At 63.1% G+C, this 213,576-nt stretch carries 199 protein-coding genes, 5 tRNA genes, 1 rRNA gene, 1 other RNA gene and 1 pseudogene (1 of these 207 cut by a window edge); 95 read left to right on the top strand and 112 right to left on the bottom strand.

Going from position 1 to position 213,576, the window contains the following annotated elements; all coding sequences use genetic code 11:
- Positions 1-1,372, bottom strand: a 16S ribosomal RNA gene (locus NHAM_RS03415) (it extends 117 nt beyond the left edge of the window).
- 884 nt (positions 1,373-2,256) lie between these two features.
- On the opposite strand from NHAM_RS03415, the gene NHAM_RS03410 reads away from it, so the two are divergent.
- Together NHAM_RS03410 and NHAM_RS03405 are read left to right on the top strand one after the other, a co-directional pair.
- On the top strand, positions 2,257-4,314 hold the full coding sequence (locus tag NHAM_RS03410; RefSeq protein ID WP_041357657.1) for a M23 family metallopeptidase: 2,058 nt from the start codon (positions 2,257-2,259) through the stop codon (positions 4,312-4,314).
- A 237-nt stretch (positions 4,315-4,551) separates the two neighbouring features.
- Positions 4,552-5,838, top strand: a complete 1,287-nt coding sequence (locus NHAM_RS03405) for a glycerate kinase type-2 family protein (RefSeq protein WP_011509251.1) — start codon at positions 4,552-4,554, stop codon at positions 5,836-5,838.
- A gap of 162 nt (positions 5,839-6,000) precedes the next feature.
- On the opposite strand, the gene NHAM_RS03400 is transcribed toward NHAM_RS03405, so the two are convergent.
- Positions 6,001-6,576 carry a MarR family transcriptional regulator gene (locus NHAM_RS03400; RefSeq protein WP_011509250.1) on the bottom strand — a complete coding sequence of 192 codons (576 nt, stop codon included), beginning with the start codon at positions 6,574-6,576 and terminating at the stop codon, positions 6,001-6,003.
- 91 nt (positions 6,577-6,667) lie between these two features.
- On the opposite strand from NHAM_RS03400, the gene NHAM_RS03395 reads away from it, so the two are divergent.
- Positions 6,668-7,411 (top strand): hypothetical protein, encoded by a 744-nt coding sequence (locus tag NHAM_RS03395; protein WP_011509249.1) that lies wholly within the window; start codon positions 6,668-6,670, stop codon positions 7,409-7,411.
- Positions 7,412-7,495: 84 nt separating this feature from the next.
- Here the strand turns inward: NHAM_RS03395 and NHAM_RS03390 are convergent, their stop codons facing one another.
- From NHAM_RS03390 to NHAM_RS03365, 6 genes are all read right to left on the bottom strand, one after another.
- A complete protein-coding gene (locus NHAM_RS03390) occupies positions 7,496-8,257 on the bottom strand; it encodes an SDR family NAD(P)-dependent oxidoreductase (protein ID WP_011509248.1) in 762 nt (253 codons plus the stop codon).
- A 217-nt stretch (positions 8,258-8,474) separates the two neighbouring features.
- Entirely contained in the window at positions 8,475-8,873 is a 399-nt protein-coding gene (locus NHAM_RS03385; RefSeq protein WP_011509247.1) for a hypothetical protein, read from the bottom strand.
- A 141-nt stretch (positions 8,874-9,014) separates the two neighbouring features.
- A complete protein-coding gene (locus NHAM_RS03380; protein WP_198137026.1) occupies positions 9,015-9,371 on the bottom strand; it encodes a DUF3307 domain-containing protein in 357 nt (118 codons plus the stop codon).
- A gap of 258 nt (positions 9,372-9,629) precedes the next feature.
- Entirely contained in the window at positions 9,630-10,502 is an 873-nt protein-coding gene (locus NHAM_RS03375) for a DUF6537 domain-containing protein (RefSeq protein WP_011509245.1), read from the bottom strand.
- Entirely contained in the window at positions 10,499-11,167 is a 669-nt protein-coding gene (locus NHAM_RS03370; RefSeq protein WP_011509244.1) for a Crp/Fnr family transcriptional regulator, read from the bottom strand. The genes NHAM_RS03375 and NHAM_RS03370 overlap by 4 nt, the downstream gene beginning before the upstream one ends.
- Positions 11,168-11,490: 323 nt before the next feature.
- The gene (locus NHAM_RS03365) at positions 11,491-12,417 is read right to left on the bottom strand and encodes a cytochrome c oxidase assembly protein (protein ID WP_011509243.1); all 927 of its coding nucleotides are present in this window, start codon (positions 12,415-12,417) and stop codon (positions 11,491-11,493) included.
- A 434-nt stretch (positions 12,418-12,851) separates the two neighbouring features.
- Here NHAM_RS03365 and NHAM_RS03360 point away from each other — a divergent pair, with 434 nt between their 5' ends.
- Positions 12,852-13,106, top strand: coding sequence for a PepSY domain-containing protein (locus tag NHAM_RS03360; protein WP_011509241.1), 255 nt, complete (start codon positions 12,852-12,854; stop codon positions 13,104-13,106).
- Between the two features lie 107 nt (positions 13,107-13,213).
- Here NHAM_RS03360 and NHAM_RS03355 read toward each other — a convergent pair whose 3' ends face one another.
- Together NHAM_RS03355 and NHAM_RS03350 are read right to left on the bottom strand one after the other, a co-directional pair.
- Complete coding sequence (locus NHAM_RS03355; protein WP_011509240.1) at positions 13,214-14,395, bottom strand: NnrS family protein; 1,182 nt, start codon at positions 14,393-14,395, stop codon at positions 13,214-13,216.
- A 1,026-nt stretch (positions 14,396-15,421) separates the two neighbouring features.
- Positions 15,422-15,829 (bottom strand): response regulator, encoded by a 408-nt coding sequence (locus NHAM_RS03350; RefSeq protein ID WP_041357655.1) that lies wholly within the window; start codon positions 15,827-15,829, stop codon positions 15,422-15,424.
- A 173-nt stretch (positions 15,830-16,002) separates the two neighbouring features.
- Here NHAM_RS03350 and NHAM_RS03345 point away from each other — a divergent pair, with 173 nt between their 5' ends.
- Together NHAM_RS03345 and typA are read left to right on the top strand one after the other, a co-directional pair.
- Positions 16,003-16,782: a Crp/Fnr family transcriptional regulator gene (locus NHAM_RS03345; RefSeq protein ID WP_011509237.1), complete on the top strand. Its 780-nt coding sequence runs from the start codon at positions 16,003-16,005 to the stop codon at positions 16,780-16,782.
- 284 nt (positions 16,783-17,066) lie between these two features.
- Positions 17,067-18,887 (top strand): translational GTPase TypA, encoded by a 1,821-nt coding sequence (gene typA, locus NHAM_RS03340; protein WP_041357654.1) that lies wholly within the window; start codon positions 17,067-17,069, stop codon positions 18,885-18,887.
- Positions 18,888-19,176: 289 nt separating this feature from the next.
- Here the strand turns inward: typA and argF are convergent, their stop codons facing one another.
- Positions 19,177-20,103: an ornithine carbamoyltransferase gene (argF, locus tag NHAM_RS03335; protein ID WP_011509235.1), complete on the bottom strand. Its 927-nt coding sequence runs from the start codon at positions 20,101-20,103 to the stop codon at positions 19,177-19,179.
- Entirely contained in the window at positions 20,100-21,311 is a 1,212-nt protein-coding gene (locus NHAM_RS03330) for an aspartate aminotransferase family protein (RefSeq protein WP_011509234.1), read from the bottom strand. Before NHAM_RS03330 ends, argF begins: the two co-directional genes overlap by 4 nt.
- A gap of 447 nt (positions 21,312-21,758) precedes the next feature.
- Between NHAM_RS03330 and NHAM_RS03325 the strand changes: the two genes are divergently transcribed.
- A complete protein-coding gene (locus tag NHAM_RS03325; RefSeq protein ID WP_011509233.1) occupies positions 21,759-22,265 on the top strand; it encodes a GcrA family cell cycle regulator in 507 nt (168 codons plus the stop codon).
- 299 nt (positions 22,266-22,564) lie between these two features.
- On the opposite strand, the gene phoB is transcribed toward NHAM_RS03325, so the two are convergent.
- From phoB to NHAM_RS03275, 10 genes are all read right to left on the bottom strand, one after another.
- On the bottom strand, positions 22,565-23,266 hold the full coding sequence (gene phoB, locus NHAM_RS03320) for a phosphate regulon transcriptional regulator PhoB (RefSeq protein ID WP_011509232.1): 702 nt from the start codon (positions 23,264-23,266) through the stop codon (positions 22,565-22,567).
- 24 nt (positions 23,267-23,290) lie between these two features.
- On the bottom strand, positions 23,291-24,007 hold the full coding sequence (gene phoU, locus NHAM_RS03315; RefSeq protein ID WP_011509231.1) for a phosphate signaling complex protein PhoU: 717 nt from the start codon (positions 24,005-24,007) through the stop codon (positions 23,291-23,293).
- Between the two features lie 28 nt (positions 24,008-24,035).
- Positions 24,036-24,854 carry a phosphate ABC transporter ATP-binding protein PstB gene (gene pstB, locus NHAM_RS03310; RefSeq protein ID WP_011509230.1) on the bottom strand — a complete coding sequence of 273 codons (819 nt, stop codon included), beginning with the start codon at positions 24,852-24,854 and terminating at the stop codon, positions 24,036-24,038.
- A complete protein-coding gene (pstA, locus tag NHAM_RS03305; RefSeq protein WP_011509229.1) occupies positions 24,851-25,696 on the bottom strand; it encodes a phosphate ABC transporter permease PstA in 846 nt (281 codons plus the stop codon). Before pstA ends, pstB begins: the two co-directional genes overlap by 4 nt.
- Positions 25,697-25,778: 82 nt before the next feature.
- Positions 25,779-26,768, bottom strand: a complete 990-nt coding sequence (pstC, locus tag NHAM_RS03300) for a phosphate ABC transporter permease subunit PstC (RefSeq protein ID WP_041357651.1) — start codon at positions 26,766-26,768, stop codon at positions 25,779-25,781.
- 135 nt (positions 26,769-26,903) lie between these two features.
- The gene (gene pstS, locus NHAM_RS03295; RefSeq protein ID WP_011509227.1) at positions 26,904-27,929 is read right to left on the bottom strand and encodes a phosphate ABC transporter substrate-binding protein PstS; all 1,026 of its coding nucleotides are present in this window, start codon (positions 27,927-27,929) and stop codon (positions 26,904-26,906) included.
- Positions 27,930-28,053: 124 nt separating this feature from the next.
- Positions 28,054-29,406, bottom strand: a complete 1,353-nt coding sequence (locus NHAM_RS03290) for an ATP-binding protein (RefSeq protein WP_011509226.1) — start codon at positions 29,404-29,406, stop codon at positions 28,054-28,056.
- Positions 29,387-30,442 carry a lysylphosphatidylglycerol synthase domain-containing protein gene (locus NHAM_RS03285; protein WP_011509225.1) on the bottom strand — a complete coding sequence of 352 codons (1,056 nt, stop codon included), beginning with the start codon at positions 30,440-30,442 and terminating at the stop codon, positions 29,387-29,389. Before NHAM_RS03285 ends, NHAM_RS03290 begins: the two co-directional genes overlap by 20 nt.
- A 118-nt stretch (positions 30,443-30,560) precedes the next feature.
- Positions 30,561-30,887 carry a hypothetical protein gene (locus tag NHAM_RS03280; RefSeq protein WP_011509224.1) on the bottom strand — a complete coding sequence of 109 codons (327 nt, stop codon included), beginning with the start codon at positions 30,885-30,887 and terminating at the stop codon, positions 30,561-30,563.
- Positions 30,888-30,891: 4 nt separating this feature from the next.
- Positions 30,892-32,283 (bottom strand): OmpA family protein, encoded by a 1,392-nt coding sequence (locus NHAM_RS03275; RefSeq protein WP_011509223.1) that lies wholly within the window; start codon positions 32,281-32,283, stop codon positions 30,892-30,894.
- Positions 32,284-32,566: 283 nt separating this feature from the next.
- Here NHAM_RS03275 and NHAM_RS03270 point away from each other — a divergent pair, with 283 nt between their 5' ends.
- Positions 32,567-33,625, top strand: a complete 1,059-nt coding sequence (locus NHAM_RS03270; RefSeq protein ID WP_011509222.1) for a polysaccharide deacetylase family protein — start codon at positions 32,567-32,569, stop codon at positions 33,623-33,625.
- Between the two features lie 135 nt (positions 33,626-33,760).
- Positions 33,761-33,988: a hexameric tyrosine-coordinated heme protein gene (locus NHAM_RS03265; RefSeq protein WP_011509221.1), complete on the top strand. Its 228-nt coding sequence runs from the start codon at positions 33,761-33,763 to the stop codon at positions 33,986-33,988.
- 268 nt (positions 33,989-34,256) lie between these two features.
- Here NHAM_RS03265 and NHAM_RS03260 read toward each other — a convergent pair whose 3' ends face one another.
- A complete protein-coding gene (locus NHAM_RS03260; protein WP_011509220.1) occupies positions 34,257-36,035 on the bottom strand; it encodes a bifunctional diguanylate cyclase/phosphodiesterase in 1,779 nt (592 codons plus the stop codon).
- A 216-nt stretch (positions 36,036-36,251) separates the two neighbouring features.
- Here NHAM_RS03260 and NHAM_RS03255 point away from each other — a divergent pair, with 216 nt between their 5' ends.
- Positions 36,252-36,569, top strand: a complete 318-nt coding sequence (locus NHAM_RS03255; RefSeq protein ID WP_041357649.1) for a hypothetical protein — start codon at positions 36,252-36,254, stop codon at positions 36,567-36,569.
- Positions 36,570-36,699: 130 nt separating this feature from the next.
- On the opposite strand, the gene NHAM_RS03250 is transcribed toward NHAM_RS03255, so the two are convergent.
- The 3 genes from NHAM_RS03250 to mtgA all read right to left on the bottom strand — a co-directional run bounded on the left by NHAM_RS03250 (position 36,700) and on the right by mtgA (position 38,516).
- On the bottom strand, positions 36,700-37,350 hold the full coding sequence (locus NHAM_RS03250) for a hypothetical protein (protein WP_011509218.1): 651 nt from the start codon (positions 37,348-37,350) through the stop codon (positions 36,700-36,702).
- 127 nt (positions 37,351-37,477) lie between these two features.
- The gene (rpmF, locus tag NHAM_RS03245; protein ID WP_011509217.1) at positions 37,478-37,663 is read right to left on the bottom strand and encodes a 50S ribosomal protein L32; all 186 of its coding nucleotides are present in this window, start codon (positions 37,661-37,663) and stop codon (positions 37,478-37,480) included.
- Positions 37,664-37,835: 172 nt separating this feature from the next.
- Positions 37,836-38,516 (bottom strand): monofunctional biosynthetic peptidoglycan transglycosylase, encoded by a 681-nt coding sequence (gene mtgA / locus NHAM_RS03240; protein WP_011509216.1) that lies wholly within the window; start codon positions 38,514-38,516, stop codon positions 37,836-37,838.
- A gap of 248 nt (positions 38,517-38,764) precedes the next feature.
- Here mtgA and NHAM_RS03235 point away from each other — a divergent pair, with 248 nt between their 5' ends.
- From NHAM_RS03235 to NHAM_RS03225, 3 genes are all read left to right on the top strand, one after another.
- Complete coding sequence (locus tag NHAM_RS03235; RefSeq protein WP_011509215.1) at positions 38,765-39,691, top strand: polyprenyl synthetase family protein; 927 nt, start codon at positions 38,765-38,767, stop codon at positions 39,689-39,691.
- 8 nt (positions 39,692-39,699) lie between these two features.
- The gene (locus tag NHAM_RS03230; RefSeq protein WP_011509214.1) at positions 39,700-40,386 is read left to right on the top strand and encodes a DUF1345 domain-containing protein; all 687 of its coding nucleotides are present in this window, start codon (positions 39,700-39,702) and stop codon (positions 40,384-40,386) included.
- A gap of 208 nt (positions 40,387-40,594) precedes the next feature.
- Positions 40,595-42,202, top strand: a complete 1,608-nt coding sequence (locus NHAM_RS03225; protein WP_011509213.1) for a Na+/H+ antiporter — start codon at positions 40,595-40,597, stop codon at positions 42,200-42,202.
- Between the two features lie 77 nt (positions 42,203-42,279).
- On the opposite strand, the gene ispG is transcribed toward NHAM_RS03225, so the two are convergent.
- The 3 genes and pseudogenes from ispG to NHAM_RS03210 form a co-directional block, all read right to left on the bottom strand.
- Positions 42,280-43,575 carry a flavodoxin-dependent (E)-4-hydroxy-3-methylbut-2-enyl-diphosphate synthase gene (gene ispG, locus NHAM_RS03220; RefSeq protein ID WP_011509212.1) on the bottom strand — a complete coding sequence of 432 codons (1,296 nt, stop codon included), beginning with the start codon at positions 43,573-43,575 and terminating at the stop codon, positions 42,280-42,282.
- A gap of 13 nt (positions 43,576-43,588) precedes the next feature.
- Positions 43,589-43,909: pseudogene (locus NHAM_RS03215) on the bottom strand (EamA family transporter); the annotation flags it as partial.
- A 12-nt stretch (positions 43,910-43,921) separates the two neighbouring features.
- The gene (locus tag NHAM_RS03210) at positions 43,922-44,413 is read right to left on the bottom strand and encodes a Fur family transcriptional regulator (RefSeq protein ID WP_011509211.1); all 492 of its coding nucleotides are present in this window, start codon (positions 44,411-44,413) and stop codon (positions 43,922-43,924) included.
- Between the two features lie 236 nt (positions 44,414-44,649).
- Between NHAM_RS03210 and NHAM_RS03205 the strand changes: the two genes are divergently transcribed.
- From NHAM_RS03205 to NHAM_RS03195, 3 genes are read left to right on the top strand one after another with little or no spacing between them, the layout of a single operon-like run.
- Positions 44,650-45,138 (top strand): MarR family winged helix-turn-helix transcriptional regulator, encoded by a 489-nt coding sequence (locus tag NHAM_RS03205; RefSeq protein WP_011509210.1) that lies wholly within the window; start codon positions 44,650-44,652, stop codon positions 45,136-45,138.
- Positions 45,131-46,297 (top strand): HlyD family secretion protein, encoded by a 1,167-nt coding sequence (locus NHAM_RS03200; RefSeq protein ID WP_011509209.1) that lies wholly within the window; start codon positions 45,131-45,133, stop codon positions 46,295-46,297. Before NHAM_RS03205 ends, NHAM_RS03200 begins: the two co-directional genes overlap by 8 nt.
- Positions 46,298-46,301: 4 nt before the next feature.
- Positions 46,302-47,858, top strand: a complete 1,557-nt coding sequence (locus NHAM_RS03195; RefSeq protein WP_011509208.1) for an MDR family MFS transporter — start codon at positions 46,302-46,304, stop codon at positions 47,856-47,858.
- On the opposite strand, the gene NHAM_RS26390 is transcribed toward NHAM_RS03195, so the two are convergent.
- The gene (locus tag NHAM_RS26390; RefSeq protein ID WP_198137057.1) at positions 47,837-48,010 is read right to left on the bottom strand and encodes a hypothetical protein; all 174 of its coding nucleotides are present in this window, start codon (positions 48,008-48,010) and stop codon (positions 47,837-47,839) included. The two genes, NHAM_RS03195 and NHAM_RS26390, sit on opposite strands and share 22 nt — an antisense overlap.
- Between NHAM_RS26390 and mutS the strand changes: the two genes are divergently transcribed.
- The 5 genes from mutS (at position 47,973) to ppa (ending at position 54,657) form a co-directional block, all read left to right on the top strand.
- Positions 47,973-50,696, top strand: a complete 2,724-nt coding sequence (gene mutS / locus NHAM_RS03190; RefSeq protein ID WP_011509207.1) for a DNA mismatch repair protein MutS — start codon at positions 47,973-47,975, stop codon at positions 50,694-50,696. The two genes, NHAM_RS26390 and mutS, sit on opposite strands and share 38 nt — an antisense overlap.
- 208 nt (positions 50,697-50,904) lie before the next feature.
- Positions 50,905-52,164, top strand: a complete 1,260-nt coding sequence (locus NHAM_RS03185; RefSeq protein ID WP_011509206.1) for a flavin monoamine oxidase family protein — start codon at positions 50,905-50,907, stop codon at positions 52,162-52,164.
- A gap of 294 nt (positions 52,165-52,458) precedes the next feature.
- On the top strand, positions 52,459-53,229 hold the full coding sequence (locus NHAM_RS03180) for a cysteine hydrolase (protein WP_011509205.1): 771 nt from the start codon (positions 52,459-52,461) through the stop codon (positions 53,227-53,229).
- Positions 53,230-53,414: 185 nt separating this feature from the next.
- Entirely contained in the window at positions 53,415-53,924 is a 510-nt protein-coding gene (locus NHAM_RS03175) for a GNAT family N-acetyltransferase (RefSeq protein ID WP_041358669.1), read from the top strand.
- Positions 53,925-54,126: 202 nt separating this feature from the next.
- Entirely contained in the window at positions 54,127-54,657 is a 531-nt protein-coding gene (gene ppa, locus NHAM_RS03170; protein ID WP_011509203.1) for an inorganic diphosphatase, read from the top strand.
- A 131-nt stretch (positions 54,658-54,788) separates the two neighbouring features.
- Here the strand turns inward: ppa and NHAM_RS03165 are convergent, their stop codons facing one another.
- From NHAM_RS03165 to NHAM_RS03155, 3 genes are read right to left on the bottom strand one after another with little or no spacing between them, the layout of a single operon-like run.
- Positions 54,789-55,673, bottom strand: coding sequence for a bifunctional methylenetetrahydrofolate dehydrogenase/methenyltetrahydrofolate cyclohydrolase (locus NHAM_RS03165; RefSeq protein ID WP_011509202.1), 885 nt, complete (start codon positions 55,671-55,673; stop codon positions 54,789-54,791).
- Positions 55,674-55,690: 17 nt separating this feature from the next.
- Complete coding sequence (locus NHAM_RS03160) at positions 55,691-56,011, bottom strand: DUF167 domain-containing protein (RefSeq protein WP_011509201.1); 321 nt, start codon at positions 56,009-56,011, stop codon at positions 55,691-55,693.
- An 11-nt stretch (positions 56,012-56,022) separates the two neighbouring features.
- Positions 56,023-56,313, bottom strand: coding sequence for a YggT family protein (locus NHAM_RS03155; RefSeq protein WP_011509200.1), 291 nt, complete (start codon positions 56,311-56,313; stop codon positions 56,023-56,025).
- Positions 56,314-56,710: 397 nt separating this feature from the next.
- On the opposite strand from NHAM_RS03155, the gene NHAM_RS03150 reads away from it, so the two are divergent.
- Positions 56,711-56,786 (top strand) — tRNA-Ala (locus NHAM_RS03150).
- Positions 56,787-56,903: 117 nt separating this feature from the next.
- Here NHAM_RS03150 and NHAM_RS03145 read toward each other — a convergent pair.
- The 3 genes from NHAM_RS03145 to NHAM_RS03135 form a co-directional block, all read right to left on the bottom strand.
- Complete coding sequence (locus NHAM_RS03145; protein WP_041357646.1) at positions 56,904-57,686, bottom strand: SDR family NAD(P)-dependent oxidoreductase; 783 nt, start codon at positions 57,684-57,686, stop codon at positions 56,904-56,906.
- Positions 57,687-57,796: 110 nt separating this feature from the next.
- A complete protein-coding gene (locus NHAM_RS03140; protein WP_011509198.1) occupies positions 57,797-58,276 on the bottom strand; it encodes a TerB family tellurite resistance protein in 480 nt (159 codons plus the stop codon).
- Positions 58,277-58,409: 133 nt separating this feature from the next.
- Positions 58,410-58,640 (bottom strand): hypothetical protein, encoded by a 231-nt coding sequence (locus NHAM_RS03135; RefSeq protein ID WP_011509197.1) that lies wholly within the window; start codon positions 58,638-58,640, stop codon positions 58,410-58,412.
- A 1,324-nt stretch (positions 58,641-59,964) separates the two neighbouring features.
- On the opposite strand from NHAM_RS03135, the gene NHAM_RS03130 reads away from it, so the two are divergent.
- A complete protein-coding gene (locus tag NHAM_RS03130) occupies positions 59,965-60,195 on the top strand; it encodes a hypothetical protein (RefSeq protein WP_011509196.1) in 231 nt (76 codons plus the stop codon).
- A gap of 43 nt (positions 60,196-60,238) precedes the next feature.
- On the opposite strand, the gene NHAM_RS24435 is transcribed toward NHAM_RS03130, so the two are convergent.
- Positions 60,239-60,523 (bottom strand): DUF3551 domain-containing protein, encoded by a 285-nt coding sequence (locus NHAM_RS24435; RefSeq protein ID WP_011509195.1) that lies wholly within the window; start codon positions 60,521-60,523, stop codon positions 60,239-60,241.
- A gap of 558 nt (positions 60,524-61,081) precedes the next feature.
- Positions 61,082-62,227 carry a D-alanyl-D-alanine-carboxypeptidase/endopeptidase AmpH gene (ampH, locus tag NHAM_RS03125; protein WP_011509194.1) on the bottom strand — a complete coding sequence of 382 codons (1,146 nt, stop codon included), beginning with the start codon at positions 62,225-62,227 and terminating at the stop codon, positions 61,082-61,084.
- 559 nt (positions 62,228-62,786) lie between these two features.
- Here ampH and NHAM_RS03120 point away from each other — a divergent pair.
- The 3 genes from NHAM_RS03120 (at position 62,787) to NHAM_RS03110 (ending at position 64,906) form a co-directional block, all read left to right on the top strand.
- Positions 62,787-63,914, top strand: coding sequence for a three-Cys-motif partner protein TcmP (locus NHAM_RS03120; RefSeq protein ID WP_011509192.1), 1,128 nt, complete (start codon positions 62,787-62,789; stop codon positions 63,912-63,914).
- Complete coding sequence (locus tag NHAM_RS03115) at positions 63,904-64,656, top strand: DUF5131 family protein (RefSeq protein ID WP_011509191.1); 753 nt, start codon at positions 63,904-63,906, stop codon at positions 64,654-64,656. Before NHAM_RS03120 ends, NHAM_RS03115 begins: the two co-directional genes overlap by 11 nt.
- A 173-nt stretch (positions 64,657-64,829) precedes the next feature.
- Positions 64,830-64,906, top strand: a tRNA-Pro gene (locus NHAM_RS03110).
- A 12-nt stretch (positions 64,907-64,918) separates the two neighbouring features.
- Here the strand turns inward: NHAM_RS03110 and NHAM_RS03105 are convergent.
- The 5 genes from NHAM_RS03105 to NHAM_RS03085 form a co-directional block, all read right to left on the bottom strand.
- Positions 64,919-65,146, bottom strand: a complete 228-nt coding sequence (locus NHAM_RS03105) for a hypothetical protein (RefSeq protein WP_011509190.1) — start codon at positions 65,144-65,146, stop codon at positions 64,919-64,921.
- The gene (locus tag NHAM_RS03100) at positions 65,143-66,585 is read right to left on the bottom strand and encodes a relaxase/mobilization nuclease domain-containing protein (RefSeq protein WP_011509189.1); all 1,443 of its coding nucleotides are present in this window, start codon (positions 66,583-66,585) and stop codon (positions 65,143-65,145) included. The genes NHAM_RS03105 and NHAM_RS03100 overlap by 4 nt, the downstream gene beginning before the upstream one ends.
- Positions 66,582-66,935: a hypothetical protein gene (locus NHAM_RS03095; RefSeq protein ID WP_041358667.1), complete on the bottom strand. Its 354-nt coding sequence runs from the start codon at positions 66,933-66,935 to the stop codon at positions 66,582-66,584. Before NHAM_RS03095 ends, NHAM_RS03100 begins: the two co-directional genes overlap by 4 nt.
- A gap of 334 nt (positions 66,936-67,269) precedes the next feature.
- On the bottom strand, positions 67,270-67,623 hold the full coding sequence (locus tag NHAM_RS03090; protein ID WP_011509187.1) for an ankyrin repeat domain-containing protein: 354 nt from the start codon (positions 67,621-67,623) through the stop codon (positions 67,270-67,272).
- On the bottom strand, positions 67,620-68,444 hold the full coding sequence (locus NHAM_RS03085; RefSeq protein WP_041357645.1) for a hypothetical protein: 825 nt from the start codon (positions 68,442-68,444) through the stop codon (positions 67,620-67,622). Before NHAM_RS03085 ends, NHAM_RS03090 begins: the two co-directional genes overlap by 4 nt.
- On the opposite strand from NHAM_RS03085, the gene NHAM_RS03080 reads away from it, so the two are divergent.
- The 4 genes from NHAM_RS03080 to NHAM_RS03065 are packed head-to-tail and all read left to right on the top strand — an operon-like array spanning position 68,443 to position 71,848.
- Entirely contained in the window at positions 68,443-70,170 is a 1,728-nt protein-coding gene (locus NHAM_RS03080) for a type IV secretory system conjugative DNA transfer family protein (protein WP_011509186.1), read from the top strand. The two genes, NHAM_RS03085 and NHAM_RS03080, sit on opposite strands and share 2 nt — an antisense overlap.
- A 15-nt stretch (positions 70,171-70,185) precedes the next feature.
- Complete coding sequence (locus NHAM_RS03075) at positions 70,186-70,947, top strand: hypothetical protein (RefSeq protein ID WP_011509185.1); 762 nt, start codon at positions 70,186-70,188, stop codon at positions 70,945-70,947.
- On the top strand, positions 70,944-71,522 hold the full coding sequence (locus NHAM_RS03070; RefSeq protein WP_011509184.1) for a hypothetical protein: 579 nt from the start codon (positions 70,944-70,946) through the stop codon (positions 71,520-71,522). The genes NHAM_RS03075 and NHAM_RS03070 overlap by 4 nt, the downstream gene beginning before the upstream one ends.
- Positions 71,523-71,554: 32 nt before the next feature.
- Positions 71,555-71,848, top strand: coding sequence for a hypothetical protein (locus NHAM_RS03065; protein WP_011509183.1), 294 nt, complete (start codon positions 71,555-71,557; stop codon positions 71,846-71,848).
- Between the two features lie 56 nt (positions 71,849-71,904).
- Here the strand turns inward: NHAM_RS03065 and NHAM_RS03060 are convergent, their stop codons facing one another.
- The 4 genes from NHAM_RS03060 to NHAM_RS26380 all read right to left on the bottom strand — a co-directional run bounded on the left by NHAM_RS03060 (position 71,905) and on the right by NHAM_RS26380 (position 76,376).
- On the bottom strand, positions 71,905-72,150 hold the full coding sequence (locus tag NHAM_RS03060) for a hypothetical protein (RefSeq protein ID WP_011509182.1): 246 nt from the start codon (positions 72,148-72,150) through the stop codon (positions 71,905-71,907).
- Positions 72,147-72,383: a hypothetical protein gene (locus NHAM_RS03055; protein WP_011509181.1), complete on the bottom strand. Its 237-nt coding sequence runs from the start codon at positions 72,381-72,383 to the stop codon at positions 72,147-72,149. The genes NHAM_RS03060 and NHAM_RS03055 overlap by 4 nt, the downstream gene beginning before the upstream one ends.
- Before the next feature lie 455 nt (positions 72,384-72,838).
- On the bottom strand, positions 72,839-75,913 hold the full coding sequence (locus NHAM_RS03050) for a DUF1566 domain-containing protein (protein WP_198136984.1): 3,075 nt from the start codon (positions 75,911-75,913) through the stop codon (positions 72,839-72,841).
- Positions 75,914-76,097: 184 nt separating this feature from the next.
- The gene (locus tag NHAM_RS26380) at positions 76,098-76,376 is read right to left on the bottom strand and encodes a hypothetical protein (protein WP_011509179.1); all 279 of its coding nucleotides are present in this window, start codon (positions 76,374-76,376) and stop codon (positions 76,098-76,100) included.
- A gap of 213 nt (positions 76,377-76,589) precedes the next feature.
- On the opposite strand from NHAM_RS26380, the gene NHAM_RS03045 reads away from it, so the two are divergent.
- Both NHAM_RS03045 and NHAM_RS03040 read left to right on the top strand, forming a co-directional pair.
- Entirely contained in the window at positions 76,590-77,159 is a 570-nt protein-coding gene (locus NHAM_RS03045) for a recombinase family protein (protein ID WP_011509178.1), read from the top strand.
- Positions 77,160-77,285: 126 nt separating this feature from the next.
- The gene (locus NHAM_RS03040; protein ID WP_011509177.1) at positions 77,286-77,753 is read left to right on the top strand and encodes a hypothetical protein; all 468 of its coding nucleotides are present in this window, start codon (positions 77,286-77,288) and stop codon (positions 77,751-77,753) included.
- A 196-nt stretch (positions 77,754-77,949) separates the two neighbouring features.
- Here NHAM_RS03040 and NHAM_RS03035 read toward each other — a convergent pair whose 3' ends face one another.
- From NHAM_RS03035 to NHAM_RS02990, 11 genes are all read right to left on the bottom strand, one after another.
- A complete protein-coding gene (locus tag NHAM_RS03035) occupies positions 77,950-80,700 on the bottom strand; it encodes a type III restriction-modification system endonuclease (RefSeq protein WP_081434933.1) in 2,751 nt (916 codons plus the stop codon).
- 242 nt (positions 80,701-80,942) lie between these two features.
- On the bottom strand, positions 80,943-82,925 hold the full coding sequence (locus tag NHAM_RS03030) for a site-specific DNA-methyltransferase (protein ID WP_011509176.1): 1,983 nt from the start codon (positions 82,923-82,925) through the stop codon (positions 80,943-80,945).
- A gap of 17 nt (positions 82,926-82,942) precedes the next feature.
- A complete protein-coding gene (locus NHAM_RS03025; RefSeq protein WP_011509175.1) occupies positions 82,943-83,713 on the bottom strand; it encodes a DUF4391 domain-containing protein in 771 nt (256 codons plus the stop codon).
- Positions 83,710-86,925: a helicase-related protein gene (locus NHAM_RS03020; protein WP_011509174.1), complete on the bottom strand. Its 3,216-nt coding sequence runs from the start codon at positions 86,923-86,925 to the stop codon at positions 83,710-83,712. Before NHAM_RS03020 ends, NHAM_RS03025 begins: the two co-directional genes overlap by 4 nt.
- 93 nt (positions 86,926-87,018) lie before the next feature.
- Entirely contained in the window at positions 87,019-87,324 is a 306-nt protein-coding gene (locus NHAM_RS03015; RefSeq protein WP_011509173.1) for a HigA family addiction module antitoxin, read from the bottom strand.
- Positions 87,325-87,367: 43 nt separating this feature from the next.
- Complete coding sequence (locus NHAM_RS26375) at positions 87,368-87,544, bottom strand: hypothetical protein (protein WP_157043520.1); 177 nt, start codon at positions 87,542-87,544, stop codon at positions 87,368-87,370.
- A 23-nt stretch (positions 87,545-87,567) separates the two neighbouring features.
- A complete protein-coding gene (locus tag NHAM_RS03005) occupies positions 87,568-87,894 on the bottom strand; it encodes a HigA family addiction module antitoxin (RefSeq protein ID WP_011509172.1) in 327 nt (108 codons plus the stop codon).
- A gap of 9 nt (positions 87,895-87,903) precedes the next feature.
- The gene (locus NHAM_RS03000) at positions 87,904-88,194 is read right to left on the bottom strand and encodes a type II toxin-antitoxin system RelE/ParE family toxin (protein ID WP_011509171.1); all 291 of its coding nucleotides are present in this window, start codon (positions 88,192-88,194) and stop codon (positions 87,904-87,906) included.
- A 208-nt stretch (positions 88,195-88,402) separates the two neighbouring features.
- On the bottom strand, positions 88,403-88,648 hold the full coding sequence (locus NHAM_RS26370; RefSeq protein ID WP_157043519.1) for a hypothetical protein: 246 nt from the start codon (positions 88,646-88,648) through the stop codon (positions 88,403-88,405).
- Positions 88,649-88,695: 47 nt separating this feature from the next.
- Positions 88,696-89,481 carry a hypothetical protein gene (locus NHAM_RS02995; protein ID WP_011509169.1) on the bottom strand — a complete coding sequence of 262 codons (786 nt, stop codon included), beginning with the start codon at positions 89,479-89,481 and terminating at the stop codon, positions 88,696-88,698.
- A gap of 270 nt (positions 89,482-89,751) precedes the next feature.
- Positions 89,752-90,666, bottom strand: coding sequence for an ArdC family protein (locus NHAM_RS02990; RefSeq protein WP_011509168.1), 915 nt, complete (start codon positions 90,664-90,666; stop codon positions 89,752-89,754).
- Positions 90,667-91,348: 682 nt separating this feature from the next.
- Between NHAM_RS02990 and NHAM_RS02985 the strand changes: the two genes are divergently transcribed.
- The 4 genes from NHAM_RS02985 to NHAM_RS02965 all read left to right on the top strand — a co-directional run bounded on the left by NHAM_RS02985 (position 91,349) and on the right by NHAM_RS02965 (position 93,871).
- Positions 91,349-91,540, top strand: a complete 192-nt coding sequence (locus tag NHAM_RS02985) for a hypothetical protein (RefSeq protein WP_245269977.1) — start codon at positions 91,349-91,351, stop codon at positions 91,538-91,540.
- Positions 91,541-91,693: 153 nt separating this feature from the next.
- Positions 91,694-92,368: a ParA family partition ATPase gene (gene parA / locus NHAM_RS02980; protein WP_011509166.1), complete on the top strand. Its 675-nt coding sequence runs from the start codon at positions 91,694-91,696 to the stop codon at positions 92,366-92,368.
- A complete protein-coding gene (locus tag NHAM_RS26365) occupies positions 92,337-92,822 on the top strand; it encodes a hypothetical protein (protein WP_011509165.1) in 486 nt (161 codons plus the stop codon). The genes parA and NHAM_RS26365 overlap by 32 nt, the downstream gene beginning before the upstream one ends.
- A 356-nt stretch (positions 92,823-93,178) precedes the next feature.
- Positions 93,179-93,871 (top strand): helix-turn-helix domain-containing protein, encoded by a 693-nt coding sequence (locus NHAM_RS02965; RefSeq protein ID WP_011509164.1) that lies wholly within the window; start codon positions 93,179-93,181, stop codon positions 93,869-93,871.
- 136 nt (positions 93,872-94,007) lie between these two features.
- Here NHAM_RS02965 and NHAM_RS02960 read toward each other — a convergent pair whose 3' ends face one another.
- Positions 94,008-94,655 carry a DNA methyltransferase gene (locus tag NHAM_RS02960; RefSeq protein ID WP_011509163.1) on the bottom strand — a complete coding sequence of 216 codons (648 nt, stop codon included), beginning with the start codon at positions 94,653-94,655 and terminating at the stop codon, positions 94,008-94,010.
- A gap of 315 nt (positions 94,656-94,970) precedes the next feature.
- On the opposite strand from NHAM_RS02960, the gene NHAM_RS02955 reads away from it, so the two are divergent.
- Entirely contained in the window at positions 94,971-95,132 is a 162-nt protein-coding gene (locus NHAM_RS02955; RefSeq protein WP_157043516.1) for a hypothetical protein, read from the top strand.
- A complete protein-coding gene (locus NHAM_RS02950; protein WP_011509162.1) occupies positions 95,129-96,772 on the top strand; it encodes a recombinase family protein in 1,644 nt (547 codons plus the stop codon). Before NHAM_RS02955 ends, NHAM_RS02950 begins: the two co-directional genes overlap by 4 nt.
- Before the next feature lie 36 nt (positions 96,773-96,808).
- Here NHAM_RS02950 and NHAM_RS02945 read toward each other — a convergent pair whose 3' ends face one another.
- From NHAM_RS02945 to hemC, 7 genes are all read right to left on the bottom strand, one after another.
- Positions 96,809-97,201 carry a type II toxin-antitoxin system HicB family antitoxin gene (locus tag NHAM_RS02945; protein WP_011509161.1) on the bottom strand — a complete coding sequence of 131 codons (393 nt, stop codon included), beginning with the start codon at positions 97,199-97,201 and terminating at the stop codon, positions 96,809-96,811.
- Positions 97,180-97,395 (bottom strand): type II toxin-antitoxin system HicA family toxin, encoded by a 216-nt coding sequence (locus tag NHAM_RS02940; protein WP_041357637.1) that lies wholly within the window; start codon positions 97,393-97,395, stop codon positions 97,180-97,182. The genes NHAM_RS02945 and NHAM_RS02940 overlap by 22 nt, the downstream gene beginning before the upstream one ends.
- Positions 97,396-97,577: 182 nt before the next feature.
- A tRNA-Thr gene (locus tag NHAM_RS02935) sits at positions 97,578-97,653 on the bottom strand.
- Positions 97,654-97,799: 146 nt separating this feature from the next.
- Complete coding sequence (locus tag NHAM_RS02930; protein ID WP_011509159.1) at positions 97,800-99,458, bottom strand: heme biosynthesis protein HemY; 1,659 nt, start codon at positions 99,456-99,458, stop codon at positions 97,800-97,802.
- A 7-nt stretch (positions 99,459-99,465) separates the two neighbouring features.
- On the bottom strand, positions 99,466-100,806 hold the full coding sequence (locus NHAM_RS02925) for a COG4223 family protein (protein WP_011509158.1): 1,341 nt from the start codon (positions 100,804-100,806) through the stop codon (positions 99,466-99,468).
- A gap of 86 nt (positions 100,807-100,892) precedes the next feature.
- A complete protein-coding gene (locus NHAM_RS02920) occupies positions 100,893-101,639 on the bottom strand; it encodes a uroporphyrinogen-III synthase (protein ID WP_011509157.1) in 747 nt (248 codons plus the stop codon).
- Between the two features lie 3 nt (positions 101,640-101,642).
- Entirely contained in the window at positions 101,643-102,593 is a 951-nt protein-coding gene (hemC, locus tag NHAM_RS02915) for a hydroxymethylbilane synthase (protein ID WP_011509156.1), read from the bottom strand.
- A gap of 93 nt (positions 102,594-102,686) precedes the next feature.
- Here hemC and tsaD point away from each other — a divergent pair, with 93 nt between their 5' ends.
- From tsaD to acs, 4 genes are all read left to right on the top strand, one after another.
- A complete protein-coding gene (gene tsaD / locus NHAM_RS02910; RefSeq protein WP_011509155.1) occupies positions 102,687-103,760 on the top strand; it encodes a tRNA (adenosine(37)-N6)-threonylcarbamoyltransferase complex transferase subunit TsaD in 1,074 nt (357 codons plus the stop codon).
- A gap of 13 nt (positions 103,761-103,773) precedes the next feature.
- Complete coding sequence (locus tag NHAM_RS02905; RefSeq protein WP_011509154.1) at positions 103,774-104,754, top strand: NAD(P)H-dependent glycerol-3-phosphate dehydrogenase; 981 nt, start codon at positions 103,774-103,776, stop codon at positions 104,752-104,754.
- Positions 104,755-104,756: 2 nt separating this feature from the next.
- The gene (locus tag NHAM_RS02900; protein ID WP_011509153.1) at positions 104,757-105,170 is read left to right on the top strand and encodes an EVE domain-containing protein; all 414 of its coding nucleotides are present in this window, start codon (positions 104,757-104,759) and stop codon (positions 105,168-105,170) included.
- Between the two features lie 414 nt (positions 105,171-105,584).
- Entirely contained in the window at positions 105,585-107,543 is a 1,959-nt protein-coding gene (gene acs, locus NHAM_RS02895; protein ID WP_011509152.1) for an acetate--CoA ligase, read from the top strand.
- 63 nt (positions 107,544-107,606) lie between these two features.
- Here acs and NHAM_RS02890 read toward each other — a convergent pair whose 3' ends face one another.
- Entirely contained in the window at positions 107,607-108,233 is a 627-nt protein-coding gene (locus NHAM_RS02890) for a S24 family peptidase (RefSeq protein ID WP_041358655.1), read from the bottom strand.
- Positions 108,234-108,472: 239 nt separating this feature from the next.
- Here NHAM_RS02890 and NHAM_RS02885 point away from each other — a divergent pair, with 239 nt between their 5' ends.
- Both NHAM_RS02885 and NHAM_RS02880 read left to right on the top strand, forming a co-directional pair.
- Positions 108,473-108,817 carry a DUF952 domain-containing protein gene (locus NHAM_RS02885; RefSeq protein ID WP_041358653.1) on the top strand — a complete coding sequence of 115 codons (345 nt, stop codon included), beginning with the start codon at positions 108,473-108,475 and terminating at the stop codon, positions 108,815-108,817.
- Entirely contained in the window at positions 108,814-109,908 is a 1,095-nt protein-coding gene (locus NHAM_RS02880) for a quinone-dependent dihydroorotate dehydrogenase (RefSeq protein WP_011509149.1), read from the top strand. Before NHAM_RS02885 ends, NHAM_RS02880 begins: the two co-directional genes overlap by 4 nt.
- A 166-nt stretch (positions 109,909-110,074) precedes the next feature.
- Here the strand turns inward: NHAM_RS02880 and NHAM_RS02875 are convergent, their stop codons facing one another.
- From NHAM_RS02875 to NHAM_RS02850, 6 genes are all read right to left on the bottom strand, one after another.
- The gene (locus tag NHAM_RS02875) at positions 110,075-110,380 is read right to left on the bottom strand and encodes a DUF6460 domain-containing protein (protein WP_011509148.1); all 306 of its coding nucleotides are present in this window, start codon (positions 110,378-110,380) and stop codon (positions 110,075-110,077) included.
- Between the two features lie 103 nt (positions 110,381-110,483).
- Positions 110,484-112,169, bottom strand: a complete 1,686-nt coding sequence (locus NHAM_RS02870; RefSeq protein WP_011509147.1) for a cisplatin damage response ATP-dependent DNA ligase — start codon at positions 112,167-112,169, stop codon at positions 110,484-110,486.
- The gene (locus NHAM_RS02865) at positions 112,166-113,209 is read right to left on the bottom strand and encodes a ligase-associated DNA damage response exonuclease (protein WP_011509146.1); all 1,044 of its coding nucleotides are present in this window, start codon (positions 113,207-113,209) and stop codon (positions 112,166-112,168) included. The genes NHAM_RS02870 and NHAM_RS02865 overlap by 4 nt, the downstream gene beginning before the upstream one ends.
- 170 nt (positions 113,210-113,379) lie before the next feature.
- Positions 113,380-114,195: a Bax inhibitor-1/YccA family protein gene (locus tag NHAM_RS02860; RefSeq protein ID WP_011509145.1), complete on the bottom strand. Its 816-nt coding sequence runs from the start codon at positions 114,193-114,195 to the stop codon at positions 113,380-113,382.
- 321 nt (positions 114,196-114,516) lie between these two features.
- A complete protein-coding gene (locus NHAM_RS02855; RefSeq protein ID WP_245269976.1) occupies positions 114,517-117,060 on the bottom strand; it encodes an ABC transporter permease in 2,544 nt (847 codons plus the stop codon).
- 154 nt (positions 117,061-117,214) lie between these two features.
- Positions 117,215-117,937 (bottom strand): ABC transporter ATP-binding protein, encoded by a 723-nt coding sequence (locus NHAM_RS02850; RefSeq protein ID WP_041357634.1) that lies wholly within the window; start codon positions 117,935-117,937, stop codon positions 117,215-117,217.
- Here NHAM_RS02850 and NHAM_RS02845 point away from each other — a divergent pair.
- The 12 genes from NHAM_RS02845 to lpdA all read left to right on the top strand — a co-directional run bounded on the left by NHAM_RS02845 (position 117,936) and on the right by lpdA (position 131,133).
- A complete protein-coding gene (locus tag NHAM_RS02845; RefSeq protein WP_011509142.1) occupies positions 117,936-118,619 on the top strand; it encodes an arylesterase in 684 nt (227 codons plus the stop codon). The two genes, NHAM_RS02850 and NHAM_RS02845, sit on opposite strands and share 2 nt — an antisense overlap.
- A gap of 159 nt (positions 118,620-118,778) precedes the next feature.
- A complete protein-coding gene (gene thpR / locus NHAM_RS02840; protein WP_011509141.1) occupies positions 118,779-119,315 on the top strand; it encodes an RNA 2',3'-cyclic phosphodiesterase in 537 nt (178 codons plus the stop codon).
- 73 nt (positions 119,316-119,388) lie between these two features.
- Positions 119,389-120,573: a cell division protein ZapE gene (gene zapE, locus NHAM_RS02835; protein WP_011509140.1), complete on the top strand. Its 1,185-nt coding sequence runs from the start codon at positions 119,389-119,391 to the stop codon at positions 120,571-120,573.
- 149 nt (positions 120,574-120,722) lie between these two features.
- The gene (mdh, locus tag NHAM_RS02830) at positions 120,723-121,691 is read left to right on the top strand and encodes a malate dehydrogenase (RefSeq protein ID WP_011509139.1); all 969 of its coding nucleotides are present in this window, start codon (positions 120,723-120,725) and stop codon (positions 121,689-121,691) included.
- A gap of 129 nt (positions 121,692-121,820) precedes the next feature.
- Positions 121,821-123,014, top strand: coding sequence for an ADP-forming succinate--CoA ligase subunit beta (gene sucC / locus NHAM_RS02825; protein ID WP_011509138.1), 1,194 nt, complete (start codon positions 121,821-121,823; stop codon positions 123,012-123,014).
- A 147-nt stretch (positions 123,015-123,161) separates the two neighbouring features.
- Positions 123,162-124,046 carry a succinate--CoA ligase subunit alpha gene (sucD, locus tag NHAM_RS02820; RefSeq protein ID WP_011509137.1) on the top strand — a complete coding sequence of 295 codons (885 nt, stop codon included), beginning with the start codon at positions 123,162-123,164 and terminating at the stop codon, positions 124,044-124,046.
- 135 nt (positions 124,047-124,181) lie between these two features.
- A complete protein-coding gene (locus NHAM_RS02815) occupies positions 124,182-127,151 on the top strand; it encodes a 2-oxoglutarate dehydrogenase E1 component (RefSeq protein WP_011509136.1) in 2,970 nt (989 codons plus the stop codon).
- 140 nt (positions 127,152-127,291) lie between these two features.
- Positions 127,292-128,533: a 2-oxoglutarate dehydrogenase complex dihydrolipoyllysine-residue succinyltransferase gene (gene odhB, locus NHAM_RS02810; protein WP_011509135.1), complete on the top strand. Its 1,242-nt coding sequence runs from the start codon at positions 127,292-127,294 to the stop codon at positions 128,531-128,533.
- A gap of 21 nt (positions 128,534-128,554) precedes the next feature.
- Positions 128,555-129,055: a hypothetical protein gene (locus tag NHAM_RS02805; RefSeq protein ID WP_011509134.1), complete on the top strand. Its 501-nt coding sequence runs from the start codon at positions 128,555-128,557 to the stop codon at positions 129,053-129,055.
- Positions 129,052-129,213: a hypothetical protein gene (locus NHAM_RS26360; protein WP_011509133.1), complete on the top strand. Its 162-nt coding sequence runs from the start codon at positions 129,052-129,054 to the stop codon at positions 129,211-129,213. The genes NHAM_RS02805 and NHAM_RS26360 overlap by 4 nt, the downstream gene beginning before the upstream one ends.
- Positions 129,214-129,657 carry a hypothetical protein gene (locus NHAM_RS02800; protein WP_011509132.1) on the top strand — a complete coding sequence of 148 codons (444 nt, stop codon included), beginning with the start codon at positions 129,214-129,216 and terminating at the stop codon, positions 129,655-129,657.
- A 72-nt stretch (positions 129,658-129,729) separates the two neighbouring features.
- Positions 129,730-131,133 (top strand): dihydrolipoyl dehydrogenase, encoded by a 1,404-nt coding sequence (gene lpdA, locus NHAM_RS02795; protein ID WP_041357632.1) that lies wholly within the window; start codon positions 129,730-129,732, stop codon positions 131,131-131,133.
- A 16-nt stretch (positions 131,134-131,149) separates the two neighbouring features.
- Here the strand turns inward: lpdA and NHAM_RS02790 are convergent, their stop codons facing one another.
- Positions 131,150-132,118 (bottom strand): tyrosine recombinase XerC, encoded by a 969-nt coding sequence (locus NHAM_RS02790; RefSeq protein ID WP_041358649.1) that lies wholly within the window; start codon positions 132,116-132,118, stop codon positions 131,150-131,152.
- A gap of 103 nt (positions 132,119-132,221) precedes the next feature.
- On the opposite strand from NHAM_RS02790, the gene NHAM_RS02785 reads away from it, so the two are divergent.
- A complete protein-coding gene (locus NHAM_RS02785) occupies positions 132,222-134,438 on the top strand; it encodes a primosomal protein N' (protein ID WP_011509129.1) in 2,217 nt (738 codons plus the stop codon).
- Positions 134,439-134,538: 100 nt separating this feature from the next.
- Here NHAM_RS02785 and NHAM_RS02780 read toward each other — a convergent pair whose 3' ends face one another.
- The gene (locus NHAM_RS02780) at positions 134,539-135,048 is read right to left on the bottom strand and encodes a septal ring lytic transglycosylase RlpA family protein (protein ID WP_011509128.1); all 510 of its coding nucleotides are present in this window, start codon (positions 135,046-135,048) and stop codon (positions 134,539-134,541) included.
- A 644-nt stretch (positions 135,049-135,692) separates the two neighbouring features.
- On the opposite strand from NHAM_RS02780, the gene NHAM_RS02775 reads away from it, so the two are divergent.
- From NHAM_RS02775 to NHAM_RS02750, 6 genes are all read left to right on the top strand, one after another.
- Positions 135,693-136,253 (top strand): F0F1 ATP synthase subunit delta, encoded by a 561-nt coding sequence (locus NHAM_RS02775; protein WP_011509127.1) that lies wholly within the window; start codon positions 135,693-135,695, stop codon positions 136,251-136,253.
- Entirely contained in the window at positions 136,253-137,785 is a 1,533-nt protein-coding gene (gene atpA, locus NHAM_RS02770; protein ID WP_011509126.1) for a F0F1 ATP synthase subunit alpha, read from the top strand. Before NHAM_RS02775 ends, atpA begins: the two co-directional genes overlap by 1 nt.
- A 152-nt stretch (positions 137,786-137,937) precedes the next feature.
- Positions 137,938-138,816 carry a F0F1 ATP synthase subunit gamma gene (locus NHAM_RS02765; protein ID WP_011509125.1) on the top strand — a complete coding sequence of 293 codons (879 nt, stop codon included), beginning with the start codon at positions 137,938-137,940 and terminating at the stop codon, positions 138,814-138,816.
- A 14-nt stretch (positions 138,817-138,830) separates the two neighbouring features.
- Positions 138,831-139,235 (top strand): organic hydroperoxide resistance protein, encoded by a 405-nt coding sequence (locus NHAM_RS02760; RefSeq protein WP_011509124.1) that lies wholly within the window; start codon positions 138,831-138,833, stop codon positions 139,233-139,235.
- A gap of 83 nt (positions 139,236-139,318) precedes the next feature.
- Positions 139,319-140,749 (top strand): F0F1 ATP synthase subunit beta, encoded by a 1,431-nt coding sequence (gene atpD / locus NHAM_RS02755; protein WP_011509123.1) that lies wholly within the window; start codon positions 139,319-139,321, stop codon positions 140,747-140,749.
- A 219-nt stretch (positions 140,750-140,968) separates the two neighbouring features.
- The gene (locus NHAM_RS02750; RefSeq protein ID WP_011509122.1) at positions 140,969-141,376 is read left to right on the top strand and encodes a F0F1 ATP synthase subunit epsilon; all 408 of its coding nucleotides are present in this window, start codon (positions 140,969-140,971) and stop codon (positions 141,374-141,376) included.
- Positions 141,377-141,672: 296 nt separating this feature from the next.
- On the opposite strand, the gene NHAM_RS02740 is transcribed toward NHAM_RS02750, so the two are convergent.
- From NHAM_RS02740 to NHAM_RS02700, 8 genes are all read right to left on the bottom strand, one after another.
- On the bottom strand, positions 141,673-142,176 hold the full coding sequence (locus NHAM_RS02740; protein WP_041357628.1) for an RNA pyrophosphohydrolase: 504 nt from the start codon (positions 142,174-142,176) through the stop codon (positions 141,673-141,675).
- Positions 142,177-142,236: 60 nt separating this feature from the next.
- Complete coding sequence (locus tag NHAM_RS02735; protein ID WP_011509120.1) at positions 142,237-143,442, bottom strand: divergent polysaccharide deacetylase family protein; 1,206 nt, start codon at positions 143,440-143,442, stop codon at positions 142,237-142,239.
- Between the two features lie 149 nt (positions 143,443-143,591).
- A complete protein-coding gene (locus NHAM_RS02730) occupies positions 143,592-144,947 on the bottom strand; it encodes a S41 family peptidase (RefSeq protein WP_011509119.1) in 1,356 nt (451 codons plus the stop codon).
- Complete coding sequence (locus NHAM_RS02725; RefSeq protein WP_157043515.1) at positions 144,944-146,245, bottom strand: murein hydrolase activator EnvC family protein; 1,302 nt, start codon at positions 146,243-146,245, stop codon at positions 144,944-144,946. The genes NHAM_RS02730 and NHAM_RS02725 overlap by 4 nt, the downstream gene beginning before the upstream one ends.
- 144 nt (positions 146,246-146,389) lie before the next feature.
- Positions 146,390-146,872: a 23S rRNA (pseudouridine(1915)-N(3))-methyltransferase RlmH gene (gene rlmH / locus NHAM_RS02720; RefSeq protein WP_011509117.1), complete on the bottom strand. Its 483-nt coding sequence runs from the start codon at positions 146,870-146,872 to the stop codon at positions 146,390-146,392.
- 125 nt (positions 146,873-146,997) lie between these two features.
- Positions 146,998-147,294, bottom strand: a complete 297-nt coding sequence (gene rsfS / locus NHAM_RS02715; RefSeq protein ID WP_041357624.1) for a ribosome silencing factor — start codon at positions 147,292-147,294, stop codon at positions 146,998-147,000.
- Positions 147,295-147,617: 323 nt separating this feature from the next.
- A complete protein-coding gene (locus tag NHAM_RS02705) occupies positions 147,618-148,253 on the bottom strand; it encodes a nicotinate-nucleotide adenylyltransferase (protein WP_011509115.1) in 636 nt (211 codons plus the stop codon).
- A gap of 86 nt (positions 148,254-148,339) precedes the next feature.
- Positions 148,340-149,632 (bottom strand): glutamate-5-semialdehyde dehydrogenase, encoded by a 1,293-nt coding sequence (locus NHAM_RS02700; protein ID WP_011509114.1) that lies wholly within the window; start codon positions 149,630-149,632, stop codon positions 148,340-148,342.
- A 223-nt stretch (positions 149,633-149,855) separates the two neighbouring features.
- Here NHAM_RS02700 and NHAM_RS02695 point away from each other — a divergent pair, with 223 nt between their 5' ends.
- Positions 149,856-150,470, top strand: coding sequence for a hypothetical protein (locus NHAM_RS02695; RefSeq protein ID WP_157043514.1), 615 nt, complete (start codon positions 149,856-149,858; stop codon positions 150,468-150,470).
- A 272-nt stretch (positions 150,471-150,742) separates the two neighbouring features.
- Here NHAM_RS02695 and proB read toward each other — a convergent pair whose 3' ends face one another.
- The 5 genes from proB to rplU all read right to left on the bottom strand — a co-directional run bounded on the left by proB (position 150,743) and on the right by rplU (position 154,865).
- Complete coding sequence (proB, locus tag NHAM_RS02690; protein ID WP_011509112.1) at positions 150,743-151,882, bottom strand: glutamate 5-kinase; 1,140 nt, start codon at positions 151,880-151,882, stop codon at positions 150,743-150,745.
- 153 nt (positions 151,883-152,035) lie between these two features.
- Positions 152,036-153,112 carry a GTPase ObgE gene (gene obgE, locus NHAM_RS02685; RefSeq protein WP_011509111.1) on the bottom strand — a complete coding sequence of 359 codons (1,077 nt, stop codon included), beginning with the start codon at positions 153,110-153,112 and terminating at the stop codon, positions 152,036-152,038.
- 227 nt (positions 153,113-153,339) lie between these two features.
- Positions 153,340-153,942, bottom strand: coding sequence for a GNAT family N-acetyltransferase (locus NHAM_RS02680; protein ID WP_011509110.1), 603 nt, complete (start codon positions 153,940-153,942; stop codon positions 153,340-153,342).
- A 141-nt stretch (positions 153,943-154,083) separates the two neighbouring features.
- Entirely contained in the window at positions 154,084-154,356 is a 273-nt protein-coding gene (gene rpmA, locus NHAM_RS02675) for a 50S ribosomal protein L27 (protein ID WP_011509109.1), read from the bottom strand.
- Positions 154,357-154,478: 122 nt separating this feature from the next.
- Positions 154,479-154,865 carry a 50S ribosomal protein L21 gene (rplU, locus tag NHAM_RS02670; protein ID WP_011509108.1) on the bottom strand — a complete coding sequence of 129 codons (387 nt, stop codon included), beginning with the start codon at positions 154,863-154,865 and terminating at the stop codon, positions 154,479-154,481.
- A gap of 394 nt (positions 154,866-155,259) precedes the next feature.
- Between rplU and NHAM_RS02665 the strand changes: the two genes are divergently transcribed.
- From NHAM_RS02665 to NHAM_RS02655, 3 genes are all read left to right on the top strand, one after another.
- On the top strand, positions 155,260-156,396 hold the full coding sequence (locus NHAM_RS02665) for an ROK family protein (protein ID WP_011509107.1): 1,137 nt from the start codon (positions 155,260-155,262) through the stop codon (positions 156,394-156,396).
- A gap of 629 nt (positions 156,397-157,025) precedes the next feature.
- Positions 157,026-157,115, top strand: a tRNA-Ser gene (locus tag NHAM_RS02660).
- 189 nt (positions 157,116-157,304) lie between these two features.
- A complete protein-coding gene (locus NHAM_RS02655; protein ID WP_011509106.1) occupies positions 157,305-158,414 on the top strand; it encodes an IS5-like element ISNha7 family transposase in 1,110 nt (369 codons plus the stop codon).
- Positions 158,415-158,741: 327 nt separating this feature from the next.
- Here NHAM_RS02655 and NHAM_RS02650 read toward each other — a convergent pair.
- A tRNA-Arg gene (locus tag NHAM_RS02650) sits at positions 158,742-158,818 on the bottom strand.
- Positions 158,819-159,193: 375 nt separating this feature from the next.
- On the opposite strand from NHAM_RS02650, the gene NHAM_RS02645 reads away from it, so the two are divergent.
- The 4 genes from NHAM_RS02645 (at position 159,194) to NHAM_RS02630 (ending at position 162,577) form a co-directional block, all read left to right on the top strand.
- Positions 159,194-159,775 carry a YidB family protein gene (locus NHAM_RS02645; protein WP_011509105.1) on the top strand — a complete coding sequence of 194 codons (582 nt, stop codon included), beginning with the start codon at positions 159,194-159,196 and terminating at the stop codon, positions 159,773-159,775.
- 86 nt (positions 159,776-159,861) lie between these two features.
- Complete coding sequence (locus NHAM_RS02640; protein ID WP_011509104.1) at positions 159,862-160,140, top strand: GlsB/YeaQ/YmgE family stress response membrane protein; 279 nt, start codon at positions 159,862-159,864, stop codon at positions 160,138-160,140.
- Between the two features lie 20 nt (positions 160,141-160,160).
- The gene (locus tag NHAM_RS02635) at positions 160,161-160,961 is read left to right on the top strand and encodes a thermonuclease family protein (RefSeq protein WP_157043513.1); all 801 of its coding nucleotides are present in this window, start codon (positions 160,161-160,163) and stop codon (positions 160,959-160,961) included.
- 122 nt (positions 160,962-161,083) lie between these two features.
- Entirely contained in the window at positions 161,084-162,577 is a 1,494-nt protein-coding gene (locus tag NHAM_RS02630) for a M48 family metalloprotease (RefSeq protein ID WP_011509102.1), read from the top strand.
- A gap of 298 nt (positions 162,578-162,875) precedes the next feature.
- On the opposite strand, the gene NHAM_RS24420 is transcribed toward NHAM_RS02630, so the two are convergent.
- The 5 genes from NHAM_RS24420 to NHAM_RS02605 form a co-directional block, all read right to left on the bottom strand.
- Positions 162,876-163,655, bottom strand: coding sequence for a CarD family transcriptional regulator (locus NHAM_RS24420; RefSeq protein ID WP_011509101.1), 780 nt, complete (start codon positions 163,653-163,655; stop codon positions 162,876-162,878).
- A 389-nt stretch (positions 163,656-164,044) separates the two neighbouring features.
- Positions 164,045-164,383, bottom strand: coding sequence for a ferredoxin FdxA (fdxA, locus tag NHAM_RS02620; protein WP_011509100.1), 339 nt, complete (start codon positions 164,381-164,383; stop codon positions 164,045-164,047).
- Positions 164,384-164,619: 236 nt separating this feature from the next.
- Positions 164,620-164,895, bottom strand: a complete 276-nt coding sequence (locus tag NHAM_RS02615) for an RNA-binding S4 domain-containing protein (RefSeq protein WP_011509099.1) — start codon at positions 164,893-164,895, stop codon at positions 164,620-164,622.
- Positions 164,896-164,973: 78 nt separating this feature from the next.
- Positions 164,974-168,396 (bottom strand): helicase-related protein, encoded by a 3,423-nt coding sequence (locus tag NHAM_RS02610; protein ID WP_011509098.1) that lies wholly within the window; start codon positions 168,394-168,396, stop codon positions 164,974-164,976.
- Positions 168,397-168,718: 322 nt separating this feature from the next.
- Positions 168,719-169,579, bottom strand: a complete 861-nt coding sequence (locus tag NHAM_RS02605; RefSeq protein ID WP_011509097.1) for a DUF3108 domain-containing protein — start codon at positions 169,577-169,579, stop codon at positions 168,719-168,721.
- A 495-nt stretch (positions 169,580-170,074) separates the two neighbouring features.
- On the opposite strand from NHAM_RS02605, the gene rpmB reads away from it, so the two are divergent.
- Complete coding sequence (gene rpmB, locus NHAM_RS02600) at positions 170,075-170,368, top strand: 50S ribosomal protein L28 (protein ID WP_011509096.1); 294 nt, start codon at positions 170,075-170,077, stop codon at positions 170,366-170,368.
- Between the two features lie 192 nt (positions 170,369-170,560).
- Here the strand turns inward: rpmB and NHAM_RS02595 are convergent, their stop codons facing one another.
- The 4 genes from NHAM_RS02595 to cobS all read right to left on the bottom strand — a co-directional run bounded on the left by NHAM_RS02595 (position 170,561) and on the right by cobS (position 175,989).
- The gene (locus NHAM_RS02595; RefSeq protein ID WP_041357619.1) at positions 170,561-171,430 is read right to left on the bottom strand and encodes a patatin-like phospholipase family protein; all 870 of its coding nucleotides are present in this window, start codon (positions 171,428-171,430) and stop codon (positions 170,561-170,563) included.
- 147 nt (positions 171,431-171,577) lie between these two features.
- Entirely contained in the window at positions 171,578-172,645 is a 1,068-nt protein-coding gene (locus NHAM_RS02590) for an esterase-like activity of phytase family protein (protein WP_041358646.1), read from the bottom strand.
- A gap of 259 nt (positions 172,646-172,904) precedes the next feature.
- Positions 172,905-174,812, bottom strand: coding sequence for a cobaltochelatase subunit CobT (cobT, locus tag NHAM_RS02585; RefSeq protein WP_041358645.1), 1,908 nt, complete (start codon positions 174,810-174,812; stop codon positions 172,905-172,907).
- A 178-nt stretch (positions 174,813-174,990) separates the two neighbouring features.
- Entirely contained in the window at positions 174,991-175,989 is a 999-nt protein-coding gene (gene cobS / locus NHAM_RS02580; protein WP_011509092.1) for a cobaltochelatase subunit CobS, read from the bottom strand.
- Positions 175,990-176,270: 281 nt separating this feature from the next.
- Here cobS and NHAM_RS02570 point away from each other — a divergent pair, with 281 nt between their 5' ends.
- Positions 176,271-176,927: a DedA family protein gene (locus NHAM_RS02570; protein ID WP_041357616.1), complete on the top strand. Its 657-nt coding sequence runs from the start codon at positions 176,271-176,273 to the stop codon at positions 176,925-176,927.
- Positions 176,928-176,937: 10 nt separating this feature from the next.
- Here the strand turns inward: NHAM_RS02570 and NHAM_RS02565 are convergent, their stop codons facing one another.
- Complete coding sequence (locus tag NHAM_RS02565) at positions 176,938-177,588, bottom strand: J domain-containing protein (RefSeq protein ID WP_041358643.1); 651 nt, start codon at positions 177,586-177,588, stop codon at positions 176,938-176,940.
- Positions 177,589-177,699: 111 nt separating this feature from the next.
- Between NHAM_RS02565 and NHAM_RS02560 the strand changes: the two genes are divergently transcribed.
- From NHAM_RS02560 to NHAM_RS02550, 3 genes are all read left to right on the top strand, one after another.
- Positions 177,700-177,975, top strand: coding sequence for a BolA family protein (locus NHAM_RS02560; RefSeq protein WP_041358641.1), 276 nt, complete (start codon positions 177,700-177,702; stop codon positions 177,973-177,975).
- 358 nt (positions 177,976-178,333) lie between these two features.
- Positions 178,334-179,467: a DUF2336 domain-containing protein gene (locus tag NHAM_RS02555; protein WP_011509088.1), complete on the top strand. Its 1,134-nt coding sequence runs from the start codon at positions 178,334-178,336 to the stop codon at positions 179,465-179,467.
- A gap of 3 nt (positions 179,468-179,470) precedes the next feature.
- The gene (locus tag NHAM_RS02550) at positions 179,471-179,800 is read left to right on the top strand and encodes a PilZ domain-containing protein (RefSeq protein WP_011509087.1); all 330 of its coding nucleotides are present in this window, start codon (positions 179,471-179,473) and stop codon (positions 179,798-179,800) included.
- Positions 179,801-179,963: 163 nt separating this feature from the next.
- Here the strand turns inward: NHAM_RS02550 and NHAM_RS02545 are convergent, their stop codons facing one another.
- The 3 genes from NHAM_RS02545 to NHAM_RS02535 all read right to left on the bottom strand — a co-directional run bounded on the left by NHAM_RS02545 (position 179,964) and on the right by NHAM_RS02535 (position 183,327).
- Positions 179,964-181,316 (bottom strand): hemolysin family protein, encoded by a 1,353-nt coding sequence (locus tag NHAM_RS02545; RefSeq protein WP_011509086.1) that lies wholly within the window; start codon positions 181,314-181,316, stop codon positions 179,964-179,966.
- A gap of 188 nt (positions 181,317-181,504) precedes the next feature.
- Positions 181,505-182,656 carry a 3-dehydroquinate synthase gene (aroB, locus tag NHAM_RS02540; RefSeq protein WP_011509085.1) on the bottom strand — a complete coding sequence of 384 codons (1,152 nt, stop codon included), beginning with the start codon at positions 182,654-182,656 and terminating at the stop codon, positions 181,505-181,507.
- Positions 182,653-183,327 (bottom strand): shikimate kinase, encoded by a 675-nt coding sequence (locus NHAM_RS02535; RefSeq protein ID WP_011509084.1) that lies wholly within the window; start codon positions 183,325-183,327, stop codon positions 182,653-182,655. The genes aroB and NHAM_RS02535 overlap by 4 nt, the downstream gene beginning before the upstream one ends.
- Positions 183,328-183,628: 301 nt before the next feature.
- Between NHAM_RS02535 and NHAM_RS02530 the strand changes: the two genes are divergently transcribed.
- The 4 genes from NHAM_RS02530 (at position 183,629) to NHAM_RS02515 (ending at position 187,634) form a co-directional block, all read left to right on the top strand.
- Positions 183,629-183,775, top strand: coding sequence for a hypothetical protein (locus NHAM_RS02530; RefSeq protein WP_011509083.1), 147 nt, complete (start codon positions 183,629-183,631; stop codon positions 183,773-183,775).
- A 16-nt stretch (positions 183,776-183,791) separates the two neighbouring features.
- Entirely contained in the window at positions 183,792-184,751 is a 960-nt protein-coding gene (gene xerD, locus NHAM_RS02525; RefSeq protein ID WP_011509082.1) for a site-specific tyrosine recombinase XerD, read from the top strand.
- Positions 184,752-184,962: 211 nt separating this feature from the next.
- The gene (locus NHAM_RS02520; RefSeq protein WP_011509081.1) at positions 184,963-185,925 is read left to right on the top strand and encodes an acetyl-CoA carboxylase carboxyltransferase subunit alpha; all 963 of its coding nucleotides are present in this window, start codon (positions 184,963-184,965) and stop codon (positions 185,923-185,925) included.
- A 245-nt stretch (positions 185,926-186,170) separates the two neighbouring features.
- Complete coding sequence (locus tag NHAM_RS02515; RefSeq protein ID WP_041358639.1) at positions 186,171-187,634, top strand: L,D-transpeptidase family protein; 1,464 nt, start codon at positions 186,171-186,173, stop codon at positions 187,632-187,634.
- Between the two features lie 290 nt (positions 187,635-187,924).
- Here NHAM_RS02515 and secA read toward each other — a convergent pair whose 3' ends face one another.
- Positions 187,925-190,780, bottom strand: a complete 2,856-nt coding sequence (secA, locus tag NHAM_RS02510; protein ID WP_011509079.1) for a preprotein translocase subunit SecA — start codon at positions 190,778-190,780, stop codon at positions 187,925-187,927.
- Between the two features lie 575 nt (positions 190,781-191,355).
- Between secA and NHAM_RS02505 the strand changes: the two genes are divergently transcribed.
- The 3 genes from NHAM_RS02505 to NHAM_RS02495 all read left to right on the top strand — a co-directional run bounded on the left by NHAM_RS02505 (position 191,356) and on the right by NHAM_RS02495 (position 194,195).
- Positions 191,356-192,282: a peptidylprolyl isomerase gene (locus NHAM_RS02505; RefSeq protein WP_011509078.1), complete on the top strand. Its 927-nt coding sequence runs from the start codon at positions 191,356-191,358 to the stop codon at positions 192,280-192,282.
- A gap of 89 nt (positions 192,283-192,371) precedes the next feature.
- Positions 192,372-193,613, top strand: coding sequence for a bifunctional glutamate N-acetyltransferase/amino-acid acetyltransferase ArgJ (argJ, locus tag NHAM_RS02500; protein ID WP_041358637.1), 1,242 nt, complete (start codon positions 192,372-192,374; stop codon positions 193,611-193,613).
- 129 nt (positions 193,614-193,742) lie between these two features.
- Positions 193,743-194,195: a (deoxy)nucleoside triphosphate pyrophosphohydrolase gene (locus tag NHAM_RS02495; protein WP_011509076.1), complete on the top strand. Its 453-nt coding sequence runs from the start codon at positions 193,743-193,745 to the stop codon at positions 194,193-194,195.
- A gap of 132 nt (positions 194,196-194,327) precedes the next feature.
- Here the strand turns inward: NHAM_RS02495 and NHAM_RS02490 are convergent, their stop codons facing one another.
- On the bottom strand, positions 194,328-195,230 hold the full coding sequence (locus NHAM_RS02490) for a methyltransferase domain-containing protein (protein ID WP_430707694.1): 903 nt from the start codon (positions 195,228-195,230) through the stop codon (positions 194,328-194,330).
- A 199-nt stretch (positions 195,231-195,429) separates the two neighbouring features.
- On the opposite strand from NHAM_RS02490, the gene NHAM_RS02485 reads away from it, so the two are divergent.
- Genes NHAM_RS02485 through NHAM_RS02465 form a run of 5 tightly spaced genes read left to right on the top strand, consistent with a single transcriptional unit; the run spans position 195,430 to position 198,302 of the window.
- Complete coding sequence (locus NHAM_RS02485; protein ID WP_011509074.1) at positions 195,430-196,242, top strand: ComF family protein; 813 nt, start codon at positions 195,430-195,432, stop codon at positions 196,240-196,242.
- A gap of 52 nt (positions 196,243-196,294) precedes the next feature.
- Entirely contained in the window at positions 196,295-197,176 is an 882-nt protein-coding gene (locus NHAM_RS02480; RefSeq protein ID WP_011509073.1) for a carbon-nitrogen hydrolase family protein, read from the top strand.
- The gene (locus tag NHAM_RS29180; protein ID WP_011509072.1) at positions 197,173-197,415 is read left to right on the top strand and encodes a DUF1178 family protein; all 243 of its coding nucleotides are present in this window, start codon (positions 197,173-197,175) and stop codon (positions 197,413-197,415) included. The genes NHAM_RS02480 and NHAM_RS29180 overlap by 4 nt, the downstream gene beginning before the upstream one ends.
- Positions 197,412-197,855 (top strand): DUF1178 family protein, encoded by a 444-nt coding sequence (locus tag NHAM_RS02470; protein ID WP_011509071.1) that lies wholly within the window; start codon positions 197,412-197,414, stop codon positions 197,853-197,855. Before NHAM_RS29180 ends, NHAM_RS02470 begins: the two co-directional genes overlap by 4 nt.
- Positions 197,856-197,861: 6 nt before the next feature.
- Positions 197,862-198,302 (top strand): EamA family transporter, encoded by a 441-nt coding sequence (locus NHAM_RS02465; protein WP_011509070.1) that lies wholly within the window; start codon positions 197,862-197,864, stop codon positions 198,300-198,302.
- Here NHAM_RS02465 and NHAM_RS02460 read toward each other — a convergent pair whose 3' ends face one another.
- The 3 genes from NHAM_RS02460 to NHAM_RS02450 form a co-directional block, all read right to left on the bottom strand.
- Entirely contained in the window at positions 198,303-199,202 is a 900-nt protein-coding gene (locus NHAM_RS02460; RefSeq protein ID WP_041358636.1) for a DMT family transporter, read from the bottom strand. It abuts the gene before it with no gap.
- Between the two features lie 207 nt (positions 199,203-199,409).
- The gene (ubiG, locus tag NHAM_RS02455) at positions 199,410-200,183 is read right to left on the bottom strand and encodes a bifunctional 2-polyprenyl-6-hydroxyphenol methylase/3-demethylubiquinol 3-O-methyltransferase UbiG (RefSeq protein WP_011509068.1); all 774 of its coding nucleotides are present in this window, start codon (positions 200,181-200,183) and stop codon (positions 199,410-199,412) included.
- A gap of 15 nt (positions 200,184-200,198) precedes the next feature.
- Complete coding sequence (locus NHAM_RS02450) at positions 200,199-200,666, bottom strand: PH domain-containing protein (protein WP_011509067.1); 468 nt, start codon at positions 200,664-200,666, stop codon at positions 200,199-200,201.
- 205 nt (positions 200,667-200,871) lie between these two features.
- On the opposite strand from NHAM_RS02450, the gene NHAM_RS02445 reads away from it, so the two are divergent.
- The 5 genes from NHAM_RS02445 (at position 200,872) to NHAM_RS02425 (ending at position 208,081) form a co-directional block, all read left to right on the top strand.
- Positions 200,872-202,125 carry an aspartate kinase gene (locus NHAM_RS02445; RefSeq protein ID WP_011509066.1) on the top strand — a complete coding sequence of 418 codons (1,254 nt, stop codon included), beginning with the start codon at positions 200,872-200,874 and terminating at the stop codon, positions 202,123-202,125.
- Between the two features lie 299 nt (positions 202,126-202,424).
- Positions 202,425-204,692 (top strand): phosphoenolpyruvate--protein phosphotransferase, encoded by a 2,268-nt coding sequence (gene ptsP, locus NHAM_RS02440; RefSeq protein ID WP_011509065.1) that lies wholly within the window; start codon positions 202,425-202,427, stop codon positions 204,690-204,692.
- 48 nt (positions 204,693-204,740) lie between these two features.
- Complete coding sequence (prfA, locus tag NHAM_RS02435; RefSeq protein WP_011509064.1) at positions 204,741-205,826, top strand: peptide chain release factor 1; 1,086 nt, start codon at positions 204,741-204,743, stop codon at positions 205,824-205,826.
- Positions 205,827-205,910: 84 nt separating this feature from the next.
- Positions 205,911-206,864, top strand: a complete 954-nt coding sequence (gene prmC / locus NHAM_RS02430) for a peptide chain release factor N(5)-glutamine methyltransferase (protein ID WP_011509063.1) — start codon at positions 205,911-205,913, stop codon at positions 206,862-206,864.
- 494 nt (positions 206,865-207,358) lie between these two features.
- Complete coding sequence (locus NHAM_RS02425; RefSeq protein WP_011509062.1) at positions 207,359-208,081, top strand: DUF4167 domain-containing protein; 723 nt, start codon at positions 207,359-207,361, stop codon at positions 208,079-208,081.
- Between the two features lie 57 nt (positions 208,082-208,138).
- On the opposite strand, the gene NHAM_RS02420 is transcribed toward NHAM_RS02425, so the two are convergent.
- Positions 208,139-208,879: a methyltransferase domain-containing protein gene (locus NHAM_RS02420; protein WP_011509061.1), complete on the bottom strand. Its 741-nt coding sequence runs from the start codon at positions 208,877-208,879 to the stop codon at positions 208,139-208,141.
- A gap of 239 nt (positions 208,880-209,118) precedes the next feature.
- On the opposite strand from NHAM_RS02420, the gene gloB reads away from it, so the two are divergent.
- Both gloB and NHAM_RS02410 read left to right on the top strand, forming a co-directional pair.
- Complete coding sequence (gloB, locus tag NHAM_RS02415) at positions 209,119-209,886, top strand: hydroxyacylglutathione hydrolase (RefSeq protein WP_011509060.1); 768 nt, start codon at positions 209,119-209,121, stop codon at positions 209,884-209,886.
- 15 nt (positions 209,887-209,901) lie between these two features.
- Positions 209,902-210,312: a cupin domain-containing protein gene (locus NHAM_RS02410; RefSeq protein ID WP_011509059.1), complete on the top strand. Its 411-nt coding sequence runs from the start codon at positions 209,902-209,904 to the stop codon at positions 210,310-210,312.
- Between the two features lie 127 nt (positions 210,313-210,439).
- On the opposite strand, the gene recR is transcribed toward NHAM_RS02410, so the two are convergent.
- From recR to ffs, 4 genes are all read right to left on the bottom strand, one after another.
- A complete protein-coding gene (recR, locus tag NHAM_RS02405) occupies positions 210,440-211,042 on the bottom strand; it encodes a recombination mediator RecR (protein WP_011509058.1) in 603 nt (200 codons plus the stop codon).
- Positions 211,043-211,124: 82 nt separating this feature from the next.
- Positions 211,125-211,445 carry a YbaB/EbfC family nucleoid-associated protein gene (locus NHAM_RS02400; RefSeq protein WP_011509057.1) on the bottom strand — a complete coding sequence of 107 codons (321 nt, stop codon included), beginning with the start codon at positions 211,443-211,445 and terminating at the stop codon, positions 211,125-211,127.
- 15 nt (positions 211,446-211,460) lie between these two features.
- Positions 211,461-213,308: a DNA polymerase III subunit gamma/tau gene (locus NHAM_RS02395; RefSeq protein ID WP_011509056.1), complete on the bottom strand. Its 1,848-nt coding sequence runs from the start codon at positions 213,306-213,308 to the stop codon at positions 211,461-211,463.
- Positions 213,309-213,415: 107 nt separating this feature from the next.
- An RNA gene (gene ffs, locus NHAM_RS24415) (signal recognition particle sRNA small type) lies at positions 213,416-213,512 on the bottom strand.
- Positions 213,513-213,576 lie beyond the last annotated feature (64 nt).

Genomic DNA, 213,576 nt, shown 5'->3' with positions numbered 1-213,576 from the left:
AAAACCAACTCCCATGGTGTGACGGGCGGTGTGTACAAGGCCCGGGAACGTATTCACCGTGGCATGCTGATCCACGATTACTAGCGATTCCAACTTCATGGGCTCGAGTTGCAGAGCCCAATCCGAACTGAGACGGTTTTTTGAGATTTGCTAGGGGTTGCCCCTTTGCTTCCCATTGTCACCGCCATTGTAGCACGTGTGTAGCCCAGCCCGTAAGGGCCATGAGGACTTGACGTCATCCCCACCTTCCTCGCGGCTTATCACCGGCAGTCTCCTTAGAGTGCTCAACTAAATGGTAGCAACTAAGGACGGGGGTTGCGCTCGTTGCGGGACTTAACCCAACATCTCACGACACGAGCTGACGACAGCCATGCAGCACCTGTGCTCCATGCTCCGAAGAGAAGGTCACATCTCTGCGACCGGTCATGGACATGTCAAGGGCTGGTAAGGTTCTGCGCGTTGCGTCGAATTAAACCACATGCTCCACCGCTTGTGCGGGCCCCCGTCAATTCCTTTGAGTTTTAATCTTGCGACCGTACTCCCCAGGCGGAATGCTTAAAGCGTTAGCTGCGCCACTAGTGAGTAAACCCACTAACGGCTGGCATTCATCGTTTACGGCGTGGACTACCAGGGTATCTAATCCTGTTTGCTCCCCACGCTTTCGTGCCTCAGCGTCAGTATCGGGCCAGTGAGCCGCCTTCGCCACTGGTGTTCTTGCGAATATCTACGAATTTCACCTCTACACTCGCAGTTCCACTCACCTCTCCCGAACTCAAGACCTTCAGTATCAAAGGCAGTTCTGGAGTTGAGCTCCAGGATTTCACCCCTGACTTAAAGATCCGCCTACGCACCCTTTACGCCCAGTGATTCCGAGCAACGCTAGCCCCCTTCGTATTACCGCGGCTGCTGGCACGAAGTTAGCCGGGGCTTATTCTTGCGGTACCGTCATTATCTTCCCGCACAAAAGAGCTTTACAACCCTAGGGCCTTCATCACTCACGCGGCATGGCTGGATCAGGCTTTCGCCCATTGTCCAATATTCCCCACTGCTGCCTCCCGTAGGAGTTTGGGCCGTGTCTCAGTCCCAATGTGGCTGATCATCCTCTCAGACCAGCTACTGATCGTCGCCTTGGTGAGCCATTACCTCACCAACAAGCTAATCAGACGCGGGCCGATCTTTCGGCGATAAATCTTTCCCCGTAAGGGCTTATCCGGTATTAGCTGAAGTTTCCCTCAGTTGTTCCGAACCAAAAGGTACGTTCCCACGTGTTACTCACCCGTCTGCCACTGACGTATTGCTACGCCCGTTCGACTTGCATGTGTTAAGCCTGCCGCCAGCGTTCGCTCTGAGCCAGGATCAAACTCTCAAGTTGGACTTGAAACTTTGAGCCGGCTGATCACAACGTTTGACGAGGTCCCACCATATCTTTGCCGACCCAAGTTCTTTCGAACCGAAGCCGACAGCCATCCGCGATTCACATCGCTGATGACGATGGTGTAACCTTTGAAACGTGTACCGCCGAAGTCTTTCGTCCGGTCTCAATCCGCAAAAGCCGAAGCCTTCGCTTACCGAGACCCGCAAGGACTCCGCCGTCCACGTTTCTCTTTCTTCATCTTCACTTGTCAAACAGCCCGGATCCTAAAATCCACTTCCATCTCTGGAAGTTCCGCAAAGCACCTACCGGACGACAAATAACAACCGATGGCTATCGGCTGTTGATTCGCTCAACCTAAGTGAGGAGCTTTACCGGCGCAGCAAGGCGTCTTGGCAAGGGCCAAAGCAGCGCCGCGCTCAGTGGCCGGTTTATAGCCTCACCCTCGGACGCTTGTCAACGCCCATCGTCAACAAAATGTTGCACAGGGCAAAAACAATTTTGCGGCGTAAAAAGCCCCGACCCTTCGGGGATTCACGCCGTACTTGAGCCACATTCCTGCGACGTTCTCACCGAGAAAGTTAAGTGTTGAATCACCGATTGCCAGGGGGCATCGGCCATTCGGCAGCTTCAGGAGACCAGCTTCAGGAGACGGTGATCGTCCATGACCGCATCGCCTATCCGAGCGACCGCGACGCATTGAGGGGTTCAGGCGCCAATGATGGTTGTGACCTCCGGACGGGCGTAACTCCCGTGCCACGCGCGTGCTTACCGGGCGGGCATGAAACATGCGGGGCTTCCCCTCGTCTCTCTTCCGGGGGTGTTGGGGTTCACAAGGCGCAGGAATTTCGGCGGTCGCAGGTGGAATTTTGGGGGACGGCGGGTTGAACACATCACGTGGTGGACATCGCGGACGCGAGACCGGGATCATCGATCTCGGCCACGAGCCGCCGCTTTCCGCCGACGGATCCGAAGCCGCCGTGATCGACCGCCGCCGCATCTCCGTGCAGTGGTTCAGCGGCACCATTCTCACAGGTCTGTGCGGCGCGGCCCTCATCGGCGGCGCCGTTTTTGCGTCGCTCGACGGCGAGACCACCTTTGCGAGGGTGCCCGAGCGCGTGGAAGGCGCGCTGCGCGGCTCGTTCGGCGCCGGCGACCATCAGATCACCCTTCACAAGAGCGATCGCCTGCCACCGCCGAGCGAGGCGGCCGCCGCAAGGCAACTTATCCGCGTCTCGACCGTGACCCGGGCCGGCAACCGCGACGTCATGCGGGTGCGGCCCTTCGTTCGCGTGTCCGGCAACCTGTCAATGGCGACCAGCGATCTCAGCGCGAAGATCCCGCCATTCAACGCCCAACGTCTGCTGACCGACGTCGGAAGCCACGCCCCGACCGCCGCCGAAGATGCCAGCGACGCGGCCGCCGCGGCGGCGGCCGAGCCCGACGCCGAAGTTTCCTTTGTGACCCGCGATCTCGCGCCGATCCTGCCGAAGGCGAAGATCGCAGCCACCGTTCCGATCGATGAAGTCCTGATGCGAGTGCGCGATGCCTCGAACTGGCGCGGCAACGGCGGCGTGCGCTACACCATGGCTGATGCCACGGCCGACGCCGCCGGCGCGACGTCGAGCATCAAGATGGCCTATGCCGCGGAAGGCGGCATCGATCCCTATGCCGGATTTGAAGCCCGCATCGTCCCTGAAAACGTGACGTTGCTCCCGAAGACCAAGGAGCAACTCACCGGTGGCAATCCGGTCGGCGAGCGCGTGCATCTGGTCAAGAAAGGCGACACTGTCGTCTCTGTGCTGCGGGACCAGGGCGCGACACCGGAAGAAGCGAAGGCGATCGCGGCGACGCTCGGACCGCGCGGCCGCGACGGCGGCCTTAAGGAAGGCCAAAAACTGCGTATCCTGATGGCGCCCGCGGCCCCCGGCCAGCGACTTCAGCCCTATCGCGTGATCGTGGCGAACGATTCGACGATCGAGGCCGTCGCCGCGCTGTCCGATCTCGGCAAATACGTCGCAGTCGACGTCGCGAGCATGAATTCGGCCGCAGAGATCGCAGATAACAGCGACAACGACGACGATGGCAGCGGTGTCCGGCTTTATCAAAGCATCTACGAGACCGCGCTACGCGACAAGGTGCCGCCTGCGGTCATCGAAGACATGGTCCGCATCTACTCCTACGACATCGATTTCCAGCGCAAGGTACAGCCGGGAGATTCATTCGATGTCTTCTACGCCGGCGACGACGAGGGAACGCCGACGACCGAAAAGAACGAAGTGCTTTATGCCTCGCTCACCGTAGGCGGCGAGACCAAGAAATACTATCGCTTCCAGACCCCCGACGACGCCATCGTCGATTACTATGACGAGACCGGCAAGAGCGCGAAGAAGTTCCTGGTCCGCAAACCGGTCGCCAGCGCCATCATGCGATCCGGCTTCGGCATTCGGCGTCACCCCATCCTCGGCTACGTGAAAATGCATACCGGCGTCGATTGGGCTACGCCGTACGGCACGCCGATCTTCGCGACCGGCAACGGCGTTGTCGAAAAGGCCGAATGGGAAGGCGGCTACGGCAAGTACGTCCGCATCAAGCACAACAACGGCTATGAAACCGCCTACGGTCACATGTCGGCCTTTGCCAAAGGCATGGCGCCCGGCAAGCGCGTACGTCAGGGCCAGGTGATCGGCTTCGTCGGCTCGACTGGCCGCTCCACCGGCGCCCATGTGCACTACGAAATTCTGGTCAACGGCCGCTTCGTCGATCCGATGCGCGTCAGACTGCCGCGCGGGCGATCGCTGGACGGTCCGGTCCTTGCCAGCTTCGAGAAGGAACGCGACCGGCTCGATGCGATGATGAACAGCCGCAACGCCAGCGCCCGGGTGTCGGATGCCGCGGGCTCCCTTGCCCTGCCGCAGGCCCGGCAGGTCACCAACCGCTGAGTCATAGGCACATCATCGCGCTGTGAACTCCCGCAGGATGCGCCGGGATCGCCTAAGGTACGGCTATATCTGGCCGCTGACAGCCGCCATTCGGCGACCGACCGCAATTGCGGGCGCTTTTGCTCGGACTCAACCCCGCCGATGCAGTGAAATGACCTGACGACGCCGTTCGTGATATGATCTGGCGGATAACGAGCGACCTGCTCGACTTTTAATGATCTTCGCACGATCCGGGCCATGACCGACCACCGCAAGCTGCTGCGTTCGATCTTCGATGCGGCTGTGGCCGCCGCGCATCCCGACGGCATTCTCGATGCCTATTTGCCGCGCGCGCCGAAAGGCCGCGTGGTCTGCCTTGCCGCGGGAAAGAGCGCCGCCGCCATGGCCGCCGCCGCGGAACGGCACTACCTCGACGCCGCCGGCCTTGATCCCGCGCGCTTGACGGGCGTCGCCGCGACACGTCATGGCCACGGCGTGCCGACACGGCGCATCGAGGTGATCGAGGCCGGCCATCCCGTGCCCGACGAGGCGAGCTTGCGCGGCGCCGACCTCAGTTTGAGACTCGCGCGCACCGCGACCGCCGACGACCTCCTGCTGGTGCTGCTGTCGGGCGGCGGCTCGGCGAACTGGATTGCGCCAGCGGACGGGGTGTCGTTCGCGCAGAAACAGCATGTCAACCGTGCCCTGCTTCGCTCCGGCGCCCCGATCGGCGAAGTCAACACGGTGCGCAGGCATCTGTCCCGGATCAAGGGCGGGCGGCTGGCGCGGGCCGGCCGGCGCGCCGCGATCGTGACGCTGGCGATATCGGATGTGCCGCGCGACGAGCCGGCCGCCATTGCCTCCGGCCCGACCGTGCCCGATCCGACGACGCTGGCCGACGCCCGCGCGCTGGTCGCAAAATACAATCTCGCGCTCGACGATGCCGTGACCCGCGCTCTCAACGACCCGGCCAATGAAAGCTGCAAGGCGGGCGATGCCGCCTTCGCGCGCGCCCGTTTCGAGATAGTCGCACGCCCCAAAACCTCGCTCGCCGCCACTATTAGAATCGCGCGCGATGCCGGCTACGAGGTGCTCGACCTCGGCGCCGATCTTGAAGGCGAGGCCCGCGATGTCGCCGCCGATCATGCGAAACTGGCGCTCCAGGCGCGCGCCGATGGCCGAACGCTCGCCATCCTGTCGGGCGGCGAACTCACGGTCACGGTGCGCGGCAACGGGCGCGGCGGGCCCAATCAGGAATATGCGCTGTCGCTCGTGTCACAGCTCAAAAACACGCCGGGTATTTCCGCACTGGCGGCCGATACCGATGGCGCCGACGGCGGCGCGGGTAACGCCTCCGATCCGGCCGGCGCCGTGATCGACGCCGCCACCTTCGCGGCGATGCGCGCGCAAAAGCTCGATCCTGCCGCCTATCTCGCCAACAACGACGCCACCGCCTTCTTCGCCGCCACCGGCGATCTGCTGCTGACCGGCCCGACGCTCACCAACGTCAATGACATCCGGGTTATCCTGGTGGATGCCGTCTGATCCGGCGATGCTATCGCTGCGCGTTTCGCTCCACCGGGTCAGAGCGGGGTGAGGAAAAGTGTGTCGCGGTTTTCCGGCCGCATCCCGCTCCAATATATTGGAAGCGATCACGTTCATGATCTTGATCGATCCGATTCAAAATCATCGTGATCTGGCCGCCGTTCAGGCCGCCGCTTCGTCGTCGTGCTCCTGGCAGATCGCGCCGCTGTCGGCATCGGAGAGCGGCTCATCGAGCAGGCTGCAATGATGCGGCGAGGCGCTTGTCGGCTCCGCATTGCAGCGAAAATACCGGCATGTGCGGCAGATCCCGAAGGCACGCCCGTCGTTCCGCGCGATCGTCGCCGACAGGATGGCCTGCAGGGTCGCCAGCAATGCGCCGGGATCGCCGCCGGTGGCGACCGCGATGTCGCCCGCCAGCCGCTTCAGCGGGTCGTTCCTCAACACAGCCTCGCCTCGCCGGGTCAGCGCCAATTCCACCGAGCGGCCGTCCCGCCGGCTCGCCTGCCTCGACGCCAGCCCCTTCTGCTCCAGAGCAATCAGGGTTTGTGAAATGGTCCCGCGCGTCGAGCCGGCATAATCGGCCAGCGCCGCGGGAGTGCGCGAAAAGCGATTGGCGCGCGACAGGTAGCGCAACGCCTCCCACTGCGCCGGATTAAGCCCGGCGACGTTGACGCCACTGCGGGCCAACCGGTCCAACCGGCCGATCAGATAGGCCGTCTCAAGCGCCGCGGATGACATAGTAGCGACTCGCTATTTTCTGTTGACGAGGCTCTGGCAGTTGGTCAAAGTATAGTATCGACTCGATATTATACAATCACGGAGTAATCTCATGTTTGCTTCCATGCTCAAGGTCTCGTCGGGGAAGCTCGCCTTCGTCCTGCTGCAAGGCGCGCTGGCGACCTCCGCCCTCGCCCACGACATTCATGCCAAGTCCGACGCCACCGTGCCGCCTGCGTTCGACGTCACCAGCGCCTCCGCCTCGACCGATGGCCGGCTTGCCACCTTCGCCATGGAAGTGACAGGCGACGCCGGCTCGATCAAGCCGGAAAAGGTCGGCAAGCTCGCCGGCGCCAAGGTTGATGCTTATGTCTGGCCGACCAAGCTCGACCCCGCAGCGGTGGGATTTGCGAAAGGGTCGGGTATCCTGGCGCTGGCCGTTACCGCGCACCCGGATTTCGACGATACACCGCTGTTCGACGAAAACGGCGACGGCGACCCGACCAACGACGGTGCCAACTGGCATTCGCACTGGGTGGTGCTGGCCAGCGACAAGGGTTGCGCCGGCGGCCTCAGGGTACAGGACATTTCGCCGGGGCAGGATCTGTTGCCGGCCACCGCGCCCGGCCTGCCGCTGGCGCTGGACAGCCCCGGCATGAGCCCCATCATCAATGGCAAGACGGTGCGCATCACCGTGCCGGTCAAGGGCGCGGAGAACGTGAACTTCGATGCCGTCGCCGCGCATCTACAGGTCAACGAAACCGGCAAGACGCCGCTATTGTGCGTCACCGGCACCTACAAGGTTGCCTCGGGCAATCTCACACTGCCGGGGACTATCACCAGGGAGAAGAAGTAGACTTTTGCAATACAATCCAGGCCGGCCCCGTAAGGAGCCGGCCTTGTGTGGCCGCCGGTATTTCATCTCTGCCGATGATGATCGCTACTTCGGCGCCATGCGCAGCGAGGCATCCAGCCGCACGACCTCGCCGTTGAGATAGGGATTGTCGATCATGTGCATCGCCAGCGACGCGTATTCGTCGGGCGAGCCGAGCCGGTGCGGAAACGGGATCGTGCTGGCGAGACTGTCCCGCGCGGCTTGCGGCAATGCGCCGAGCAGCGGCGTCAGGAACAGGCCCGGCGCGATGGTGAGAACGCGGATGCCGAATTGCGCGAGTTCACGCGCGATCGGCAGCGTCATGCCGACGATGCCGCCCTTCGACGCCGAATAGGCCGCCTGGCCGACCTGTCCATCATAGGCCGCGATCGAGGCGGTGTTGATCACCACACCGCGCTCGCCGCCCTCCAGCGGTTCGAGTGTCGACATTTCAGCGGCCGCGAGCCGCAGCATGTTGAACGTGCCGATCAGGTTGACGCTGATGACGTGGTTGAAGTCGGCCAGCGCATGCGGCCCCTCGCGGCCGACCACGCGCCTGGCGAGGCCGATGCCGGCGCAGTTCACCAGCACTCGCGCCGGACCGTGGACCTTCGCCGCCGCGACCATGGCGGCTTCGCCCGACGCCGCATCGGATACGTCGCAGGTCACGGCGGTGCCGCCGATCTCCTTTGCCAGTTCCTCCGCGAGTTTTGTGTTGATGTCGCAGACCGCGACCCTGACGCCCTGCGCGGCGAGTTTTCGCGCGGCCGCCGCGCCCAGTCCCGACGCTCCGCCGGTGACGATGGCTGCCTGACCTTCCAACTGCATGACGTTCTCCTGATATGACAGAAGCGCTTTGAAACGTCGTTGCCGAGCATAGCTCTAAAAAACCGCGTCGATTTCGCTTGCCTGTGCCCGGCAATCCATCCCTCGTCAAAAAGATGGATGCCCGGATCAAGCCCGAGCATGACGACCATCGATCCGTCAAAAGCAGCGGCGCCTACCGCGCGCGCTTTTCCAGCCGATGCCTATGCGGCGCGGCGCATCACGCCGAGACCAGCGCGGCCTCGTCGTCGTCGACCTGATCGTCAAGCGGAGCGAAGGTGGTGAGCGGCCTGGTCGATAGCGTGATCGGCTTGCGTTGACCGTGCGAAGACGACGCCACATGGGGCAGCCGCGCTTCGCGCGACAGTGCGAACAGCGTGGAGCCGACGCGACCGCCAAGCTGGACCAGATCGCGCTCGGAGCAACTCGATGCGACCGACAGCGCCAGCGCGTGCAGATGGCTCCGGCGGTAGCAGAACATCGCCAGCATTGCTCGTACATCCGGAGCAATGCTGGCGATGAGCTGCGGCAATCCATGCTCGTTGGCACGATACATGGCCCCCAACAGATCGTCGTTGACCGGACAGAGATCGTTCTCGAAGGCGTCTCGGCTCGACATGCGGGATTCTCCTCGACCATGAGGATGCCGCGCAATTTCCTAACGAGGAGTTAACCACACACGCGAAGGGAGCGCAGACGGCCTTGCAATCCGGTTCCGAATCGGAACCACGACCATGGGTCGATTCGCGGACGCCGCCGGTCAGGCGTTGAACGCCATGACGATCGACAAGCCGAAGCCGGTGAGATGGTGCAGCGCCTGATCGACGCCGATCAGCGTCCAGAACCACGGATGCTGATGCTCCTGCGTCACGTTGAAGGTGGAAGCGCAGAACCCCTTGGCGCGATCCACGACGATATGGATCGCAAAATCGATAAAGGCGATAAACCAGAATCGCGGCGCGATCACGAGGATCAACGCCAGCGCCAGCGCCAGATGCACGAGACAGTGCGCAAGCAGCGGCAGCGCCCAGCCGGTCTTCTGATCCTTGCCGATTGCCATCCAGGAGTTCTGCAACACGAAATCGGCGATCACGTGCTTGACTGTCAGCACGGCCATCCAGCCAGCCAGCGGGCCCACCGCGATCGACGACGACAATGAGGGAAGCAGCACGCGGACGCCCTTTAATAAATAATGGACTCGCAAATAAACAATGGACTCGCACGCACCGAAGGTGCGGGCCCGGAATCCCGTATCAGCAGACTACCTCATGTTACTGGATTCCCGATAGCCGCTGACGCGGCTTCGGGAATGACGGCCGGAGTCTCTCCCCTCCAGGCCACTCCCGTCGTGCGAAAACCTGTGCTGCTCACGTATTTAAGCACCGGCCCCGGCCCGCTCCCTGATCCCGGCGATGACGCGTTTCAAGGATTCCTGCCGCGGATCGGAATTCACGGCCGCGCGGGCCTCGGTTATGGCGCCGGCCAGATCCGGACAGGACAGCGCGCCGTCGAACGTCGGTTTGACGAGATGGTCGACGATCAAATTCCAGTCCCTCAAACTCTGCGTGTAACCGTCGCCGTAGCCCTGCACCATCTCGGCCGTCGCGACCACGGCGGCGACTGCGGCAGGCTGTTTTGTCAGGCTGCGATCGATCATGTGCAGCCAGCGCTCGACCCAGACGCGTTCCCTGGCATAGCGGAGGGAGGACAACCGCCATCGCTTGAGCGAGGCTTCGATTCTGAGACGGCGACGCCCGAAGCCGTTTGCCGCGCTGAACCGCACGATGACGGGCAGATGCAGCCATCCCAGATACTCCAATGCCCGCAGCACGGGATTGGCCACTCTTTCCGGCAGCGACGATACCAGTTCGTCGAGGCGCAGCTTGCGGACATCGTCCGGCGCAACGTCCGGACCCGCCGCGGCTTCGGCAAGTTTAAGCTGCGCCATCCGGACGGCGTCGTCGTAAGCCATGCGCACGGCCATCAGCCGCGCAATGTCGGCGAATATCGCGTCATCGACATTGCGCCGGCCGATGAAGCGCCTCAGCCGGGCGACATAGAGCTGCGCGTAGCCCGGTCCCTGATAATCGATCAGGCGGTTCACGGCTTCTGCCGCGACCGGCCTCACCCTGTCGGGCAGGCCAGCGGGCAGCGCCGGCATCGGATTGTCGTCGCCACCGAGGACAGCCGCGAAGATCGAGCGGATTGCGGGAAGAGCGCCGGCCGCTTTGGGGACGCCGGGATTCATGCCAATTCGGGTGTCGCGGCCGCCGGCGCCGTACGGTCTGCGAGCCGCTCCTCGAGCTTGCCGATGTTCTGAAACAGCCGCGCGCTGGCCAGCCGCAGGAAGTAGAAGCCGAATTCGGGATTCTGGACGTAAAGCTCCTCCACCTGGCGATAGCTGACGCTAAGCACCGTGCCGCTTTCGATGCATTCGAGCGACTGGGTGCGCTCGTTGGAAGGCGATAGCATCCCGAGTTCGCCAACAATAGCGCCGACCGGAAGCTCGATGCCGGACTCCACCAGGCGATAGCGGCCGCTGACGATGTAGAGCATCGTTTCGGCCTTCTCGTCCTTGTAGAAAAGCATGTCTCCGGCCTCGCATTTGCGTTTGGTCATGAAGGGCTTCAGCCAGTCCATCGACAGGTCGCTGTTCACGGACTTCTTCACTTCGCGCACGAGCAGCAGCATCTGGTGCAGGCGATAGCCGTTTAGACAAAACAACCCCGCGTGAAGCCCGAATTGCAGGACGTTGTGAAGCGAGATCGCGGTAATCATCAGCACGAGATTGGCCAGCATGCCGAAGACACGGAGCGGAATCATGGTCCGCATGGTGTAGGTGGCGACCACGAAGAACGACGCGGCCAGACTGCCGATGGTTCCAAGATGTTCGGCTAAATGTGATGTGTCCATGGCGATCCAGCCAAACTCCTGACGATGATGAGGTTCGCGGCGATCTCTACGGGAAGACAGCGGGTATTATATCGAATTATACCCCATTTCCCGGCAAAAGCGCCGCCCTGCCGGCGCCCTGTGGGCGCCAGCCCTCACGTCGCGCGGGCGGGAGTGCTAGAGCCATTTCGCTTCTGATAGAATCAGAAGCGAGGCTCTATGATTTTGAATTGACGCGTTTTCTTCACGCGAACCGGTGCCCATCCTCGGGTCAAGCCCGAGGACATGCTTCGCTCGAAAACGCTCTCATCCCCGCGCCGCGTGCGTTTCCGTCTGAGCGCGATCTAGAATTCTCCGCCGGGCGCGGGCGGGTTCGAGCCGGCCCGCTTGTTGCGCTCCTGGCCCACCGTTTGCAGATACGCGACGATATCGTGGCGGGAGGGCGCGTCGAGCACGCGCACCGGCATGCGGGAGCCGGGCACGAGTTTCTTCGGATCGGCCAGCCAATGCTCCAGATTGTCCCGAGACCAAACCAGACCGGCGTTCTTGAGCGCCGGCGAATAGTGATAACCTGGGAGCGCGCCCGCCTTGCGGCCGACCACGCCGCCCAGCCGAGGGCCTGCCTTATCGGCGTCCAGCGCGTGACATGCGGTACATCGTTCGCTGAAAAGCTGCTTGCCATGGAGAGGATCAGGCGGCGCATTGGGCAGGAAGCGCGACAGGTTCTTGCTCTCCGACGGATTCACCGAGCGTAGAAGCGTGTAGCTCAGGGTGATCGTGTCGACCGACTTGTTGTCCGAATCCTTGGCAAAGGCCGGATCGACGAAAAAGACGACCGGCATTTCGATCTTCTCATGCGGGTCGAGGCGCTCCTCGTTGAAGCAGAAGCACTGTATTTTCTTGAAATAGGGACCGCTGGTGTCCGGCGAGACGTTGTACGTCGCATGGCTGACGATCGGCTCCTTGCCGAGATTCTCGGCCGTGAAGAAAACCATCTTCTGCTCCCCGAGATGAACCGTCACGGAACGCTGTTCCGGCTCGAACCGCCACGGCAGATCCGGTGCGACATTAGTATCGAACCTGACGGTGACGGTCTTGCTGGAGGCGGCGGTCGGACCCGAATACACCCGTTGCGTCGTTCCTCCGTATCCGGTCGCACTGCAGAACACGCGATACAGTTCCGGCGAGTAGGCCACGAGCCCGATCATGAAGCCAATCACGACGACGACAGGCGCGAGAACGTTCAGGTGCTTCCGATAGTGCGGCGCCATGTAGATTCTCCGTACCGCCCCCGGCATTCGCGGATGTAGATCGATACAGCGCGGTCGTCCACCGCGGAAATGCAGACGCGGTCATGCAAAACGAGAAAGCGCCGCGCTTTCGGCGCGGATTGACGAATTTGTGATGGCGTTCGGATTGGATGATCCGGCTCCTGAATGCCGAATGCCAGCCTCCGCGCGTTCGACGGAAAAGCGGAGATCGCGCTCCTCCACACCGGGCTGCACTGCATGATGCAAAATGCCGGATCGAGTGCCGATGCTTTTGTCTTCCGCTCGCCAACATACGGCCAAGAAAACGCCGCGGCGGCCAAACAGTCGCGCAACTCGCTGCGTGCGACGGTGGAACGCAACGAAAGCCCGCCGGTTCTATCGGTGTTGCGTTCGCGCGACGGCGCAACGGATCGAACCTCGACGAGGAGTATTCCATGCGAACTTATATTCTGTCCCTGGCTGCGGCTGTCTCGCTTGGCGCGGCCGCCCCCGCGATGGCCTATGATACCGGTAGCCTTCTTTCAATGCAGGAGGCGCTCGCCGTCGCAACCGACATCGGACTTGTAACCGTCTCAGACGCCGAGTTCGCCGGTTACGAGTGGCAGATCGAGGGGCGTGACATATCCGGCCGGTATATCGAAGTCGACGTCGACGCCACCACAGGCGAAGTGCTGAACGTCGACCGGTAACGTCACCAGGCAGGCAGGTCATGAGACCGTGAATCCTGCGCCCGCCGCGCCATGACGCCGCGGCGCGCTAAACGCCTGCCGCGCTCAGCGGTAGCCCTTGCCAGCGACTACACGCGGGGCGCCAGCAACATCGGTCCATATCGCAGGGCGAACAGGCCGAAGCTGGCGATCCATAGCGCTGCCGAAATCTCGATCAACATGGGAAGCGATCCACTGGCCGCTGCCGCAACGCGCGCCACGGCGGCCAGGATCACAAGCAGATAGATCAGCGCAGTGGTCCGATCCGCCGCCAGCGCGCGACCGGTGTGGCCGAGCGAAACGCGCGTCATCACTCCAAGGACCATGGTGCCGATGGCGCCAGCGGTCAGCGCGTGGATCGCTGCGGCCTCCGGCACATGCGCGGTCAACATCGATGCGCCCAACAAAGCCGCGCCGACGATGACCCAGAGATATCCGACATGAAGAACGGTCAACAGCGGCTCAGCCGAGGTGGCAATGCCGCGCCAGCGCACGAGCCGCCAGAGATTAAGCGCCGCGGCGAGAAGCAGCAGCCCGCCGACAGGTGAGAGCGCCGGAAACAACGCCCAGCCGATCATCCCGGCATGGAGCGCTCCGAGTGCGACGTTATCGACCCGGCCATGCGCGGCTGGAAGGTTAGCCGCGCCTTGTTTGACGAGCCAGTTGCGCGTGAACACCGGAATGATCCGTCCGCCGACAACCGAGATCAGGACGATGATCGCCGCCAACCCGAGGCGCCATCCCAGACCCGCGGGCACGGAAAAACCTGCAAGCTCCAGATACATCAGAAGGTCGGCAAGACCGAGAACGGCGATGGGAACGGGCATGGGCATGTTGCGCCAGTTGCGGCCGGCGATGATCTCGCGGGCGACGACCGCGCAAAGTACGAACGGAAAGGCGAGATCGGTTGCCGCGGCCAGCCAGAGCGGGATCGACGCTGACATGAGACACGCGAGGCGGCCCGTGAGCCATAACGCCGCCAGCGCGGCAAGCGGCCGCCCGCTGATCGGCGCCCGGCCGGTCCAGTTCGGGATTGCGGTCAGCAAAAAGCCGGCGATGGCCGCCAGGACGAACCCGAACAACATTTCATGGATATGCCATGTCAGCGGATCAAAGCGACTGGGGAGCGTGAGCCCCGTCGTGAGCATAGCGATCCATCCGGCAAGCGCCGCCGCCGACCAGATGCCGGCCATCAGGAAAAACGGTCTGAATCCGATCGTCCAGATCGCCAACGGCCTCCCTCTTGCGTTCTCCACGTCTGACATGGCCATGCGGCATCCTCTCATCGTTCCGTCTGATCATACCAGCCAACGCACTGTCAGTGCGCGGGTCGCCGGCCGCGGGAACGGTATCCTCGATGCTCGAACAGGAGGTTGCGCCGACGCAAACTGGGGGGGTCGGCTCCGGTCGGGTGGCAGAGCCGGACCTCGCATAGACCGTATCGAACAGGCTAGAGCCTTTTCGCTTCTGATGGAATCAGAAGCGGGCTCTATGATTTGACTTGACGCGTTTTCTTCCCGCGAACCGGTACCCATCCTCGGGTCAAGCCGAAGGACACGCTTCGCTCGAAAACGCTTTGGATGCTTGATGCCGGGCTTTGATGGAATCAAAGCCCGGCTCCGGTGGGTCCCTTTGAATAAGGCAGCGAACGAACGACTTGCGGGATGGACCAAAGGGCGCTATTCGCCCCCATGGCCCCGAAGAAACCCAAACCTGGCGTGCGAACCCGCGATGGCGGTGAATATACCTGTCCCGGTTGCGGGGCTATCTACAGAGTGACGGTCTTTACCAGCCCATTCAAGGACACCGGCCATGCAGATTGTGAGGTCTGCAACCTGCCCATTAAAAGCTGGAACCAAGCAACGGCATGGTGGTCCTACAAGTTGACCAAGAGGCCACGGCAGGTAATCCGTGAACCGGCCAAAACGTCCCCGTAATCGCGGCGTATGCGTCAGCGGTTAAATCTTGGCAGGACCTGCCAGACGATGAAACGGCTCAAGACGGCGGATTGACCCTATCGATGGTGTCGGCGCGAAGCTTCGCGCCTTTAGGACCCCTTGGCACTACTCGTCCCCGATTTTGGCAATGACATAATCTGCATCTGCGTCACGCAACGCGGTCAGAACCACTTTTGCCAAATGGATGTTTTCTTCGTCGCTCTTTGTGAGCTGGTCCCATTGTGTGGCCAACGTTTTGTGTAGCCATCTTCGGGTCAAGCCCGAGGACATGCTTCGCTCGAAAACACTATAGAGGCCCGCACCGTCACGGTGTGGCGAGCAACACGCCTGAAATCCGGATTATCTTGCGCCGCAGCTTCGCCAATCCGACAGAACCGCGAACAGCTCATCGCACGAAAACGGCTTTGAGAGTTTGGGCCGGTCTGAATATTCCGCCGGAAAGGCCCTCTCGCCGCTGTAGCCGGTAACAAAGGCGAACGGGGTTTTCAGCGCGGCCAGCCGCTTGGCGACAGCAAAGCTTTTTTCCTCGAAGAGCCCGATGTCGAGAAGCGCAAAATCGGGAGCACGCTCGGCGATCATCGCCAGCGCCTGCGCGACATTCGAGGCAATCCGGACCGATGTCACACCGAACTCCGTGACGGTCTGCTCGAAGTCGAGCGCGATGATGGCATCGTCCTCGACGATCAGCACGTCGCCGGGGATGGTGTCTGGCACCGCCGCCGGACTATCGGGAACAAAGGTAGCCATAACTTCCATCATGTGTCGTCCGATGACGTCTGAAATTCGCCTGGAACACCAAGACGTGAACCTGATCCGGTTCCCACATGGAACCGACCATATTGGCCGAGTTTTGTCTGTTCACTTTTGAACATAACTCAACAGTCGCTTTTGTTAGGATTCCGGGAACAGGAAGGCGCCGCATGGCCGCACAGCAGGATCAGAACCACCCGGACCGGCCCTACAACAACCTGTTGCGCAGGCTCAGCAACGCCGATTTCAAGCTGATCGAACCCTTTCTCATCACTGTCACCGGAGAAAGCGACAACCTGCTCTATAACCCGGGGGATAATGTCCAAATCGTCCACTTTCCCTGCGGACCAAGCCTCGCGTCCTATCTCGTCCCCAACGAGGACGGCCGCGATGTCGAAACCATTCTGGTCGGGCGCGAGGGCGCCGTCGGCGGCATCGTCAGCCATGGATTTCTGCCTGCCTATACGCGGATCATGATCAACGCCGGCGGGCCATTCGTGAGACTGCGGGTTTCCAAGCTGGAAGCCGCAAAGGCCAAATCGCCCACGCTGCGCAACCTGTTCGCACGCTACGCCGACTGCATGCTGGCTCAGGTTTTTCAGTCGACCGCCTGCAACGCCATCCATTCGGTCGAACAGAGGACCGCGAAATGGATCATTTCGGCGATAGAGCGGACTGGCACCGACCTCGTGCCGCTCACCCACGAGCAATTGTCGGCCATGCTGGGCGTCGGCCGCAGCTACACCAGCCGGGTGATCCAGACCTTCAAGGCCGAGGGCGTTCTGGAGACCCGGCGCGGCGCCATCCTGGTGCATGACCGGGATGCCTTGGCGAGCCGCTCCTGCCTTTGCCATGACGCGGTCAAGCGCCATTTCGAGGAGGTTTTGCGGGGGGTTTACCCGACCGAGGAAGCGCGGCCCGCGAAGCAGTCCCTATCATCTGCAAAATGAGTACGCCAAACGGCAACCGACGCATTGTTTTTTGACGATTTTCGACTATATAACCTCCGCAGCGAAAGCGCCGGAGCCGCAATGCGGCTGTTCGCATCCTATAACCGGCATTCAGACGAGAAGTGGCGCCAATGACCTGGCCGGAAGCGACGAACCCCTGACCGCTTTTGCCGCGTGAATCGATCACGCCGCGCCCGTTCCCGTGACCTTTCCCCCGCAGGATGAGACCGCCGCCCAAAGCCCGGGCGACGCGCGGTTTTCCCGATGAAGAAGAAACCAGTCCCATGAACCTCCGCAACATCGCCATCATCGCCCACGTCGACCATGGCAAGACCACCCTCGTGGATCGCCTGCTCCAGCAGTCCGGCACCTACCGCGACAATCAACGCGTGGTCGAGCGCGCCATGGACTCGAACGACATCGAGCGTGAGCGCGGCATCACCATTCTCGCCAAGTGCACGTCGGTCGAGTGGGCAGACACGCGCATCAACATCGTCGATACGCCGGGCCACGCCGATTTCGGCGGCGAGGTCGAGCGTATCCTGTCGATGGTGGACGGCGTGATCGTGCTCGTCGACGCCGCCGAAGGCCCGATGCCGCAGACCAAATTCGTCGTCGGCAAGGCGCTGAAGCTTGGTCTCAAGCCGATCGTCGCCATCAACAAGGTCGACCGCCCCGACGCGCGCGTCATCGAAGTCGTCAATGAAGTCTTCGACCTGTTCGCAGCGCTCGATGCCACCGACGACCAGCTCGATTTCCCGATTCTTTATGGCTCCGGCAAGAACGGCTGGATGGGCGCCACCGTCGAGGACAACGACAAGGGAATGAGGCCGCTGTTCGATCTCGTTATCAAGCATGTTGCGCCGCCGGTCGTTGAAGAAGGTCCGTTCCGTCTGCTCGGCACCATTCTCGAAGCCAACCCCTATCTCGGCCGCATCATCACCGGCCGCATCGCGTCCGGTTCGGTGAAGCCGAACCAGGCCGTGAAGGTGCTGTCGCGCGACGGCAAGACGGTTGAATCCGGACGCATCACCAAGATCCTCGCCTTCCGCGGCCTTGAGCGCCAGCCGGTCGACCTCGCCGAAGCCGGCGATATCGTCGCCATCGCCGGCCTCACCAAGGGCACTGTCGCCGACACGTTCTGCGATCCCGCCGTCGAGAACCCGATCCAGGCCCAGCCGATCGATCCGCCGACCGTGTCGATGTCGTTCATCGTCAACAACTCGCCGCTCGCCGGCACCGAAGGCGACAAGGTCACCAGCCGCCTGATCCGGGACCGGCTGCTGCGCGAAGCCGAAGGCAACGTCGCGCTGCGCGTGGCGGAAGCCACGGACAAGGATTCGATGGAAGTGTCGGGCCGCGGCGAATTGCAACTCGCTATCCTGATCGAGAACATGCGCCGCGAAGGCTTCGAGCTGTCGGTGTCGCGTCCCCGCGTCGTTCTGACCAAGGACGACAACGGTCAGTTGCTTGAGCCGATCGAGGAAGTCGTGATCGACGTCGACGAGGAGCATTCGGGCGTCGTCGTGCAGAAGATGAGCGAGCGCAAGGCCGAGATGATGGAGATGAGGCCGTCCGGCGGCAACCGGCTGCGGCTGGTGTTCCATGCGCCCACCCGCGGCCTGATCGGCTATCAGGGCGAACTGCTCACCGACACCCGCGGAACCGCCATCATGAACCGGCTGTTCCACGGCTATTATCCGTACAAGGGCGATATCCAGGGACGCCGCAACGGCGTGCTGATTTCCAACGACCAGGGCGAGGCGGTGGCTTACGCGATGTTCAAGCTGGAAGATCGCGGCCCGATGATGATCGAGCCGGGCTGGAAGGTCTATCGCGGCATGATCGTCGGCGAACACACCCGCGACAACGACCTCGAGATCAACGTGCTCAAGGGCAAGCAACTCACCAATATCCGCACCACGTCGAAGGACGAGGCGGTGCGGCTGACGCCGCCGATCAGGATGACGTTGGAAAAAGCGCTGGCCTATATCGAGGGCGACGAGCTGGTCGAGGTGACGCCGAAGTCGATCCGCCTGCGCAAGAAGCACCTCGATCCCAACGAGCGCAAGCGCGCCGAGAAGACCAAGGAGATGGTGGCGTAGTCTCATCCTGCGATGATCGTCGTCACCGCGAGCGGGGAACTCCGTGTCTATTCGCGGAACGCGCGGCAGTCTCGATGCTCAAGAGAGTCCGCACCGAACGCATCCCGCATTCCTGGGAGCGATGCGGCCTCGAATAGTCTTTCGAAAGCGCGCCTAGATCACGATGATTTTGGATCGAATAGATCCAAAATCATGAACGTGATCGATTCCAATATTTTGAGAAGCGGGATGCGGGCGGAAAACCGTTACGCACTTTTCCTCATCCCGCTCCAGAGATGCGGCGCCGCGCTTATCCCGCCGCGCCGAGGCACCAGGCCAGAATACCCTTCTGGGCGTGCATGCGGTTTTCGGCCTCGTCGAACACCACCGACTGCGGCCCGTCGATCACCTCATCGGTGACCTCGTCGCCGCGATGCGCCGGCAGGCAGTGCATGAACAACGCATCCGGCTTCGCCAGCGACATCAGCTTGGCGTTGACCTGATAGGGCTTGAGCAGGTTGTGACGGTGCTCGCCGTCCTTATCGCCCATCGACACCCAGGTGTCGGTGACGATGCAGTCGGCGCCGCGCGCCGCCGCTTCCGGATTGGTGCCGAGCTTGATCGACGCCCCGCTCGACCTGATCCAGTCCTTCAGGAGCTTGTTCGGCGCAAGTTCCGGCGGTGTCGCGACGTTGAGATTGAAGCTGAAGCGGTCCGCCGCATGCGCCCACGACGCCAGCACGTTGTTGTCGTCGCCGGTCCACGCCACGGTGCGGCCCTTGATCGGCCCGCGATGCTCCTCGAAAGTCATCACATCGGCCATCACCTGGCAGGGGTGCGAGCGCCGCGTCAGTCCGTTGATGACGGGCACGGTTGCATGCGCCGCCAGCTCCGTCAGCGCGTCGTGGCTGAGGATGCGGATCATGATGATATCGACGAAGCGCGACAGCACCCTCGCGGTATCCGCGATGGTCTCGCCGCGTCCGAGCTGCATTTCGGCCCCGGTCAGCATGATCGCCTCGCCGCCGAGCTGGCGCATGCCGACGTCGAACGACACGCGGGTGCGCGTCGAAGGCTTGTCGAAGATCATCGCCAGCGTCTTGCCGTCGAGCGGCTTGTCGGCGATCCGGCCCTCCTTGCGCCGCTTCTTCATCGCCACGCTGGCATCGAGGATCGCGCGCAGTTCCGTGGTCGGCACGTCGAACAGGTCGAGAAAATGCCGTGGCGCAGTGCTCATTGCGCCGCTTCCTTCTTCGCAGATGCGCCAGAAAGTTTGGCGCAGGCCCGCTCCAGCCGCCGCACCGACTCCTCGATCTCAACCTCGCTGACGATCAGCGGCGGCAGCAAACGCACGACGTTGTCGCCGGCGCCGACCGTCAAAAGCTTCTCCTCGCGCAGCGCGCCGACCAGATCGCCCGACGGCACCACGGCCTTGAGGCCGATCAAAAGTCCCTCGCCGCGCACCTCGCTCAGCACATCCCGATGGCGATCGACGACCGAGGCCAGCTTCTGCTTCAGCAGCAGCGACATCTTCCGCGTCCGCTCGAAGAAGCCGGGCTCCAGCATCACGTCGAGCACGGCATTGGCCGCGGCGACCGCCAGCGGATTGCCGCCGAAGGTCGAGCCGTGCGAGCCGGGCGTCATGCCGGACGCGGCTTCCGCGGTCGCAAGACAGGCGCCGATCGGAAAACCGCCGCCGAGCGCCTTCGCCAGCGACATCACGTCCGGCGCGACGCCGATGCGCCTGTAAGCAAAGAGATCGCCGGTGCGACCCATGCCGGTCTGCACCTCGTCGAACGCCAGCAGCAGACCGCGTTCATCGCAGAACTGGCGCAGCGCCCGGAAGAACGCATGGGACGGCTCGCGCACGCCGCCTTCGCCCTGCAGCGGCTCGATCAGAATGCCGGCGGTCGCGGGGCCGACCGCCTTCTTCACCGCCTCGATATCGTCGATCGGCACCTGGTCGAAGCCGTCCGTCGGCGGCCCGTACCCGTCGAGATATTTTTTCGAGCCGGTCGCCGCCAGCGCCGCCAGCGTGCGGCCATGGAAGGCGCCCTCGAAGGTGACGAGGCGATAGCGTTCCGGATGACCTTTGGAGGCATGATAGCGGCGCACAACCTTGATGGCGCACTCCACCGCCTCGGCGCCGGAATTGGCGAAGAAGGCGAAGTCGGCAAAGCTCTGCTCGCACAGCCGCGCCGCCAGCCGCTCGCCGTCCGGCGACTTGAACAGATTCGAGACGTGCCAGAGCTTTGCCGCCTGCGCCTGAAGCGCGGCGACGAGGTGCGGGTGGCAGTGGCCAAGCGCGTTCACAGCAACGCCGCTGGTGAAGTCGAGATAGCGTCCGCCGTCGGAGCCGACCAGCCACGCGCCCTCGCCGCTCTCGAATGAGAGATCGGCTCTTGCGAAAACGGGCAACAGATGGGACGGCGCGGCTCTGGTCATGACGGTTTGCCGGTTGATGGTGGGGGCGGATCGATCCGACTGCGCTGTGGCGCGATCAACTGTCAGCCCCGGAAACGAAACGTGCCGCCTTTCCGGCGGCACGTGAGTGTTATTCTAGGTGCGCGGCGATCCCTGTCAATATTCCCTTGCACGCCGGTGATGCGCGAAAGTCGCAGAGAGAGCCGATCTTTCCGATTTCATTGCAGAACATGTGGACGCCGCCAGGCCTGACTCTTGCGCGCGAGTCACGGCATATTGTAGCGTTAAGGCCGTCGGATACGACATCTCGTGCGGCAGTTTTGATCCTCGATGGTCCTGTTCTCGGCGTAAACGCCCGGGCGGTTTTCCCGCCCGGCGAGGGTTAAGGGATTCTGCCCACACGGGTTTTCAGGGGGACGCTTCAGGGCGGCCTTGCGGAGGCACGCGTGACATAAGGGAAAACGTGCGATGACGGTGATAACCTGGACCGACGACCGCGTCGAGCAACTGAAGAAGCTTTGGGAAGCGGGTCTCTCCGCAAGTCAGATCGCCGCTGAACTCGGCAACGTGACGCGCAATGCGGTGATCGGCAAGGTACACCGGCTCGGCCTGTCGGGCCGCGCCAAGAGCCCTTCGTCAACGGTGCCACGGCCGCGCAAGGCCCGTCCGGCCCAGCACGTCATGCGGGTGTCGCGCCCGGTCTCCCGCGGCAACACCGCACTCGCCCACGACTTCGAGGTCGAACTCGAGCCGGATCCGATCGCCTTCGACAACGTGGTGCCGATGAGCCAGCGGCTGTCGCTGCTCGAACTCAACGAAGCCACCTGTCACTGGCCGGTCGGCGATCCCTCGAGTCCGGAATTCTTCTTCTGCGGCGGCAAGGCACTCAACGGCCTGCCCTATTGCGCACACCACTCGCGCATTGCTTATCAGCCCGCCGCCGACCGCCGCCGCCAGCCGCCGAAGGTACGGTAATCAGACTGAAGAACGGGTCGCTCCTGCCAACGCAAGGAGGCCTCTATTCACCAGCGCCCGTGACGATGTCGGGCGCCGCTTCGGTCCTTCACACCAATTGATACGCCCGGGACTATAGAGCGTTTTCGAGCGAAGCATGTCCTCGGGCTTGACCCGAGGAGGGCACCGGTTCGCGTGAAGAAAACGCGTCAAATCAAAATCATAGAGCCAGCTTCTGATTCCATCAGAAACGAAAAGGCTCAAGGTCCCGCCTTCGCGGGAACGACGCTGGCTTTATGCAGCGCCTGTATAATGCCTTGCTATTCCGCCTTCGCGAAGCGCTCATCCAGCGCGTAGCCCGCGCCGCGCACCGTGCGGATCGGATCCGGCTCGCCGCCGGGATTGATCAGCTTGCGCAGCCGCCCGATATGAACGTCCACGGTGCGCTCGTCGATGTAGATGTCGCGGCCCCAGACGCTGTCGAGCAATTGCTCGCGGCTGAACACCCGGCCCGGATGCTCCAGAAAGAATTCCAGCAGGCGATACTCGGTCGGACCGAGATCGATCGGGCGGCCGGAACGCGCGACGCGATGCTTGTCGCGATCGAGCTCGATATCGCCAAAGCTCAGGATCGTGGCGAGCCGCTCCGGGCTCGCGCGCCGCAGCAGCCCCTTCACCCGCGCCAGAAGCTCCGGCACCGAGAACGGCTTGACGACGTAGTCGTCGGCGCCGGTCGCAAGTCCCCGCACCCGCTCGCTCTCCTCGCCGCGGGCGGTAAGCATGATGATCGGAAGCTGCCTGGTCTCGGGGCGCGCCCGCAGACGGCGGCACAGTTCGATGCCGGACAGGCCCGGCAGCATCCAGTCCAGCACCACAAGGTCGGGGGTGCGCTCCTTCAGCCACGTATCGGCCTCGTCGCCGCGCGCCACCGTTTCAACCTCGTAACCTTCGGCGTCGAGATTATAGCGCAGCAGCGTCGTCAGCGCCTCTTCGTCCTCGACCACCAGAATGCGTGCACTCATCGTGTGTTCTCGCCTGCTCTCGTTTCAGTTTCCCGGAGCCGCCGATGCGAAACCCGTCGTGTCCCCCTTGGGGCGCTTGTCGAGCATCTGCTGGCCCTCGATCATGTAGAACACCGTCTCCGCGATATTGGTTGCGTGGTCGCCGATCCGCTCGATGTTCTTGGCGCAGAACATCAGGTGGATACAGAACCCGATGTTGCGTGGGTCTTCCATCATGTAGGTCAGAAGTTCGCGGAACAAGGAGGTGCAGATGGCGTCCACCTCCTCGTCCCCCTTCCAGACCGCCATCGCCGCCGGCAGGTCGCGCGCCGCATAGGCATCGAGCACCGCCTTGACCTGGGACTGCACGAGGTCGGTCATGTGTTCGAGGCCGCGGATCAGTTTCATCGGATGGAAATCGCTATCGAGCGCAACCACACGCTTGCCCATGTTCTTGGCGAGATCGCCGATCCGTTCCAGATCGGCGGCGACCCGCATGGCGCCGACGATCGCGCGCAGGTCGACCGCCATCGGTTGCCGCCGCGCGATGGTGAGCACGGCGCGTTCCTCGATCATGCGCTGCAGCCGGTCGATTTCGGCATCGGCGGCGACGACGCGGGCGCCCAATGCGGTGTCGCGGCGGATCAGCGCATCGAGGGATTCGACGATCTGCCGTTCGGCGAGACCGCCCATCTCGGCAACCAGCCGCGTCAGTTCCTGGAGATCGTCGTCGAAAGCCTTGGTGGTGTGTTCGAAAGCCATTTCAAATCTCCCCGCCCATCCGCGCGTTTCAGCCGAAGCGGCCCGTGATGTAATCCTGGGTGCGGCGGTCGGCCGGCGAGGTGAAGACCTTGTTGGTCGGCCCGAACTCGACCATCTCACCGAGATACATGAACGCGGTGGTGTCCGAGACACGCGCCGCCTGCTGCATGTTATGGGTGACGATCGCGATGGTATAGTGTTCCTTGAGTTCGTCGATCAGTCCCTCGATTTTGGCCGTGGAGATCGGATCGAGCGCCGAGCACGGCTCATCGAACAGGATCACTTCCGGCCGCAGCGCGACCGTCCGCGCGATGCACAGGCGCTGCTGCTGACCGCCGGAGAGACTAAGCCCGCTGGCATTGAGCTTGTCCTTGACTTCGTTCCACAAGGCGCCGCCCTGCAGCGCCTTCTCCACCCGATCGTCCATCTCCGACTTCGACAGCTTTTCATAAAGGCGGATGCCGAACGCGATGTTCTCGTAGATCGTCATCGGGAACGGCGTCGGCTTCTGGAACACCATGCCGACCCGCGCGCGCAGAAGATTGAGATCGAGCCTGGGGTCGAGAATGTCGGTATTGTCCAGCAACACCTGCCCTTCGACGCGCTGGCCGGGATAGAGGTCGTACATGCGGTTGAAGACGCGGAGCAGGGTCGATTTTCCGCAACCCGAGGGACCGATGAAGGCCGTCACGCGGTTGGCGGCGATCGACAGGTTGATATTCTTCAGCGCCTGGTGCTGGCCGTAATAGAAATTGAGGTTACGGGCGGCAACCTTGGCGGGAGCGTCGGGATCGATCACCGACGGCGGAACGGCCGGGCGCGAGGCGGCGGCGGAAACATCGGTCATTTTGCGGTCCTCTCAGAGCCGATCAACCGCGCACCGATGTTCAGCGCCAGCACGGTCAACGTGATCAGCAGCGCGCCGCTCCACGCCAAATCCTTCCAATAGGCGTAGGGGCTCTGCACGAAGTTGTTGATGGTGACCGGAAGGTTGGCGATCGTGTGGGTCACATCCATGCTGAAGAACTGGTTGCTCAGCGCCGTGAACAGCAGCGGCGCGGTCTCACCGGCAACGCGCGCGGTGGCAAGCAGCACGCCGGTGATCAGTCCCGCCCGCGCGGCGCGATAGGCGATGCGCTTGATGACCAGCGAGCGCGGCAGACCAAGCGCGGAGGCCGCCTCGCACAACGAGTTCGGCACCAGGTTCAGCATGTCCTCCGTCGTGCGCACCACGACCGGAATGACGATCACCGCAAGCGCGAGCGAACCCGCCAGCGCCGAGAAGCCTCCCATCGGCACCACGACCGCGCCATAGATGAACAGGCCGATGATGATCGAGGGCGCGCTGAGAAGGATGTCGTTGATGAAACGGATAACCGGTGAGAGGCGGTCGTGCTTGCCGTATTCGGCAAGATAAGTGCCTGCAAACAAGCCGATCGGCGCGCCGACGCCCACCCCGATCACGGTCATCATGATGGAACCGACGATGGCGTTCAGGAGGCCACCTTCGGAAGCGCCGGGCGGCGGCGTGTTCTGGGTGAAAATCTGCCAGCTCATCCCGGCGAGACCGTTATAGAAGAGCGTGAACAGGATCAGCCCGAGCCAGGAGACGCCGAAAGCGGCGGCGGCAAAGCACAGGACGCGGACGATGAGGTCTCGACGGCGGCGGGACGCATAGATCGGATTCATGGCCTCACCTGAACGGGCATGATCTCCGGACCAACGAATTCGTTTGTCCGGAAAAACCGGTTCTCACTTTTTCTAATCATGCCTACTTCCCCGCCTTCTTCTCCAGCCGCAACAGCATCAGCCGCGCCGCGGCGAGTACGACGAATGTCAGCACGAACAGCAGCAGGCCGAGCAGCATCAGGCTCGACTGATGCAGGCCGTCGCTCTCCGCGAACTCGCTGGCGATCGCCGCCGAAATCGTGGTGCCGGGCGCAAAGATCGACGGCGAGATACGGAACGAGTTACCGATAATGAAAGTCACCGCCATGGTCTCGCCGAGCGCACGGCCGAGCGCCAGCATGACACCGCCGATGACGCCGACGCGCGTATAGGGCAGCACGACATGACGGACGACCTCCCAGGTGGTGCAGCCGACGCCATAGGCCGCCTCCTTCAGGACCGGCGGTACGGTTGCGAACACATCGCGCGAAATCGCGGTGATGAACGGCAACACCATGATCGCGAGGATCAGCGAAGCGTTGAACAGGCTCAAATAAGAGGGCGGGCCGCCGAAGATCGAGCCGAGGATCGGCACACCTGCAAACAGGTCGATGAAGAAGGGCTGCACCGTATTCGCGAGGAACGGGCCGAGGACAAAGAAGCCCCACATGCCGTAGATGATCGAAGGAATGCCCGCGAGCAGCTCGACCGCCATGCCGATCGGCCGGCGCGCCCACAGCGGGCACAATTCGGTGAGGAAAATCGCGATGCCGATGCCGACCGGGATCGCGATCGTCATGGCGATGACCGATGTCAGGATCGTGCCATACAGCGGGCTCAGCGCGCCCAGCACCGGCGGATCGGCGGACGGCGCCCAGCGCTGCGTCGTCAGGAACGCGCTTCCGAACTCCATAATCGCGGGCCAGGCCCCCACGATCAGCGAGACGATGATTCCTCCGAGCAGCACCAGAACCAGGATCGCGCTGACGCGCGTGGTCCAGTAAAACGCCGTGTCGCTGAACTTGAAGGCGTTCAGCGCACGGGTGCGGTCATAGCGGCCTGCTGCCTCCATCGCGCTACCATGAACGGCCATTTCCGCCACGCCAATCCCCTATTTCCTGCAACGCATGATGTCCGGGAAACCTGCGGCAACGCCTTCTCGCAAGCGTACTGGAGAATGCAAATCGGAGAATGGAGGAGCGCCATCGCGCTCCTCCATGGCCCGAGATCAGCTCTTGATCTCGGAGGTCCAGGTTTTCTCGATCTGCTTTAAGACCTGGTCCGGCATCGGAATGTAGTCGAGATCCTCGGCCATCTTGCCGCCCTTCTCGAACGACCACTTGAAGAACTTGATGGCTTCGGCGGAGGCCGTTTTGTCGATCGGCTCCTTGTGCATCAGGATGAACGTCGCCGCGGTGATCGGCCAGGAAGCCTCGCCCGGCTGATCGGTCAGGATCACGTAGTAGCCCGGCGCGTGCGCCCAGTCGGCGTTGCCGGCCGCGGCCTGGAAGGAGGCGACGGTCGGCTGCACGATCTTGCCGGCCTTGTTGATGAGCGCGGCGTAGGTCAGCTTGTTCTGCTTGGCATAGGCATACTCGACATAGCCGATCGAGTTCTTGGTCTGGCCGACATTGCCGGAGACGCCTTCGTTGCCCTTGGCGCCGACGCCCGCCGGCCACTCGACCGCAGTGCCCTCGCCGACCTTGGATTTCCACTCGGCGTTCACCTTGGACAGATAATTGGTGAAGTTGAACGAGGTGCCCGACCCGTCCGAACGATGCACAACCGCGATCGGGGCCGAAGGCAGCTTGAGCTTCGGGTTGAGCTTTGCGATCGCAGGGTCGTCCCACCTGGTGACCTTGCCGAGATAGATGTCGCCGAGCAGTTCACCCGAAAGGACCAACTCGCCAGGCGTCACGCCTTCGACGTTCACGACGGGGACGATCGCGCCCATCACCATCGGCCACTGCAGCAGGCCGTCCTTGTCGAGCTTGTCGGCCTTCAGCGGCGCGTCGGTCGCGCCGAAGGTCACGGTCTTGGCGAGGATCTGCTTGATGCCGGCGCCCGACCCGATCGACTGATAATTCACGCTATTGCCGGTCTCTTTCTTGTAGGCATCGGCCCATTTGGAATAGACCGGGAACGGGAAGGTCGCGCCCGCACCGGTGATGTCGGCCGCCCTCGCCGGAAGCGAAAAGGCGGACGCCGAGGCGGCAACGAGGCCGGCGGCGACGATGGCCTTAATAAAACTCATATGTGGTCTCCCTCGAGATTGAGCAGAGCGCAAATGCGCCCATGGCGCCCGTCTAAGTGCGGTCGATGCTGCTTTTACGAAGGTTTAACGACAGTCCGATGACAGAGATAAACCATTGAAATCATTAAACTTCAGGCCGAGACACAGCCTGTGCCGGAGGGAAGCCCGCCGTAAAGGTCGCGCCATGGCCGGGCACGCTTTCGATCAGCAGGCGGCCGCGATGGCGGTTCAGGATATGTTTCACCAGCGACAGGCCGAGGCCGGTGCCGCCCTGAGCCCGGCTGTCGCCGGCGTCGATGCGATAGAAGCGTTCGGTGAGGCGCGGCAAATGCTCCGGCGCGATTCCGCGACCGAAATCCCGTACTGCCACGCGGAATTCCGGCGCGCCGTCCAGCGAGACGTCCATCATCGACGACACCACGACCCTGCTGCCGGACGCGCCGTATTTCAGCGCGTTCTCGATCAGGTTCTCGAACAGCCGCAGCAGCTCCTCGCGATCGCCGCAGATCATCACCGGCGTTTGCGGCAGTTCGACTTCGATCCTGACCTGGCGCTCCGCCGCCAGCGGCTCGAGCCCGTCGACGACCTGACGCACGATCGGGATGAGGTCGACCAGCGCATCCGGCCGCACATGCGCCGACAGTTCGACCCGCGACAGCGACAGCAGATCGTCGATCAGCCGCGCCATGCGCGTGGCCTGCGCATGCATGATGCCGAGAAAGCGGTCGCGCGCGCCGGCGTCGTCGCGCGCCGGCCCTTGCAGCGTATCGATAAAGCCTGACAGCGCCGCCAACGGCGTGCGCAACTCGTGGCTCGCATTGGCGACGAAGTCGGCGCGCATTTCCTCGACCCGGCGCAGGGGCGTCTGATCGTGAAACGTCAACAGCATGCAATGGTCGACGCCGCCGAACGCGGTTGGCACCGGAACCGGCGTGACGATCAATTCCATCCAGCGATCGACCGGGGCATGATTGAGATAGGTCGTCCGTCGCGTTTCCCTCGTCGCGACCGCCTCGCGCAACGCCGTGACGATCTCGGGCGATCGCAGCGCGAATTGCGCGAGTTCGTTCTGGCGCAGCGCCGGCACGAGTTGCGCCGCAGCGGCATTGAGATGGATGACGCGGCCGGCTCGATCGAGCAGCACGTTGGGGTCCGGCATACCGGCAACGATGGCATGAACCGCCGCAGTATCCACCGGATTGGCGCCGAGGTCGGCTTCGCGCGACGCGGCCGGATCGTGAACCTGCCAGGGCACCAGCGCCGCGCCGACGATGCAGACAAAGGCGACGATGGCGCGGGGCGGCTGCAAGCCGCCGAACACGACGAGCGCAGCCAGCACGAGCCCGGCAACCAGCAGAATAAGCGCCGCGCGGCGCAACCGGTCCGTCCAGGATGCAAACCTCGAAGCGGACACACGAGTCCGCGGGGCGGCTCCTTCCGCGGTCGGTCGAATTCTGTCAGGCGCCGGAGTCGCCATGCTCCCTCAGACAGGACAATTTGCCCGTTGGTCCGGCGCTCGATCCGGACCGCACGTCACCCACGCGTTTCATTCGCGCGCTGATGATAATTTCCCGAAGCGTCAGCAAGATGATAGAAATCACGAAGGGCACGACATAGTAAAGCAACCGGAACAGCAGCATCCCAGCCAGAAGGTCTTTCTTGTCCATCTGCCAGAGGCCGACCAGCATGGCGGCGTCGAACACGCCGAGCCCGCCCGGCGAATGGCTCGCAAAGCCGAGCAGCGTCGCCGACACGAAAATCACTGCGACAACGACAAAGCCGACATTGGGCTGGTCGGGAACCAGCACATACATCGCGAGCGCACAAAACCCCAGATCGACGATTCCGATAAGGATTTGCAGCAGCGTCAGCGGGCCGCCCGGCAGAACCACGGTCCACGGCCCGCTGCCGACGCGACGCGGCCGGATTCCGACCCAGATCACGTACCCGATCAGACCGAGAATGATCGCGATCGCTATCAGCCGATTGCACCAGGCGGGAAGCTGATCGATGCTGGTCGCGGCCTCCGGGTGATAGGCGATGCCGAGCCCGAGCACGGCCGCGTTGCCAAGCCAGAAGGTGAGACCGGCCAGAAAGCAGACCTTTGCGACGTCGATCGCACTCAGTCCGCAGGAGGAATAGACGCGATAGCGCACCGCTCCGCCGGTAAAGACGCTGGCGCCGACATTGTGGCCGACCGAATAGCTGGTAAAGGCCGCGAACGCCGCGACGCGGTAGGGAATATGCGTGACGCCGATCGCCCGCACCGCGAACAGGTCGTAGAAGGTCAGGGTGAAATAGCCGGCGGCAACGAACAGGCCCGACAGCGCGATCAAGCGCGGCTCGGTCTGGCGGACAGCCTCTATCACCTCGTCGACATCGGTATCCCTGAGGATATGGAAGAGCACGTAGAAGGCGACCGCGATGACCGTGACGCTGATCGCAACACCCAGTTTGTGCAGGATTTGCTTCCGGCGCAGAACCGAGATTGCTCTGCGTATTGATCCTAGCATCGAGAACCCCGAATTGCGGTCCACGGCTAAGCCGTCGCCGTTCCGCATTCATTCACGTGGACAATGTCGTAGCGTGTTTCGGTTCCTAGTGGAATTCCGTCGGCGTTAACAAAGCCCTTCATTCCAACACATTAGAGTGTCCCGCCGATCCGCCGGACGCCGCCTGGCGCGAGACCACCCGGTCGCGCAGCCACGAGCCGACCGCGCAACCAACAAGATAAACCCCGAGCATCACCAATCCAAGGTCGAGCCAGTAACCGAACCGGCCGGGAACCAGATGCGTGAACGCCGCGACAATCAGTGCTGCGGCCAATACCGACAGCGACTGGGCAGCCCGTTTCGTGATCCCCCGGCCGCGATGGACCACCGCGATCCAGCCCATGGCGAAACCCAGCAGCAGCGATCCAGCGAGCCAGCCCCAGTGAAACACCGCCAGATAAACCATATCTTTACTGCCTCACAGTGAAGTCAATGCGCCGATTCTTCGCCTTGCCCTCGTCGGTGTCGTTGGCGGCGATCGGCTGAACACTGCCGTAGCCCATCGGCTTGAATCGATCCGCAGGCATCCCGGCTTTCACCAGATAATCCACGACCGCCTGCGCGCGCCGTTCGGACAGCGTCTGGTTAAAGGAAGCGTCGCCGTCGCTATCGGTATGGCCCGCGATCTCGATCGTGGCCGTCGGGCAGCGCAGCGCGGTTTCCGTCAGCCGGTCCAACAGGCCGATGGAATCCGGATCCAGCGTGGCCCGGCCGGTTTCGAACTGGATCGTGCGCTTGCCCAGCAGATCGGCGAACAATTGCTGACAGACGGCCGCATCGACCGGTGCCGCGGCCGGCTTGACCGACACTTCCATTTTCGCTTGCCAGCCCCGCGGCAGGTCCTTGGGCAGATCGGCGCGGATCTGCCTTCCCGCTGCATCATACAGCGCGTCGCCGGAGAGATCGACATCCCGATCGGAGACGACAAGTCTTCCCGTCGACAGCCGCGACAACGATCCGAGCGCCCGCGTGACGACGGCATCGAACCCTGCCGGCGCACCGAGACTCGCCTTGAGCTTGTCGACGACCTTCTCGCCGAACTTGCGGCCAGCGGATGCGGCGATCGCCGCATGAACGGCATTGTCGGGCACATATCCGGTCAACGTCAGCGTCGCGGCAACCGGATCCTTGTTGGCCTCGAAGATATAGGGCGGGGCATGAATGTCGTTGGCGACCGAATACCCCTCGGGCAGGTTTTTCAGCGCCGCCGCAATCGCCTCGCGGCCGCCCAGTTCGCGCGCCATGCCCGACAGGTTCACCGTTCCATCGGAAATCGTGGCCTTGCCGGTCTTGAGCTTGCCGATCTCACCGATCAGCAATGCCGCCGCGGTCTCGAACCGCGGTGGCGCGCCGCGCGATAAATTCATGCGATCGGCGATGTCGATGCCGGCAAACGTCGTACGCGCGGCGTCCAGCAGCTTGTTCCTGACCACCGGCAATGGCGCGCTGCCACTGAGCGTCACTTTCCCAACCTCGCGTTCGACGGTCCAGACAAACGGTTTGGCCTCGGCGACGAGCGCGGTACGATCGTCGACCAGCCGCACACCCGGCACTGCCTCGACCGAGGCCACCGCGTTGCTGCGTTCCTGCTCCGAAAACGCCTCGGCGGAGAACGTGATGTCGCGGCCGGCGGCGCTGATCGCGGTCTTGTCGAGAACGCTGTCCTTGAGCGCGGCGGCGGCGTGCGCACTCAGATCGGCTTCCAGCGGACCCGTGGTCGTCCAGGCGGCCACCGCCCAAAGGATGGCAAGCGGGATCAGGCCCGGCCACCACTTGCTGCTCCATCTGAAAAAACCGCGCATTCGTTATCCTGTCGCGAAAGATCTGCCGGCTCGCCGGCGGACCGGCGACAAGATCGTGCAACCCGATTCAACATCCGAAGCGCGCTCCGGGCAAAGCCCGATGCCGGTTCGGCCGGCTGCGCGCTATGTCTGGAAATGACGAGAAAACAAACCCTTGCGGGGCTGTCAAACCGGAAAATAGAGCGGAAGCTCCATCGCCGCTTCATGGGCGCCAAATAACCGTTTCTTCAGTCGTTCCTACTATAGACGTCATTCAACAGAAAGGGGTCGGCCGATCAATTCGATGAAGCAGCTCCGCAACACCGTCATCCGCGCCGGACTGGAGGCCCTGTATTTCAGCGGCGCTCATCATCTGCTGCGACCGATCTTCGCAGGCATCGGCACGGTCTTCATGCTGCACCATGTGCGGCCGCGCCGAAACAGCCCGTTCCAGCCCAATCATCACCTGGAAGTGACTCCGGAATTTCTGCGCATGACCCTGGCCCATGTCCGTTCGCGCGGAATCGACATCGTGACCGCCGACGAGATGCACCGCCGGCTGATCGAACGCGACGTCTCGCGACGGTTTGCGTGCTTCACCTTCGACGACGGCTACCGCGACAATCGCGACTTCGCGCTACCGGCGATGCGCGAATATGACGCGCCGCTCACGGTCTATGTCGCGAACGACTTCGCGGACGGGACCGGCCGCCTCTGGTGGGTCGCGCTCGAACGCATCATCGCCGCCGTCGACCGGATCGATAGCACGATCGGCGGCGCTGCCGTCCGACTCGACACCCGTACGGTCGAGGACAAGCAGGCTGCGTTCGCTCAAATCCACGATCTGCTGCGCGCCCTGCCGGACGATCGCGACGTCGCACGCGAGATGAGCGGATTGTGCGCGCGCTACGGCGTCGATGAGGCCGGCATCAGCCGGGAGTTGTGTCTGTCCTGGGACGAACTGAAACCGTTCGCCACCGATCCGCTGGTCACCATCGGCGCCCATACCGTCAGCCACTGCAACCTCGCAAAGCGAAGCGAGCAGCAGGCGTTGGAGGAGATCACCGTCAGCCGGACGCGGATCGAGGCTGTCTTGCAGCGTCCGGTCGTCCACCTGGCCTACCCTTACGGCGACCGCAGCGCTGCGGGGCCGCGTGAGTTCGCTTTTGCCAAGGCGGCGGGTTTTGATACCGCCGTCACCACGCGACCTGGCATGATCTTTCCCGAAAATGCGGAGCATCCGACGGCACTGCCGCGAATTTCCCTCAACGGAAACTATCAGACCGCGCGCGTCCTGCCGGTGCTGACATCGGGCGCCGCCACCGCCATGTGGAACGGATTCCGCCGCGTCGACGCCACGTAACGACGCGGCCGGTTATGGGCTGTCTCTCGAACTTTGCCGGCAGCCTGACCGTGCCGGCTTGCCAGTACACGATGTCGATGCCACGATCTTCGCGTTTCAACACCCAACCGGATACGACATCATGAGCGATACCTTATGAGTGATACTTGGCTTCCGTCCTTGAAAACCGACACGCCACAGGCGGGCTTCGAGCTTGCCGTCAAGCTGTCGCGCGTCGGCGTGAAATATACCCAGCCTTCCGACGAAGTCCGCTCCAGTCTGCGCAGTGACTACGACCACGACACGACGCAACTGATCGCCTCGTCGCATGTCATCGCGGTGCATTTTCAGACCGTGGCGGCCGCCAACAACTGGTGGCGTTAGAGCATGATCCCGAAAAGTGGAAACCGGTTTTCGGATCAGATCATGCTCAATCACAGAGGATAAGAGCTAGAGCGTTTTCGAGCGAAGTGGATACCGGTTCGCGTGAAGAAAACGCGTCAACTCAAAATTATAGAGCCTCGCTTCTGATTCCATCAGAAGCGAAAAGGCTCTAGAGTCTGAATTCAACGCAGTTGGATCAGCCTCTGGCGTTTCAAGGGCGAGAGGGGTGAAGAGCCATTGGCTGCACTTCATGCCAAACCGAAGCGCTTCATCTCGCGGCGGGAATGGCCTCCGGGCCGCTCCACGGCCGTTCCGGCGAGGCAAGACCGATCAGCCGCCCCTGGATGTAGTCGCAGCCCCAGTCACGCAGCATGACGGCGGATTGCTCGTCCTGAACCCACTCGGCCACCGTCCTGATATCGAGCCGACGCGCCAGATCGATCAGCGTCTGCACGAAAGCCCGGTCGTCGGAGGAGCGCGCGAGGTTCTGCACGAACGCGCCGTCGATCTTGACGATGTCTACGCCAAGCTTGCGCAGATTCCGGAACGAGGTGTAGCCGGCGCCGAAATCGTCGATCGCGATCCGGCTGCCGAAGGTCTTCAGCCGCGTGACGAATTCCCTGACGTCGTCGATATCCTGAATCGCCACCGTTTCGGTGATCTCGACGATCAGGCGTTCGGCAACGCCGGGATGCGCGCCCATCAATGATTCGATCGCCGCCCACCAGTCGGCATCCATGGTGGTCTCCGGCGAGATATTGAGGCTGAGCCGAACGCCGGGCGCTTCCGCCAACTCGGCGATGACAAGCTCAAGCACGCGATGATCGACCAGGCGGATCAGGCCGAGCTTCTCCGCCACCGGCACGACATCGGGCGCGAGCAGGACCTGGCCGTCCTGCTGATGCATCCGCACCAGGCACTCGTAGAACGCCGGTTCGCGCGTGCGTGCATCGACCACCGGCTCGAAGGCGGTGACGATGCGGCGCTCGTTCAGCGCGGTGACGATTTCGTCGGTGACCCGGATGTTGATCCGGCGCTGCGCGTCGCGCTCGACGCTCGGCCGCCACACCGCGAACGAGCCGCTGCGGCGACTTTTCGCGGCCTCGAGAATTTCCTGGGCACGGTTGATCGCTTCATCGGCGTTGCGCGCGTAACGCGGGGCAAGGACCGCGCCGATCGAGGCGGTGACCGAGACCGGACCGGATCTGGTCGGCACGATCTCGTCGCGAATGCCTGCCAGAAGCCGCTCGGCGGCGACGCTCATGTCATCGACCGTGCAATTCTTCAGGATCACCCCGAACTTGTTGCCGGAGAAACGACCGAGCACGTCGCCGCTGCGCAAGCGCGCGCGGATACGCCTGGCGACATCGCCGATCACCTCGTCGGCGACATCGAAGCCGAACGCGTCGTTGATGCGCGCGAGGTGATCGATCCCGACCATCATGAAAGCAAAAGACGACCGGTAGCGCGCGGCTTCCTCGATCGCCTCGGCAAGCGCCGCCGTCAGATGCGTGCGATTAAGCTCGCCGGTCAAGGCATCGTCCCGCGACAACCTGATGAGCTGCTCGTCGCGCGCGCGCCGCTCGTTCTCGAGCCGCACGATACCCTCGGCGCGCACCGCCTTGCCGTCGGCGTCGGCGAACCAGCAGCCGGACTCCTCGATCCAGAGCATCGGCGCCGAGGCGCTGGCGCGCACGCCGTATTCGATGCGATAGGGCACGCCCTCGCCGTGCCGCCGGGCGGGCGGCGTGGCCAGCAAGATGTCGGCGCGGATCGATCCCGACGGCTCGATCAGGGAGGCGAACCCGGCGCCGGTTGCAAGCAAGGCCGGATCGATATCCTGAAAGATCGACCTAGCCTCGTCGGTCCAGGTGATGGCATCACTTGCGATATCCCAGACGAACGCGGCCCGACCGAGCGCGGCAAGAATCTCCGATACTTGGGGCGCTTGTACCTGGGGCGCTTGGGGCCGATCCGCCGGCGCGTTGACGGCTTGTGACGCATCTGCGCCGGACGAGGGATTGGCTGCCGGTGAAATGGATGTCACGGTCGCCTCGTTCTGGGACGCGGTCAGGTGATTCCCTGTCGAAGAATAGGACCTCCCCGCCGCCAGGCATAGCTCATAAATGCTTTGGAAAACGGCTGTCCGCCGCAGAAGCCGGGTCGCGCCGGCCTTAATGTGGACCGGCACGACCCTTGCGAGGCCAATCGCAAACGCGGACGCGGTGTCCCGAAACGACACATCCCGACAGGGGCTGGATTAATGATGACGATCGCGGGAACGGGCCGGATAGCTGCAATCGCCGCGAATACCGCGCGGGACGATGGCGTTGCGGAAAAATCTGGCGACGCCGCACCGGTATCCGTCATCGCACCTGTCGAGCGTCCGCCTGTTTGGCGTTCAGCGCCGCGCCATGACGCGCTCTTTGTCACGCAACTGATCGCCATGGCGCAGCACAGTCCGCAGACCCGGGTGTTACGCCGCGCCGCGCCGCAGGTTGCGCACGCCGCCTATCATTCAACGAGCGACCGGAATCTGGACAGCGCACAAACAGGCTCGCGGCTGCGGCGCGTGGTCTGAATTTAGAGCGTTTTCGAGCGAAGCATGTCCTCGGGCTTGACCCGAGGATGGGCACCGGTTCGTGTGAAGAAAACGCGTCAATTCAAAATCATAGAGCCTCGCTTCTGATTCCATCAGAAGCGAAAAGGCTCTAGCGCCGGGGCTGATCGGAAGACGTCACGCCCCCGGGCTGGATGCCGGGCGCCGGAATGTCCGGTTGCTGCTCGTCCGCGGTGGTCTCCGGATGAACGATCACCGGCTCCGGTGCGCTCTTCGGAATCGATTCGGCCATGGGCACCGCCGTTGGAACGGCGGGAGCAGGCGCCGGCGACGAAACCGCTGCCGGCGCAGGCACCGGCGCCGGATCGAAACGCAGTTCAGGTGCGGCGGCTTCAGGCGCCTCTTGCGACGGTACGGCGACCGCGCGGGCCGGCCGCCGCGCGCGCAAGGCAAAACCGGACAGGAAGTCGACCAGCGCCAGCAGCGTCAGCATGAAATAGGTCGATGACCCGAATTGCGGCAGCATCACGAATTCCGCCGCAGCGCCCGCGAACACCGCCAGCGACAGCAGATGATCGGTGAGGTATTTGCCACCGGGACGGGAGCCCTTGATGACCTCGAACAGCAAGAGGACGATGCCGAGCGCAAGCAGCACGTCGCCGAGCGTCACCGGCCATGCCACGCCCGACACCAACGTCAACGTGACAACGGGCTCCGTCAACAGGACGCCCGGCATCAGGAAGACGATAATGTTGCAGATCGCGAGAGGAATCAGGAGCAGCGGAAAACCGATCACGGACATCGGCAAGGCCTCCTTCATTCAAGCGGGAGGGGTGGAACTTGTGTGCCGACTCCCTCCGTCCCTCGCGCTCCTTCACCTTCCGAACCCGCGTTGCTCCGGGCCGGAAGTCTGATAACGAGGCCTGCGGTCAGGACTCGCTCTTGGCCTTCAAAACCTGGCGGCCCTTATACATGCCGGTCTTCAGGTCGAGATGATGAGGGCGGCGCAGTTCGCCGGAATCCTTGTCCTCGGCATAGGTCGGCTTGCTGATTGCATCCGCCGAACGGCGCATGCCACGCCGCGACGGCGATGTTTTTCTTCTTGGAACGGCCATATCTGGTGTCCTTGCAGGATGTTGTAGTCGGAGTTCCGGGCTTCGGAACACCCCATGGGCAGGCGCGCCCGGCTTCGAACGCGCGAGCAGAAATGCTGATAAGACCGGGCTTATAATCGAAGGAACGCCCCAAAGCTAGGGCTCGCGTCGGGCAAAATCGCCGCAAACGCCCTTAAGAGCCACGATCGTCGCGCCAGCAACTGCGTAGTTCGGCGGCCCGCGCCCGGACCATATAGGTCCCCGCCAGCCGGCGAACCCCGGGACCGGGCTTTCGGGCGCTGCGCCTGACCGGGTTGGGCAGGATCGCGGCCATGAGCGCGGCTTCCCGCGCCGTCAGGCCGGTCGCGGAGCGCCCGAAGGCATAGCGGGAACCGGCCTCAACTCCGAACTGGCCGTCCGGACCCCATTCCGCGATATTCAGATAGATTTCAAGAATCCGCTGCTTGGGCAGGACGGCGTCGATCCACATCGCCAGCGGAAATTCCAGCGCCTTGCGGATCACGCTGCGCCCCGGCCAGAGGAACAGATTTTTCGCCACCTGCTGCGTGATGGTCGAGCCGCCGCGCTTCACCTCGCCGTCCTCGGCATCGTCGAGCACATCCCGCAGCGAGTCCCAGTCGATGCCGTGATGGCTGCAGAACTTGGCATCCTCCGACGCAACCACGGAGCGCGGCAGCGCCGGCGACATCGCCGCGAAATCGATCCACTGCCGCGACATCGACGCGCCGGAGAGCTTGCGCCATATCATCAGCGTCGAGACCGGATGGCCGGTCCGGTATAGCGGCGTCAGCAAATAGGGCAAAAGCAGCAGGCCGACGACGGCCAGCACCGTGACACCGATCGCCCGTCGCATCAGGTCTCGGCGCCTTCGACAACGGACCGGCAGACAGGTTCACCCGGTCCGCGACCATGCGTCAAATCGCGATTAACGGCACCGAAGCGGGTGAAAGCGGGCATCGAAATCTCCCTTGTTGGCGGATCGACCGGAATTGACGAAGCCGGCACCATGAACGATTGTCCGGCCGAAATCGACATGGTCGACTGTTGATGGACCCTCGGCGCTATTTCCGGGCCGTCTCTGTGTTTTTGGAGCCTTTATTGATGACGTCAGGACTTTCATCCGCCGATTTCGTAAAACGCCTCGACACGACGGCGGACGAGACCGAGACCCTGCTGGGAACGTTGCTGTCCGATGCGGTCTTGCCAGACGAGATCGCACGCCCGAAGCGGCTGATGGACGCCATGCGCTATTCGTCGCTCGGCGGCGGCAAGCGGCTGCGGCCGTTTCTGGTGGTCGAAAGCTCGGCCGTGTTCGGAGTTCCACGCGACTCCGCGCTGCTGGCCGGTGCGGCGCTCGAATGCATCCATTGCTATTCGCTGATCCATGACGACCTGCCGGCGATGGACAACAGCGACCTGCGTCGCGGCCGGCCGACCCTGCACAAGACCGCCGACGACGCCACCGCGATCCTCGCCGGCGACGGCTTGCTGACGCTCGCCTTCGACATCATCACCCGCGACGAGGTCCACCAGGATCCGGCCGTGCGCCTGTTGCTGACGCGCGCGCTGGCGCGCGCCGCCGGCATCGGCGGCATGGTCGGCGGACAGATGCTCGACCTCGCCGGCGAAGGACGCTTCGGCGACCGCGAGCCGGTGGATGTGGCGCGTTTGCAGCAGATGAAGACCGGCGCGCTGCTCCGCTTCGGCTGCATCAGTGGCGCGCTGCTCGGCCAGGCCTCGCAGAAAGACTATCAGGCGCTCGACGCTTACGGCCGCGCGCTCGGCGAAGCCTTCCAGATCGCCGACGACCTGCTCGATGTCGAAGGCGATGCGGCTGCGCTCGGCAAACCCGCTGGAGCCGACGCGGCGCTGGGCAAGACCACTTTCGTTACCCAGCTCGGCATCGACGGCGCAAAAAAGCGCGTCCGCGATCTTCTGGCGAAGGCGGACGAGGCGCTGTCGGCCTTCGGCGCGCGCGGCGACGTGCTGCGCGCCGCCGCGCATTTCGTCGCCGACCGCAAGAACTGAAGGTAGCGATGGCGGGCAAGGACGCCGAGGATCCATCCCTGCTTCGTTTCAGGAAGTTGCCCCGACCGGTGCGCATAATCTATGCCCGGCCGCGCACCTTCATCGCCTTCGCCGTCGGCGTCGTCGCGTGCCTGCTGCTGCCGCATTCGCTGCGGCTGGTGACGCGACTGCTGATCGGCTGGGACGTTTTCGCCGCACTCTATCTCATCCTGGTCTTCACCGTGGTGTTCGGCAGCGGCCTCACCCACATCCGCCGCAACGCCCGGCTTCAGGACGACGGCCGCTTCGTGATCCTGCTGGTGACCGCGATCGGCGCGTTCGCCAGCATCGCCGCGATCGTGTTCGAGCTTGGCGATCATAACCATAGCGCACCGGAACTGGCGCTGGCGACGCTGACCATCGCGCTGTCCTGGGCCGCCGTGCACACCACCTTCGCGTTGCATTACGCGCACGAATATTATCGCGGGGCCACACCCGGCGGCCTGCAATTTCCGAGCGGCGATCGGCACGAGGACGCCGACTACTGGGATTTCGTCTATTTCTCGTTCGTGATCGGGATGACCGCGCAGGTATCCGATGTCGGCATCACCGACAGGATCATCCGCCGCACCGTGACGGCGCATGGCGTGATCTCGTTCGTCTACAACACCGCGCTGCTGGCGTTGATGGTCAATATCGCGGCGAGCGCGATCTGACCCTTCCTACCTCTTCGGGCTCGTCCCGAGGATGAGTGCCGCACGCGAGCAGGACGGCGGCGGCCCGCGAAATGTTCAACCATGGTGTCCGGATCTGTCGCTACGACCTGCGAAGTTGCGCCGCCTACTCGCGCGGCCCGTCGGAATCAGGCATTATTGACCCCGCCGCTGTTCCACGCCATCTGAGGAACAGGGGCCTCCGCTCGCCATGACCGAAACCTTTCTGACCTCCCTGCTCGTTCTCACCGTGCTGGCCGCGTCGGCCGCGCTGGCCCGGCGGCTGGTAACGGCGCCCGCCATCGTGTTTCTGGTGGTCGGCATCGCGCTGGCCTTCGTGCCGGGTTTACCGCCCATCGAAATGCAGCCGGAGAGCGTGCTGCTGATGGTGCTGCCGCCGCTGATCTATTCGGCCGGCGTCTCCATGAGCTGGCGCGAATTCAGATCCAACCTGCGGCCGATCGCCCTGCTCGCCATCGGCTGCGTGATCTTCACGACCTGCGCGGTTGCCGCCGCGACGCACTGGCTGCTCGGCCTGCCCTGGGGCGTCGGCTTCGTGCTCGGCGCCATCGTCTCGCCGCCCGACGTCGTGGCGCCATTGGCCATCGCCAAACGCCTGCATCTGCCGCACCGCATCCTCGTCATCCTCGAGGGCGAAGGCCTCGCCAACGACGCCACCGCACTGATCCTCTACCGCTTCGCCGTGCTGGCGGTCTCGACCGGCACGTTTTCGCTGCCGTCCGCCGCCGGATCGTTCGGCCTGATCCTGCTTGGCGAAATCGCGTTCGGCGCCCTGGTCGGCTGGCTCAGCCTGCGGCTGCGGCAATGGGCCCATGACGAGCGGGTGGAAATCCTGCTGTCGCTGTTGACCCCGTATCTCGCCTACTGGGTTCCCGAGCATTTCGGCGGCTCCGGCGTGATCGCCACCGTCGTCGCCGGCCTCTATGTGAGCTGGAACGGGCCGCTGCTGATCTCGGCGGCGACGCGGCTGCAGGGCATCTTCTTCTGGGATCTGGCGATCTGGCTGATCGAGGGCGTGCTGTTCCTGCTGATGGGCTTCGAGGTCCGGGTGCTGATGGAGAAGGCCAAGGCGGTCCCGCTCAATGAGGTGCTGGTGGCGATCGCGCTGACCTCGGCGATCGTGATCGCGGCGCGATTCATCTGGGTGTTCCCCGGCACCTACCTGACGCGCGTTCTCAGCACGCGAATCCGGCGGCGCGATCCGACGCCGCCATGGCGCTATGTCGTGGTGATCGGCTTCACCGGCATTCGCGGCGTGGTATCGCTCGCGGTCGCCCTCGCTTTGCCGCTGACGCTGCCGAGCGGTGAGGCGTTTCCCTACCGCGACCTCATTCAGTTGACGAGTTTCGGCGTGATCTTCGTGACGCTGTTCGGCATCGGCCTGACGCTGCCGTTCGTCGTCAACCTGCTCGGCATCTCGCAGCACGGCCGCCGCGAGGCACTGAACGAGCGCGACGCCGAGATCGCGGCGCGGCGCACCATCATCGAGGCCGCGCGCGACGCCCTCAACACGATCATCGTCGAGCGCAAGCTTCCAGAAGGCCTCGCCAAGTTTCTCCAGGCGCGTCACGAAACCCGGATGCGGGCGTTGCCCGAGCCGCCGGGCGAGGGCGACGAACATTCGCCGGCGACGAAGGGATCATCCATGGTGCGGGAGATCATCGGCATCGAACGCACGCATCTGCACAGGTTGCTGCGCGAGGGCAAGATCACCGACGAGACCCGCCGCCGGATCGAGCGCGACCTCGATCTGGAAGAAGCGGTCGTCGACAACCGGGAAAAGCACTCGCCGCTATGAACCGCTGTCGCTTCGGTATCTCACAATAAGATGCCGGCCCGGCGGCCGGCGTTTTCGATCTCTCCGCCGCGAAAGCATCATTCCGCCGCGGCTGTCGTGGCATCCGTCGGCGTCTTGCCGCCGCTGCCATAGCGCTGATCGATATAGTCGATCACCAGCGCCTTGAAGTCCTGCGCGATTGCCGGTCCGCGCAAGGTGCGGAATTTCTTGCCGTCGACGAAGACGGGCGCCGCCGGCGCCTCGCCGGTGCCCGGCAGCGAGATGCCGATATCGGCGTGCTTGGATTCGCCGGGGCCGTTGACGATGCAACCCATCACCGCGACGTTGAGCTGCTCGACGCCGGGATACTGCGTCTTCCAGCCCGGCATCTCGTCGCGGATGAAGTCCTGAATCGATCGCGCCAGTTCCTGGAACGTGGTCGAGGTGGTGCGCCCGCAGCCGGGGCAGGCCGCGACCAGCGGCACGAAGGTGCGAAAGCCCATGGTCTGCAGCAGTTCCTGCGCGACCTGAACTTCCCGCGTGCGGTCGCCGCCGGGCTCGGGCGTCAGCGAGATGCGAATGGTGTCGCCGATGCCCTGCTGCAGCAGGATGCCGAGCGCGGCGGATGAGGCGACGATGCCCTTCGAGCCCATGCCGGCCTCGGTGAGCCCGAGGTGGATCGCGTAATCCGAGCGCGACGCCAGCGTCTGGTAGACCGCGATCAGATCCTGCACCGCCGAAACCTTGGCCGACAGGATCATCCTGTTCTTGGGCAGGCCGATCTCCTCGGCGCGCTTCGCCGACAACAGCGCCGACTGCACCATCGCCTCGCGAGTCACCGCGCGCGCTTCGAGCGGCGCCGCCGAATTGGCGTTCTCTTCCATCAGATGCGTCAGCAGTTCCTGATCGAGCGAGCCCCAGTTGGCGCCGATCCGCACCGCCTTGCCGTACTTGATCGCCATCTCGACGATGTCGGTGAACTGCTTGTCGCGCTTGTCCTTGAAACCGACGTTGCCCGGATTGATGCGATACTTGTCGAGCGCCTCGGCGCAGGCCGGATGATCGGCCAGCAGCTTGTGGCCGATGTAGTGGAAATCGCCGATCAGCGGCGTGGCGATGCCGCGCTTGCGCAAGCCGTCGCGGATATGCGGCACGGCGGCGGCGGCCTCGTCGCGATCCACGGTAATGCGGACCATTTCCGAACCGGCACGCGACAATGCGGCGACCTGGGCGATCGTGCCCTCGACATCGGCGGTGTCGGTGTTGGTCATCGATTGCACCACGATCGGCGCGCCGCCGCCGACAGCGATGCTGCCGACCATCACTTGCGTGGTTTTATGCCGCGGGCTTGGGCCTGCCACGTCGCGTTGCGACGGATTTTCGAGCTTGTTCATAGGGTTTCAAATATCAGGTTTTTGTGAGTCTCAGCAACGGATCAATGGCCGGCGGGGAAGGCCGGTTAACGAGATAAAGGCCGGCAATCACCAAAAGCGCCGCGTCGCCGAAGGCCGGCGTCAACTGGTCATGCATGATGACATAGCCCGCCGCGACGCCAAACAAAGGGGTGATGAAGGTAAAAGCCGACAATTTGCTGGCAGAGTAGGCCTTAACCATTGAAAACCATATCAAAAATGTCAACCCGACCACCCACAGCGTCGGACTGGCCATCAGCGGCCCGGGAATCCGGGTCAGGGTCGCGCCGGCCGCCCAGGCCGCGACGCGCCGGATGTTTGAGGTGGTTTAAGCCGCAGTCTGGCAATGTGCGCAGGTGCCGGTGATTTCGACCACGGACAGCTTCGGCGTGAAGCCCGTGGTGCGTACGGCGTCGCTGAGACTCTGCGCCACGCGGCTTGCCGGAATTTCGCCGACCGATCCGCAACGCTCGCAAATCAGAAACACCACCATCGCGCTCGCATCATGGTCGTGCCCGCAGGCCAAAAACGCATTGCGGCTTTCGATGCGGTGAACGAGGCCGTTCTCCATCAGGAAGTCGAGCGCGCGATAGACCGTGATCGGCGCCGGGCGCGGCATCGATTTGGCCAGTTCCTCGATCACTTCATAGGCGCCAAGCGGCCGATGGCTCGACAGCAGCGCCTGCAGCACCTGGCGGCGGATCGGCGTGAATTTCTGCGCACGCCGCGCACAAATCCGCTCCGCATGGCTGATCGCCTCCGCGGCGCAGCGGTCGTGATCGTGCCCCGGCACGGGGAATGTCGGTTTGGTCGCGGTCATCTGACACCCATCTAACCCGTTTAAGCCGACTTCGCCCCCTCTTTCAGCAGCGTCGCCCATGACAATTTCGCGGGGCGCCTCGCCTATTGCAATGCAACATAACGCCCCAGTCGAGGTATCACCGGGAACGGCCATTGCGGCCGGAGCCATGAGGTCTCTGCAGATCAGCTTCCCATAGCTGGACATGACGCTTATTCATAAGCTTGCTTATTATAACGAACGTTAGGAGTGGCGATATGCCGGACCGTTCGATCGAGAGTGACTTTCTGTTTACCGTGTTCGAGGTGCAACGCCTGCTTCGGCTCTTTGCCGACAAGCAGGCCTCGCGCTACGGCCTGAACCGGGCGCAGTGGGCAGTGCTCGCCAAACTGGAGCGCACCGAAGGGCTGAAGCAGGCGGACGTCGCCGAACTGATGGAAATGCGGCCGATCACGCTGACGCGATTGATCGACAAGCTCTGCAAGGCCGGCCTGATCGAGCGCTGCGGCGACGAAACCGATCGCCGCGTCAATCGTCTTTACCTGACCAAAGCCGCGCGGCCTTTGCTGGCGAAGCTCGCCGCGCTGCGCAGCGAAATCACCCGCGCCGCGCTCGCCGATATCAGCGTTTCAGACGCGCACCGTTTGATCGAGCAACTCGAAGCCGTCAAGGACAACGTCCGTAACGCGCTGCAAGGCGGCGGGCACGTCAACGACGATAAAGCGAAAGAGCAGCGCTATGGCTGAGCCGGCCCTGAAATTTCCGTCCGACCGGAAGGATGCCCCCACGGAGGCGGAGGCGCCGCCGACGCCGACCACGGTTGCCAGGCCGCGCCGGCGGCTGCTGGCTTCGATACGCCGCTACCGCCGGCCGCTGCTTCTGGTCGTGCTGCCGCTGATCGCGCTGATCGCCGGGCTGACGTTCTATCTGTCGGGCGGCCGCTACGTGACCACCGACGACGCCTATGTCGGCGCGCAGAAGGTTCTGATCACGCCTGAGGTCTCCGGCAAGATCGACAGCGTGACGGTGAAGGAGGGTCAGCATGTCAAGACCGGCGATCCGCTGTTCGAAATCGATCCCGCGCCGTTCCGCTTCGCCGTCCAGCAGGCGCAAGCGAAACTGAACGACGCGACGATCGAATACAACACGCTGAAATCAAACCTCGCCAATTACGCCCAGTCCTCGGCGCTTGCCCAGGAGAGCATCAACGTCAAGCAACGCGACGTCGATCGCAAGACCGCGCTCGCGAAAAACAATGTCGGATCGCAGCTCGATCTCGACAACTCCCTCAGCGCGCTGGTGCAGGCGGAAGGTATAAACCAGATTCTGCTGCAGCAGATTTCCAGTACGCGCAACAAACTGCTCGGCGATCCGGATTTGCCGCTGGCGAAGTTCCCGGACTACGTCCAGGCCAGAGCGGCGCTCGCCGACGCGCAGCGCAACCTTGCCAATACGGAGTTGCGCGCGCCGATCGACGGCATCGCGACGCAGGTCGACAACATCCAGCTCGGCCGCTTCGTTGCCGCCGGAACGCCGGTGTTCAGCGTCGTCGATCTCGGCCACCCATGGGTCGATGCGAACCCGAAGGAATCCGACTTCACCTACGTGGCCGTCGGGCAACCCGTCGATCTCTCCATCGATTCCTTCCCCGATCATGTCTTCAAGGGCACGGTGGGATCGCTCAGTCCCGGCACCGGCGCGACATTCGCGATCCTGCCGCCGCAGAACGCCACCGGGAACTTCGTGAAGGTCGTGCAGCGCATTCCTGTCCGGATCTACTTCGACAAGGACGATCCGATGGTCGCCAGACTGAAATCCGGCATGAGCGTCTACGTGTCGATCGACACCCACCATCGCCGCACGCTCGCGGGCCTGCTCGGCCTGTCGCGCGCGAAGCAGGACTAGAACGATGCCGGCGGCCGCCGCACATCCGGCCGCGGTCCCCGGCCTGCGCCGGAACATGGTGACGATCTGCGCGATGACCGCGACCATCATGCAGGCGCTCGACACCACGATCGCCAACGTCGCGCTGCCCTACATGCAGGGATCGCTGTCGGCGTCGCAGGACCAGATCAACTGGGTGCTGACGTCCTATATCGTAGCGGCGGCGATCATGACCGCGCCGGTCGGCTGGATCGCCAACCGCTTCGGCCGCAAGCGCATCTTCATCCTCTGCTCCGCCGGGTTCACCCTCGCATCGGTGATGTGCGGGCTTTCGCAGGACATCACCCAGATGGTGCTGTTCCGCCTGCTGCAAGGCGTGTTCGGCGCCGCGCTGGTGCCGCTGTCGCAGGCGGTGCTACTCGACAGCTACGCGCTGCACGAGCGCGCCAAGGCGATGGCGATCTGGGGCATGGGCGTGATGATGGGGCCGATCATGGGCCCCTCGCTCGGCGCCTGGCTGACCGAGACCTATAGCTGGCACTGGGTCTTCTTCGTCAATCTGCCGTTCGGCCTGATCACGGTCATGGGCCTGATCATCTTCATGGACGAGACCAGGCTCGATACCAAGCTGCAATTCGACTGGTTCGGCTTCACCGCGCTCGCCATCGGCATCGGCGCGCTGCAACTGGCGCTCGATCGCGGCGAACAGCTCGATTGGCTGGAGTCATGGGAAATCGTGATCGAGTTCATCGTCTCGGCCGTCGGCTTCTACTATTTCTTCGCGCATTCGCTTACCACGAAGCGCCCGTTCGTCCAGTTCGTGATCTTCAAGGATCGCAATTTCGCGACCGCCCTCATTTTCATGGCGGTGATCGGTGTGGTGCTGTTCTCGACCATGGCGCTGGCCTCGCCGCTATTCCAGAACGCCTATGGCTACCCGATCCTGACCGCCGGTTTTCTGCTCGCAACGCGCGGCATCGGAACGTTTGTGGCCATGATGATGGTCAGCCGACTCATGACCACCTTCGAGGCGCGGACCCTGATTGCCGTCGGCCTCTCGCTGATCGCGATCACGCTCTACGACATGACCGGCTGGACCGCCGATATTTCCGTGCGGGCCATCGCCATCAACAGCATCGTCCAGGGTTACGGCATCGGCCTCGTCTTCGTGCCGATGACCACCGCCGCCTTCATGACGCTGCCCGACCATCTGCGCACCGACGGCACCGCGATGCTGACGCTGGTGCGCAACGTCGCGAGTTCGATCGGCATTTCCATCGTCATCGCGCGACTGACGAGCGGAACCATTCGCGTCCATGCCGTGCTGGCCGAGCACATCAACCCGTTCAACGACGCATTGCAGATGCCGAACGTCGCCGGCGCCATCAACCTGAACACCGACATGGGCCGTGCGATGATGGATCTGATCGTCAGTACGCAGGCGCAGATCATCGCCTTCTCGCAGGACTTCGAACTGGTCGCGCTGGTGACGATCTGCGCGATTCCGCTGGTGCTGATGCTGAAATCGACCAAGGCGGCGATGCGCGCGCCGTCCACGGATCATGCCACGGTGATGGAATAGAACGAAAAAGGAATGCCCTCGCCATCGGCGCAATCGCGATCCGATGCGTGGAAAACGCGCACCATCGCCGCAATGCCATAGGAACCGGCACCGAAACTTTGTAGCTTCGCCGCCATGACGATCCAGCCCGCCGTCCCGACATCGCCGACCAACGCTGCCCCCGAGGCGGCGCGGGTCACGCCGATGATGGAACAATATCTTGAAATCAAGGCGGCCAATCCCGGTTTGCTGCTGTTCTACCGGATGGGCGATTTCTACGAGTTGTTCTTCGAGGATGCCGAAATCGCCTCCTGCACGCTCGGCATTACGCTGACCAAACGCGGCAAGCATCAGGGCGCGGACATCCCGATGTGCGGCGTTCCGGTGGAACGCTCGGACGATTACCTGCATCGGCTGATCGCAGCCGGGCACCGCGTCGCCGTGTGCGAGCAGATGGAGGACCCGGCGGCGGCGCGCAGGCGCGGCAACAAGAGCGTGGTTCGCCGCGATGTGGTTCGCCTCATCACACCGGGAACGCTGACCGAAGACACGCTGCTCGATGCCAGGGCCAACAATTACCTGCTGGCGCTGGCGCGTGCGCGGGCGTCCTCCGGCGGAAACCGCATCGCGCTGGCGTGGATCGACATCTCGACGGCGGAATTTATTGTCACCGAATGCAGTACGGGCGAACTCGCGGCGACGCTCGCGCGCATCAATCCCAATGAAGTGATCGTTTCCGACGCGCTCTATGGCGATCCGGACATGGCCGCGCTGCTGCGCGAACTGCCGTCGGTCACGCCGCTGACCCGCGACGTGTTCGACGGCGCGACCGCCGAACGCCGGCTGTGCGACTATTTCGCCGTCGCCACCATGGACGGCCTCAGCGCCATGTCGTGGCTGGAAGCGACCGCGGCCGCCGCCGCCGTCACCTACGTCGACCGCACCCAGATCGGCAAACGGCCGCCGCTGTCGCCGCCATCGCGCGAGGCCGCCGGCAGCACCATGGCGATCGATCCCGCCACCCGCGCCAACCTCGAACTGACACGCACGCTCGCCGGCGAACGGCGCGGCTCGCTGCTCGACGCCATCGACCGCACAATGACGGCGGCGGGGTCGCGGCTCTTGGCGCAACGCCTGGCGGCGCCGCTGACCGATATCGCCGCCATCGCGCGGCGGCTCGATGCCGTCGCCGCGTTCACATCCGACAGCGCGGCGCGCGACGACATCCGCACCATCCTGCGGACTGCTCCCGACATGTCGCGGGCACTGGCGCGGCTCTCGGTCGGACGCGGCGGCCCGCGCGACCTCGCGGGCCTGCGCGACGGCATCATGGCTGCGGACCGAACACTGGCGCGGCTTTCGGCGCTCCCCGATCCGCCGCAGGACATCGTCGCGGCGATGCAGGCGCTGCGGCGGCCGTCCCGCGAGTTGGCGCGCGAACTCGGCGAGGCGCTGGCCGAAAACCTGCCGCTGATGAAACGCGACGGCGGCTTTGCCCGCGAGGGCTATGAGCCGACGCTCGACGAGGCACGCAAGCTGCGCGACGACTCGCGGCTCGTCGTCGCCGCGATGCAGGCGCGCTACACTGAGGAGACCGGCGTCAAGACGCTGAAGATCCGACACAACAACGTGCTCGGCTATTTCGTCGAGGTGACGGCGCAGCACGGCGACAAGCTGACGAGCGCGCCGCTGAATGCCACATTCATCCATCGCCAGACGCTGGCCGGTCAGGTCCGCTTCACCACATCCGAGCTTGGCGAGATCGAGGCCAGGATCGCCAATGCCGGCGACCGCGCGCTCGGCCTCGAGCTTGAGATTTTCGACCGGCTTGCCGCGGTGGTGGTGGAGGCCGGCGACGACCTGCGCGCCGCCGCGCACGCTTTCGCGCAACTGGACGTCGCCGCGTCGCTCGCAAAACTCGCCACCGACGAGAATTTCACCCGCCCGGAGGTCGATGCTTCTCTCGGCTTCGCCATCGAGGGCGGCCGGCATCCGGTGGTGGAGCAGGCGCTGAAGCGCGCCGGCCAGCCGTTCATCGCCAATGCCTGCGACCTGTCGCCGGGCCCAGGCCAGACCTCGGGGCAGATCTGGCTGCTCACCGGCCCCAACATGGCCGGCAAATCGACGTTTCTGCGCCAGAACGCGCTGATCGCGCTGATGGCCCAGATCGGCAGCTTCGTGCCGGCGACGCGCGCGCGGATCGGCATGATCGACCGGCTGTTCTCGCGGGTCGGCGCCGCCGACGATCTGGCGCGCGGCCGGTCGACCTTCATGGTCGAGATGGTGGAAACCGCCGTGATCCTCAATCAGGCATCGGAACGCGCGCTGGTTATCCTCGACGAAATCGGACGCGGTACCGCGACCTTCGATGGCCTGTCGATCGCGTGGGCGGCGATCGAGCACCTGCATGAGGCCAACAAGTGTCGCGCACTATTCGCGACGCACTATCATGAACTCACCGCGCTGTCGGCAAAACTGCCGCGTCTGTTCAACGCCACCGTGCGGGTCAAGGAATGGCACGGCGAGGTGGTATTCCTGCACGAGGTGCTGCCCGGCGCCGCCGACCGTTCCTACGGCATCCAGGTGGCGAAGCTCGCCGGACTGCCGCCGTCGGTCGTCGCGCGCGCAAAATCGGTGCTGGCCAAACTGGAGGCGCAGGATCGCGGATCGACCGTGCGCGCGCTGGTGGACGATCTGCCGCTGTTCGCGGTGCCGTCGCGCGCCGCCGACGAATCCGCGCCGCCGGGCGAGGCCGCACCACTGATCGAGGCGCTGAAAGCCTTGCATCCCGACGAGATGTCGCCGCGCGAGGCGCTGGAGGCGCTTTACGCGCTGAAGGCGAAGCTGCCGAAGCCATAGCTCCTGCATTCATTGAAAAATATCGGCGTGCGCCTTAACTTCGAGCAGGAGGGCGCGACCTATCGCTCCCGGCTAGAGCGTTTTCGAGCGAAGTGGATACCGGTTCGCGTGAAGAAAACGCGTCAATCAAAATCATAGAGCCTGTCACCGGACGGTGCTTTGCGCTGAACCGGTGGTGGGGACGACATCGTCCTTTGTTGTTTACGCCATGCCCCACAATCTCCCCTCCACCGTCGATGTCGCCATTGTCGGCGCCGGCGCCGCCGGGCTCGGCGCGGCCAATGCGCTGAAAGACTCCGACCTCTCGATCATCGTGCTGGAAGCCCGCGACCGCGTCGGCGGACGCGCCCACACCATTGTCCCCACCCCCGGCATCGTCTTCGATCTCGGCTGCGGCTGGCTGCATTCGGCCGACAGGAATTCATTCGTCGGGATCGCCGGGCGGCTCGGCTTCGAGATCGACAAGACGCGCCCGCCGTGGCACGAGCAGAGTTTTGACGCCGGATTCCCGATAACGGAGCGCGAGGACTTCATGGCCGCGCTCGATGCGTTCGACGGGCGTATGGAAGAAGCCGCGGAGAGCGACACCGACAAAGCCGCCAGCCTGTATCTTGCGCCTGGCAACCGCTGGAATCCGATGATCGATGCCATCTCGACCTACGTGAACGGCTGCGAACTCGATTCCGTTTCGGTCCATGACGTGGACGCCTACGAGGATACCGGGATCAACTGGCGCGTCCGCCGCGGCTACGGCGCGCTGATCGCAGCCTACGGCCGGCCCTGCCCGCTCGCGCTGAACACGCGGGTGTGGCGCATCGATCATTCCGGCCGGCGCATTCGCATCGAAACATCGAAGGGCACGCTGACGGCGGCACAGGCGATCGTCACGGTGCCGACCAATCTGATCGCCAACCAAACGATCCGTTTTCACCCCGAGCTGCCCGCGAAGGTGGACGCCGCGGCCGGCCTGCCGCTCGGCATCGACGACAAGGTGATGCTGGCGCTCGACGATCCCGAGAGCACGTTTCCGAAAGACGGCAACCTGCGAGGCGCAACCATGCAAACCAAAATGGGCACCTACCACCTGCGCCCGTTCGGCCAACCCTGCATCGAGGGGTTTTTCGGCGGCAGCTTCGCGCGCGAACTCGAAGATGCCGGCGACGGCGCGCTCGCGGCGCAGGCGATCGACGAGATCGTGGCGCTGCTCGGCTCGACTTATCGCAGCAAACTCAAACCGCTGGCAGAATCGCGCTGGGCCCGTGATCCCTTCGCGCAAGGCGCCTATTCCCACGCGCTGCCGGGCCATGCGGGAGAGCGCGCCGCGCTCGCGGCGCCAGTCGATGGCCGGCTGTTTTTCGCGGGAGAGGCCACCTCACCGCATTTCTTCTCGACCGCGCACGGGGCACGCGACAGCGGCGAGCGGGTGGCGCGGGAGGTGATGGACGCGGTGCGATTGCCGAAACGATGACACAAGAGCGTTTTCGAGCGAAGTGGATACCGGTTCGCGTGAAGAAAACGCGTCAAATCAAAATCATAGAGCCTCGCTTCTGATTCCATCAGAAGCGAAAAGGCTCTAGTTGTCGTGGTGTGACATACCGCATCGTTCGCGCCGATTTCGATCGTCGGTGTGGCATGGGAAAAGAAAGTTTGCGGCCAACACCCAACGCAGAATGAACTGCTGTTCATCCAGCCATCTTTGACAGCACTTTGCAGCGATCCCTTTCTACGATGTGCGCAATGGCAATTCCTGGGAGACAACCAAATGCAAGCAGTTCGACGTGACATTGTCGCCGGCGCAGTCGGCGTCGCCGCCGCTTCGGCGCTTGACGCAAGTGCCGCGCAGGCGGCGGCGGACGACGAACTGAAGGCGATCCCCGAACTCGCCCCGCACTGGAAGAAGCTGGACCTCGCGGCGATCCTGCGCAAGCCGGCGGCGTTCGCGTCCGTGAGCCAGAACAATTCGCTGTATCAGCCATGGGGCGCGCAGGCCGCCGAAAAGCAGTGGGAGCGCGGCAATCTCGCGGCCACGGTCAAGGTGGTGAACGCCGCGCGCAAGGCATCCAACTTCAAGTCGTTCAACTGGATCGGCTACGAAGTCTTCCGCGCAAACTATCCGCAGTCCGAGTTCGACAGGGTGCAGTATGAAAGCTGGACCGGCGCGCTGGATTTCCCGCCGGAGAAACAGAAAGCCGACAACGAACTCGTTCCCGAACTGCGCGCGCTGGTGCAGCCCGGGGATCTCGAATTCAACGAACTGGCGTTCCAGACGGCATTCGTCGGCACGCAGCTGCCGCTCGAATTGTCACGCAAGCGGATTGACGTGCTGGTTCTGACCGGCATCCACACCGACTGGTGCATCGAGGGCAATGCCCGCGCCGCGCGCGACAACGGCTATTTGCCCATCGTTATCGGCGATGCCACCGGCACGAAGAAACCGGAACAGCTTGCGGGTGCGCTGGAGCGCATCAACAACTTCTTCGCGCCGGTGATTTCCTCCGATACCTTCGTGCGGTTGCTGGGCCAGTCGAACTGAGCCGGTCTGCCTCTGCGATGCTTACGATGCTTCGGACCGGTTCTGACACCGGTCCGTCGCGCTGCCCCCCGCCGACTGTCCCTTTTCGATACAAAACGTCGCACTGGCGATGTCGGCAACAACATTTTAACCGATAATTAACGATGGACCTTGAAGACCGCGCGCCGACTTGCTTTGATCAGGATATGAGCACGACCCTGATCGAACTCCGGCCGGCCAAGGTCGCGGATGCATCCGCGGTCGCAGCGACCCATGACGAGGCCTGGCGTTCGGCCTATCGGGGCATCATTCCCGGCGCCGAACTGGAAAAGCTGATCAACCGCCGCGGCCCGCACTGGTGGGACAGCGCGATCCGCAAGGGCAGCCGCGTCAGCGTGCTGGTGTTCGGCGACAACGTCGCCGGCTATGCCAATTACGGCCGCAACCGCGCCCGCAGCCTCCAGTACGACGGCGAGATCTACGAGCTTTACCTGCGCCCCGAATTCCAGGGCCTGGGCTTCGGCCGGCGGCTGTTCACCGCCGCCCGGCGCGACCTGATGCAGAGCGGGCTGAAAAGCATGGTGACCTGGGCGCTGTCCGACAACGAGCCGGCGACGGAATTCTACCGCGCGCTCGGCGGCCGCATGGTCGCCCGCTCCTCCGAGAGGTTCGGGCCGAAGTCGCTCGACAAGGTGGCGTTCGCCTGGACGGGCTAGTGGTCCGGTCCCTAATCGTTAATGTTTGGCTCCTCGGTCAGTGCCGGGCATAGCCGTTCGAAAAACGGCGTCGCTTGCGCTCGCCTGTGCCCGGCAATCCATCTTTTTCGGAAGACTCTTCCCGAAGATGGATAGATACGCGGGTCAAGCCCGCGTATGACGACTGTGTATTGACTGACGCTCTTCAATCACGGGGCTATCCATGCGTATCGACGCGATCTCGATCGGACCCAATCCGCCGTTTGAGGTGAATGTCATCATCGAGGTGCCCGTCGGCGGCGAGCCGATCAAGTACGAGATGGACAAGGACGCCGGCACGCTGGTGGTCGACCGCTTTCTCTACACGGCGATGCGCTATCCCGGTAACTACGGCTTCATTCCGCACACGCTGTCGCAAGACGGCGACCCCTGCGACGTTCTCGTCGCCAGCACGCGCGCCATCGTGCCCGGCGCCGTGATGAGCGTGCGGCCGGTCGGCGTGCTCTTGATGGAGGACGAGGCCGGCGGCGATGAGAAGATCATCGCGGTCCCGACCTCGAAACTGACCCAGCGCTACGACAGGGTGAAAAATTATAACGACCTGCCGGACATCACGCTGCAGCAGATTCGGCACTTCTTCGAGCACTACAAGGATCTCGAACCCGGCAAATGGGTCAAGGTGCTGCGCTGGGGCGGCGCGGAAGACGCCCACCGACTGATCCTGGAGGGCATCGCACGGGCCAAGGGCGAGTAGCCAGAGCGACATGCGCGGGCACAGCCGTTCGAAGAACGGCGTCGCGTTTGCTCGCCTATGACCGCGCATCCATCAATCCGAGAAGCGATGGATTGCCGGATCAAGTCCGGCAATGACAGGGCTTTGGCGCTCTACACCCCCGGCGCCGGCAACCCCTTGATCGCGCAGGCGGCGCGCAGCGTGTTGACCAACAGGCACGCCACTGTCATCTGACCGACTCCGCCGGGTACCGGCGTCACCGCGCCCGCGACCTCCATGGCCTCGTCGAATGCAACATCGCCGATCAGCCGCGTCTTGCCATCGGCCGCCGGCCGACGCGTGATGCCGACATCGATCACGGTCGCACCCGGCTTGAGCCAGTCGCCGCGCACCATTTCGGCCTTGCCGACGGCCGCATAGACCAGATCGGCGCGGCGGCAGAGTTCGGGCAGGTTGCGCGAGCGCGAATGCGCGATGGTCACCGTGGCGTTTTCATTGAGCAGCAACTGCACCAGCGGCCGCCCCACCAGATTGGAGCGGCCGATCACGATGGCGTCCATGCCTTCGAGCGAGGAATGCACGCTCTTGGTCAGGATGATGCAGCCGAGCGGCGTACATGGCGACAATGCGGGCAGGCCGCCGGCGAGGCGGCCGGCGTTGTGCGGATGCAGCCCGTCGACATCCTTCGCCGGATCGATGGCGGCGACGATCGTTTCGGTATCAAGCCCCTTCGGCAGCGGCAGTTGAACCAGAATGCCGTGCACGGCGGGATCGGCGTTCAGTCTGGCGACCAGCGCCAGCAAGTCCGGCTGCGCCACATCGGCCGGCAGCACGTGTTCGAACGAGGCCATGCCGGCAGCCTGGGTCTGCTTGTGTTTGCTGCGGACATAGACTTCGCTCGCGGGATCGCTGCCGACCAGCACCACGGCGAGGCCGGGTGTGAGCCCGTGATCGCGCTTCACCCGCGCCACCTCAAAGGCCACCCGCGCGCGCAAATCGGCGGCGATGACTTTTCCATCGATGATGCTGGCCGTCATGCTGATCCCTGGTCTTATTATTCTGGTTGAGCCGCGGTCAACGCGCGAAGGGCATCGCCGAGCTTGACGGGATCGCCGCCGACCGCGACCTGCTTGAGCCGCGACGTCGCTCCCGCAAGTATCCGGACATCGATTTTCCGCACCCCGAGCGCCTTCGCCAGCACCGCCATGACGGCGCGATTGGCTTCGCCGCCTTCGGCGATGGCGCGGACGCGAACCTTCACCACCGGGCGTCCGTCGGCCAGCATTTCAATGCCATCGATCCCGTCGCGACCGCCGCGCGGTGTCACCCGCAGGGCGATGCTAAGGCCCTGCGAAGAATGCCGCCACGGCTCCATCGGGCCGCCGATCAGAAGACGGCGGGATAGATGTAATAGGTGATGACCCGCTGCATGAACAGGATGATCAGAATCAGGATGATGGGGGAAATGTCGAGCCCGCCGAGATTCGGCAGCAACCGCCGGATCGGTCCCAACAGAGGTTCGGTGATCCGTTCCAGGAACTCAGCCACCGCGGCCACGAACTGATTGCGGGTATTCACCACATTGAAGGCAATCAGCCATGACAGGATCGCCGAGGCAATCAGCAGCCAGACATAGAGGTCGAGGATGATGAGGACGATATCCAGTATGGCGCGCATGGGGGATTGGCTCGCGGGTTTGGTCGTGGATTCGACTAGTGGAGTAAGAAGGCTCGCTGAAACGGAATGTGAATATTAGGATCGAACCACTAGTGTGGCGGTTCAGAAGTTCTCTTCACCTTTGCCAAGTCCGTCAAGAGAACTTCTGAACAGAAACCGCACTATAGCGTTTTCGAGCAAGGTGGGTACCGGTTCGCGTGAAGAAAACGCGTCAAATCAAAATCATAGAGCCCAGTTTCTGAGCCGGGAAAATATCGTTTCGGCTCCCGCCAAACAAGGCAAGTCCAGGGGAATGAGACCCAAAATGCCGATTTCGGCCGTTCTTGACTTGCCGTCGGCGAGGACTGTAAATGGCGGCGTTTCCGGTCCGCCGCATCTTTCGCCGCCGACCGTGGACGGGGCCATAGCTCAGCTGGGAGAGCGCGTCGTTCGCAATGACGAGGTCGGCGGTTCGATCCCGCCTGGCTCCACCAGCGATCTCCTTCGAGGCAACCGTCGCCGCAGCGTCTTTCCGGCATACCGACCCAACAGATCGGGGCTAAAAGCTCCTTCCGCGCGAACCTTTCGAGAACGCCATAATCGGCGTGGCGTCATGATCGCCTTCGCATCTGGAAGCCCGCGACCGCCCGCAGGATGACGTCGCGCGGAAACAGCCGAAGCAGAAACGGCAACATTTTGATCCCGAGGCCGGGCAGTACGGCCCTCTTGTTGGCCATCAGACCGCGGTAGCCGTCCCGGGCAATGTCCTTCGCGGAGACGTTCAGGATCGCAGAGTCGAAACCGGGCTTCATGCCCGCCCGCGCCTGAAATTCCGTCGGTACCGGGCCAGGACAGATCACGGTGACACGGACGCCGCGGGGACCGAGTTCGCCGCGCAGCGCCTCGCTGAACGACAGGACATAGGCCTTTGACGCATAATAGACGGCCATGCCGGGACCCGGCAGAAATCCCGCAATCGACCCGACGTTGAGAATGCCGCCGCGCAGCCGGATCAGGCTTTCGGAAAACCGCAGCGACAAATCCGTCAGCGCCCGGACGTTGAGGTCGATCATCGCGAGCTGATCGGCGCGATCCAGTTCAGCGGCACTGCCGAACAGCCCATAGCCGGCATTGTTCACGAGATATTCGACATCGGCGCTCTCGGCAGCGAGCACCGCCGCGATCCTGTCGCCGGCATCGGTGCGGCCGAGATCACAGGGAATTACGATCGGGGGCGCGCCGCCCGCCGCGGCGATTTCGGCCGCCAATGTATCGAGGCGATCGGCCCGCCGGGCGACCAGGGCCACCCGATGCTTATGGGCGGAAAACACCCGCGCCAGCTCGGCGCCGATGCCGGAGGAAGCACCTGTTATCAACGTCACCGGATGGGTCACGATCCACGCTCTTGAAACGATCTGCGAGATAACAACGTCAATGTCCGAAGCAAAGACGGGCTTGGCCCGGCGCCGCGCCGATCAGCGCTCTGCGTTTTGTGACCGCCCCCTCAGGTCGCGGGATCGACCGCTGTCCGCTTGCCGGCGACGCGATGCTTGAGTTCGATGCGATCGCGCGAGGAAATGGCCAGGAGATCGGCGGCGCGCCACACCACATTCTCCTCGAATTCGCTGACGCGACCGTCCGCATAAACCAGTTCCCACATCATTTCGACAATGCGCAAGCGGTCCTCGTCATTCAGCGAGCGCATGAGCACGCTGGTGAAACGATAGAGGTCGACCGCCTCGCCCTCCACCAGCGCCGCCGACTCGATCAGCTTGTCGGCGGTGCCCGGGTCCAGCCCAAACCGGCTTTCGATCAGGTCGTGCAGTTTGCGGATTTCGACGCCAGAAGGCTTGCCGTCGAGCGAAATGACATGGACGAACAGCGCCGTTGCCGCAAGCTTGCACCCTGTTTCATCGAACGACCGATGCCCTGGCGCTTCGAGTGTTACAACCTCGGTGATGAAATGACGCAATCTATCGAGCATCGAGTCTGCCGCAATGTTTGGGTCATATGGCCGCGTTCACAACACGGGGCCGAAGTAAAACATACGCCGTTCGCCAGGGTTCCTCGCGAGGAGATTACACTTCGGCAAAGTAGCAGGTCGTGAAGAGGTGAGCTTACTGGCCGTGCTCGACCAAGGTCCTGGCGCACTTCTTGCTGAGCTTGGCGCGGTGTTCCTTCAAGCACGCGAGAACGACCATATCGCCGTCGTTCATCTTGGCCCGGCAATACCGCGCCACGTCGCGCGCGCACTCGGAATGGTGTTTCTCCGCAGCGGTTTGCGCTGACGCCGCTGCGCTTATCGCGAGAAGGGGAAGAAGCGATAAAATAGCTGCAAATCGGATCATCGGCGCTCCCTCACGTCGGGTTGAAATCTGGCTGCACCCTGTCAACCGACCGGCGATTGCCGGCACCAAAATATCACGCGCGTCCTGGACCGGACGATGAAGGAACTGGTGCCGCGTGTGTGGCTCGAACACGCGGCACCATCATTATGAGACGCATAGCATAGGGAAACAAAGGCTCACAAGACATCACGAAGTTTCGCTCTTGGCGCGGGCCTTCGCGGCACCACCGGACATACGGCGGACGGATGCCGGGTGAATCGCGTCATCTCATGATCCCGCGCCCCGCCGGTCAACGCGACAATTCCATTTCGTGAATTTAAGCGATCCCAGCGTCGCGCGACGCCAGTTTTAGTCGCGCCTATTGGTCTGATAGCTCCCCCAAGCCATGCTCAGGGTTAAAGCCAAAAAGACCGCGATCAGACCTCCGAGAACGAGAACGGAATCAACTGACATGATTAGGGTCTCCCAAAACAGGATCGCCCCCTTTGAATACGTACCCGGATGTTTCAACTCACACCAATCACGGCTTCGGGACTCGGGCAACCGGGCGTTGCCGTGTCCGCCTTGGAGCCGGACGCCAAGGGCGGCCCTTCAGCGGCCCCCGGGCGGGAACGGGTATCCGCTGCCGCCCCCTACCATCCTGAATACGGGAGCGGTCCAGCGCTCGATCTGAAGGCCGAAACGCTTCATGCGATCGCCTTCACATCGCCGGCCGTTCTGTCGAAACCACCTTCCGGTCTTCTGGTCTCATGGGCCTCTGCTCGATCACGTGGTTCTCGCCGCACACCCCGTCCGGTTCCGGACCCCCGCCACCGCCCGATGATGACGAGCCGCCGAAGCCGATACTGGTCCAACTGCCAACACACGCGCCGCATCAAGCGACCTCGACTCCCGGCGTCGCTTGGCTGTGGTACCCTGTGATCAGCACCCCAAGACAGCGTTCCCGCCGCGGTCCGGCGCCCTGGCTTAGGCCCGCACGACATTGTGATTTGAATCTGCGCGTGGCCATATGTCCACGCTAACACCGCCGAGCGGAGGCCCACGGATGCCAGACTTAGACCCTCTCGAATCCGTCGCGGCGTCCGGGCTAGTTTCCGCATCGCTGATTGCAGCGTTGATACCGGCGCTGGTCGATACCGGCGTCCTATCGCCGCGAGGCGCCCGTGAGATTTATGAAAACGCCCTGCTCATGATTGAAACACAGCAAAGCGATGATCCTTCCTCGAAACGAATCTATGAAGCGGCGCGGGAATTGATCGAGTCGCACCTGCGGCCAGAATAGGAAACCTCGCCGGAGCACGGCCGAGATCGTAGAGGCGCGCTGATGTCCAGCATCGAACCCCTCGCTCGCGAAGTCTGCGAACTGGTTTGCCGTCAAAACGGCATGGCCGAAGCCGATATCCCGGCATGGGTCGATAGCCATTGGGAAGCGGCGGCGGCCGAGATCGAGGCCGGTAATTGCGACGATAACGGCGAGATCATTCCGGGACCAGATTGGCAGAAAGGCGCAGAAGCCTACCGCGAGCGGATGGCAGCGAAACACAAGCCAAAATAGAAAACCCCGCCAGCCTGGACTGACGGGGGCTTTGAAGCCGGTGCTACCACCCAAGGGTAGGATAGTAGTTCGACCCGCTCGGATTTCTATCGCACGTTCCGCCAATTCCTGACGCCGTTGCTCTGCATGCCTCAAAGGTCGAGAACCGGCAATCACCGGAGTAACCCCAACCATCGCCTTGCAAGCAGTAGGCATCGGATTGAGCGAACGCCGGATATTGAGCGAACGTCGCCCGAAATTGAGCCAACGTCCGATGTTGGGCTAATGCTGGCGCGCTGGCGCTAACCAGTGTTCCTATTGCCAGAACTGCTGAGAGAACTGTTTTCATGTCGCCTCTCCCTTTTACAGCCTAACGGAATTACGGCCCAACGGAGAAACAGTGCGTCCGTTCCCATCAAATTCTCGGGATGGAAAACCCCGCCGGAGCGGGGTTATTGGCGCTGAACTTTTATACTTAACCGAAGCCGCATCTTCCGAAAGAGAGAAAAGGCGCACACCTCGGGTTTCCAGCAAGGCCAACATGTTACCAATTGGCCGAGCAGATCAGGGGAGCGCATACCTCCCCCGCTTCTTTCTCCCCTCGTTCACCCGGCCGTGAGAACCTGTTTCCAACCCGAGGGGACCAGTATCGCGCACAAAAACCTGCTGCCGACTGATCCCGGTGGCGGGTTTTTTGTGGTCCGGACGCGACCACTGGAACGCGCCTTCCACTCACCGCGTTGTCAGTTCGGACGGGTCTGCAGCCCAATCCACGCGTTAGAGAGTACCGGATGGGTTGCGGTCACCGGCCGGGATCCGCCGGTGGTGACTATCGCCGGCGGGTTCTTGTGGAATAAGCGCGACCCAAATGAGGGAAGGCACAGCTTATGAACTGAGCAAGAAGCCGTCAGCGGGGCGCAAGCTGACTGATCAGTTCATTGGCGAAGGCGGGCATGGCCGCGCCGGCTGCGAAGTCGAACGCGTTGATCGAGATGAAGACGCCAACGCCACGCGCCGGCGAGAAGGCAATATAGGACAGGGTGCCCTGCCGCCCGCCAGCCTTCTGCAGGACGAGCGGGCGCGCATCCGCCGGGTTCATCACGACCCAACCGAGTCCCATCGCATCCATATGGCCGGACTCATCGAGTCCGGAGACCGGATCGAGGCCGTCTCGCACTCGATAGGTCGCGTGGTCGAGGGTGCGCATCTCGGCATCGTCGCGTCCGAAACGGTCAAGATGCCACTTCAACCAACGCACCATGTCGTTCGGGGTAGAAAACAATCCGCTTGCGGCGGCTTGCATGTCGCTGACTTCGGTCAGTGGATAGGCCTTGCCATCCGGCCCATGGCCCTGGAACAGGCGCGCCTTCTGCGCGTCACTCAGCCGGACGGCGGTATCCTTCAGTCCGGCCGGAGCAAAGACGCGCTCCTGAAGCAATTGGGCATAGGGCTTGCCCGCTGAATTGGAGAGCGCCTCGCCGAGCAGATCGAAGGCATAGTTGGAGTAGTGAAGCCCCGTGCCCGGAGCGAAGAGAAGCCCCTGATCCTTCAGGGCAACCTTGTACATTTCGCGCGAGACTAAATCCGGGCGCGCCGGATCGCGTTCAAGCGCAACCTCGCGGGGCAGGCCGGAGCCATGGGTGGCAAGGTCGAGCAACGTGATCTCGCGGCCGTCCTTCTTTGGCACCATGACACTCGGCCAGCCCAGCCGGTCCTGCAGGCGGTCGCTCAGTCTGACGGTGCCGTCGGCGGTGAGGCTGGCGAGAACCTGCCCGGCAAAGGCCTTCGAGATGGAGCCAACGCGGATCACGGTGTCGCCGTCCGGCTCGCGGGCGCCGTCGGCTCGTTCGCCGTAGCCCACGACGATGCTCTCGCCATTGCGCACCACGGCGAGCACCATGCCAGGGACCTTCATCTGCATGAACGCAATCTGTCCCTGGAAGCTGACCATGTCCTTCAGGAGAGCGTCATCCGCGGATGCTGGCGCCGTCACGGACAGGCAGACAGCCAAAGACACCAAAGCCGCCTGAAGCGCCTGAACCATCTTCACCATGCTTACCCCACAACAATGAAAGGCAGTTTCCCGTTCGTGCGGGGTCGCCGCGCTACAATCCGGCGAATCGCCAGAGGGCCACGCTACGCTCGGAGTCGGTTCCATTGAACCGAGCGGTCATGATTTTCATGGGGAAGCTGTGGATGCCTCCCCTCAATCGGCCGACCTCAACCGCCTCATTATGAACTCGATCTCGCCGCCGGACAGTTCCCGCCAGGTCTCAGCCTTCGACATGTACGCCGCAGCCGGCCGGCGATCGAGGAATGTGCAATCGCCGTCTGACGGGCTTGGTCCAAGGGTTGCCTGAAGGTCTCCCGGGCATCGCCGTTTCACCGACGCGCGCCGGTGAGGATGAAACTGGGCACCGCTATGTCATTGCGGGGCCTTGGTAATTTTCCACGGCGATCCCAGGTCTCTGAAACCCTGCTTTGATGTGAGCCCGACGGCTCTTTCCTTGTTCTTCCCCATAACGCCCCAACGAAGTCCAGCGTGCGGCCATGGGAACCGTGTTGCCTCTGTTCGTTATTTGTTCTATTTATATTTTGAGGGCAGGAATCGGATGAACACCGCAAAATTTTTCGACGAACGAACGGATCAGTCGGAAGTCAAAGCACGCATCGTGCAGAAGTACTTCTATGCTTGGGCCAATGTCATTATGCCGACCGCGCAGAAGAATGGCGGGCGGGTCGCTTACATCGACCTGTATGCCGGGCCTGGCCGGTACAAGGACGGGGCAGCTTCGACGCCGCTGCTGGTGGTAGGGCACGCCATCGCCGATCCGAAACTTGCGTCGATGCTCGTGACACTTCTTAACGACTCAGACGGGAACAAGACATCCACGCTTCAAAACGAAATCGATGCTCTGCCTGGCATCGGCAATTTGAAACACAAGCCGGTCGTGTCCTGCGGCGAGATCGATGAAGAAGCAGAGAAATATTTCAGTCAGGTCAAACTTGTTCCGTCGTTCTCGTTCATTGATCCCTTCGGCTATAAGGGCCTCTCCCTGAAAATCATCAAGGGTGTGATTAAGGACTGGGGCTGCGATTGCGTGTTCTTCTTCAACTACAATCGTATCAATGCCGGCATCGGAAACCAAGTGGTGGCCGATCATATGGATGCTCTTTTCGGCAAGGTGCGTGCTGACGCATTGCGTGCGCGGCTGCCCGGCTTGTCACCCGAACTGCGCGAGGCGCTGATTCTGGAGGAACTCGCGGCTGAGATTAAAGCCCTTGGCGGAACCTTCGTCCTGCCGTTCACTTTCAGAAATGCGAGCGGCACGCGCACGTCGCACAAGCTGATTTTTGTCAGCAAGAACTTCAAAGGCTACGCCATTATGAAAGACATTATGGCGAAGGAAAGCTCGACGGAAGATCAGGGCGTGCCGTCCCTGGCATATTCTCCAGCCGATTGGTCAATGCCCTTGCTGTTCTCACTGCAACGGCCCCTCGATCAGCTGCGTGCGACCTTGCTCAAGGACTTCGCCGGGCAAGAATTGTCCGTCGTGCAAATTTACGAACGTCACAGCGTCGATACCCCTTACGTCCTGAAGAATTACAAGGAAATCCTGACGGCACTCGAAGCCGAGGGAAAGGTCGCCGTGCGAAGCCTGAAAGGTTCGCGGCGGAAAGGAACCTTTGCCGATCATTTGCTGGTCAGATTTCCAGCGGGTGGCGTCGATGGCGAATAATTCCTCCATCGAATGGACGGAAGCGACGTGGAATCCGGTCGTCGGATGCACAATCATTTCGCCCGGTTGCACAAACTGCTACGCGATGCGTATGGCACGTCGGCTTGAAGCTATGGGTCAGCCTAAATATGCCGGAACAACGCGCATGTCTGGCGGGCGTCCGAAGTGGAACGGCGTTGTAAGGATTGACGAAGAATCGCTCCTGCTCCCCGCTACGTGGAAAACCGGTCGGTTGATCTTCGTGAACTCAATGTCAGACCTTTTCCATGAAAATGTGCCATTGGCATTCATCAAGCGCGTCTTCACTACAATGCGGAAGACGCCACAGCACACGTATCAAATACTTACGAAGCGGGCTGAACGTCTTGGGGAACTATCTGCGAAACTGGCGTGGCCCGCGAATGTCTGGATGGGCGTGAGCGTCGAAAATGAGGACTATGTTTACAGGATAGACTGCCTTCGGCGCACGCAGGCAGCGATTAGGTTTTTGAGTCTTGAACCTCTGCTAGGACCGCTCGACAATCTCGATCTCACTAACATCGATTGGGTGATTGCGGGCGGTGAAAGCGGACCCCACGCCCGCCCCGTAGAAGCCGACTGGATACGCAACATCCGGGATCAGTGTTTTGATGAAGGAGTCGCTTTCCATTTCAAGCAATGGGGTGGCGCAAACAAGAAAAAGACGGGACGTGTTCTTGATGGTCGAACATGGGATGAGTTTCCTGCCGGCTCCGGGGTGTAGGCGCTTGCCGGTGGTGAGCTTTGTGCTTCGCCTATAGCGGCGTAGCAAAAGCTGTAATCAATTCGGTTCTTCGCAAGCAAATTTGCGCAGAAACGCAGAAAGCTATCTGACCAGAATCTGACCTATAGCCCCGAAGGCGGCTCGCGTATTTCCATGCCCACGCCAATCGGCAACGGGGCATAGCGCAGTCTGGCAGCGCGGAAGTTTCGGGAACTTCAGGTCGCAGGTTCAAATCCTGCTGCCCCGACCAACCTCCTTAAATTCAATGCGTCTCAGGCCGATGACGGTCACCGACCATCTCGGCGACCCAGTCGGGGTCGTTGTATTTCTGGATGATGGCAAGCATCAGCTGCCAGCCTGTCGGTATCTCCGCATCCGGCGACATGTCGGGCAGAACGACTGACATACGTCCGTCGGTGTCGAACACGAGCGCGGCCTGATCCGGTTTCAAAACCGTGCCGTGATCGGTGTGTGCTTCTTCTTTTTTCATGGCTCATCCCTCCCTCGTCGGTAGCCGCGTGATTGATCCTGCTCCCGGTTCTTGCCAGCGCCAAGCTTGTCCTGCCGTGCCTTCCAGCCCTTCTTCTTGTTGGCCTCGGCATGAAGTTCGCCGTGCGGCAGGACGATGTCGAGCTTGTTGACCACGATTTGGTCCTGCACGGTTTCCGCTTTCTGCTCGCGGGCGGCTTCCATCTCCTGAACCTGACGCCGCACCGCCGTCGCCAGCGAGCGCAGCTCCCACGCCTCCAGGCGTGAAAGCGCCTTGGTGCGGCGATCCAGCACCAGGCGCTCCCGCTGGTGACGGCGCTCCAGCGCCTCGCGCTCGATGCGGTGGCGCTCAGTCGGGTTGATCTTCGGATTGCGCCGCAACGGCGCGATCACCGAGCGCAGGCCCGGCACCCTGTCGAACAGCGCGAAGATCGCGCCTGCCGCCCGTGCGAACGGTTTGTCGGCCTCCGCCTTGTGCGCGGCATGCAATGACATGCGCTCGGCACCGTGCGTCGTTGCAAGCTGCTGATCCTTGCCGCCGAGCTTGTGCCGCCGCGCCTTGTGCAGGGTAGCGAGCTTCGCAGCGCGCTCCGCCATGGCATGTTTGACGCGCTGGTCGATCCGCGCCCGCGACGAAGCCTCGCGCTGCGCGATGGTGGCCTTGACCGCATCGACGCCTTCGACCTGCGCCTCGATCGCCGCGAGCTTCTGCCCGATCTCGCGGGTGCGCACGCCGTCGATCTGGCGGGCAAGGCTGTGGATCTTGCCGAAACGGTCGACCACGACATAGACGCGCTTGTCGCCGGCGGCGAGGACATAGCCCTTTTCCTTCAGCGCCGCACGGAACGCCTCCGCGCTGTCGGACCGGCGGTAGGCTTGCGTAATCTCCGCCCGGCGCTGCTCCGGGGTGATCCCGGTGGCCTCGGCCTGCGCCTTCTCCGCGAGGGTCTGCTCCTTCTTGCGCGCACGCTCAGTGCGCTTGTCCTCAGCCAGACCCTCCGGCAATTCGAGGCCGAACTCCATGGCAAGCTCACGTGCAAGCCCCCGCAGTTTCTGGCGGTCGTGGGAGAGCTGCACCGCACGCATTTTGGCGGTGTCGATCCGGCACCACACGACATGGGCATGCTCGCGGCCGTGCTTGACATGGAACACCACCGCACGAGCCTGGCCCGAGAGCCCGAGGCGCTGCTCGATGCGGTCGATGGCGGCATAATACTGTTCGCGGGCGAGGGGCGCGGACGGGTTGACCGAGAGGCTGTAAAGCGGCTCCTTGCACCGCGTCCCCGCAGCAAGGGCCTCGTACTCGGCAAACGCTCCGTGCAAATGCTCCGCGACAGTGCCTCTGATCTGCGCCACCTCGACGCGTTCGTTGTCGAACGCATTCATCAGGTGGGTCGCCAGATCAGTGCCGCCCGCACGCTGGTTGCCTTTCAGGATCATGGGCTACGCCCCATGGCCTGGAAGCAGACCGTGCGCATCTCGGCGAGGTCGCGGAAGGCGGCGGCCACGAAAGGATCGTTTGGGTCGATCCGGCCGGCCGCCTGCGCGGAGCGAAACACCTCCGCGACGCGCCCCAGCTCGCCGAGCAGACGGGCAGCCATCTGATGGTTGATCGTCGGGCGTCGTGTCGCTCGGGTCGCTGGCGTTCTCAACACCGCACCGCGGATCACGGAGGCCACGCTGGTTCCAGCGCGGTCGGCAAGCTGCCGCACCGCCTCGGCCTCGTGATTGTTGAAACGTGCGGCAAGCATCGTCTTGCGATGGCGCTTGTCCGACCCGCTCCGCGACATGACCGCCTCTTTCCGCGCATCCAATGACGCGCTTCATTGGTCGTGATGCAGCGCCGAAACGCTGCACTCGGCAGTCAGAAGGCTCAATGCCTGATGCTGCCGAACGTGCGGGGGATACAACGGGGGCCGGCCATAAGAGGCCCCCTTGTCAAGATAGGCGCGGATCATCCGCGCACATCTTGCCCTCATCACTAACGACGTCTTCTATGATTGTAGCGGAGAGAAATTGAAAGACGCATTAAGAGCGGTAAAGCATACCCGCGTGTTCAAATGCATCAGATGTAACTGATATTAGCAGGGTTTTGCGCCGTTGGTCAAACTTTGGCCAGCTACTTTAGACACCCGATATATTAGCTTCCACGTCGAGAACATAATCGGACAACACCGCATCGACTTCGCATTCGGCGGCGATGATGGTCGGCCAGCGTCCCGAGCGATCCGGCCCGATTGTGGCACCGGCTTCCTCGATCAGGTATTGCGTCAGTTCAAGGTTGTTGGTGCCCACCGCGATGTGCAGTGCGGACAAGCCGGTCTGTTCATGGATGGCGTTTACGTTTGCGCCTTCCGAGAGCGCGCCGCGAATGGCAGTGAGGTTACCGGTAAAGGCTAATCTAAGAAGCATGTAATCAAGGCGCGTGTTGCCCGAGTTCGTCGAACTGTCCCGGGTTTTCTGTGGCGTTTCGGTCATGACGCGTTATTCCTTATCGGCCGCAGCTCGTGATTGCGCCGCCCCGAACAGGGCGGGGGATCGAGATCGGGTTCGGCCAGATTACCATGCACCGCCTCTCCGCGAAGGTATCCATGCTGGCCTTCCCGCAGCCAGTAGACGCGCGGCAGACGCGTCAGTCTGTTCTTGAGCAGTATGAATATGAGCGGATCGAAATATAGCATTACGCCTTCGTTCGCCGCCGGCCGGAACGACCCGTAAGCGCTTTCCGATGCCGTTGCCAATTCATGAACCTTCAGGCCGCGCCCGCTGCCGGAGATGCGGCAGAGATTATAGGACTTGCCGGGTTTCATGTGCTCGCTCTTGACCACAAAATGGGCGTGCCAGATTTCGCTGGCCCAGATCTCGTAGTCGCCCGCCAGGCGGGAAGGAACCTCATCGGCAGGCTGGTCGGCGATATCTCGCATGAAGAACGCACCGAGATCGTGAGCCAACTCGTCGTGCGAGGTCATCGCGCCGGTGCGCTCGACGAAGGCGGCGCAGACCGTGATGAAACCGTCATTGACGCGGCCTTCGCCGGTCAGGAACCGCTGGAGTGTTTTCAGCGCTCCGACCTCGTCAACGGTACGGCCAAGTTTTTCGGCAATATGCAGTTGCAGGTTGGGAGCGCCGATGCGGTTGTCGCGGGCATAGGCCAGAAGCGCGTGGCGAATCCGTTCGCGCTCGGCGACATCGAACTTGGTCTGCCGCCATGGCTTTCGTGCTGCCTGTGCTCCGTCCATCATTTCTGTCCAGTATTTGACCAGGACCGGAACGAGGCCACGGCCGCATGGTGCGGCCATGGACCTCGAAACTATCGCATATCTTGGCCTCGGCGTCTCCACCTTTGCGCTCGTCAGCTGGCGCTCGCAAAAGACCGAGACCACCTTCGGCTCCGCCGAATGGCTCCAGCCATGGGTGGCCAGCCGCAAGGGGATGTTTCGCAGAGGCGGCCTCGTGCTCGGCGACTGGACCGGCCTTTCTCCGGTCTACTATCGCGGCGCGGGTCACGCGCTCACCGTCGCCCCAACCGGCTCGGGCAAGGGCACCTCGGCGATCGTGCCGAACCTGCTGCGCCATCCCTTTATCTTCCTGATCGATCCCGGCGGCGAGAACACCGCGATTGCCGCCAAAGTCTGGCGCAAGAAGGGCTACGCGTTCTCCTGCCTCAATCCATGGCGGATGCACACGACAGCACCTTGGTCGCTGCCGTCCCACAGTCTCAATCCGCTCGGCATCCTCGATTCCGAAAGCGAGACTTTCGCGAGCGACGCCGACCTGCTCGCCGACATGATCGTGACCCGCACCGGCAGCGAATCCGGCTCGTCCGCTTTCTTCAAGGACGAAGCGCAAAGCGGCATCCGCGCCTTCCTGATGCATATCGTCACCACCGAGCCGGAAGAGCGGCGCACGCTCACGACCTTGCGCGAATACATCGCCGCCAACGCCGAGAGTTGGGACGCGCTGATAGCCTCCATGAAGACGAACAAGGCGGCAGGCGGCATCGTCGCCCGCGAAGCGGAGCAGATGGAACGCCGCGAAGCGAACGCGGGCGGCGAGTTCTCGGCGGTGCTGTCCACGATGAAGCAGGACACCAACTTCATCGAAGATCCAATCATGCAGGCGGCGCTGTCGCGATCGACCGTCGATCTCACCGTGCTGAAGGGTCGGCGCGGCAATGAAAAACTGCCGGGCGCGGTGTTGTCGGTGATCATTCCGCTGGAATATCTCGACACTCACGCCGCCTATGCGCGCCTGATCGTCGGCTGCGCCCTATGGACCATGCAGCGTGGGCCGCTGGCGCGCGAGCGCGTCCTGTTCCTGATGGACGAGTTTCCAGCGCTGAAGCGCATGGACCGGATCGCGGGCGGTCTCGCTACCTTGCGCAAATACCGCGTCTGGCTGTGGCCGGTGATTCAGAACATTGGCCAGCTCAAGGAGCTGTACCGCGCCAACTGGCAGACCTTCCTCTCCAATGCCGGCCTGAAAATGTTCATGGGCGCGGGCGATCTTGAGACGGCGCAATATATCTCCGAGCTTTGCGGCGATGCCACCATCGAGGTGACGACGAAGACGCCGGGCGGAGAATCGGTTTCGCCGGCCGTGCGGCGGCTGGTGACGATCGAAGAGGTGATGCACGCCAATGGCGGCCAGCAGATCGTCTTCGTCGATAATCTGAAGCCGCTGCTGCTGCGCAAGACGCCGTACTGGAACCGGCCGTCGCTGCGCCGCGCCTTTCATCGCAATCCGTACCAGGCCGGCACGCCGGGGCTTCCGTTCCGCACCCCGTTCGCGGCGCTGTGTGGCGTGTTCCTGCGCTGCGCCGCATGGCTGGCTGGACCGCCGCCGTCGGTCGTGGCGCTGATTTTCTTCGCGCTGGCGACCTGGTCGCATCTCGGAATCTCGCTCGGGCGAGGGACCGAAGCGAGCAATCCCGCATGCCTGTATCTCCAGACCGACGGCGTCAAACGCGGCTACGTGCGCTCGGCGCAAACGCCGTGTCCGCTATTCATATTCACCGAACTCTGACCACGGGAGACGACCATGGCAACCCTCAAATCCGAAACCGGCAGCGATGCCCTGGGCTTCGTCGGCTGGACGCTTTACGCGATGGTCGGGCTGTGCTTCTGCCTCGTCGCGTTCGAATTCGTTGGAATTCGTCTGCCGGTATCAGATTCGCCCGGCCTGCGGTTGCTGGAGATTCTGGCTTACAGCGCGATCGGCTGCGCCATGCTGCATCTGATCCTCACGGTCGTCTACGCCTTCGTGCGGACCATCAGCGCGACGCTGCTCGCGGGACTTGAGATCGTCCTCGGCTTTGCCGAACGGCTCGGCACGACGCTGGCCCAGTTCGCGATCCGGCTGCTGCTCGCCCTCGCAAGGCTGGCGCTGGTGCCAGTTGTCTGGCCATGGCGGACATTCCAGGCGCGTGTCCTCGCGCCATGGCAGGAGCGCCGCCGCCAAACAGCGGAGCTACGCCGTCTCTATGCCGATGTGAAAGATCAATATCGGACCTTTGACGATTTCCTGCGCGCGTTCAACGGCGAATCCCGCAACGACAAGGACACGAGGAAAGATGACCGACGCGATGAGCGTGCCGATCCCGCGCCCGCTGACGCTTTCGCTGCCGCGTGCGCGCTGTTCGGCCTTGCCGCCGCCGACTCCTTCACCAATGCCGCGTTCAAGGCGGCGTACCGCAAGCGCATGAAGGAAGCGCACCCGGACCTCTCCGGCAATACGGCCCTTGCCGCGAAACTCAACGAAGCGCGCGATCTCATCAATGCCCGCAAAGGATGGAAACGATGACGAACTGGCTCAAACCTTACAGCAAGCTGCCTGCGACCAGGGCGACGGCACTCCCGGCAAAGCAGGATTTCAACGCGAAGCTCGCCGCCTTCAAGAAGGCGCACGGGTTCCGGGAGCGATACACGATGCTGTGCCACTGCTCCCGCCACGGACGGCCGTTCGAGGTTGTATTCGAGCGCGCCAGCGAAGCCGATCGTTTCACCGTCAGCGCAGTCAACAAGCTCGCTGAACACGCCGGCGGGGGCAGCTCCGCCGCGCCGCAGGAAAAGCGCTTCGATGTGAAGCAATTCAACACAAGCGGCTGGCATTGCGCGTGGTGCTCCGCGCAAAGCTGGATTCACTGTCATTGCGGAAGGAACAACTGCGACTATCGATTCAGGCAGACCGGCGGCACGCTCTACAAATGTGAACCGGGCTGCGGCGCGACCGGCGACATCGTGCCGATGACCGAAATCGCGGCGTCCGCCGCGAGCGGCGCGCCCGCCAGCATGAAGGGACGCGGGGCATCCGCGCTGCCGAGCACGAACCGGACGAGCTTGCCGAGGCCCGATCTGCCGAGGCTGACCGGAAAATAGCGGATGACCATCCGCTCGTGGTACTATGGAGCATGGTCACTCGTGCCCCGCGAGGGGATAAAGGCAAAACGGCGGCTACCAAAACCGACGCACTCAGGATCAAGCTCAGGGGGCGCGACAACGCGCCTCTTTCAATTGCGGAATGGCGCGACGCGCTATTCGAGGCGGCGCGCCAGCTCGCGCAATACGAGCCGGACTACCGGATCAAGACCGCCGACATTTATCTGCGCATCGTCGATGAGAACGGAACGCAGGTCCGGATCAACGCGAAGAACGAAATCACGATCTATCCCTATAAGGCCGCTGCCGACGAACACGGCGTCTGAATCGTGAGCTGATTTAGCGCGATCTGAACTCTTGGCAGGTTCGGTGAGGGGGCGCGTCATGACGCGCCCCCGTGCTCTGCCTCGAAATGCATCGCGGCGACACGGTCGCAGCGGTCGAAGTCAAGGCCCGCCGCCGCGCACAGATGACGGATATCGGTGAGCAGATCCGTAACGGCATCTTCGCCGTAGGCGGGAGCTTCGCCGCGAACCCAGGCGGCGCGCGCAAGTGCGGCGCGGGCGGATTCAATATGAACATGTTTGCACATCACGATGTCCTCCGGAGGAGAAAGAAGGGCGCTCACGCGCCCTTCTCCTGATCCTCGGAAGGGGTGCGAAGGACGATGCGTCCACCGTTCACCGGAACCAGGTCGAGCTGCAAGGTGAGGCCCTTGCCGTCCTCGTGATCCCAGGCTGCGCCGATGCGGGTCCAGAAGGATTTATCCTCGCCCTTTTCGGTCACCGCGTAGGCGATGAAGCTGGGAGCTTTCGTTTCGCGTCTCGCTTCCTTGCGGCTGTAGTTTGCGTTGCGTGCCATGATCTGTCTCCTTTGTTTGGGTTGGCTCGAACGCCATCAAGGAGACCGGGTGAGAAAAGCCTTCATGCACCCGCCGGGGAAACGGGCAACACGGGAGCGCCCCGCGAATGGATCGGGCCGCCCGTTGCATGATGGCTGCACCCGGTCATGGTGGCGTTCAGGATGAGTCAATTCCGGACAAAAAGGAGAAAGCGGCGCGCAGCATCGGCAAACGTGCCGTAAATAAGGCTGCGAAGGAAAATCCGCGCGGACTGAAAACGAGTCCGTACCGACGCAACGAGGAAAATCCGGCAGTGCGGCCCCGCAGGCCAGACGGTCACAAGGGCAGAAAAGCGGATCGTGGTCTATCGCGACTGGTCGGTGAGAGCGAAGCAATCCGCTCCGGCATCACCCGAGGCATCATTGCTCGCAGCAATAACGACCCAGGCATCTCCGGGCGGGCGCGAACGCCGCCTCTAGCGCCTGACACACCTCACCCTGAAGGCAGTAAGCTTATTAGCGTAGCCCTGGGTACCATTGGGGAAGTACTGGGGCCACGCGGAGTTAGTATCGTACTCCGTAGAAGACCAGTAGTAGGAGGCGTTCTGGAGATTAGTTATGTTACCTGCTGCTTCGATTGTACCCTGCACCGACCATAGATAATACAGTTCCACACGGCTAGGCAGATACCAGTCGCTATGCCCCCCTGTGGTCAAGTCTTTGCAGAGTTTAAACGCCGGAAAGGTCGTGCTGTTCGCCACCTGATTGGTGTTGGCCCGTCCGTCATAGGTTGAATCCGTGGCTATGTCGTTCGTGCCGGTCGATGTTTTCCACTGGCTTGTCGTGCCCTGATCTGTTGTTGGGATGAACAAATGTTCCTGCGTAATCGGGTGATACCCCGCGAACACCGTCCCGTCCGCGCACAGATCGCCGATAGTCGCGCAGCCGGAAGGCCCCACAAGGCCGGACGACTCAAAAGGGAGTGAGGCAGACCTCCATCGCTGCGAGGTATCATCGTAAATCAGGGAGACGCTCTGATCCGCGCCGATGGTGAAATCGGCCCCGATGGCGAAGCGATTGGCTGCGGCAGACGAGGCATTCTGATTGGACAGCACGATCGGATTGGAGCCGACATTGAGAAGAGTCAGCACCCGCCCATCCGCGCCGTCCACGATTCCGGTGATCGAGTGCGACGCGTCGCTGGTCAGGCGAAGCACCGATGTCTTGATATCATATTCGGCCGGATCATAGTCGTTCTGGTCTGCCGCGATCTGCGCGGGTGAAATGTCTCCTGAAAGCGCGAAACTGCCGCCAACATCGAGCGTCGTACCGGGCAGCTCGCCGTTGGCGTGCGTCCCGATCCCGATCCTGCCGTTTGGGAGTATTTGAAAGGCAGCAGGGTCCCAGCCCGCGCCGTCGACAAAACCAATACCGAACGTATTAGGGCCACCTATCGCGCCGAAGGCGGTGCTGCCGTCGCCGTTAGCCCAGATTTGCCATCCCGCCGAGGTGGCGTCGCCCAACGTGTCGCTTCCGTTGCTTTTGGTCAACAGGTTCAGGACAGCCTGCTGGTCTCCCGTTCCGGGCGTCGCAATAGTGAGGCCCGTTTCCGCCGGATCTGTAGAATAAATGTGCAGCCTCTCCTTCGGCACGCCTATTGTGCCGATGCCGAGATCGCCCGCGGCTGAAAGATACATTTTCGAACTGTAGCTGGTGTTCCGCGTATTGAAGTAGAGGCCAGAATTATTCCCGGTGCCATCTTCCCACATTGCGCCGACGCTTCCGAGCTTTATGGAGGATGGACCTTGATAGACAATTCCCACCCCCGTACCCGCTGACGCGGGACTCGAATTGATGAGAGTGGCGATCTCGGAGACGCCGCCTCCTGAATCCGCTACAGAGATGCGTGTGCCTGAAACAGGAGATGTGCCGATGCCGACGTTTCCGTTCGCGTCGATTCGCGCGCGCTCGGTACCGCCTGTCACAAAGCCCAGCACATTCGCATTGTCGCCCGGGCTATAAAGTCCTGTATCCGGATCAAAGTAGAACCTGTAGCCTGGAGTACCGACCGAACCGTTGCTGCCGAGCATCCCACCAAAGGCTGTCAGGGACGTATTGACGACCGCGTCGCCGTTGACCGTCAGCAGTGCGGTTGCTGGCGTGATTCCAATCCCGATTTTACCGCTTGCATCCACGGCAATACCCTCATTGCCGCCGTCGCCCGAAAGATAATTCGAGCCGAGAACGATGTTCTGTGTCGCCGTATGATTGCCGAGGTTGTCGCCGCTGCCGGTGGCCGTGCCGTTCGCGATCTGCCGCCAGCGCAAGGCCGTCGAGTCATACATCAGCATCGCCGATTGCTTCGCCGCGAGCGCGAGATCGCCGGTGAGCGCGAAGCGGTTTGCCGCCGTGCCGGTCGCGCCGTCGTCGTTTTTCAGCACGATGGGGAAGCTGCCGATATTCATGACGGTGACGACGCGCCCGTCCGCGCCTCCTGCGAGACTCGTGATGTTGCGAGAGGCATTGCTGTTCACCCGCAGCACCGAAGCCGTCGAAAGACCTGCCGGGTTGTAGTTGTTCTGGTTCGCCGTTATTTGCGCGGGGCTGATGTCGCCGGAGAGCGCAAGAGTGCCGGCAACGCCGGTCGCGCCTGTCACGCCGAGAGCGCTGTTTACCGTGAGCGCGCCGGTCGTGAGCGTGTCCGTAGCCTTATTGTAGATGAGTCCGCCATCTCCGCCCAGTGCAGTCCCGCCATCGTTGAATTGCACCTGCGTGTCTGAGCCCGCAGCGTTGGCGCTGCTTCCCGGGCCGCCATTTGATCCGGCAGGGATAAAGCAGCGATAGGCGTGGTCGGTTCTTGTGTATGGGTAAGAGGACGGTATCCCGCCAGCGGTCGGTTCGATCCCGCCGCAAGATTCATTGTCAGCGCTGTTCCAGGAAGGCGAACCTACCCATTCGAGATTGGCATGAATCGTGAACCCGCCGATCGATGCCTGAGCCGCTTTGTATTCATTGTAAGTCGGCAACCGGCCGCCATAACTGTTCCAGCAGCTTGTCGCTGCGTCCCGGCAATTTAACCCGGATGCCGCCACAACGCTGTCTTTCATGCAACCGAGGGTCTGTCCCTGGCTTTGAAGCTTTGTGAAGCCAGAGGGGCAGCTGAATGTGCTCGTTGCCGTGCCGTTGCTGGCGGCGCGCCAGCGAGAAGCGGTACTGTCGTATGTAAGAATAACCGCCTGGTTTGGCGTTAAAGCAAGATCGCCTGCCAGCGCAAAGCGGTTCGCTGCCGTGCCGGTAGCGCCATCGTCGTTCTTGAGAATAATCGAATTACTGCCGATATTCATCAGCGTGACGATGCGCCCGTCCACTCCGCCCGCAAGGCTTGTGACGTTACGCGAAGCGTCGCTGCTCATCCGCAGCACCGAAGCGGTCGAAAGACCCGCCGGGTTGTAATCGTTCTGGTTCGCCGTGATCTGCGCGGGGGAGATGTCGCCCGACAGGCTGAGGGCATATGGCAGGACGCTGTTCGCCGCCGCGTCGAAATCGAGCACGCTGTTCCAGACGCTGCCGGAGCAGACCATAAGGTGCCCAACCCCGGAAAGCTCCGGGCCGCCGGAAACCGTGTAATTCCCCACGCCCGTGCAGGCGGACCCGGGGGTCGGTTCAGCAGCGAAGGCAGGCGCAGCGGCAAGAGCGACAAGCCCGCTCAGTGTGAGAAGACGAATCCGCAGACGGTTACTGCGGCGCACGGCTGCCTCCCGCGCGTTCATCGAAATACTGAACACCGGTATCGGAGATGGAGCCGCCATACTCGATCTCGTTGCGAACATGCAGTCCGGCAGCGTCGAAGCGCGCGACCTCGCGACCTCCCGCCATGACGCGGACTATGCCGCGCGGCCCGTCGGCAATGATCGCCGTCCGATTTTCGTCAGCAGCCGCCGTCAGGATTCGCGTGGCTGCATCCGCAAGAATTGCAAAGGAAATTAGAAATAATAAAACTGCAATTGATCGCACTAAACCCTTCCTTTTCGTTCAGTCTATAGTAATCTGATTTTATTTTCAGTTAAAGCAGGATTATCCTTTTGTATTTACTTGTTTATACTATGAAAATTACTTGGCTCTAACTTACACCGGCTTCCCGCCCAATCCTCTCCGAAAAGGAACCATAACGCGCAGCGCCAGCAGCTGCGGAACGCTCGTATTTCTGCGTAAGGATGAGTAGCCGCCATGACAGAAAACATCGGCTACGCGCGCGTTTCCACCGAAGAACAAAATCTCGATCTGCAACTGACCGCTCTGCGTGAAGCGGGCTGCAAAAGGATATTCCGGGACAAGGCGTCGGGCGCTACCGCCCGCCGCAAGGGTCTTACCGAGGCCATCGCATCATGCGGCGCGGGCGACGTGCTGGTCGTGTGGAAGCTCGACCGCCTCGGGCGCAGCCTCCTTGATCTCATCGGACTCATCGAAGGTTTGAACGGTCGCGGCGTGGGACTCCGGGTTCTTGCCGGTCACGGCGCGATGATCGACACGACCCGCCCCGAAGGCCGCATGATCTTCAGCATGCTCGCAGTGCTGGCGGAGTTCGAGCGCGAGCTGATCCGCGAGCGTACGATTGCAGGAATGCGCGCCGCCAGAGCGCGCGGCGCGGCAATCGGCAGACCACGCAAGCTTTCAGCAACCCAGATTCGCCGCGCGAAAACCCTGATCGAGTCAGGCAGGCAGACACGCGCGCGTGTCGCCGCGCGGCTCGGCGTTCATGTCGGGACATTGCGCCGGGCGATTACCGGAGCGGATTAGTATTCAAGGTCGTATCGGCTTCGCCGCAGACCGAGCTGTTCCTGCTCGCGCATCCTGACCAGCATTCGGCCAAGCCGCTGCGTTCACAGGCGCATAGACCTCCTTTCATTGGAAAGGAGCACAATCATGAATGTCTACCGGCCGGCGGAAGCCATTCGACAATATCGGGTGCTGATCGACGACGTTGACGATTCAACGGCGGGGGAGCGCGCGGAAGTTGCCGCACATCGGGAGGAGTACGGCGACGAATACATGCCAGCACGCAGGCATGGCCCGGAGAACGCGGCTTTGCTGCTGCGCTTCATGCACGAAGTTCACGGGATTCCGCTTTCGCAGGCGAGCCAAAGCGTGGTTGAGTTGCTCAAGGAATTGGACGTCCTGCGCTTCAACGGACGTGATCCGGTTGTTGTAGCCACGGGCCTTCTACGGGCGACCGGCAACGTCATCATAGCAGCGGCGACCGCCAGCCTTTACGCGGAAGCGGCCAAAGGCTCGGCATCCGAGCAATCCTGGCAGGATGTAGTCGATGCGCTTTGGCACGCCGATCTCGTCGAGGACGACACCGAGCAAGCGAAGGGGAGGACGCTGCACTGAGCGCGTGCGTCGGGCCAAATATCTCACAAAGAATCGTGCCACTGAAGTGTGGAGATCACACGGCCAGCGTCAGAACACTGGCCGTGTGATAATGTATCTTATGGAAAATCAAGCCGCATCTGAGCGTCAGATCAAATGTTTAGTTGCGCGTCACCGGATCGTATTATGCCCAATGACGCGCAATCTCGGCCAGCCGCTACGTATGACTCAGCACATCGTCGAGCTTGGTCGCTTTCACGTAGCGCGCCGGATTCTTGTCAACCGCCAGCGCCTTGAAGTGCGCTTCACCGCAGGCGATCTTGGCGGCCTCATGGTCACGCAGATCGTCGGTGAATAAGCTGCCCTTCGTCTCGACGACGAAATACAGATGCTCCTGGCCGTCGATCTGCACCAGAACGGCCCAGTCCGGATTGTAAGTGCCGAGCGGCGTCGGAACTTTGAACCAGCCGGGAAGCTTGGCGTAGACCTTCACGGCGTCATTCTTTTCCATTTGCTCTGCGAAAGTTCGCTCCACGCCGCCGGAATCGTAGACGACATGCTCGAACACGGATTTCTGTGTATCCTTGAGCATGTTCTTGAGGTAGCCGACCAGTTCCTCCTGCTCGAAAAGCTCTTGGGCATAGAACTGCTCGTCGCCGATGCGCTGATACTTGATGCCGTCAACAATCGCGAGGCGTTTGGTGCGGCTAATAATCTCCGCCGCCAGATCAATGAAAGCCGAGGGATTGCGTTTGAAATCCGCGAGCCGCCCGCTATCCGTCAGGATGGTGACCAGGCTGCGGCGCGTGAGCTGAGTGCGATCCTGAAGCTCCGTCAGCACGTCGGGCAGGACAATATCGCCTTCCTCGATGGTCACGGGGCCGGAGGTAGACGTTTCCGTGGCAAGGACGCCGCCTTGCCCGATGGCAAGGTCGGCCTTGCGGATCGTCACCCGCGCCTTTGGAATCGGCGGGCCGCCAGCAATGGCTTTGGCGCAATCCTCGATGAGCTTGTCGTTGTCGAAATGAACGCGATAGGTCGTCCTGTGCTTGATCCGCTCCCATAGCGCCTGAAACTCGGCGCTGTGCAGGACGGCCTGGCGGGTTTTCACCGTCACGCGATCGTCGGCGTTTTTGATGTCCAGTTTGCCGGCGATCTTGCGCAGGACTTCCTTCACCTGCGGCAGGTGGGCTGCGTGCGCTGCCGGCAACGCGAGCGTGCCGTCCTTGATGGCCGTGCGCAGCTTGTCCTGGACCTTGCCTTTCGTGTCGATGAACCCTTCGCCTTGCAGCCAGTCATAGATGGCGGCTGACTCATCGAAGCCGAGCATGGCGGCGGAGCCATCCTCGTTCTGGACGGGAATGGCGGCGAACTGATGTTTTTCGACGATACCGAAACGGATGCCGGTATCCCGCTCGATTTCCTTTTGCAGGTTGTCGGCGAACGCCTCGTAGCTTTCGGTGGCGATCACCGTCAGCGTGTTGACATCGAAACCACGCAACCGCTCGCCCTTCTGGTTGACGCACAGACGCAGGCCGCGACCGATGGTCTGGCGGCGCTCGCGCTCTGTGCCCATCTCGCGCAAGGCGCAAATCTGGAAGACATTGGGATTGTCCCAACCCTCCTTGAGGGCGGAGTGCGAAAAAACGAACTTGAGCTTCGTGTCGAAACTCAATAATTTCTCTTTCTCCCTCATGATGAGGTTATAGGCGCGCTCGGCATTGTCGCGATTAACCTGATTGTTCTCGGCGGTGTCGGTCCAGCGCTTGTTCTTGTCGATGGAAAAATAGCCGTCATGCACCTCCACGGCGTCGGAAGTTACGTCTACTTCCTTGAACAGGCTCGAAAACTCGGGGAGCTTGGCGGCGCGGCGATATTCTTCCTCGAAGATTGTCGCGTACTTCCCCTTCACCGGATTCCCGTCCGCGTCATAGGAGCGATAGTGTTCCACGGCGTCGATGAAGAACAGGCTCAATATCTTGATGCCGAGAGGCGCGAGGCGCTTTTCCTTTTCCAGGTGCTCGTGGATGGTGCGACGGATCATCAGCCGCTTGATGGCGTCAGCATCCACGTCGCCGATGGCCTTGCCGACCGGCAGAAATTCTTCGGAGCCGGCCAGCTTTACTTCCAGCAAGGAGTCATTGCCGGCAACGCGGATTTCGCCGATCCGGCTATCCTTGTAGACGGCGCGGCCGGTCAGGTCTTCGAGGTCGTCGCCGTCCTGGACGACGACTTCCTTGCGCTGAACATGCGCGCCCTGCTGCACGTCGATTTCGACGCGGGCAGTGATCGCACCGCCCCGGTTGTTGGCGGAAAGAAAGCGCAGATACGCCTTGTTGTGCCCGCCTTCAACTTCGAGCGAGGCCACCTCGATCTGCTTGACCAGCTTGCGGTCATAAGCGTCCACGGCGTCGAGCCGGTAAACCATCTGGTGCTTGTCCACATGGGTTGCCGAATAACGCAGCGTGCAGAGCGGATTCATGGCGTCGAGCGCCTGTTTGCCTCTTCCCTCAAGGCCACCGTCCACGCTCTGCGGCTCGTCCACGATGATGACGGGGCGTGTCGCCCGGATCAGGTCGATCGGCGCTTCGCCGCCGGTCTTCTCGCTGTCCTTATAGAGGTTGTTCACGTCTTTCTTATTGATCGCGCCGACGGTCACGACCATGATCTGGATGGTCGGGCTGGTGGCGAAATTGCGGACCTGACCGAGCTTGCCGGAATCGTAGAGAAAATAATCGAAGGGCTGGCCGGAATAGAGGCCCTTGAAATGGTCCTCGGTGATCTGGAGCGTCTTGTAGACGCCTTCCTTGATCGCGACGGACGGCACGACGACCACGAATTTCGTGAAGCCGAAGCGCTTGTTCAGCTCGAAGACGGTGCGAATATAAACGTAGGTCTTGCCCGGTGCCCGTCTCCATTTCGACGGTGAAGTCGCCGGAGGCAAGATTCCCGGACGGCGGCAGGCCATTGCGAAGCTGAATGTCTTTCAGGTTGGTGATGATCTCATCATCAAGCAGCGTCAGGCGGTTGCCGATGCCGCGCTCATTTTCGACGAGTCCAAGCTCCCCTTGCACGCCACCGTCGGGACGACGGGTGACGGTGAACTCGGTACGATTGATTTCCTGTCCGCGAAACAAATCGCAGACGGCTTCAATCGCGGTGTGCTGGTAATCGAGGTCGGGTTCGAAATGCAGTTTCATGTCCGGCCCCTCAGAGACTACGCACGTCGAGAATGCCGTTCTGATTCAGAATGGCGGCCATGTTGGTCTTGGCCACGTCGTCGGCAAAGCCGGAATCCTTGAACACGACACGGGTATCGACGGCCGGGGCGAGTGCCTTGCGCCACGCGACAATGCCGTTGGCAAGCGCCTCCACCACGTCCTTGGTCAGTCCGTCAGCGAGGCAGACGATCAGCGCGCCGCCGCCGATGGAATGGACGGCTTTCCCGGCGATCTGCTTCTTCTCGATTGGGACGCAGAGGTCGAGACCAAGCTTGAGCAATAGCTCATGGAGAACGTCTTGTTCGGAGCGACCTTGTGCGAGGTGTTCTGCGTTGGCAAGGAGCGTACCTTCAATGTCGGACGGCTCCGGTTCCCACGCGCGGATATTTGACTGCGCGAGCTTAAAGACCCTGAAACCAAGATCGGCATTATTTCCCGGATATTCCTCTTTCAATTTGTTTGCCGAGCGACGAATCCGTTCCTTGCAAATATCGGCGATCGTTTCGTGTCCATTTTCAAAAGCGATTTTATTTTGCGGTTTCGCAACCTTCTCCCCATCCTTGTACTCATATGTCGGTTCTGGAAGCTGCACCGATATCCATCTTCTAGACAAACCATCTTGAGCCGATTGGAGCATCACAGCGTGGGCGGTGGTTCCCGATCCGGCAAAAAAGTCCATCACAAGATCATCTTCGTTTGTGCCAAGAAATACGCAACGCCGGATGAGTTCTATTGGCTTCGGAAAATCGAGAACCCCGCTCATCCCTAATTTTCCGGCCTCAACCGTTCCCTGCTCACTTATAACAGCAGTATCGCTCCAAATACTTTTGGCTTTGGTCGTGCTCTTGCGGGACTTCTCGTAAATGTTCCATTCGCCGTCTCGTCTCTGTTTGGCAAAAACAGTGATCGGAGTAGCATCTATGCCATCAGTTTGAACTTTCTTTGAACTCCATCTCCAGCAACTGTCCGCGCCCTCGCTGTTCTTTGGCAATGCCTCCCGACAGTATTCGTCGCTTTTCGTCAAGCTAATGCTTGCAAGCCCATTAGCCCCGACAGAGTTAGGATTCACGTAGATTGGAAAATACAGATTTGGCCGGTTGTGGCGTCCGAATTTTGGATTTCGATTCCGTAGTTCCCAAAGATCGTATCCGCCATGTTCGTCAGCATAAGGGAGGGCATCGCCATCCTTATCGAGTTCGCCGAGAGCGCCGTTCTCTGTTTTGTAATAGACAAGGATATATTCATGACACTTCGCTATCTCTTTGTATGTTTGTCCACGCTTGTTAGATTGGACAATTATCGCCGTGAGAAAATTATCTTCACCAAATATTTCATCACATATCTCTTTAAGATTGGCCTTTTCGTTATCATCGATGGAAATGAATATCGCCCCGTCGTCAGCGAGCATTGTCCTCGCAAGCTTTAAGCGAGGATATATCATATTCAGCCAGTTCGTATGAAACCTGCCGTCATTTTCAGTGTTGCTCGTAGTCTTAAGGCCATCCTCCCCTTTTTGACCTGTGTATTTTAAGTAGGTGTCCAGGTTGTCCTGAAAGCGGTCGGGGTAAATAAATTCCTTCCCGGTATTGTATGGCGGGTCGATGTAGATGAGCTTCACCTTGCCGGCGTAGCTCTTTTGTAGAAGCTTCAGGACTTCGAGGTTGTCGCCCTCTATCACTAAGTTCTGCGTCGTATCCCAATCGACACTTTCGTCGGGACACGGTAACAGCGTGCCGGTGGACGGCGTCAGCGCGATCTGCCGTGCCTTGCGCTTGCCGTGCCAGTTCAGTCCGTATTTCTCGTCGCGCTCGTCAACCGCGCCGCCGAGCAATTGCTTCAGCACCTCGAAATCAATCTTCCCTTCCTCGAACGCTTCCGGAAACAGCGAGCGCAGGGCATCGATATTCTCGGCGACCACATCGGCGCTTTGGGTTTCCGGGTCGTTCAGGTTGAGCTTTTCGATTCCGTGCATCTTGTCGTCTCTTTCGTTCAAAGGCTTTTCTTGTAGGAAGCGAGGTCAGCTTCGAGGCGCTGAATCGCCATGTTCATATCCACCCGGCGGTTGAGCTGCTTTTCGCGCCTCGCCTTGCCGCGCAGGGTTTCGATTTCCTTCGCAAGGCGCGTATGTGCGTCGAGCGCTTCGCGGCGTTGGTCAATGGTGACACTATCGTCGCTCGCCACGAACGCGCCGGTCAACCGGGCGGCGTTCAACGCCTCAATGCGGGCAAGCCAGCCGGCATAAAGGGCATACAGGTCCGAGCGAGGCTGCTGCGCCAACGGCACGCTTTGCAGGAACGCAAGCTGTGCGCCATCGCCCGCGCCCGGCTGCAAGCCGGTTGCGGCGACGATACGGTCGATCACGGTGCGGCCAGCCTCATTCTGGGCCTTGCGCTTATGCGCCGCCGATACCGCCACGCCGCTTGCGTCGCTGGTGATAAGCAGAACCGGATAGGGGATCGCGCGGTGGATCAGCTCGATCAGCCGTCCGGCCTTTGCCGCTGGCCGGAAGGCGCAGCCTATGACAGCGATTTCCAGATATTCCCGCGTGTCGTCCGAAAACGCCGGCACGCCGATGGTCGCCGGCTTGCAGGCGGCGAACCATTGCAACTCGTCGATCCCCTCCTGAATGGCCCGCTTGTCTGCGGGTGTCGGCGCGCCCTGTTCGACCAGCATCTTCTTCGGCACGCGGGCATCGACCCGCGCGCCGGGCGGCAGGGCAAGCGCATCGACAACGGCGCGAATGTTCCCGTCAGCCGTCATGCCGTCCCCGCTTCGGGCAGGATGACGAGGAAGGCCACAACCTCGAAATCGTTGATCCCTGCGAACTCGCCCTTCAGCGCGTGGGTGCCGCCCGGCGAAAACAGGCTGGCGACGGCGCGTTCCTCGCTCTTGCCAGCAATCGAGGCGACCGCACGCGACAAGAGCTTCTGATACGGCTCCATGTCGCGGCCGAACCGGGTCGCCTTGTCGAAACGCCCGCAGGCTTGCGTGTCGGGAAGATCGCGTCCGATGCTGAGTTTCTTCAGCCGGTCGAGCACCTGCTTGGCCTGGGTGTAGGGCAAGAGCACGTCGCCCCCGTCGCCGACATGGATGACGAAATGCGGGCTGAGTGGGTAGCCCGGTTCGGCCGCGCGGTCCGCCGCCTCGCCGACAGCCTTGAGGCAGAAGATTGCTCCCGGCGGGATAGCATTTTCGTTGTTGCCGGAACTGTCCTCGGGCATCGAAACGACGGCATAGGTGCCGAGCGGCAAGGTTTCGAGACGGTCGCGATTTTCCCGCAGATAACCGGACAGGTCGATCCGAAAATCGTTGAGTGTCAAATCGGCGATGGAAACGCCGCTCGACAGATCCTCTAGGTCGATGACGGCATCCTGCATTTTCTGCAACTGGGCGCGGCGGTATTCCAGATCGTTCATCTGGTTGCCGGCCTGGAACTCGATGACGTTTTCCTCCCCTGTGGCGGAAACGTCGAGCAGCACCATGCGCCCGCTGACACGGGATTCGAGGTCGAGATACTCGTCCAGCTCCATGTTGGGCCAGAAATTCACGAGCTGGATGCGCTCGTTGATCGAGCCGATACGGTCGATACGGCCGAAGCGCTGGATGATGCGAACCGGATTCCAGTGGATGTCGTAATTGATGAGAAAGTCGCAATCCTGAAGGTTCTGGCCTTCGGAAATGCAGTCGGTAGCAATTAAAAGGTCGATCTCCCCTTCTCCCGCCAGTTCCGCCGGCCGCTCCTTGGAGCGCGGCGAAAACGCGCTCAGGATCGAACTCATGTCGGAGCGCAAGCCTGTGAGGGTCGTCTTGTTCGCCCCGGTGCCGGTGACGACGGCGGCGTTGATGCCGAGGCTCGATCGCGCCCATGGCGCAAGCTCGCGATAAAGATAGTCGGCGGTATCGGCGAACGCTGTGAACAGGAGAATCTTGCGGTTATCGTCATTGATCGGGGTATGAACCTTCCGGGCGATCAATTCTTTCAGCGCGGCAAGTTTGGCATCCCGATCGGCGGTCACGGCGCGAGCCGCCGAGAGCAGCGTCGCCAGCCGGTTGCGATCCTCGATCAGGTCTTGCCGCCAGCGAACGCGGTCAACATCCTGCAACAGCACCTTGACCTTGCGGCCGACAAGCAGCGCCTCGAACGCCGAGTCGTCGACGTCCACATCGTCGATGGACAATTCATCGACGGCTTCGTCGTGGGAGTCGATCTTGGCGAGGAGCGCGTTCACATCGTCAAGCTGGCGCTTGATGGTGAGAGCAAAGGAGGCGACCGAGCTTTCCATGCGCTTCAAGAGGTTGACGCGCATCAGATGGATCAGGCTTTCCTCGCGGTCCACCTGCCGGAAAGTGCTCTCGCCGCCGCGAATCTTGGTGCTGTATTTCGCGTCGTAGGCCGCCTGCTTGTGCGGCAGCACATAGCGCAGCGGCGCATATGCGCCGAGCGTCAGCCGTCTGATTTCGTTGTTGATCTCGCGGATCGGGCGGAACTCGCCGGCAAGGTCCACGTCGGCCTTGATGTTGATCGGCCGCAGCCGCTCGGGAAACTGCCCGGTTTCGGCGGTGCCGTAATAACGCTGCACATGCTTGCGCGACCGGGCGATGGTCAGCATGTCGAGCAACTTGAAGTAATCGAAGCCGAGCATATCCATGAGGCGCGACGGCCGGCGCTCATCTGCTGGCAGGTCGAGCCAACGGTTGAACTGCCCCTGCGCCTTGCGGATCGTCGCCTCAATGCTGGAAATACCGTGATCGATGAGCGCGATGTCACTGCCTTCCGTCATGAAGGCGATCTGGTTTTTGAGGTCGGCAAGCCGGTTGTTGACCGGCGTCGCGGAGAGCATCAGCACCTTGGTCTTCACGCCTGCCTTGATGATCCGCTTCATCAGGTGGTCGTAGCGAGTATCGCGATCGCGGTGCGTCGCCTTGTTGCGGAAATTATGCGACTCGTCGATCACGACGAGGTCATAGTTTCCCCAGTTGACATGCGTTAGGTCGATGTCGCCCGACAAGCCGCCGTCACGCGACAGGTCGGTGTGATTGAGAACGTCGTAGTTGAAGCGGTCGCTAGCAAGGATGTTGCGGTTATCGTTGGCCTTGTAGAGGGTCCAGTTGTCGCGCAGCCGCTTGGGACACAGGACCAGGACGCGATCGTTGCGAAGCTCATAGTATTTGATGACGGCCAAAGCCTCGAAGGTTTTGCCGAGACCGACGCTGTCGGCGATGATGCAGCCGCCAATGCGCTCCAGCTTGTCGATCGCGCCGACGACGCCGTCGCGCTGGAATTTGAACAGCTTCTTCCACACGGTCGTATTGCGGATGCCGGTAGCGGATTTGACGATGCGCTCCTCGTCCAATTCATCGCCCAAATCCTTGAACAGTTCGAACAGGAACTTGAAATAGAGCAAGGACGGCGCGCGCTGCGAGGCGGTTTCCGCGAGCAGCGTCGCAAGCTGGTCTTTTCCCGCGTGTTGTTTCAGGGATTCCCATGTTGATTGGAACCATGCGGCAAAAGCAGCGGCTTCTTCTTGTGTATCGCTCGCCTGCATCAGTCCAAGCTGGCTGCCAGGGGTGATGCCGAGCCCTTCCGTTGTGAAAGAGCAGGTGCCAAGAACAGCATGGCGCTGCGTTTCGCCTTTCATGGCGATCAGCGATTGCGGCGGGGATGCAACCGTATGACGGACTTCCGCGCTGCCCTTTATCCAGTCATGGGCGTTCCTTGCGAGCCAGCGCCCTTGAAGCTTGTTACGATAGGAAATATCGGAAGGACCGCCGAAAAACGACTGGCCGCCCATCGCGTCTTTTCCGAGCAGCAGCCGAGCGGCAGAGACCTTTTCCAACATCTCCCGCGCCTCGGCAAAGGCATGCAGGGAGAAGTCGGGCGACATCAAATCGACCGTCGCCACGCCGGAAGCAAGCCAGGCGCGCAATTGGTCAATGACGCGGTCATTACCGGCGTTGGTGAGAATCCTCATGCTCTGCGCACCCTAAGCCATGACCGCGCGGGGGCGCAGACGCGGCAAAGATTTTCGATATGGGGAAGAGTAATATGCACGTCTTCGGCCGCTTTATGGAGTGCCGACGCCGGCCGGCTCGCGGCGGACGGGGAGCTTGGCGATCTCGCGGCCGGCCTTGGCTTGAGCGAGCCGAATATCGTAGGCGCTCTGGAGGTTAAGCCAGAACTGCGCCGATGCGCCGAACCAGTGACCGAGGCGCAGCGCGGTATCGCCGGTGATGTTGCGCCGGCCCTGAATGATCTGCGTGATGCGGTTGGCCGGCACCTTGATCTGGCGCGCCAGCTCAGTCGGCGTGATGCCGATTTCCTGCAATTCGTCGGCGAGGATTTCGCCAGGATGAATGAGGGGCCGTGCCATGGGCGTGAAAACCTGCCCGCGATCGGCAACGCGCTTCTTGGACTTAATCAGGTTCATGGAAATTCGGTGGGTATGATGCGGTTTCTCTCGGCGCATGGATTAGCGCGGAGACCAGAGCGAACTCTCCCTCAAGGACATCGTACTCGGCCCGGAATTGCGGGTCTGTCATCCATTCCTTGGCGACTTCTTCGACCGGGATGAACTTGTGCTTGCCGTTCATAAGCGCTCCTAACCTCTGACTTCTTACAATCCCGGCCGCTTCGCGTCGCCCGGCCCACCCTTGAACGGCGCGACCTTGATTTCCTTCTCGCGCTTACGTGCCTGGGCTATGTCGTAGCTGTTCTGCATGCGCATGAGCGTATCCATCGAAACGCCGAAAGCCTTCTCAATGCGCAGCGCCATTTCCGGCGAAAGATGCGCGCGCTCGTTCAGGAGGGCGGAGAGAGCCGGCCGTGTGACACCAAGAGCCTGCGCGGCATCCGTCACCGACAGCTCCAACGGCTCGATGATCTCGCTCTTGACGAACCCGCCGGGGTGGGCGGGATTTTTCATCCTCAGTCCTTGGGTCATAGCCACCTCCTAGTGGTAATCCTCGTAATCGAGATCGATGATCTCGATTTCCATCTGGTCGATGCGGAATGTGATGCGCCAGTTCTTGGTGACGAAAAGGCTCCATGTGCCCTTGCGCTCCCCGGTCAGCTGATGCGCCTTCCAGCTTGGGACGGATCGCAGCTCGTTTTCCCGTTCCATGTCTTGCAGGAACGAGATGATGCGCCGGAGCTTCGGCACGACAGCCGCCTGCAATCCGGTCGCATCGTCATCATCGATGAAACGTCGCAGTCCCTTATGGACCACATTCCTGATCTTCATCAGTCATGCTGACAGAAGTTTCGTATCGTGTCAAGTAACGCTTTACAGAATATGAGCGATAGTTATGGAAACCGTCTTCGCTCTGAAAGGCGAGCGGCATTCGCCAGCGGCGGATGCCGAACTTTCTGTACGAGGCTCGCGATATCGAGCGGTGGCGTGGAGCGGCGTGAAGAGCCATACTGTCCCGCGCAAACGGTGCGGGGCGGACTCAAGGAGCTGGGTCTGCCGGCTTCCTTCGACCGGATAGCAGGGCAGCCTGAATCGCCGGCGATTTTTGCAGCGTGGGCGGGAACTGGCTGACGACATAGGCGCGCCGTTCCGGATTTTCGATCTCTTCGGTGCGCCGCGCCACTTCCGCAATCAACGACAACTCAGCTAAATCGTTCTCTGCTCTTTTTTCAGATAAGACTTGGGCCAATCTTTCATTATGTAAACGAAATTTCTTAAACAGCATGCGAAGTACCGATCTATTCAATGTTAAACAACATATGATTAGGGCGGTTACTTCTTTTTATTGTCAATCTCGTTTTCGCTAGGCGACGGAAGAAGTCCCGCGATCTTGGGATTGATCGCGGCACTGTTCGCAGCGATCAGCTTGCGAACGGCCTCCCGGCTTTCCCCGTCCTTGATTTTCTCGATTTGTTTGTCGATGTCGATTGCCGTCATCGCCGCGAGCTTATAGTTCTCGATTTGCCGCTTTTTCAGCTCTTCTGCCTGGATCGCATTCGCGGTGCGCAATCGCTCAAGCAGCAACTGCCGGCCCTCGCCGTAAAGCGTTCCCAATCCGTACAACGCCGCCTGTCCTGCACCTTTTACCTTCGTGACAGCAGTCACGAACCAGCTACCCGGTCCCGCTGCTTCGAGATACAGACGTTCATGCTCCTTCAACAAGCTGCTCTCGATATCAAGATTGGGATCGGCACGAACGGCCGCCGCCAGCTCCTCACCGCGACCTTCGCTTAGAAGATAAGCGATGGCATAAAGCTGGCGCAGGTTGCGCAACCGCTGTTCGACCACCGCAGCGCTGACCTCTTCTCCATCGCCAACAATCTGCAATCTGACCGGCGCAATCTCATCGGGATTGAGTGTCGAAATTACCGCAGCGGTGAAATTTTCGCCTCCACCCTCGATGCGCAGCATAAGCCGTTCGCTCAGCCCAAGCTCAAGGAAGTTATCGGAGGTAGCAAGGCTCACAATCGACGTGCCCTTAATGATTGTTATGAATTCAGCAAAGTCGATTACACGCGCGGCTCCAGTGCGCGGATCGGAAATCAGAAAGTGGGGCATGGTTACCTCAGATGTGAACAACAGCAGGGATCAGGACAAAATCCACGCCTGTATAACACTTCCGGCACGCGCGCGCCTGTCCAACTGCTTTGCCGCCGTGCCGCATAGCTGTGCCATTTCCTGCGGCAGAGATCACGGAAGTAGCTCGGCCCTCTATGCTTGCCCTGCAAGCAAATCGGCGTCCGCCATCGGACGCCGAATTTTCCCCTGGCAGGAAGTCCGCCGCCGGGCGGCCTGGAGGCGCGATATTTCCGGCCCTGACGGCGGCCGCTATGCGGCCTCCCTCTCCTCTCCCTTTTCTATAGGCTGCAACCCGATAAGATAATCCGCAGCGCGCTGCGCATGGGCGGCGGCTGAGAAGATCGCCCGCTTGTCGTCTTTGAGTGCTTTGAGCCACGAGCCAATATAGGCGGCGTGTTCCTCGCGTGGCGCGGGAGTCAGGGCAAGATCGCCGCAGACGAACGCCGCGCCAAGCTCGGCAACCAGTTCTTCCATAGCATAGCCTTCGTCGCCAAACCGCTTGCGGCCGAAATCCCGGTCTAGACGTTTGGGATGGCGAGTCCAGTGGCAAATTTCATGCGCAAGGGTTGCGTAATAGGCTTCTGCCTCGATGAACGACACGAAAGGCGGCATCTGCACGCGGTCGATGGCGAGGTTGTAGCAAGCCCTGTTACCGCCTTCGTTGATCTCCGCGCCGGTCGCGGCAAAGAATGCCTCCGCCTTCTCGATGCGTTCAACGGGGTCAATCGCTGGTTGCTGTACGGCATAAAAATGCGCTGGCAATCCGTCCACCTGCTCGGCGTTAAAGACGGTGTAGCCCTTCATAAAGGGAATCTCCCGCTCCAAATCCTCGCCAGTCGCCTCGTCCTGCTCGATTTTGGTGATGGTGTTGGCATAAACGACAAGGCTCCCCTTCTCGCCCTTCCTCACCTGTCCGCCCAATTCCTGCGCCTGCTTGTAGGTCAGCCACAGCGGCGCGGTGTAACTGTGCTCGGTCGCTGATGCCCACAGCATCAAAATATTGATACCGCGATAGGGAACGCCGTTGGCGCGCAAGGGCCGGGTGATGCGTCCTGCCACATGATCTGCGCTCCATGGTTTCAGCCATGGGCGAACGCCTTTTTCCAGTTCCGTCACGATGCTATCGGTCACCCGCTGATAAATGTCCTTTCGATCTTCACTCATTGCCTTTGTCCTTGGTTAGGGGGTTGCGCATGCAACCGGACTAGCCATCGCGGCGATGAGCGGGGGTCGGGCGGTCAGGACCGCCAGCGGGGACAGGGGTATCTCCCGCCTTGGCAGGAAGCGCAGCGGACGAAAGGCGGGGAACGCCCCGGCGGTGCCCGCAGCTTCAGCGAAGGGCTTGGTCTTGACGGCCCTGGGGCCGCAGGCCCCTTCTTTTCTCTTTTGAAATGTCGAGCGGCGCAGCGCTCGTCACGAAAAGGCGGGCGCGGCCCGCCGTTATCGAAGCGCCGGCAACGCCGGCTTCGATGTTCTCATCGCGCGAAGGATCGAAACCCTCCGGCGGAGACGGCTGCCGGCTCCGGGCAAAGCCTGAGAGCCTGATCCGCGAACAGCGGACGCGCCCATCCTTGTTGTTTGCTTCGTTTTATTCGACGACGATCGGCAATCGCTTCACGAATCCTCCCTGGCAAGCTGTTCACAACCGCCATGCCTGCCAGACCGCATGTGAATTTGCGTCAGTCTGTCCTTCCATAGCGCAAGCGAATATTCCCGTATCCCCAACCTTCCTTCGTGCAGGCCGGGCGATGCCCCTCGGGCTTTTCGCATGCGCCTCGTCCATCCCGTCGCTTCGGCATTCACAAGGCTGGCAATCAAGCCGGCCGCGAACAACGGGAGGAAACTCATGAATCGCTTACTGACCGCCTTCGAATTGCAACGTCGCACCCAAACGGAACTGAACGTCCTGTTCCGGCAGGCGTCGCAGACCCTCGCCCGCAGCCGCACCGGCACGCCGGAGCGCCGCATCGCGCTCGCAAGCCTTGAAAACATCTCGCGCGCGCTGGCGCTCTCGTTTGCAGCGGGGCCGGGCTTTTAGCCCGGCCTTTTCTGCCGCGCCGCGCGACGAACATCACGGTTTCATCCGGATGTTCGTCGATTGCCACGACCGCTTATGACAATCTGGCCGCCCATGTGGATAGAATTTTTTCTTTGTTTCCGTGTTTCCGCATGCACGTCGTAAAATCCTTGCATGATAATTTCATTTCTCAATCAAAAGGGCGGCGTCGGTAAAACCACATTGGCGGTCAACACGGCGGCCCGCCTCGCCCGTTCCGGGCACAAGGTGCTACTGATCGATGCCGATCCGCAGCAGACCGCTGCGCAATGGGCATCCTTGCGCGAAAAGACGCCGTTCGTCGTCGCCTCCCTCCCTCGCCCGAAAATGGCGCGCGATGCGATGGCGATGGCAGCGGACTACACGCATACGATTATCGACGGCCCGGCGCGCGGCCAGGATATCGCTCATTCCGTTGTGATTGCATCCGACCTCGTCGTCGTGCCGATCGAGCCGGGTGGCCCCTCGCTGTGGGCGGCGACCGAAACAATCGCGGCGGTCAACAATGGCCGCGCGCTCAAGGAAGCACTGGAAGCCGTATTTCTGGTTTCACGGAAACACGGAAATACGGTGATCGGCCGCGATGCCAAGGCGTATGCCGCCGACGCCGGGATTCAGATCCTCCGTGCGGAGATCCTGAACCGCGTCGCCTTCGCCGAGGCGCTGACGGCGGGCAAGACGATATTTGAATGGGCGGCAAGGAGCGAGGCTGCAAAGGACATAGACCGATTGGTGAAGGAGTTGTTGCGTTATGGCGAGCACGAAAACATTCGCGGACATGAAGAAACCCGTCAGGCGACCGACGGCTGAGGAAATCGCCGCCTTCGAGGAAACCGGCCGGGCGATTGCGCGGGATCGCAAGTTCGCCAAAAAGGCCGCACGGAAATCCGTGAAGGCTGAGAGCCGCACACCCGTGAATACGCAAACCCATGAACACGGAAACACGGAAATCCGTGACCGCGTGAATGCAGAAAGCAGCTTTTCTGCAAAGGCGGATTCGCGTGAACACGGAAATCCGTTTTCACAGAAACACGACAACACGGATGCACAGGTCGTCGTGGATACGGAAGTCCGTCATTCCGTGAACACAGAAACGCGGATTTCCGTGCCGATTGTGCGCTTGACCATCGATCTTCCCGAAGCGGTTCATACGCGGTTCAAGACGGCCTGCGCTATGACAAAACGCAAGATGGTGGATGAAGTTCGCGACTTTATCGAGCGTCGCGTCGCCGAGCTGGAAGGGGAAGCCGGTCGTCGTCTGTGATTTGCGGGTCGATTCGCGCTTCTACGTGCGCAATGACATGCCATCGCATGCGCCGCTCCCCGGCGAGAGCCGCGAAATTCTTAAGCTGACAGAACAGACTTGCTATAGCGCCGCACATTGCGGACAATTCATGCTGGCTCGTTTCGAGCCGCGTATTGTTCTTTTTCAATCAAAGAAGGAATTTATGACGTAACAAAAGAAAAACCCGCCGAAGCGGGTCGCATTGAATTCTAGGTATTTGCAATCTGACCATTCAAATATCTCAGAGCCGATAAAATAACGCAAGGAATTTTTGCGACGTATTCATGCGCCCTTATTTTCTGCGGGTTTTCTTCCATTGCAAGAGGAGAAAACCAATGACTATGACTAATGATCCGCAGGTCGCTTTCATTGCGGCGCATCGTGATCTTAAGAATCGAATGGCGGAGCAGGAGTCGATCGACACTCGTGTCGTCGATCTAGCCCGGCGCAAACGTTCGCTGCAAACCTGCCATCGCTATGCGATGACGGAACGCCCGCGCAAACCTGCGCCGCGCGAGACCGGCGCTTATGTGCCGGAGCTGGCGGCTCGCATTGACAACGATCCGAACCTTTCCGACGGGGCGCGCCGCTGCGCCCGCAAGCTCGCCGAACTGACCTATCGCTCGCATCGCGATGCAAGAGCGCTGCCGGTGACAGTCACATACCTCGCACGCGCGCTCGGCCGTTGCCGGCGAACCGTGCAACGCTATCTCCGTCAGCTTGAGGAGGGGGGCTATGTCGCGGTTGATGTCATTGCGTCATCCCGCTCGCGCATGTGCGTCGGCCTTGTCGTGCGGCTGCTCGCACCGCTCTTTGCCGCGCATCATCGCGGACGCTGGCCGGGAAGCCGCGCAAATCCAGGGGCGACAGCAGAGTCACTCAAGCAGAGATACAAACATCCTTTTGAGGCAACAGGCCATCGGGTAAGCGTCCAGAACTGGACGCTGCATTGCATGAACGGGGTGTTTCGCGCGCTTATGCAAACCAACCCGCTTGCCGGCCTGTCGCAGGTCCGTTCTGCGCAATAGAATTGCGTCGATTGCCGATGCCAATTCCGGCCCGTTTGCGGGGCGGTGAGTGCAGTCTTGCCTTCAGGGGGGTGTCCGGCCCGTTCGGAGCCAGAGGCCCTGCCTGGCGCGGCTGCGGCCAAAGGCGGGCTAGGGCTTATGCCGCAAGTCTCCGGGCGGCGATCCGGTGATAGCGGTGGTCCAGTTCGATGCCGAGATAATCGCAACCGGCTTGCCGGGCCGCGACCAGGGTCGAGCCGGAGCCACAGAAGGGGTCGAGCACCAACCCGCCTTCCGGGCAGAAAGCTGTAATCAGCGGCATGAGCGCCATCACCGGCTTCTGGGTCGGATGCAGCCGGTTGCCGCTATAGGGGAAGTCGATCACATCGGCTGGCGGATGCTCCGGCAGCGCCGGACGGCCCTTCGCCAGCACGTAAGCGGATTCGTGCGTGTAGCTGACGAACCGCTTTGCTGAGGCATAGCGTTTGCGAAAGACGATGTGCCCGACGATCCGGAATCCTGCGGAACGCCAGGCCGCGATGAAGCGGTCGGTCTGCGTCCAGCCATAGAAGCTGACGCAGAGGCTGTCGCGGTTCAAAACCCGATACATCTCGTGCGCGGCCGGCTCCAGCCACTCGGCGTTGTCGTCGTTCATGATTGAGCGACCGTCGCGGCATTTGTAGCGGACGAGATAGGGCGGGTCGGTCAGGATAAAATCGACGGACCGGGAAGGGATGGCCTGCATCACTTCGATGCAATCGCCGCGTTGAATGGAATTGCGAAGCTGGTTGGTTGAGAATGTCATGGCGTCCTCCTGCCTGTAGCGGTTGATGCCGCGAGAGAAGGGGGACCGGAAAAGCCGGGGGCGCACCGCAAGGGAAATGGTCAACACGGGGAGCGAAGCGAAAGGAGCGGGCCGGCCATTGCGCGCCCGGCGCGGTCGCCAAAACTCGGCAAATGAAAACCGCACGGCAGCGAGGACATGCCTTTGCAAGCCGATGACAACTGACCAGCCTCTGGCCAATACAGACGGCGATCTGGATGCGATCACGGCAGCATGGGAACTGCCCGTCGCATATCTGGCCGATCCGCGTCCCGCGAGTCGCTGGACTGCGCGGTCGTGGACGATCTTGCCGGCTTGCCGGTCACGGAGGCCGAACTCGATGTGATCGAGGCATTTTTGTCGGGTGCGCTACGCGACTTGCTCAAACAGGACTCGGAACGGCCGCAAACCCATGCTGAAATCGCCGCAATTCCACAAGGTCCGAGGGCAAGGCAATGAAAGCCGTCGCCGTTACTGCCAGTCAGCCAGCATCACGCGCGGCGCTCTATCTGCGCGTCTCGACCGGGCGTCAGGCCGAAAGCGACCTGTCGATTCCCGATCAGCGGCGGCAAGGTATCGCGTTCTGTAAGGCGCGCGGCTGGGAAGTTGCCGCCGAGTTTGTCGATGCGGGGTTGTCCGGCACCGATGACAAGCGCCCGGAATTGCAGCGCCTGCTCGACTTGGCCACGTCGGACGGCTCGCCGTTCGACGTGATTATCGTCCATTCCTTCAGTCGTTTCGCTCGTGATCACTTCGCACTCGAATACCATGTGCGCCGGCTGCGTAAGTCCGGCGTGCGGCTGGTGTCGATGACGCAAGACCTCGGCGACGATCCGATGAGCGTCATGGTGCGGCAGGTCTTTGCCCTGTTCGACGAATACCAATCGAAGGAAAACGCCAAGCACGTCCTGCGCGCCATGCAGGAAAACGCCCGGCAAGGATTCTGGAACGGCTCGGCCGCCCCGTTCGGCTATCAGGTCGTTGCTGCCGAACAGCGCGGCGCGAAAACCAAGAAGAAGCTCGCCATTGACCCGGTCGAAGCCGAGACCGTCCGCCTGATCTTCCGCCTGTTACGCGAAGGCGACGGCACAATAGGGCCGATGGGCGTGAAAGCCGTCGTCGTCTGGCTCAATGGCCACGGCTATCGCACAAGGCGCGGTGCGCGGTGGGGCATCGGCCCGCTGCATAAGCTTGTGACCAATCCGGTCTATAAGGGCGAAGCGCATTTCAATCGCACCGATTCCAAGACCCGGACGGCAAAGCCTGCGACCGAGCATATCATCGTGCCCGTCGATGCGATCATCGATCCGGCAATCTTCGACGCGGTGCAGGCGCAGCTCAAAGCGCGCAATCCGAAGGTCGCGCCGCCGCGCGTTGTGACCGGACCGATCCTGCTGACCGGCCTTGCCACCTGCGCGACCTGCGGCGGCGGCATGACGATCCGCACCGGAAAATCGGGCCGCTATCGCTACTATGTCTGCGCGGCGGCGGCTCAGAAGGGCAAGGATGCCTGCCCAGGCCGCTCGCTGCCGATGGAACGCCTCGACAATGTTGTAACCGACCGTATCGGCGAGCAACTGCTGACGCCGGAGCGCGTTGCCGAATTGCTGCGCGGCCTGATGAACCGTCAGACCAAGCGCGATGACGATCTTGCAGGTCGCCTCACAGCCTTGCGCGCGAAACTCACCGACGCGGAGGGCCGGCTTAACCGCCTGTATCAGGCCATCGAGAACGGCATCGCCGATCCGAACGATGCGACGCTGAAAGATCGCGTCGCAGCAATCAAAACCGAACGCGATATTGCCAAGGCCGCCTTCGACCGAGCAGTCTCCGAAATGCGCCCGGAAGCCCGGATCACCGAAGACAAGATCGCTTCCTTCGTCGCCACCATGCGCGACAACGTGCTGTCGGGCGAAACCGCCTTTCGCCGCGCCTGGCTGCGCTCGGTCATCGACAAGGTGGAGGTGGACGACACGGAAATCCGTATTCACGGTCGCAGGACCGTGCTCGAACGGCTAGTGATGGGGGGAGGGGCGGCACCGGCAGGAGTGCCCAGTTTTGTTCGTGAGTGGCGCACCAGACACGATTCGAACGCGTGACCTTTGCCTTCGGCAGGGAAAGCAGGGAGTGATCTGCTACGCAGCCAGCGCCTTTTTGGCGGCATGAGCAAGAAAGCCGGATCGGGTGAACCCCTCGCTTGCGGCATGCCGATCGATCTGTTCCAGCACGTCGGCCGGCAGCGTGACATTGATCCGGACGCTTTTGACGGCCGGCGCAGGCGCTGCGACCAGTACGGCCACACCATCGCGGTTCACCGGATCAGCCATAACCTCTTCGAGAGAGGCCGGCTCGGGGACCCCTTCCCCGTCTTCGGCCATGCCTTCCAGATGCAAGGCGAGCGCCTCGGCGGCCATATCGCGCGCCTCATCGAGCGTGGTGCCCGCAGTGACGCAACCGGGAAGATCGGGGAACGAGACGCCGTAATCGCTGTCAGCGTCCTTGTGGATCAGGGCAATGAACTGGCGCATGGTCTACCCCTCAATTTCAGCTCGGCCTGCTTCTCGATGCTCCTGAGCGTGCCGATCGGCAGGTCTTTCTTCGGATCTGGGACGGTGACGCGGCCCGGCTTGGTCGGATGCTTGAATTGAACGTGGCTGCCCTTCTGGGCTACCTGCTTCCAACCATCGGCTTTCAGCGCGGCAATGATGTCCCGCGAATCCATGTGTGTATTTATACACACTGAACACTCGGCGCAAGGCATCGCCTGTCAATTGAGGGCGTGCGGTAAGCCCGATCACTCGCGAAACCGCTTCGCGTGGTTCCTCGGTGGTTCCTTGAGATGAAAGTAGACCACTTTCGACGAACCGGCAGCGAAAATTTCGCCAAATAGTTCAGTGAGTTAGTTGGTGCCGCTTAGGTGACTCGAACACCTGACCCCATCATTACGAATGATGTGCTCTACCAACTGAGCTAAAGCGGCTTAACCCTTCGCACACGCGCCATGCTGTGGCCCTTGCGGCGCACCCGGCAACGGTCCGGCTGCGCCGAGCCTCTGATATCGGGCACCGTCTCCCTTTGCAAGAACCCGCCGCCGCGCCGCACCGCATAATCTCCGTCCGGTCGCCGTCAGCTCCCCCGGCGCGACAGCAACCCGCGCAACCCACCCGCCTGGCGGGCGACCTGAGGGTTTTCTTCAGTAAATCCATCGTTTTGGGGGTTGTCGTCGACGCCCGGATCGTCGGGAGCGCGAACGATCGCGATCACGGCGGGGATGTCGGATGCGCCGGCCTTGTCCAGGTCCGATTGCGTCCGAAAGGTCGTCGATGTCGCGGCCTCGGCCGACATGGCGGCAGTTTCGGGCGATGACGATTCGATCGCAACCGTTGCGCCGTCGCCGTCCCGAGCGGCGGACTGAGATGCTGCGGGCAGCGCTTCGAAGCGCGGCGCATCGCTCGCGATCTGGTCCGAAAACTCCGCCTCGACCAGGGCGGGCCTGCTCGAAGGCAGCGCCGCCAGCGGAGCCTGCCACTGAAACGCGTCAAGCCGGCCGGTCACTGGCGAAACCGGGCGCCAGTGGTCCGACACGTAGCCGTCCGCGGTCCAGACCGGATCGTGCAGGGCACGCACGGCACGCAGCGTCCAGGCGCGGGCGCGGCCGCTATCGCCGTGCTCGTTGTGCTCGATTTCGGCCATCAGCATCGCAACGCGTTGCGTCGGCGCCGCGATCAGCGGCTCCAGTACCTCGCGCGCGCGGGCGAATTCGCTGGCATCGATCGCCGCGCGCGCAATCGCCATCGCGCTTTCCGGATGACCGGACGCATTTTCCGCCAGCGTCTCGACGCGCGCCAGCCGCTCCCGCGCCGAATCGCCGGGCATGACATGAGCGTAGGCGTCGGCGAGATCAGGGTGCGGCTGTGCCAGCCACGCGGTCTCGATGATCCGCATCGCACGCCGCATCTGATTGCCTTCGCTCAGATACTTGCTCGCAAGCACCACCGCCGGAATCAGCGTCGGTGCATACTTCACCGCCTCCATCACCGTATTGCGCGACGCATCGCGATCCGACTTTTCAAGCTCCAGCGCCCGCGCGGTCAGCAGCACACCGCGCTGACGGCGATACAGCGCCTTGTCGATCAGACCCGCCGCGACGTTTTTGTCGAGGATGGCGAGTGCGCCGGTCCAGTCACCCCTGGCGCAGCGGAAGCCCAGCGCGGCTTGCGAGGCCCATATCGAGGACGGCGAAACCTTAAGCGCTTCCTCCGCGATCGCCACAGCGGCCTGCGGATCGTCGGCCCGCTGGGCTTCGATGAAAAGCCCGCGCAAGCCCAATAACCGCGTATCCGCCCGTTCGGCCATGGCGCGGAACGCGCGCTGCGCGCGGTCGGCATCGCCGTCGAGCTGCGCGGACTGCGCGTGCAATAGCAACGTCAGCGGCTCGTGCGACACCAGACGCCGGGCAACCCTGGCATGCGTCCGTGCAGCCGCGGCGTCGCCATGACCGATCGCAAGCAGCCCACGGGTAATCGCGTCCCGGCCGCGCCTATTCCGACGCTCCCGGCGCGCACGCCGGATGCGTCTCGGCGCTTGCCACAGACCCCGCACGATACTCCACACCAGCAGGACGGCAACGACAAGCAGGCCCAACCCAAGTGCGAAAGCCGGTAGCGTGGTCTCGACCCGCCAGACATCCCACGACATCACGATCGTGCCGGTCTGATCGGCAACCCAGGTGGCGCCCAATGCCGCGAGCGCGATTAGAACGAGGAACAGGATGATGCGGAACATCTGGAACCTATGGCGCTGGTTTGGTCAGCGCCGCCATCGCGTCGGCTGCGAACTGACGCGACGCGGCAAGAGCGGCATCGTATGCGTCGGCCTTGGCGATCCAGGGCTCGGCGGTCGTGCGGTCGGCCGGAGGAAGTGCGTTCAATTCCGCCCTCGCGGCAGCAACGTCATTTTGCCGCGCCGATGCCGTGATGCGCGCAACCACGGCGCCGGTGGAATCTGCGGGCGAAGCATCGATGCGTTCGATACGCACCAGACGTGCGGCGCCTTCCTGCAACCGGTCCACTATGGTGCTGCCGGTCGTCGCCATGACCGGCGCGGGCGCCGGCGCGAGCTTTGGCACGATCGCAAGCAGTTCGCGGCACAGCACGGTCGCGCTCGGCACCCCTGAGTCTGCGAACACCTCCAGCGGCTTCAAGGTGTCGGGATCGGCAACCAGGGCCTTCGATGCCGCCAGCAGATCGCCATAAGGCTGCCCGTGACGCACCGACACGTTCAGCAGCGTCGCGGCCACGGCCCGGCGAAGCGGCACGTCGTCGGCCGGAGCCGCGTCATGCTTGGTTGCCTCGGCGGTCAGGGTTTGCGTCGTCTGCTCGACCTGGTGCTCGACCTGGGCGAGCCGCGCGCTGATGGCCGCAAGGTCAGACGTCTGGTCGGCCTCATGCGGCACGGCCGCTCCATCCTTCAAGGCCGCAGCCAGCTTGTCGGATTGACCGCGAACCGTTGCCAGTTCGCCGCGCAAGGATACGACGGATTTTCCCAGGGCGTCGATGCGCGCCGCGACGGCCGGATCTGGCACCGGAGCGGCCGGCCTGCTAGCCTTGGACTCGACACTGGCTACCCGGTTCGAAAGAGCGCCAAATTCCGCCATACTGACTTGCGCTTGCGGCGCAGCAGAAGGCGCGGAGGAGGATGACGGCGGCCAGTCCGCCAACCACGCGCCGCCAACAACGAGCCCGGCAGCGACAGCGCCGGTAACCGCGGCGATCACGGCCGACAAGGCGCGGGACGGTGCGCGCGGAGGAGCCGGCTGCTCGCCGACGGCCTGTCGATCGTCAGCCGCTGCGCTCGCATCCCCTGAACCGGCATCATCCGCCGTCCCGGAAATTCGGTTAGCTTCGAGGTGCGACGCGTCATCGTGCCTGTCATCCGCGGCCGAGGAGGCGCGGAACGGCTCGTGCGAAGGGACGGACTGCTCGCCGACGGTCTGTCGATCGTCAGCCGCTCCGCCCGCAGCCCCGGCATGATCCGCCGCCTCGGACGTTCCAGTCGTTTCAATGTCTGTGGGAAGCGAGTGCTTTTGCGAACTCCCCCCCTGCGACGCGTCATCGTGCCTGTCGTCTGCCATCGTCACGGTTCCCCATTGCGGCGACACATCAGTATCAGATCGAGCCCCGTCTCCCTATTACCGCGATAACGGCCGTCACGCACTAGTTACCGCGATAGCGGCCGCAACGCACAATCAAGTGCTTCCAATACCGCATTTTCGGCCGGCGCGCGCGCCACAACCACATGGGGAGCGCCAGCGTCTCGCAGAATAGAGGCCACAGTGCCGGAGATGCAACATTGCGGGACCGCCAAAGCCGATATCTCGACGCCCCCGATGCGGACGGCATCCAGGAACGCCCGGGCGCTGCGGCGCGAATAGTGCAGCACCGCCGATATCCGGTGCGCGGCAAACGCATCACAGACCTCGCGCGACAGGCTCGCCACCGGCGTCATCCGGTAACACGTCGCCGTCACGACAGCCAAACCGCGCGCTCCGAGTTCTCCGGCGAGATCACATGAGCGATCGGCCGCTGCGAGATAGAGAATCCTGGCCCCCTTCGCCAGGGGTTTCGTGCGCACGCTCTTTATAATGAGCGCGCGCAAGGCCACCGCATCTCCGCCTGCCGCGACCACATCCTGAAATCCGGCCTGGCGCGCGGCCTCCGCGGTGTGCCGGCCCACCGCGAACACGGCCAGCTTCAACAGCGACTCTCTGGCCGGATGGGCGGCGAGCGCGCGCAGCGCGTTGCCGCTGGTCACGACGACCGCACCATAGCGCTCATCCGGGTCCATCTCGAAAGCGACCGCCTCGAAGCGCAACACCGGCGACAACAGAACCTCGAGCCCCCTCGCCCGCAGGACGGCGGCGGTGGCTTCATTGTCCGGTTCAGGTCGTGTGACGAGAACCGCCACGCCTCAGGCTCCGGCAAACAGCGTGAAGAATTTCTCGCCGGCGCGCTCGCGCAGTTCACGCGCCGCGTCCGCACCAAGCGCGGCGGCATCCGCGCGCGCGCCTTCGCGCGTGGTCTCGTAGGACTGCGTGCCGTCGGGAGAAATGATGAGGCCGCGGAAATGAATGCGGTCGCCGTTGACGCGACAATGACCGCCGATCGGCGTGCGACAGGAGCCGTCAAGCAGCGCCAGAAAGCTCCGCTCGGCGCTCAGTGCCACTTCCGTTTCAGAATCGCCGATCGCCTTCACGAACGCGTTGATGCGGTCGTCATCACGGCGCGATTCGATCGCGATGGCGCCCTGCCCGACCGCCGGCAGGAATTCGTCGGTCTCGAGAATGCGCGTCGCCCTGTCCTGCAAGCCGAGGCGGTTCAGGCCGGCCAGCGCCAGCAGCGTGGCGTCGGCCTCCCCCGCCACGAGCTTGCGCAAGCGCGTCTCGACATTGCCGCGGATGACGCTCACCTTCAGATCCGGGCGCAGCCGCAGCACCATGGCCTGCCGCCGCAGCGACGCGGTCCCGACGATCGAGCCTGCCGGCAGATCGTTCAATGACGCGGCGCGCGGACTGATGAAGGCGTCGCGCACGTCCTCGCGCGGCAGAAACGCCGGCAGCCAGGTGGCATCAGGCAGAAACGTCGGCACGTCCTTGGACGAATGCACCGCGAAGTCGATGCTGCCGGCCAGCAGGGCTTCCTCGATCTCCTTGGTAAAAAGTCCCTTGCCGCCGACATCGAACAGCGGCCGGTCCTGAATGGCATCGCCCGAGGTCCGGATGGTCTTGATGACGATCCGCTCGGGCGCCACCTGATGCGCCCGCGCCAGTCGGTCCCGCACCTCATTGGCCTGCGCCAGCGCCAGCGCGCTGCCCCGGGTGCCTATCGTTGCCAGAATGTCTGTCTCACCGGAGGATTGCACGCCAAGACCTCATAATGCTACGCCGTAAGGAAAGGGAAACGCTGGTTTGCCCGATAACGCAAGGGCCATATCTAGTCTAGGTACGACACGCCGATGCTGGTGCTAGGGATCGAGACCACCTGCGATGAAACCGCAGCCGCCGTGGTCGAGCGCCATGCGGACGGCAGCGCCCTGATTCTCTCCAATATCGTGCGGTCGCAGACCGGAGAACATGCCCCCTACGGCGGCGTGGTCCCGGAGATCGCGGCGCGTGCCCATGTCGATATGCTCGACGGCATCATCGCCAGCGCGATGAAGCAATCGGGCGTCGGCTTTCCCCGGCTGTCCGGGGTCGCGGCCGCCGCCGGACCGGGCCTGATCGGCGGCGTGATCGTGGGACTGACCACGGCCAAGGCGATCGCGCTGGTGCATCGGACGCCGCTGATCGCGGTCAATCATCTCGAAGCCCACGCGCTGACGCCGCGGCTGACCTCTGCGCTCGAATTTCCCTACTGCCTGTTCCTCGCCTCCGGCGGCCATACCCAGATCGTCGCGGTGCTCGGCGTCGGCAACTATGTCCGGCTCGGCACCACGGTCGACGATGCCATGGGCGAAGCCTTCGACAAGGTGGCGAAGATGCTCGGCCTGCCCTACCCCGGCGGCCCGCAGGTCGAGCGCGCCGCGGCTGACGGCGACGCCAAACGATTCAACTTTCCGCGGCCGATGCTCGGACGCCCCGACGCCAACTTTTCGCTCTCCGGCCTGAAGACGGCGGTGCGCAACGAGGCCGGTCGCATCGACCCGCTGCGGCCGCGGGACATCAACGACCTCTGCGCCGGGTTTCAGGCCGCCGTGCTGGAGGCGACCGCGGATCGGCTCGGCGTCGGCCTCGAGCTGTTTCGGGAGCGGTTCGGCACGCCGCGCGCGCTGGTCGCAGCCGGCGGCGTCGCCGCCAATCAGGCGATCCGCGGCGCGCTCGAGGGCGTCGCCGCCAGGGCACAGACCATGCTCATCATCCCGCCGCCGGCCTTGTGCACCGACAATGGCGCCATGATCGCATGGGCCGGCGCCGAACGGCTGGCGGCCGGATTGACCGACACCCTCGAGGCTCCTCCGCGCGCCCGCTGGCTGCTCGACGCCAACGCCCACGCGCCTGCGGGCTTCGCCAACACCCGCGCCGGATTTTGAAGGCGTTGTCGCGATGAAAACTCTCAACCGCGTCTCCGTGATCGGCGCCGGAGCCTGGGGCACGGCGCTGGCCGGCGTCGCCGCGCGCGCGGGACGCGAGGTGACGCTGTATGCGCGCGACGCGGCGACGGCGGCGGCGATCTCGGCGACGCGGGACAATCCGCGCCTGCCCGGCATTCCCCTCGACCGCAGCATCGTTGTGACGCATGACCTCGCCGCTGCCGGCCGCGCCGATATCATCGTGATCGCGGTCCCCGCCCAGAATTCGCGCACGGCGGTCGCAGCATTGGCCCCGCATCTTGCGGCGGGGACGCCCGTCATCGCCAGCGCCAAGGGCATCGAGCACGGCACGCGGCGCTTCATGACCGAGGTGATCGAAGAGGCCGCCCCTCAAACCGTGCCCGCGATCCTGTCCGGACCGAGTTTTGCCGACGACGTGGCGCGGGGGCTGCCGACCGCGGTGACGCTGGCGGCGAAAGACGAAGCGATGGCAGTTGCGCTGGTCCATGCGCTGGGCTCGGCCGCCTTCCGCCCCTATCACACCACCGATCTGCGCGGCGTCGAGATCGGCGGCGCCGCGAAAAACGTCCTCGCGATCGCGGCCGGAATCGTGGTCGGCAAACAACTCGGCGCCTCGGCGCAGGCCGCACTGACCACGCGCGGATTCAGCGAACTGGTGCGTCTTGGACTCGCCTGCGGCGCGCGCAGCGAGACGCTTTCCGGTCTGTCCGGCCTCGGCGATCTCATCCTCACCTGTTCGAGCCCGCAGTCGCGCAATTTCTCGCTCGGCATCGCACTCGGGCGTGGCGAAAGCGCGCCGCGCGGCAAACTCAGCGAAGGCGCGTTCACCGCGCCGGCGCTGCTCGAACTGGCGGCGGCGAATGGTGTCGAGATGCCCGTCGCAAACGCGGTCGCCGCCATTCTCGCCGGCCGATTGACGATCGATGCGGCCATCGACAATCTGCTGACACGGCCGTTCCGGGCGGAGGGATAGCGATGGCGTACTGGCTGGTGAAATCGGAGCCTTCGGCGTGGTCGTGGCAGCAGCAGGTAGCGAAGGGCGCCAAAGGCGAGGCCTGGACCGGCGTGCGCAACTTCACGGCGCGGCAGAACCTCGTCGCCATGAAAAAAGGCGACCAAGCCTTCTTCTATCATTCCAACGAGGGCAAGGAGATCGTCGGTATCGCCGAAATCATCCGCGAGGCCTATCCCGACCCCACCGACAAGACCGGCAGGTTCGTCTGCGTCGATATCAAGGCGGACAAGCCGCTGAAAACGCCGGTGACGATCGCCGCCGTCAAGGCCGACAAGCGCCTGGCCGATATGGCGCTGGTCAAATACTCCCGCCTCTCGGTGCAGCCGGTGACGCCGGCGGAATGGAAGATGGTCTGCAAGATGGGCGGACTATAAGGGGTGCCAAGTCGCCGCCGGACCTGATCCGGCAATCCACTTTTTGGAGGGTAAAAGCGACGATCCGCGACTCGAGCGCGATGACGAGGTGCAGTGGCACAACGATAGAATCGGCGGAAATGAGCCCGCATAACCTCGAATTTCGGCCGCGGTATGGTTATATGTTACCAGACGCGCAGCAGCACGGCCGTCCGACCAAAGTTCTAGAGCATGATCCCGAAAAGTGGAAACCCGGTTTTCGGATAAGATCATGCTCAATCAAAAGGGTACGGCTGGATTCTGGTTTAACGCAGTTGAATCAGAATCTAGGGCCGACGGCTTGTCGCCGTACCGCGTCGCGACGCATAATCGTCGCAACGGTGAAGACGGACCCGGCTCTGTTGCGAACGCGGGTCCTGCGGTGGAGCAATGACGATGTCCGACAAGATTTATGACGTAAGCGCGGATTGGGCCAAGCGGGCCTGGGTCGACGACGCCAAATATCACGAGATGTACGCGCGCTCGATCAAGGACCCGAACGGGTTCTGGTCCGAGGCCGCCAAGCGGGTCGACTGGATCACGCCCTTCACCAAGGTCGAGAACACCTCGTTCGAACTCGGCAAGGTGTCGATCAAATGGTTCGAGGATGGCGTGCTCAACGCCGCCTACAACTGCATCGACCGGCATCTGGAAGAGCGCGGCGACCAGACCGCGATCATCTGGGAAGGCGACGATCCCTCGCAGTCGAGGCACATCAGCTATCGCGAACTGCACGACGAAGTCTGCAAGATGGCCAACATCCTGCGGCTGCGCAACGTCAAGAAGGGCGATCGCGTCACCATCTACCTGCCGATGATTCCGGAAGCCGCCTACGCCATTCTCGCCTGCGCGCGGATCGGCGCGATCCACTCGGTGGTGTTCGGCGGCTTCTCGCCCGATTCCATCGCCGGACGTCTGCGCGATTGCAAATCCCGCGTCGTCATCACCTCCGACGAGGGCCTGCGCGGCGGCCGCACCATCGCCATGAAGGCCAACGTCGATACCGCGATCGAAAAGGTCAACGGCGAGGTCGACTGGGTGATCGTCGTCAAGCGCACCGGCGGCAAGGTCAACATGAACCCGACGCGCGACGTCTGGTATCACGAGGCCGCGGCCGTGGTCGAAAGCGAATGTCCGTGCGAGCCGATGCACGCGGAAGACCCGCTGTTCATCCTCTACACCTCGGGCTCGACCGGACAGCCCAAGGGCGTGCTGCACACCACCGCCGGCTACCTGATCTTCGTGGCGATGACGCACCAGTACGTGTTCGACTATCACGACGGCGACATCTACTGGTGCACCGCCGACGTCGGCTGGGTCACCGGCCACAGCTACATTCTCTACGGGCCGCTGTGCAACGGCGCGACCACGATGATGTTCGAGGGCGTGCCGAACTATCCGGACAATTCGCGGTTCTGGAATGTGATCGACAAGCACAAGGTCAACATCTTCTACACCGCGCCGACCGCGATCCGGGCCTTGATGCAGGGGGGCGACGATCCGGTGAAGAAAACCTCGCGCGCAAGCCTGCGCCTGCTCGGCTCGGTCGGCGAGCCGATCAATCCGGAAGCCTGGGAATGGTACCACCGCGTGGTCGGCGACGGCCGCTGCCCGGTGGTCGATACCTGGTGGCAGACCGAGACCGGCGGCATCATGATCTCGCCGCTGCCGGGTGCGATCGCGCAGAAGCCCGGCTCGGCGACCAGGCCGTTCTTCGGAATCGTGCCCGAGATCGTCGATGCCGACGGCAAGGTGCTGGAAGGCGAATGCAGCGGCAATCTGTGCATCGCGCGGTCGTGGCCGGCCCAGGTGCGCACGGTCTATGGCGATCACGCCCGCTTCGAGCAGACTTACTTCTCCTCCTACAAGGGCAAGTACTTCTCCGGTGACGGCTGCCGCCGCGACGCCGACGGCTACTACTGGATCACCGGCCGCGTCGATGACGTCATCAACGTCTCCGGCCACCGCATGGGCACGGCGGAAGTCGAAAGCTCGCTGGTGGCGCACGAGAGCGTGTCGGAGGCTGCCGTGGTCGGCTATCCCCATAACATCAAGGGCCAGGGCATCTACGCCTACGTGACCCTGATGCAGGGCGTGGAGCCGAGCGAGACGCTGCGCAAGGAATTGGTCGCCTGGGTGCGCAAGGACATCGGCCCGATCGCGTCGCCCGACCTGATCCAGTTCGCGCCGGGCCTGCCGAAAACCCGTTCCGGCAAGATCATGCGCCGCATCCTGCGCAAGATTGCCGAGGACGAGCCGTCCAGCCTTGGCGACACCACGACGCTGGCCGATCCCGGCGTCGTCACCGACCTCGTCAAGAATCGTCAGAACAAGAAGGACGGCGCCGTGGCGTAGATCGGTTCGCTCAAAATCGCGCCGGCTCTTCTCTCTCCCGCAAGCGGGAGAGAGAAGAAGAGGTCATTGGCTCGCCCACACGATCCGCGCGATCCATTCCACGTCGGAGGCGGCCAGCGTGCGGTTGACGTGATTCGGATTGAGCGATTGCAGTTCAATCATCTTCGCGGTTCGGCGCTTGAGTTCCTTCACCATCACCTCGCCGTCCCTGGTCTTCACCACCACACGGTCGCCGCGCCGAATCGACGTCCCCGGCGAGACCACGATAACGTCGCCGTCGCGATAGGCGGGCTTCATCGAGTCGCCGGATATCTCCAGCGCATAGGCGTGCTCGTCATGGACGGAGGGAAGACCCACCTCGTCCCAGCCCTTGCCGACAGGGAAGCCGCCATCGTCGAAATAGCCGCCGGCGCCGGCCTCGGCGAAACCGAGCAGCGGCACCGCCTGCGTCGCGCGCGCCGTATCCTCGATGAACTGCACGAAGGTGTCGATCGCGGTATCGGTGGCGGCGAGCGCTTTCGCGACCGACTCGGTTGAGGGCCACCGCTCGCGGCCGTCGCCGGTGATGCGTTTCGATTTGTTGAAGGTGGTCGGGTCGAGCCCGGCCTTTCTCGCAAGGCCCGACGGCGACAGGCCGGAACGCTCCGCGAGACGATCCAGCGCCGTCCATATCTGGGCGTGTGTCAGCATGGCCATGTGGCGCGTCCTGATGTCCGCTCCCCGGGGGCGGTGAATTTTGTCAAGAACTAGGAATTATTACCTCAACCGACGCAGACCTGCAATGTGCCGGAGAGTAAAATGCGGCTCTTGAAGTGCGACCGGGCCACCGATACGGTCAAGCATGGTCCGCTGCAATCTAGGCGAGCGGTAACAAGATCATGCGCTTTTTCAGCATCTTGGGGGAGCGCAATGACGGGCTCGGGGCACACGTGCGTACGATCTACAAAATCTGTCCTGCCTCGGCCTGGCGAGAGGCCGAACGGCACGGCGTTTTTCGCGGCAGCGCCGACGATCTGCGCGACGGATTCATTCATTTTTCCACCGCGTCCCAGCTCGAAGGCACGGCCCGCAAGCACTTCGTTGGCCAGACCGGGCTGCTCCTGATCGCGATCGATGCCGATGCACGCGGCGAGACGCTGCGCTGGGAAGTCTCGCGCGGCGGCGAGCTGTTTCCGCATCTCTATTGCGAGCTCGATCTCGGCCATGTCACGGCGGTGCTGGACATGCGCGCACGGCCGGACGGCTATCATGACATCCCGGAGCTTGCGCCGTGATCCGCGCCTTCGACAATTTCTCGCTGCCGCTGTTGCGCTGGCTCGATCCCGAGGACGCGCATCGCATGGCGTTGCAGGGATTGCGGCTGCTGCCGCCGATACGCCAGCGCGCTGACGATCCGAAACTCGCGGTTCGCGCCTTCGGTTTGAATTTTCCCAACCCGATCGGCATGGCCGCCGGCTTTGACAAGAGCGCCGAAGTCCCGGACGCGCTGCTGAAACTGGGATTCGGCTTTGTCGAGATCGGTTCGGTAACGCCGAGGCCGCAGCCCGGCAATCCGCGCCCGCGTGTGTTCCGGCTCGAACGCGACGAGGGCGTGATCAACCGCATGGGATTCAACAACGACGGCGCCCACGTCGTGCTGCGCCGGCTGGCGGCCCGCGCGCATTCCGGCGGCATCGTCGGCGTCAACGTCGGCGCCAACAAGGACTCGGGCAATCGCGTCGCCGACTATGTCAGGCTGATCGAAATCTTCGCGCCGGTGGCGAGCTATTTCACCGTCAACGTGTCGTCGCCCAATACGCCGGCCCTGCGCAACCTGCAGCAGGCGGACGCGCTCAACGAGTTGCTGGCAAGGGTGATCGACGCCCGCGAGCGGGTCCGTCAGAATGCCGGCGACACGCCGGTGCTGCTCAAGATCGCGCCCGACCTGACGTTGGCCGAACTCGATGACGTCGTGCACATCGCGCGCTCGCGCCGCATCGACGGCATGATCGTCGGCAACACGACATTGGCGCGGCCATCGAGCTTGCGCGATCAATCGCGTGCAAAAGAACAGGGCGGGCTGTCGGGACGGCCGCTGTTCCGGCTGTCGACCCGAATGGTGGCGGAAACCTATGTGCGCACCGAGGGCGCGTTCCCGCTTGTAGGGGCCGGCGGCATCGACTCCGGCGGCGCCGCACTGACCAAGATTCGCGCCGGTGCTACCCTGATCCAGCTTTATTCGTCGCTGGTCTACAAGGGACTCGGGCTGGTCGACGACATCAAGCGCGATCTGATGTCGACGCTGCTGCGGACGGGACACGACTCGCTGTCGGACATCGTCGGCGCGGACGCCGCGACAATGACGGCGGAAGATTGGCCAGCCTAGAGCCTTTTCTTTTATGAGGCTCTATGATTTTGAATTGACGCGTTTTCTTCACGCGAACCGGTATCCATCCTCGGGTCAAGGCCGAGGGACATGCTTCGCTCGAAAACGCATTTTGATTGAGCATGATCTTATCCGAAAACCGGTTTCCACTTTTCGGGATCATGCTCTACCGCCCGCGCGGCGCGCCGAACAGGCGCGACAACAGCCAGATCGGAATCACGATGACGGCGCCGAGCAGGAAGTAGCGCCACAATCCGTTGATCGCATCGAAGCCGAGATTCCAGACGCGTTCGACCAGCAGGCGAATGCTGTGCACGATATTCCAGGGGTCGAAGCCGATCGCCGCGAGCACCACCCCGACCAGCGTCGACAGCAGGATGAGGCGAAACACAACCGCCAGCGGCGAGCCGCCCAGGAAACGCGACAGGCTGTCGTGGCTGACCCGCAAGTTCCGGGTATCGTCGTTCGGCATCGTAGCTCTCCTGCGGGCGTCAGCACCCGCGCACATCAACAGCATAAACCATAAACAGCGTGAGGCAGATGGGGAACCAGCATTCCGCCGTCAATGGTCCTGTTCACGCGGACTGAATCGTGGCCCCGGACCGAAGCATCCGCTCCAGCGTCTCCAGCCGGTCGGCCTCGCGCGGTGGTTTGTCCCAGCGCAATCGGCTGATGCGGGGAAAGCGCATCGCCACGCCGGATTTGTGCCGGGCCGAACGCTGCAATCCCTCGAAGGCGATTTCCAGCACCAGCCCGTGATCGGGCTCATGCACGACATGGCGCACCGGGCCGAAGCTCTCGGTGGTGTTGCGGCGGACGAAACGGTCGATCTGCAGCAGTTCCTCGTCGGTGAAACCGAAATAGGCCTTGCCGACCGGCACCAGTTGCTCGTCGCCATCGATCGCGGTCCAGACTCCGAAGGTGTAGTCCGAGTAGTAGGACGAGCGCTTGCCGTGGCCGCGCTGCGCATACATCAGCACGGCGTCGATGACATGCGGATCGCGCTTCCATTTCCACCACAGGCCCCTGGGGCGACCCGGCAGATACGGCGCGTCGCGGCGCTTCAGCATGATGCCCTCGACGGCGTCGGCATCCGCACCGGCTGCGGCCGGGTCGGCGCGGGCTGCCGCGAGTTCGCCCCATGTGGCGAAGGGCACCTGCGGCGAGAGGTCGATACGCGAGTCGTCAAGCGCTGCGATAAAATCAACGAGCCGTCGCCGCCGGTCGTCGAACGGCAACTCGCGCAGATCGCTATCGCCGTCGTCGAGCAGGTCGTAGGCGCGCAGGTGGATCGGAAATTCCTTCATCAGCCTGGGCGTCACCGCCTTCCGGTTCAACCGCTGTTGCAGGACGTTGAACGATTGCACTTGTCCGTCACGCACCACCAGCAACTCGCCGTCTACCGCGCCGGGTAACCTTAGCGACGGCAGCAAATCCGGAAAGCCGGTGGTGATGTCCTCGCCGGTGCGCGAATAGAGCCGGGTCGCGACATCGCCATGCTCGTCACGGCCGCTGACTGCCTGCACGCGGATGCCGTCCCATTTCCACTCGGCGGTGAAATCGGCGGCATCGAGATTCGCGAAATCGGCATCCTCGATCGCGTGCGCCAGCATCACCGGGCGGAACGGCGCGGGATCGAGATTGACCGGTTTGTCGCCACGACCTTCGAGCCATGCGAACAGGTCTAGATAAGGCGGCGCAAGGCCGGGCCAGATCAGCTCGACATCGTGCGCGTCCTTATCCCCTAGCGCGGCCGCGGCGGTCTTGGCGAGCCGCGCGGACACACCGATCCGCATCGCGCCGGTGACGAGTTTCAGCAACGCCCAGCGCCCGGTCTCGTCGAGTTCGTCGAGCCAGTGCGCAAGTTGCGCCGGCAGGTCGGCCTTGCCGAGCGTCCGCAGCGTGGTGACAACGTCCGTGAGAGTTGGAGGGGGCAGGTTGTTGTGGCAGCTCTTTTCTCCCTCCCCGCTGCTTCGCGGGGGGAAGGGAGTTTGCGGCCACATCAGCGCCACCGTCTCGGAAAGATCGCCGACATAATCATAGGACAGCGCGAACAGCACCGGATCGGCGCGCGCGGCGATCAGATTGCGAACCAGACCGGCCTTGGCGTGTTTGAATGACAATTCGCCGGTGAGCGCAGCCAGCGCGTAGCCGCGATCCGGATCCGGCGTATCGCGAAAATACGCCGTGATCAGCCGCAGCTTGTTGTTGCGGCCGGGTTCATAGGCGAGGCGATCGAGCAGTTCGGCGAAGCGGTTCATTCGTCGCGCGCCTCAGCGGCGGGCGCTGCATCCTCTCCGCTGTCCTCGTCGCCGTAGCCGACCAGCGCCAGCGGGCGCGCGACGAGGCCTTTCGTCGTGCACCAATGCACCAGCGCATCTTCCTGGCCGTGCGTCACCCAGATCTCGCCGGCCCCTGTCGCAGCGATGGTGCGGATCAGGCCACCCCAGTCGGCATGATCCGATATGACGAGCGGCAGTTCGACGCCGCGCTGGCGCGCCCGCGCGCGCACCCGCATCCAGCCCGACGCAAACGCCGTCACCGGATCAGGAAAGCGCCGGGCCCAGAGATCCGCGGTGGCCGATGGCGGCGCCAGCGTGACGGTGCCCGCGAGGTCGGCCTTCTTCACCCCCTTGACCGTCCGTAAGTCGCCAAGTGCGATGCCGCGGCTTTGATAGTAGTGCGTGACCTTGTCCATCGCGCCGTGCAGATAGATCGGTGCGCTGTAGCCGGCCTCGCGGATCAGCGCGATCACGCGCTGCGCCTTGCCAAGCGCATAAGCGCCGACCAGATGCGCGCGTTCCGGAAACAGCGTGACCGAGGCCAGCAGCTTGTTCACTTCCGACGCCGCATCGCCATGACGAAACACCGGCAGTCCGAACGTGGCCTCGGTGATGAAGACATCGCACGGCACCACCTCGAACGGCGTACAGGTCGGGTCGCGGACATCCTTGTAGTCGCCGGAGGCAACGATCCGGACGCCGCCATGCGTGACCGCGACCTGCGCCGAGCCCAGCACATGCCCGGCTGGGTGGAATGTGACCCTGACGTCGCCGAGCTTGATCTCCTCGCCATAGGAAATCGCCTGCGCAGAACCCCCGAAATCATCGCCGTAACGCAGCCGCATGATATCGAGCGTTTCCTGCGTCGCCAGCACCGCCCCGTGACCCGGACGGGCATGATCGGAATGACCGTGGGTGATAACCGCGCGGTCCACGGCCCGCACCGGATCGATATGGAAGTCGCCGGGCTTACAATACAGCCCGGCGGCGACGGGCATCAGGATGTCTTGCGGACGCATCCCGGAGATATAAGCGGGCGCGGGAGTCGTTCGAGTCCCCGCGCTCCACGATATCCGGGCACAAAGAAAAAGCCCCGGCCTTGGCCGGGGCTTCGCGTGTCAGATCGTCTGGTTGTTCATTGAGGCATGATCTGATCCGAAAACCGGAAGACCACTTTTCGGGATCATGCCTACTCGCGCTGTCCGAGCAACTGCAGGAGCAGCGTGAACAGGTTGATGAAGTTCAGGTAGAGCGATAGCGCACCGGTAATCGCCGCGCGCTCCGCGATCTCGCCGCCCTGCGAGGCGTAGCCGTAGATGTAGTCGTTCTTCAGCCGCTGGGTGTCGTAGGCAGTGAGGCCGGCGAACACCAGCACGCCGACGACCGACACCACGAACTGCAGCATCGAGCTCGCCACGAAGATGTTGACGACGCTCGCGATGATGACGCCGAACAGGCCCATGATCAGGAACGAGCCCATGCCGGTCATGTCACGCTTGGTGGTGTAGCCGTAGAGGCTCAGCGCGCCGAACGAGGCCGCCGTGATGAAGAACACCCGCACGATCGAGGTGTGGGTGTACACCAGGAAGATCGACGACAGCGACACGCCCATCAGCGCCGAGAAAGCCCAGAACAGCATTTGCGCGGTTGCAGGCTTCAGCCGGTTGATGCCGAACGAGATGGCGAAGACCATCGCCAGCGGCGCAAAAATGAACACCCACTTCAGCGGGCTGGCATACATCGCCAAGCCGAACGGCGTCAGGTATTGGCCGCCCTTCAGGGCGAGCGAAGCACCTGTCGCCGACTTGGCTGCAAGGGTAGCGTCACCCGTCACGGCGAACATGTAGACGCCGAGCGCGGCCAGGCCGGTGATGGCAAGACCGATCGACATGTAGTTGTAGATCTTGAGCATATAGGACCGCAGACCGGCGTCGACGGCCGCGCGATCAACGCGCCCTGCGGCCCGGCCAAACGGAGATGTATAGTTACGGTCTAAGTCCGACATGGTCGAATTCCCGTTGGTTGTCTGGCGCCGCAAAGGATTTACGCGCCAGTTCGAATCTGTCTCGGATGCGTTGGCCTGGTGATATTGATTTTTGGTCATCAGGCCAGTGTCCGACCCAAGCTGTATGTGGGAAACTAGCACAATCGGTGCAAGCTTCCACGCGCGGCTGAATGTCGCCCTCCGGCAAGGGTATCGGCCCCATCCGCGGCAGACCGATGCGCCAAAAGCGCCAAACCCGCAAGGGAATCCTTGATCCCGCCTCATGGCTGGCATCATCGATACGATCGCCGTGACGCCTGCCACATCTTGTCATTAATTTTGTCATAAATTCCGCAACACCGAGGCCGGCTTCTGGTTGAGCGCCATCAGCGTGCCGGCCAACCCCAGCACGACCGTGACCAGCAGCGCTGCGGCCACCACCATGGCCGCGCTACCCGCCTGCCATTCGAAGCCGAGCGTCATCAGCCGCGTCACGATCAGCCACGCCGCGATGGAACCGGCGGCCACACCGAACACCGCGGTGGCCGCGCCGAGCATCAAGTACTCCAGCGTATAGGCGCCGAGCAGCCGCAATCGGGTGGCGCCGAGGGTTTTCAGGATCACCGCGTCGTAGACGCGATGGCGATGGCCGGCGGCCAGCGCGCCGCCGAGGACGAGAATCGCCGAAATCAGGGTGACGGAACTGGCGCCGCGGATCGCCAGCACCAGGTTGGTGACGACGGTCCCGATGGTTTCCATGGCCTCGCGGACCCGCACGCTTGTCACCATCGGGAAAGCATCGCCAACCGCCTTGATGATGGCGACGTCGTGGGCGGGGCTGGCATCTATCTCGGTCAGGGTCGCGATATGGGTGTGCGGCGCGCCGCGAAAGGCGTTGGGGGAGAACACCAGCACGAAATTGATGCCGAGGCTCTGCCAGTCCACGCTGCGCATGTTGCTGATGGTGGCCGTGATGTCGCGGCCGAGCACATTCACCACGACGGTATCGCCGAGCTTAAGCCCGAGCCCGTCGGCGACCTTCTTCTCGAACGACACCAGCGGCGGCCCGTCATAGTCCGATCCCCACCACTCGCCCTCGACCACCTTCGACCCCTTCGGCACCTCGCCGGTGTAGGTCAGGCCGCGATCGCTTTGCAGCACCCATGCGGCATCGTGGGAGGGTTTCAGGTCTTCGGCCCTGACGCCGCGCGCTGCGACGATGCGTCCGCGCAGCATCGGCACGTCCTCCACCTTTGCCTGCGGCGCCCGCTGCTTAAGGAATGCCGTGAACCGATCCGCCATCGACGAGGGAATGTCGATGAAATAAAACGACGGCGCGCGCTCCGGCAGCGCCGCCAGGAATTGCCGCCGCAGATTGCCGTCGATCTGGGTGATCGTGACCAGCACGGCAAGCCCGAGGCCGAGCGACAGCACCACCGACGGCGTCAGCGTTCCCGGACGATGGATGTTCGAGATCGCAAGCCGCACCATGGTGATCCGGGATCGCGGCAGCCGGCGCGCCAGCGCCATCAGGGCGGAGGCGATGCCGCGCAACAACGCAAAAACCATCGCCGACGCCGCCACGAACACCAAAGCCACGCGCTTGTCGTAGGCAAGGCCGATGGCGACCCCGACCAGAAGCGCGATCAGGAGCGCCATCCAGACCAGGTAGCGGGTCTGCGGCCGGTGGACTTCGTGTGCGACGGTATCGCGAAACAGCGCCGCGACCGGAATGTCATGGACCCGCGCCAGCGGCCAGATGCCGAACGCCAGCGCGGTCAACAGGCCATATACGGCCGATACCGCCAATGCCTCGGGGTGCAGCGCCGGGACCACCGGCAACGGCAGAAGGTGTCCGAAGGCGCCGACGATGATGAAGGGCAGCGCCGCGCCGGCAACCAGACCGGCGAGCGATCCGAGAGCGGCCAGCACCATGACCTGCGTCAGATAGATCGCAAACACATCGCGCCCGGTCGCGCCCAGCGCCTTGAACGACGCGATAACATCGCGGCGGCGGTCGATGTGGCTCTTGACGGCATTGCCGACGCCGACGCCCCCAACCAGCAAGGCGGCGAGCCCGACCAGGGTGAGGTACTGCGTGAACCGCGAGATGGTCCGCTCGAGTTGCGGCGAGGCATTGTTGCGACTGCGGATGTCCCAGCCCGCCTCCGGCAGCGCCGCCCGCGCATCGTCGGCCAACGCCGTCGCCGCCTTGTCGTCGGCACCGTCGCCGGCAAGCCGCACCCTGTAAGTCCAGCGCACCAGACTGCCGGGCTGCAGCAAGGCGGTGGCGCGCAAGCCATCGATGCTGACCAGAAAGCGCGGACCGAATCCAAGACGGCCGGCCAGCTTGTCGGGCTCGGCGTCGACCGCGCTGCGGATCTCGAAGGTGGCGCTGCCCACCGTGACACGATCGCCGACCTTGAGATCCAGCCGCGCCAGCAGGGCCGGATCGGCGGCCGCGCCGAATACCCCATCATGCTCGGCGAGCAGATCGGCCATCGGGATGGTCGGCGCCAGCGTCAGCGCGCCGAGCATGGGATAGGCCCGATCGACCGCCTTGAGCTCGACCAGCGCCAGCCTGCCGTCCGGCACGCGCGCCATCGCGCGCAGCGTCGCCGCCACCGAGACCGTTCCTCGCGCGCGCAGGAATGCGATCTCGTCCGGTTTCGCCTCGCGCTGGATCAACGAAAATGCGACATCGCCGCCGAGCAGCGTGCGGCCCTCGCGCGCCAGGCCATCCGACAGACTCGAGGCCACGGAGCCGACGCCGGCAATCGCCATGACGCCGAGCGCGATGCAGGCGATGAAGACATAGAAGCCGCGCAGCCCGCTGCGCAGTTCGCGCAATGCCAGACGCAGGGGAAGGAGCGGCGTGCGGGTCATCTTCGCTGTCATTGCGAATGCGCAACTGCGCATCTGAGGACAATCCTGGAAGCCGTGAACACGGACCGGGCGGATGGATTCCGGGTTCGTGGCCTGCCGACCGCGCCCACAGATGCGCACTGCGCATCGTGGAATGACTGATGATGGCGACGACTCATCGAGCCGCTCCGTCGATGCGTCCCGAGCGCAGCCTCACCACGCGGTCGCAGCGTTGCGCGAGCGCGATATCGTGCGTAACCAGCACCAGCGTCATGCTACGCTCGGCATGCTTGGTGAACAGAAGATCGACGATCTGCTGACCGGTCGCCTCGTCCAGATTGCCGGTCGGCTCGTCGGCAACGAGAATCGCAGGATCGGGCGCGAGCGCTCGCGCCAGCGCCACGCGCTGCTGCTCGCCGCCCGACAACTGGGCCGGATAATGATGCAGCCGCTCGCCGAGACCCACAGTCTCCAGTTCGCGCGCGGCGCGCTTTGATGCGTCGACAATGCCTGCAAGTTCGAGCGGCACCGCGACGTTCTCCAGCGCCGTCATGGTCGGAATCAGATGAAAGGACTGGAACACGATGCCGACGTGGCGGCCGCGGAATCGCGCCAGAGCGTCTTCGTCGAGAGCATTGAAAGCGGTGCCGTCGACCACTACCTCTCCGCTATCGGGACGTTCCAGCCCGGCCATCACCATGAGCAGCGTGGATTTTCCCGACCCCGACGGGCCGATCAGACCGACAGCTTCGGCGCGGGCAATACGGAGATCGATGTCCCTTAGGATGTGGACCCGCGCCGCGCCGCTGCCGAGCGAGAGATTGACATTGGAGATGGCGATGGTGTCCGGAATTTCGGAATAACCGGCCGGTGACGAGCGTTCGATGAGACTGTCCATGCAAATCTCATATGGCACTTTCTTTACCGCGGTCGAGAGGTGGATGCGCACGTTTGCGTGGCTGCTGCTTGGCGCGGGCATCGCCATGGCAGTGCCGGCACAGGCGGCCGATGGCCCCGTCAAGATCGTGGTGCTCGGCGATTCCTTGAGCGCCGGCCTCGGACTTCCGGCCGCCGCCGCATTTCCGGCACAACTGGAAACGGCGTTGAAAGACAAAGGCCTGAACGTCGCGATCAACAATGCCGGCGTCTCCGGCGACACCGCGTCCGGCGGTCTCGACCGGCTCGACTGGTCGGTGCCTGTCGGCACGCAAGGCGTGATCCTCGAACTGGGCGCAAACGATGCCCTGCGCGGCATCGATCCCAAGGTGACGCGCGCCGCACTGGAAGAAATCCTGAAGCGGCTGAAGGCGCGCGATATCGCGGTCCTGCTGTGCGGCATGGTCGCGCCGCCGAACTACGGCGCCGAGTATGCCACCCGGTTCAATGCGATCTTTCCCGATCTCGCCAAGACATACGACGTGCCGCTTTATCCGTTTTTCCTCGACGGTGTCGCGGCGAATACAAGGCTCAATCAGGCCGACGGAATGCATCCGACCGCCGACGGCGTAGCGGTGATCGTCGACCATATCCTGCCCACGGTTGAAGCCTTTCTCGGCACCATCCATGCGCCGAAAAGCTGAGAAAAAGGATAGGTGTTACACCATACGCGGGCCTCGCCCTTGTACCGTCACGGAACTACGATAAAAACGGGTATCGGTGATTCGTCACCGGACTGATTTCGAGGCTCGATTTTCGCCGAGCTCTTTTCGGGGGCGAGCCTAAGCATCGAGGGTTTTGCGATGCCGCGTTTGTTCACCGGGCTGGAAATACCGCCCGATATCGGCCGCACGCTGTCGAGTTTGCGGGGCGGCCTGCCGGGCGCCCGCTGGATCGATCCCGAAAACTACCACCTCACGCTCCGCTTCATCGGCGATATCGACGGCGCGTCCGCCAACGAGATCGCGTCGATGCTGTTCCGGGTCAACCGCAAGCCGTTCGAGGTGACGCTGCGGGGCCTGTCGAGTTTCGGCGGCAAGAAACCGCGCGCCGTCGTCGCCTCGGTGGAGCCGAGCGGCCCGCTGGTCGAATTGCAGGGCGAACTCGAACGGCTGATGCGGCGCTGCGGACTCGATCCCGAGGGCCGCAAGTTCACGCCCCACGTCACGCTGGCGCGCTTGCGCGATGCGTCCAACCAGGACGTCGCGGATTATCTGTCGGTGCGCGGCTATTTCCCGGCCCGGGCGTTCACCGCCGAGCGCTTCGTGCTGTTCTCCTCGCGCGCGTCGGTCGGCGGCGGCCCCTACGTGGTGGAGGACTCCTACGCGCTCAGCGCGTGACCGCCCGATTTGCACAGCTTTTCAACCAATTCACGGCTTGCATTTAGGCGCGTATGGGACCGTAAGGTATTCGATGCATTCGGTCTCGACCACCTCGTTTCGCGATCACTATCAAGCCCTCGTCGCATCTGGCGCGATCGAGGCGGACCCTGCGCAGGCGCAAGCAGTGGAAGCTCTCGCCACGCTGGACGAGCGGCTCACGGCCTACAAGCCGGCGGGCAAGGGTGGCTTTCTCGACAAGCTGTTCCATTCCGACGGCGAACCTGCTCCGAAGGGACTTTATATCTATGGCGAGGTCGGGCGCGGCAAGACCATGCTGATGGACCTGTTCTTCCAGGAGAGCGCCGTCGCCCACAAACGCCGTGTTCACTTCCATGAGTTCATGGCCGACGTTCACGAACGCATCTACGTCTTTCGCCAGGCCATCGCGCGCGGCGAGATGGCGGACGCCGACGTCATTCATCTCACCGCGGTCTCGATCTTCGAGGAAGCCTGGCTTTTGTGCTTCGACGAATTCCATGTCACCGACATCGCCGATGCCATGATCCTCGGCCGCCTGTTCGCGCGGCTGTTCGAACTTGGCACGGTCGTGGTGGCGACATCCAACGTCCCGCCCGAACACCTCTATGAGGGCGGCCTCAACCGCGTGCTGTTCCTGCCGTTCATCGCACAGATCGAGGAGAGCATGGACGTGCTGCGTCTCGATGCCCGCACCGACTTCCGCATGGAAAAACTCGCCGGCGTCACGATGTGGCTGACACCCGCCGATGCCGCCGCCGAAGCGGCGCTCGACAAGGCCTGGGCGCTCATGACCGGCGGTGCGCCCTGCAGGCCGCGCGACATCGCGATCAAGGGCCGCATCCTGCATGTGCCATGCTCGGCCCACGGCGTCGCCCGGTTTTCCTTTGCCGATCTCTGCGAGCAGCCGCTTGCGGCTTCCGACTACTTACGGCTCGCGCACGACTATCACACTCTTATGATCGACCGCATCCCGGTGATGGACTACGCCGACCGCAATGCCGCCAAGCGATTCATCGCCCTGATCGACACGCTCTATGACACCGGCGTGAAACTGATGGCGTCGAGCGATACCGATCCGCTGTCGCTCTATCGCGCCACCGACGGCTATGAGGCGAACGAATTCAAGCGCACCTCCTCGCGTCTGATCGAGATGGGCTCGGAATCCTATCTGGCGCAGGCCCACGGCCGCAGCGATTCCGCCGCCAGCAGTTCGAGCACCGGACTGGTGGAGACATAGGAGGTTTATCCCGTCATTGGAGTGGCAATCTGATCGAAGCTGGCCGACAATTGAGAGCAGCCCGGCTTGAACGAGCGAGGCGAAAGGTCTAACCACGATCTTGTCGAGATTTTCCTTCCGCCTCTGTTGTCATCAAAGGACAGATTTCCATGGCGCGCGACAAGATTGCCTTGATCGGCTCCGGTCAGATCGGAGGAACGCTCGCTCATCTCATCGGACTGAAAGAACTCGGCGATGTCGTGATGTTCGATATCGCGGAAGGCATTCCGCAGGGCAAATCTCTCGATATCGCACAGTCGTCCCCGGTGGACGGGTTCGACGCCAAACTGACCGGCGCCAATTCCTATGAAGCACTCGAGGGCGCCAGGGTCTGCATCGTGACCGCCGGCATCCCGCGCAAACCAGGCATGAGCCGCGACGATCTCTTGAGCATCAATCTCAAGGTGATGGAGCAGGTCGGCGCCGGCATCAAGAAATATGCGCCCGACGCCTTCGTCATCTGCATCACCAATCCGCTCGACGCCATGGTGTGGGCGCTTCAGAAAGCCTCGGGTATGCCGGCGAAGAAGGTGGTCGGCATGGCGGGCGTGCTGGACTCCTCGCGCTTCCGCTATTTCCTCGCCGACGAATTCGACGTGTCGGTGGAAGACGTCACGGCCTTCGTGCTCGGCGGCCATGGCGACAGCATGGTGCCGCTGGTGAAGTACTCGACCGTGGCCGGCATTCCACTGCCGGATCTCGTCAAGATGGGCTGGACCTCGCAGGCGCGCATCGACGAGATCGTCGATCGCACCCGCAACGGCGGCGCCGAGATCGTCAACCTGCTGAAAACCGGTTCGGCGTTCTATGCGCCCGCCGCCTCCGCGATCGCGATGGCGGAAAGTTACCTGCGCGACAAGAAGCGCGTGCTGCCATGCGCCGCCTATCTCAACGGCGAGTTCGGCGTGAAGGACATGTATGTCGGCGTGCCCGTGGTGATCGGCGCCAGGGGCGTCGAGCGCATTGTCGAGATCGAACTGGCGGGCAAGGATCGCGAGGCCTTCGACAAATCGGTAGGCGCGGTTCAGGGGCTCATCGATGCCTGCAAGAAGATCGCACCCGATCTGCTGGGGAAGTGACATTTCCGAAATAGGAATTTCATCGATCCGTCATTGCGAGGAGCAACGCGACGAAGCAATCCAGCTCTTAATTTCGTGGTTTCTGGATTGCTTCGCTTCGCTCGCAATGACGCCATAAGGGGCATCCAGATGAACATCCACGAATATCAGGCCAAGGCGTTGCTGCGCGAATTCGGCGTGCCGGTCTCGCGCGGGGTGCCGGTGCTGAAGGCATCGGAAGCCGAGGCCGCGGCGGAAACGCTGGGCGGTCCGGTCTGGGTGGTGAAAAGCCAGATCCACGCCGGCGGCCGCGGCAAGGGCAAGTTCAAGGAAGCCTCCGCCGGCGACAAGGGCGGCGTCCGCCTCGCCAAATCGATCGACGAGGTGAAGCAGTTCGCCAGCCAGATGCTCGGTGCGACGCTGGTGACGGTGCAGACCGGACCCGCCGGCAAGCAGGTCAACCGCCTCTATATCGAGGAAGGCTCCGACATCGACAAGGAGTTCTATCTCTCGGCGCTGGTCGACCGCGAAACCTCAAGGGTCGCGTTCGTGGTCTCCACCGAGGGCGGGGTGAACATCGAGGACGTCGCCCACACCAGCCCTGAGAAAATCGTGAGCTTCTCGGTCGATCCCGCCACCGGCGTGATGAGCCACCACGGCCGCACCGTCGCCAAGGCACTGGGACTGCGCGGCGATCTCGGCAAGCAGGCGGAGAAGCTGGTCGCGCAACTCTACAACGCCTTCATCGCCAAGGACATGGCGTTGCTGGAGATCAATCCGCTGGTCGTCACCAGGCAGGGCGAACTGCGCGTGCTCGACGCCAAGGTGTCGTTCGACGACAACGCGCTATACCGCCATCCCGACGCGGTGGCGCTGCGCGACGAGAGCGAGGAGGACGCCAAGGAAATCGAGGCGTCGAGGTTTGATCTGAGCTACGTCGCGCTCGACGGCCAGATCGGCTGCATGGTCAACGGCGCCGGCCTCGCCATGGCGACCATGGACATCATCAAGCTCTACGGCATGAGCCCTGCGAACTTTCTCGATGTCGGCGGCGGCGCCACCAAGGACAAGGTCGCTGCCGCCTTCAAGATCATCACCGCCGATCCGAACGTGAAAGGCATCCTGGTCAACATTTTCGGCGGCATCATGAAATGCGACGTCATTGCCGAGGGTGTCGTCGCCGCGGTGAAGCAGGTCGGCCTCAATGTCCCGCTGGTGGTTCGCCTCGAAGGCACCAACGTCGATGCCGGCAAAAAGATCATCCGCGAATCCGGCCTCAACGTGCTGCCCGCCGACGATCTCGACGACGCGGCACAGAAGATCGTCAAGGCGGTGAAGGGCTAGGCCGATGTCCGCGGATCATCTCGCCGCGCCGCCGCCGCTTGAAGAACACCGCAGGCGGCACTCGCCAGCCAAGGAACCGGCGAGCCGATGAACGTCAAATCCGCTCCGCAAGTCCTCTAAAGACCGTTTCGTGAAAGCAATCCCAGCATGTCCATTCTGATCGACAGGAACACCAGGGTCATCTGCCAGGGCTTTACCGGCAAGAACGGCACGTTTCACTCCGAGGCCGCCATCGCCTACGGCACCAAGATGGTCGGCGGCACCTCGCCGGGCAAGGGCGGCAACAAGCACCTCGACCTGCCGGTGTTCGACACCGTCCGGGACGCGCGCGAGGCGACCGGCGCCGACGCCAGCGTCATCTACGTACCGCCGCCGGGCGCCGCAGACGCGATCTGCGAGGCGATCGACGCCGAGATCCCGCTGATCGTCTGCATCACCGAAGGCATTCCGGTGCTGGACATGGTGCGGGTCAGGCGTGCGCTGTCGGGATCGAAATCGCGGCTCATCGGACCGAATTGTCCGGGCGTCGTGACGGCCGGCGAATGCAAGATCGGTATCATGCCCGCGAACATCTTCAAGCCGGGCAATGTCGGCATCGTCTCCCGCTCGGGCACGCTGACCTACGAGGCGGTGTTCCAGACCAGCCAGGAAGGCCTCGGTCAGACCACGGCGGTCGGCATCGGCGGCGACCCCGTCAAGGGCACCGAGTTCATCGATATTCTGGAAATGTTCCTGGCCGACCCGAAGACCAACTCGATCGTGATGATCGGCGAGATCGGCGGTTCGGCCGAGGAAGACGCCGCCCAGTTCCTGATCGACGAGGCCAGGCGCGGTCGCAGCAAACCTGTGGTCGGCTTTATCGCCGGCGTCACCGCGCCTCCCGGCCGCCGCATGGGCCATGCCGGCGCGATCATTTCCGGCGGCAAAGGCGATGCCGCATCCAAGACCGCAGCCATGGAAGCGGCCGGCATCACCGTCTCGCCGTCCCCGGCGCGGCTCGGAAAGACTCTTGTCGAAAAATTGAAGTCCTGATTCAAACTTTGGGTCTTTTCGGCGCGAAGTTTCGCCCCAAATAAGGTAAAAAGTTCGAATTCGCGCTGATCCCGGCTCGGAATCGGCGAACGCGCCGTCTGTCACGCGCAAGGCCAAAATTCGTCAGGACGCGATATGTCTCGCCAGAACGCGAATGCAGCATTTGCCCTTTCCTCGTTCTTGCAGGGCGCGAACGCCACTTATATCGACGGTCTCTACGCCCGCTACGAGAAAGACCCCGGCTCGGTCGATGCCGAATGGCAGGAGTTCTTCAAAAGCCTGAAGGACGCTCCCGACGACGTCCGGAAGAACGCAAAAGGCCCGTCCTGGGAGAAGGCGAATTGGCCGCTGGCGCCGCAGGACGACCTTATCTCCGCGCTCGACGGCAACTGGACGCAGATCGAGAAGGCCGTCGGCGCCAAGCTGCAGGCTAAGGCGCAGGGGGAGGCGCAAGCGAGGGATTCGGCGCTGGCCGGCGTCGATGTCAACCAGGCCACTCGCGATTCGGTTCGCGCGCTGATGCTGATCCGCGCCTATCGCATGCGCGGGCATTTCCATGCCAGGCTCGACCCGCTCGGTCTCGAACCTGCGCGCGATCATGAAGAACTCGACCCGCGCGCCTACGGCTTCACCGATGCCGACATGGATCGCAAGATCTTTCTCGACCACGTCCTCGGCCTCGAATACGGCACGCTGCGCGAGATCGTTGCGATCTGCGAGCGGACCTACTGCCAGACGCTCGGCGTCGAGTTCATGCACATTTCGAACGGCGCGCAGAAAGGCTGGATACAGGAGCGCATCGAGGGGCCGGACAAGGAGATCAGCTTCACGCCGGAGGGCCGTCGCGCCATCCTGAAGAAGCTCGTCGAGGCGGAAGGCTTCGAGAAGTTCTGCGACGTCAAGTTCACCGGCACCAAGCGCTTCGGTCTCGACGGCGGCGAATCGCTGATTCCGGCGCTGGAGCAGATCATCAAGCGGGGCGGCAACCTCGGCGTCAAGGAAATCGTGATCGGCATGCCGCACCGCGGGCGGCTGAACGTGCTGACGCAGGTGATGGGCAAGCCGCATCGCGCGCTGTTCCACGAATTCAAGGGCGGCTCGGCCAATCCCGACGTGGTCGAGGGCTCGGGCGACGTCAAGTATCATCTTGGCGCGTCGTCGGACCGCGAGTTCGACAACAACCGGATCCACCTGTCGCTGACCGCCAACCCCTCGCACCTCGAAATCGTCGATCCGGTGGTGCTCGGCAAGGTGCGCGCCAAGCAGGACCAGCACGGCGATCCGCCCGACCAGCGCGACTCGGTGCTGCCGTTGCTGATGCACGGCGACGCCGCCTTCGCGGGGCAAGGCGTGGTGGCGGAATGCTTCGCGCTGTCGGACCTCAAGGGTTACCGCACCGGCGGCTCGATCCACTTCATCGTCAACAACCAGATCGGCTTCACCACCTATCCGCGCTACTCGCGCTCGTCGCCCTATCCGTCCGACCTTGCGAAGATGATCGATGCGCCGATCTTCCACGTCAACGGCGACGACCCGGAAGCCGTGGTATTCGCTGCCAAGGTGGCGATCGAATTCCGGCAGAAGTTCCACAAGCCGGTCGTGATCGACATGTTCTGCTATCGCCGTCACGGTCACAACGAAGGCGACGAGCCGTCGTTCACCAACCCGATGATGTACAAGAAGATCGCGGCGCACCCCTCGACGCTCGAACTGTACGCGAAGCGGCTGTCCACCGAAGGTGTCATAACCGATGGCGAGATCGAAAAACTGAAAGCCGACTGGCGCGCACGGCTCGACGCCGAATTCGAGGCCGGCGCCGGCTACAAGCCGAACAAGGCCGACTGGCTCGACGGCAAGTGGGCGGGCTTCAAGCTCGCCGATCAGGACGAGGAGCCGCGCCGTGGCGTCACCGGCGTGGACATCGCGACGCTAAAGCAGATCGGCCGCAGCATAACCCGGGTGCCGGACGGTTTCCGCGTGCATCGCACGGTGCAGCGCTTTCTCGATAACCGCGCCAAGGCGATCGATCGCGGCGTCGGCATCGACTGGGCAACGGCCGAGGCGCTGGCGTTCTGCACCCTGGTGCTGGAGGGCCACAACGTCCGGCTGTCCGGCCAGGACAGCGAGCGCGGCACCTTCTCGCAGCGGCATTCGGTGCTGTTCGACCAGGAAGACGAGAGCCGCTACACGCCATTCAACCACCTCGGCAAGGATCAGGGCCGCTACGAGGTCATCAACTCGCTGCTGTCGGAAGAAGCGGTGCTCGGCTTCGAATACGGCTATTCGCTCGCGGAGCCCAACACGCTCACGCTGTGGGAGGCGCAGTTCGGCGACTTCGCCAACGGCGCGCAGGTGTTGTTCGACCAGTTCATCTCCTCCGGCGAGCGCAAGTGGCTGCGCATGTCGGGCCTCGTCTGCATGCTGCCCCACGGCTATGAGGGCCAGGGGCCGGAGCATTCCTCGGCGCGGCTGGAGCGCTTCCTGCAGATGTGCGCGGAAGACAACATGCAGGTGGTCAACATCTCCACGCCGGCCAACCATTTCCATGCGCTGCGCCGGCAGTTGAAGCGCCAGATCCGCAAGCCCCTGATCATGATGACGCCGAAGTCGCTGCTACGTCACAAGCGGGCGGTATCGCGTCTCGACGAACTCGGCGCCGACACCGCGTTCCACCGTATCCTTTACGACGACGCGACAATACTGCCGGACCAGAAGATCAGGCTGGTGGAGGACGAGAAGATCCGCCGCGTGGTGCTGTGCTCCGGCAAGGTCTACTACGACCTCTACGAGGAGCGCGCGAAGCGCGACATCGCCGATGTCTACCTGTTGCGGATCGAGCAGTTGTATCCGGTGCCGCTGAAGGCGCTGGTGCAGGTCCTCGGCCGCTTCAACAAGGCCGAGATCGTCTGGTGCCAGGAAGAACCACGCAACATGGGCGCGTGGCACTTCATCGAGCCCTATCTCGAATGGGTTCTCAACCAGATCGACGCACCCAACAAGCGCCCGCGTTATGCCGGCCGCGCCGCCGCCGCGGCCACCGCGACCGGGTTGATGTCGAAGCATCTTGCGCAACTCAAGGCGTTGCTTGACGAAGCGTTGGACTGAGATGCACCGTCATACCTCGGCTGCGCGAAGCGCGTCTTCCCGCAGATGTTCCGGGCACCCCTGTCTTGTCTTTCCGATGACCGAATGAATTCGTGAATGGCCGGAACAAGTCCGGGCCATGACGAAAAAGGAAGAGGATCATGACTGAGATACGCGTTCCGACGCTCGGCGAATCGGTAACCGAGGCGACCATCGGGAAATGGTTCAAGAAGGCCGGCGACGCCGTGGCGGTCGACGAGCCGCTCGTCGAGCTCGAAACCGACAAGGTGACTATCGAAGTGCCCGCGCCCTCCGCCGGCACGCTCAGTGAGATCGTCGCCAAGGACGGCGAGACGGTTGCCGTCGGCGCGCTGCTCGGTCAGATTTCCGAGGGCGCGGCACCCGTGAAGGCGACCGCGCCGGCGGCGCAGCCTGCCGCCGCCGCTCCAGCTTCCGCTGCCGCGGTTTCCCCTGTCCCCGCGCAAAAATCGCCGCCCCCCGACGCGCCGCTTGCGCCCTCGGTGCGAAAACTCTCCGCCGAGAGCGGCGTCGACGCCTCGACCGTGCCGGGCTCCGGCAAGGACGGCCGCGTCACCAAGGGCGACATGCTGGCCGCTATCGAGAAGGCCGCGTCCACGGCGACCCCGGTCAACCAGCCGGCCGCCGCCGTGCAGGTGCGCGCGCCCTCGCCCGCCGACGACGCCGCGCGCGAGGAGCGCGTGAAGATGACGCGGCTGCGCCAGACCATCGCGCGCCGCCTCAAGGAGGTGCAGAACACCGCCGCGATGCTGACGACCTTCAACGAGGTCGACATGACCGGCGTCATGACGCTGCGCACGCACTACAAGGAGGTGTTCGAGAAGAAGCACGGCGTCAAACTCGGCTTCATGGGCTTCTTCACCAAGGCCTGCGTCCAGGCGCTGAAGGACATTCCCGCCGCCAACGCCGAAATCGACGGCACCGACCTGATCTACAAGAATTACTACCACATCGGCATTGCGGTAGGCACCGACAAGGGGCTCGTCGTGCCTGTGGTGCGCGACTGCGACCGCAAGTCGATCGCCGAGATCGAGAAGAGCATCGCCGACTATGGCCGCCGCGCCCGCGACGGTCAGCTCAAGATCGATGAGATGCAGGGCGGCACCTTCACCATCACCAACGGCGGCATCTACGGCTCGCTGATGTCGACGCCGATCCTGAACGCGCCGCAGGCCGGCATTCTGGGCATGCACAAGATTCAGGAACGGCCGATGGCGATCGCCGGCAAGGTCGAAATCCGCCCGATGATGTATCTGGCGCTGTCCTACGACCACCGCGTCATCGACGGCAAGGACGCCGTGACCTTCCTCGTGCGCGTCAAGGAATCGCTCGAAGACCCCGCGCGGCTGGTGCTGGATCTGTAGTTCAAGCTAAGGGGGAACCCCATGACGCAAATCTTGCTGAAGTCCGATACCAAAACCACCGAGTTTGGTCATTTGACCTCAATCGATTTGGAGTTGAATGCAGTAATTCTAGAGTTGTTTTATTTGGCTTGTTTGAGCTTTGAGCATGGCCAATCCGCCGCACATATTTACGCCTCCGAATACGGCGGGGAAATTAAAAGCATCGCCTATGAAAATCCCTTCGATGTTCTGGGATCTTTCGAAAACATCTCGAAGAAATCCGCGGACTGGGTCTTGTCGCGAGCTCTGTTCTACCATGACAACCAGAGGCGACGGGCGAAGGCCGATCCGGAAAACGCGAAAGCTGAAGAAAAGCATCAACCGGCGATCGAGAAAAAGCTCGGCAACCTCGACAAGGCGCACTCTTTGAGGCGAAAGCTGATCACCGACGGAGCCGACCCCGACGAGGTCAACCGACTAGTCGGCGGATTGCTATTCGACCAGCGTGCAAAATTGCTCCCCGGACCGGACCAAACGGGTTGAGAGGCGCTCTTGAAACCAGGCAGTTCGAGCTTCGTGTTGACCGCAGCGCGGCGGCACCATGGACGAAACTCATCGACGGCAAGGAGGCGGTCACCTTCCTCGTGCGCGTCAAGGAACCGCTCGAAGACCCGGCGCGGCTGGTATTGGGGGGCAACTAAATGGAACAGCAAATAGTCAGCGCTCTTAGTGGAGTTTTAGGAGGCGCTATCGGCGGCCTAATCACCATATGGGCGATGTTTCGGATTCAGCGATCTACAAATGTGTCGCTCGAATACGACGAAATTCGAAAGAAGAGGGTCGAAATTATCTATCAACTTCTTGGATCAAGATATGTGTTGATGGAGGGATATCCCGCCACCGAAAGCGACGTCAAAAGTTTCAACACCGCAATGTCGTTATTTTCAATCTACTTCGCGAAAGACCCAGAAGTGATGAGCGCTTACGACCGATTGCTGAACAGCGAGAGCGATGACAATATTGTACAGATGTTGAAGGTTGCGGCAAAAACAGCGAGCCTTGAGTTGTTGGATACCCATATAAAAAGAGTCATGACCGTAGCTCCAAAAAATGCTTCTTTACTTGTCCCAAGAGCAAGCCAGTGAAATAGCGGTTAGGTCAGTGTCTTGGTCAATAACATGGCCAAACTACCAGACGACAACACGAGATTTGAGACCATGGCGACTTACGACCTCATCGTTATCGGCACCGGCCCCGGAGGTTACGTCTGCGCCATTCGCGCGGCGCAGTTCGGCATGAAGGTCGCGGTGGTCGAGAAAAACCCGACGCTGGGCGGCACCTGCCTCAATGTCGGCTGCATGCCTTCGAAGGCGCTGCTGCACGCCTCCGAAATGTTCGAGGAAGCCGGGCATTCGTTCGCAAAGATGGGCATCGGTGTCTCCGCGCCGAGGCTGGACCTCGCGGCGATGATGAATTTCAAGCAGCAGGGCATCGACGGCAACGTCAAGGGCGTCGAGTTTTTAATGAAAAAGAATAAGATCGACGTCATCAGCGGCACTGGCCGGATTCTTGGCGCAGGCAAGGTCGAAGTCACCGGTAACGATGGCAAGAAGCAAACCTTGGAAACGAAAAACATTGTTATCGCCACCGGCTCCGATGTCGCGAAGCTCAAGGACATCGAGATCGACGAGAAGCGCATCGTGTCCTCGACCGGAGCGCTATCGCTCGCCAAGGTGCCGGGCAAACTTTTGATCGTCGGCGCCGGCGTGATCGGCCTCGAACTCGGCTCGGTGTGGCACCGCCTCGGTGCGCAGGTCACGGTGGTGGAATTCCTCGATCGCATCCTGCCCGGCATGGATGGCGAAGTGGCGAAGCAATTCCAGCGTATGCTTGAAAAGCAAGGCTTCGCATTCAAGCTCGGCGCCAAGGTCACAGGCGTCGATACATCAGGCAAGACGCTGACGGCAAAGGTCGAGCCCGCCGCGGGCGGCGCGGCCGAGACAATCGAGGCCGACGTGGTGCTGGTCGCGATCGGTCGCACCCCCTACACCGACGGTCTCGGCCTGAAGGAGGCGGGTGTTGCGCTCGACGATCGCGGCCGCGTCGAGATCGACGCGCATTTCGCGACCAACGTGAAGGGCGTCTATGCCATCGGCGACGTGGTCGCGGGACCAATGCTCGCCCACAAGGCCGAAGACGAAGGCGTGGCCTGCGCGGAAATCCTGGCCGGCCAGGCAGGCCATGTGAACTACGATGTGATCCCCGGCGTGATCTACACCACGCCCGAGGTCTCCTCGGTCGGCAAGACCGAGGAGGAGTTGAAGCAGGCGGGCACGGCCTACACCGTCGGCAAGTTTCCGTTCACCGCCAACGGCCGCTCCAAGGTCAACCAGACCACCGACGGCTTTGTGAAGATTCTGGCGGATGCCAAGACCGACCGCGTGCTCGGCGTTCACATCATCGGCCGCGAGGCCGGCGAAATGATCCACGAAGCCTGCGTGCTGATGGAATTCGGCGGCTCGGCGGAAGACCTCGCCCGCACCTGCCACGCTCACCCGACGCGATCGGAAGCCATCAAGGAAGCCGCCCTCGCCGTCGGAAAACGCGCCATCCACATGTGATGCTGCGGGTCCGCCATCAGGCGCGCGGATGCGCAGTCTTATAGACTTCTAACAGCCGCTCGCTGTCGATGCCGGTGTAGATCTGGGTGGTCGAGAGCGAGGCGTGGCCGAGCAGTTCCTGGATCGCGCGCAGGTCGCCGCCGCGGCTCAAGAGATGCGTCGCAAATGAATGGCGCAACGCGTGCGGCGTCGCACTGTCGGGCAGGCCGAGCGCGCCGCGCATCCGCGCCATGGTAAGCTGGATGATACGCGGGCTGAGCGGTCCACCCCGCGCGCCGACGAAGATCGGCCCCTCCGGCGGCAGTGAATGCGGACACACCGCCACATACTCATGGACCAGCGCCAGCACATTCTGCAGCACCGGCACCATCCGCGTCTTGTTGCCCTTACCGGTGACGACCAGAACGTCGCCCGCGCCGGGCTGCGGCACGTCGCGCCGCTTCAGCCCGAGCGCTTCGGAAATGCGCAGGCCCGACCCGTACAAGAGCGCCATCACCGCCGCATCGCGCGCCCAGATCCATGGCTCGCGATCCTCGCCGGCCCGCTCGGATGCATCGGCGAACCGCTTCGCCGCGCTCATCTGGATCGGTTTCGGCAGGCTCTTGCCGACCTTCGGCGCGCGGATCGCGCTAAGTGCGCCGACCTTGCCGAGCCCTTCCCGTTCCAGAAATCGCGCGAACGAGCGCAGGCCCGCCAGCGCCCGCATCAACGACCGGCCACCGATATCATCGGCGCGGCGCGCGGCCATGAAGGCCCTGACATCGCTCGCCTCAAGCGCGGCGAAGCGTTTCAGCGTCACCAACTCGCCCCAGTGCTGGCTGAGAAACATCAGGCACTGCCGGGCGTCCCGCGCATAGGCCTCGCACGTCTTGGGCGACAGCCGGCGCTCGGCGCGCAGATGCGACAGCCATCGTACCATTTGCTGCCCCAGATCCGGGGCCGCGCAGGCGAGATCGGGAAGCGGCTGCGGGGCGGGCTTGACCATGTTTCGTACCGTCATGACGATTCCGGCGATTATATCGCGCCGCTTTCGTTTATCGTTTGCTAACTTTACGACGGCGACTCCCACTCGAGCCCGAATTCTCCGGATGGATCATTTTTCGCGCAACGGCACGTCTTCAACACCGTCATCGACGACACGCGTCGTAGATGTGCTGGTTCCCGTTGCGATCGATCAGGCCTATTCCTATCGCGTGCCGCGCGGCATGGAGGTTGCGCCCGGCGACCTCGTGACAGTACCGCTCGGACCCCGCGAGGTGATCGCCGTGGTCTGGGCCGAGAACCCGGCGCCCGATCCGCGCCTGCACAACCGCTTGAAAGACATCGGCGAAAAGCTCGACCTGCCGCCGCTTAAGGATGAACTGCGTACGCTGGTCGACTGGGTCGCCAACTACACGCTGTCGGCGCGCGGCATGGTGATGCGCATGAGCCTGCGAATGGGCGAGCAACTCGGACCGGAGCGGGTGCGGCCGGGTGTGCGGCTGACCGGCGCGCCGCCGCAGCGCATGACCCCGGCGCGACAGCGGCTGATCGCGGTGTTGTCCGATGGTCTGCTGCACGGAAAATCCGATGCGGCGAAAGAAGCCGGCGTCAGTGCCGGCGTGGTCGACGGCCTCGTCGACGAGAGGACGTTGACGGTCGAGCCGATGCCGCGTCCACCGCCGCCACCGCCGCCCGATCCGGATTTCGCCGTGCCGGATTTTTCCCGATCACAGCGGACCGCCGTGGACGCCATGCGCGCGCTGGCGTCGAACGGCACGTTCCACGTCGCGTTGCTCGACGGCGTCACCGGCTCGGGCAAGACCGAGGTCTATTTTGAGGCGGTCGCAGAAACCATCCGCCGCGGCAAGCAGGCGCTGATCCTGATGCCGGAGATCGTGCTGACCGGGCAGTTCCGCGACCGCTTCGCCGCCCGCTTCGGCGAGCGGCCGCTGGAGTGGCATTCCGAACTGACGCCGCGCACCCGCGCGCGCAACTGGGCCGCGATCGCGGCAGGCGAGGGGCAGGTCGTGGTCGGCGCACGCTCGGCGCTGTTCCTTCCTTACGCCGATCTCGGACTGATCATTGTCGATGAGGAGCACGACCAGGCTTACAAACAGGACGAGGGCACACACTATCACGCCCGCGACATGGCCGTGGTGCGCGCGCATATCGCGAAAATCCCGATCGTGCTGGCGTCGGCGACCCCATCGGTGGAGAGCGAGGTCAATGCGCGCAAGGGACGCTACCAGCGCGTCGCGCTGACGTCCCGGTTCGGCGGTCAGCACATGCCGCAGATCGAGGTGATCGATCTGCGCCGCGAGGGACCGCCGCGCGGCCGCTTCATTTCTCCGCGTCTCGCCGGGGAAGTCCGCGCCGCTATCGAACGGCGGGAGCAGGCGCTGCTGTTTCTCAACCGTCGCGGCTACGCGCCGCTGACCTTGTGCCGGGCCTGCGGGCATCGCTTCGCCTGCACCATCTGCGATGCGTGGCTGGTCGATCACCGCTTCCGTCAGCGGCTGGTATGCCACCACTGCGGCTTCTCGATGCCGCGCCCGCATCAATGTCCGCATTGCGCGGCGGAAGAAACGCTGGTGGCGGTCGGCCCCGGCGTCGAGCGCTTGCAGGAAGAAGCTGCCGCGCTTTTTCCCGATGCCCGCACCCTCGTGCTGTCGAGCGATCTGGTGACCTCGATCGAAACCATGCGCTCGGAACTGAACGATATCGCGGAGGGCCGCGTCGATATCATCATCGGCACGCAACTGGTGGCCAAGGGCCATCACTTTCCGCGTCTCAACCTTGTCGGCGTCATCGACGCCGACCTCGGCCTTGGCAACGGCGATCCCCGCGCTGCGGAGCGGACCTTCCAACTGCTCAACCAGGTGATCGGCCGCACCGGCCGCGAGCAGGGCCACGGCGTCGGCTATCTGCAAACCCATCAGCCCGAACATCCGGTGATGAGGGCACTGGTCGCAAGCGACCGCGAGGCGTTCTACGCCAGCGAGATCGAGGCGCGGGAGCGCTCGGGCTATCCGCCGTTCGGCCGGCTGGCGAGCCTGATTATTTCCGCAGGCGACCGCCCGACCGCGGAGAGTTTTGCCCGCCGCTTGGCGGCGATCGCGCCGATCGACGAGCGCATTCAGGTGCTCGGGCCGGCCGAGGCACCGCTCGCTGTGATCAAGGGCCGCTATCGTTTCCGGTTGCTGGTGAAGTCGGCGCGCGGCGTCGATCTGTCCGGCTATTTGCGCGAATGGCTCGCTGCAGGACCGAAGACCAAAGGCAATCTCAAGCTGGAGATCGACGTCGATCCCCAGAGCTTTCTCTGAGGCTGCTCCGCCATTTCGGACGCCGCCGTGAGCGGGCGATCACGGGCCTTACCCGACCCTGGCGCCCGCTTCGCTGGAAAACGCCTTGACGCGGCGGCGCCTACATCACCTCGGCGACCACGCGGCCGACGCCGCGGCCGGTCAACCCGATCGCGCGGGCGGCACCTTTCGAAAGATCCAGCACGCGGCCGCGGATGAACGGGCCGCGATCATTGATGGTGACGACCACACTGCGGCTGCCATGGGTGACCCTCAGTTTGGTCCCGAACGGTAGACTGCGATGGGCGGCGGTCATGGCGTTCTGGTTGAAGCGCTGGCCGGACGCGGTGCGGCTGCCGGATTCACTGCCGTAATAGGAGGCCACGCCGGAGAACGAGCGGCCCGCACCGGCGGAACGCCCAACGGACGCGTTGGCGTTCAGCCAGGACGACCCCGCTGTGCCGTGGCTCGCGGCATGATGTGCCCGGTCGTGATGATGCCGATGATGGTTGCGCGAGCGGGCCGATGCCTCGGTCACGCTCCCCGCAATCAAAACGGTTGCGGCGATCACGGCGGCCACCGTACGCGGCCGGATTAAAAACCCCAACGTCGATTTTTGCGAGTGCAACATATTGAAAGACCCCTTAAAAGTATTGCCGCTCCTGCGACAAGTGAAACCCCTAACCATTGAGTCGCCGCAGCGTTAAACCTCCAACTAAGGCGTAAAATTGGCAGGAAACTGCTTCATGACTCGGCTGAAATATCTTTTGATCGGCACGGAACGGCCAACTAATGGCACAAATACTTATTTTAATAGGGAATGCACCACAATATATTTGTCTGTACTGTAAAAGAAAGCCATGTCACGGCATCGGTAATCATTCAGCAAGTATTACAGCGCGTTTCGACACCAGGCCGATCCGACGCCGAAGAGAAAACCGTTGCGGCACAGGACTAACTTGCGCTTCTTCAGACGCCTGTATGCCCGCCTGAATTACTGCGCGGCTGAAACGCGCCCTCGCGCGCTCCAATCGTTCGGCTGAATTTCCAGCCTGGTGAATTCCGGCCCTGCGACAAGGCATCGCCGCACGCTGTCGTCATGTTGCACCTGCGCGCGCGCTATGTTAGCAAAGCCGCGATTTTAACGCTGCCGACACGCTTTGTGTCGGTCGGAAATCGAAGTCCCTCTTGAATTCCAAGGACTTGGCCGCTTTGGCGCCGCTTGTTTGGCGACGGCTTTTCCCTTGCGAGTTTGACAGCTTGAAGAGCGCTCAGGTGGCTGCTGTAGATTCCTCGGTTTCTGGTGTGTCCGGCCGTTATGCGACGGCCCTGTTCGAACTGGCCCGCGAAGACAAATCGATCGACGCCGTCAAGGCCGACCTCGACAGGTTCGATGCCATGCTGGCGGACAGCCCTGAACTGGCCCGCCTGGTGCGCAGCCCGGTTTTCAGCGCCGATACGCAGGCCAAGGCGCTCGCCGCCGTGCTCGACAAGGCCGGGTTCGGCGGCACGACCGCGAAATTCCTGAAAGTCCTGACCGCCAACCGCCGGCTGTTTGCGGTCACTGAGGTGATCCGGGCATTCCGCGCGCTCGTCGCGAGGTTCAAGGGCGAGGTCACGGCGGAGGTCACCGTCGCCGAAACGCTCAATAAGAAGAATCTGGACGCGCTGACGACCGCGCTGAAATCAGTGACGGGCAAGGACATCACGCTCAACGTGAAGGTCGATCCGTCCATCATCGGCGGGCTTGTCGTCAAGCTCGGCAGCCGCATGGTGGACAGTTCGCTCCGCACCAAACTCAATTCGATCAAGCACGCGATGAAAGAGGCAGGCTGATGGACATCCGCGCCGCGGAAATTTCCGCGATCCTGAAGGACCAGATCAAGAATTTCGGCCAGGAGGCCGAGGTTTCCGAAGTCGGACAGGTGCTGTCCGTCGGCGACGGCATTGCCCGCGTCTATGGCCTCGACAACATCCAGGCCGGCGAGATGGTCGAATTCGAAAACGGGACGCGCGGCATGGCGCTGAACCTCGAAACCGACAACGTCGGTATCGTGATTTTCGGCGCCGACCGCGAGATCAAGGAAGGCCAGACCGTCAAGCGCACCCGCGCCATCGTCGATGCGCCGGTCGGCAAGGGCCTGCTCGGCCGCGTCGTCGATGCGCTCGGCAACCCGATCGACGGCAAGGGTCCGATCCAGGCGACTGAACGCAAGCGCGTCGACGTCAAGGCGCCCGGCATCATTCCGCGCAAGTCGGTCAACGAGCCGATGGCGACGGGCCTCAAGTCGATCGACGCCCTGATCCCGGTCGGCCGCGGCCAGCGCGAATTGATCATCGGCGACCGCCAGACCGGCAAGACCGCGATCGCGCTCGACACCATTCTCAATCAGAAGCCGCTGAACGTCGCCGGCGCGCCCGAGGGCCAGAAACTTTATTGCGTCTACGTCGCTATCGGACAGAAGCGCTCGACCGTTGCCCAGTTCGTCAAGGTGCTCGAGGAGCAGGGCGCGCTCGAATATTCCATCATCGTTGCCGCGACTGCGTCCGATCCGGCGCCGATGCAGTACATCGCGCCGTTCACCGGCTGCACCATGGGCGAGTATTTCCGCGACAACGGCATGCACGCCGTCATTATCTATGACGACCTGTCGAAACAGGCCGTCGCCTACCGCCAGATGTCGCTGCTGCTGCGCCGCCCGCCAGGCCGCGAAGCCTATCCCGGCGACGTGTTCTATCTTCATTCGCGCCTGCTGGAGCGCGCCGCCAAGCTTAATGACGATCACGGCAACGGGTCCCTGACGGCGCTGCCGGTCATCGAAACCCAGGCCAACGACGTGTCGGCCTACATTCCGACCAACGTTATTTCGATCACGGACGGCCAGATCTTCCTCGAGACCGACCTGTTCTTCCAGGGCATCCGTCCGGCGGTGAACGTCGGTCTGTCGGTGTCGCGCGTCGGCTCGTCGGCGCAGACCAAGGCGATGAAGAAGGTCGCCGGCAAGATCAAGGGCGAACTCGCGCAGTACCGCGAAATGGCGGCGTTCGCACAGTTCGGCTCCGATCTCGATGCCTCGACCCAGCGCCTGCTGAATCGCGGTTCGCGCCTGACCGAACTCCTGAAGCAGCCGCAGTTCTCGCCGCTCAAGATGGAAGAGCAGGTCTGCGTGATCTGGGCCGGCACCAACGGCTATCTCGATAAGCTCCCCCTCGGCAAGGTGCGCGCCTTCGAGGACGGCCTGCTGTCGCTGCTGCGCGGCAAGAACGTCGAGATTCTCAACACCATCCGTGAAAGCCGCGATCTCAGCGACGACACTGCGGCCAAGCTGAGAAGCGCGGTCGACGGTTACGCCAAGACGTTCGTTTGATCTTTCTTCACCTCTCCCGCTTGCGGGGGAGGTCGACCGGTGCAGCTGGTCGGGTGGGGGCGGCGATACAAATCGCGTCTGACCTCCTCCCTAACCCTCCCCCGCACGCGGGAGAGGGAAAAGGCCGAGCAAGAGGATAGACAGAGTTACCGATGGCCAGTCTTAAAGACATGCGCGTCCGCATCGCCTCGACCAAGGCGACGCAGAAGATCACCAAGGCCATGCAGATGGTCGCGGCGTCGAAATTGCGCCGTGCGCAGAGCGCCGCCGAAGCCGCGCGTCCCTACGCAGAGAAAATGGATCAGGTGATCTCGAACATCGCCAGCGCTGCCGCGGGTTCGCCCGGTGCGCCGGTATTGCTCGGCGGCACCGGCAAGGACCAGGTGCATTTGCTGCTGGTCTGCACCGGCGAGCGCGGCCTGTCCGGCGCCTTCAACTCCTCGATCGTGCGGCTCGCCCGCGAGCGCGCACTGGCGCTGATGAATCAGGGCAAGGACGTCAAGTTCTTCTGCGTCGGGCGCAAGGGATACGAACAGCTGCGCCGCACTTTCGAAAAGCAGATCGTCGAGAACGTCGAGCTGCGCTCCGTGCGCCAGCTCGGTTTCGTCAATGCCGAAGCCATCGCCAAGAAGGTCATCGCGCGGTTCAACGCCGGCGAATTCGATGTCTGCACGCTGTTCTATTCGCGCTTCAAGTCCGTCATCGCGCAGGTTCCAACCGCACAGCAGATCATCCCGCTTGAGGTGGAAGCGCCGGCCGCGAATGCCGGTCCTGCGCCGTTCTACGAATACGAGCCGGAGGAGGATGAAATCCTCACCCGGCTGCTTCCGCGCAACCTTGCGGTACAGATTTTCCGCGCCCTTCTGGAAAACAACGCGTCGTTCTACGGCGCGCAGATGAGCGCCATGGACAACGCAACGCGTAACGCGGGCGACATGATCCGCAAGCAGACGCTGGTTTACAACCGGACCCGCCAGGCGATGATCACGAAGGAGTTGATCGAGATCATCTCCGGCGCCGAGGCCATCTAACAGCAGGAGCGTTCATGGCTTACGTCACGAAGGCGACAACGAGCGGCGGCCGCAACGGCCGCGCCGTCCTCGACGGCGGTGGGCTGGCATTGGCGATGGCGCTTCCGAAGGATCTCGGCGGGGCCGGAGACGGCCACAATCCGGAGCAGTTGTTCGCGCTTGGCTGGTCCTCCTGCTTCGGACAGGCCATTCTCGTTCTCGCGAAAAAGCACGGCCTCGACGGGCAGGCCGCCAAGGTGACCTGCGAAGTCACGCTTAATATCAATGACGGCGCATTCTCGCTCGCTGCCGAATTGAAGGTCGCGCTGCCCGGTGCCGACAAGGCCAAGCTGCAAGCGCTGATCGAAGATGCTCACACCATCTGTCCTTATTCCAAGGCGACCAAGGGTAATGTACCCGTCAAATTGACCGCCGTCTAAAGCGCCTGATCCTGAAAAGTGGAAACCGGTTTTCGGATCAGATCACGCGCCAACTAAAAACGAGTTCTCAGGAGATATTTCTAATGGCATCCCCCGCCAATCAGACCGGACGCATCACGCAAGTCATCGGCGCCGTCGTCGACGTGCAGTTCGAAGGCCACCTGCCGGCCATTCTCAACGCCATCGAAACCAAGAACGGCGACAACCGCCTGGTCCTCGAGGTCGCCCAGCATCTCGGCGAATCCACGGTTCGCACCATCGCGATGGACACCACCGAGGGCCTGGTTCGCGGTCAGGAAGTGAAAGACACCGGCAACCCGATCCTCGTGCCGGTTGGTGTGGGCACGCTCGGCCGCATCATGAACGTGATCGGCGAGCCGGTCGACGAACAAGGCCCGGTCAAGGCCGAAGACATGCGTGCTATCCATCAGGAAGCGCCGCTCTATACCGACCAGTCGACGGAAGCCGAAATTCTCGTAACCGGCATCAAGGTCGTCGATCTGCTGGCGCCTTACGCCAAGGGCGGCAAGATCGGCCTGTTCGGCGGCGCCGGCGTCGGCAAGACCGTGCTGATTCAGGAACTGATCAACAACGTCGCCAAGGCGCATGGCGGTTACTCGGTATTCGCCGGCGTGGGCGAGCGGACCCGCGAGGGCAACGACCTCTATCACGAGTTCATCGAATCCGGCGTCAACAAGAAGGGTGGCGGCGAAGGCTCCAAATGTGCCCTCGTGTACGGCCAGATGAACGAGCCTCCGGGCGCGCGCGCCCGCGTCGCACTGTCGGGCCTCACCGTCGCCGAGCATTTCCGCGACCAGGGCCAGGACGTGCTGTTCTTCGTCGATAACATCTTCCGTTTCACCCAGGCTGGCTCTGAAGTGTCGGCGCTGCTCGGTCGTATTCCTTCGGCCGTGGGCTATCAGCCGACGCTGGCCACCGACATGGGAGCGCTGCAGGAGCGTATCACCACCACGACCAAGGGATCGATCACCTCGATTCAGGCGATTTACGTGCCGGCCGACGATTTGACCGACCCGGCGCCTGCGACCTCGTTCGCTCACTTGGACGCGACCACGACACTGAACCGCGCGATTTCGGAAAAGGGCATTTACCCGGCGGTGGACCCGCTCGACTCCACCTCGCGCATGCTGTCGCCGCTGATCGTCGGCGAGGAGCACTATCAGACCGCCCGCATGGTGCAGCAGGTGCTGCAGCGCTACAAATCGCTGCAGGACATCATCGCCATTCTCGGCATGGATGAACTGTCCGAAGAGGACAAGATCGCCGTGGCCCGCGCCCGTAAGATCGAGCGCTTCCTGTCGCAGCCGTTCTTCGTCGCCGAAATCTTCACCGGCGCGCCGGGCAAGTTCGTCGACCTCGCCGATACCATCAAGGGCTTCCGCGCGATCTGCGACGGCAAGTATGATCATCTTCCGGAAGCGGCGTTCTACATGGTCGGCACCATCGAGGAAGCCGTCGAGAAGGGCAAGAAGCTCGCGGCCGAAGCGGCTTAGAGCGTTTTCGAGCGAAGCATGTCCTCGGGCTTGCCCCGGGGATGGGTAGCGGTTCGCGTGAAGAAACGCGTCAAATCAAAATCATAGAGCCCGCTTCTGATTCTATCAGAAGCGGGCTCTAGTTCAGCGAAATAGCGAATAGGGAGTAGCGAGTAGGAAACAGTGAAGAATGAAGTGCGAGCTATTCGCTATTCGCTATTCGCTATTCGCTAATTGATCATGGCTACCTTCCACTTTGATCTCGTGTCGCCTGAAAAGCTCACCTTCTCCGGTGACGTCGATCAGGTCGACGTTCCCGGCGTCGAGGGCGACTTCGGCGTCCTTGCCGGCCATGCGCCGGTTGTCGCGGCGATCCGTCCGGGAATCCTGACCATCACCACTGGCGGCACGCCTCAGAAAATCATCGTGCTCGGCGGTCTCGCCGAAGTATCGGAGAAGGGCCTGACCGTCCTCGCCGACGTGGCGACTTCGATCCAGGAGCTGGATCGTGCGCAGTTCGCCGACACGATTGCGAGCATGGAGGCCAAGCTGGCGGAAAAGGAAGGCTCCGAACTCGACAAGGCGATCGAGCGGCTGGATCATTTCAAGAGCATTCAGAGCCAGCTCAATACTACGGCGCTGCACTGAGCCGCATAGCTGAGCATCATTTTCGGATGCAGCGCACTTCCGTCATTGCCGGGCTTGACCAGGCAATCCATTGATCTTCGAAAGAAGCTGGATGCGCGGGTCAGAGGCGAGCAGAAGCCACGCCGTTCCTCGAACGGCCAGAGCCTTTTCGCTTCTGATGGAATCAGAAGCGGGCTCTATGATTTTGATTTGACGCGTTTTCTTCACGCGAACCGGTATCCACTTCGCTCGAAAACGCTCTAAGCGCCCGCATGACACCGGAACACAGATCGATTCCATACCCGTCAAGAAGCGCTCTAACCGCCCGAGAGGCTCGCGAATTCCTTGACCACGCGCTCATAGACCGGGCGCTTGAAAGGCACGATTAACCGGGGCAGGTTCTGCATCGGCTCCCAGCGCCATCCGATGAATTCCGCCTTGTGACCGCCGCCCGGATTGACGACGTCGATCTCGTTGTCCTTGCCGGTGAAGCGCATCGCGTACCACTTCTGGCGCTGTCCGCGATAGCGGCCCTTCCAGGCCCGTCCGGCCACGGTGCGCGGAATATCATAGATCAGCCAGTCGGATACCTCGGCGAGCTTCTCGACCGAGCGAACGCTGGTCTCCTCATAGAGTTCGCGTTTCGCCGCGAGCCATGTGTCCTCGCCGGGATCGACGCCGCCTTGCGGCATCTGCCAGACATACTCGTCGTCGACGTGCTCGATGCCGCCGGCGCGGCGACCGATAAGGACGAGTCCCCTCTCGTTGATCAGCATCATGCCGACGCAAGTGCGGTAGGGTAGATCGTCGTAGCGCGCCATTGCGTCAATGCCTTTCGCGCCTCCCCGCTCTGACAACGGACGGGACCCGGAATTCGGATTTCAACCTGATTTTGATTTCAGCATCTCGGTTGTCAATGGCACAAGCATCACGCCACGGCTTTCGAGACCCTTGGCCCAGGCGCCGATTCGCTCGACGGAAACAGGAAGCGCCGAAGCCATGCCGATGGCAGCCCCCCGCTCCTTCGCCAGGTCTTCAAGTCTTGCGAGCGCCTTGTCGATTTCCACCGAGGTCGGGACGGCATCAATGGTCAGGTCGGCCTTGGCGAACGGCATCGCCTGACCCTCCGCGAGCTGACCCGCCACGCTCCTCGGAGTGGAGCCGTCGTCAAGATAGCCAAGGCCGCGCTTGGCTGCTTCGCGAATGATCGGCTGCATGACCGTAGCGGCGGCGACAAACCGGGCCCCCATGAAATTGGCGAGACCGACATAACCCTGGAAACGGCTGAGGTGCCAATGCAGGCGATCGATATTCTGTTCAGTACCGAGCGTCGTCAGCAGGGTCTGCGGTCCGGGGTCGTTATCGGGGTAGTCATAGGGCTCCATGGGGACCTGCAGCAGAATCTCGTGACGTTGCGCGCGAGCCTGCTCCACCAGCTTGCCCGGATCGGACCCGTAAGGCGTGAACGCCAGCGTCACGGCCGGCGGCAGTTTCATGATGGCATCGGCGGTTTTGGCCGCGCCGACGCCGAGACCGCCGACCACGATCGCGATCACCGGCATCGTTGCCGCCTTCGCGCGATCGGCATCGGTGCCCGTTGCGTAGGCCTTGAAGGGCTTCAATCCATCGGCGGCGACAGCCGGAATCATTCCGTAACGCGACTTCTCCAACAGACGCGGATCGATTCCGGCCATCGTCACCGGCGCGGCGCCGCCGCCAGCCGTGTCGGAATCCGCGCCCGCGACAACGACATCCTGACGCGAGCCACTGGAGCCGTCGATGATAGTGATGGTCTTGCGACCCGCCTCGGGTTGAGCGGTAACGGCGGCAGCGCTGGTCGGCTGCGACGCAGGTGGGACGGCCGCAGATTTGTCCTCGGGGGCCACGGTTTGCCGGATCGCGATCCGCGCCGCGGGCTCGCCACCCAGCGGATCGTGGTTGAAAAGAACAAAGCCAACGAAGACGACAAGGATTGATCCGAGCAAAACCGCCGCAGCCTGTGGCAGCGTGAAGGGGAGCCGGAAACGGCGCTTGGGCGCAGGATTCTGTCCGAGCGGCGTACTGAGATCGTCCGTCGTGTCGGCCATCGAGCTCCCCGAATCATCCGATCCAAAGATACCATGGACGCTCGCAAAGGCGGCAGGCCACCATCAGGGGTTCACGCCGGCCATCGACCTCGGCATGAAAACGAACCGGGCGTCCAAAGGACGCCCGGTTCCGGAAAACCCGACTTATTTCAGTTCGTTGCCTTTTTCGCGGGCTTCTCGATCGCCGCCTTGTCGCCGGGGGCCGGCGACGAGGCGTTGACCTTGATGCCGTGCAGAAGGTCGTCGGCCATCTTGAGCGCCTTGTCGTTCTTGGCGTCCGGCGGGACGTAGGATTGCGAGCCGGTCTTCTCGTCGGTGCCGTTGCGCAGATGGCCGCGCAGCGAAGCCTCTCCCTTGGTGTCGGTCCGCGACTTCAGTTCATCGGGCACATCCTGAAGCACCTCGATATCCGGAACGATGCCTTTGGCCTGAATCGAACGGCCCGACGGCGTGTAATAGCGCGCCGTCGTCAGGCGGAGCGCGCCGTTGCCCGAACCGAGCGGAATGATGGTCTGCACGGAGCCCTTGCCGAATGAGCGGGTCCCGATCAGTGTCGCTCGCTTGTGGTCCTGCAACGCACCGGCGACGATTTCGGAAGCCGATGCCGACCCGCCGTTGATCAGAACGATCACCGGCTTGCCCTTGGTGAGGTCGCCGGGATGCGCGCTGCGACGCTGGGTTTCCTCGGCGTTGCGGCCGCGCGTCGACACAATCTCACCGCGGTCGAGGAAGCTGTCGGAAACGGTCACCGCTTCTTCGAGCAATCCGCCGGGGTTGTTGCGCAGATCGATGATGTAACCCTTGAGCTTGTCGCCGATCTGGCCTTGCAGGTCGGAAATCGACTTCTTGAGGCCTTCGGTGGTCTGCTCGTTGAAGGTGGTGATGCGGATATAGGCGATGTCGTCGGTCTCGACGTGCGAGCGCACCGAGCGGACGCGGATGTTGTCGCGCACCAGCGTCACGTCGATCGGATTGTCCTGGCCTTTGCGGACGATCTTCAGCTTGATCTTGGTGCCGATCGGGCCGCGCATCTTGTCGACGGCCTGGTTGAGCGTGAGCCCCTGCACCGCCTCATCGTCAAGATTGGTGATGATGTCGTTCGCCAGGATTCCCGCCTTGGATGCCGGCGTGTCGTCGATCGGCGAGACCACCTTGACCAGGCCGTCCTCCATCGTGACCTCGATGCCAAGGCCGCCAAACTCGCCGCGCGTCTGCACCTGCATGTCGCGGAAGCTCTTGGCGTCCATGTAGCTCGAATGCGGATCGAGACCCGACAGCATTCCGCTGATGGCCGATTCGATCAGCTTGCTGTCGTCGGGCTTCTCGACATAGTCGCTACGGACCCGCTCGAACACATCGCCGAACAGGTTGAGCTGGCGATAGGTATCCGAGGTCGCGGCTCGCGCGCTCGATCCCATCAGCACCGACCGCGGCTGGGTCACGAACAGCGTCAGCGCCGCACCCGCGGCAGCGCTGAGAAGAATAAGGGAAACCTTGCGCATCATCCGCGAACCTTTTGGCCTTTATTTGCGGCCCACCACGGGCCAGGATCAATGGGAGTGCCGTCTTTACGGAACTCGATGTAGAGAACGGGCTGACTCGCGTTAGCCGCAAGAATCGAGGCGACACGGGAAGTCGACCCCATCGTCGCTACCGGTTCTCCGGTCAACACGAACTGGCCGATGTTAACCGAAATACGCTCCATCCCGGCGATCAGCACATGATACCCGCCCCCGGCATTGAGGATCAAGAGTTGTCCGTAGCTGCGGAACGGTCCGGCATACACGACCCAGCCATCACACGGTGTTGTGACCTGCGCGCCCGGACGGGCCGCCAATGAAATGCCTTTTTCCGCACCGCCGACGCCGTCGGAACCGCCAAAGTCACGGATCTTCGTGCCGTTAACCGGAAACGCCAACAAGCCCTTGGCGGACGCGAAGGCGATCGCCGGACTGAGACGGCCGGGATCCTTGAGAGCGGCCAGATTCGGCTTGGCGGGAGCGCCTTGCCGGCTGGCTGTCGCCGCCGCCTTGGCCGCGCTCTTCAGGTCCTGCTCCATCTTGGCGATCAGGCCTTGCAGGCTGTCGACCTGATGCGACAGTTCAATCGCGCGCGCGCCCTCGGCGGCCATATCCTTTTCGATGCTGCTTTGCTGCCGTTGCCGCTCGTCCACCAGCGTCGCCAGGCGGGTTTGATCGTCCTTGAGCCTGTCGCGATCGGCCGCCATCAGATCACGTTCGGCGGCGATTGATTTGCGTAGGCCGACGAGTTCCTCGAGATCAGCCACAAGCTTTTCCGCGCGCGCGCGGATCTCCGGCACCACGGAGCCGAGCAACATCGCGGTGCGCAGCGACTGCAGCGCATCCTCCGGCCGCACCAGCAAAGCCGGCGGCGTGCGCCGGCCGACGCGCTGCAAGGCGGCAAGCACTTCCACGATTTCCGAGCGCCGCGAATCGAGCGAGCCGCGGATTTCCCGCTCGCGCGCGTCGAGCGGCAGCAGGCGGGCTTCCGCCTCTGCGATCTTGGTCTCGATGGCGCGGACCCCGGCGGCAACATCGATCAACTGTTGATTGAGCTTGGCGCGGTTCTGACCAATCGCCGCGATATCGGCCTTCAGTCGCTCCTGCAGCTCGGCCGCGCTCTTTTGCTGCGCCCGCACCGCCTCCAGTTCCTGCTCGCGATGCTTGATGTCGTCCGCCGACGGGGCGGCAGCCGGCGAAGGTGTCCCGGCCGCCTGTGCCATCACGGACGAAGAAACCGCGGATGAAAAGCCCGCGAGCAGGCAAGCCGAGATGACAAGCATGGAAGCCGGCGGCGGTTGTCCGCCTCGCACCTCCGCGGACCGCGAACGAAGGCCATGGTCCTGGTTCATTCGCATGTCAGGTGATCGGCGCCCGTTTGTTCGCACCATGTTGACCCGATCGCGTTAGCGCATCCGCAGGGTGCGCTAACCACGGTGATAAGGATGGCCGGCCAGGATGGTCGCGGCCCGGTAAATCTGCTCCAGCAACATCACGCGCACGATCTGATGCGGCCAGGTGGCCGCGCCGAACGCGACGCTTAATCTAGCCTTGCGCCGCAATTCGGGCGAAAGTCCGTCCGCGCCGCCCACGGCGAAAACGGTGCTCGTCACCGACTCATCCCGCCAGCGACCAAGATGATCCGCGAACGCGGCGCTGTCGATGTTTTTGCCCTTTTCGTCCAGCGCCACCAGGACCGCTCCCTCAGGAGCCAAAGCAAGAATTGCCGCAGCCTCTTCGCGAATGCGTTGCTTGGCATCGCGGGCGCGGCTTTCCGGGATTTCATGAACGTCGAAGCCACGAAAGCCGAGCTTGCGACCGATATCGTCAAAGCGTCCGCGATAGCGGTCGGCGAGCTCCCGCTCCGGGCCCTGCTTGAGACGGCCAATGGCAATGACGACGAGTCGCATCCGCGCAAGCTCAAGCCTTTTCGCTTCTGATGGAATCAGAAGCGAGGCTCCATGATTTTGATTCGACGCGTTTTCTTCACGCGAACCGGTATCCACTTCGCTCGAAAACGCTTTAGTATGGTGGTTCAGACCGACTTCGCCGTCGCCGTGTTTTGCATCCACAATCTCTCGAGATTGTAGAATTCGCGAACCTCAGGCCTGAACACGTGCACGATCACATCGCCGGAATCGATCAGCACCCAGTCGCAATTGGGTAGACCCTCGATATGGACGTTCTTGACTCCGGTTTCCTTGAGGCCCTTGGCGACGTTTTCAGCGACCGCCCCCACGTGCCGGTTGGACCGGCCGGTGGCGATGACCATGTAGTCCGAAAACGCCGATCTGCCGCGAAGATCGATGGTGACCGTCTCTTCCGCCTTCATATCCTCGAGGCGGGAAAGGACCAGCTTGAGGGTCTCTTCGACGTCGGGCCTCGCCTTCGAAACCACAGAGGCTGTCGAAGCGGCGTCTGTCGAAGTAGCGTCCGCCGAAGTCTTGGGTGCTCTCGACCTGACGGTCTTCGATGTCGTTCTCTTCGGCGCCGACGAGGACGCAGAGGACGAAGCAAACCTGGACAATACAGGTGCGGTCAGGGACCATTTCCTTTCGCTATACAGCGAACGCCGAATCCTTGGCGCCCGACGGGTATAATACGCATGTAGCGTTGATGGTTTCAATATTCCAGTGATGCGGCGGCTTCATGTTTTCAGGCTCCGCCTTTCCATGTTCCATCCCGGTTCCGCAGCCCGGTCGAGGACAGCCTCGATTTCATCCCGGTGAGAAAGACCCAGGCCGGCGGGCGCTGCGCGGTCAGCCGGTTGGCCCCGACTTCAGGAAGACGCCACCGCGCAAGCGCCTGCGCGGCAGGCGCCGCGAGGGCACGGAAACTGTGCGGCGGGCGATCGATCACCGCGATCGGCACCTCGGCGGCGATCCGCTGCCAGTTTTCCCAGCGATGGAACTGCTCCAGATTGTCAGCGCCCATGATCCAGACAAAGCGCACGTTGGCGCACCTGCGCCGCAGATAGGTAATGGTATCGATGGTGTAGCGCGTTCCGATGACAGCTTCGAGACAACTGACGTCGATCCGCGGATCGCTGGCCATCGCCCGCGCCGCAGCAGCGCGTTCGCCGAGATCGCGCAGCGCGCGCGCATCCTTGAGCGGGTTGGCGGGTGATATCAGCCACCAGACCCGGTCGAGTTGCAGCCGCTTCAGGGCATACAGGCTGATGGCGCGATGCGCGGCGTGCGGCGGATTGAACGAGCCACCGAGCAGACCGATACGCATGCCGTCGAAATGAAGCGGGATGGCGCTGGACGAAGCGACTGAACGCGGCCCCAAATCAGTCTCCGCGCAACCGGGCGCATGATCCGCTAACGTGTGTGCGGTTTGGCGATAAGATCATGCGCGCTTGAATGAGGTTACGCTCACGGCCGGGTCTGCCCGGTGCCGTGTACGCGATATTTGAAGCTGGTCAATTGCTCGGCGCCGACCGGTCCGCGCGCGTGGAATTTGCCGGTCGCAATGCCGATTTCGGCGCCGAAGCCGAATTCGCCACCGTCGGCGAATTGCGTCGAGGCGTTGTGCAGCACGATCGCCGAATCCACCTCGTCGAGAAACCGCGCGGCGGTATTCGAATCGTCGGTCACGATCGCATCGGTGTGGTGCGAGCCGTGGCGCTGAATATGGTCGATGGCCTCTCCGACCCCATCGACCACGCGCGCGGCAATGATCGCGTCCTCGTATTCTGTGTCCCAGTCGTCATCGGTCGCGGGCTTGACGCGCGCGTCGACGGCTTGCACGGCGGCATCGCCGCGCACCTCGCAGCCTGCATCGATCAGCATGTCGACCAGCGGTTTCAGGGTATTCGGCGCGCCGGCGCGATCGACCAGCAGCGTCTCGGCCGCGCCGCAGACGCCGGGACGGCGCATCTTGGCGTTGAGCACGATCGCCTTCGCCATGGCCAGATCGGCGGCGCCATCGACGTAGACGTGGTTGACGCCTTCCAGATGCGCGAACACCGGCACGCGCGCCTCGGCTTCGACGCGCGCGACAAGGCTCTTGCCGCCACGCGGCACGATCACGTCGATGCCGCCGTCCAACCCGCTCAGCAGCAACCCGACCGCGGCGCGGTCACGCGTCGGCACCAGCGTGATCGCCGCTTCGGGCAGTCCCGCCTCGCGCAATCCCTGCACCAGACACTCATGGATCGCGCGGCACGACCGAAAACTGTCCGAGCCGCCGCGCAGGATCACGGCGTTGCCGGACTTCAGGCACAGCGCGCCGGCGTCGGCGCAGACGTTGGGGCGGCTCTCGAAGATCACGGCGACCACGCCGAGCGGCACCCGCACGCGCTCGATGGTCATGCCGTTGGGACGTTGCCAGCGCTCGGTGACCTTGCCCACGGGATCGTCGATGGCGCGCACCACCTTGACGCCGTCGGCCATCGCATCGATGCGCGCTTGCGTGAGCGTCAGACGATCGACGAAAGCAGAGGTGGCGCCGCCGGCGCGCGCGTCAGCGACATCCTCGGCATTGGCATTGAGAATCGCAGCCGCAGCGGCGCGGATCGCGCGCGCCATCGCATCGAGCGCCTGATCTTTCTGCGCGGTCGAGGCCAGACCGAGCACGCGCGCAGCGGAGCGCGCCTGCGTTGCAAGGCCGTTCATCAGGACCGGAAGATCGGCCGAGGCGCAGGTCGCCTTCAGGGAGGCAGTCATGTCAGGGTACAGTCCGGCGTTCCATGCTCTCTTAAGATCATGTCCTAGCACAGAAATCCGTGTCCGGCGAGGCGTTGGTCCCTGGTTCGAAAGCATCCATCCTTCCGAAAAGAGCATGGGTTTGCGGAAGGCACGCAGGCGAACGGAGCAACGCCGTTCTTCGAACGGTTTTGCCCGCGCATGGCGCGTCGTATCGCGCCTGTGAAAACATCGAAAACATCAGATGATGCCGGGGCACGATTCGATGCCGGTAAGCAACATCACACAATTCTCCGTGACCCTGAAACCCGCCTCGATCGAAGCGGTTTCCTTTCTGTACGGCTGGTTGGCTCAATGCGGTTGGTACCAGCCCCCAATGCCGCGGTGTGGCGCCTCGCCATTTCAAACCGGCAATCACGCATCGCGCACCCTCTCAAGAAAGGCAACTTCCATGTCCAGAGAACTTGTCGCTCATAATCACCCGGCGAACGAGACGTACACTCAGCTTCACTCCAGCATCCCAAAGATTGCCGCCGGCCTTGTTATCTGGTTCGTGCTGATGGCATGGATCTTTTTTGACAGACAGAGCGTCGTCGCACTTCCGCTGGCCTTCATCACCGTGCTGTTTCTGGTGGTCGGCCTGTGTTTCAGCGGGTCGTTTCTGGTGTCGTACAGACATCAACCGGACTACGGCAGGCACCCGAACGAGGTCCCGTTCCGGGATTGGAGCACGGGCAATTTTGCGGTTTGGGGCAGCCAGCAGAGCGCCGCGCAGGCGGCGACCGAGATATTGCTACCGATTGCGGCTGCCGCCTCTCTCATGACGGTGATGGGAATTATCTACGCGATCATGAGCTAATACGTTTTCCGGTGCGCTCGAATCATTGTTGGATTTGCGATTAGAGTACACGCAAGTTATTGATTGAATGAATTTTCTTCACGTAAAATGCATTCCGCTTAGCCAGAACCAGCACGCGTCATGGCCCGGCATAAAAGCCGGGCTTGACGATTCAATCACCTGATCCGCTCGCATCTGGAGCGTTTTCGAGCGAAGCGGGTACCGGTTCGCGTGAAGAAAACGCGTCAAATCATAATCATAGAGCCCGCTTCTGATTCAATCAGAAGCCGGCTCTAGCCGGCACCGCCGCGCGGCCCGCCAACCACGAGATCGTCGCGATGGATCATTTCGGCCCGGCCGCTGATGCCGAGGATCTGCGCCGCATCGCAGGACGAGCGTCCCTTGATCTTCTCCGCGTCCACGGCATCGTAGGCGACGAGGCCGCGGCCGATCTCATGCGTATTGGGACCGCGCACGATGACGGCATCGCCACGTGCGAATTGCCCATCGACCCGGATCACGCCGGCCGGCAACAGGCTCTTGCCGGCGCGCAGCGCGGCAACCGCTCCGGCATCGATAGTCAGCGTGCCCTTCGGCTCCAGCGACCCCGCGATCCAGCGTTTGCGCGCCGTGACCGGATTTGCCGGCGTCATAAACCAGGTGCAGCGGCCGCCGTCCATGACGGCCCGCAGCGGGTGCTCGATCTTGCCGGAGGCGATCAGCATGTGCGTGCCGGCGGTGGTTGCGATCTTCGCCGCCTCGATCTTGGTCTGCATGCCGCCGCGCGACAGTTCGGACGCGGCGCTGCCCGCCATCGCCTCGATGTCGGCGGTGACGCGCTTCACCACCGGAATCAGTTTCGCATCCGGATTGAGATGGGGCGGCGCGTCGTAGAGCCCGTCGATATCCGACAACAGGATCAGCAAATCGGCGCTCGCCATGGTGGCGACGCGCGCGGCGAGACGGTCGTTGTCGCCGTAGCGGATTTCGTTGGTGGCCACCGTGTCGTTCTCGTTGATGACGGGGACCGCGCGCCAGTCGAGCAGTTTTGCGATGGTCGAGCGCGCATTGAGGTAGCGGCGACGTTCCTCGGTGTCCTGCAAGGTCACCAGAATCTGCCCCGCGCCGATGCCGTGATCGCCCAGCACCTTCGACCAGATCCGCGCCAGCGCGATCTGTCCGACGGCGGCGGCGGCCTGACTCTCCTCCAGCTTCAGCGGGCCGCGCGGCAGCTTGAGCTTGCTGCGGCCGAGCGCGATCGAGCCGGACGAGACGATCAGCACGTCGCGCCCCTCGCCATGAAGCCCGGCGATATCGTCGGCCAGCGCCGACAGCCACGCCGCGCGCACCTCGCCGGCATCGGAATCGATCAGCAGCGACGAGCCGACCTTGACGACGATACGTCGGAATTTCTTAAGATGCAGGCTGGTCATGGCGGTCGGCGGTCAATCGAGACGAAAGCGCCGCTTTCATCACATGAATGCGGCGCCGTGGAAAGCGGAATGCCGGGAGGGACATCGCGAACCCGTTGCGCTCGCGGCTTTACGGGAATGAATGCTTCCGGGAATGGCGGACAAGCCTGACGCCTACGGCGACCATGGCTTGGCCTGCGCCACCGGCGGCACGACCGCTTGCGCAGCCGAAGCCCCAGCGCCCTTCGCCTTGTCGGACACCGGCGCCTCGCCGATGACAGCGGCAAGGGTCTGCAAAACCTCGGGCACACCCTTGCCGGTGATGCCCGACAGCAGCAGCGGCATCTTGTTCGCCGCGCGCTTGAGGCGATCGCGCTGCTTCTTCAGGTCTTCGACTGAAACCGCATCGATCTTGTTGAGCGCGACGATCTCGACCTTCTCCGCCAGCGTTCCGGCATAGGCTTCCAGTTCGCCGCGCACGGTCTTGTAGGCCTTGCCCGCATGTTCGCAGGTGGCGTCCACCAGATGCAACAGCACGCGGCAGCGCTCGACATGGCCCAGAAATCTGTCGCCGAGCCCCGTGCCTTCATGCGCGCCCTCGATCAGCCCCGGAATATCCGCCAGCACGAATTCGCGGTCACCGGCATTCACCACACCGAGTTGCGGGTGCAGCGTGGTGAACGGATAGTCGGCGATCTTCGGCTTCGCCGCGCTGACCTTTGACAGGAATGTCGACTTGCCGGCATTGGGCAGGCCGACCAGGCCGGCATCCGCAATCAGCTTCAGCCGCAGCCAGATCCAGCGCTCCTCCCCTGGCTGGCCAGGATTGGCGTTGCGCGGCGCGCGGTTGGTGGACGACTTGAAGTGGGCGTTGCCGAAACCGCCGTTGCCGCCCTCGGCCAGCACGAAGCGTTCGCCGACCGTGGTGAAGTCGTGGATCAGGGTTTCGCGATCCTCATCGATGATCTGGGTGCCGAGCGGCACCTTGAGCACGATGGCCTTGCCGTTGGCGCCGTGGCGATCCGAGCCCATGCCGTTGGTGCCCTTCGGCGCCTTGAAGTGCTGCTGATAGCGATAGTCGATCAGGGTGTTGAGGCCGTCGGCGACCTCGACGATGACGTCGCCGCCGCGTCCGCCATTGCCGCCGGAGGGGCCGCCGAACTCGATGAACTTCTCGCGGCGGAACGCCACGCAGCCGTTGCCGCCGTCGCCGGAGCGGATATAGACCTTGGCTTCATCGAGGAATTTCATGGGAGATAGGTAGGGTACGCGCGCCCGCGAGGCAACCGCCGCGACGCGCACCGTGGCGTGTCATCGGCGGCTTGACCCGGGCACTCCATTCCATCCGGCATATATGAGGGACGGGTCATCGGGTCGTCCAGCGCGGAGATTGCGCTGTTGCCAGATGATGCCGGGCAATACCAGCTCGGCGTTCGCTCCGCCGCCCGGACCGGACAACGACGTGTTCGTTTCGGGAGTTACCGTTCGCGGCGCGCGGCGTTGCTCCAGTTCTTCAGCGACGACCACACGCCGCGCGACAGCCGGAAACGGTCGACCGGCGTCGACGATCCCAGCGCCCTGAAGCGATGCAACTCGACGCCGCTCCACTGGAAGCCGCACTTCTCCAGCACGTTGCGCGACTTCGGATTGACGACGCGCGCGCCGGAAATCATCTGGTCGATCGCGAACGTCTCGAAGGTATAGTCGATCACCGCGCGCGCGGCCTCGGTGGCGAAACCCAGGCCCCAATGATCGACGCCGAACCAGTAGCCGAGTTCGGGCGCATCCGGCTCGCTCCAGTCAACGCCGGCCACCCCGACGGGCGTATGACAGTGCTCGATCAGAAACACCGTCTCGCTGCTGTCGCCGGCGACGACTCTGACGAAATGAACCGCGTCGTCCTGTGTATAGGAATGCGGCAGGCGGCGCGTCATCTCCGCGATACGGCGGTCGTTGGCGAGAGCGGCGATGCCCTTGACGTCCGCGAGCGTCGGCTTGCGCAGGCTCAGGCGCTCGGTCTCGAGGACGAACGGCCGCGTCTCGCGCAGCAGGGGCGTCGGGGTTGGGATATCCTGCAACATGGGTCGGGCTCCGTGATGCGAACGCGGGGTACGCCTGCAAACGCAAAAACTATAAAAGGGAGGCCGGTTTCCCGCCTCCCCGTGGAGCCTCGATGCTCCGCCGGTTCAACAGGGACCGGCGGACGCGATGTCATCCACCGTTTATTCGGCCGCGGCTTCCGTCATCGGGAGGACCGATACGAAAGTGCGGCCGCCGGCTTTCGCACGGAACTCGACGCGGCCTTCGACCTTGGCGAACAGAGTGTGGTCGGTGCCCATGCCGACATTAAGGCCGGGATGCCAGGTGGTGCCGCGCTGACGGGCGATGATGTTACCGGGAATCACGTGCTCACCGCCGAACGCCTTGACCCCAAGACGCTTGCCGGCCGAATCCCGACCGTTACGCGATGAACCGCCTGCTTTTTTGTGAGCCATGGCCCGTCTCCAACCTCGTCCGTATCTCTAGATCAATTCCGTGACGGAATCATTCACTTTTTCTCACGGATATTTTTAATCGCTCTTACTTATCGGCCCCCACCCTTGCGGTGGTCGGCGCGCTAGTGGTCACCCTCGCCTTCGGCGGGCTCGACGACCTTTTCCTTCTTGGGGCGTGGACCGACGGTCGGGGTCTTGCCGTCAGCGAGAATTTCGGTGATGCGCAGCACCGTGATCTCGTCGCGATAACCACGCTTGCGCTTGGAATGCTTGCGGCGGCGTTTCTTGAACGCGATCACCTTGGGGCCGCGCTTGTGCTGCAGCACCTCCGCCGCGACCGAGGCGCCGGCCACCGTGGGTAGGCCGAGCACCGGCGTATCGCCGCCGAGCACCAGAACTTCACCAAGCTGCACGATCGTTCCGACATCGCCGGCGATCTTGCCAATCTCAAGCACATCATCCGGAACGACGCGGTATTGCCGGCCGCCGGTTTTGATGACTGCGAACATCGTTTTATTCCTTCGTGTTCGATCCCGGCCTCGGACAGGTCCGGACCGGCTTTTTGGTCAGTCGTTAAATCGCAGCATCTTCCAACGGCAAACCGGTTTCCACTCTGCCTGAAAATGCTGACCGGGTTTAATTTCCGCGCTCTCGAGGGGAAATCGCCCGCCGGCCGCGCAAAAACAAGCGGCGCTGGGAATCCCCGCGCCGGTTACGGGACTTATAGCCGCCGAAGACCGGGAGTCAAGGCGAAGCGGTCCTGAAGCGGCCAACCGTCAGCAATACCGGCGTTTCCGGACCGATTTCGCCCGAGGGTCGGCCAGCCGCCATCGATCGCGAAACCAATGGGTTCCCCCGCCGTTGTTGCAGGCAGAAACACACGGACGAGGGGCACCACACATCATGGCGGAAGATACCCTGACGACGTCGGGCATCGGCAAGCACGGCGTTCCGCGGCTGCCGTCGGTGGATGTCGACAGCTACAACATCGAACTGAAGGACGACGACGGTTTCCTTGGCGACCGCGCCAGCAAGGGCGCATTCCGGAAAATCCTCGACGGCCTGCGCAAGCCGCTGAAGAAAAACGGCGACGATCCGCTCGGCGACACTCCGTCGGAGGAGATCGCCAAGGGCTCGCTCGACGAGGCGCTGGTCGGCGACGACATCGAGGCCGCCGCCCTGGTGCATGGCGCCATCGAGGAGTTCGCGCAGGAACTGGCCTATGTGACGGGACGCTTCCTCAAGACCAAGGCATGGGCCGACACCGAATGCATCGTGGTCGGCGGCGGCTTTCGCAAGAGCCGGGTCGGCGAAATCGCGATCGCGCGCGCCGACCTGTTGCTGAAAAGCGAGGGCCACAAGGTCCATCTGATCCCGATCCGCTTCGATCCCGACGAGGCCGGACTGATCGGCTGCCTGCATCTGGCGCCGTCGTGGATCTTCGAGGCGTTCGACAGCATCCTGGCGGTCGATATCGGCGGCACCAACATCCGCTGCGGCGTGGTCGAGACCCGCTGGAAAAAGGCCGCCGACCTCTCCAAGGCCGGGGTGTGGAAGTCCGAGCTATGGCGCCACGCCAACGACGAGCCGACCCGCGAGAGCGCGGTGAAGAAGCTCGTGAAGATGCTGAAGGACCTCATTTCGCAGGCGGAAAAGCAGGGGCTGAAGCTCGCGCCGTTTATCGGCATTTCCTGTCCGGGCGTGATCGAGCAGGACGGATCGATCGAGAAAGGCGCGCAGAATCTTCCGGGCAACTGGGAAAGCAGCAAGTTCAACCTGCCGGGGTCGCTGGTCGAGGCCATTCCGGAGATCGGCGGTCACGACACCACCGTGCTGATGCACAATGACGGCGTGGCGCAAGGCCTGAGCGAAATGCCCTACATGCAGGACGTCAGCCGCTGGGGCGTATTGACCATCGGCACCGGCCTAGGCAACGCGCGGTTCACCAACCGCAAGAAAGATAACAAGAAAGACAAGAAGCCCGACGACGACGGCAAGGACAAGAACAAAGACAAGAAGGACAGGAAAACCAGGGACTGACCGTTAGCGCCTATTCCACAACAGCGGATACCGGTTTTGCGATCGGAATACGCGCAAGTGATTGATCGAGAGCATTTTCCTCACGCGAACCGGATTCAACTTAAAATGCCCAAGCGGTCGTCCGGCGCCAGGTCCCCTCCCCGCATGCGATCCGCCGCGGTTCCGTCACTGTAGCGCCGCCGCGAACGGGCTCGGTTTTCACGACGAAGTAACCTTGATTGGTGAGGTTAAAATCGGGATCGCGTTGCCGGTTTCGCAAAGACCGCTACGGTTGCATTGTCGCGCAGGTGGTCCGCGAAGCCGCACTTCCGACCACGATTTCAATGACGCGGCACGGGACCGCCGGTTATTATCGCGTCCGGCGGTCCCACCCTTTTTTGGCGGCGGCGCGACCACACAGGCTCAGATTCTGGCTCTGGGGATTCGGAATTTCCTCGCCCCGCGCCTTGTCTGCCCTGGCATCCTCACCTAGAACACGGCCTGACTCGGAGCGCATTCAGCAAAAGCGGCTCCGGTTTTGCGTTTGAGTGCGCGCCCATGTATCAATGCGCGCGTTTTCTTTACGCGAACCGGTTTCCACTTCGCCTGAAAACGCGCTAAAGGCGGTCCGCCGCCTGCGTGGCACCTTAGGAGAGGTGGCAGAGTGGTCGAATGCACCGCACTCGAAATGCGGCATAGGTGCAAGCCTATCGGGGGTTCGAATCCCTCCCTCTCCGCCAAATGACATTGATATTGTTATATTATTTTACAGTTTTTGCGATTGACTTGCCATAGTGGCCGCCAACAAAAGCGCGATTGATTGCGACGAACCGCGGAGGCCTCCGAAAGCTAGCAGGCTGTTGAAGAAGTCTCTGGCGCAGCGGTTCTGGGCATGATTCTCTTGATGCGGATGCGTCGAGGGGGGAGCGATGCGGGGAAGCGACGAACGGTCAGGCTCGCTGTTCAGCTATGTGGACTTGGAGGCTCGGATTCGCTCCGACCATCCGCTGCGAACGATCCGACAGATCGCGAACGCGGCGTTGAATGATCTGTCGAGGGACTTTGACAAGCTCTACACGGCGTTCGGCCGTCCCTCGATCGCACCGGAGAAGCTGCTTCGGGCAATGCTGCTGCAGGCATTCTACGGGATCCGCTCGGAACGGCAGTTGATGGAGCGGCTGGAGTTCGACCTGCTGTTGCGCTGGTTCGTGGGCTTGGGCGTGGACGACCCGGTGTGGGACCACTCGACCTTCTCGAAGAACCGCGACCGATTGCTTGAAGGTGAGATCGCCGCGAAGTTCTTGAACGCGCTGATGGGGCAGCACCAGGTCAAGCGGCTGTTATCAAGCGAGCATTTTTCGGTCGACGGCACGCTGATCGAGGCGTGGGCATCGATCAAGAGCTTCCGGCGCAAGGACGGCGGTGACCAGGACAGTGATGGACCGGGACGCAACGCCGAGCGCAGTTTCCACAACGAGAAGCGCTGCAACGAGACGCATCAGAGCACGACCGATCCCGAGGCACGGCTCTATAAGAAGGGCGGCGGCCAGCCGGCGAAGCTTTGCTACATCGGCCATGCCCTGATGGAGAACCGCAACGGACTGGCGGTGCTGGGTGGCGTGAGCCGGGCGACCGGAACGGCGGAGCGGGATCAGGCGTTGGCGCTGATCGACTGCCACCGCGGCCAAAGCGAGCGGCGGATCACGCTGGGCGCCGACAAGGCCTATGACGTCACCGCATTCGTCGAGGACTTAAGACGGCGTTCGGTCACGCCGCACATCGCCATCGACGGGCATTTGAGCAAGACCGGAAAGCCGCGCAAGACCGCGATCGACCAGAGGACTCTCCGTCATGCCGGATATGCCGTCAGCCAACGCTGTCGCAAGCGCATCGAGGAGGTGTTCGGCTGGATCAAGGCCTCCGCCGGACTTGCCAAGATCAAGCTGCGAGGCCGCGACCGCGTCAACGCCACCTTCACCCTGGCGCTGGCGGCCTACAACCTGATCCGCTTGCCCAAACTCCTGGCAGCCGCCGCGTGAAACACAAGTCGTGCACCGTCAAGATGCTCGATCAGGACCCTGATGGTGGCGCCGCCCGCAGATCACGCTGACTCCATTCCATATCCGTCTCCGTGGGAAACTTCTTCAACAGCCTGCTAGAGCGTTTTCGAGCGAAGCATGTCCTCGGGCTTGACCCGGGGATGGATACCGGTTCGCGTAAAGAAAACGCGTCAAATCAAAATCATAGAGCCCGCTTTTGATTCCGTCAGAAACGGAATGGCTCTAGCGGGTCGCAATGAACGGATCATTCTGCCGCGCCAACCGCGTCCGCGCGGCTGGCAAAAAAATGGCTTCGATAAGGTAAAATGGCGTCCCGGAAGGGAGTCGAACCCCTGACCCCAGGTTTAGGAAACCTGTGCTCTATCCAGCTGAGCTACCGGGACTGAGCCGCCACGCGGCCTCGGTACTTATCCGGTACTCAGGCGCGTCGGGCAAGCCCCAAGCGCACGATCCGACTATGACCCGAATCGCGTTTTGAGAGCATCCGATCGGACCGTCACCCTGTCGGGTCGAGCTTCGCGGCCGGATACCTCGCGGCAGATGCGGCACCCCGAAACAGGGCCATATCGACGTGGCCTCGAGGCTTGCTAACCCTGCGCCTCGCGCCCCTTACCCCGGCCCCGTCATTCATCCCGCAGTCATTTTCCTTTCGATAGCAAATAGAGCGGCGACGCCTCACGCCTGCGAGATGTGCCTTGTGACCGTCATGTGGCGACGTTATCTTTTGCCGCGGGCTGGTATGCAATCAGGAGACGATCATGGGTTTGCTCGACGTCCTCAACGGAATGCAGAACGGCCCCCGCGGTCCAAGTGATCCCAATGCACCAAGCGAAGGCGGCGGCATGTCGCCGATGACAATGGCGATCCTCGCTGTGCTGGGCTACAAGGCGCTGAAACATTTCACCGGAAGCCAGCCTGAAGCCAACCCGTCCGCGCCTCCAGCTCCCGCGCCGGGAAGCACCGTCAATGCCGGCCTGCCCGGTAGCGCCGGCGGCGGCCTTGGTGACCTGCTCAAGGGCGGGCTTGGCGGCCTGCTGGCCGGTGGCGCCGCCGGAAGCATTCTGAGCGGCGGCCTCGGCAGCCTGCTGAATCAGCTTCAACAGAAAGGCCACGGCGAGACCGCGAATTCCTGGGTCAATCCGGGACCGAACAAGCAGATCGCGCCGCGCGATCTCGCCGACGCGCTCGGTGCCGACCAGATCAACGCCCTGACAGCACAGACCGGCCTGTCGCGGGACGAGTTGCTCGCCGGATTGAGCCGGCATCTGCCCGAGGTCGTCAACCATCTGACGCCCGACGGACGCGTGCCGACCGAGAGCGAACTGTCGCGACTGCTTTAGAATTGCTGCTCGCCGCGGGGTAGCCGCCCGAACCGGCCGATCTCGCGGAGGCTTCGACACGGTTATTCCGAGGGAGGACTTTCATCATGAGCGGCATTCTCTGGATCATTCTCGTCGGCTTCGTCGCAGGGGTTATCGCAAAATTCTTATCTCCCGGACCGAACAATCCAAGCGGATTCATCCTCACCACGGCGCTCGGCATTGGCGGCGCGTTCCTGGCCACCTTTATCGGGCAGTCGATCGGCCACTACAGCCCTAATCAGGGCGCCGGCTTCATCACCTCGACCATCGGCGCGATAGTCGTGCTTTTCATCTGGAACAGACTGGTTGCACGCCGCGCGATTTCCGGTCCCGGATCGAAATAATGCAACCCGGCCCTCGGATCATGCTCCGAGGGTCCCAACGATCCGAACGCTCGCAAGCGGCGCGACGTTTTGCTGCCGTAGCGCTGCTCTGCGGACTATCGTTCGGCGGCGCGGCGCCGTCGATCGCGGCCGGGTGCCAATTCGCCATTCAGGGTGCCGGCGTCGTGAGCGCCGTCATCGACGCGCGGACGCTGCGTCTCGACGATGGCCGTGACGTCCGCCTCGCCGGCGTCGAAGTCGTAGCAGAAGACTCGCACGATAGCCTGGCAGCGCTCGCGGCGTTGATCGGCCGGCACGTGATCCTGCGCGGCGAGCGCGACGATCCGGATCGCTATGGCCGGCAATCCGCCTTCATATATCTCGATGCCTCCGCAAGTTCGGTACAGAGCGAGCTTCTGGGGCGCGGCGAGGCGTTAGCATCTGCCGACGTCGCCGATAAAGCCTGCGCGGCCGAACTTGCGACTGCTGAAGCTGCGGCGCGGCAGACCCGGCGTGGAACCTGGGCGAGTTCGGTCGTTGTAAAAAATGCCGACAATCCGGACGATATTTTGACCCGGATCGGACAATTCGCCGTCGTCGAGGGGAAAGTCCTGTCTGTCAGGCAGGCCGGCGGAACGTTTTATGTCAACTTCGGCCGGCGCTGGACACGAGACTTTGCCGCGACTATTTCAAGGCGCATGATGCCATCTTTCGAGGCTGCGGGTGTCGTCCCGGCGTCGTTCGAAAATCGGCGGGTTCGCGTCCGCGGCTGGGTCCAACGACGCGGCGGACCACGGATCGAAGTGCTCCGGGTGGGACAGATTGAAGTGGTCGGCGACTAGTAAACCCAAGCCGCACTGGAATCATTAAAGTTGCTAGTGGTCCTTGATTCCGACATTCGCAAAGTTGCCTGCGGAAAAGAATGCTAGAATCAAAACACTGGCCGGGCGGAGATGGTACGACCATGGCGGTGAGCGCGGAACGGCGCGGGACGGGAGTGAGCCGCCGCCTTTTGGCTGCGCCTGCCGTGCTGTGCGCGGCGCTCGCCCTCGCCGGCTGCGGCGACATGAGCCGGTTCCAGACCGCGTCCCACCCATCCGCCGCCACGCCTGCAAAACCGGCGCGGACGGCGGTCCATACCCCGGCGGCCGAACGCGAGCATGAGCGCATCCTCGCCTCTTACGGCGGCGCCTACGACGATCCCCGACTCGAAGCGCTGATCAACAAGACGGTCGAGCGGCTGGTCGCGGTGTCCGAGCGGCCCGACCTCGCCTACAAGGTCACGATCCTCAATTCAGGCGCGGTGAACGCCTTCGCGCTGCCGACGGGCCAGCTTTACGTGACGCGCGGCCTGGTCGCGCTCGCCAACGACACCTCGGAGCTGTCCTCGGTGCTGTCGCATGAAATGGCGCACGTGCTGGCCAAGCACGCAGCGATCCGCGAGGATCAGGCGCGGCAGGCCGCCCTTGTCAGCCACGTCGTCACCGAGATGGGCACCGACCCGGATTTGACGGCGCTGGCGCTCGCCAAGTCCAAACTGACGCTGGCGAGCTTTTCGCGCGCCCAGGAATTCGAGGCCGACGGCATCGGCGTCGGGATTTCCGCGCGAGCCCATTTCGATCCCTATGGCGCGGCGCGCTTCCTGGCGGCAATGGAGCGCAATGCGGCGCTCAAGGCCGGCAAACCGTCGCTGGACCCGCGCTCGCAGGACTTCCTGTCGTCGCATCCCGCAACGCCGGAGCGCGTCCAGAACGCGCAAGCCAATGCCCGGCAATACAGTGCTCCCGCGCATGGCGAGCGTGATCGCGAAATCTATCTCGACGCAATCGACAACATCGTCTACGGCGAGGATCCGAGCGAGGGCTTCGTTCGCGGCCGGCGCTTCCTGCATCCGAAGCTCGGCTTTACGTTCCAGGCGCCGGAAGGTTTTGCGCTCGACAATACGGCTCAGGCAGTGATCGGCGTCCGCGAGGGCGGCAGTCAGGCCATGCGCTTCGACGTCGTCCGGGTGCCCGCGGAACAGAAGCTCACCGAGTATCTCAACTCCGGCTGGATGGAGAACGTCGACAAGGCCTCGACCGAGGAGTTGACCATCAACGGTTTTCCGGCCGCCTCGGCGGTCGCCAGCGGCGAGCAGTGGCAGTTCCGGGTCTATGCCTTGCGCTTCGGCAGCGACGTCTATCGCTTTATCTTCGCAACCCGCCACAAGACGACGGAAAGCGAGCGCAACGCCCGCGAAACGGTCGCCTCGTTCCGCCGTCTGACGCTCGACGAGATTCAGGCGGCGCGGCCGCTGCGGATCAAGGTCATCACCGTGCAGCCGGGCGATACCGTCGAATCGCTGTCGCACCGCATGGCGGGCGTCGATCATCCCGCGGAGCGTTTTCGCGTGCTCAATGGCCTCGATCCGCATGCGCAGGTCAAGGTGCGCAGTCGGGTCAAGATCGTGGTGGACTGACGCGAAGCGCCTTCCATAGCGCTTTCGAGCGAAGCATGTCCTCGGACTTGACCTGGGAACAGGTACCGGTTCGCGTCAAGAAAACGCATTAGAAACTGGAGCTATTCCGACTTTGATGGAATCAAAGCCGGAATAGCTCCAGGCTTGCTGGTCAACGAAATGATAAGTCAGTTTACTGCAATACCCGTCCGCGCAGATGGACAGTTGCGCATCAGGACAATTGCTTCAGGAAAACGACGACAGCAAAAAGCCCAGCCTTTCGGCCGGGCTTTTTTGTCCTTTGTCCGCCAAAACCCGGCTACGCAGCTTCATCGGCCACCGTCGCGTCGTCGCCATCGGCGTCGGCATCGGTCTCGGCGTCCGACTCCGCCTTGGCGCCGCGGCGCGGGCTCTTGGCGAGCTGCCCTTCGATTTCCTTGACCGCCTCGGTTTCCGTCACGTGCTGGACGACGGCGATCTCGCGCGACAGGCGATCGAGCGCGGCTTCGTAGAGCTGACGTTCGCTGTAGGATTGCTCCGGCTGCGATTCCGAGCGATAGAGATCGCGGACCACTTCGGCGATCGCAACGATGTCCCCCGAATTGATCTTGGCTTCATATTCCTGCGCACGCCGCGACCACATGGTGCGCTTGATGCGCGCACGGCCCTTCAACGTTTCGAGCGCCCGCTTGACCAACCCCGGCTCCGACAGCTTGCGCATGCCGACATTCGCGATCTTCGCAGTCGGCACCCGCAGGGTCATCTTGTCCTTCATGAAATTGATGACGAACAGTTCGAGCCTGGCGCCCGCGATCTCCTGTTCTTCGATCGCCAGAATCTGACCGACGCCATGCGCCGGATAGACCACGAACTCGTTGGTCCTGAACCCCTGGCGCTGGGTCAGAACCTTCTTCGGTTCATCGACACGGGGCGCGCCAGCCTTGACGGCAGACTTGCCGGCCACCGCAGTTTTCGATGCGGGTTTTGCAGCCGGCCTGGTCGCGGTTCTGGAACCTGCCTTCGAGGCAGCAGCGGTCTTCGAAGCGGCGGTCTTCGAAGCAGTGGCTTTGGCGGGAATTCTGGCAGTCTTGCTTGGCATCTCGCCTCTTTTAGTTCTTGAGGATTTTGCGGCCGAGCCCTTAGCAGCCGTTCGGGTGACCCGGGTGGCAGTCCGGGCACGAGTTCTTTTTGCGCCGCGGCTAGCCGCAGACGCCCTGGATGTATTCTTTTTACGCGTTTTCTGTGACACAGCCTGCGCGTGGACATGCCACGCCCTGTTGGATGTTTTCACGGGAACCCTTCCGGGCCAGAAGCGGGTAAAACATAGTCCAGCTTCGAAAACGTGCTCAATATAGCACATTTTCCGCAAAAATCAATGATTTATACCCAACAGCCCGCGGACGGCGGGCTTTTGGCGACCCTGGTGGCAAACAGGGTTAAAAGCCGGGCATCGGTCTTGGCCCCGGCACGCGTCGAATGCCGTCGAAATCAGTCTCCGGTACCGGGATTTGGAGAAAAATATTTCTCGAATTTCCCTTCCTGACCCTCAAATTCCTTGGCGTCCGGCGGAGCGTCCTTTTTCTGCGTAAGGTTGGGCCAGCTTTTGGCGTAATCCGCATTCAATTCAAGCCACTTCTCCAGCCCCGGCTCGGAGTCCGGCTTGATGGCCTCGGCCGGGCATTCCGGTTCGCAGACACCGCAATCGATGCACTCATCCGGATGAATGACGAGCATGTTCTCGCCTTCGTAGAAGCAATCGACAGGGCAAACTTCAACACAGTCGGTATATTTGCATTTGATGCAGGCATCGTTGACGACGTAAGTCATCCAGGGCTCCAGCAGGATGAGTTTTGCAGGCTGGCCTAGCGCAGGAACAGCGCTGCCGCAAGCGGTGCAGACACGTACCTGTGCAGGGCTATGACTATCACAGCGACTGCTATAGCGTTTTCGAGCGCAGCATGTCCTCGGGCTTGACCCGAGGATGGGTACCGGTTCGCGTCAAGAAAACGCGTCAAAACAAAAAGCCAGAGCGCGGCTTTGATTCCGTCAGAACGGAAAGCGCTCTAGCTTCTGCCGGCAGCATCCGACACATCGTCATAGAGCGCTTTTGCGTCGGCCGCGTTACTGCGCCGTTCAGAAAATCCGGTGACCCTGAGAATACGGACGCAACGGTCCAGTCCGATCGTGAGCACGTCATCGACCTTGAGCGGATGCCCCGGAGATTTCTCGCGGATGCCGTTGATGCGGACATGGCCGGCCTCGACCAGTGCCGCAGCATGGGTCCGGGCCTTGACCACCCGCGCGTGCCATAACCATTTGTCGAGACGCTGGCGCTCCAAGACACACCAAACAAGACACCCAACCAAGTCACATCAATAGCGAACCAACCCGCGAGACACCGGATCGTTCGCCCCGCCTCAGTCCTTGCGGCCAGCAAGCTGCTCCCTGAGCGCGGCCAGTTTCGCAAACGGCGAATTCGGGTCCATCGGACGCTCGCGCTCACGCGGCGCGCTGCTGGCGTAGGGGCGGTGCGACGGTCCGGCGTCCGGACGTCCCTCGCGGCCGCCCTTGCGTGAGCCCTGGAACCGGCCCTTGTCCTGATCCCTGTCCCTGTTTTTGCCTTTGCCCTGGAAGGGATCGCGCTGCGGACGCCCCTTGCCCTCGCGCAGCTCACGGCCGGGCGCGCTCTCGCTCCCGGCGGACGCGCCTTCGGCGGCCACACCAGTGGAGGGCCGACGAGCCTCCTTTTGACGCTCGCGCCGCCCCCGCCCATGTCGCTCGCGCTTCTGCGCCCCCTCGCCCGCTTCGCCGTCCGCGACCGCCGGTTGCGCACCATCCTGCCGAGGCTGTTGCCGGCGATGACGGCTGCGGTCGTGGCGCGGACGCCGATCGGCGGGCCGGCCGCCCGGCCGCCAAACCTCGACGGTTGCGGGCGCTGCGTCCGTAGCATGAGCCGACGAGGCATCCGCTGCGGCAATCTCGGCGGATGCCACACCCTCGGCATCGGCCGGCACGGACTGATCCGGCGTGGCATCGGCGGGTGCGGTTTCGACGGCATCGTCGGAAGCCGCCGAGTCTGCGATGTCGGGCGGTGACACCGCCGACGGCGACGTTTCCTCGACCACCTCAGCCAAGGCTTCGGTCGCCAAGACTTCGGTAGCCGTGGCGGTATCGTCCGATGAACCCGCATCCGCGGCAGACGCCGGTTCAGCCGATCCAGCATCGGGCGCAACCGCGCTATCCGGCGCAGGTTCCTGCCCCTCGGGCATGGCGTCCGGCGCGGCCGATCCCGGCGGCGTGCTCTCCGGCGCTTCGGCGGAAACCGTTTCCGCGGCGGCATCCGGCGCAGGACCGGTCTCTGTAACGGGCGGGGGCAGGCACTGCTCCATGCGGTAGCCGAGCGCGCGCAGGATGGAGGCAAAATCCTCGCCGGCGGTGCCTGCGAGCGATGTCATGGCCTGGGTCACGACGAACCCGCGGCCATCGAATGCGCCGGCCGGTTTTTCGCCGGGCGCCCCTTCCCGCCAAGCAAGCGCCGGACGGATCAGATCGGCCAGCCTTTCGAGGATGTCGACGCGGACGGCCCGCTCGCCGCATTGCCGATAGCCGAGGGTACGATAGGCGTCGCGATCGAGCAGCTTGTCGGCCGGGAATGAGGTGCGGCCGCTGCCTGCCAGATGCTGCGCGCTCGACAACGCCGACAGATCGCAGTTGTCCTGCTTCTGTGCCCACAACAGCGAGGCCAGCGACCGCGCCGCCGGTTTCAGAAGCGCCGGGAAGTAGATGTGGTAGGCACCGAAGCGCACGCCGTACTTGCGCAAGCTGGCGCGCGACGGCTGATCGAGATCTTTCATTTCGGCGGCGATCCTCGAGCGCTCCAGCACGCCGAGCGCCTCGATCAACTGGAATGCAATGCCGCGCGCGATGCCGGTCACATCCTCCGCCTTGGACAACTCGAACAGCGGCCCGAGCAGCTTTTCGATATGGGTCTTCAGCCACAGATCGAGCCGCGCCTGTACCGCATCGCGCGGTGCACCGGTCAGCCGTTCATCGGAAATGATCCGCAGCCGCGGATGCAGCACGTCGTCCGCGGCGGCCAGTCGCGCCACGGCATCACCGGTCCAGCGAATGGTGCCGTCCGAGGTCAGCACGAACTGATCGTCCGGTGCGCCGGACAGTTTTTCGGCGCGCGCCTCGATTTCGCCGGCCAGCGCCTTTTGCGCGACCGCCTGCAAGGCCTTGGCCTCCGAGCCGGCCTCTGCCGCATCCGGCGCGAAAGTAAATCCGTCGAGACGGCCGATCACATGGCCCTCTACGATCACTTCGCCGGTCTTGCCAATTTCCGTATCCAACATCGTGTTTTCCCGCAGGCGGCGCATCAATACACTGGTCCGACGGTCAACGAAACGCTCCGTGAGCCTTTGGTGCAGCGCATCTGACAATTTATTTTCGACTTGGCGCGAAATTCCCTGCCAGTGCTCGGGATCGGCCAGCCAGTCGGGGCGATTGGCAACAAAGGTCCAGGTCCGAATTTGCGCAATCCGCCCCGACAGGGTGTCGATACCGCCGTCGATGCGGTCGGCCTGGGCTATCTGGGCCGCGAACCAGTCGTCAGGAACCCGGCCCTTCCGCATCAGGAAACCGAACAGTGTCGTGACCAGTTCGGCGTGGGCGGCCGGCGCGATCTTGCGATAGTCCGGAATCTGGCAGGCATCCCATAACCGCTCCACCGCCGCCGCGCCATGCGCCATGGCGCGCACGTCGACATCGCGCGCGGCGTGATCGAGCACGCGCAGGTCCTCGGCGATCGGCGCGCGGGTCAGCGCCTCGTGCGGGGGTGTCAGCGCCAGCGACACCTGCAGCGCGCCGAGCGAGGAGAAATCGAGATCGGAGTTGCGCCACTGCAGCGTCTTGACGGCCTCAAACGTGTGGTTCTGCAGCGCATTCACGAGTTCGGGCTCGAACGGCGCGCAGCGCCCGGTGGTGCCGAAGGTGCCGTTGCGGGTGGCGCGGCCGGCGCGGCCGGCAACTTGCGCGAACTCCGCCGGCGTCAGCCTGCGAAACTGGTAGCCGTCGTATTTGCGGTCGGAGGCGAAGGCGACGTGATCGACGTCGAGATTAAGGCCCATGCCGACCGCGTCGGTGGCGACGAGATAATCGACGTCGCCGGACTGGAACATCGCGACCTGCGCGTTGCGGGTGCGCGGCGACAGCGATCCCAGCACCACCGCCGCGCCGCCGTGCTGGCGGCGGATCAGTTCGGCGATGGCGTAGACTTCGTCCGCCGAAAACGCGACGATCGCGGTGCGGCGCGGCTGTCGGGTGATCTTGCGGTCGCCGGCGAACTCAAGCTGCGACAGCCGGGGGCGGGTGACGATGCTCGCGCCCGGCAGCAGCCGCTCGATGATCGGACGCATGGTCGCGGCGCCGAGCAGCAGCGTCTCGTCGCGGCCGCGCCGGTGCAGAATGCGATCGGTGAAAACGTGGCCGCGCTCGAGATCGGCACTGATCTGGATTTCGTCGACGGCGAGGAACGAGACGTCGAGGTCGCGCGGCATCGCTTCCACAGTCGAAACCCAGAAGCGCGGCCGCGCCGGCTTGATCTTCTCCTCGCCGGTGATCAGCGCGACGGAGTCCGGGCCGGCGCGGTCGGCAATCTTGTTGTAGACCTCGCGGGCAAGCAGCCGCAGCGGCAGGCCGATGATGCCGGAGGAATGCGCCAGCATCCGCTCGATCGCGAGATGGGTCTTGCCGGTGTTGGTCGGACCGAGCACCGCCGTCACGCCCGTACCGGGCGCGCGACCGTTGCCGGGCGGGGATATCGAAGACGAAAAGGCCATGTGTTCCGAGGGTTTTCGCGGCGCTGGCGATCAGATGTGTTTCACAATGCGACGCTTGCAGGGCCGCGGCTTAAGCTTTGGAACGAGTCCGGAACGAATCGCGCCCGAATCGCTGACTCCCGATATCTCCGGCTTCGTTCACCGCAATATCTCGCGTTCGGATCGACAGGCGGCACTAGATCAAGTTCCGACGACATCAACAAGAGCGGTTATTTCTCCTAAATTATGAATCCACCGGACGCATGATCATGCAGCAGGAGTCAACAGGATTCCCAAACTCAAAGCAGTGCACGAAGCCGACCACGAGCGCCGAAACCCGCGGCTAATGGGCCTTGGCAGCGGCGCGCGGCGGCATGGCGGTCGTGATGAACTGGGTCGCTTCCAGCTTGCCTATGCCGAGCGGTGTCGGAATCGTCAGGCGATAGGGTACCACAACGCGCGTGCCGGCGATCGGCGCCAGCCAGAGTTCCATGTTGCGCTGAGCGGCGAGATATTTGATCGCGAAACGGTCGGGGACGTAGCCGGAGATCGGCGAGAAATAGATCGAGCAGACCACGACCGGGCCATGATAGCCCTTTTCAGACTTCACCGTTTCCATGCGCTTGAAGTCGAGGCGCAGGTCGTAGCGCATGCGGCCGTCGAAGATCCCGGTCGTAGCGTGACAGGCTTCCGGACCGAGCGGATCGGCGGTGCCGGGCACCCGCAGCAGCGTTGCGCTCATCGGATCGAACACGCCGCGCTTGTGCGCATCGGTGACCGGAATGCGCTTGGCATCGACCGGCGGGGTCGGCTCGATGACGAAATCCTTCACATTGCCGCCGGCCAGCGACATGCGAATGGTCTCGGACTTCTTCGACGACGAGATGGTCGCGGTATAGTTCGCGGGAACCAGCGCGCCGTTGACGACGCGGCCCTGCGAGGTGCCAGTGCCGGTGCCATGAGCAAACGCCTTGAGAATTCCGGTGGCGCCGCCGTCTGCCGCGGCCGAATACTGATCATCGAGGATGTCGACCGCCCAGGTGCCGGTGCCGACAAGAATCCCGGCCAGGGTGACGTCATAGTGAGCTTCGAGCTTGCCCTGCGCGGCTGCCGGACCCGTCATCGCCAACATCGCGGCAAGGAGTGCGAGCGATGCGCCAGCCAGGGTCCGAAGCGAAGCGAGCATCGACCGGGGCAACGTCATTCGGGAGAAGCTCACTTAAAGGGTGGTCCTGCACGTCACGGTTCGGGCTCACGCGGCTTTATAATCAGGCTTGCGGGTCATTGTCTTGTGGCGGCCGATTATAGAGACTCAATCTAAGCGGAAATCGCATATGAGTAACCGCAGCAGGTCGGCGAGCGCGTCAAACCCATATGGTCGCCTCTCCGGCTCGCGCACTGGCTAATCCGGCTCTCCAACCAAGCCCCGCCGGGCGCACGGCCGATCGAACGCCATGATGTCAGTACGGATTGCGCCCTTTATATGATGAAGGGACCGGACGGCGGTTCGTCGAAAACGGGCCGGAATGAAGCAGTTGGCGTTGATTTTGCGCCGCAAACAACCCGACTACGGCTGTCCATGCCTTGACGCCCCGCCGCACTCCTCCTATACATCCGCGGTTCCTGAAATGGACACGATTTTCGAACCCCGAGCCTGCTCTTAAGGGCCGATTGCTCGGGACGACAGAGGATTTTCGCCATGTCCCGGCGCTGCGAACTGACGGCCAAGGCTCCCATGGTGGGCCACAAGGTCAGCCATTCCAACATCAAGACCAAGCGGCGCTTCCTGCCGAACTTGGTGAACGTCACCTTCCTGTCCGAAGCGCTGGCCAGCCCGGTGCGGCTGCGGGTGTCGACCCATGCGCTGAAGAGCGTGGACCATCGCGGCGGTTTCGATGCCTTCCTGCTGAAGGCGAAGAACGCGGAGCTGTCGCCAAAAGCGATCGAGATCAAGCGCCGGATCGAAAAGAAGCAGGCCGCCAACGCGGGCTGATAACGGCGCGCTTGTGGTTCGCTCGAACTCATCGCCGCCACCGAGAACAGCAAGGCCGGATCGGACACCCCGAACCCGGCCTTTACTTTTGGTAGTGCTGGCGGTGCGTCTGACGCACGTCCTTATTTGTTATTTGTATTTCTTATTTGTGCATTGCCGCCGGGCGCGATCCCTCCTCGCGCGCATCGAATCTCAATGCGCGTGCGGCCGCATTTCGCCGGGAATGCCGTGCTGCTCGAGCCCACCCCCTGCGATCCATTGCTCGGTCTTCCTGATCGCCCGCTCGATGTGCTCGTCGGTGCGCGAGAAATCATAGGCCGAGCCGACCAGCGGGCACAGCGGTGGCACCACATGGAATTCGACCGAGGGGTCGATATATTCGAGATCGTCGATCACCTGCCGCGAGATCAAGAGCGTCACGGCGTGCAGCACGTTGGCAACCGCCCCCTTGGGCGGCGCATCGCCCGCGCAGGCGAACCCGGTCGGCAGGACGACGAGCCGCCGCGCGCCCTTCTCGATCGCCACGTTGACCGGCGTGTTGCTCGAAATCGCGCCGTCCGCGAGATACATGCCCTTGTGCAGGACCGGGGCGAATACCCCCGGAATCGACGTGCTCGCCACGATCGCCTCTGCCGCTGGACCATCCGACAGCACGACGCTGCCGCCGGTCACGATATTGGTGGTGACGATATGCACCGGCAGCTTCGCATCCTCAAGATTCTTGTACGGCAAGTGATCGTCGATCAATTTGCGCACGCCATCGTGGGAGATGAGAAAATCTCGCCGCCAGAAAAATTCAAGCAGGGTCCAGATCGACACCGGGAACACGTCCTCGCGACGCAAGCCGCGCCAGATGTCCGCGAGATGCTTCGCACCGTCGAGGGTCGGGACGCCGGCGTAATAGGCGCCGTTCAAGGCCCCGACGCTCGATCCCACCACCATGTCCGCAACCACGCCATGGGCGGCGAGCGCGTGCATCATGCCGACCTGGATGGCGCCGAAACTGCCGCCGCCCGCGAACACGAAGGCGGTTTTGCGGGATGAATTGCCGGACGAAGACATTAAGACTGACAACGATCCCGCAGCTCCTCTTGCGCCGCAGCAACAGGCTGTCCGCGGCTGGCGCTGTATATCAACGCTGCCTAAGCCCGCGCAATCCGGATCGGTCCCGAAACCGGCCGCGCGCGGACGCACGAGGCCGCCGCCGCGTCAATCCTCGACCAGTGTGAACTGCAGCAGCAGCGTGCGCTGGATCAGCGAAAAGTTGTCGTCGGACACCAGCGTCAGGACGATGTCGCCGTTATCGTTCACGAACGCATCCAGGCCTTCGAAATTGTCGATCTCCTGCCCGAGGTCCGCCTCGAAGAGCGAGGGGCCGTCGACCAGCGCGCCGGGCGCGATCGCATTGATCGCGATGCGCCGGATGCGGATGCCGATGCCGCCGATCAGCGAGAACTTGCGTTCGAGGATCAACAGGTCGCCCGAGGGCAGCAGGCAGGCATCGCTGATGTCGAAATTGTCGGTCCGGCGGATGGAGAACCGGCCCGGCGACGGCCCGCCGATCAGGAACGCCACGATATTGCGGCCGGCGTCGAGGCCGCGCTCGGAGATCGCGATCAGCGTGCCGCCGAGCGGCCTGTCGCAGGGAACGACCACCATCGCCTCCAGCCCCCGGTTGAACGGCAGCTTGCGAATGGCCGGCGGCACCTCGACATCCTCGCCGCGCGCCCGCGTAAACCCCTTGCCGAAATCGAACCGCATGATCCGGTTGACCCGCTCGATGCCGACATAGACCAGCGATCCGTCGAGCGCGATCGACTCGGTGTCGAACCAGCCGCGCGCGGTTATCGGCCTACCGTCGTGACCCAGCATCGGCGCGGCCTCGACATCGGCGAGCCCGGTCATCTCCCTGGCCCCATAGACGATGCGGCCGGTGATCCATGTGCCCTTGTCGCTGGCGGAAATGAATCGTTGCCCTTTCGGGTCGAGCCGCAGGCTCGACAGCCCTCCGAAGCCGCGAAATGACGAGGTCAGGATCAGGCCGCTCCGAAAGGCGAGCGCGCCAAAACGGGTGCGCGAGCGGTCGCGCAGATCGAAGGAGGAAATCGGACGCGCGTTGACGGTGATAGACACCGGCGCCGGAGGCGTTAGTTCGTCCGGCGCCGGCTGCTTCCGCGGGTGCGTTGCGAATTGCGCGCGGGCGGCAGGATTAATCGCGAAAGAGGCGATGGTTGCGCCCCATTTGAGAACGGCGCGGCGACCGGGCTGACTCGACACTCGCTTTTGCACGCCCCCGTTACCCCAAGCCGTCATGGCCGGGCAAAAGCGCGAAGCGCGTCTTCGCGCAGATGTCCCGGCCATCCATCCTTCAAAATGAGATGGATGCGCGGGTCAAGCCCGCGCATGACGACGGCTTGCCGCTAGAGCCTTTTCGCTTCTGATGGAATCAGAAGCGGGCTCTATGATTTTGATTTGAAGCGTTTTCTTCACGCGAACCGGTATCCACTTCGCTCGAAAACGCTCTAAATACCTGCCGCTACGAATGCAGCCTGCGCGGCCGCCGCGCCGGAGGCTCCGGCGGATCGTGCGTCTCGCTGAACAGTTCGGCAAGCTGTTCGGTGATGGCGCCGCCGAGTTCTTCCGCATCCACAATGGTTACCGCGCGGTGATAATAGCGCGTGACGTCGTGGCCGATGCCGATCGCGATCAGTTCGACCGGCGAGCGAGTCTCGATTTCCTCGATCACCCAGCGCAGGTGGCGTTCGAGATAGTTGCCGGGATTGACCGATAGCGTGGAATCGTCGACCGGCGCGCCGTCCGAGATCATCATCAGAATCTTGCGCTGTTCGCCGCGCGCCAGCAGCCGCTTGTGCGCCCAGTCCAGCGCCTCGCCGTCGATGTTCTCCTTGAGCAGGCCCTCACGCATCATCAGCCCGAGGTTTTTCCGCGCCCGCCGCCAGGGGGCATCCGCCGACTTGTAAATAATGTGGCGGAGATCGTTGAGACGCCCCGGCGCGACCGGCTTGCCGGCGGCAAGCCACGCTTCGCGCGACTGCCCACCCTTCCACGCCCGCGTCGTGAAGCCGAGAATCTCCACCTTGACGCCGCAACGCTCCAGCGTTCGCGCCAGAATGTCGGCGCAGGTCGCGGCCACCGTGATCGGCCGCCCGCGCATCGAACCGGAATTGTCGAGCAGCAGCGTCACCACGGTGTCGCGGAAGGTCGCCTCCTTCTCGTGCTTGAACGATAGCGGCTGATAGGGATCGATCACCACGCGCGCCAGCCGTGCCGGATCGAGAATGCCTTCCTCGAGATCGAACTCCCAGGCGCGGTTCTGCTGCGCCATCAGGCGCCGCTGCAGGCGGTTGGCGAGCCGCGCCACGATGCCCTGCAGGTGCGCGAGCTGCTTGTCGAGATAGCTGCGCAGCCGCTCCAGTTCGTCATGATCGCAGAGGTCCTCCGCCGCGATCACCTCGTCGAACTTGGGCGCGAAAGCGTGATATTCCGGGCCGCGCGGCTCGTTGCCGCCCCTGGCGTTGGGCCGCGTCGCCTCACCCGGCGTCTCGTCGTCGCCAAGATCGCCATCGTCGAAGCTATCGCTGGCAGAAGCCTGCGCGCTTTCCATGGCGCTGTCCGACATCTCGTCGGTGGTCTCCTGCGCCTGATCCGCGCTCATCTCCTGCACGGCGTCGCTGTCGGCCGAACCCTCCGCCCCGGACTGATCGCTCTCGCTTTCGCGGTCGTCGTCCTGGGTCTCGTCCTTGTCGGCCTCGGCGTTGGTGTCGCCGCCGAGATCGAGCGCCGCCAGCAGGTCGTGCACGACGTCGCCGAACTTCGCCTGATCCTCGGTGAGGTGGCAGAGCCGATCCAGCCGGGTGCCGATCTTGTCTTCCAGGAACGGACGCCACAGATCGACCATCTTGCGCGCGGCGGCGGGCGGCGGCAGACCGGTCAGCCGCTCGCGCACCATCATCGCCAGCGCATCCGACAGCGGCGCGTCGGCGCGATCGGTGATCTCGTCATACTTGCCGCGATGGAAATGGTCGTCGAGCATCGCCGTCAGATTCTTTGCTACGCCTGTCATCCGGCGTGAGCCGACGGCCTCGACCCGCGCCTGCTCCACCGCGTCGAACACGCCGCGCGCCTGCGGATTGCCGGGCATCAGCCTGCGATGCACCTTCGGATCGTGGCAGGCGATCTTCAGCGCGATGGAATCCGCATGCCCCCGTACGACGGCGGCGTCGCGCTTGCTCATTTTGCGCCCGGGCTCCGGCAGTCGCGCCTTGCCCGGCGACAGGCCGGGCCGCTCGGCGGCAAACGTCACCTCAAGTTCGGATTGCCGGGCGATGGCGCGCAGGCAGGACGCGACCGCGCGCTTGAACGGCTCGCTCGGCGCTTCCTTCGGCCCGGTACGGAACCTGTTGCTCGGCGGTGTGGTGCTCATGAATGCGTTGGCCGTTTTCCTTCTCTCCATTCGGGAGAAGGTGGCGCGGACGAAGTCCGTGCCGGATGAAGGGGTATCTTCGAGCGAGGGTCTCACCCCCACCCGCCTTCGCTTCGCGAAGGCACCCTCTCCCACCCTGCGCAGCAGTTGCTGCGCCTGGGGGAGAGCGAAGATAAACTCAGCTCAGCGCCACGTTGACCGCCGATTCCGCCAGTTCGACGTTGAAGCAGCGCTGATAAAACTCGGCGACCAGCGGGCGCTCGAGTTCGTCGCACTTGTTGAGGAACGTGACGCGGAAGGCAAAGCCCAGGTCGTTGAAGATCTCGGCGTTCTCCGCCCAGGTGATGACCGTGCGCGGGCTCATCACCGTGGAGAGATCGCCGTTGGCGAAGGCGTTGCGCGTAAGATCCGCAAGCCGCACCATCTTGCCGACGGTGTCGCGGCCTGCCGACGTACGGTAGTGCTTGGCCTTGGCCAGCACGATCTCGACCTCGTTGTCGTGCGGCAGATAGTTCAGCGTGGTGACGATGTTCCAGCGATCCATCTGCGCCTGATTGATCTGCTGGGTGCCGTGATAGAGGCCCGACGTGTCGCCGAGACCGATGGTGTTGGCGGTCGAGAACAGGCGGAACGCCGGATGCGGCTTGATGACCCGGCTCTGGTCGAGCAGCGTCAGGCGGCCCGAGGATTCCAGCACGCGCTGGATCACGAACATCACGTCCGGACGGCCGGCATCGTATTCGTCAAAGCACAGCGCCACATTGTTCTGGTAGGCCCACGGCAGGATGCCGTCGCGGAATTCGGTGATTTGCTTGCCGTCCTTGATCACGATCGCGTCCTTGCCGACGAGATCGATACGGCTGATGTGACTGTCGAGATTGACGCGCACGCAGGGCCAGTTCAGCCGCGCCGCCACCTGCTCGACATGGGTCGATTTGCCGGTACCGTGATAGCCGGTGACCATGACGCGACGGTTCCTGGCGAAGCCGGCGAGAATTGCGAGCGTGGTCGCACGATCGAAGCGGTAGTCCGGATCGACATCGGGCACATGCGGATCGGCTTCGGAATAGGCGGGGACTTCGAGATCACTGTCGATCCCGAACACCTGCCGGACCGACACCTTCATGTCTGGCAAACCGGCGGGGGTTTCAGTTTTGGGCATGGCGGCGGTCGTCATCGATCCTCCGAGGTTCGGGGCGCGCTCCCGAAACCAGAACTGCGCATGGCTGCGGATGAGGGGCTCACACGAAACTAGCAGAGAGCGGCGGCCGGCAGAAGCCCATCGCACAATCAAAGTTCCGCTGGGATATCATCAAGATAGGCACACACTGCGGATTTTGAAAGGCTGCCCTGCGAATCAGGGCGCGTTCGGGCAAAATTTGCTGCGGCAAGCGATTGAACCGAAGATCACCGACGGCATTTGACTCAGGCGTCAGCGAACTGCGCGAGGACGATTTCGTGACTGACTACGTAGCGCAACTGACCGGCCTCGTCTCCGCCCACGCCGGGCTCGCCTATCTCACCGTCTTTCTTGCCGCGCTGCTCGAGGCCATCCCGGTGTTCGGTTCGGTGATCCCGGGATCGACGATCATTCTGGCGCTGAGCGCCCTGATCGGCGGCGGCGAGCTGGAATTCCTGCCGGTCATGCTGGCCGCTATCATCGGGGCGGTCATCGGCGACGGCAGCGCGTTCTGGATCGGGCATCGCTCGCAGCGGGACATCCTCAGCGCCTGGCCGCTGGCGCGCTATCCCGGCGTGGTCGCGCAAAGCGAGGCTTTTTTCAATCGTTACGGCACGCTCGCGGTGTTCCTCGCCCGCTTCGTAGCGCCGGTCCGCGCCTTCGTGCCGCTGACGGCCGGCGCGCTGGGGATGCCGCCGCAGCGCTTCTACGGCGTGAATATCGCCGCAATCGTCCTCTGGGCTTCGGCCCATATCCTGCCCGGGATAGTGGCGGTGTCGGTGCTGCACCGCTATGGCGGCATCGATCACCCCGCGGCGCTGGTGCGCCACTACTGGCTGCCGACCGTTCTTGGCGCCGGACTGATCGCAGGACTCGTGGTCTGGTACGTCCGCCGCCGGCGCGGCATCAATGCGCCGGTGAAGCGACAAGCCTGATCATGGCGGCTCAGGCGCCGCGCACCACCGTCTTCAGGTAATTATACGCCTTGATGATCTCGATCAGGCGATCCTCCGTCGAGCGGTCGCCGCCGTTGGCATCGGGGTGATGCTGCTTCACCAACAACTTGTATTTCGCCTTGACGGTTTCGAGCGTGGCGTCGGCGCCGAGTCCCATCACCTGCAGCGCTTTACGCTCGGCGTTGAAGATCTTGCGCGTCTCGGGTTTGGCTTCGGCCCCCGACCCCGGACCGGGACGCCACTTTCCACGGCCATTGAGTTCGCCGAACACGCTGAAGGGATCGGCCATGCCCTCGAGATCGATGTCGCCGGTCTTGCCTTTGCCCTTGGTGCCGTTGGCGCCCATTTTCCAGGTCGGGCGGTGACCGGTCAGAGCATCCTTCTGATAGCGCGCGACCGCGTCCGCGTTCATGCCCTGAAAGAAATTGTAGGACTGGTTGTAGGCGCGGACATGGTTCAGGCAAAAGTGGAAATACTCGCGCTCGTTGCCACGGCCTTTCGGCGCGCGGTGCGATCCCTTGTTCTGACAGTCCGGCCACTCGCAGCCGACCGCTTCCTCGCGCACGCGCGGCTGCTTCGCACCGGCCCGGGTGGGCTTGATGCGGATACTGTCGAAGAATTTCGATGCATCGATCGGCATGACCATGTTTGACTACGCAATGCTCCACGCTTCAAGTCTTGACATCGCATTTATTCCGTCGGGCTTGCGCTCCATTGACGGACGCGAGCGATGGGCGTTAAGTCGCTCGCCATGAGCCTCAAGGATAGCATCACAAAGAAGCTAAGCGAAGCTTTCACGCCAGAGAGCCTCGACGTTGCCGATGAATCACATCTCCACGAGGGACACGCGGGCCATCGGCCAGGCGGCGGAACGCATTTCCGAATTAATATTGTATCGCGGGCGTTCGAAGGGAAGGGCCGGGTCGATCGCCACCGCATGATCAATATGCTGCTGGCGGAGGAACTGGCGGGCAGCGTCCACGCGCTGGCGATCCGGGCGCTGACGCCGGGCGAACAGGGGCGCTGAACGCGGGGCAGCGCAACGCCCTTCGGATTTCCCGATTGAACGTCACCACGCCGGCACGGAAACAGCCGACCTCGCGCGCAAGCTCTTCGTTGGAAACTGGATATCGCTGAAACCTGGATGTCCGAGGCTGGCCGGCAAGGCTCGTCGGAGTCCCGCGCCCAACGTATACCGCCGACGGTCTGCCTCCCGCTTACCCAAAGCTCACGGCTGAAACCCGTGCAATTGCAGAATCTCGAGTTCGCTTTATCGGATATTAACCTGCGCCTAAGAACATCGGAGCGAAATACCTCCGCCGTTACGGCAAAACGCGAACGCAACGAAGCGTTACGCGCGCTCGGATTTGACTTGCGGGATCATCATGTCCGAAACAGCCTCAACGGCGCTCATCGTGGAACTGGAAAGTGCGGTCAAGGGCGGCACATCCGAGCGTCGGCTCCAGATGCTTCGCCAGGTCACCGACCTGTTCCTGTCCGACGCCGACCGGCTCAACGAAAACCAGATCGGCGTCTTCGACGACGTCCTCGTCCGGCTCACGGAGCAGATGGAGGCGCGCGCGCTGGCGCAACTCAGCACCACACTTTCGGGATCAAGTCATGCTCCGAAGGAGACCGTCCGGCAGCTTGCATATCATCAGGAAGTGTCCGTCGCAGCGCCGGTTCTGTCAAAGTCCGCCAGACTGTCCGAAGGCGACCTGATCGCGATAGCGAATCTGCGCGGACCGCAGCACCTGCTGGCGATTTCAAGCCGGAACGCCTTGAGCGAGGGCGTGACCGACGTCCTGCTCAAGCGCGGCGACTCGCACGTCTCCCACGCACTGGCCAGGAATACGGGCGCCCGCTTTTCCGAATTCGGCTACGCCACCCTGGTCGAAAGCTCCGCAAAAGACGACGCGCTCGCCGAGAAGCTCGGACTGCGGATGGACATTCCGATCAAGGTGCTGCGCGAGCTTCTGTCCAGAGCCGGCGCGGCGGTTCGCGACCGCCTGCTCAAGGCCGCGCCGCCGGAGCTGCGAGCGAAGATTCAGGAGGCGATCCAGTCGGTCGTCGAGCAAATCGTCGCCCCGGCTCTCGCGCCGATCGACTACACGGAATCGGAGGCGATGGTGCTTGCCCTGAACCGGGCGGGAAAGCTCGGCGATCAGACCATCAACCGATTTGCGACCCAGGGCGAGTATACCCACATCGTTGCCGCGCTCTCGCTGTTGACCTCGGTGAAAATCGAAGCGATCGAGCCGCTGATCGCCAATCCCCGTCCCGACGGATTGATCGTTGCCTGCAAGGCCTCCCGGCTGGACTGGTCGACGGCCAACATGATCCTGCGCAATCGCCCGCATTGTCGTCCCCTCACCAGGCAGGAACTCGATGATGGCCGGGAGGTGTTCGACACACTCTCGCTGTCGTCAGCGCAACGCACGATCCGGTTCTGGTCCGCGCGCGGCTCGGCGAGGAAAGCCGATGCGCCGGATACGGCGGTTGCCATTTCGGATATCTGAGCCATGGGCTGGAACAACCGAAAAGCGGATCGGGTGACGTTCGCCACCGGCTACTCCGTCCTGATGATGGGGATCGACGGAACATGGCAACGGCCCTGCACCCTGCTGGACATCTCGAACAGCGGCGCGTTGCTTCAGGTGAAGGATTCGATCGAAGGACTGAACCTCAGGGAATTCTTCCTGCTGCTATCCTCGACCGGCCTCGCCTTTCGCCGCTGCGAGCTCGTCCGCGTCAATGGCGACGAGATCGGCGTCAAATTCGCTGAGGACAGGGTTCCCGCCAAGAAGGCCGGCAAGAAGAAAAGCCGCGCGCTCGCCAGATCCGATTCGTGATCAGGTCGGCCTCCGCGATCCCAATCCGACGTTCGCACACCGCAACAGGACCGTTAGAGTATTTTCCGGCTAAGCGGTATCCGATCCGCGTATTCTGATCGCAAAACCGATATCCATCCTCGGGTCAAGCCCGAGGACATGCTGCGCTCGAAACCGCTCTAGACTAGAACGCCGTTCCCGCCCGCCTCGGCCTGTTCTCCATCGCCTCCGCTTCGCGCGGCACCGGCTGAATGCGCAGCGCGGTGATGCGGTTGCGCTCGCGCCGCAAAACCCTGAAGCGAAAACCGTGAAACGTAAAATTCTGGCCGCGCTCGGGGATCGAGCGTGCCTCGTGGATCACGAGGCCCGCGATCGTGGTCGCCTCCTCGTCTGGAAGATGCCAGTCCATGGCGCGGTTGAGATCGCGGATCGGCACCGAACCGTCCACCACCACCGATCCGTCGGCCTGTTGCCGAACGCCGGCCACCACCACGTCGTGCTCGTCGGAGATGTCGCCGACGATCTCCTCCAGAACGTCTTCCAGCGTCACCATGCCCTCGACCTCGCCGTATTCGTCGACCACCAGCGCGAAGTGGGTCTTGCGGCGGCGAAACGCCTTGAGCTGATCGGAGACCGGACGCATTTCCGGCACGAACCACGGCGGCAACGCGAGCGCGCTGGCGTTGATGCGCGCGATATCGCCTTCGCTGGCGCAGATCGCCCGCAACAAATCCTTGGCATGGAGCACGCCGACGATGTTTTCCGGCTTGTCGCGCCAGAGCGGAACGCGGGTGTATTCGCTGGCCAGCACCTCGCGCACCAATTCCTCCGGCGGCAGGTCGGCATTGACCGTCACCATCGCCGTGCGGTGAACCATCACATCCGACACCGCGAGATCGCCGAAGCGGAACACGTTCTGGATGTATTCGGCCTCGCCGCTTTCGATTCCACCGTATTCGGCGGATTCGCCGACCAGTCCTTCGATCTCCGCGCCGCTCAACACCTCATGTTGCGAGAGTTCCTTGACGCGAAGCGCGCGCAGGATGGCGCGCGAGGCCGAATTGAGCAGCCAGTTCAGCGGATAGAACAGGACATAGGACGCGTGGAGCGGATAGGCGATCCATTGCGACACCGGCTCCGGCTGGCGGATCGCCAGCGTCTTCGGTACCTGCTCGCCGATCACGATGTGCAGCGACGAGAACACAAGAAATCCCGTAAGGAACGAGATCAAATGCAGCGCCGATTGCGGCATGCCGAACGGCCGCAGCAGGGGTTCGAGCAGCGCCGCCACCACCGGCTCGCCGACCCAGCCGAGGCCGAGCGAGGCCATGGTGATGCCGAGCTGGCAGCAGGCGAGATAGGCCTCGATGTTGCCCATGATGTCGCGCACCAGCCGCGCGCCGAACGCGCCGCGTTCGACCATGGCCTTGACGCGAAAACCACGGCTCTTCACCAGCGCGAATTCGGCAGCAACGAAGAATGCATTGGCGGCAAGCAGCAGCACCGCGAGCAGTATCTGGAAGAGCGTCGAACTCATTGCGGTCCCATGACCATGCCAAACTCGTGGAATGAATTTGACATTTGCGACCCGCCTAGCCGTACGTCCCGGACGCGAGTGTCAAATTCAAAACTCCACCAGCAACTTATGTTGCTAGTGGTCGTTAGATTCCGAAGTTCGCATCATAAAGGTTGCTGCAAGGACATGCGAACTTCGAAATCGGGACACTAGGCCGGCGCGTCGGCGAGCTTGCGGGCAAGAAAATCGCGCACCGTCGATGGTTCGACATCGGATGACACCACCGCCTGACCGATCGCCTGCAGCAGGATAAAGGTCAGCCGGCCGCGCTTCACCTTCTTGTCCTGCGCCATCAGCGCCATCAGCCCGTCCGCGTCGGCCAGGCCCTCCTGCCTGAAGCCCGCGATGTCCTGCAAGCGCGTCGGCAGACCCGCCGTCGCCAGATGCCGCCGGATGCGGGCCACATCGGCATCCGCGATCATGCCGAGCTGCGCCGAAAGCTCGGCGGCGAGTACCATGCCGATCGACACGCCCTCGCCGTGATAGAGCCGGTCGGAAAATCCGGTCGCGGTTTCCAGCGCGTGGCCGAAGGTGTGGCCGAGATTGAGCAGCGCACGCTCGCCGGTCTCGCGTTCGTCGCGGGCGACGATGGCCGCCTTGGCGCGGCAACTGGCGGCGACCGCGGACTCGCGCGCCGCGCTGCCCTTGACGATGTCCGCATGGTTGGTTTCCAGCCACGCGAAAAACGCCTCATCGCCGAGCAAGCCGTATTTGGCGACCTCGGCGTAGCCGGCGCGGAACTGGCGCGGCGACAGCGTATCCAGAACCGCGGTGTCAGCGACGACCAGGATCGGCTGATGAAAGGCGCCGACCAGGTTCTTGCCCTGCGGCGAATTGATGCCGGTCTTGCCGCCCACCGACGAATCCACCTGGGCCAGCAGCGATGTCGGCACCTGCACGAAATCCACGCCGCGGCGGACGATCGCGGCGGCAAAGCCCGCGAGGTCGCCGACCACGCCGCCGCCGAGCGCGACGACGAGATCGTTGCGCTCGATCCTGGCCTTGATCAGTTCCTCACAGACAAATTCGATGCCCTCGTAGCTCTTCGAGACTTCCCCTTCGTCGACGACAATCCGCGAGGTTGCGATGCCGGCACCGAGCAGCGACGCCTCGGTCGCGCGCAGCCAATGGGTCGCAACATATTCGTCGGTGACGATCGCCACCCGCGCGCCGGGACGCAGCGCGGCGATCCGTTCGCCGAGCGACGGCAAGATGCCCCGGCCAATGACGATGTCGTAGGATCGGTCGCCGAGCGCGACATCGACCGTGACCGGGTCGGAATTTTTCAGCGGAGCGCTCATCGCGTGGTGCCAAATCCTTTGGTGTCAAATCCTTCGTCAGGTCGTTCGTCGCGAGCCCCTGGCGGTTTCAGCTCCGTGGTTCCGCCGCGACAAAGCCTGCCGTGAAGCAGGTCGATGCATTCATCGACGATTCTTTCATACGGCACGTCACACGAGACAACCATGATATCCGCCAGTTGATAGACGGGCTCGCGCTCGGCGATAAGACGCCCGATCGTCGCGGCGGGATCAGCCGTTTGCAGCAGCGGCCGATCGGCGCGGCGCCTAACCCGGCGCAGGATCACCTCGGCGTCCGCCTTGAGCCAGATCGAGATCGCCCGCTCGCGGATGCGCGCGCGGGTCTCCTCGCGCAGCACGGCACCGCCGCCGGTCGCGAGCACCAACGGACCGCCGCTCAACAGCCGCGCGATCACCCGCGCTTCGCCGTCGCGGAAATGCGGCTCGCCGTGAGTTTCGAAAATTTCGGGAATCGACATTCCGGCAGCGCGTTCGATCTCGGCATCGGCGTCGACGAACCGCATCGCCAGACGCGTCGCCAGACGCCGCCCGATCGTGGACTTTCCGGCCCCCATCATGCCGACAAGCACCAGCGAACGCCCGCCGAGCGCCGCGACGATCGCGGCCTCCGTGGGTGTGCCGGCACCGGCCGGTGAAACGGTCTCTGACGTCAAAAGACACCTGTCGGAACACGGTTGCACATGGATTTGACATTCGCACCCCCGTCCGCGACTTCCGGACGCGAATGTCAAATCCAAAGCTCCACGAGCAAGATTTAACTTTCCAGCGGTTCCTCTAATTCCGACACCCGATAAGGACATTCGCTGATGCCTGCGTCGGAATTGGACCGCTCCTCCTCACCAGCTATACTACCCTCGTCGAGGGGGTTGCCAGAGACTCTTGCACCTGGCCTTCGAACATGTTGGTACTCGTTGCGTTCGCCCCAAAGGTTAATATCGCGCCCCGGGACCGCAAATGCCCAGCCTGCTCCGCTTTCTGACTGTCGTCGCGGCGCTCGGCGCGATCGGCTACGGCGTGATTTTCGCGCTGGCGAATTTCGTCAACCCAACCCCGCGGGAAATGACCGTGACCATCCACCCGGACAAATTTCTCAAGAAATAGCTGCTACGCTTGCGGCATGAAAACCGACAAAACCTCCGACGCCAAACTGACGAATCTGTTCCTCGACATGCTGGCGGCCGAGCAGGGCGCCGGCGACAACACGCTCGACGCCTACCGCCGCGACCTTGAGGATCTTTCGGCGTTCCTCACGCGCGTGGGGCAGACCTTCGTCACCGCCGGCACCCAGACGCTGCGGGACTATCTCGGCGATCTCGACGTCAGGGGCTTCAAGTCATCGAGCGTCGCACGCCGTCTGTCGGCGATGCGCCATCTGTTTCGCTTTCTGCTGAGCGAACGCATCAGAAGCGACGATCCCGCGGCCATCCTGTCGGGTCCGAAGCGCGGACGGAGCCTGCCGAAAGTGCTGTCGATAGCGGATGTCGACCGCCTGCTCGCATGCGCGAAAGCCGCGATGGAAACGCCGGACGCCTCACCCGCCCGGCGATTGCGCGCCGCGCGACTGTATTGCCTGCTCGAAGTGCTCTACGCCACCGGCCTGCGCGTGTCTGAGCTGGTCTCGCTGCCGCTATCGGCCGCGCGGCGCGATGCCCGCATGATCGTGGTGCGCGGCAAGGGTAACAAGGAACGGCTGGTGCCGCTGAACGAGGCGTCGCGGCAGGCGATGGCCGATTATCTCGCCGCGATGGCCGATCGGCGCGGTGCGGACAAGGCCGTAGCAGTGCAGCCGAAGTGGCTGTTTCCGTCGTTCGGCGAAAGCGGCCACCTGACGCGCCAGCATTTTGCGCGCGAGCTGAAGGAACTCGCGGCGGCGGCCGGTCTCGCGCCCCGTCTGGTCTCGCCGCACGTGCTGCGTCATGCCTTCGCAAGCCACCTGCTGCATAACGGCGCGGACCTGCGAATCGTGCAGACCCTGCTCGGCCACACCGACATCTCGACCACGCAAATCTACACGCACGTCGTGGAAGAGCGGCTGAAAAGCCTGGTGCGCGATTTGCACCCGCTGGCGGAGGCCTGATGGCGCCGTCACAGCAAGCCCAATTCTTCTTCCAGTCGCTTCGGACTGCCTTGACACCAGCGCGATCAGCCGCGAAAGAGCGCTGCGCAGTCCCGCCCGCGACCGACCCTAGTGCCCGCCGCAAAATCTCCTAAACGCTTGAATTAAAGGTTTTTTTCCCACCCTCGCCGATAGATTTCGCCCCCGGGCGTCTTCGCCCTATATTGCTGGAATGCCGGACCCCATGCGCAGTTACCTCGATTTCGAAAAACCCGTCGCCGAACTCGATTCCAAGATCGACGAACTCCGTGCGCTCGCCGCCTCCGGCAGCGACATCGGCGAGGAGATTTCGAGCATCGGGGACAAGGCCGCGCAGGCGCTGAAGGATCTCTATGCCAACCTGACGCCGTGGCAGAAAACCCAGGTGGCGCGCCACCCGCAGCGGCCGCACTTCTCCGATTTCATCAAGGGCCTGATTACCGAGTTCACGCCGCTGGCGGGCGACCGCAAGTTCGGTGAGGACGAGGCGCTGATCGGCGGCTTCGGCCGCTTCCGCGGCGAAAGCATCTGCGTCATCGGCCAGGAAAAAGGTGCAACCACCGAGAGCCGGCTGAAGCACAATTTCGGGATGGCGCGGCCGGAAGGCTACCGCAAGGCGGTCCGGCTGATGGACATGGCCGACCGCTTCGACATTCCCGTGCTGTCGCTGGTGGATTCCGCCGGGGCCTATCCCGGTATCGGCGCCGAGGAGCGCGGTCAGGCCGAGGCTATCGCGCGCTCGACCGATACCTGCCTGTCGCTCGGCGTCGCCAATGTCGCCGTCATCATCGGCGAGGGCGGCTCCGGCGGCGCCATCGCGATCGCGACCGCCAGCCGCGTGCTGATGCTGGAACATGCGATCTATAGCGTGATCTCGCCGGAAGCGGCGTCGTCGATTCTCTGGCGGGACAGCAGCAAGGCGCAGGAAGCCGCGACCAACATGAAAATCACCGCGCAGGACCTGCTGCGGTTCGGCGTGATCGACGCCATCCTCAAGGAGCCGCCGGGGGGCGCCCATCGCGATCCGGCAGCGACCGTCGCGCTCACCGGCGACGCCATCGCCGAGGCCTTCAACGATCTGCGCAATCTCGACCGCGACACGCTTCGCAAGCAGCGCCGCCAGAAATTCCTCGACATCGGGCGCAAACTGGGCTGAGAAACGCCGCATTTTTTGGCGGTCGCCGCAAATCAGGACTTTTTCCGGGTCCTGCCCGACCGCCCTAATTCAGCCCCGCCCGGAATATTTAACCTCCGTTCACCATCTCCGCCTTGGACCCTGTCGTCCCGGCTGACCCGGCTTGCAGGGCCGCAGGCTTAAGGATAATATTTGATTCAATGGCTTGGGGCACGGACGCCATGGATTTGGGGTACAGTTTTGCCCGTTGCTTGCGGAGCTTTGCTTTGATCCGGCGCACGATCGTTCGCGCGGTCATGATGTCGGCCGTGCTGGCGTCCGGCGCGTTTCTTGCCGGCTGCAATGGCAACGACGCTTCACTTGCGAGCAACGCCAAGGCCAACCAGCCCGTTCCGCCAAAACTCGTCGCCGCCATGACCGAAAAGGACATGGAGCTGCAGTCGCCGATCCTGATCCGCCTGTTCAAGCAGGAAGCCGAGCTCGAGGTCTGGAAGCAGAACCGCTCCGGCAAGTTCGCCTTGCTCAAGACCTACCCGATCTGCCGCTGGTCCGGCGATCTCGGCCCGAAGACGCGCGAAGGCGACCGCCAGGCGCCGGAAGGGTTCTACAGCATCTCGCCGGCGCAAATGAATCCGCGCTCCGCCTACTATCTCTCATTCAATACCGGCTATCCCAACGCCTTCGACAAGTCTCTGGGGCGCACCGGGTCCGAGCTGATGGTGCACGGCGACTGCTCCTCGCGCGGCTGCTATGCCATGACCGACGAGCAGATCGCGGAAATCTACGCGCTCGGCCGCGAGTCGTTCTTCGGCGGCCAGCACGCCTTCCAGTTTCAGGCCTATCCGTTCCACATGACGCCGGTGAATCTTGCGAAACACCGCAACAATCCGAACATGCCGTTCTGGAAAATGATCAAGGAAGGCAGCGATCACTTCGAGGTCACGCATCAGGCGCCGAAGGTCGAGTTCTGCGAGCACAAATACGTATTCGATCCGGCACCGCCGCCCGGCTCCACCAGGCCGCTGGAGTTCAATGCCTCGGCGGCGTGCCCGGCCTATGTGGTCCCCGACGACATCGCGAGCGCCGTGCGCGAGAAGCAGCAGCGGGACAATGCCGAGCTCGCCAAGCTGATCTCGAAGGGAACGCCGGTGGCCAAGCTCAACACCGGGATCGACGGCGGCATGAACCGCGTGTTCGCCGCCAAGCTCCCGGAGGGGCAGACGGGGCTGTCGGATCCGGTTGAACCCGGCCTGAAAAACACGGCCTTCTCGCCGGCGCCAGGCACTATTCCGCCGACCGTCAATCCGCCGCGCGGTTCGGCAGCGGCAACGGTCGCGACCTCATTCGAACCGGAGGCCGACGTGACGAGGCCGTCGTCATCGCTGCTCGCTCCCTCCCCACCCAACAACATCTTCACTAACCTCGCCAGCAAGATCGGTTTCGGAGCCGCCGACACCACCGCAACGACCAGGCAGCCCGCTCCCGCCAAGCCGAAGACGGCCACTCCGGCGCGCAGCGCTCCGCATGGCCCGACCGTTGCGGCGAAGCACGCTGCGCCCAGGAAGACGACCGAAACGGCGGCTGGCAAGGTGGCCAGGCCCGAGCACGTCGCGACCGCGCGGCCGCCGTCCAAGCCCGCGGCCGCCACGGATGCGCCGACCCCCAATCCGGGTGCAGCGCCGGTGGCGTCAACGGGTTCGTTCGACAGCCGCTTCTCGGCATTCCGGTAACTGATGGCGGTCATGCCCGCGAAAGCGGGCATCCAGTATTCCAGAGCACAGATAATAGGCGCAGATATCACGATGTACTGGATCATCCGCCTTCGCGGATGATGACGACATCGATATGCACTGGTGCCGCCCCTCCCCATTTGGCGCAGCAATCGCTTCGCTTTGGGCCTTTTCGTCTCGGATGGAATAAGAAGCGAGGCTCTATGATTTTGATTTGACGCGTTTTCTTCACGCGAACCGGTATCCACTTCGCTCGAAAACGCTCTAGGGGGAACCGCCCGCCCTCAGGCTTAGCGGCCGTGGCAATGCTTGTACTTCTTGCCCGAGCCGCAGGGACAATCCTCATTGCGGCCGACCTTGCCCCAGCTCGCGGGATTGCCCGGATCGCGGCTGGAACGGTCCGCACTCACCACCGGCGCCAGAGAGGCCTGGGCAAAATTACCTTGAGCAAACGCCATCTCGTCCTCGCCGGTATGGGGATCGAGCTTGTGAACTTCCATCGCGGGCAGCACCGGCTGCTCCTCCTCCGGCGGCACGATCTCGACGCGCATCAGTTGTCCCGTCACCGCCTCGCGTAGATGGGCAATCAGGGCCTCGAACAGAGAGAAGGCTTCCGACTTGTATTCCTGCAACGGATCGCGCTGGCCGTAACCGCGCAGGCCGATGACCTGGCGCAGATGATCGAGCATCACCAGATGCTCGCGCCAGAGGTGATCGAGGGTCTGCAGCAGGATGGTTTTCTCGACGTAGCGCATGACGTCGGGACCCCATTGCCCGACCTTGGCCGCCATATGCTCGTCGACGCGGTTCTCGATCCGCGACAACAACTCCTCGTCGGCGATGCCCTCTTCCGCGGCCCATTCGTCGACTGGCAGATCGATGTCGAGCACGCGCCTCAGCTCTTCTTTCAGGCCGGCGACGTCCCATTGCTCGGCATACTGGTTTTCCGGCACGTGCTTGGTGACGAGGTCGTCGACGAACGCATGGCGCATGTCGGCGACGGTTTCCGCGACGCTTTCGTTCATCATCAGATCGACCCGCTGATCGAAGATCACCTTGCGCTGGTCGTTCTGCACGTCGTCGTATTTCAGCAAGTTCTTGCGGATGTCGAAGTTGCGCGCCTCGACCTTCTGCTGCGCCTTCTCCAGCGCCTTGTTGATCCAGGGATGCGTGATCGCCTCGCCGTCCTTGAGGCCGAGCCGCTGCAGCATGGTGTCGAGCCGGTCCGATCCGAAAATCCGCATCAGGTCATCTTCCAGCGACAGGAAGAATTTCGAGCGGCCCGGATCGCCCTGGCGGCCGGAGCGGCCGCGCAACTGGTTGTCGATGCGGCGCGACTCGTGACGTTCGGAACCGATGATGTAGAGCCCGCCGGGCCGGGTCACGGTCTTGGCCGGCTTTGAGCCCTTGGCCGGCTCGATCTCGACGACATCCTCGGCCTTGAGCACCATGTCCCGGAAGCGTTCGATATCGGCCTTGATTTCCGCGATCTTCGCGTCCTTCTCGGCCTCGTCGGCGAGGTCGGCGGTCTCGAACTGGGCGCGCATCTCCAGCGAGCCGCCGAGCTTGATGTCGGTGCCGCGGCCAGCCATGTTGGTCGCGATGGTGATCGCGCCGGGCACACCGGCTTCGGCGACGATATAGGCTTCCTGCTCGTGGAAGCGGGCATTCAGCACTGCGAACAGTTTTGCCGGCTTGCCGGCGCGGGCTGCCGCGTACAACTTCCGCATCGATTTGGGATCGCCGAAGTCGATCAGCTTGTAGCCGTTCTTCTTCAGATAATCGGCGAGCACTTCCGATTTCTCGATCGAGGCGGTGCCGACCAGCACCGGCTGCATCCGGGCGTTGGCGCGCTCGACCTCGGCCAGGATCGCGGCGTACTTCTCGTTCTGGGTCCGGTAGACCTCGTCGTCCTCGTCGAGGCGCGCGATCGGCAGGTTGGTCGGGATTTCGACGACCTCGAGCTTGTAGATGTCGGCCAGTTCGTCGGCCTCGGTCAGCGCCGTGCCGGTCATGCCGGAGAGCTTCTTGTACATCCGGAAATAGTTCTGGAACGTGATCGAGGCCAGCGTCTGGTTCTCCGGCTGGACCGTGACGTGTTCCTTGGCTTCGAGCGCCTGATGCAGGCCTTCCGAATAGCGGCGGCCCTGCATCATGCGGCCGGTGAACTCGTCGATGATGACGACCTCGTCGTCGCGGACGATGTAGTCCTTGTCGCGCGTGAACAGCGAGTGCGCGCGCAGCGCCTGGTTGATGTGGTGGACGACGGAGACGTTCTCGACGTCGTAGAGCGAATCGCCCTTGAGCTGGCCGGCGTCGCGCAACAGCGTCTCGATCTTCTCCATGCCGGCTTCGGTCAACGCAACCGTGCGCTGCTTTTCGTCGACCTCGTAGTCAGCCACCTTCTCGAGGTTCGGCATGAAGGTGTCGATGGTGTTGTAGAATTCCGAGCGATCGTCGAGCGGGCCGGAAATGATCAGCGGCGTCCGCGCCTCGTCGATCAGAATCGAGTCGACCTCGTCGACGATGGCGTAGAAGTGCTCGCGCTGGACCATGTCCTCCAGCCGGTATTTCATGTTGTCGCGCAGATAGTCGAAGCCGTATTCGTTGTTGGTGCCGTAGGTGATGTCGCAGGCGTAGGCCGCCTTGCGCTCGACATCGTCGAGACCGTGGACGATCACGCCGGTGGTCAGCCCGAGGAAGGTGTAGATCTGCGCCATCCAGCCGGCGTCGCGGCTGGCGAGATAGTCGTTGACGGTGACGACGTGGACGCCCTTGCCGGCGAGCGCGTTGAGATAGACCGCAAGGGTGGCGACCAGCGTCTTGCCTTCGCCGGTCTTCATCTCGGCGATGTCGCCCTCGTGCAGCACCATGCCGCCGATCAACTGCACGTCGAAGTGGCGCTGACCGAGGGTTCGCTTGCCGGCCTCGCGCACGGTGGCGAAAGCGGGAACGAGGATGTCGTCGAGGGTCTTGCCGTCCGCGAGCTGCTGCCTGAATTCGGCGGTGCGCGCCCGCAGCGCCTCGTCAGACAGCGCGGCGATTTCGGGCTCGAGGCCGTTGATGGCTTTGACGCGGGCCTGGTATCCCTTGACCCGCCGATCGTTGGCGGAACCGAAAAACTTGCGGGCAAGCGCGCCGATCATGCCAAATTCCTGTCTTCGCGGTTCGGCGTTGCAGCCATGTGGTGGTCTCCTAAGTATCCCGAATCCGAAGTTCGCCTTATTCTGCAGCGCCTTCCGTAGCGAACTTCGGATTCATAGGGACACTGGCAAGTTTGTGGTTCTAGTGCGGTTTGGGTTCAGAAGTCCGCTTACAGAACTCGCCGCGACCCACGAAGCGAACTTCGGAACACCACACTAGCCGCCTATCAACTCAACTCATCGTGACGCATCAGGGCTGGGTGACGCATCAGGGCTGAAAATCCCGGAAGCCGAGCATCCGCGTCATGGGTTGGGTTTCGGCGACCCGGGGCTCAATCGCAAAAGCACAGCCAAAACCCGCCTTTGCTGTCGGCCCGGCTCGGCAGAGATATGGCCCACCCCGTGGGTTGTCAACGGTCGCCGGACCGCCGATCCGAAGCGCCCACGGCGGAAACCGCGTCCGCCCGCCTGTCAGGGAATTCATGATTTTGACAGAGTTTTCGCGTTGCCAAGGCCGGATGATTGAGCGAGTGTCCGCCGTCCCAAAAAACCCTCCTCCTGGAGATCAAGGACTTCCCATGACCACCTCATTGCCCGCAACGAAACACAGCCTGCGCGTTCGCCTGGCCTTGTCTGCCCTCGGCGGCTGCCTGGCCTTGACCCTGCTCGTCGGCACGCCGGTCCGCGCAGATGATTTGAATCCCGTGCTGGCAAAGGTCAACGGCTCGGAGATCCGCCAGAGCGACGTCAATGTTGCCGAAGAGGAATTGGGCCCGGGCCTCGCGCAGATGGACCCGGCGGCCAAACAGGAGAACGTGCTGTCGTTCCTGATCGACATGAAGATCATCGCCAAGGCCGCCGAGGACAAGAAGATTGAGAACAGCGAGGACTTCAAAAAACGGCTCGCCTTCGCCCGCGACCGTCTGCTGATGGACAAGCTGCTGGCGTCCGAAGGCAAGGCGGCGATCACCGACGAGGCCATGAAAACGGTCTATGCGGACGCCTCCAAGCAGATCACCAGCGAAGAGGAAGTGCATGCCCGCCACATCCTGGTGCCGACCGAGGAGGAGGCCAAGAAGGTCGAGGACGAACTGAAGAAGGGCGCGGACTTCGCCGAACTCGCCAAGAAGGAATCCAAGGATCCCGGCGCCTCCGACGGCGGCGACCTCGGCTTCTTCACCAAGGAGCAGATGGTGCCGGAATTTTCCAAGGTCGCCTTCGCGCTGGAGCCTGGCAAGATTTCCGATCCGGTCAAGACCCAGTTCGGCTGGCACATCATCAAGGTCGAGGAGAAGCGCGCCCGCAAGGCCCCCGCCTTCGATCAGGTGAAGCCGCAGATCGAGCAGTTTGTGACGCGCAAGGCGCAGGCCGACTACGTCGCCAAGCTGCGCGAGACGGCCAAGATCGAGCGCCTGGACAAGCCGGCCGAACCAGCGAAGGCCGGCGGGGACAAAACCGGCCCCGCCAAACCCGCCAACGGCAAAACGGCGCCGGCGAAGAAGTAAATCTGCGATTTCGTCATGCGCGGGCTTGACCCGCGCATCCATCTCATTTGATGGATTGCCGGATCAAGTCCGGCAATGACGAGAAAGCCATGTCCACCGCCATCTCCCCCCTCGCTCCGACCGATATCCCGGACATGCCCGCGATCGCAGGCGTTCGACTGGCGACCGCCGCGGCCGGCATCCGCTACAAGGGCCGCACCGACGTGCTGCTGGCACTGCTGGACAAGGGCACGACGGTGGCCGGTGTGTTCACCAGATCCAAATGTCCGTCGGCGCCGGTGGAGTGGTGCCGCGCGCTATTGAACAGTAGGAGTGCGCGGGCGCTGGTGGTGAATTCCGGCAATGCCAACGCCTTCACCGGCAAGACCGGACGGCAATCGACCAAACTGACCGCCGACATCGCCGCCAAAGCGGCCGGGTGCAAGGCAACCGATATCTATCTCGCCTCGACCGGCGTCATCGGCGAACCGCTCGACGCCACAAAATTCAACGGTGTGCTGGAGACACTGGCGCGCGACGCCGCGCCCGATCGCTGGATGGACGCGGCCCGCGCCATCATGACCACCGACACCTTTCCCAAGGTTGCGACCGCCAGGGTGAAACTCGGGCGGGCGACCATCACCATCAACGGCATCGCCAAGGGCGCCGGCATGATCGCCCCCGACATGGCGACCATGCTGTCGTTCGTCTTCACCGACGCGCCGATTTCGGCAGCGGCATTGCAATCGCTGTTGAAGAGCGGCGTCGAGGACACCTTCAACGCCGTCACCATCGATAGCGATACCTCGACCTCCGACACCCTGCTGGCATTCGCGACCGGGGCCGCGAGCGCCCACGGCGCGCCGAAAATCTCCCGCGCCAGCGATCCGCGTCTGAAAGCCTTTGCCAAAGCGTTTCACGGCGTGCTGGCCGATCTGGCCGAACAGGTGGCGCGCGACGGCGAAGGGGCGCGCAAGCTGGTCGAGGTCATCGTCGAGGGTGCGACCTCGAAGCAGTCGGCGCGCAGGATCGCCAAATCGATCGCCAATTCGCCGCTGGTGAAGACCGCGATCGCCGGCGAGGACGCCAACTGGGGCCGCGTGGTGATGGCCGTGGGCAAAGCCGGCGAGCCGGCCGATCGCGACAAGCTCTCCATCGCCTTCAACGGCATCCGCGTCGCGACCCGCGGCGCGCGCGACGCATCCTATGATGAAGCGGAGGTCTCGGCGGCGATGAAGAGCCCGACCATCCAGATCAAGGTGGCGCTCGGCCTCGGCAAGGGCCGCGATCGCGTGCTGACTTGCGACCTCACCAAGGAGTATGTCGCCATCAACGGCGATTATCGGTCGTGAGGATTCGGTCTCCGCAGCATCGCTTTCCGTCATCGTCCGCGAAGGCGGGCGATCCAGTATTCAATGTCGCCAAAGCTCGGCACTCGACCTTGATTTCTCGGTATACTGGATGCCCCGCCTTCGCGGGGCATGACGCAGGATTGGGTCGACTCTCCCCCTCGCCCTCCAGAGGAGGGTAAAGTGAAACTCACCCTCGTCGTCGCCTGCGCGTTGATCGATGTCGACAACCGCGTGCTGATCGCGCAGCGCCCGGAGGGCAAGCAGCTTGCCGGCCTGTGGGAGTTTCCCGGCGGCAAGTTCGAGCCCGGCGAGCGTCCCGAGCAGGCGCTGATCCGCGAGCTGTGCGAGGAACTCGGGATCGTAACGCAGGAGGCCTGCCTCGCGCCGCTGACCTTCGCGAGCCATGCCTATGAGAGCTTCCATCTCTTGATGCCGCTCTACATCTGCCGGCGCTGGCAGGGCGATGTGACCCCGAAAGAGGGGCAGGCGCTGAAGTGGGTGCGCGCCAACAAGCTGCGCGACTATCCGATGCCGCCGGCGGACATCCCGCTGATCCCGCCGCTGATCGATTTGCTGATGTAAGTTGGCGCCGCAACGCTGTTGCCGTCATACGCGGGCATAGGCGCGAAGCGCCGTTTCCCGCGCCTGTGACCCGCGTATCCATCCACCTTGAAGAAGAGGGGTGGATTGCCGGATCAAGTCCGGCAATGACGCTCAATCCTGCTTCGGCCCGCGCCCCTTCACCGCTTCCTCCAGACTCGCCTTCGCCGAGCCCGGCTGCAACGGCTTCTGCTGGCTCTCATGCGGCGCCCAGCCCGACAGCCAGACGATATCGAAGGTCGCGCGGATGCGGCCGTCGGGGTCAGTGAAGCGCTCACGATAGATTTGCGCCATCCGCAGCAGCGTCGCACGGCGCAACGGCGTCCGCCGCCGCTCGGCCAGAACATTCGTCGCACCCATGCCGCGTAGATCGTGCATCAGCCCGAAGGCATCGTCATAGCGCACCACGACGCGATCGACGTCCGTCACCGGCAGCGCGAAGCCGGCGCGTTGCAGCAGCGCACCGGCATCGCGGAGGTCGGCGAACGGCGCGACGCGCGGCGAGATGCCCCCCTCAAGCTCGGACTCGGCGGCGGCGAACGCCTGACGCAGTTCGGTCAGCGTCTCGCCGCCGATGGTGGCGGCGAGCAGCAATCCGTCCGGCTTCAGCGCGCGGCGAATCTGTGCCAGCACGCCCGGCAGATCGTTGACGAACTGGAATGCGAGTCCGGAGACAGCGAGATCGAGCGATTCCGGCGGCAACCCCAGGGCATCGCTCTCGTCGACGGGAAGATCGACGGACGCGGTGTCAGTGACGCGCGCCGCGAGCGCGCCGCGCACCTGATCACCGGGCGTGCCGATATCCGCCGCGTGTTGAAACACCCGCAATACGGCCTGCAGGCGCTCCGCCATATCCTCCGCGACGCGGTCGAGCAGAAACGGCACCGCTCCGATTTTGGCGGCGCGGCGCTGGCGCACGCGCAGCAAAGCACGGTCGAACAGAACGGGCGGCGATGACGGGTTCGGAGCCATGCGGCTTGGTACGCCGATCTCCCCGCCACTGGCAATCGGAAGCATTCGCCAACGGTCGTCCCTGCGAACGCAGGGACCCATACACCCTGCCCTTTGCGACTACGGAAATGCGTTTGCCTCGCTGCAAAGCCGAAAATCCTCGGCGTATGGGTCCCGGCGCATGCTCGCAAACGCTCGCTGGCCTGGACGACATGACGCGCGAGATTGCTTGAGCGCGGTCAAATCGCGCGCTAGCCTTTCGTCCATGGATGCCTCAACGGACGGCCAGGCGCCGCCCCGAGCCAATCCGCTGCGCGCCGCATTGCTGGCCTGCTACGGTGTCGTCTCCCACGCGGCGCGAACGGCGCTCGACGTCGCGCTGCCGACACTCTGCGTGGCCTGCCGCGAACCGGTCGCGGGCGTTGGCGTCTGTGCGGATTGCTGGACCAAACTGTCGTTCATTGAACGGCCCTATTGTCCCCGTCTCGGCACCCCCTTTGTTTATGATCCCGGCACAAACATGCTGTCGATGGAGGCGATCGCCAATCCCCCGGCCTATCAGCGTGCCCGCGCCGCGGTCCGCTACGACGACGTCGCCAAGGTGCTGGTCCATGCCCTGAAGTATCAGGACCGCACCGACCTCGCGCCCGCGATGGGCCGCTGGATGGCGCGCGCGGGCACCGAATTGCTGGACGGCGCCGACGTTCTGATCCCGGTGCCGCTGCATTGGCGGCGCGGCTGGAGCCGCCGCTACAACCAGTCCGGTGCGCTGGCGCGCATCATCGCCGGACAGTCCGGCGTTCCGATCGTGCCGGACGCGCTGCGGCGCATCCGCCCGACCCGGCAACAGGTCGGATTGTCGAAAAACGACCGCGCCCGCAATGTGCAGGGCGCGTTCAAGATCGCGACCGAGCGCACCAGTCGGATCCAGGGCCGCCGGGTCATCGTGATCGACGATGTCCTGACGTCGGGCGCGACGGTGGATGCCTGCGCGCGCGTCCTGCTGCGCGCTAAAGCCGCACAGGTGGACGTGCTGGTGTTCGCCCGGGTTGTCGACACCATGAAAGCTCCCATATAATTGAGGCTCGGACCCGAAGCCTTGTTCCTGCTCGCGGGCGAAAGGCAACGACATGGACACCGAGACCACGTTCATCGCGGCGATGGTTCAGATGCGGGCCGGTCTCTTGCCGGAGCCAAATCTCGATCAGGGCGCAAGGCTGATCCGCGAGGCAGCGGCGCAGGGCGCAAGCTTCGTGCAGACCCCCGAAGTCAGCAACATGATGCAGACCAATCGCGTTGCATTATTCGAGCATCTCCGGAGCGAGGATGACGACCGCTCGCTCGCCGGCTATCGCGATCTGGCGCGCGAATTGGGAATCCATCTCAACGTGGGCTCGCTGGCGTTACAGGCCACGCCCGAGAAAGCCGTCAACCGCTCGTTCCTGATCGGACCGTCCGGCGACATCCTCGCGCGCTACGACAAGATCCACATGTTCGATATCGATCTCGGAGGCGGCGAAAGCTATCGGGAGTCCGCCAACTATCAGCCCGGAGAGACCGCCGTGATAACCGATCTGCCCTGGGGCCGACTCGGCATGACGATCTGCTATGATGTCCGCTTTCCGGCGCTGTACCGCGCGCTGGCGGAAGCCGGCGCATCGTTCCTCACCGTGCCCTCGGCCTTCACCAAAAAGACCGGCGAGGCGCATTGGCACACGCTGCTGCGCGCCCGCGCCATCGAGAACGGCTGCTTCGTGTTCGCCGCCGCCCAGGCCGGGCTGCACGAGAACAACCGCGAAACGTTCGGCCATTCGCTGATCGTCGATCCCTGGGGCACGGTGCTGGCCGAAGGCGGCGGCACCGAACCCGGTATCGTGCTGGCGACGATCGACCCGGCCAAAGTCGCGACCGCGCGTAAGACCGTACCCTCGTTGCAGCACGGGCGACGCTTTTCCATCGTCGATCATAAGGCGGCGAGTGACCATTTGCATCTTGTGCGAGGCTCGGCATGATCCGCTACAACCTGCGCTGCGAGCGCGGCCACACCTTCGAAAGCTGGTTCCAAAGCTCGTCGTCCTACGACTCGCAAGTCAAACGCAAGCTCGTCACCTGCGCGGTCTGCGGTTCGGCGAAGGTCGAGAAGGCGATCATGGCGCCGCAAATCGCCGGCTCCAAAAAGCGCCGCACGCCGAGGCTCGCGGCCGCTCCCGCATTCATGGTGGACGACCCTCCCGAGCGAGGTTCGGCATGATCCGCTACAACCTTCGCTGCCACCGCGGCCACAGCTTCGAAAGCTGGTTCCAGAACTCGTCGGCCTACGATTCGCAGGTCAAGCGCAAGCTCGTCACCTGCGCGGTCTGCGGCTCGACGAAGGTCGAGAAGGCGATCATGGCGCCGCAAATCGCCGGCTCCAAAAAGCGCGGCGGGCCTGTGCCTGCGGATTCGTCCATGCCGGCGACGATGGCGCAGGAGCGCGAGCTACGCGCCGAGCTCAGGGAACTGCACGACCATCTGGTGAAAAACGCCGACAACGTCGGCACGCGATTTCCCAAAGAAGCCCGCAAAATGCATTACGGCGATATCGAGCATCGCCCGATCTACGGCGAGGCGTCGCCGGAGGAAGCGAAATCCCTGATCGAGGAAGGCGTCGAGGTCGGGTCGCTGCCGGTGCTGCCGGACGACCGGAACTGACGGGCGATGACGCTGGACACATTTCCGTCCTGGCTGTTCTGGGCGCTGCTGTCGGCAGCCTTCGCAGCGCTGACCGCCATCTTTGCCAAGGTCGGCGTCGAGGGCATCAATTCCGATCTCGCCACTTTCCTTCGCACCATCGTTGTCCTCGTCAGTCTCGGCCTGATCCTGCTGGCGACGGGACAGTTCAGCCACCCCGGCCCAATTCCGACCCGGAGCTGGATTTTTCTCGTGCTGTCGGGACTGGGCACCGGCGCGTCGTGGCTTTGCTATTTTCGGGCGCTCAAGCTCGGTCCGGCGACGCTGGTCGCGCCGATCGACAAACTGAGCGTCGTGCTGGTGGCCTTGTTCGGCGTCGTCTTTCTTGGCGAGCGCCCATCGCTGAACGGCTGGATTGGAATCGCCCTGATCGCAGCCGGCGCAGTCGTCATTGCCCTCAAACGCTGATTATACCGCGACCAGCAGCCCGACGCCGATCAGGATCAGCACGATGCCGCCGATCTCATGGAACGAGAACGGCTGCTTGAACGAATAATACGACACCGCCTGCGCGAACAGCACCTCGACCAGCGCCAGCGTGCGGACGTTGGCGGCGGCGGTGAGCGCGAACGCCAGGAACCAGAATTGCGAGGCGAACGCGCCCAAAAAGCCCGCGACCATCGACGGCCGCCACAGGCCGAGAATCTTTTTCGGCACGTCCGGCGCGCGCAGCAGCAGATACGCCGTCAGCACGGCCGTCTGCACGAACAGCCCGAACACCAGCGTGTAGGACGCCGCGGTGACGAAGGATACGCCGGGCACGACGATGATGGCGCCGCGAAAGCCGACCGCGGACAGGGCGAAGCTGGCGGCCGCGACCAGTCCCAGCACCGTCGGCTTGAGGTCGGCGAAGCCCCTGGCGCCGCCGGGCCGGAGCGCGGTGATGACCACGCCGACGGTAGCGATCAGAATCGCGACCACTTTCAGCACGGTGAGGTGATCCCCGAGAAAAACAAATCCGAAGATCGCGGTCTGGATCGCTTCGGTCTTGAGATACGCCGTCGTCACCACGAACGAGCGGTCGTTCATCGCGAGCAGCATCAAGCCGGTGGCGACGATCTGCGTGAGCGCGCCGAGCAACAGCCACAGCCAGAAGGCAGCGACCGGCCACGGGACCGGGTCGCCGGAGAACGCGATCACAAGCGCGAAAAAGATCAACGCAAACGGGAAGCCGAACAGGAAGCGGATGTTGGTCGCGCCCCAGGTGCCGAGCGGTCCGGTCAGCGACCGCTGCATCGCGTTGCGCGCGACCTGTCCAAACGCAGCCGTGACGGTGAAGGGTATCCAGAGCGAGGCGACGGTGAGCATGAAAGATGTCGGCAATTTGAACCACTGAAGGCGGCGCACGGTGCCGGTCTCCGTCCTTGGGGTCAACCGGAGCGACGTCATGACGGGGATGCGGCGGCCTGCTAAAAGTCGCCTTACGCGGGCTTGACCCGCGTATCCACCTTTAAAAAGAGCGATGGATTACCGGGTCAAGCCCGGCAATGACGCGCAACGCGAGGTCGAGCAACCTCACCCGATCGCCTCCGCCACCACCATGTAGTTGACGCCCATGTCGGACGACAGGCTCCACTTGTCCGCGAACGGGCTGTAGACTACGCCGCTCTGCTCGGTGATGCCGAGCCTGTTGCGCTCGAGGTGACGCGCGAGTTCATCGGGGGTGACGAACTTGTCCCACTGATGGGTGCCGCGCGGCAGCCAGCGCAACACGTATTCCGCCGCAACGATGCCGAGCGCGAAACTCTTCCAGTTGCGGTTAAGGGTGGAGGCCACCATCATGCCGCCCGGTTTCAGCATCGCGGCGCAGCGGTCGAGGAACAGGCCGACGTCGGCGACATGCTCCACCACCTCCATCGCGAGTATGATGTCAAAGCGCTCGCGCACATCCATGTCTTCCACGGTGGTGCAGCGATAGTCGATCGACAGATGGGCTTTCTCGGCATGGAGTTTCGCCGCGGCGATGTTGGTCGCGGAGGGGTCGACGCCGATCACCTGGGCGCCGAGCCGCGTGAACGGCTCGCACAGAAGGCCCGCGCCACAGCCGATATCGAGCAGTCTCAGGTCCGCCAGGCAGTTCAGGCTGCGGGCGCTGCGCTCGAACTTGCGGCAGGCGGCGTCGCGGATGAACTGGAGCCGCAGCGGGTTGATCTTGTGCAGCGGCGCCATCTTACCGTTGGGATCCCACCACTCCTGCGACAGTTTCGAGAACTTCGCGATCTCGGCGGGATCGACCGTCGATCCCGGAGCGGCTGAAGAATTCGCGGAAGGGTTGACTTGCATGGCCATGGCTGCGCGCGGCTCCTATCGCGCCGTGATGTGGCTGCGGAACGCCAACGGCGAGGCAATGGATCTGATCCTCTCAGCCCCTTCGCCGACCCCGCGCACCGTCACGTCGCCGTAGTTGAGAATACGGCCGAGAATGCTCTGATTGACGTCCACGCTCTCGACCTTGTCCAGGCTCATTTCGAAGGTCCGCCGTTTGATGAAGCCGGTCTTGTGCACGACCCGCAAATTCGTCACATCGGTCTCGGTGGTCCAGCGGTGAAACCACGCCCCCAGCATCCAGTATAATGCCACAAGCGCCGCAATGACGGCCAGCGCCAGGCACAGCAGCATCGGCGTCTGGGTCACAAACATCCGCGATACCATGAGAAGAACAACCGCCACGATCCAGGCGGCGATGGCCGGCAGATAGAAAATCCAGTGCACGTTGGTTGAATACAACACCTTTTCGCCCGGTTGCAGAATATCGTCGATATAACGCGCCATCGGCCTGCCTCACGCGCCTTCCCTGGATCATCCGGCCGCCCTCAGAACGGCCGGAAGCCGGGTTGCCTGCCCGCAACCGCGCCGGTATGTATACGCGCCTTCTCGCTCGTGCGCCCCGCTTTTCGCACGATATCTTATCCGGTTAGCCCTTTTATCCAGTTAGCCTTTTTTGTATCCAGTTAGCCTTGGGAACGCACCATCCGTCATGAGCCGGCTTGTGATGAAATTCGGCGGCACTTCCGTCGCCAATCTCGACCGCATCCGCAACGTCGCGCGGCATGTCAAACGCGAGGTCGATGCCGGCCACGACGTCGCGGTGGTGGTATCGGCGATGGCGGGCAAGACCAACGATCTGGTGGCATGGTGCAGGGACGCCTCGCCGATGCACGACGCGCGCGAATACGATGCCGTGGTGGCCTCCGGCGAGCAGATCACCTCGGGGCTTCTGGCCATCGCGCTGCAGGCGCTCGGCATTCAGGCGCGCTCCTGGCAGGGCTGGCAGATCCCGATCCGGACCAGCGACGCCCACGCCTCGGCGCGCATCCTCGGGATCGACGGCAGCGAGCTTGTCAACCGCTTCACGGAGCGCAAGGAGGTTGCCGTGATCGCCGGCTTCCAGGGCATCAACCCGCAGACCGGCCGCATCACCACGCTCGGCCGCGGCGGCTCCGATACGTCGGCGGTGGCGATCGCCGCCGCCATCCATGCCGACCGCTGCGACATCTATACCGATGTCGACGGCGTCTACACCACCGATCCGCGCGTGGTTCCGAAAGCCCGCCGACTCGACAGGATCGCGTTCGAGGAGATGCTGGAGCTGGCGTCGCAGGGCGCCAAGGTGCTCCAGGTTCGTTCCGTGGAACTCGGCATGACCCAGAACATGCCGATCTTTGTCCGTTCCAGCTTCGACAAACCCGAGGACATCGACCCCCATGGCACACCGCCGGGTACGCTGATCTGCGGCGAGGAGGAAATCATGGAAAGCCACGTCGTCACCGGCATCGCCTTCTCCAAGGACGAGGCCCAGATCTCGCTGCGCCAGATCGAGGACAAGCCGGGGGTCGCCGCCTCGATCTTCGTCCCGCTCGCCGACGCCAATATCAATGTCGACATGATCGTGCAGAGCGTCTCCGAGGACGGCAAGACCACCGACCTGACGTTCACGGTGCCGGCGGCCGACTATGCCCGCGCCAGGGAGACCATCACCCGCGCCAAAGACAAGATCGGCTATGCGCGTCTCGACAGCGCCACCGATCTCGCAAAGATCTCGGTGATCGGCTCGGGTATGCGCAGCCACGCCGGCGTCGCGGCGCAGGCGTTCAAGGCGCTGTCGGAGAAGAGCATCAACATCCGCGCCATCACCACCTCCGAGATCAAGTTCTCGCTGCTGATCGACACCGCTTATACCGAACTCGCTGTGCGCACCCTGCACACGCTGTACGGACTCGATCACACCTGAGGGGATGCAGCGTCGATCATCCTCCGGCTGAGCCGGCGCAACGCGGTCGTGGCCTCATCCGTCGCGACACGCACGCCGGTTGCGGCTTTTCCAAACCGCCGCCCCTCGATGGCAGGCGTTTTGCTTGGCAAAACGGACGTCGATTGGTTATACGGCCTCATGACGTGGCCGTTGCGGCTGGCGCCACGGCTTCAGACAATCAATTCGGTCGTTGACCGCGCGGCTGTGCTTCGGACGCGGTAAAGTCATTGTTTTTCTGAGGCTTAACGAAACGGCCTCGCAGGGAAGGGTACCGGGACATGCGGAGCGCGTCGAGCGGCCCCCGCGTCTTGTTGAGACGGCTCCGCGAAGTCATGGCGGAGCAGGTCAGCGCACAGGAGCGTCTCGACAAGATCGTGGTGCTGATCGCCGCCAACATGGTGGCGGAGGTATGCTCGACCTACGTGCTGCGCGTCGACAACACTTTGGAACTCTACGCCACCGAAGGCCTCAATCGCGATGCCGTCCATCGCACGGTGCTGACCGCGCACGAGGGCCTCGTCGGCCTGGTCGCAAGCGAAGCGACGCCACTTAATCTGTCGGACGCGCAGAGCCATCCGGCGTTCTCGTTCCGCCCGGAAACCGGCGAAGAAATCTACAATTCGTTCCTCGGCGTGCCGATCCTGCGCGCGGGCAACACGCTCGGCGTGCTGGTGGTGCAGAACCGCGCCAGGCGCACCTACGTCGAGGAAGAAGTCGAAGCGCTCCAGACCACGGCGATGGTGGTCGCCGAGATGATCGCCTCGGGCGAACTGGCCGCCCTCGCCCAGCCCGGCCTCGAGCCCGCCGCGCGCCACTCGATCCGCCAGACCGGCGCGATCCTGTCCGACGGCATCGCGCTCGGCCATGTGGTGCTACACGAACCGCGCGTCGTCATCACCAACTACATCGCCGAGGACCTGCCGAAGGAAATCAGGCGGCTGGAAGCGGCGCTCGCCAAGCTGCGCGCCGACCTCGACCGCATGCTGGAGCGCGGCGATGTTGTAGACGGCGGCGAGCATCGCGAGGTGCTCGAGGCGTACCGGATGTTCGCCAACGATCACGGCTGGTCGCACAGGCTGCAGGAGGCGGTCGCAACCGGCCTCACCGCCGAAGCCGCCGTCGAGCGTGTGCAATCGGACACCCGCGCGCGGATGCTGCGCTCGACCGACCCTTATCTGCGCGACCGCCTACATGACCTCGAGGATCTCGGCCACCGCCTGATGCGGCAACTGGTCGGACAGGACCACGCGCCTTCCCGCGAGCAACTCCCGGAGAATGCGATCCTGATCGCGCGCGCCATGGGGCCGGCGGCGCTGCTGGACTACGACCGCAAGCGGCTGCGCGGCCTGGTGCTGGAGGAGGGCACCGCGAATTCGCACGTCTCCATCGTCGCGCGCGCGCTGGGCATCCCCGCCGTCGGCGAGGTGCCGAACGCGCCCGGAATCGCCGACCCCGGCGACGCCATCATCGTCGACGGCACCTCGGGCGCGATCTACGTGCGGCCGTCGGCGGAAATCGAATCGGCTTACGCCGAGCGCGTGCGCTTTCGCGCTAGGCGGCAGGCGCAGTACATCGCGCTGCGCGACAAGCCCTGCGTCACCAAAGACGGCCAGCCGGTCGATCTCATGATCAATGCCGGCCTCTTGATCGACCTGCCGCATCTCGAGGACACCAATTGCTCGGGCATCGGCCTGTTTCGGACCGAGTTGCAATTCATGGTCGGACAGAACCTGCCGCGCACGAGCGAGCAGCTTGCGCTGTACCGCGCGGTGCTGGACGCCGCCGGTGACAAGCCGGTGACTTTCCGCACCCTCGACATCGGCGGCGACAAGGCGGTGCCCTACATGGAAACCGTGGCGGAGGAAAATCCGGCGCTGGGCTGGCGCGCGATCCGGCTCGGGCTCGACCGTCCCGGTCTGCTGCGCGGGCAAGTCCGCGCGCTGCTGCGCGCCGGCGGCGGACGCGCGCTGCGCATCATGTTCCCGATGATCTCGGAGGTCGCCGAATTCGATCAGGCCAAGGCCATCATCGAGCGCGAACTCACATATCTGCGCCAGCACGGCCACGCGCTGCCGGAACGCGTGGACGTCGGCACGATGGTCGAGGTGCCGGCGCTGTTGTACCAGCTCGACGAATTGCTCAGGAAGGTCGATTTCGTCTCGGTCGGGTCGAACGACCTGTTTCAGTTCATGTTCGCGGTCGATCGCGGCAACAGCAAGGTGTCGAACCGCTTCGATACGCTATCGGCGCCGATCCTGCGGGCGCTGCGCGACATCGTGACCAAGGCCAAGGCAGCGGGAAAAAGCGCCTCGCTGTGCGGGGAAATGGCGTCGCAGCCGCTGGGCGCGCTGGTGCTGATCGCGCTCGGCTACCGCTCGCTGTCGCTGTCGGCCACCGCGCATGGTCCCGTCAAGGCCATGATTCTCGATCTCGACGCGAAGAAGGCGGAAGCGACGATCATGCCGCTGCTCGACGCGCCCTCCGGCAGCATTTCGATCCGCGACAAGCTCAGGAACTTCGCCGATGCCGAGGGACTGACGTTGTAGCGAGGCTCTTGCCGCGCATCGCCCCCTTTGCATTCCGGAATTTCGACCATGTCCTCACTGCCCGAAGCCAAACTCGATATCCTGCTCGCCCGTCACGCCGCGCTCGAAAACGAGCTGCTGAGCCAGATCAGTGCCGAACGATACGTGCAGATGACGCGCGAGCTGTCAGAGCTCAATCCCGTCGTGGAAGCCGTGAAGAACTGGCGCGCGGTCAAGACCGAGATCGCCGGCATCGACGCGATGATCGCCGATCCGGCCACGGACGCCGAGATGCGGGCGATGGCGGAAGCCGAGCGTCCGGCGCTGGGGGCGCGCGGCGACGAGCTCGCGCAGAAGATCCGCGTCGCGTTGCTGCCGAAGGATGCCATGGACGAGCGCAACGTGATGCTCGAGATCCGCGCCGGCACCGGAGGCGACGAAGCCTCGCTGTTCGCCGGCGATCTGTTCCGGATGTACGAGCGCTTCGCAGGCTTGCAGGGCTGGAAGGTGGAAGCGATATCCGCGAGCGAAGGCACCATGGGCGGCTACAAGGAAATCGTCGCCGAGGTGCGGGGCCGGGGCGCCTACGCCAAGCTGAAGTTCGAATCCGGCGTGCACCGGGTCCAGCGCGTGCCCGATACCGAGACGCAGGGACGCGTCCACACTTCGGCGGCGACAGTGGCGGTGCTGCCGGAAGCCGAGGAGGTCGACGTCGACATCAAGACCGATGATCTGCGCATCGAAACCATGCGCGCGCAGGGCGCGGGCGGCCAGCACGTCAACAAGACGGAATCGGCGATCCGCATCACCCACATCCCGACCGGCATCGTCGTCATGATGCAGGACAGCCGTTCACAGCACAAGAACCGCGCCTCCGCGATGAACATCCTGCGCTCGCGCATCTACGACGCCGAGCGCCAGCGCATCAATGCCGCGCGCTCGGCCGACCGCAAGGATCAGGTCGGATCGGGCGACCGATCCGAGCGAATCCGCACCTACAATTTTCCGCAAGGCCGTGTCACCGATCACCGCATCAACCTGACGCTCTACAAGCTGCCGCAAGTCATCGCCGGCGACGCGCTGCACGAACTGATCGACGCGCTGACCACCGAACATCAGGCGGCGCAGCTCGCAACCGAAGGCGGCGGCGCGTGAGTCCGCGTCTCGTCGTCCCGGCGAAGGCCGGGACCCATACCTCTCGCATCCGTGGTTTTGCACGATCGATTCAGCGGTGTTCAAATGAACCGGGCAAGGCGTATGGGTCGCTGCTTGCGCGGGGACGACGCCGGGCTTGTTGAGGCAACGCGCGTGACCGAATCATTCGCCGCACAGACAATAGAGACCGCGCGACGATTGCTGACGGCACGCCTCGAGGCCGCCGGGATCGACAGCCCCGCGCTCGACGCTCGAATGCTGACCGGCGCAGCGCTGCACCTCGATCTCACCGGGCTGATCGCGCAAGGCCCGCGCCAGCTCACCGCGGATGACGCGGCGTGCCTTGACGCTTTCGCGCGACGCCGTCTTGCCGGCGAGCCGGTGGCGCGCATTCTCGGAACGAAGGACTTCTGGGGGCTGCCGCTCAAGCTGTCGGCGGACACGCTGGTGCCGCGGCCGGATACCGAAACCGTGGTCGAGGCTGCGCTCGAAATCCTCCGTGCCGAAGGCCGGACCCGGACGCCGCTCCGCATCGCCGATCTCGGCACCGGCAGCGGTGCGATCCTGCTCGCGCTGTTGAGCGAACTGCCGGACGCCACCGGCGTCGGCACTGATCTGAGCGCAGCGGCGCTCGACACTGCGAAAGCCAATGCGCAACGCCTCGGTCTCGCGCCGCGCGCAGACTTCACGGTCAGCGACTATGCGGGGGGCCTGTCCGATCCGTTCGACCTGATCGTCTCGAACCCACCCTATATCCGCTCGGCCGATATCGCGTCTCTCGCGCCGGAGGTGCGCGACCACGATCCGCATCTCGCATTGGACGGCGGCAGCGACGGGCTCGAAGCCTATCGCCGGATCGCGCCGCAGGCGGCGGGGCTGCTAGCGCCCGGCGGACTCCTCGTGCTGGAGGTCGGGCAGGGTCAGGACGGCGACGTCGTCCGGCTGGTGGCCGCCGCAGGGTTAACGGTCGCCGGGCCCGCGAGGGCCGACCTCGCGGGCATCGGCCGCGCCGTCGCAGCCCGGAAATTGCCCTTTTAAAGCCCGATTGAGCCATAAAAAACCACTTGGAATATCTCTCGGGAGCGATTACGTTTCGTGTATAACATTGGTCCCGGGTTGCTGGCCCCGCAGCATTGTTGCAGGTGAGCCTAGAGTTCCGGGACGAGAACCGGCCCGAGTGAACGGTTCTTGAGGGCAGGTCATATCGAGCGCGATGGGCGAGAGCTGCGCTGCTTGCGACCGCGAAGCGAACGAAAGCCTATATTGCGCTTGAAGACTCACGCGAGAAAACCTGAGTTTGGTGTCTCTGGCTGAATGATCTGGCCGTGCCGGTGCGATGCGCCTGCCGGCGACCTGGGAACGCGTGTTTGCTGAGCGCGACGATCAACGAATCCGTTATGGAGATGAGCGGCGCCGATGCGCGTTGCGCGGGGCCGCGTTGGCGGCGGCAATTATGACGAAACGCTAAGGCGATTCCCTAGGCTGGGAACTTCAAGGCTGGAAACTTCAAGGCTGATAACCGAAGGCGGGACATGAGAAACGGTCAGAATAACAACAAGCGGATGCGTAACCGGAACAATAGCAATAATAACAATAACAACCGGCGCGGCCAGAATCCGATGACGCGGGTTTTCGAGTCCAATGGTCCCGACATCAAGATCCGCGGCACCGCCTCTCACGTCGCCGAGAAATACGTCCAGCTCGCCCGCGACGCTCGCTCATCCGGCGACCCCGTGGCCGCCGAGAACTACTATCAGCACGCCGAGCACTATTTCCGCCTGATCGCCGCGGCGCAGGAACAGTTTCGCCAGAGCCAGCCGCAGCAACAGCCCCGGATCGACGTCGACACGCCGGACGATGCGGGCGGCGATGACGACAGCGAAAGCTACTCGAATTTCGGGGCGGAGCCGGGCTTCGTTCCGGTTCAGCAGCCGCGCGACCATCATCAGCGCGACCCGCAACCCTTTCAGCGCGACCAGCAGCAGCCCCGCGAGCACCGTCAACCGCAGCCGCAATATCAGCCGCAACCAGCGATGCAGCCCGCCGACGATGGCGGCGTCGATCGCCTGCCGTCGTTCATCACGGGAGCGCAGCCGCAGGCGAGCGGCAGCCGGTTCGAAGGCAACGGCCATCAGGGCAGTGAGCGCAACGACCGCTTCCCGCCGCGCCGGCGCCGGCGCCCGCATAGTCCGCGCCCGGACGGCATGGTGCAGCCACCCGTCCCCGGCGAGGACTTCAACTCCGGCAACGAATAGCAATGCGTTTCACCCTCTTTCGGATGGGGTGAAAGCCTCGGAATCCGCGATCGGATATCACTCCTCAGCGCTGCATGACGACGGCGCGAGCGCAGGCGGCAAGGCGGGGATCAACCGGCTGTGCTGCCGCTTTGCGGCAATGGGGCGATAGACCTGCTTGGTCGCCTCTACGATATGAACGCCGGCGAATGGCAGCGACAGCGCCGCGCCGACGCGCTCCCATGCCGCGGCCGAACGCAGGAACCAGCCGCCATTGATCGGCGGGACGAACAGCGCCTCGCCCCAGGCCGACGGCGTAAACCATGTCTGCCGCAGCAGTTGGGTGATCTGCGAGCGCGAATACGGTCGGCCGTAGCCGAACGGCGTGGCATCGGTCCTGGTCCAGATACCGCGGCGATTGGGAACGATCACCATCATACGGCCCGACGGCGAGAGGACGCGCCACACTTCACGCAGCAGGCTTTCCGGATCGTCCGACATTTCCAGCGCATGAACCAGCAGGATGCGATCCGCCACCGCATCCTGCAGCGGCAACGAAAGCTCGTCGACCAGGGTCGCCAGCGCCGGCCGCGCCGTCGGCCATTTCAGTACGCCCTGCGCCGCCGGCATGAAGGCGATACAGCGTTCGCAGTCCTCGCGGAACAGGCCGAGATAAGGCGTCGGGTAGCCGAGGCCGACCACGCACTGACCTTCCATACTCGGCCAATGCGCATGAATGCCGCGATTGATCAGCCGCCGCGCCACGATGCCGAGGCGCTGCGCATAGAAATCGCGAAGGTCGATGACGTCGATCGCCATGGCCCACATCTACCATGTTGCCGGCAGACACGGCACCCCTGCCCGCCCCGATTTGTGCAATCGTGAACCACCGTTAACGGCGTGTTTTACCACAAATGCCTGTGCTATGGCGTTTTCGAGCGAAGTAGGTACCGGTTCGCATCAAGAAAACGCGCCAAAATAAAAAGCTGGAGCCCGACTTTGATTCCATCAAAGTCGGAATAGCTCTAGCCTCGACCTCTCGGGTTCACGGAGATGACATGACCGCCGACATTCGCCTGTTCACCTGCCTCACCGATAATTTCGGCGTCCTGATTCACGACCCCGCGACCGATGCGACCGCCGCGATCGATGCCCCGGAGGCCGGGCCGATCATCGAGGCGCTGGATCGTGAGGGCTGGACGCTGACCGATATTCTGGTCACCCATCACCACGCCGATCATATCGGCGGCATCGCGGAACTGAAGCAGAAGTACAAATGCAGGGTGGTCGCGCCGCATGACAAGAAAGCCCCGATCGCGAACGTGGACCTACGCGTCGGCCAGGGCGATATCGTCAAGGTCGGAACGCTGCTGGGACGCGTGCTGGAAACACCGGGCCACACGCTGGACCACATCAGCTACGTGTTCGACGACGAGAAGGTGGTGTTCGCCGCCGACACCCTGTTCTCGATCGGCTGCGGGCGGGTGATCGAGGGCACCTATCCGATGATGTGGGACTCGCTTTTGAAACTGCGCGCGCTGCCGGACGATTTCCGACTCTATTGCGGCCACGAATACACCGCATCGAACGTGAAATTCGCGCTCACCGTGGAGCCGAACAACGCAGCCCTCAAGGCCCGTGCCGAGGACGTCGCGCGGTTGCGCGCCGAGAACAAGCCGACGGTGCCGACCCTGATGGGCGAGGAGAAGAAGGCCAACGTGTTCCTGCGCGCCGACGATCCGGCCGTGGCGGCCGGCGTGCACATGAAGGGAGCCAGCGGGGCCGATGTTTTCGGCGAGTTGCGCGAACGCAAGAACAAGTCCTGAGCTTATGGCGCTCTGATGGATATGGCGCTCTCCGCCGCCGACATCATCGCGCGGCTGGGTCTCAAACCGCACCCGGAAGGCGGCCACTATCGCGAGACCTTTCGCGACGTCCGCACCGACGACCAGGGCCGCGCCGCCTCGACCGCGATCTATTTCCTGCTGGCGCGCGGCGAACGCTCGCGCCGGCATCGCATCGATGCGGTGGAGGTCTGGCACTACTACGCCGGCAGCCCGCTGCTACTGCAGATCGACGACGGCGCCATCATGCGCACGATATGTCTCGGCGCAAATCTCGCGGCGGGCGAAGTACCTCAAGCGCTGGTGCCCGCTTATGCCTGGCAGACGGCACAGAGCAGCGGCGACTGGACACTGGTGGGATGCACGGTGGCGCCGGGGTTTGAATTCTCCGGCTTCGAACTGGGTTAGCTATAGCGTTTTCGAGCGATGCATGTCCTCGGGTTTGACCGGAGGATGGCCTACCGGTTCGCGTCAAGAAAACGCGTCAAAACGAAAAGCTTGGCCTGGCTTTGATTCCATCAAGGCCGGAGTAGCTCTAGAACGGCGTGCGCTGCCGCATCGCAGCCGACAGCGTCCCTTCATCGAGATAGTCGAGTTCACCTCCGACCGGAACGCCGTGGGCGAGCCGCGTCACCTTCACGTTGGCCTCGCCAAGCAGGTCGGTAATGTAATGCGCCGTGGTCTGGCCATCGACGGTCGCATTCAGCGCCAGCACGATTTCCGTCACACGCGGATCGTGCGCCCGCGACACCAGCGCATCTATGGTGAGGTCCTGAGGGCCGACGCCGTCGAGCGGCGACAGCGTCGCGCCGAGCACGTGATAGAATCCGTTAGTGGCGCCGGCGCGCTCCAGCGCCCAGAGGTCAGCCACATCCGCAACCACGACGATGATGGAGGGATCGCGCCGCATGTCCGTGCACACCGTGCATGGACTGCGCGTATCGATGTTGCCGCAGATTTCGCAGATCTGGATCCTGTCGATCGCGACCTGAAGCGCGCTCGCCAGCGGCGTCATCAGCGCCTCGCGCTTCTTGATCAAATGCAGCGCTGCCCGCCGCGCCGAGCGGGGCCCAAGCCCCGGCAGCCGCGCCAGCAACTGGATCAGACGATCGATCTCGGGTCCGGCAACGGAGGCCATCGGTCGTCACACCCTGCGCATGTTGTCGATCGCCCTTCGCCTGGCGAAGAAATCCAGCGAGTTTGCCGCATCTGATGAGGAATTAGCCAAGACCCAGGCCGGGCGGCAGACCAAGCCCCCCGGTCAACGCCTGCATCTTCTCCTGCATCGCGACCTCCGCCTTGCGGCGCGCATCGCCGAGTGCGCTCACCACAAGGTCCTCGAGGATTTCGCGTTCGTCCGGCTTCATCAGCGACGGATCGATCGAGATCGCCTTGACTTCCATCTTCGCGGTCATCCGCACGCTGACGAGACCGCCGCCGGAAGCGCCTTCGACCTCGACGTGGTCGAGCTCGTCCTGCATCGCCTTCATCTTGGATTGCAATTGAGCCGCCTGCTTCATCATGCCAAGAAAGTCAGCCATCAAACGTTCCTTTTGCTATTCGTCGCCGCCGTCGAAGCCGTCGGCCTGATCGTCAGGAACGGTATCGGAATCCGGCGGCGACAAAGCGAGCTTTCGCACCTCGACCACTTTGGCGCCGGGAAAACGCGCCAGCACGTCCTTCACGCGCGGATCGGCCTCGGCGGCGCGCTCCCGCTCGTTCTTTTGCAGCAGCGCCTGCGAGCGCAGCGTCGGCTGGCCGGGCTCGTTGGAGACGATCACGGTCCAGCGCCGGCCCGTCCACTGCTCCAGCTTGCGCGCGAGTTCGTTCACCAGCGTGCGCGCCGCGCTGCGTTCGAGCGCGACCTCGAGCCGGCCGTCTTCCATGCGGACAAGGCGCATGTCGGCCTCGAGCGCGGCCTTGATGATCAGATCGCGCTTTTCGCCGGCGAGCGCCACGAGTTCGGTAAAACTCTCGAGCCGCACCGCCGGCACCGCCCCCGTCGGATCGACCATCGGCGTGATCGCCTGCGGGCGGGACGCCGGCTCTGCGGCGGCGCGCGGCGCCGACAAGGTACGCGCGGCCGACGATTGGGCCGACGACATCGATCCGGGAGCCGGCCTTTGCGGCGCGGCGTTGTTCGGGACAACCGGCGATTCGCCGCCGTTCCGATCCAGCATCCGGATCGCTTCATCCGGCGTCGGAAGATCCGCCACATAGGCGATGCGCACCAACACCATTTCGGCTGCCGCCGCCGGCCGCGTCGCGCCCTGGACTTCGGTGATGCCTTTCAGCAGCATCTGCCACATCCGCGACAGCACGCGCATCGACAGTTTTGCGGCAAAATCGCGGGCGCGCAGGCGTTCGGTTTCGCCGAATGCAATATTGTCGGCGAGCGCCGGAACGATCTTGATGCGAGTCACGAAGTTGACGAACTCGGCGAGATCACTGAGCACCACGACCGGATCGGCGCCGGTATCGTACTGGTCACGAAATTCGCGGAACGCGCTCGCGATATCGCCCCGCGCCAGCGAATAGAACAGATCGATGACCCGGGTGCGGTCCGCGAGGCCCAGCATCTGCCGGACAGCATCGGCCCGGACCACGCCGGCGGCGTGAGCGATGGCCTGGTCGAACAGCGACAGCGAATCGCGCACCGAGCCTTCGGCCGCCCGCGCCACGATGCCGAGCGCTTCCGGCTCGACCTCGACATTCTCTTTCGCCGCGATGTTGCCGAGGTGCGTCACCAGGACATCCGCATCGACACGCTTGAGATCGAAGCGCTGGCAGCGCGACAGCACCGTCACCGGCACTTTTCGGATTTCGGTGGTCGCGAACACGAACTTGGCGTGCTCCGGCGGTTCTTCCAGCGTCTTCAGAAACGCGTTGAAGGCTGCCGTCGACAGCATGTGAACTTCGTCGATGATGTAGACCTTGTAGCGCGCACTTGAAGGCGCATAGCGCACGCTGTCGTTGATCTGCCTGACATCGTCGACGCCGGTATGGGAGGCAGCGTCCATTTCCAGCACATCGATGTGCCGGCTTTCCATGATGGCCTGGCAGTGAACGCCAAGCTTCGGCATCCGGATGGTCGGTCCCTTCACCGAACCGTCCGGCAATTCGTAATTCAGCGCGCGGGCGAGAATACGCGCGGTGGTGGTTTTCCCCACGCCGCGTACGCCAGTCAGGATCCAGGCCTGCGGGATCCGTCCGGTCTCAAAAGCATTGGACACGGTGCGCACCAGCGCCTCCTGTCCGATGAGATCGTCAAAGCTGGCGGGACGGTATTTGCGCGCCAACACACGGTAGGCGGCACCAGACTCGGACGGCCCCACGCCGAGATCGAATCCGCTCTGGCCGGCGGCGCCATCGGTGGAAGTCGCGGGATTGCCAGCATCGGTCATTGAGCGATCCGCAATTTTTCTCTCTCGAAGCCGGCTTGCGGAACAACTGGAGCGGCCTTTCGGGCCAGGCCGGAATCCGGCGCTGGCATGGCTCGTCCAAAAAACAGGTAGGAGACTGACGAGCGACCCGATCCGGACCTCGTTAGGGCTGCTTCCTTCCGGACCTGACCCGATTGGCGAGTGGCTCGTCCACCGCCAATCTCCCGATCCCTATTTGGGGCCAAAAGGACCGGAAAGCAAGCGGCACGCAGGTATCCGGCCATCCGGG

The organism is Nitrobacter hamburgensis X14 (assembly GCF_000013885.1).
GTDB lineage: Bacteria > Pseudomonadota > Alphaproteobacteria > Rhizobiales > Xanthobacteraceae > Nitrobacter > Nitrobacter hamburgensis.
The sequence above is the reverse complement of the archived record's forward strand: the minus strand, read 5'-3'. Positions and strand labels throughout refer to the sequence as shown.

Coding starts and splice junctions, on each gene's coding strand:
- NHAM_RS03405 (WP_011509251.1), top strand. CDS start 4,552: ATGACCGACCACCGCAAGCTGCTGCGTTCGATCTTCGATGCGGCTGTG.
- NHAM_RS03400 (WP_011509250.1), bottom strand. CDS start 6,576: ATGTCATCCGCGGCGCTTGAGACGGCCTATCTGATCGGCCGGTTGGAC.
- NHAM_RS03395 (WP_011509249.1), top strand. CDS start 6,668: ATGTTTGCTTCCATGCTCAAGGTCTCGTCGGGGAAGCTCGCCTTCGTC.
- NHAM_RS03390 (WP_011509248.1), bottom strand. CDS start 8,257: ATGCAGTTGGAAGGTCAGGCAGCCATCGTCACCGGCGGAGCGTCGGGA.
- NHAM_RS03385 (WP_011509247.1), bottom strand. CDS start 8,873: ATGTCGAGCCGAGACGCCTTCGAGAACGATCTCTGTCCGGTCAACGAC.
- NHAM_RS03380 (WP_198137026.1), bottom strand. CDS start 9,371: ATGGCCGTGCTGACAGTCAAGCACGTGATCGCCGATTTCGTGTTGCAG.
- NHAM_RS03375 (WP_011509245.1), bottom strand. CDS start 10,502: ATGAATCCCGGCGTCCCCAAAGCGGCCGGCGCTCTTCCCGCAATCCGC.
- NHAM_RS03370 (WP_011509244.1), bottom strand. CDS start 11,167: ATGGACACATCACATTTAGCCGAACATCTTGGAACCATCGGCAGTCTG.
- NHAM_RS03365 (WP_011509243.1), bottom strand. CDS start 12,417: ATGGCGCCGCACTATCGGAAGCACCTGAACGTTCTCGCGCCTGTCGTC.
- NHAM_RS03360 (WP_011509241.1), top strand. CDS start 12,852: ATGCGAACTTATATTCTGTCCCTGGCTGCGGCTGTCTCGCTTGGCGCG.
- NHAM_RS03355 (WP_011509240.1), bottom strand. CDS start 14,395: ATGGCCATGTCAGACGTGGAGAACGCAAGAGGGAGGCCGTTGGCGATC.
- NHAM_RS03350 (WP_041357655.1), bottom strand. CDS start 15,829: ATGGCTACCTTTGTTCCCGATAGTCCGGCGGCGGTGCCAGACACCATC.
- NHAM_RS03345 (WP_011509237.1), top strand. CDS start 16,003: ATGGCCGCACAGCAGGATCAGAACCACCCGGACCGGCCCTACAACAAC.
- typA (WP_041357654.1), top strand. CDS start 17,067: ATGAACCTCCGCAACATCGCCATCATCGCCCACGTCGACCATGGCAAG.
- argF (WP_011509235.1), bottom strand. CDS start 20,103: ATGAGCACTGCGCCACGGCATTTTCTCGACCTGTTCGACGTGCCGACC.
- NHAM_RS03330 (WP_011509234.1), bottom strand. CDS start 21,311: ATGACCAGAGCCGCGCCGTCCCATCTGTTGCCCGTTTTCGCAAGAGCC.
- NHAM_RS03325 (WP_011509233.1), top strand. CDS start 21,759: ATGACGGTGATAACCTGGACCGACGACCGCGTCGAGCAACTGAAGAAG.
- phoB (WP_011509232.1), bottom strand. CDS start 23,266: ATGAGTGCACGCATTCTGGTGGTCGAGGACGAAGAGGCGCTGACGACG.
- phoU (WP_011509231.1), bottom strand. CDS start 24,007: ATGGCTTTCGAACACACCACCAAGGCTTTCGACGACGATCTCCAGGAA.
- pstB (WP_011509230.1), bottom strand. CDS start 24,854: ATGACCGATGTTTCCGCCGCCGCCTCGCGCCCGGCCGTTCCGCCGTCG.
- pstA (WP_011509229.1), bottom strand. CDS start 25,696: ATGAATCCGATCTATGCGTCCCGCCGCCGTCGAGACCTCATCGTCCGC.
- pstC (WP_041357651.1), bottom strand. CDS start 26,768: ATGGCCGTTCATGGTAGCGCGATGGAGGCAGCAGGCCGCTATGACCGC.
- pstS (WP_011509227.1), bottom strand. CDS start 27,929: ATGAGTTTTATTAAGGCCATCGTCGCCGCCGGCCTCGTTGCCGCCTCG.
- NHAM_RS03290 (WP_011509226.1), bottom strand. CDS start 29,406: ATGGCGACTCCGGCGCCTGACAGAATTCGACCGACCGCGGAAGGAGCC.
- NHAM_RS03285 (WP_011509225.1), bottom strand. CDS start 30,442: ATGCTAGGATCAATACGCAGAGCAATCTCGGTTCTGCGCCGGAAGCAA.
- NHAM_RS03280 (WP_011509224.1), bottom strand. CDS start 30,887: ATGGTTTATCTGGCGGTGTTTCACTGGGGCTGGCTCGCTGGATCGCTG.
- NHAM_RS03275 (WP_011509223.1), bottom strand. CDS start 32,283: ATGCGCGGTTTTTTCAGATGGAGCAGCAAGTGGTGGCCGGGCCTGATC.
- NHAM_RS03270 (WP_011509222.1), top strand. CDS start 32,567: ATGAAGCAGCTCCGCAACACCGTCATCCGCGCCGGACTGGAGGCCCTG.
- NHAM_RS03265 (WP_011509221.1), top strand. CDS start 33,761: ATGAGTGATACTTGGCTTCCGTCCTTGAAAACCGACACGCCACAGGCG.
- NHAM_RS03255 (WP_041357649.1), top strand. CDS start 36,252: ATGATGACGATCGCGGGAACGGGCCGGATAGCTGCAATCGCCGCGAAT.
- NHAM_RS03250 (WP_011509218.1), bottom strand. CDS start 37,350: ATGTCCGTGATCGGTTTTCCGCTGCTCCTGATTCCTCTCGCGATCTGC.
- rpmF (WP_011509217.1), bottom strand. CDS start 37,663: ATGGCCGTTCCAAGAAGAAAAACATCGCCGTCGCGGCGTGGCATGCGC.
- mtgA (WP_011509216.1), bottom strand. CDS start 38,516: ATGCGACGGGCGATCGGTGTCACGGTGCTGGCCGTCGTCGGCCTGCTG.
- NHAM_RS03235 (WP_011509215.1), top strand. CDS start 38,765: ATGACGTCAGGACTTTCATCCGCCGATTTCGTAAAACGCCTCGACACG.
- NHAM_RS03230 (WP_011509214.1), top strand. CDS start 39,700: ATGGCGGGCAAGGACGCCGAGGATCCATCCCTGCTTCGTTTCAGGAAG.
- NHAM_RS03225 (WP_011509213.1), top strand. CDS start 40,595: ATGACCGAAACCTTTCTGACCTCCCTGCTCGTTCTCACCGTGCTGGCC.
- ispG (WP_011509212.1), bottom strand. CDS start 43,575: ATGAACAAGCTCGAAAATCCGTCGCAACGCGACGTGGCAGGCCCAAGC.
- NHAM_RS03210 (WP_011509211.1), bottom strand. CDS start 44,413: ATGACCGCGACCAAACCGACATTCCCCGTGCCGGGGCACGATCACGAC.
- NHAM_RS03205 (WP_011509210.1), top strand. CDS start 44,650: ATGCCGGACCGTTCGATCGAGAGTGACTTTCTGTTTACCGTGTTCGAG.
- NHAM_RS03200 (WP_011509209.1), top strand. CDS start 45,131: ATGGCTGAGCCGGCCCTGAAATTTCCGTCCGACCGGAAGGATGCCCCC.
- NHAM_RS03195 (WP_011509208.1), top strand. CDS start 46,302: ATGCCGGCGGCCGCCGCACATCCGGCCGCGGTCCCCGGCCTGCGCCGG.
- mutS (WP_011509207.1), top strand. CDS start 47,973: ATGACGATCCAGCCCGCCGTCCCGACATCGCCGACCAACGCTGCCCCC.
- NHAM_RS03185 (WP_011509206.1), top strand. CDS start 50,905: ATGCCCCACAATCTCCCCTCCACCGTCGATGTCGCCATTGTCGGCGCC.
- NHAM_RS03180 (WP_011509205.1), top strand. CDS start 52,459: ATGCAAGCAGTTCGACGTGACATTGTCGCCGGCGCAGTCGGCGTCGCC.
- NHAM_RS03175 (WP_041358669.1), top strand. CDS start 53,415: ATGAGCACGACCCTGATCGAACTCCGGCCGGCCAAGGTCGCGGATGCA.
- ppa (WP_011509203.1), top strand. CDS start 54,127: ATGCGTATCGACGCGATCTCGATCGGACCCAATCCGCCGTTTGAGGTG.
- NHAM_RS03165 (WP_011509202.1), bottom strand. CDS start 55,673: ATGACGGCCAGCATCATCGATGGAAAAGTCATCGCCGCCGATTTGCGC.
- NHAM_RS03160 (WP_011509201.1), bottom strand. CDS start 56,011: ATGGAGCCGTGGCGGCATTCTTCGCAGGGCCTTAGCATCGCCCTGCGG.
- NHAM_RS03155 (WP_011509200.1), bottom strand. CDS start 56,313: ATGCGCGCCATACTGGATATCGTCCTCATCATCCTCGACCTCTATGTC.
- NHAM_RS03140 (WP_011509198.1), bottom strand. CDS start 58,276: ATGCTCGATAGATTGCGTCATTTCATCACCGAGGTTGTAACACTCGAA.
- NHAM_RS03135 (WP_011509197.1), bottom strand. CDS start 58,640: ATGATCCGATTTGCAGCTATTTTATCGCTTCTTCCCCTTCTCGCGATA.
- NHAM_RS03130 (WP_011509196.1), top strand. CDS start 59,965: ATGTCCAGCATCGAACCCCTCGCTCGCGAAGTCTGCGAACTGGTTTGC.
- NHAM_RS24435 (WP_011509195.1), bottom strand. CDS start 60,523: ATGAAAACAGTTCTCTCAGCAGTTCTGGCAATAGGAACACTGGTTAGC.
- ampH (WP_011509194.1), bottom strand. CDS start 62,227: ATGGTGAAGATGGTTCAGGCGCTTCAGGCGGCTTTGGTGTCTTTGGCT.
- NHAM_RS03120 (WP_011509192.1), top strand. CDS start 62,787: ATGAACACCGCAAAATTTTTCGACGAACGAACGGATCAGTCGGAAGTC.
- NHAM_RS03115 (WP_011509191.1), top strand. CDS start 63,904: ATGGCGAATAATTCCTCCATCGAATGGACGGAAGCGACGTGGAATCCG.
- NHAM_RS03105 (WP_011509190.1), bottom strand. CDS start 65,146: ATGAAAAAAGAAGAAGCACACACCGATCACGGCACGGTTTTGAAACCG.
- NHAM_RS03100 (WP_011509189.1), bottom strand. CDS start 66,585: ATGATCCTGAAAGGCAACCAGCGTGCGGGCGGCACTGATCTGGCGACC.
- NHAM_RS03095 (WP_041358667.1), bottom strand. CDS start 66,935: ATGTCGCGGAGCGGGTCGGACAAGCGCCATCGCAAGACGATGCTTGCC.
- NHAM_RS03090 (WP_011509187.1), bottom strand. CDS start 67,623: ATGACCGAAACGCCACAGAAAACCCGGGACAGTTCGACGAACTCGGGC.
- NHAM_RS03080 (WP_011509186.1), top strand. CDS start 68,443: ATGGACCTCGAAACTATCGCATATCTTGGCCTCGGCGTCTCCACCTTT.
- NHAM_RS03085 (WP_041357645.1), bottom strand. CDS start 68,444: ATGGCCGCACCATGCGGCCGTGGCCTCGTTCCGGTCCTGGTCAAATAC.
- NHAM_RS03075 (WP_011509185.1), top strand. CDS start 70,186: ATGGCAACCCTCAAATCCGAAACCGGCAGCGATGCCCTGGGCTTCGTC.
- NHAM_RS03070 (WP_011509184.1), top strand. CDS start 70,944: ATGACGAACTGGCTCAAACCTTACAGCAAGCTGCCTGCGACCAGGGCG.
- NHAM_RS03065 (WP_011509183.1), top strand. CDS start 71,555: ATGGTCACTCGTGCCCCGCGAGGGGATAAAGGCAAAACGGCGGCTACC.
- NHAM_RS03055 (WP_011509181.1), bottom strand. CDS start 72,383: ATGGCACGCAACGCAAACTACAGCCGCAAGGAAGCGAGACGCGAAACG.
- NHAM_RS03045 (WP_011509178.1), top strand. CDS start 76,590: ATGACAGAAAACATCGGCTACGCGCGCGTTTCCACCGAAGAACAAAAT.
- NHAM_RS03040 (WP_011509177.1), top strand. CDS start 77,286: ATGAATGTCTACCGGCCGGCGGAAGCCATTCGACAATATCGGGTGCTG.
- NHAM_RS03035 (WP_081434933.1), bottom strand. CDS start 80,700: ATGGCCTGCCGCCGTCCGGGAATCTTGCCTCCGGCGACTTCACCGTCG.
- NHAM_RS03030 (WP_011509176.1), bottom strand. CDS start 82,925: ATGCACGGAATCGAAAAGCTCAACCTGAACGACCCGGAAACCCAAAGC.
- NHAM_RS03025 (WP_011509175.1), bottom strand. CDS start 83,713: ATGACGGCTGACGGGAACATTCGCGCCGTTGTCGATGCGCTTGCCCTG.
- NHAM_RS03020 (WP_011509174.1), bottom strand. CDS start 86,925: ATGAGGATTCTCACCAACGCCGGTAATGACCGCGTCATTGACCAATTG.
- NHAM_RS03015 (WP_011509173.1), bottom strand. CDS start 87,324: ATGGCACGGCCCCTCATTCATCCTGGCGAAATCCTCGCCGACGAATTG.
- NHAM_RS26375 (WP_157043520.1), bottom strand. CDS start 87,544: ATGAACGGCAAGCACAAGTTCATCCCGGTCGAAGAAGTCGCCAAGGAA.
- NHAM_RS03005 (WP_011509172.1), bottom strand. CDS start 87,894: ATGACCCAAGGACTGAGGATGAAAAATCCCGCCCACCCCGGCGGGTTC.
- NHAM_RS03000 (WP_011509171.1), bottom strand. CDS start 88,194: ATGAAGATCAGGAATGTGGTCCATAAGGGACTGCGACGTTTCATCGAT.
- NHAM_RS26370 (WP_157043519.1), bottom strand. CDS start 88,648: ATGCTGTTTAAGAAATTTCGTTTACATAATGAAAGATTGGCCCAAGTC.
- NHAM_RS02995 (WP_011509169.1), bottom strand. CDS start 89,481: ATGCCCCACTTTCTGATTTCCGATCCGCGCACTGGAGCCGCGCGTGTA.
- NHAM_RS02990 (WP_011509168.1), bottom strand. CDS start 90,666: ATGAGTGAAGATCGAAAGGACATTTATCAGCGGGTGACCGATAGCATC.
- NHAM_RS02985 (WP_245269977.1), top strand. CDS start 91,349: ATGAATCGCTTACTGACCGCCTTCGAATTGCAACGTCGCACCCAAACG.
- parA (WP_011509166.1), top strand. CDS start 91,694: ATGATAATTTCATTTCTCAATCAAAAGGGCGGCGTCGGTAAAACCACA.
- NHAM_RS26365 (WP_011509165.1), top strand. CDS start 92,337: ATGAAGAAACCCGTCAGGCGACCGACGGCTGAGGAAATCGCCGCCTTC.
- NHAM_RS02965 (WP_011509164.1), top strand. CDS start 93,179: ATGACTATGACTAATGATCCGCAGGTCGCTTTCATTGCGGCGCATCGT.
- NHAM_RS02960 (WP_011509163.1), bottom strand. CDS start 94,655: ATGACATTCTCAACCAACCAGCTTCGCAATTCCATTCAACGCGGCGAT.
- NHAM_RS02950 (WP_011509162.1), top strand. CDS start 95,129: ATGAAAGCCGTCGCCGTTACTGCCAGTCAGCCAGCATCACGCGCGGCG.
- NHAM_RS02945 (WP_011509161.1), bottom strand. CDS start 97,201: ATGCGCCAGTTCATTGCCCTGATCCACAAGGACGCTGACAGCGATTAC.
- NHAM_RS02940 (WP_041357637.1), bottom strand. CDS start 97,395: ATGGATTCGCGGGACATCATTGCCGCGCTGAAAGCCGATGGTTGGAAG.
- NHAM_RS02930 (WP_011509159.1), bottom strand. CDS start 99,458: ATGTTCCGCATCATCCTGTTCCTCGTTCTAATCGCGCTCGCGGCATTG.
- NHAM_RS02925 (WP_011509158.1), bottom strand. CDS start 100,806: ATGGCAGACGACAGGCACGATGACGCGTCGCAGGGGGGGAGTTCGCAA.
- tsaD (WP_011509155.1), top strand. CDS start 102,687: ATGCTGGTGCTAGGGATCGAGACCACCTGCGATGAAACCGCAGCCGCC.
- NHAM_RS02905 (WP_011509154.1), top strand. CDS start 103,774: ATGAAAACTCTCAACCGCGTCTCCGTGATCGGCGCCGGAGCCTGGGGC.
- NHAM_RS02900 (WP_011509153.1), top strand. CDS start 104,757: ATGGCGTACTGGCTGGTGAAATCGGAGCCTTCGGCGTGGTCGTGGCAG.
- acs (WP_011509152.1), top strand. CDS start 105,585: ATGTCCGACAAGATTTATGACGTAAGCGCGGATTGGGCCAAGCGGGCC.
- NHAM_RS02890 (WP_041358655.1), bottom strand. CDS start 108,233: ATGCTGACACACGCCCAGATATGGACGGCGCTGGATCGTCTCGCGGAG.
- NHAM_RS02875 (WP_011509148.1), bottom strand. CDS start 110,380: ATGCCGAACGACGATACCCGGAACTTGCGGGTCAGCCACGACAGCCTG.
- NHAM_RS02870 (WP_011509147.1), bottom strand. CDS start 112,169: ATGAACCGCTTCGCCGAACTGCTCGATCGCCTCGCCTATGAACCCGGC.
- NHAM_RS02865 (WP_011509146.1), bottom strand. CDS start 113,209: ATGCGTCCGCAAGACATCCTGATGCCCGTCGCCGCCGGGCTGTATTGT.
- NHAM_RS02860 (WP_011509145.1), bottom strand. CDS start 114,195: ATGTCGGACTTAGACCGTAACTATACATCTCCGTTTGGCCGGGCCGCA.
- NHAM_RS02855 (WP_245269976.1), bottom strand. CDS start 117,060: ATGACCCGCACGCCGCTCCTTCCCCTGCGTCTGGCATTGCGCGAACTG.
- NHAM_RS02845 (WP_011509142.1), top strand. CDS start 117,936: ATGCAAATCTCATATGGCACTTTCTTTACCGCGGTCGAGAGGTGGATG.
- NHAM_RS02850 (WP_041357634.1), bottom strand. CDS start 117,937: ATGGACAGTCTCATCGAACGCTCGTCACCGGCCGGTTATTCCGAAATT.
- thpR (WP_011509141.1), top strand. CDS start 118,779: ATGCCGCGTTTGTTCACCGGGCTGGAAATACCGCCCGATATCGGCCGC.
- zapE (WP_011509140.1), top strand. CDS start 119,389: ATGCATTCGGTCTCGACCACCTCGTTTCGCGATCACTATCAAGCCCTC.
- mdh (WP_011509139.1), top strand. CDS start 120,723: ATGGCGCGCGACAAGATTGCCTTGATCGGCTCCGGTCAGATCGGAGGA.
- sucC (WP_011509138.1), top strand. CDS start 121,821: ATGAACATCCACGAATATCAGGCCAAGGCGTTGCTGCGCGAATTCGGC.
- sucD (WP_011509137.1), top strand. CDS start 123,162: ATGTCCATTCTGATCGACAGGAACACCAGGGTCATCTGCCAGGGCTTT.
- NHAM_RS02815 (WP_011509136.1), top strand. CDS start 124,182: ATGTCTCGCCAGAACGCGAATGCAGCATTTGCCCTTTCCTCGTTCTTG.
- odhB (WP_011509135.1), top strand. CDS start 127,292: ATGACTGAGATACGCGTTCCGACGCTCGGCGAATCGGTAACCGAGGCG.
- NHAM_RS02805 (WP_011509134.1), top strand. CDS start 128,555: ATGACGCAAATCTTGCTGAAGTCCGATACCAAAACCACCGAGTTTGGT.
- NHAM_RS02800 (WP_011509132.1), top strand. CDS start 129,214: ATGGAACAGCAAATAGTCAGCGCTCTTAGTGGAGTTTTAGGAGGCGCT.
- lpdA (WP_041357632.1), top strand. CDS start 129,730: ATGGCGACTTACGACCTCATCGTTATCGGCACCGGCCCCGGAGGTTAC.
- NHAM_RS02790 (WP_041358649.1), bottom strand. CDS start 132,118: ATGGTCAAGCCCGCCCCGCAGCCGCTTCCCGATCTCGCCTGCGCGGCC.
- NHAM_RS02785 (WP_011509129.1), top strand. CDS start 132,222: ATGGATCATTTTTCGCGCAACGGCACGTCTTCAACACCGTCATCGACG.
- NHAM_RS02780 (WP_011509128.1), bottom strand. CDS start 135,048: ATGTTGCACTCGCAAAAATCGACGTTGGGGTTTTTAATCCGGCCGCGT.
- atpA (WP_011509126.1), top strand. CDS start 136,253: ATGGACATCCGCGCCGCGGAAATTTCCGCGATCCTGAAGGACCAGATC.
- NHAM_RS02765 (WP_011509125.1), top strand. CDS start 137,938: ATGGCCAGTCTTAAAGACATGCGCGTCCGCATCGCCTCGACCAAGGCG.
- NHAM_RS02760 (WP_011509124.1), top strand. CDS start 138,831: ATGGCTTACGTCACGAAGGCGACAACGAGCGGCGGCCGCAACGGCCGC.
- atpD (WP_011509123.1), top strand. CDS start 139,319: ATGGCATCCCCCGCCAATCAGACCGGACGCATCACGCAAGTCATCGGC.
- NHAM_RS02750 (WP_011509122.1), top strand. CDS start 140,969: ATGGCTACCTTCCACTTTGATCTCGTGTCGCCTGAAAAGCTCACCTTC.
- NHAM_RS02740 (WP_041357628.1), bottom strand. CDS start 142,176: ATGGCGCGCTACGACGATCTACCCTACCGCACTTGCGTCGGCATGATG.
- NHAM_RS02735 (WP_011509120.1), bottom strand. CDS start 143,442: ATGGCCGACACGACGGACGATCTCAGTACGCCGCTCGGACAGAATCCT.
- NHAM_RS02730 (WP_011509119.1), bottom strand. CDS start 144,947: ATGATGCGCAAGGTTTCCCTTATTCTTCTCAGCGCTGCCGCGGGTGCG.
- NHAM_RS02725 (WP_157043515.1), bottom strand. CDS start 146,245: ATGCTTGTCATCTCGGCTTGCCTGCTCGCGGGCTTTTCATCCGCGGTT.
- rlmH (WP_011509117.1), bottom strand. CDS start 146,872: ATGCGACTCGTCGTCATTGCCATTGGCCGTCTCAAGCAGGGCCCGGAG.
- rsfS (WP_041357624.1), bottom strand. CDS start 147,294: ATGAAGGCGGAAGAGACGGTCACCATCGATCTTCGCGGCAGATCGGCG.
- NHAM_RS02700 (WP_011509114.1), bottom strand. CDS start 149,632: ATGACTGCCTCCCTGAAGGCGACCTGCGCCTCGGCCGATCTTCCGGTC.
- NHAM_RS02695 (WP_157043514.1), top strand. CDS start 149,856: ATGATGCCGGGGCACGATTCGATGCCGGTAAGCAACATCACACAATTC.
- proB (WP_011509112.1), bottom strand. CDS start 151,882: ATGACCAGCCTGCATCTTAAGAAATTCCGACGTATCGTCGTCAAGGTC.
- obgE (WP_011509111.1), bottom strand. CDS start 153,112: ATGAAATTCCTCGATGAAGCCAAGGTCTATATCCGCTCCGGCGACGGC.
- NHAM_RS02680 (WP_011509110.1), bottom strand. CDS start 153,942: ATGTTGCAGGATATCCCAACCCCGACGCCCCTGCTGCGCGAGACGCGG.
- rpmA (WP_011509109.1), bottom strand. CDS start 154,356: ATGGCTCACAAAAAAGCAGGCGGTTCATCGCGTAACGGTCGGGATTCG.
- rplU (WP_011509108.1), bottom strand. CDS start 154,865: ATGTTCGCAGTCATCAAAACCGGCGGCCGGCAATACCGCGTCGTTCCG.
- NHAM_RS02665 (WP_011509107.1), top strand. CDS start 155,260: ATGGCGGAAGATACCCTGACGACGTCGGGCATCGGCAAGCACGGCGTT.
- NHAM_RS02655 (WP_011509106.1), top strand. CDS start 157,305: ATGCGGGGAAGCGACGAACGGTCAGGCTCGCTGTTCAGCTATGTGGAC.
- NHAM_RS02645 (WP_011509105.1), top strand. CDS start 159,194: ATGGGTTTGCTCGACGTCCTCAACGGAATGCAGAACGGCCCCCGCGGT.
- NHAM_RS02640 (WP_011509104.1), top strand. CDS start 159,862: ATGAGCGGCATTCTCTGGATCATTCTCGTCGGCTTCGTCGCAGGGGTT.
- NHAM_RS02635 (WP_157043513.1), top strand. CDS start 160,161: ATGCTCCGAGGGTCCCAACGATCCGAACGCTCGCAAGCGGCGCGACGT.
- NHAM_RS02630 (WP_011509102.1), top strand. CDS start 161,084: ATGGCGGTGAGCGCGGAACGGCGCGGGACGGGAGTGAGCCGCCGCCTT.
- NHAM_RS24420 (WP_011509101.1), bottom strand. CDS start 163,655: ATGCCAAGCAAGACTGCCAGAATTCCCGCCAAAGCCACTGCTTCGAAG.
- fdxA (WP_011509100.1), bottom strand. CDS start 164,383: ATGACTTACGTCGTCAACGATGCCTGCATCAAATGCAAATATACCGAC.
- NHAM_RS02610 (WP_011509098.1), bottom strand. CDS start 168,396: ATGGCCTTTTCGTCTTCGATATCCCCGCCCGGCAACGGTCGCGCGCCC.
- NHAM_RS02605 (WP_011509097.1), bottom strand. CDS start 169,579: ATGACGTTGCCCCGGTCGATGCTCGCTTCGCTTCGGACCCTGGCTGGC.
- rpmB (WP_011509096.1), top strand. CDS start 170,075: ATGTCCCGGCGCTGCGAACTGACGGCCAAGGCTCCCATGGTGGGCCAC.
- NHAM_RS02595 (WP_041357619.1), bottom strand. CDS start 171,430: ATGTCTTCGTCCGGCAATTCATCCCGCAAAACCGCCTTCGTGTTCGCG.
- cobT (WP_041358645.1), bottom strand. CDS start 174,812: ATGAGCACCACACCGCCGAGCAACAGGTTCCGTACCGGGCCGAAGGAA.
- cobS (WP_011509092.1), bottom strand. CDS start 175,989: ATGACGACCGCCGCCATGCCCAAAACTGAAACCCCCGCCGGTTTGCCA.
- NHAM_RS02565 (WP_041358643.1), bottom strand. CDS start 177,588: ATGCCGATCGATGCATCGAAATTCTTCGACAGTATCCGCATCAAGCCC.
- NHAM_RS02560 (WP_041358641.1), top strand. CDS start 177,700: ATGAGCCTCAAGGATAGCATCACAAAGAAGCTAAGCGAAGCTTTCACG.
- NHAM_RS02555 (WP_011509088.1), top strand. CDS start 178,334: ATGTCCGAAACAGCCTCAACGGCGCTCATCGTGGAACTGGAAAGTGCG.
- NHAM_RS02550 (WP_011509087.1), top strand. CDS start 179,471: ATGGGCTGGAACAACCGAAAAGCGGATCGGGTGACGTTCGCCACCGGC.
- NHAM_RS02545 (WP_011509086.1), bottom strand. CDS start 181,316: ATGAGTTCGACGCTCTTCCAGATACTGCTCGCGGTGCTGCTGCTTGCC.
- aroB (WP_011509085.1), bottom strand. CDS start 182,656: ATGAGCGCTCCGCTGAAAAATTCCGACCCGGTCACGGTCGATGTCGCG.
- NHAM_RS02530 (WP_011509083.1), top strand. CDS start 183,629: ATGCCCAGCCTGCTCCGCTTTCTGACTGTCGTCGCGGCGCTCGGCGCG.
- xerD (WP_011509082.1), top strand. CDS start 183,792: ATGAAAACCGACAAAACCTCCGACGCCAAACTGACGAATCTGTTCCTC.
- NHAM_RS02520 (WP_011509081.1), top strand. CDS start 184,963: ATGCCGGACCCCATGCGCAGTTACCTCGATTTCGAAAAACCCGTCGCC.
- secA (WP_011509079.1), bottom strand. CDS start 190,780: ATGATCGGCGCGCTTGCCCGCAAGTTTTTCGGTTCCGCCAACGATCGG.
- NHAM_RS02505 (WP_011509078.1), top strand. CDS start 191,356: ATGACCACCTCATTGCCCGCAACGAAACACAGCCTGCGCGTTCGCCTG.
- argJ (WP_041358637.1), top strand. CDS start 192,372: ATGTCCACCGCCATCTCCCCCCTCGCTCCGACCGATATCCCGGACATG.
- NHAM_RS02495 (WP_011509076.1), top strand. CDS start 193,743: ATGACGCAGGATTGGGTCGACTCTCCCCCTCGCCCTCCAGAGGAGGGT.
- NHAM_RS02490 (WP_430707694.1), bottom strand. CDS start 195,230: ATGCTTCCGATTGCCAGTGGCGGGGAGATCGGCGTACCAAGCCGCATG.
- NHAM_RS02485 (WP_011509074.1), top strand. CDS start 195,430: ATGGATGCCTCAACGGACGGCCAGGCGCCGCCCCGAGCCAATCCGCTG.
- NHAM_RS02480 (WP_011509073.1), top strand. CDS start 196,295: ATGGACACCGAGACCACGTTCATCGCGGCGATGGTTCAGATGCGGGCC.
- NHAM_RS29180 (WP_011509072.1), top strand. CDS start 197,173: ATGATCCGCTACAACCTGCGCTGCGAGCGCGGCCACACCTTCGAAAGC.
- NHAM_RS02470 (WP_011509071.1), top strand. CDS start 197,412: ATGATCCGCTACAACCTTCGCTGCCACCGCGGCCACAGCTTCGAAAGC.
- NHAM_RS02465 (WP_011509070.1), top strand. CDS start 197,862: ATGACGCTGGACACATTTCCGTCCTGGCTGTTCTGGGCGCTGCTGTCG.
- NHAM_RS02460 (WP_041358636.1), bottom strand. CDS start 199,202: ATGCTCACCGTCGCCTCGCTCTGGATACCCTTCACCGTCACGGCTGCG.
- ubiG (WP_011509068.1), bottom strand. CDS start 200,183: ATGGCCATGCAAGTCAACCCTTCCGCGAATTCTTCAGCCGCTCCGGGA.
- NHAM_RS02450 (WP_011509067.1), bottom strand. CDS start 200,666: ATGGCGCGTTATATCGACGATATTCTGCAACCGGGCGAAAAGGTGTTG.
- NHAM_RS02445 (WP_011509066.1), top strand. CDS start 200,872: ATGAGCCGGCTTGTGATGAAATTCGGCGGCACTTCCGTCGCCAATCTC.
- ptsP (WP_011509065.1), top strand. CDS start 202,425: ATGCGGAGCGCGTCGAGCGGCCCCCGCGTCTTGTTGAGACGGCTCCGC.
- prfA (WP_011509064.1), top strand. CDS start 204,741: ATGTCCTCACTGCCCGAAGCCAAACTCGATATCCTGCTCGCCCGTCAC.
- prmC (WP_011509063.1), top strand. CDS start 205,911: ATGAACCGGGCAAGGCGTATGGGTCGCTGCTTGCGCGGGGACGACGCC.
- NHAM_RS02425 (WP_011509062.1), top strand. CDS start 207,359: ATGAGAAACGGTCAGAATAACAACAAGCGGATGCGTAACCGGAACAAT.
- NHAM_RS02420 (WP_011509061.1), bottom strand. CDS start 208,879: ATGGCGATCGACGTCATCGACCTTCGCGATTTCTATGCGCAGCGCCTC.
- gloB (WP_011509060.1), top strand. CDS start 209,119: ATGACCGCCGACATTCGCCTGTTCACCTGCCTCACCGATAATTTCGGC.
- NHAM_RS02410 (WP_011509059.1), top strand. CDS start 209,902: ATGGATATGGCGCTCTCCGCCGCCGACATCATCGCGCGGCTGGGTCTC.
- recR (WP_011509058.1), bottom strand. CDS start 211,042: ATGGCCTCCGTTGCCGGACCCGAGATCGATCGTCTGATCCAGTTGCTG.
- NHAM_RS02400 (WP_011509057.1), bottom strand. CDS start 211,445: ATGGCTGACTTTCTTGGCATGATGAAGCAGGCGGCTCAATTGCAATCC.
- NHAM_RS02395 (WP_011509056.1), bottom strand. CDS start 213,308: ATGACCGATGCTGGCAATCCCGCGACTTCCACCGATGGCGCCGCCGGC.